The following is a 230,686-nucleotide window of genomic DNA, read 5'->3' as shown; positions in this document are numbered from 1 at the left end:
AGGATCTTGACATGAGTGCATACAAGATCGAACTGGACCAGCCCACCCAACTGGTGGTAGCCACCTATACTACCGATAGTTTGGGCCAGCAGCAGGGCAAGCCCCATTTCGTGCAGGGGGAAAGCAATATGGATGCAGACTCCATCATCTATAATTTCAAGACCCAGAAAGGTATCACCAAGAGCACTTATACCCAGCAGGGAGAAATGTTTGTGTATGGGGAAAGGATCAAGAAGGTATCGGTGAATGATTTCTATGCGCAGTATGGGCGTTTCACTACCTGTAACCTCGATACCCCTCACTTCTCCTTCAGGACCAAGAAACTCAAATTGGTCAACAAGAAGGTGGCGGTCACCGGACCGATCCATCCGGAGTTTGAAGGGGTTCCTGTTCCTATTTACCTGCCTTTTGGCTTCTTCCCCTTGTCATCGGGCAGGCATTCCGGTATCCTGCCACCGCAGTTCACGGCTAATGAACAGTTTGGTCTTGGTCTCGAAGGGTTGGGCTATTACAAGGTCCTGAACGACTATTTCGATTTGATGATCCGGGGTGATATTTATTCCTACGGCGGTTACCGTGCGGTGCTGACCCCCACCTACCGAAAGCGTTACCGTTACCAGGGGCAACTCAACCTCGCATACCAATCCACCAGGATCCTGAGCAATAGTGGCAAGGCTGATTTTGAAACCAACAAGAGTTTCAATATCCGCTGGAACCATTCCGCCGATAGCAAGGCAAGACCGGGTACTACTTTCCAGGCCAGTGTGAATGCGGGTTCTACCCAGTATAACCAGTTCGTGGGGGTGAACCCGAATATCAATTTCACTAACCAGTTGTATTCCTCCATCTACTATACCAAGAATTGGGATAACAGGTTCAACCTGACCCTTAACGCGGGTCATGACCAGAACAGCCGTACCCGGTTGATCAATATCCGCCTGCCGGAAGGTTCCTTTACCGTGAACAACTTTTATCCTTTGCAGAAGAAGGAATTTGTGGGCGAACCCAAATGGTATGAGAAACTGGGTATTGGTTTGAACTCCCAGTTCAGGAACCAGGTCTCTTTCTATGATAGTGCTTTCTCCTTCTCCCAATTGATCGATACCCTTCAATGGGGGGCGCAGCATACCGTTCCCATTACCCTTGCCTTGCCTGCGTTGGGGCCTGTCCAGATCTCCCCAGGCATGAGTTATAATGAGCGTTGGTATGCCCAGCAATTTGTACGTTCCTGGAATCCGACCAAAGAAGGCCTGGATACCTCCATTACCAAGGGCTTCTTTACGGCCAGGGATGTGGCTTTCAGTATTGCCTTGAATACAGCCATCTTTGGTAAGTTCGAGAATTTTGGCAAGAACAGCAGGATCCGGGCCATCCGCCACGTGATCAGGCCTTCGGTCAGTGCCAACTACAAACCCGACCTGAATGGGAAGGACCATTATACCACCCAGATCGACACCCTGGGAAACAAGTTCCGGTTCTCTAAATATGATGGAAGCCTGTATGGTGCTTTCAGCGAAGGAACATTCGGGGGCATGAGTTTTACCCTCGACAATAACCTTGAAATGAAGGTGAGGGATAAGAAAGATACATCAGCAGAAGCGATCAAGAAGGTCCGCCTGATCGATGGTTTCGGTATTTCCGGTAGTTATAATTTCCTCGCTGATTCGTTCAAGCTATCCACTTTCAATGTTTACCTGCGGAGTACCCTTTTTGAGAAGGTCAATTTTACCGCTTCCGCCAATATTGATCCCTATAAAACGGACAGCAGGGGATTCAGGATCGACGAGTATGCCTGGTCAGGAGGTAATTTTTCCCTTGGAAGGATCACGTCCGGAAACATCGCGGTATCTACTTCCTTCCGCAGCAAGGAGAAGAAGAAAGTTGAAAAGGCCCAGGATGACCTCGTGAAATCAGGGGCCCTGCCTATGACCATGGATGAACAGCAGGCGCAGCTGAATTATATCCGGAACAACCCGGCAGAATTTGCAGATTTCAATATTCCCTGGTCATTGAATGTATCCTTCTCCCTGAGTTTCTTTAGCAGGTTAAAGAATGATTATTCGGGGTATCAGACAGAATTGAATTCCAGCATCAACCTGAGCGGTGATTTCAACCTTACGCCCAAATGGAAGATGGGGGCCAACACTTTTTATGATTTCAGGAGTACCTCCATCCAACAGCTAACGATGTTCCTTAGCCGAGAATTGCATTGCTGGCAGTTGGGTATCAACATTACACCGGTTGGGCTTTACCGATCGTTCAATATCACCATCAATCCCAAATCAGGGTTGCTGCGCGACCTGAGGGTAAACAGGAGCCGGTATTTCTATACGCAATAAAAAGCTTATCCAGTACTTATTTCAACCAACTAACCAATAACAGTGATGAAACTATTCAGGGAGATCTTCGGTCGGATATGGGCGTTATGGGCAATTATCAGTTTTGCCATTACCATGGTGATTTTCCTGGTGCCTGTGCTGGTGTTCTGTTATACCATCCCTGAGCCAAGGCGCACGCATCGGTTCATTGCCATGGCAAGGGGTTGGATGGCTGTTTATTTAAGGATGATCGGTTGTCCGTTAAAGGTGAATGGGAAGGAACATTTCGCGCCTGGACAGAACTATATCGTGATCTGTAACCACAATGCCCTGATGGATGTGCCGGTTTCTTCACCTGCCATTCCTGCAGGCAATAAGACCATAGCAAAAATAGAAATGGCGAAGATCCCTGTATTCGGGTTGATCTATAAATTGGGCAGTGTATTGGTGGACCGGAAGAATGATGCCAGCAGGAAGGAAAGTTACAACAAGATGAAGAAGGTGCTGGACATGGGACTGCATATGTGTATCTATCCAGAAGGGACGCGGAACAGGACCGGCGAGCCATTAAAGCCCTTTCATGACGGTGCTTTCAAACTGGCCATGGATACAGGTAAGGCGATCATTCCGGGGGTGATCTTTCATACCCGTATCGTGAATCCAGCCCATAAAGCATTCTATCTTATGCCGCATCCATTGCGGATCGACTTCCTTGAGCCTATTGAAGTCCGTCCGGGGGATACAGTGGAAAGCCTGAAGACACGCGCCTTTGAAGTCATGAAAGGCCATTACCAGCGGGGGTAAAAGCAATAAATATTTAGTATTGTTTTTTTCGATCAGTTGCTCTACCAGGCTGGCAGATTTCCCTTTAAGCTCAGAGTTTCCAATCAACCGGGTCGATGCCATTTTTCACCAGGTATTCGTTGGCCCTTGAAAAATGACGGCAACCGAAAAAGCCTTTATCCGCACTGAAGGGAGAGGGGTGGGCTGCCTTCAGCACCAGGTGTTTGGTTTCGTCGATCAGTGCCTGTTTTTCCTGTGCAAACCTTCCCCAAAGCATGAAGACGACATTGGATTTATTATCGCTGATGGTGCGGATCACGGCATCGGTAAAATCAATCCAGCCGATCTTGGCATGACTGGCCGGTTCGTTGGCACGAACGGTCAATACAGCGTTCAACAATAAGACTCCATGTTCGGTCCATTTTTCCAGGTTCCCGCTGGGCGGGATGGGTACACCGAGGTCCTTATGCAATTCCTTGTAAATATTCTGCAGGGAGGGTGGGGTAGCCACGCCATCCGGAACGGAGAAACTGAGGCCCATGGCCTGTCCCGGCCCATGGTAGGGGTCCTGGCCAAGGATCACCACTTTCACTTTCTCGAAAGGCGTTTTGTCAAACGCATGGAAAATAAGGGAGCCAGGCGGATAGATCACCTTGCCGGCCATTCGCTCCGTTTTGAGGTGGGTCACGATCTGTTGGAAATAGGGTTTGGTAAACTCCTGTTTCAATACCTTTTTCCAGCTTTCTTCAATTTTTACATCCATGGTTCAGCATATTGTTCTTTTCACCGTTTCTAGCCAAGGCAAATCACACACCGCGTTAAACAGTCCCTAATATACAGAGAAGGAAAGGAATGCGGGAGCTGTGATAGTTGCTTTTGGGGAAAGGGGGGAAGAAGGGCAAGAAAAAAGGGAACCTTTGGGCTCCCTTCCTGGTGATCCGGACAGGACTCAAACCTGTGACCTACTGCTTAGAAGGCAGTTGCTCTATTCAGCTGAGCTACCGGACCTTGGGGCGCAAATATACGCCAAACCCGTTTCCGGCCAAAATCAGGAAGAAAATTTGGCCGGTAGGAAAGGGATCACTTAAATTTGTATAAGTACTTATACAATTTAAAAACGATCGCTTGTCATTCTACGCCAACCTTGGGGTGCTGGTCTTTGGCAGTCGCCTGCGGCGCCTGAGCGAAGCATTCCTTTCTGACCTCAATAAATGCTACCGTTCCAGGGGCATCCACTTCGACGCCACTTGGTTTCCTATTTTCTATATTCTTTCCCAACAGGAAACGGCATCCATCAGGGATATCGCCGACCAGCTGGAAGTTTCCCATTCGGCCGCCAGCCAATTGGTGAGTAACCTCCAGGAGAAGGGCTTATTGAAGACAACCGTTGACAAACAGGATGCAAGGAAAAAGGTGGTGACCCTTTCCGCAAAAGGGCAGAAACTATTACAGCAGGTTGAGCCGGTCTGGAAGGCGCTGCAACAGGCCATGGAATCCCTATTGGCAGAAGGGGAGAACAGCAGCAAGATGCTGGCAGCCATCGCCGATACTGAGCAGCAAATGCAGGAAAGATCATTATTTGAACGAATGGAAAAACACCTGAAATGAATAAGGTATTTCAATATGGCATTGACCACCTGAGCCTGGAGAAGGTCCTCCTGATCAGGGATGGTGCATTGAAAGCAGAACTTGGCCCGGAATCGATCGCCAGGATTAAGAAGAGTGAAGCGGCGGTAGCCACCATTGTGGAAGAGAACCGGACCGTATATGGGGTGAATACAGGCTTTGGCATCCTGGCCAATACCTCCATATCGGAGGAGGATACGCGTACCCTGCAATACAAGATTTTGCAGAGCCATAGTGTTGGGGTGGGTGATCCGGTGCCTGCCGATATTTCCCGCCTCATGCTGATCACGAAAGTTCATGCATTGGCACAGGGGTATTCAGGCGTGCAGCTGACCACTTTGGAAAGGTTATGCTGGCACATAGAGGAGAATATCCTTCCGGTGGTGCCCGAGAAAGGCAGTGTTGGCGCCAGTGGTGACCTTGCGCCCTTATCCCATCTCTGCCTGCCCTTGATCGGTCTTGGTGAAGTATGGCACAAGGGGGCGAGAAGGCCAACGGCTGAAGTACTGCAGGAGTTCGGCATGCAACCGGTGCAATTGGGTCCGAAGGAAGGGTTGGCCCTGATCAACGGCACCCAGTTCATACTGGCCCATTCCATTAAGGCGGTGGAGCGTTTGCACAATTGCCTCGAAGCCGCTGACATTATCGGGGCCATGAGCCTCGAAGCACTTACCGGTACCAAGGCCCCATTCGAGGAAAGGTTACATGCTCTCCGGCCCTATGCCGGTAATAAACTGGTGGCGCAACGACTCATGCAATTGCTGGACCAATCGGAGATCATGCAAAGCCATGTGGATTGCGGAAGGGTACAGGATCCTTATTCCTTAAGATGCATGCCACAGGTGCACGGTGCTTCCCGTAATGCCTGGCTGCACCTGAAGGAACTGACCGAGATCGAACTGAATGCCGTTACGGACAACCCGATCGTTTTTGACGCCCACCATACCATCAGTGGCGGGAACTTTCATGGCCAGCCACTCGCACTGCCATTGGACTATTGCTGTGTAGCAGCGGCGGAGATCGGCAACATATCAGACCGCAGGTGTTACCTCCTGCTGGAAGGCAAGTGGGGGCTTCCCATGTTGCTGATGAGCAAGGTGGGATTGAACAGCGGGTTCATGATCCCCCAGTATACAACGGCAGCCCTGGTAACCGAGAACAAGACCCTTTGCTTCCCTGCCAGTGCCGACAGTATCCCCACCTCATTGGGACAGGAAGACCATGTGAGCATGGGCAGCATCAGCGGAAGGAAACTGAACAGGGTGATCGATAACCTGGAATTTATCCTCGCCATTGAGCTGATGTGTGCCTGCCAGGCCATCGAATTCAGGCGGCCCCTGAAAAGCAGCGCCCTGCTGGAATTTGCGCATGACCATGTACGTGAGTATGTGGGCTTTGCGGATGAGGACAGGATATTCGCCGATGATGTGGTGAAGATCAAGGCCATCATCAGTGATTTTTCCTTCGTGAAGCAACTGAATGCCTTCGCGGCAGTGAAAGGGATCAGCCTGAACAAGGGATTTGAGACCTACGGGGCCTAAATGACAACATCGCTAATTACCAAAAGAATCTTGATATGAGTACCGCAACCTACCATCGTTATGACGTCAATAAATACAAGACCCCAACCGGTACCAACCTCAGTTGCAAGGGGTGGATACAGGAAGCTGCCTTGCGCATGTTACTGAACAACCTCGACCCTGAAGTGGCAGAACGGCCTGATGACCTGATCGTTTATGGCGGCAGGGGAAAGGCTGCCCGCAATTTTGAATCGCTCGACCTCATCATCAAGGCGCTGAAGGACCTGGAGCAGGATGAGACCCTGCTGGTACAGAGTGGAAAGCCGGTAGGCATATTGCGCACCCATCCGGATGCGCCGCGGGTCCTGATCTCGAATTCGCAGCTGGTTCCTAAATGGGCCACCTGGGAGCATTTTGAGGAATTGGAAAAGAAGGGACTGATGATGTATGGACAGATGACGGCGGGTTCCTGGATCTATATCGGGTCACAGGGGATCGTTCAGGGAACCTATGAGACCTATGCCGCAGCGGCAGACAAGCATTTTGGGGGAACCTTGAAAGGTACACTCAATGTTACTGCCGGCCTGGGTGGAATGGGTGGAGCACAGCCCCTGGCCATTACCATGAATGAAGGGGTGGCCCTGATCGCTGAAGTAGAGGAATGGAGGATCGACAAGAGATTGGAAACCCGCTACCTTGACCTGAAGCTGACAGACCTTGATGAGGCCATCGACAGGGCATTGACTGCAAAGGCGAATGGCGAAGCCCTTAGTATTGGTGTATTGTGCAATGCGGTAACCCTTTTGGAAAGACTGGTGGAAAGGAAGATCGTACCCGATACCCTCACCGACCAGACCTCTGCGCATGATCCCCTGATCGGTTATGTGCCGCATACCCTGACCGTAGAGCAGGCCAATGTGTTGCGCCAACAGGACCCGGCCAGGTATATCGAACTGAGCTACGATAGCATGTATATTCATGTTGGACTGATGCTGGAACTGCAGAAAATGGGTGCCATAACCTTCGATTATGGCAATAATATCAGGGCCCGGGCCAAGGAACGAGGATTGGAAAATGCCTTTGATTTCCCCGGCTTCGTACCTGCCTATATCAGGCCCTTGTTCTGTGAGGGCAAAGGGCCTTTCCGATGGGCTGCCCTAAGTGGTGATCCCAATGATATCGCGGTGACGGATGAAGTGATCGCGAATCTCTTCCCGGAAAACAAGAGCCTTCAACGCTGGTTGAAACTGGCGAAGGAAAGGATCGCCTTCCAGGGTTTACCAGCCAGGATCTGCTGGCTGGGCCAGGGTGAAAGGGAGAAGGCAGGCCTGGCATTCAATGAACTGGTAAGGACCGGTAAGGTAAAGGCCCCGATCGTGATCGGCCGCGACCATCTCGATACAGGATCGGTAGCCAGTCCCAACCGGGAAACCGAGGCCATGCTGGATGGTAGTGATGCAGTGGCCGACTGGCCCTTGTTGAATGCCCTGGTGAACACTGCGGGCGGTGCCTCCTGGGTCAGCCTGCATCATGGTGGAGGGGTAGGAATGGGCTATAGTATCCATGCTGGTATGGTGATCGTTGCGGATGGCACTGAAGCGGCAGCTGCGAGGCTGGCCAGGGTGCTGCGCAATGATCCGGGCATGGGGGTGATCAGGCATGCTGATGCAGGGTACGATATAGCAAAAGATACCGCGAGGAAGCATGGGTTGGACCTTAGCGAAAGGCTGGAAGGATAACAACTTTTGTTAATTGATACAGGAATTATGCGGTTTCATGACAAGTTGATGACTTGATGGGTAGGTTTGCTGCTATTTTTATTCATAAAAAAATTGCCATGCGTTCAAGCCTTATACTTTTCATCATGGTGCTGTTTTCAGTCGCCACAAAAGCACAGGAATGCGATTGCCTGGTGGAGTTTCGTTTTGTAAAGTCCCACATGGAGAAAAACCATCCCGGCTTTAATAGTGATATCAAAAGTCCTGAGGATAAAACCTACAGGAAGTTTGTGCGGTCACTTGAAAAATCCATCAACAAGGATAAGCAGTCGAAATATTGCCGTGCCTATATCCTGAAGTACATCAATTATTTGAAAGACCACCATAGCAATTATTATGCTTCTTCCAGGAATGTAGTGGAGAATAACCCGGATTCCCTGAAGGCTTTCCTGGCATCCCCGGTTTTTACCGGGACCGAGAAGGCAGAGGTAGATTCCGCAGCGGTGATGAAATACCTGAAGTCCCTGAAACAACCGGGCATTGAGGGCATCTACACCAGCTCCGATGGGACCTATACGGTTGCCCTGTTGAAGAATAAGAAATCCCACCGGGACTATTATGGACTGATCCTGGCTTCTAAAACACCATTATGGGTGAAGGGGCAGGTAAAATTGGAACTCAAGGAAAATGGGGGCAACAGCCTGGATGCCTATATATTCATGCGCAACCATAGCCTCAATTTTGAGCCATGGAAATTGCGAAATGGCCAGCTGCTGAATTCCGGATGGAAAAAGGTATATCCTGCTGCCGCTGAACTTGCCATTGACCAGAGCATCAATAATGATGGGATCATCAGCTTTAAAGTATTGGATGACTCAACCAGTATGATCAGTATCCGGTCATTCGGTGGACAGTTTAGTGCCCAATTGGATTCTGCCTATAAAAAGATCATTCCTGAGATCAGCAAGTACCCCAACCTGATCATTGATGTGCGGAACAATGGCGGGGGTAGTGACGCCAATTACAGGTCATTAATGCCCTTGCTCTACACAGATACCATCTTCTATGACTTCGTAGAGATGTTCGTGACTGCTGAAAATAAAAAAGCGTATGAGGATATCCGTGATGTGGCCAAAAAGGATACGGTAAACTGGGGAAGGGATGGATGGAGGAACTGGCAGTACCGGATCACGCAAATGGATGGCAAGCCTTTTGGTAGTTATGTAGCGATCAGTAACCCGGGAGCTTACCGGACCTTCCAACCCATTAAGGGTAACCCGGTGAAGGTGGCCATTCTCTACAATAATAAGACAGCCTCTTCTGCCGAACAGTTGATCATTGATGCCGGCTACAGCAAGAAGACCATCCTGGTAGGGGAGAATTCCGGCGGTTACATTGCCTATGGTAATGTGATGGATATACAAACTCCCTGTGGCAATTTGCTGAACTGGACCACCACCCGCAAGAACAAGGACAGGAAATATGAATTTGTAGGGATCACCCCCCATTACAAGGTTCCGGATAATGAAACCAATTGGGTGGAGTATACGAGAAAGCTGTTACAGTCTAAATAGGCCCTGGCTATTAAATTAGCCGTTGGTGTTTTGCCTGACAGCCTTCATTCTCCCTACATTTGTTGCCAACAATAGGAAACCATGATTGCATCGATCAACGAATTCCAGAAAGTATTTTTTATTGGGGTGGCAGGAACCGGGATGAGTGCGCTGGCACAATACCTCAAGGGTATCGGCAAGGAAGTGAATGGCAGTGATCGCTATTTTCAGCCGGGTGTTTTCAATGATACAAAGACGAAACTGGAGGCCGAAGGTATAGGTTGTTTCCTTCAGGACGGCTCGGGGATTACCCCGGATACCGACCTGGTAGTAGTGTCAACAGCTGTTGAGGAAACTGTTCCGGAAGTCCAGAAAAGCAGGTCCCTGAATATACCGATCATACGCCGCAGTGAGTTGTTGGCATTGATCGCAGCCAGCAAGAAAACCATTGCCGTTGGCGGTACTTCGGGTAAGTCTACCACCAGTGCCATGTTGTTTGATATCCTTCAACATGCCGGCCTTGAGCCCAGTATCATCAGCGGGGCCGGGCTGGTAAGTATCATCAGGGAAGGTAAGATCGGCAATGCCAAAGTTGGCAATGGGGACTGGCTGGTGATCGAGGCAGATGAAAGTGACGGATCCATCGTGCAATACCATCCGGAGATCGGGTTATTGCTGAATGTGGATAAAGACCATAAGGAAATTGAGGTGTTAATGGATGTGTTTGGGCAGTTTCGGGAGAACAGTTCACGTTTCGTGGTGAACAGGACTCATCCTTTGGCTGCAAAGCTTTCCACGGATATGGCTAATGATTTTTCCACAGATGAAAACAGTCCTGCTGCCTATGTGGCCAGGGATTTCAGGCAGGATGGATTGTCCATCAGCTTTACCATTAACCATGTTCCCTTCACCATGCAGGTGGTAGGGAAACACAATATGGAGAATGCCCTTGCCGCTGCAACAGTTGCTTCCTTACTGGGCATCGACCTGGCCATCAGCGCAGCGGCCCTTGAACTATACACAGGCATTTATCGTCGTCACCAGGTGATGGGAAAGAAGGAAGGGGTATGGCTGATCGATGATTATGCCCATAACCCGGCCAAATGTGCCGCCAGCATCCAGGCTTGCCAGCCTATTGCCCCCAAGGTGATCGCCTGGTTCCAGCCTCACGGTTATGGACCAACGAGGTTTTTGCGCCATGATTTTGTAGAGGAGATCGGCAGGGTGCTAAGGCCAGAGGATGAGATCTGGATGAGTGAGATCTTTTACGCCGGGGGAACGGCAACCAAGGATATATCCGCCAATGACCTGATCAATGATCTCCGCGAACAAGGCAAGCCAGCCTATTTTGTAGAGGACCGAAAGGACCTGCTGGCTGTCCTGCGTCCGCATTTTACTGACAATTGCGTTTTATTGTTGATGGGCGCCAGGGACCCGTCACTGGAACAGTTCGCTGCTACTGTTTGGCAAGACCTTTAATACTTGAACATGATCACGCTACTCTATAATATCAGTAACCTTGCCGGCATTGGCTCACCCTTGTCGCCATTAAAAGGAGGGGAGCTGGCACGTCTTGACAATATCAGGAACGCCTGGCTGGCCATTGAGGAAGGAAGGATCCTTGCTTTTGGCGAAATGAGCCAGTTGGACCGGAATGCTTTGGGAGAGGTGAAAGAAGTCCTGGATGTGGAAGGTGGAATGGTTTTACCTGCATGGTGCGACAGCCATACGCATATGGTTTTTGCCGCTACCAGGGAATTGGAATTCATCGATAAGATCCGTGGGCTCAGCTATGCTGAAATTGCTGCAAAGGGAGGGGGAATCCTCCATTCAGCGAGGCGGCTCAATGAGGCCAGTGAGGAGGATCTGTACCAACTGGCCTGGGGCCGTTTACAGCAAGCCATGAAATTGGGAACGGGTGCATTGGAGATAAAAAGCGGGTATGGGTTAACGGTAGAAGGAGAACTGAAGATGCTGAGGGTGATCAGGAGATTGAAGGAGAAAGCCCCCATACCCATCAAGGCCACCTTCCTTGGGGCACATGCCTATCCGCCACCTTTCAAGGATGACCACGAGGGATATATCCGGCTGATCGAAGCCGAAATGCTGCCCAGGATCGCTGCTGATGAATTGGCAGACTACATAGATGTTTTTTGTGAAGATGGTTTCTTTTCACCGGAGGAAACAGAACGCATTTGCCGGGCAGGAATCCGCTTTGGCCTGAAACCTAAGATCCATGCCAACCAATTGAACCTATCTGGCGGAACGCAGGTGGGAGTGAAGACCCAGGCGGTATCGGTTGACCACCTGGAAACCATGGATGAAGCGGCTATCCAGGCATTGGCTGCTTCCCCAACCATTGGCACCATGTTGCCAACTGCAGCTTTTTTCTTGCGGATGGCCTATCCGCCGGCCAGGAGGATGATCGAAGCAGGCGCGGCCATGGCCCTCGCTTCAGATTATAATCCCGGTTCGTCACCCAGTTTCAATATGAACCTGGTGGTGGCCATGGCCTGTATCCAGATGAAGATGCTGCCGGAAGAGGCCATTAATGCTGCCACCATCAATGGGGCATTTGCCATGGAATCAGCGAAGGAAGTAGGCAGTATTGCCATTGGTAAAAGGGCTAACCTGATCATCACCCAACCCATGGAACACCTGGCCTTATTGCCCTATAGTTTTGGCAGTAACCTGATCAGTAAGGTGCTTATTAACGGACAGGTAGTGTAAAATGAATGTTCATGTGGCATTTTCATTTATCTTAATAGGATAAACAATTGCTTTGCCATGCAGCATTTTAAGTTCTACAACAAGCAAGATATCCTGTACCTTACAAGGATCCGCCGTTTTGAAACCAAGTTGGGCGAAAGGATACATGTCCTGACCGACAAGGAACAGTTTGAAGAGAAACTTCACAAGAGCCCCTGTCAATACGTATTGTTCGGCATCCCTGAAGATATTGGTGTGAAGGCCAACTATGGCAAAGGCGGCGCTGATTCAGCCTGGATCCCTTTCCTTTCCGCATTCCTGAATATCCAGAGCAATGATTTCCTGAGTGGCGAAGAGATCCTGCTTTTGGGACATTTTGATTTCGGTGACTTGCAGTACCTGATCGAGAACCATGCCCATGGTGAGGAAGAAAAGATCGATGCCTATCGTCATGCGGTGGTACAGATCGATGAGGAAGTGGAAAACCTGGCAAAGCATATCTCAGCAGCAGGCAAGATCCCGATCGCCATAGGTGGGGGACACAATAATGCCTACCCCCTGATCAAAGGTTCAGCCAAGGGTCTCCTTAAGGCAGGCAGGATACCATTGGCCCAGATCAATGTGGTGAACCTGGATGCCCATACCGATTTCAGGCCTACAGAAGGCCGGCACAGTGGGAATGGTTTCCGGTATGCCGAAGAGGATGGTTACCTCCAGAAATACTGTGTGGTGGGGGTGCAGGAGAATTACCTGCAGCAGAATGTATGGCTCGACTTTGTCAATAATCCCTTCCTCGATATGATCACCTTCGAGGATATTTTCCTTCACGAAAAGCGCAATTTCATCCAGGCTGTGGCACATGCCTGCAATTTCATAGAAGATAATTTCCGAGGTATTGAGCTGGACATTGATGTGATAGCCAATACCCTTAGCAGTGCGGTAAGTCCGGTTGGGATCACAGCTACCCAGGCAAGGCAGTACATCAATTTTGCCGCTGCTGACAAGCATATCGCTTACCTGCATATTTGCGAGGGGGCAACCCAACTGAGTGATGGTCGCAAGAACGAGGAAATGGGTAAGTTGATCTCTTTCCTGGTCAGCGATTTTGTTAAATCGCGTATTGATCTCCGTTAGAACATTTTCCTGGTGAAGCGGTAACCGAGGTTTACATAGTTTTTCAGCAGCTTACTGTTATTGCTGTACATGAAGCTGAATTCCAGCGGGCCAATGGGTGAATCAACACCCAGGGTAAAGGTTGTACCGGTTACCCATGCATTGGTTTCTGAATTGAAGGTTTCCCTGAGGAAGGAATGGTACATCAGGTTGAACCCAGCAGCGGCATACAAGCTGCTGCTGAACTGGTATCGCCAGTTGATGCCCCCTTTTACCAGGCTGTTGGCCCTCAGCATGGCATCCTGCAAGCCACCAAAACTCACCTGGTTGCGCATCATGGGCTGCATACCACCGATCAGGAAATCATGGAATAAAAACTGGGAGGTATTGAAGTTCATATTGGCTTCCGACTGAAGGGTAATGAAATGCTTTCTCCTGATGGGAAAGACCTTTTCGATCATGAACTTTACCCTTGCAAATGCCCCGAAATCAATCCCCAGTGAATCAAGGTCTGCAACAGGTACCGCATTCGATTTGACCATTGCATCCGGGTTTTGGCTGTAAATGATGGAGGGCTCCAGCAACAGGTAGGTGCCTTTCCTGGGCAAGAACAACCTGTCGTGTGAATTGTATTCATAGCGCACGTAGTTTTCGAGATAGGTATTCTTTCCATCAATATCGATCTGGGAAACAGTGAGGGGCCTGAGTGAAACCCTTTCCCAGTGCATACCCAGGGCTAAGCTTTGCTTGCGTTTAAAGGCCAATTGAAGCCTGGTATCAAAATAGCTGCTATACTCACGGTAAACGCCAACCGAACGGTAGTTGGCAAAATTGGTGAATTCCTGGCGCTCCAGGTAGTATTCACTTACCCATGATAAGGGGAATTTTTTACTGCCAAAGACCTGGGTATGTTCCAATCGAACCCTTGGGTTTTCTGACAAGCCAACGGACACACTGCTCCTGCTGTTCTTTCCCAATGCATCCCTGAAGCTGAGGTTGCCAATCAGCATGATATTGCTGAATGTTGTGTAATTGATCGCCAGCTTGGCCGTTATCTCGGCGTTTTCCTCCACATTCAATTTCATATCTGCTACACCGGGCGCTACAGGAACGAGTTCATAATACAAGCGACTGAAATACCGGGTACCATAGGCCTGGCGGATAGCTTCTTCCAACTGCTGTACATTATAAGTGCCGCCCTCCTTGAGTCCCAGCATCCTGTTCAGGAATGCCTTGCTGACATAGCGCAAACTATCGCTAATGATATGGCGGATCTTAACGGTGGATGGCGGGAAGGTATAGGCTTCCTTTTCCTGTTTCCCATAAATAGCGTTCAATGAATCTGCCATCCGCTTGAAATGGGGATAGTATTGTTTTCCCATCTCCAGCCCGATTTTTATGATGGAGTCGCTCATGTTGAAACTGGCGGAAGAGTATTCATCAACCGGGTGGGGGATATAGATATCACATAGGTCCACTTCCTTCTTACTCAGTTCCGCTTCCTTATAGAAGGCGATCTGCATGAGGATCTGGATCGGCGAGTTGAGCTTATCGGCTGACAGCAATCCGGAACTAACGCTGCTACCTATGGTAATGTCTGAACCCATTTTCCTGACATCACTGACCGGGAAATTCCTGATCAGGCCACCATCCACAAGTTTCTGGCCATCGATAGTAACTGCAGTAAATACCGATGGTATGGCCATGCTGGATCGAACAGCCGATATAATATCTCCTTTGTCCAATACCACTGCTTCGCCTGTGGCAAGGTCTGTGGCAATACACTTGAATGGCCGGTAGAATTTATTGAAATCATGGATGCCGTGGGCAGGAAAGAACAATTCCTCAAACTTCAGCCAAAGTTCCTCCGACTCCAGCAGTCCGGATGGCAGGCTGAACCTTCCCCTTTGCAACGGTAATTCAACGGCGTACCTTCCATACTCCGGTTTTTCCTCCATGATAAAATCATTCAGGGAAGAACGGTTGCTTAACAATGTAAACCAGTCCATATTCCTGGCAATCTGTAAAATGCTGTCACCGGAATAACCAATAGCATACAAACTGCCAACGATGGCCCCCATGGAGGTTCCCGTTACATAATCTATTTGGAGTCCGGCAGAATCAATGGCTTTCAGGATGCCTATATGAGCAAGCCCTTTGGCACCTCCACCACTGAGCGTCAGACCAATCTTAGGGCGCTGGCTTTTTTGGGCCTGGATAAGGGTAGGGGGAAGGACCAGGATTATCAGGAGCAATAGGCGATACATCAACAAAAAAAGATTTATCGGGAAAGATAAATCTTTTTTCAAATGTGTAGCTAACTATGTCGAATGATTACAGGCCGGATTCCATTTCCATGATCTTTTCGAAAATGGTTTCATATTCAGCATTGAGTTTATTCAGTTCTTCGGTGGCTTGCTTGTAAGCTGACTCGGTTTCGGAGAACTTCTTACTGTCCGAATAGGTATCAGGTGCGGCCAGAGCCAGTTCCAGTTCTGTCTTCTTTTCCTTAACTTTTGCGATCCTGTCCTCCAGGTTATTGAACTGTTTTTGCAGTCGCTGCAATTCTTTGCGCAACTCCTTGTTGATGGGTTGGTTGGGAACAGCTTTCTCCGGTGCAGGAGCGATCACTACTTCTTGCTTTACCTGTACCGGTGCGGCAGCTTTCTTCTCTGCTTCTGCTGCCTGCTTCGCCATCCTTTCTTTCCAGTCCATCCATTCCTGGTAGGTTCCCTTGAACTCCTTGATCTGGTGGTCTACGATCTCCCAGATCTTGTTGGCTGTATTAGAGATGAAATAACGGTCGTGGCTGACCAGGATGAAGGTGCCTTCGTATTTATTGAGTGCTTCGATCAACAGTTCCACTGAATGGATATCCAGGTGGTTGGTCGGTTCATCCAGCAGCAGGAAATTGGCCTTGCTCACAATGGTCTTGGCCAATGCAACCCTTGCTTTTTCACCTCCGCTCAACACCTTGATCTTTTTGTCCGTATCATCACCGCTGAACAGGAAGCAGCCCAATAGTGTTCTAAGTTCCTGTTCCGTTTTCTGGCTGCCGCAGGACTTCATCTCTTCCAGCAGGGTATTGTTCAGGTCTAGGGCTTCCAGTTGGTGCTGTGCATAAAAGCTTTCTTCCACGTTATGCCCCCATTTCCTTTCACCGTCAAATTGCTCCGTTCCGGCAATGATCCTGAGCAGGGTGGATTTACCCTTCCCATTGGCACCGATCAGGGCGATCTTGTCACCACGGTCGATCTCTCCATTCGTATGGCTAACAATCAGGTTTTTCCCAAATGACTTGGTGATATCCTTTAATTCAACGAGCACCTTACCCGGCGTTTTGTCCACCCGGAAATTGATCTTGATATTAGGCCTTTCCAGTTCAACATCTTCAATGCGATCGATCTTTTCCAGCCGCTTTAAGGCACTTTGCGCCTGGGCTGCCTTCGATGCCTTGGCCTTGAAACGTTCAATGAATCGTTCCTGCTGGCGGATATATTCCTGCTGGTTCTCAAAGGCCCTTTGCTGCATCTCGATCCTCAGGGCCTTTTCCGTTTCATAGAAATCGTAGTTGCCATTATAGATGTGCAACTGGCGCTGGTACAACTCCACGATCTTGGTGACCATTCGGTTCAGGAAAAATTTATCGTGGCTCACGATCACCACTGCACCCTTATAATGCTGCAGGTATTTTTCCAGCCATTCAATGGATGGAAGGTCGAGGTGGTTGGTCGGTTCATCCAGCAACAATAGGTCGGGTGCTGCAAGGATCATCTTGGCCAGCAATACCCTCATGCGCCAGCCACCACTGAATTCCCGGTAGGGGCGTTGAAGGTCTTCCTGGGTAAAGCCCAGTCCATGCAGCACCTCTTCTGTCCGGTGGTGGATATTGTAACCGTCAAGGGTTTCCAGTTCATGCAGTTTATCGGTATAGGCGATAAGGGTCTTTTCGTCACCGGTCCTTTCCAGTTCCTTTCCCAGTTCCTCAATTTCCTTTTCCAGCTGCTGCACCCTTTCAAATGCACTCAGCGCCACTTCCAGGATGGAATTATTGGTATCAAAGCTCAGCAGGTCCTGGTGCAGGTAGCCAATGGTGGTGCCCTTACTCCGCTCTACCGTTCCCTTGGAGGGCAGGTAGTCGCCCACCATCACCTTAAGCAGGGTGGATTTTCCCGTTCCGTTATAGCCAATAAGGCCGATCCTTTCATTGGGTTGAATATGCCAGGTGGCGTCTTCCACAATGACGCGTGCACCAAACTCGAATGTGATATTGTTGAATCCTACTAACATGCGGCGCAAAGGTAGTTGAAATCGGGGACGCCTTAATCCTGTACTTTTGGAAAAAATTCCCGCTATGAAAAAGATCCTTTCGGCAATGGTGGCCCTGGCCTTCTTCGTTGCCTGTAATAGTTCCGATGCTCCGGCTGAAAACAAAGCCGAAGCGCCTGCCGAGAAAGCCAAATCTGCGCATTCCGAGGCCTTCAATGCCGGATTTGCTGACCTGCTGAATGCCTATTATGGCCTGAAAGACGCGCTGGTGGCCAGTGATACGGCAAGGGCCAATGCTGCCGTTGTATTCATTGAAAGGTCCATTGATACGGTAAAGCTGGATGAACTGGAGGCAGAAGTAAAGACCACTGCTGCCAGTTTCCTGGGTACCATCAAAGGAAATGCAGCCTCCCTGGCTGCCGCTAAGGACATTGAAGCGAAACGCAAGGAGTTCCAACTGATCTCTGATGCCATGTATGACCTGGTAAGGACCGTTCGCTATGATGGCCAGAAAGTTTACCAGCAGTATTGCCCCATGGCATTCGATAATACCGGTGCTGCCTGGCTGAGCAAGAGTGATGAGATCCTGAATCCCTATTTCGGCGATAAAATGCTGCATTGTGGTGAGGTGAGGGATTCCCTGGCCTTCTAAAAGTCGAATACATTTGATTATGGGCAACGGCTGAACCATGCCGTTGCCTCTTTGTTGATAGTCCTGTCATGATGATCAATGCCTCCTTACCTATGCTAAAGATGATGATCCCGCGTAGCTGGTTTAGAATGCTCTGCCTTACCTTATTGCAGCTTGGTGCCCTGACCTATATTGCTGCCGCACAGGGTAAGTTCACCCTTAGTGGCTATGTGAAGGATTCCCTCTCCGGGGAAACCCTGATAGGGGCTTCTGTGGCCATTAATGGCAGGGGGAAGGGGGTTACCACCAATGCCTATGGGTATTTCTCCATCACCCTGAGCGAAGGTTCCTATGAGGTTACCTGTTCCTATACCGGCTATGAATCAAGGAAACAAACGGTACTGCTTAACCGTGACCAGTCCCTTAACCTTTTCCTGAGCCCACGTATAACCACCAATGCCGAAGTGGTCGTCTATGCTAAAAGGCGGGATGGTAATGTGAAGAACGCCCAGATGGGAAAGATAGACCTGTCCATGAACCAGGTTAAATCCCTGCCGGTCTTGTTTGGGGAAGTGGATGTGCTGAAGACCCTCCAACTTTTACCTGGGGTGCGCAATGCGGGGGAGGGTAATGCCGGATTCTATGTCAGGGGAGGTGGGCCTGACCAGAACCTGATCATGCTGGATGATGCGGTGGTGTACAACACCGGGCACCTATTCGGCTTCTTTTCGGTCTTCAATTCAGATGCCATCAAGAATACTTCACTTATCAAAGGGGGAATGCCTGCGCAATATGGCGGCCGCTTGTCTAGCGTGATCGATATTGCCATGAAGGATGGGAACATGAACAAAATGGAAATGGAAGGAGGGATCGGACTCATCTCTTCCCGCTTCTCTATCCAGGGGCCCATCAAAAAGGAGAAAGCTTCATTTATCGTTTCTGCCAGGCGCACTTATATAGATGCCCTGGTGAAGCCATTCGTGCCTTCAACCAGTGCCTTCTATGGGTCAGGCTACTATTTCTATGACCTGAACACCAAAGTGAATTACCGGTTTTCGGATAAGGACAGGCTTTACTTGAGTGGTTATTTCGGGAGGGATGTGTTTGATTTCCGGAACAACCAGCGCTCCTTTGGGGCCAATATACCCTGGGGAAATGCCACCGCTACCGTAAGGTGGAACCATGTCTTCCATCGTAAGCTCTTTTCCAATACAACCCTTGTTTTCAACAATTACAATTTTGCCTTCAATGGCACCCAGAATAACCTCAGCTTCAATGTCAGCTCCGGCATCAGGGACCTTACGGCAAAGTTCGATATGGATTATTATCCCTCACCACAGCATAAGCTGAAGTGGGGGGCAATGGTCACGCATCATACCTTCAAGCCCAACCTGGTTTCCGGAAGGTCGGATACCATTTCCTTCGAACCCAACAATGCCCAGAGGAAATTCGCAACAGAATCGGGCATCTATGTGCAGGATGACTGGGAGGTCAGCGATAAGCTGCAAGTGAATGCCGGCCTGCGTTTTAGCACTTTCACGCAAATTGGCCCCTATACCAGTTTTGTAACAGATGCCGATGGGAATAAGCTGGATAGCACCAGCTATGGAGGCACAGAGCAGGTGAAGACCTATGGAGGATTGGAGCCCAGGCTGACAGTACGCTACTCCTTGAATGACGCGAGTTCCATCAAGGCTTCCGTAACCAGGAATTTACAGTATATCCACCTGGTGAGCAATGCCGGTTCCACCCTGCCAACCGACCTATGGGTGCCCAGTACCCTGAGGGTGCGCCCTCAATTGAGCTGGCAGTACGCTTTGGGATATTTCCGGAATTTCAAGGACAACGAGTGGGAGACCTCTGTAGAGTTGTATTACAAGACCATGGAAAACCAGATCGAATACAGGGAAGGATACACTCCCTCTTTAAAGGACCCAGAAGAAGAATTTGTATTTGGGGACGGCTGGAGTTATGGATCGGAGTTCTTCGTGAGGCGCAACAGGGGTAGGCTGACCGGCTGGATCGGTTATACCCTGAGCTGGACCTGGCGCAAGTTTCCCGGCCTTAATGCAGGGGAGAAGTATCCTGCACGTTACGACAGGAGACATGACCTTTCCGTAGTGGCCACCTATGAATTGAACCGGAAATGGAAGCTTGGCGGTGTATTTGTTTATGGTACTGGGAATGCTACTACATTACCGGAACGCTTTTATATCATCGGGGGCGTACTAACGCAGGAGTATAGCCGAATCAACCAGTACCGTTTACCAGCATACCACCGAATGGACCTTTCCGCGACCTATACACCCATTCCCAGGAAAGAGCGCCGCATGAAGAGCAGCTGGGTGTTCAGCATCTACAATGTGTACAGCCGCTTGAATCCTTATTTCATTTACTATGACCAGGAAGGAAGTCCTTATGACGGCAGCCTGAAGGTTTCGGCCAAACAGGTATCCTTGTTCCCGATCATTCCTTCTGTTACCTGGAATTTTAAATTCTGATCTTTCAATTATTAAGCGGTTCATTCTATGCCCGCTTGAGCCAGCGCCAGCTTTGAAATGGATAATTGATTTTTATACCTCAGCAGGGTCTCCCGCAGGGGACCCTGATGAATAGTAGGAAGAAAATTCATCAAGAACTTTTGAAGAATACCACTATGAAGTGAAAAGATTTGACACTCCCGTCACCTCCATTGTGTCTTATGACCAACGGTTAGTTGGAAGATGAGCTTAGCTGTTGGATGCATACCTATTTCGCCTTGTATACATCGGGGTCCCCTGCGGGAGACCCCGCTGAGGTTAAAAATTTTCTCCCATTGCGATACTTCTCGAAGAAATCTCTATATTGTTGATTGAGCATCGAGTTCCTCTTCGAGATATCCCGATGAGGTAGAAAGGGTGACAGTGATAATAACTGCTGACACAAAGATGCTTGCAGAAACAACTGAACAGAAAGAATAGTGCATGAAAATTACAGGAACTCGTTCCTATATTTTAGTGGAATATGATTATCGGACAGTAAAAATATCAGGGGAGTTGACTCTAGCCCCTGCATTTTACGCGTATGTCGATTCAATTTACCAATGGGAACCGCCTTATGAAAAGAATACAATATCTGAAGAGGAGAAGCAGGAGTTAATTAAAAAGGTGATGGAGTCTAACAACCCCGATTTCCCGATTATTTTCGAATTATAAAGTTTATGAATGGATTGAAAATGATTTTTTTTCTTCACCTCATCAGGGTCTCCCGCAGGGGACCCTGATGAATAGTAGGGAGAAAATTCATCGGGAACTTTTGAAGAATACCACTACGAAGTGAAAAGATTTAACACCCCCGTCGCCCCCGTTGTGTCTTATGACCAACGGGTAGTTGGAAGAGGAGCTTAGCTGTTGGATGCATACCTATTTCGCCTTTTATACATCGGGGTCCCCTGCGGGAGACCCCGCTGGGGTTAAAATAGATGTGGGTAGACCATAGCCCCTTCGGGAGGCCCCGATGGGGTAGAATTGTTGATATTAAAGATCAGGGGTTATCTATTTGGGATAATACCTGAACCTGACCACCGCATTCTTTTTATCTGAGGCCGATAATCGCAGTTCATGCCTTCTCCTGCCAGCCGTGACTACCATCAATGCGGTATTGGGTGGGATGGAACCCAGGTTATCGGCATACATCATTAGCTCATAATCCATGTCCGGGAAGGCTTTCAGGGTAAGCGTCAAAGGCTTGTCGGTAAGCCGTTGCTTATACAACAGTAATTTATTGTTCAGGAAGATGGTCACGGTATCATTATCAATTTCCGCATTATCATACAGGTCGATCCTGATATTGGAGGTGTCCAGTTGGATGGTGGTCACCACTTCCTTCTCCCTCGATTCGATCTTCAGGTTCTGTTGCAATTTGGCCAGCGCCTCTGGTTGGTCAATATCCACGGGGAAGGCGGAATTGGCTTCCCGGTAAAGGGTTATCTTTCCCGGGGGACAGGCCTTGTGGCTTTCGGATTCGTATCCCTTCCAGGTTCCGGTCAGTTGTTCCCGCCCGTTTTGTTTCGAATATACAAGGTCGTAAGTCTTGGTGCAGGGCACACAATCAACCGGGATATTCACTTCCATTACCCGGTCTTCGATGATCACCAGCCTTCCGGTCTGTGCATTGAAACGGCCGTTGAAATGGTGCTTGACAAAGCGATTCCGGTCATAGAAATCAAAGGATCTTCCTTCCATTGAATTGTTGGTGAAGGCAACCTGGAACTCCAGGTTATACACGGGAAAGCAGCCTCCGGCTTCCTGGGTAAGGGTGCCCCGCCAAATACCGGATAGGTCTTGCGCTAAGCCCATGGAGCCGGTCAGGATTGCTACTAAAAAGAGAATGGTCCGCATGAAATGAAATATCCTTCAAGATAAATCATGCGGACCATTACCCGATAAAAATTAGGTTGAATGGTTGGAGCTGCCCCAATTACCTGGGCTTTTCATATTTGAACACCACCACGGCATTCTTTTGTTCAGTGGAAGTGATCCTGGCTTCGTATTGCTTGTCACCGGCCTTCACTACCATCAAAGAGGTATTGGGCGGGATCTCGCCAAGGTTTTCAGCCACCATTACCAGTTCCTGGTAATCGTTTTCTTCGTCCAGGGTTAATTGCACGGTAATGGGGGAAAGGGATAACATCCTTTTTGAGACGACCAGTTTATTATTCAGGTAAACAGAAACGGTATCCTTGTCGATGGTGCCATTGTCATAAAGGCTTACCGTGATCTCCCTGCTGCTGACAGAGAAGGTCTTTACTACTTCATTCTGGCGGTTACGGATATCCGGAGGTGGCGGGACAGAGATGGCCGGTTTTTTGATCTCCGACTTTACCGCATCGTTCAACTTGGCCTGTGGGGCAGGCTTGGGCGATGGCGGCGGAGCGGGTTCACTAATGGTCGGTTGTTTAGGTTTATTAACAGAAGCTGTTGGCGGGTTGGTGTTTTTGGTGGTACCTGATTTGGCAGTAGCTGGTTTGGGGTCAGCCGGTTTAGGGACAGGATTGGTAGTTACCGGAGCTTTTGGTTTGGCTGCTGCTACAGGAGCTTTCTTCTTTTCCTTTTCCCTCGCCACCAGGAAGGGCTCTTTGTAGAAATCAGACTGGTCCACCTTTCTCAGGAATACCGTGCCCCTGCCACAATCTGTTGAGTCGGCAGTGTTCATGCTGACATAGGTCCCCTCCAGGAATTCCTCATTGCCATTCCTGCTGTATTGCAGGAAACAGGTCATGATACAGGCATCACTTCCCCTGCTCATCCTTACCTCCACGATCTTGATCTCATCGAGCAACACCTTTTGGGTTTTCGGATTTACGGTACCTTTCGCAGTGGCCTTGCCATAGAATTCCGTTGTTTTATAGGAATAGGTCACCCCTTTGAATTCCTTGCCACGCTGGTCAACCTGCACTTCAAATTTGTAGCGGTCCTCCACATTCATCATTTGCAACATCCGGTTATGGGAACGGAAATGCCCCCTCCAGATCCCCGTAAGATCCTGGGCAGCCCCCATAAGGGCAGGTAACAAAAGACAGATAACCAGACTAAACCTCATGCATTCTATTTACCGGGTCAAAATAAAGAAAACTCCTGCTCAATTTCCTCCCGCTCAACCCAATTGTGGCAATAGTTCGTTAAATTTGCCATCCCCCGGGGAAGAATCATTGTACCGGGTTAGAATAAAAGCAAGCTATTAAGATGATCAAGATCAGTTTTCCGGATGGCGCAGTAAGGGAATTTGCACCGGGCATTACTGCGATGGAGATCGCTAAATCCATCAGTGAGGGCCTGGCCAGGAGGATTTTGGCTGCCTCCGTTAATGGGGAAGTTTGGGATCTGTCCAGACCTATTTACCAGGACGCGCAACTCAAATTATTGGCATGGGATGATAAGGATGGTAAATCAACCTTCTGGCATTCCTCCGCCCACCTCATGGCAGAAGCCATTGAGTCCATGTTTCCCGGTGTAAAATTCTGGGTGGGACCTCCCGTTGACAATGGTTTCTATTATGATATAGACCTGGGCGATAAGCATATTACGGAAGAAGACCTTCGCCAGCTGGAGGTGAAAATGGCAGAACTGGCCAGGCAGAACAATCCTTTTATCAGGAAGGAGGTTCCCAAGGTGGAGGCCGTTTCCTACTTCTTTGAGAAAGGCGATGAATACAAACTCGACCTCCTGAAGAACCTGGAGGACGGTGCTATTACATTTTATACGCAAGGCGGGTTTACAGACCTCTGTCGCGGACCGCATATTCCCCATACCGGATTTATCAAGGCCATCAAACTGACAAATATTGCCGGTGCCTATTGGAAAGGGGATGAAAAGAATAAAATGCTCACCAGGGTGTATGGGGTTACCTTCCCTAGCCAGAAGGAACTGGATGAATACCTCCAGATGCTGGAAGAGGCCAGGAAGCGCGACCACCGCAAACTGGGTAAGGAATTAGGGATTTTCACTTTTGATGATGACGTAGGTCCGGGCCTTCCCTTATGGCTGCCCAATGGTGGTATCGTAATCGAAGAGCTGGAAAAACTGGCCAAGGATACCGAGGAGGAAGCCGGCTACCACCGCGTGGTAACCCCTCATATTGCCAAGGAAAGCATGTACCTCACCAGTGGGCACCTGCCTTATTACCAGGATAGCATGTATCCCCCCATGGAACTGGAAGGGGTGAAGTACTACCTGAAGGCCATGAACTGTCCGCACCACCATAAGATCTTTGCGGCCGAACCCAAGAGCTACAAGGACCTGCCATTCCGCCTTGCCGAATACGGTACCTGTTACCGTTACGAGCAGAGTGGTGAATTGTTTGGCCTGATGAGGGTTCGCTGCCTCCACATGAACGATGCGCATATCTATTGTACCCGCGAACAGTTTGCAGACGAGTTCAGGGCGGTGAACGATATGTACCTGAAGTATTTCAAGATCTTCGGTATCGATAAATATGTAATGCGTCTCAGCCTGCACGATCCTGCCAAGTTGGGCCAGAAGTATATCAATGAACCGGAGCTGTGGCTGGAAACCGAAGCCATGGTGCGCAGTGTGCTGATCGAATCAGGTATCCCATTTGTGGAAGTTCCGGATGAAGGGGCTTTCTATGGTCCCAAGATCGATGTGCAGATATGGAGCGCCATTGGCCGTGAGTTTACCCTTGCGACCAACCAGGTGGATTTTGCTCAGGGTAGGCGTTTCAAGTTGGAATTCACCAACCAGGAGAACAAGGCGGAAACCCCGCTGATCATCCACCGCGCCCCATTGGGTACCCATGAGCGTTTCATCGGTTTCCTGCTGGAGCATTATGCGGGCAAATTCCCGACCTGGCTGGCTCCCAAGCAGGTAAAAGTATTGCCCATCAGTGATAAGTTCATGGACTACGCCAACGAGGTGAAAAAGCAGTTGAAGGCTGCCGGGGTTAGGGTAGAAGTGGACGATCGCAATGAGAAGATCGGCAAGAAGATCCGTGATACTGAATTGCAACGCGTTCCCTACATGCTGGTGGTGGGTGAAAAGGAAATGAATGAGGGCAAGGTAGCCGTTCGTCGCCAGGGTAAGGGCGATGCCGGGGTAGTGGCCGTGACCGATTTTGTTGCCCAGATCACGAAAGAGATCGCAGATCGTAGCAGCGGTGAATAAAAAATTTAATATTTTCGGGTTGTAAATTTGTATAACTAAAATTTCTAAATGGCATTTCCACCCAGACCGCCCAGAGGGGCTTTCAATCCAAGGTTCAAGAAAGAACAACAACAGGAACACAGGACCAACCAGATGATCAGGGTACCCCAGGTTCGTTTGGTAGGTGATAATGTAGAAGTGGGGATCTATTCGATCCAGGAAGCCCAGCGCATGGCACAGGACCAGGGGCTTGACCTGGTAGAGATCTCTCCTAATGCAGACCCCCCGGTTTGTAAGATCATTGATTACAATAAGTTCTTATACGAGAAGAAGAAGAAGGATAAGGAGATGAAGGCCAAGGCCAAAGCCTCCGAAGTGAAAGAGATACGCTTCACGCCCAATACGGATGACCATGACTTTAACTTCAAGGCCAAGCACGCAGAGGCTTTCCTGAAGGAAGGCAACAAGGTTAAGGCCTATGTACAATTCAGGGGTCGTGCAATCCAGTTCAAGGATAGGGGAGAACTGTTGCTGTTGAAGTTCGCTGAACGTTTGGCAGAGTTTGGCGTCTTGGAAGGAATGCCCAAGATGGAAGGCAAGCGAATGCTGGCAATCTGGGCGCCGAAGAGCCAAAAGAAGAAAAAAGAAGGTGGCGAATAACCACTTTTCCACACATAACAATAAACCCGTCGGAAGACGGGTTTTTTTATGGGAAAAAATTGAATGAATGGATATTGATCAATTAAGGGAGATCTGCCTTTCCTTTCCTGGAGCAACGGAAGAGATCAAGTGGGAAAACAACCTGACCTTCCTGGTAGGGGGCAAGATGTTCTGCATCGTGGACCTTGATGATCCGGAACATCCTTCCTTCAAAGTACCCTGGGAGGATTTTGACCAGTTATGTGAATCAGGAATGTTCCGGCCCGCACCTTACCTGGCAAGGGCAGGCTGGGTGCAATTGGAAAAGCCTTCGGCTCTTGGCCGGAAGGTATTAGGGGAGATGCTGGGAAATTCCTTTGAAATGATCCGGAGTAAATTACCCAAAAGGTTGAGGGACAAAGGAATTTAAGTCCCAAAACTTAAACCCAATTTCGTATCTTATCATCCGTACGCTAAATTTCGATATGCACTATCCTGGACCCTTAGCCTTTGCCAGGCAATTATTGATTGTCTTCGGCTTATTAATAACATGTAGGATCATTGCGCAGCAGCCGGCCAACCAGCGTATCCATTTCAGGTCGGGTGCGCAATATGAATCCCTTTCCCTTTCACCTATCCGTCCTGTAAAAGTCCAGGCGCAGGGCACGTCACAGGCGAAATTCCAACTCTATTTTCTCCAGTTCGATCGTATTCCGGGCAATGCTGAACGTGCCAGCCTGTTGAAACAAGGCATCAGCCTGCTGGAATATATTCCGGAAAGGACCTATCTCGCAACAGTAGCGGGTGAATGGGATATGGCCACCCTGAGGAGTCTGGGCATCAGGGGAAATCTATGGGTAAGCCCCAAACTGAAGATGGACCCTTCCTTGTCTGGCAGGGACCTTCAGCTGGCTCCAGTCCAGGGCGATAAACGATTGGTTGTTTCATTTCTTTCCTCATTGGCCAGCCAGGACCTTTTAGGTATACTAACCTCAAGGGATATACGAATCAGGAGTTCAAGGCCAATTGCACCCGGGGTAATAGAGCTCACTGTGCCCGGAATGGACCTTGACAAACTTGGCGAATGCCCTGAAGTAACCTACGTGGAAGCTGCGCAGGAGATGAAGGCCTTCAACAGCAATAGCCTCGATATCCATGGTTCTTCCCAGTTGCACAACGGTTTGGGGGGAATTGGTCCTTTATCCGGTAAAGGGGTAATGCTGGGCATTGGTGATAATGGAAGTGTTTACCATATCGACAACCGATATAACGCAGAGGGACAAACCTATAATGGCGCTGCCCATGCTACCCATGTTGCCGGTACTTTTTTGGGTGCCGGGATTCTGAACCCCGCCAGGAAAGGCCATGCCTTTGGTGCAGATTTTATGGTTGAATTATTCAACGACATCATTTTTGCTGCACCTGATTATTACCGGAAGAACAGGATGGTGATCACCAATAATTCCTATGGTGCCGGTTCTTCCTGCCTGCCCTATTCCGGACAATATACAGGATATTGTAAACAGGCAGACCAGCAGTTAATGGACTATCCTTCCCTGATGCATGTATTTGCCGCAGGTAATAGTGGATGGCTTACCTGCAGCCCATTTCCACAAGGCTACAGGACCATCGACAATGCCTACCAGGCAGCAAAGAATGTGATCACGGTTGGCGGGACTGATAAAGCAGGCACCACAAATGCTTACTCCAGGGGACCGGTTTTGGATGGCAGGATCAAACCGGAGATCGCGGCAGTAGGGGATAATGTATTGTCCACCCTCCCAGGAAACAGCTATGGAGCCAATTGGGGTACCAGCATGGCTTCGCCACAGGTAGCAGGTACACTTGGGCTTTTGTATGAGTATTATCGTCTTGAGCACCAGGGGCAGGACCCGGAAAGCGCTTTGATGAAAGCCATTCTTTGCAATACCGCCACCGATATTGGCAACAAGGGCGTTGATTACTCCTTTGGATTTGGCTGGCTCAATGGTGTAAAAGCATTGGAAGTATTGAAACAACGCAGCTATAAGGCTGCCTCTATCGGGCAGGGGGAAGAACAGGTATTCGAGATCTTGCTGGACAGGGAGGTGCGGAATTTCAAGATCATGTTGTACTGGCATGACCTCCCCGCCTCTTTGTATAGTTTGAAGAGTTTGGTCAACGACCTGGATATTGAAGTGGTGGGACCTGACGGGGTAAAGCATTTACCCCAGGTGCTGGACACTAGTGCAGCCGGGGTTTCATTGCCTGCCATGGAAGGCGAGGACCATATCAATAATATAGAACAGGTGGTCCTGGATATTGCCATGCCGGGACGCTACCAGGTAAGGGTGAAAGGGTACCAGCTGCCTTTTGGTAACCAGCGTTACCATGTAGTCCATAACTGGGACGAACTGGGACTCCGTCTTCGCCAGCCAGCCGGAGGGGAAAGTTGGAAACCAGGGGAGAGAAGGCTGGTGGCCTGGGAAGATTTCGGGCGTAACGGGGATAATTATGAACTGGCATTCTCTCCTGATAATGGAGCCACCTGGGTAAATGTCCCATTGCTAACGGCAACCAATAACCGAATAGAATGGCTGGTGCCCAACCAGCTGGTTACGGAAGGAAGGCTCCGGATCAGGAACCTTGGCAGTGGCCAGGAATCCATTTCCCCTTCCTTTTCGATATTGCCCGAAATCAGTTTCACCCTGTCAAGCAGTTGTGAAGAAGCAGTGCAGGTTCGTTGGAAGAAAGTTGCGGGAATGGATTCGGCAGCCGTATTGGTTTTTGATGGCAGGGAGTACAGGGAGATGGCTGCCGGGGCAGATACGATCGTAAACCTGTCCGGCCTGAACCCAAGGATAACCCAATGGATCACTGTACAACCCATCCTGAAAGGAGTATATGGGGAAAGAAGCATTGCCAAAAGCATCAAGACCCTGAACAAGCCCTGCACAGACAGCACGCTCAATGGGGATATTGGGCTGGTGGGTTTAGACAGTGTGGCCCATGGTAGGGACCTAACCAGTTCATCGCCCAACAGGACAAGGTTGTTGGCCTTGCAAATCCGGAACTATGGTTCGCTTGCGAGTAATGATAGTGTTATCGTGACTGCCTGGCTCGATGGCAATCTGGTAGGCAGGGATAGCCTGCTTCCCTCTATTGATGCAGGCAAGATAGTGCAGGTGAAGACCCGGATACCATTGGCGCTTTCTGCCTTCGGCAAACACCTGCTTGTTGTAGAAATAGCTAAGAAGAACGATCCCCGCACAGCTAATAACAGACTGGAACGGAACTGGAATTATTATCCCAATGATCCGATAACGCTACCATTTACTGAGCGCTTTAATCAATTGAAGGATACAAGTTGGTCAATACCTGGATTCGTAGGTCTGGATGGGGCTGCGGCCTGGGATTATGTTTCAGGAACTACTGCTGTATCCCTGCGAACTAGTCCATCTGATGATTGGCGTGGATTGCGTTTCCTTGGTAAGACCCAGTGGTCTGGACAGCAATTGATCGCTACCTATAATCTTAGCGCTTACCAGGTCAGTGATAATATCCGGTTGAGTTTGGGTAGTCCGGACTTTGGCAACTATTCCCTCAATCTTTGGGTGAGGGGAAGCGACACATCGAAATGGGTATTCCTTCCCTTGACCGATTCATTATTGGGGTATGCGGTAAGCGAGTACATTAATATCAGCAAGCCATTGCAAGCAGCAGGGCAATCCTTTAGTTCCAGCTTTCAGTTGCGCTTTGATTTTGCCAATAATAACCGAAGGGAAAACCTGAGGGTGCTGGACAGTTTGAGTTTGTTCAAAGCGGGGGCGGACCTGGGATTGGTGGGCATGGAATATAATAAGCTGAATATTACAGATGGGGATTCCATTTTCGTAAGGTTCGCTGCAAGGAACCGGGCTGCAACAGCTGTTGGCCCTTTTACCATGGGGGTAAAGCTTCCCAATGGACAAGTATTGCAAGCAGCCCCAGCCGGTCTGGAAGCAGGGGGCACCGTTGTAACGGAATTCAGGTTTAAAGTGGAGGACTGGCCGAATGCTGTGGCTCCCTTAATAGTTTGGGTAAACCATCCTGAAGATGCCAACGCCACAGATGATAGCCTGGTGGCTACCCTGGCTTATGCACGGTTGGTGCGCAATTACCCCTACGTGGAAGGCTTTGAGAATGGTAAAGGAGGTTGGGGCTCTTCCAGGATGTATGACCTTTCAGGCAACCTGCAGGAGTCCCTGGGTAAAGTGAAGGCCGCCAATGGTACAAGTTTTTGGGGAACCAAATGGCTGACCAATATCAGTGGGGTTGAGTTCCTGCTTAGTGCGGGATTCCTGGTGAGCCCTTTGTATGACCTTTCTGGTTTAAAAGCACCTCACCTGAGTTTCAGCCTGAACAGGCAACTCTGTGATGACCGCGATTCCGTTTATGTGGAATGGTCTAGTGATACCGGAAGGACATGGAAGCGGTTAATGCCTAACGGCACTTCCACCAATTGGTATGGGGAACCGGATGGCTTTGCCTGGAAAGGATGTGGCAAGGATTTCTGGCATGGCGCAACAATACCGGTACCTTCCTCTCCCAACCCAGTCATGTTCAGGATTTTCCTCAGGGGCAGGAGTCAGGCATCATCAACTTTGCCCAAGCAGGCAGGTGGTTTATTGGTAGATGACGTCCATATTTATGACTTGCTTTCCCCGATCAAGCTCCAGTCTTCAGTTGGGCAGTCAACTGTAACTGCAGTTGCGGGCCGATGGAATGATATTGTGGAAGGCCAGGAAATGGTAATGGCTGTGAAGCCAAAGAATGGTGTTGAAAATATGAAGGCTTCTGTACAGGTAAAGCCCGAGCCCGGTACACTCATGGGTTGGGAGGTGATCGGCAGGTCATGGTCAGTGCTTCCCGGAAGGGAGGGACTGGTCAATGGCAGGCTCAGGTTGTATTTTACGGATGCAGAAGCAGAGGCCCTTCTGGCGGGAAAACGATGTGCGGGTTGTGCCGAAAAGATCAGTGCTTATGATATGGACCTGATACAGTATTATGGTCCTGTGCCAACCACCAACCACAATGTGCAGGATAACCTGGAGAATAAGTACCGGGTATTCAAGGCAGCCCAGTTTGACCTTATCCCCTATGCCAACGGCTACTACGCGGAAGTGGAGACAGGCATTCATGGGGAATTCTACCTGGGGATCCCAGGCCAGGCAAACGACCTCGACTTCAATGCCACCCAAAAGCTGAAACCCGATGCGGTGCTGTTGGATTGGTCGGTAGCAGATCCCCTGGCCATAGCGGGGTATGAGTTGGAGAAAGCTATCCTGGCCAATGACCAGGCTGCACCGGCATTCAATAAACTAACTTCCATCCAGGCAGGATCGGGCAGTACCTATCAATATAATGATGACCAGGTTAAGCGAGGCCAGGTCTACCAATACCGGTTAAAGCTATCTTACAAGAACGGCGGCCAGGCGTATTCACCCACCAGGACCATAAGTTTTATTGATAAGGTCGAAGCCCTTGTCTTTCCCAACCCATCTTCGGATGGCCGGTTCGAATTGGTCCTGAAGAATGCGGAAGGCAAAAGGGTCGACCTCAGGGTATTTGATGCCAATGGTAAGTTGATCTGGCAGGGAAGGGTAGACCAACCGGCAGGTCGGGTGCAGGTTTCCCTTGACCTGGGAGGCAGCCTCCTGGCTTCCGGGGTATACCTCCTTCGGATAGATGGCGGAGGGGAACCTACGGTTATCCGGTTGGTAAAGGCCAATAAATAAGGTTAAACAGGCTATTTTTGCCCTGTGGGCCTTAAAAATTGCGGATTGGTCTTGGATTTTCCGGGTAAAATCCTACCTTTGCGCTCCCGAAAAGGGTCCCACCCCGTGGGAGCAATTGCCCAAATGGCTCAAAAGTTCCTGCCTGTGCAGGGCGCCAGCAGGGCGTAACTTACAAGAGTTATCAGAAATGCCAAAGGTAAAAACCAATTCAAGCGCGAAGAAGCGCTTCAAGGTGACCGCTACCGGTAAGATCACCCACCAGAAATCATTCAAGCGTCACATCCTCACCAAGAAATCAACCAAGCGTAAGCGCGGCATGCGTAAAGACGGCTTTGTTGCCAAAGCCAACATGGATTTCGTACAACGTTTGTTGGGTCTTAAGTAAATCATTTCCTCACAACTTAAACTTATTTAGCATATGCCACGTTCAGTAAATGCCGTTGCTTCTAGGGCACGCAGAAAAAGGATCTTAAAACAAGCCAAAGGTTTCTACGGTAAGCGTAAAAATGTTTACACAGTAGCCAAGAATATCGTTGAAAAAGGTATGACCTACAGCTATGTTGGTCGTAAGCTGAAGAAGCGTGAATACCGCGCGCTTTGGATCGCCCGTATCAACGCAGCAGTACGCGAAGAAGGTATCACTTACTCTGAGTTCATCCATAAGCTGAACCAGAAGGGTATCACCCTCGATCGTAAGGTACTGGCTGACCTCGCCATGAACAACCCTGAGTCATTCAAGGCCCTGGTTGCCCAGGTTAAGTAAGCGTAGATTTACCAGCTATATTATGTTAGCGGCCTTCCCCCGGAAGGTCGCTTTTTTTTTGCCCCTGGGAAAGGGACCCATGGCAGTTCTCCTAAAAAAGATTTGTCCAATAAACCAGCATTTTGCATAGGTTTGTATGATTTTTCAAGTGTTTTTGTCAATTGTATTGAATCACCCAACTAACCACGTGTACAATTAGATGAACAGTACCTACTCTTACTATGACCTGGTGAACCAAACATTCAATTTTCCCCAGGAAGGTTTTGATGTAAACGACGGCTATCTTGAATTCAATGGCCTGGACCTGAAAGCGCTGATCCAGAAGTATGGCACCCCGATGAAGCTCACCTACCTGCCCAAGATCGGGATGCAGATCAACAAGGCCAAACAGATGTTCGCCAATGCGATCAAGAAGCATAAGTATGAAGGGAATTATTATTACTGCTATTGTACCAAGAGTTCGCATTTTTCCTTCGTGGTGGAAGAAGCACTGAAGCACGATATCCATCTGGAGACCTCATATGCCTATGATATCGAGATCATCAAGAAGCTTTACCAAAAGAAGAAGATCTCTAAGGATACTTTCATTATTTGTAATGGCTTCAAGCAAAAGACCTATACCAAGCGCATCGCTGGGTTGATCAATACAGGATTCAAGAATGTGATCCCTGTCCTGGATAACAAGGAAGAACTGGAAGACTACCGCAAATCCGTTAAGGTGCCTTTCAAACTGGGGATCAGGGTTGCCGCTGAAGAGGAGCCTTCCTTTCCCTTCTATACTTCGAGGCTGGGTATCCGTGCCAAGGATATCCTCGAGTTCTATGTGGACCAGATAGAAGGCTACGAGAATAAGTTCCAGCTGAAAATGCTGCATATCTTCCTGAACAAGGGCATCAAGGATGATATTTATTACTGGTCAGAACTCAACAAGGTGATCAACCTGTATTGCCAGTTGAAGAAGATCTGTCCTGAGCTGGATTCCATCAATATCGGCGGTGGCTTTCCCATCAAGCACTCCCTCGGCTTTGAATACGATTACCAGTTCATGATCACGGAGATCGTTGGTAATATCAAGAATGCCTGTAAGAAGGCCAAAGTGCCCATGCCGAATATCTACACCGAATTTGGAAGCTATACAGTAGGGGAGAGTATGGCCCATATCTATTCTGTGGTGCAGCAAAAAGTGCAGAACGAACGCGAGATATGGTACATGATCGACTCCTCCTTCATTACCACCCTTCCCGATACCTGGGGCATTGGGGAAAAATTCCTCATGTTGCCGGTTAACAAATGGGATGAGGAACACCAGCGTGTGGTACTGGGCGGGATTACCTGCGACAGCCATGACTACTACGACTCAGAGGAACATATCAATGAAGTGTTCCTACCCAAGGTAACCGGTGGCAATGAACCACTTTATGTTGGGTTCTTCCACACCGGGGCCTACCAGGACCAGATCAGCGGTTATGGTGGCATCAAGCACTGCCTGATCCCTTCACCCAAACATATCATTGTAGGTCATGACAAGAACGGTAAGCTGGTAGACTGGGTATATGCAAAGGAACAGACTGCCCAAAGCATGTTAAAGATCTTAGGATACATGTAATCAAAAGCCCCGGATGGGGCTTTTGTATTTACCATTCCATTAACGAACATTTGGCTCAATACTTGCGTTTCTGCCAATACAACGGACGGACATGAGAACTACCATATTGCTTCTTTTAGCAGTTCTGCCCCTAACGCTGATGGCACAGCGCTGGCACATTACAGGTTTTGGTGGCTTGTCAAACTACCAGGGCGACCTGCAGGAGAAAAGGATCACCACTAACCAGGCCAATGGTGCATTCGGATTGGGTGTCCAATATGACCTGAATCCAAAGCTCTCCTTGCGGGGTGGCCTCGTATATGGAAAGCTGAGTGGGGACGACAAAAAGAATACAGACTCATTTTTAGTGGCCAGGAACCTGAATTTCACCTCTCCTTTGCTGGAAGGCCATATCCTGGCAGAATACCGCTTCTTCGACCTGGATAATTACCGCTTTACTCCTTATGTGTTTGCGGGCCTGGGTATTTTCGGGTTCGAACCCTACACATTTGATACGACTGGTCAAAAATATTACCTCCAGCCATTGGGTACCGAGGGACAGGGTTTATCCATTTACCCCGACAGAAAGCCTTATAAAAGGGTGCAGGTTGCCCTTCCGTTTGGGGCAGGTCTCAAATTCAGGTTGAATGAAATGGTCACGCTGGGATATGAGATCGGCTGGCGGAAGACTTTTACAGATTATATTGATGACGTAAGTACCACTTATGTGGATCCCGCTGCCTTGCTTGCAGAAAGAGGTCCAAAGGCAGTAGAATTGTCTTACAGGGGAGGTGAGCTAAAGGATGGGAATCCGAATTACCCTGCAGATGGTACAGTAAGGGGAGGGTCTAAGGTTAAAGATTGGTACTACTTCCAGGGAATAACGGTTGGCGTGCGGCTGGGATCCGGTAGCGGTCCGTTTTCCGGGGGAGGGGGAGGAAAAAGGAGCAGGCAAACAGATTGTCCCAGGAATGTTTTCTGATAAAATTGACCGGTGTTCGCCAACACCGGTTTTTTATGTCCATTTCGCTCTACAATGCCAACAAGCATCCGCTTAAGGTGTTTTACATTTGTAACCAGAAAAGATTTGTATGGCATATAAGAACCAGCAGGAATTCATTGATGCTTTGGAAAGGGCAGGGGAACTGATCAGGATCAAAACCTATGTTGACCCTCATTTGGAGATCGCTGAAGTAACGGACAGGATAAGCAAGAGTGGAAATGGGGGCAAGGCCCTTTTATTCGAGAACACCGGTTATGCATTCCCGGTATTGATGAATGCCTATGGCAGTGAGAAGAGGATGTGCATGGCACTTGGGGTGAATAAACTGGATGATATCGCCCATGAAATTGAATCATTGTTCAAATTACTCACCAAGCCCAAGGAAAGTATCCTCGATAAATTGAACCTTTTGCCCAAACTGGGCCAGTTTGCCAGCTGGATGCCCAAGGTCAGGAGCGGAAAAGGGGAATGCCAGGAGGTCATCAATATGGATCCCGATATTACAAAAATACCGGTGATCACCTGCTGGCCCAAGGATGGCGGCCCATTCGTGACACTACCGGTGATCCATACCCGAGATCCGCATTCCCAGATCCGTAATGTGGGCATGTACCGGATGCAGGTATTTGGACCGAAGCTCACCGGTATGCACTGGCATAAGCACAAGGTTAGTGCAAGGCATTTCGCAGAATACAAGAAACTCGGAAAGAAAATGCCGGTGGCGGTGGCGCTGGGTGGTGACCCTGTATACGCTTATTCCGCTACTGCACCGCTACCTGACAATGTGGATGAGTACATGCTGGCCGGTTTCCTACGCAAGAAGAAGGTGGAGTTGGTGAAATGTATCACCCAGCCTGAGATAGAAGTGCCGGCAGATGCTGACTTCATTATTGAAGGTTATGTTGACCCGAATGATGAACCGATCTGGGAAGGACCATTTGGTGACCACACAGGTTATTACTCACTGCCCGACTGGTATCCCAAATTCCATATCACCTGCATTACCCATAAGAAGCAGGCTGTGTATCCGGCCACCATTGTTGGCATCCCGCCACAGGAAGATGCCTGGTTAGGCAAGGCCACGGAGCGCATATTCCTGGCCCCGATCAAGATGACCATGGTGCCCGAGATCATGGACATGGATATGCCTGTTGAAGGGGTTTTCCATAACCTGGTGATCAGCCAGATCAACAAGGATTATCCCGGCCAGGGCCAGAAGGTCATGAATGCCATGTGGGGAGCAGGACAGATGATGTTCAATAAGATCCTTGTCATTGCCGACCAGGATACCCGCATCCAGGACTACCTCAACCTGGCAAGGACCGTATTCAGGAACCTCGATGTGGTCAATGACGTTGCATTTGCTACGGGTCCGATGGATGTATTGGACCATAGCTGCAGCAAGTTGGGATTTGGTGGAAAAATGAGTATCGATGGAACCGCAAAAATGGAGGAAGAGATAGAAGACCGGAACTGGTTGCATGCACCGGGAAAGGAATTAGTGTTGCCAGGATTGAAGCGGACAGATTTCCTTGCCTTCCCTGAGATCGAAGCGGTGAACACCGACCTGCTTGATGACCAGATCCCTGTGCTGGTGATCGCAGTGAAGAAGTCCCGTAAAGGCCATATCGCATCCCTGCATCAGCAACTTTGCTCTTCCATGGCTGCCCTGGAAGGCGTGAAGATGATCCTTTACGTGGAGCATACGGTTGACCCGAACGACCTGCCCATAGCCTTGTGGCGTTTCTGTAATAACCTTGACCCCAAGCGCGACTACCATCTCTTCAAACAGGAGTCATCCTGCCAGCCCGGTAAGTATTTTGCCTGTCTGGGCCTGGATGGGACCATGAAGACAAAGGAGTTTGACGATTTCCAGCGCGACTGGCCGAATATCATCGTAGCAGCTGATGAGACCATCGCTGCAGTAGATCAGAAATGGGACCAAATGGGCCTGGGTAAATTCATCCCGTCCCCATCCCTAAAATTCAAAAAACAGATCTACGGCGAAGAAGCTGTAGCAAAAGGATAAAATGCGCTTATATATTACCGTTATATTGACCCTGTTGGCTTTTTCCGGCTTCAGCCAGAAGAAAAAGCAAGCGGCAAAGGCTCAACAGGTGAGTGATACCCTTGCCCATAGCCTGCTCTGGGAGATCACCGGTCCGGGACTTGGGAAGCCTTCCTATCTTTTCGGTACCATGCATATCCTTTGTGCGCAGGATGCCCGGATAAGCGACAGCCTTCAATTTGCCATTGACCAGTCCGCACTCACCTATTTTGAGGTGGACATGGACAATATGGCAGAAACCCTTGGCCTCTTCAAGTATATCCGGATGCAGGATGGTAAAAAGCTAAGTGACTTGCTCACCCCGGCAGAATACCAGAGGGTGAAGGATTATTTTGAAAAGAACAGGACCATCCTGCCCCTGGGTATGATGGAAAGGTTCAAGCCCTATTTCATTACGGCGATGCTCACCGAGTCCAAGATGCCCTGCGAGACCAAGAATGGCATGGAGGAAATGATCATGCGTGCTGTAAAGAAACAGCAGAAGCAGATTTATGGATTGGAGTCCATCGCCTTCCAGGCCAGTGTATTTGACAGCATCCCTTATGAAAAGCAGGCAAAGGATTTATTGCAGGCCATAGATAGTGCAGGAAAGGAAGACCTCACCACCAGGAAGATGCTGGAACTTTACCGGACCCAGGATATGCAGGGTATTGACCAGTTGACGCTTACAGAAGAAGGAGGCGTAGCCGAATACCTTGAACTTTTCCTTTACCGGAGGAATGCCAATTGGATCCCCATCATGGATAGTGCCATGAAGAAAGGGCCGGTATTGTTTGCAGTGGGGGCAGCGCACCTGCCTGGAAAGAAGGGGGTGATCAGGCTTTTGCAACAGTCAGGATACCGCCTCAGGCCAATGCGCCATGGGGTCTATGAAGCCAAACTATAAAAAGGAAAGCCATCCGGTAAGGATGGCTTTCTTTATGCAAGGACATTGCTTGATTAGAATTTCTCCAGGCCGCTGAAAAAGAAAGCGCCTTCGATGGCAGCATTCTCATCGCTGTCGCTTCCGTGAACGGCATTCTCCCCTACAGAAGTAGCGTAGAGCTTGCGGATGGTACCTTCCTCTGCGTTGGCAGGGTTGGTAGCACCGATCAGGTTACGGAATTCAGCAACGGCATTTTCCTTTTCCAGGATGGCTGCGATGATCGGGCCACTGCTCATGAACTCAACCAGTTCACCGAAGAAAGGCCTTTCTTTATGTACGGCATAGAATTCTCCAGCCTTCTCTGCGCTCAGTTTGGTCATTTTCAGCGCTACTACACGGTATCCTTCTTTAATGATTCGATCCAGGATGGCGCCTGCATGGCCATTCTTCATGGCATCGGGCTTGATCATGGTAAAAGTTCTGTTGCTCATATACATGCTATTTGGGCCGCAAAGGTAGCGTATTTTCTCAGGAAAAATGATGTTGTTGAAATGTGAAATTGCCCTCCCGGTTGTCATCCGGGCATTTTACCCGGAAGCCGCCATCCGGTGAAGCTTGACTTTCTGCCAGGTGCCTGCCCAGGTTCGTTGGCCATTCGGTCACGAAACCCTACATTTGCCCCGCTTTATGCAGCCGATACACTATATATATCCCGAACTGGGAACGCCGAGAAAGATTGTCATTACCACACACCAGAAACCAGACCCCGACGCTATGGGGTCGTCCCTTGGTCTGTATCATTTCCTGACCCTGTTGGGACATGAGGTTACTGTTATATCACCCACCAACTGGGCAGCCTTCCTCGATTGGATGCCGGCCTGTGAAAAGGTGATCAACTTTGAAATGAACCGGGAACGGTCAGAAATGATCATGAACAGTGCGGACTGGATATTCTGCCTTGACTTCAATACCCTTCACCGGACCAAGAACCTTGCCCCGGTGGTAGAAAGGGCCGGAGGTGTGAAGATCCTTATCGACCACCACCAGCAGCCTGCTGTTGAAAGCTTCTCCTATGGGGTAAGTGATACCGGTAAGAGCAGTACCTGTGAGATGGTTTATGATTTCATTGAAGAGAGTGGGCATGGACACCTCTTGAATAAGGATATAGCGGCATGTCTTTATGCCGGCGTGATCGGTGATACCGGTTCCTTCCGTTTTCCTGCAGCCAGCGCTGACCTGCACAGGATGGTGGCCCGCTTAAAGGAGACCGGCCTGCAGCATACCCTTGTGCATGAACATATCTATGACAGCTTCTATGAGAACAGGCTCCGTTTTATTGGCCATGTGTTGACCAACAGGATGGAAGTGTTCTATGAATACAATACGGCCCTGATCTGGGTTACCAAGCAAGACCTGCTTCGCTATGATATCAAGACCGGTGATACGGAGGGCTTGGTAAACTATCCCCTGAGCATCATGGGCATCAGGATGGCAGCCATTGTGATCGACCGCGACGAAGAAAGGAAGTGGAGCTTCAGGAGCAAGGGGAATGTGGATGTCAATACCTTTGCCCGTCGCTATTTCGAAGGGGGCGGCCATTTTAATGCAGCAGGGGGCAGGAGCAGTGCAAGCTTGGAAGAGACCCTGCGGACCTTCAGGAAAGTATTAAAGGAAACAGCATCAGAATTTCAATTAACATAACATGACAAAGCGTTCAATCCTCGCATCCATTATCGCCGCCTCCATGCTGGCAGCCTGCGGTAGTGGTGATTACAGCAAAACCTCAAGCGGCATCCTGTATATGGTTGTTGAGAAGGGCAGTGGTCCCCAGGTAAAAATCGGCCAGTTCTTCAAGCTCCATTATACCACGAAGATTAATGATTCCATTTTGGGTACTTCCATTGGTGGAATGCCAATTTTCTCACCCGTTGACAGCGTACCTGCTTCCTATAACCCCGCAGAAGTGTTTCGCTTCCTGCACAAGGGTGATAGCGTGGTGATCATCCAGGAAGTGGATTCCATCATGAAGCAAAACCCCATGCTGCCTCCTTATATGAAGAAGGGCGACAAGATCCAGATCGGTATCAGGATCCTGGATATCCTCGACAACCAGGAGCAGGCACAGGCCCAGCAGATGGAAGAAATGAAGAAGCAGGAAGGACGCGACCAGGCCCTGGTAGATGAATTTATCAAGAAGAACAATATCAATGCCCAGAAGATCGGCAGGGGTACTTATGTGGCCGTTCAAAATCCTGGTGAAGGTCTTGCAGCAGATTCAGGAAAGTTTGTGTCTGTTAAGTATCGTGGTAAGATCCTGGCCACCGGCAAGGAATTCGAGACCAATATGGAACCCGGAAAAGATCCCATTACTTTCCCGGTAGGTGCAGGTCAGGTTATTCCAGGTTGGGATGAAGGGCTGAAGTATTTCAAGAAAGGTGGAAAAGGAACGCTGTATATCCCTGGTTTCCTTGCCTATGGCATGCGCCCGGGTCCCGGCGGCCAGCCCAATGAGGCCCTGATCTTTGATATTGAAATGGTGGATGTAATGGATAAGGCGCCTGCTCCCCAGCAGAACCCAGCCATTCCGCCAGCAGAAAACCAGCCTGCAAAGCAATAAGACTGCTCAACTCTTTATACACACACAGGAGATATCTCCGCACTGGCCACCGCAAGGTGGCCAGTTTTTTTATGCTTACGGCTCAGGTGTTGAATCCTGTCCCAGCCAGTTTGTTCGTCAGCTTAATGGCTTCCATGGCAGGTAATACATCATGTACCCTTAAGATGTCCGCGCCTTGTTGCAGCGCAATGGTATTCAAAACAGTAGTCCCGTTCAAAGCTTCTTCAGGACCAATGCCCAGTGTCTTGTAAATGGTGGATTTGCGGGAAAGCCCTGCCAGGACAGGTAGACCAAGTTGTTTGAGTACGGATAGGTCCTTTAGCAATTGGAAATTATGGTCGATGGTTTTGGAAAAGCCGAAGCCGGGATCCAGCACCAGGTCATTAATGCCGGCCTTCCTGCAGGCATCCATCCGTTCAATGAAATAGTCCATTACCTCCAGCACCAGGTTATCATAACTGGCCAGCTGTTGCATGGTTTGGGGACTGCCTTTCATGTGCATGCAGACATAGGGTACACCCAGCCGACCTACTGTTTCCAGCATGCCCGGATCCAACTGTCCGCCTGAAATATCATTTACCATTACTGCGCCTGCAGCTACAGCCTGCGCAGCAACCGATGCATGAAAGGTATCAATTGAAATCAGGGCATCAGGGTATTGCTCCAGGATTGCCTTTAAGGCCGGTTCAACCCTTTCCCATTCGGTCGGTGCATCCAGCCATTGACTATCAGGTCGGGTGCTCTGGCCTCCAATGTCAAGGAAGGTGGCGCCTTCCGCCAGCATTTTCCCCGCTTGCTCAACTGCTTGTTCCGCTGCCGGCTTCCTGCTGCCGGAGTAAAAGGAGTCGGGGGTAATGTTGATAATACCCATGACCACGGGGCTGGAAATTTCTATAAGCCTGCCTTTGCAATTCAAACTGAACATGGTTGCTAATCCTTACTTTTGACCGATAAAGATGAACATTTTTCGGCTAAGCTATGTCAACAACCTTATTGCAATACGACCAGGCGATCAACCATTGTAAGGAAATATTTATCAAGAAGACCAGGGATTATGGTACCTCATGGCGAGTATACCGTCCTGTTTCGATCGTGGACCAGATCTTCATCAAGGCCAAGCGCATCCGTACCATCCAGGAGACCGGCAAGCAAATGGTAGGGGATAGCGTGCAGTCGGAGTTCATGGGTATCCTCAATTATGCAGTGATCGGCCTGGTGCAATTGCAATTGCCCAAAGATGCCCCTGAAGACCTTGACCCCAATAAAGTAGAGCAGGCCTATGATGAACAGGTGAACAGGGCAAGGGAATTGATGGCCCAAAAGAACCATGATTATGGGGAAGCCTGGAGGGATATGAGCCAGGAAAGTTTTGTTGACCTCATCCTGTCCAAGCTCCTTCGCATCCGCCAGATCCTGGCCAATGAGGGCAGGACCCTGATCAGTGAGGGCATCGATGCCAATTACCTGGATATCTTCAACTATGCGGCTTTTGCCCTGATCATGATCGGGGAAGGAAAGCACAAAGGATGAACTACCTAATCTAACCAAATGCGCCAAGCACCTTTCCGTTAAAATTCGTTACAGCATGAAACCGATCCTGACCATTACCCGGTATATCGTAGGCATCCTCTTCATTTTCTCTGGCCTTGTGAAGGCCAATGACCCCCTCGGCCTGAGTTACAAGATGCAGGAGTTTTTTGAGGTATGGGGAATGCATGCGCTCAATGATTATACCCTGGCCTTTTCCATACTGATGATCGCTTTTGAGATCATTGCCGGGGTGGCAGTGATCATTGGATGGCAGATGCGTTTGTTCAGCTGGCTATTGTTGCTGCTGATCATATTCTTCACTTTCCTGACCGGCTATGCCTTGCTATCGGGTAAGATCAAGAGTTGTGGCTGTTTTGGTGATTGCATCCCGCTTACGCCCACCCAATCCTTTATCAAGGATATTGTCCTGCTGATCCTGATCCTCTTGCTCTTCCGCTACCGGGATTCCATAAAATCGTCGAAGTCCAGGAACACGAGCATGATTTTCTTACTAGCAACGGTAATTTTCAGTTTCGGGTTCCAGTGGTATGTGCTCCGGCACCTGCCGGTGGTGGATTGCCTTCCTTACAAAAAAGGAATGAACATAGCGGCGCAAATGCAGATCCCCGCGGGTGCCATTCCCGACAGTACGGTGATCAGTTTTGTTTACCAGAAGGATGGCAAGGAAGTGGAGTTTACTGCTGACCAGTTCCCCGCTGATTTCAATGATTCTACCTACACTTTTGTCAAACGCTATGATAAACTGGTCCGGAAAGGCAATGCGGAACCGCCGGTAAAGGATTTTGTATTGTTGACCGCTTCCGGAAATGATACTACCCATGCCATTACTACCGCCAGGGGGATGATGCAATGGCTCTTCATCCGCAAAGTGGAGGAAGGCAAGCAAAAGGAGATCCTTAACTGGATCAGTGAGCTGGAAGAATTGTCCCGTTCCGGAAATATGCCACTGGTCATCATTACACCCGTTGCAGATGCGGTAAATAAACTGCTGCCTGCCGGGCTGCGCCATATCCAGGTATTGCGTTCCGATGCTGTAGCAGTGAAGACCGCGGCGAGGACCGACCTGACCCTCTACCTGATGAATGATGGTGCTGTGGTGAATAAATGGGCGCTTGCTGATGCGGCGAAATCATTGGTTGCCATCAGGGAGATCACTTCGGTTGCAGGTAACCGTTAGGTCTAAAAAAGTATAATTGTCAATTACCCAATTTGGTCAACTATATCCTTAGGAAGCTTGCTTATGGCCTGCTGGTATTACTGGGGGTGGTGGTAGTGGTCTTTTTCCTCTTCCAGGGTTTTGGTGATCCCAGCCGGCTGGTGATGGGACAGAGGGCCGATGCAGCCACCCAGGAAAATATCCGGAAGGAACTCTACCTCGACCAGCCCAAGTGGAAACAATTCCTTTTTTACCTGAATGATGTTTCTCCTGTTGGTATCCACTCAAAAGCTGAGATCGAGGCCAAGAAACTAAAGGGAGTTTTCATTGGTGGGGATACAAAGTTGGGGTTCAAATTGCCCTACCTGCGACGTTCCTACCAATCCAAGCGGGAGGTTCTTGGGGTAATTGCAGAAGCCTTACCGGGCACCCTGATGTTGGCCACCGCTGCCATCGCTTTCGCAACTGTACTAGGTATTATGTTCGGGGTAATCGCAGCCTTGAACAAGGATAGCTGGCTCGATACCACCACCATCTTCACCAGTATCCTGGGCATATCGGCGCCTTCCTTTTTCATGGGTATCCTGATTGCCTATTTCCTGGGATTCCTCTGGTCGGACCTTACCGGCTTGCACATGACCGGCAGCTGGTTCGACCTGGACACCAATACCGGCAGCCCATACCTAACGCTTTCCAACCTGGTCCTGCCAGCACTAACCTTAGGCATTCGACCCCTGGCCATTATAGCCCAACTGACCAGGAGTTCCATGCTGGATGTATTGCAACAGGATTATATCCGCACGGCCTATGCAAAAGGTTTGGATAAAAGGGTGGTGGTATGGAAGCATGCCCTGAAGAATGCCCTCAATCCAGTCATCACTGCCATAACCGGATGGTTTGCCGAACTGCTGGCCGGGGCATTTTTTGTGGAATACATCTTTGGCTGGAAAGGACTTGGTAAGCTCACCGTAGATGCCCTGGAAAAACTGGATTTCCCCGTTGTAATGGGGGCTGTACTGGTATCGGCAGCTTTCTTTGTATTGGTTGGCATACTTGCCGACCTGCTCTATGGCTGGATAGACCCAAGGGCCAGGTCATTCGGTAATTAAGGCAGATAATGGTAAGGACCGATTAATCCTTAATTTGCGCCCGCTTTGTTAGCCGTCGAAAAAATAGCACTCTTCCAGTTCAAGAACTATCTGGCACAATCCTTCCATTTTTCGGACAGGGTGGTGGGTATTTCAGGCAAGAACGGTATTGGGAAGACCAACCTGCTGGATGCGGTTTATTATCTCTGCTTCACCAAGAGCTATTTCTCCAAGTCCGACGCACAGCATGTTTTCCAGGGGGCACAGGGTTTCAGGATTGAGGGCCAGTTCAGTAAACAGGGGACAACCCACAACATCGTTGCAGTGCTTCGGGAGAACGGTAAAAAGGAATTCATCATCGATGGCCAGCCTTGTGAACGGATGGCAGACCATATCGGGGAATTCCCGGCGGTGTTTATCGCGCCGGATGATGTGCAGATCATCACTGACGGGAGTGAGGAACGGAGGCGTTTCATGGATGCCCTTTTCAGCCAGCTCGATCATGAATACCTCTTGCAATTGATGCAATACAACAAGGTATTGGTGCAACGCAACAGCCTGCTCAAGCAAATGGCGGAAACCCGCCAAAGGAATACCGACCTGCTCGATGTGTTGGATCACCAATTGATATCACCGGCCAATTACATCTACACCTGTCGCAAGAACCTGTTGGGGCAATTGCTCAGGCAGGTAAAAGCCAATTATGCAACCATAGCAGGGGAGGAATATGACCTGGTGTTGAAGTATGAAAGCCAGCTGCATGAACTTTCCATGGCAGATTGGCTGGCCCGTAACCGGGAAAGGGATATGTATGCGCAGCGCACCCATTGCGGGGTGCATCGCGATGATATCGCCATACAGTTGAATGAGAAGCCCTTTCGCCAAACAGCCTCACAAGGACAAAGAAAGAGCCTGCTGTTTGCCTTGAAACTTGCTGAATTCAGCAGCCTCAAATCGAACAAGGGATTTGAACCGATACTGTTGCTGGATGATGTATTTGAAAAGCTGGATGCACAAAGGATGCATAACCTATTGCACGAAGTAGGTGTGAACAACCATGGCCAGGTGCTGGTGACCGATACCCATGAGGAAAGATTGGCGGGCACTTTTTCCTCATTGGGATTACCCTTTCAATCCATAAAACTTTCCTGATAATCCGGCACAACTTCATAGGGAGGGTACGGATTAAGATCTGGTCAGATACAAGGATGGATTCAAAAACGGGACCATTCTGCTACTCATCCGGGCCAACCAAAAGCCCCGGACCTCATGCTACACAGACCTGAATTGGTCTGAACGATGAGTAAACGGATCTTTCATAGGGTGGGTACGAACCTATACTGGATTTAACGAGCACTATTCCGATCCACACGTGGACACCTGAAATGGCCCTGTTCTTAAGGTCGGATCCTTTTCAATCCGGATCACTTGGAGTTGTCATATTCCCGGATCATCGAGGAAAGTACACTAAAGACAACCATCGGGTCCGGTTGGTTGCAACAACAACTTTCATTAAGGAATTCTTAGCAGTTTTATGGCTGCAGTGGGTGGGGGGATGGCTTTTACAGGCCGGATGCAGGGATTTTGCCCCTATCTTTGGGGCATGGGAGAGTATTCATTGGGCGATGCCATTGAGCAGTTCCTTAGGAAGAGCAGGCTGAAGGGGGCGGTGCAAGCCCTCCAGATCACAGATGTATGGGAAGAGATCATGGGCAAGACCATTGCCAAGTACACGGAAAGCATCAAGATTTACGGGGATAAGCTCTATATCACCACTTCGGTAGCACCGCTTAAACAGGAATTGCTGTACCAGAAAGATACCATTATCAGTCGGGTGAACGAGAAGCTGGGTGGAAATGTGATAAAGGAGGTGGTCATTAATTGACCATCCTGGCTATCAGTTCCTAATTCATTCATTTTCAAATTTCCAACCCTCCCGTCCGGGCTATAATAAAATTCCTGCCAGTACCATTTGGGCATGAAATTTTTTCCCCCCTTTCCCCTTATCTTTGCCCGTCTCAAACAAAATCTACTGTGGCAACGAAATTTTCTAAGGAAACCTACCTCTACTGGTATGAGCTGATGGTGCTCATCCGCCAGTTCGAATTGAAGGCTGAAGAGAAATATAAAATGGAAGGCAAGATCCGCGGTTTCTTCCACGCCTATGTTGGCCAGGAAGCCATTGCTGCGGGTTGCATGACTGCCACCAAGGCTGAAGATGCTTTCATTACGGCCTACCGCGACCATGGTCTGGCCCTGGCGAAGGGTATCAGTGCCAAGGCATGTATGGCCGAATTGTATGGCAAGGCTACAGGCTGTGCCAAGGGTAAGGGAGGAAGCATGCACTTCTTCGGCATCAAGGAAAGGTTCTTTGGTGGCCATGGTATTGTTGGTGCTCAGATCGGAACCGGTGCCGGTATTGCCTTTGCTGAGAAGTACAAGGGAACCGATGCGGTTTGCCTGACCTTCTTCGGTGATGGAGCTGCCCGCCAGGGTATGTTGCACGAAACCTTTAACCTGGCCATGCTGTGGAAACTGCCGGTGATCTTCATCTGCGAAAACAACAACTACGCCATGGGTACTTCCGTAGAAAGGACCTCTAACGTAAGGGATATCTATAAACTGGCTGACGCTTATGAAATGCCTGCTGATTCGGTAGATGGCATGAGTGCTGAGGCCGTTCATGAGTCAATGGCCAGGGCAGTGAAAAGGGCACGCGAAGGCGACGGTCCGACCCTGATTGAAATAAAGACCTACCGCTATAAGGGGCACTCTATTTCTGATCCCCAGAAATACCGTACCAAGGAAGAAGTGGAAGAGTACAAGCAGCGTGACCCGATTGAATTGGTATTGAAGACCATCCTGGACAACAAGTTTGCTACCCAGGAAGAGATCGATGCCATCAACAAGCGTGTAGATGCAGAAGTGGAAGAATCCGTTCGCTTTGCTGAAGAAAGCCCCTGGCCGGATGACAGCGAAGTGTATAAGGATATCTATATAGACCAGGAATACCCATTTATTGTTGACTAATATTATTTGGATGACCGGCAGGGTGAAAGCAACTGCTTAGCCTGCCGGTTTTTATTTAACCCGCCCTTTTTCAGAAACAAATCATTATGGCAGAAAACAAGAACATACCTGTTGAAGCAACCGAAACAAATGAAGTGGTTGATAAGGTAACAGGATTCTGGCAACAAAACAGTAAGAATATCATTATCGCGGTTGCCGCGGTAGTATTGCTGGCTGGTGGTTATGCAGGCTATAAGTATTTCATTTCCGGTCCAAAGGAAACCAAGGCAAATGAAGCCTTGTTCCGTGCTGAAAACTATTTCAGGATGGACTCCCTGCAACTTGCCCTTAACGGGGATGCTACCAATCCCGGCTTCGTGAAGATCATGGACAAGTACAGCGGTACCCCTGCTGCCAACCTGGCCCGCTTTTATGCCGGTTCTTCCTACCTGAAGCTTGGTGATTTCAAGAACGCCGAGAAATACCTGAAGGATTTCTCCTCTTCTTCCGTACAGGTGAATGCACGTGCCAAGAGCCTGCTCGCCGATGCCCTGGCTGAACAGGGAAAAAAGGAAGAAGCAGTAAAACTTTACCTGGAGGCTGCAAAGATGTTCGAGAAGGATGAGTTCAATTCTTCAGAATATTATTTCCGAGCCGGTTACCTGCTGGAAAGCCTGGGTAAGAACCAGGAGGCTATCGAAGCCTACAAGGCCATCAAGGAAAAGTATCCGCGCAGCGAGCGTGGCTTTGATATTGACAAATACCTGGCCCGCCTGGGAGTGACTGAATAAGTAAATTCCGGCATTGCCATTGTAGGGGAGAGGCTTTGTTGTAAATTCGGCCCACTAAGGACCGTATTTACAGAATAGCACTAATCTCAATTTCAACATTCAAAAATGGCTCAGGTAAGCAATAGTAATTTATTGAAATTAGATACAGGCATTCTTCCAAAGGATGCCTGTATTGTTTTGGTTAAAACGGAGTGGAATGCTGCCGTTGTAGATGAATTGGAAGCAGGCGCCATCCGCGTCCTGGAAGCTAATGGCATCAGCCGTTTCTCCACCATTACTGTTCCGGGTGCAGTGGAAATTCCCTTTGGCATCAAAAGTTATTGGGAGGCCAAGAAGTATTGGGATGACCGTCCCCACGCCTTCATTGCGCTTGGTTGCGTGGTCAGGGGCGATACCCCACATTTCGATTATGTATGCAAAGCAGTGACAGATGGTGTGGTGCAATTGAACCTCAACCTTCCTGTGCCAGTCATCTTTGGTGTATTGACCGTGAATAATGATGAGCAGGCAAGGGAACGCATCGGTGGCAAGCACGGCCATAAAGGTGAGGAAGCCGCCATTACTGCCCTAAAAATGATCAGCCTGCAGCGAAGCTTCAAAAAGTGATTATGAAGGTACAGTTATTCATTCCCTGTTTTGTGGACCAGTTGTTTCCCCAGACCGCTTTCAACATGATCAAGGTGTTGGAGAAGCTGGGTTGCGAAGTTTCCTATAATGAAGAACAAACCTGTTGCGGGCAGCCTGCTTTCAATGCCGGTTATTGGGATGAATCGAAAGCCGTTTGCGAAAAATTCATCCATGAAGTAAAGGATGCGGAGTGCATCGTGGCTCCCAGCGCTTCCTGTGCCGGTTTTGTGCGCAACTATTACCCGAAGTTATTCGATAATTCTTCCGTGCATAATGAGGTGAAGGATATCAGGAACCGGATGTTCGAGTTCTCGGAGTTCCTGGTGAATGTATTGAAGGTGGAAGATATTGGGGCCTCCCTGCCCCTGAAGGCGACCTATCATGATTCCTGCGCGGCACTCCGCGAATGCAGGATCAAGGAGGAACCCCGCAAGTTGTTGGAAAAAGTGAAGGGACTGGAATTGCTGGAGATGCAGGATGTGGAGACCTGTTGTGGTTTTGGTGGAACCTTTTCGGTGAAATACGAACCCATATCCATTGGTATGGCGGACCAGAAAGTGAGCAATGCCATGCAAACGGGGGCCGACTGCATTATTTCCACGGACCTTTCCTGCCTGATGCATCTCGATGGCTATATCCGCCATAAGCAACTCCCCCTCAGGACCATGCATATTGCAGATGTGCTGGCCAGTGGCTGGTAAACAATTTTGGGTGTCCGGGTTGTTATACTACTGTTCACAATTGAATTTTAAAACATTTAAAATCGTTTTTGCAAATGGCTTTCTGGTTGGTGAAATCCGAACCTTTTAAATACAGTTGGGACCAATTCGTAGCAGATAAAAAGACCTTTTGGGATGGCGTCCGGAATTATGCTGCAAGGAATAACCTCAAGGCAATGAAGAAGGGGGAACAGGTATTGTTCTACCATAGTAATGAAGGGGTTGAAGTAGTAGGTATTGCCGAAGTGGTGAAGGAGCATTACCAGGATCCTACCACCAATGAGGAAGCCTGGGTGGTGGTTGACCTGAAGCCGGTAAAGAAATTGAAACAGCCCGTACCCCTTTCCGTGATCAAGAATGACCCAAGGCTGGCCAATATGGCATTGGTGAAACTGACCAGGCTGAGTGTACAGCCGGTAACGGAAGAAGAATGGAAGGTGGTGATGGAGTTGGCCGGTGAGTAATAGCCTCACTCATTAATCATTTGCATATGGGCAGGAAAAAACTGGTAGTGTTGACAGGTGCGGGCATTAGCGCGGAAAGTGGTTTAAGGACCTTCCGTGATAGTGACGGACTTTGGGAAGGATATTCGATTGAGGAAGTGGCAACACCAAGGGCCTGGAAAAAGGACCCTCAACTGGTACTCGACTTCTATAATATGCGTCGCAGCCAGGTCCGTGAAGCCCAGCCCAATGCAGCCCATTATGCCTTGGCGGAATTGGAGGATACTTACGAAGTCCAGATCATTACCCAAAATATTGATGACCTCCATGAACGCGCCGGTTCATCCCAGGTGTTGCATTTGCACGGGGAGATCTTTAAGATGAGAAGTGACAGGGATGAACAATTGGTGACCAGGGTTGAAGGGGATATCAGGCTAGGGGACAAGGCACCCGATGGCGGACAATACCGTCCGCATATTGTTTGGTTCGAAGAACCTGTGCGCATGATCGAGCCGGCCATTGGGTTGGTACAGCAGGCAGATCTCTTTCTCATAGTAGGCACATCCCTTGTTGTCTACCCGGCGGCAGGGTTGGTCCAGTACGTTCCCCGTGGGATACCCAGGTATATCGTTGACAAGAAGATCCCTTATGGCGTTGAAGGCGCCGGCTTTGTGGCCATTGAATCACCGGCAACCGATGGATTGCCAAGGTTGATGGCAATGCTGAAGGAAAAGGGGATTTAATCTTTCCCTAACATCTCGCATCGTAATATTGGACCGATTAACCAGCATGAAGCAAATCAAGATCTTAACAGCCCTGGTGCTGTACAGCCTTTGTTCCACGGCCCAACTTTCAAAACCGCTGGAGCGACTGGCAAAACATATTGAACAGGTGCAGCCACCGGGGTTCGACTCCCTCCAACGCGGTAACCTTCTTTATGACAAGAAAGGCATCCATTACCTCAATGCCATTTACCATTGGCTGAAGATAAAGGCACCTGGCCGTGGGCAGCCCGTTTATACAGCCTACATGAAGCAGGGAGCGCAACGCATGGCTTTTGCAGGTGATTATACCTCTGCCAGCTACCTTGCAGCCAATGCATACGATTCACTGCCACCAGAGGCAGTGCAGGACATTTCTTTTTACCTGGACAGCTTAAAAGGCATTGCGTTCCGGCCGGCCACGGACTTGGTTTTGCAACTCAGTGCTGCTTCGCGGGTGGTGATGATCAATGAAGCGCATGACAAACCTTTCCACCGGGTCTTTACCCAATCCCTTTTAAAGGAACTCTATGGCCAGGGCTATCGTTACCTCGCCATGGAAATGCTGAGTAATTATCCGGATAAGGTGTTGGAAAAACCGGTAATGCAGACAGGTTATTTTGCGGCTGAGCCATTGGCCGGCGAACTGATCAGGTCAGCGCTGTCCATGGGCTACCAGTTGGTACCCTATGAAGATACGGCCGCTTCAGGGCATAGTGCCAGCCAGCGCGATTCTGTGCAGGCAGCCAATATTGCGGCCGTCCTGCAGCGCGATCCTGCTGCCAGGATACTTGTACATGCCGGTTATGCGCATATCGGTGAAGAACCTATGGGAAGGGATTATATGCCCATGGCCCTCGCATTCCAGCGGATGACCAGGATCGACCCGCTGACCATTGACCAGACCGAGATGAGTGAAGGCAGTAATTTCGGTTATGGCAGACTGTTATATGATCAATTCGTCGGCAGGAACAAACTGCAGCAGCCTTCCATTGCCATGCGCGGCAATAAGCCTTTCAGTTACCTGGAAAGCACGATGTATGACCTGCAGGTGATCCATCCCCCAACGGTATACCAGCATGCAAGGCCAACCTGGTTGCAAATGAATGGACTCCGCAAGCCAGTACCGGTAAGCCCGGGCGAGAAGAAACTGTTCATGGTGCAGGCCTATTATGCCAATGAATATGACGACAAATGGCCGGGAAAGTGGATACCGGCCGACCAGACCTATGTTGAAGATGCAGATGGTTATTATTGGTTGTACCTGGTGCCCGGAAAATACAAACTGGTCTTCCGGGATATGGATTATAACCTCCTCCGTACGAAGGAACTGGAGGTGCAATAAAAAAAGCGGCAAGCCGCTTTTTCACTAATGGTCAATCCGGAAGGAAACCTTGCAAATGACGCCATAGGTCGAGATCTTACCATCCTTTACATGTGCTTTGATATCCTGCACATAAACAGAGTCAATATTCCTGATGGTTTTAGATGCTTCGGCCACCGCGTTCTGGATGGCATCTTCGATACTCTTTTCTGAAGAGGCGATCAATTCAATTACTTTGACAACTGGCATAGTGATAGGTATTAATGATGAATAAATAAATGGGGAAAAGGGCAGAATTGAACCGCTACCGGGCAGTAACCTATACCAGTAATATTCCTTTAAAGATAAGCCATTCCATCTTCTGAAATGGTTGTCATTTGCTAAGGGTCACCCTTTCCAGGCTGGTCTGGGTATGGTCCTGCAGGTAAACATCCCGGATATACTGGTCCTTAAACGGCGCAACGGCATCCAGCCAGAAATCGTACTTGCCGGGTTTGAGTTCAAAAAGTATCCGGTTGCCTTTGATCGGTACCATCAGGGTATCGCCTTCATGGATGGCCCAGATATGCCGAAGGGCCATCATTGGTTGTACAGGCAGGTTCACAATGCAGGTTTCCCTTTTTTTGGATGCTTCCAGTGTGCATACGGCCAATATAGTGCCCATCAAAACCATCGCAGGTTTATTCATCATCAAGAGTTTTAAAGTAAATGACCGGGGCTGGGGATAATTCGAGAGGATATTGCCATGCAACCTTTCCAATCATTATGCCAGAATGGGAAAGCGTGGATAATTCAGCAGGCCTTCATGAGGGTTGGGGAATGCCATTGATGCCGATCACCCTGGTTTTGATGGCCACACCTTTGGAACTGGATGGGGCTGCCAGCTTTACCGTTTGGCCGGAAGGGATCACTCCGGAGCGGATGATCTCTGTATGGTGCAGCACACGGTTGGCAAGGAAATAATCTACAGCAATGACCACTTCATTCAGATCAGATGGGCCGGTGTTGGAAAGATCCAGTTCTATGCCAGAGATGCCACCAAACAACCCGACTGCTACCTTATTAGTCCTGAGATCGATAAACCTCCGGAGCGCTGCGAACTCGAGGGCGGGGCCCTTTGTCAGCGGGGTGAAACTGGTTTGGTGATAGTTTTCACCGGGAATGCCATCACTAGTAGGAAGCGTTGCCTTGGTTTGAATTATCGGCTTAGCATCGCCTTCCTCGCCTGAAGTAGCTTTTATGACGGGATCGTCGCCCTTATGGGAAGCATTTGTGGCAAGGGGAAGGCTGCCGGTAGTTTGGGTCACGATATTTTTCGGATCGGGAACCAGGGATCCGCCTATTGTTTTCTTTTCCCGGATATCCCTGAGCCTTACTGCACCGAAATAGATTCCGGCGACCAGCAGGATCAATAAGGCCGCAGCTACTGAAAGTCTGTATTGCTGCTCCTTCCTGGTGGTACCAGAAGGGGGGAGGTTCTTGAAATTACCCTCCTCCTTCAATGGGAGGGAAGCCGTTTCAATGGGAAGGGTGGTATTGAGCGCTTTGGTGGCTGGGATGTCCCTTTCCGGGGAGACAATGGCTTCCGTAAAAGTTTTCCGGGTATCCCTTACGCCTTCATTGCCGGGTAAAATGACCGCTACATACTTGGTTTCCGGCAGTTTAACGGATGCATTGGGGGAAGGGGCGGGCTTGCGTTCAGTAACAGGGCTTGCGATTTCGGGATTTACCGTTTGGGCCTTGTTTCCTGCAGGATGGAAATACTGTTGGTAAAGGTCATCTGTGGCAACGGGGGCGTGTGACTTCAATTCATTGATCTCACAGGGGTATCGCCAGGAAGCACTTTTCCCTTCCACCCACACCAGGTCATAGGCTTTCAGCCTCATGCTTATCAATTCTTCAATTGGATAAGGCCCTGATTCCTTATTGTTCCGAAGTAAGCGGTACAACTGCGCCATTTCTCCCCCCTTTTTGCTGGAAAATGATCCGGAAAATCCAGTTCCGCACCATGAATCTAAAATTACGGAAAAACATCATGAATTGTTTGTTGTGACCCATTTAAAAATGCCGTTAAAATGGTGGAAAAGTTGGGGTAAAAAGGAGCGTTTTTCTAAGGTTTTCCGCAGTAAATCAGGTAGATTTGCCCACCTTTCAAAGGTGGATTTTTTCTAAACCTAACAGAGCATTTCGGAATTCATAAATAAAGCATGGAAGACAATCTGACGCCTCAGGAAACGAACGATTCCAACAGGATTATTTCGATCAACATTGAAGAGCAAATGAAGACCGCCTACATCGACTATTCCATGTCGGTGATAGTTGGTCGTGCGCTCCCTGATGTACGCGATGGTTTGAAGCCCGTACATCGCAGGATCCTTTTTGCCATGAATGAATTGGGTATCACCCATAACAAACCCTATAAGAAGTCTGCCCGTATTGTCGGGGAGGTGCTGGGTAAGTACCACCCGCACGGTGATACAGCGGTTTACGATACCATGGTGCGGATGGCCCAGGAATGGAGCATGCGCCATACCCTTATCGATGGCCAGGGTAACTTCGGTAGCCAGGATGGTGATGGCCCGGCGGCCATGCGTTATACGGAGGTACGCCTGCAGCGCTTTGCAGAAAGCATGCTGGAGGATATCGAGAAGGAAACAGTTGATTTTACCCTCAACTTCGACGATTCGCTGGAAGAACCCACGGTACTGCCTACCCGCATTCCCCAGTTGCTGGTGAATGGTTCAACCGGTATCGCGGTAGGTATGGCCACCAATATGCTTCCCCATAACCTCGGGGAAGTGGTGGACGGCTGTATTGCGTATATAGATAACCGTGAGATAACGATCGATGACCTGATGAAGCATGTGAAGGCCCCCGATTTCCCTACTGGTGGTATCATCTGGGGGATTGATGGCATTCGCCAGGCCATGAATACAGGCAGGGGAAGGGTAGTGCTGAGGGGTAAGGTGCATGTGGATACCAAGCCCAGTGGCCGTGAGCAGATCATCATTACGGAAGTTCCCTACCAGGTAAACCGTGATGCGCTTTGTGACAAGATCGGTTCGCTGGTGATCGATAAGACCATCGAGGGTATCGCCCATGTGAACAACGAGTCCAACCAGAAGGAAGGTACCCGTATCGTTATTGACCTGAAACGCGATGCCGTTGCCAATGTGGTGATCAACCAGTTGTACAAATTCACAGAGCTGCAAACCTCTTATGGCATCAATAATGTGGCCCTGGTAAAAGGCCGTCCGCGTACCCTTAACCTGAAGGAACTGATCCATGAATTCGTGGAGTTCCGCCATGAAGTGGTGGTGCGCAGGGCCCAGTATGAACTGAGGGAGGCGCAGCGAAAAGCGCATATCCTCCAGGGTTACCTGATCGCACTGGACCACCTGGATGAAGTGATCGCCCTGATCCGTAGTTCCGCCACGCCGGATATTGCAAGGGAGAACCTGGTGAATGCCGGCTGGGGACTGGATGAGATCCAGGCAAAGGCCATCCTGGAACTGCGCTTGCAGCGATTGACAGGCATGGAAAGAGAAAAGATCAAGGAGGAGTATGATGAACTGATGAAGCTGATCGCCAGCCTGCAGGAATTGCTTGGCAATGAAGGACTGCGTTATGACCTGATCAAAAAGGAACTGACAGAGGTGAAGGACAGGTTTGCCACTCCACGCAGGTCGGAGATCACCTACCTGGCCGATGAGATGAATATCCTTGATTTCATTGCAGAGGAAGATGTGGTGATCACCATATCCCATCTCGGCTATATCAAACGGACATCCGCAACCGAATACCGTGCCCAGCGCAGAGGTGGAAGGGGAGCGATAGGGGGCAAGACCCGTGATGAGGATTATATCGAGCACATATTTGTGGCTTCCACCCACCATACAATGATCTTCTTCACGGAGAAAGGAAGGTGTTACTGGCTGAAGGTGTATGAGATCCCGGAAGGCGAGAAGAACAGCAAGGGCAGGGCCATCCAGAACCTGATGCAGCTTCCGCCGGATGATAAGGTGAGGGCGATCATCGATGTCGCTAACCTTGACGATAAAGAATTCGTTCAATCCCATTATATCGTTCTTTGTACCAAGAAGGGCATCATCAAGAAGACCTTGCTGGAAGATTTCAGCAGGCCAAGGCAAACGGGTGTTAATGCCATCACCATTGTGGAAGGCGACCAGTTGCTGGATGCCAGGATGACCGATGGCAACAGCGAGATCATGATGGCGGTGAAGAGTGGCCGGGCCATCAGGTTCCCTGAAGAGAAAGTAAGGCCAACCGGAAGGGGTGCCATTGGAGTAGGCGGTATTGAAGTGGATGAAGACAATGATGAGGTAATTGGCATGATATGTGTCGGGAAGGATGACACTTCCAAAACCGTATTGGTGGTGAGTGAGAAAGGATTTGGGAAGCGCACCCCGATTGATGAGTACCGGATCACCAACCGTGGCGGTAAAGGGGTGAAGACCATCAATGTTACGGACAAGACCGGACCATTGGTAGGGATCCTTGATGTAACCGAGAAGGAAGACCTCATGATTTCCTGCAGGAGTGGCCTGACCATCCGGACGGGAATCTCCAATATCCGCGAAGCCGGAAGGGCTACCCAAGGGGTGAAGCTGATCAGTCTACAGGAAGGAGATGAGATAGCAGCCATCACCAAGCTGGATGAGTTCGAGCAGGAAGCCCCGGTAACAGAAGCCTCAGCCGATGCAGAACCTAATGAAATCCCAAATTCAACCGATGAACCAACCGGAAGCGGTGAAAACCCATCTACCGAAACCGGGACAGAACAATAAAAACAAAAACAAAACATAGACTGATGAAAAAGATCCTTTTTACAACATTGCTTGTTTCAGCGGTAATGGGAGCGTCTGCCCAGAACCTCGAAAAGATCAAGGACAACTTAAAGTCAAAGAAATACACAGAAGCTAAGACCCAGATAGACCAGTTCCTGGCCAATGAAAAGAATGCCAAGAATGCAGAAGGATGGTATACAAAGGCCAAGGTATACAGCGAGATCGCGCAGGACCCAACTATGGGACCAGCAACACCCGATGCCCGTAAAGTGGCATTCGATGCCCTGAAGCAATATGTTGCCCTGGACGACAAGGGACAATATGTATTGTTACAGATCGATCAATACAAGCCGATCATGGATATCTACCAGGGTTTCTTCAAGGCTGGAGCTGATGATTACAACAGCAATAAGTATGAGTCTGCTTACGGCAACTTCAAGGGTTGTATGGAAGTAGGTGAATTCATGAACCAGAAGAAATGGAGCAACCTGGCACTGGATACTACCGTCGTATTGTATACCGGTATCAGTGCCGAGAAATCCAATAAGCGCGATGACGCTGCGATCTATTATGGTAAGCTGGCCGATGCCAAGGTAAGTGGCGAAGGCATGGGCGAGATCTATAAGTGGTTGGTGGATTACCACTACAATACCAAGAAGGACGAGGCCGCTGCCCAGAAATACCTGACCTTGGGTAAGGAAATGTTCCCCAAGGATGCATTCTGGTCTGCCTACGAACTGGATATGGCCCGTGATGCCGGCGACAAGAATAACCTGTTCAAGAAGTACGAAGAAGTACTGGCCCAGGACCCCAATAATGTAGCGATCCGTTACAATTATGCGGTGGAGATGTACCAGGAAGCCTATAAGCCGGAGATCAAGGATCGTCCATCCAATGCTGCCGAGCTGACTGCCAAGGCTGAAGAGAACCTGAAGAAGGTGGTAGAACTGAAGCCTGATTATGCAGCTGCTTTCCTGGTATTGGGACAGATCCAGTACAACCAGGGCGTTGATTACAATACCCAGAACAAGGCCATCCGTCCGCCAGCTGGTGGCAAGCTGAAGCCTGAAGAACTGAAGAAGAAGGAAGAATTGCGTGGTTTGATCGCCAAGAAATTCGATGATGCTATTCCTTACTTCGAGAAGGTGGATGAGATCCTTGGCAGCCAGGGCAAACTGAAGATGGAAGACAAGAGCCACCTGAAGGATGCTTATGACCTGCTGATCACCATTTACGATAACAAGGGTAACAAGGATAAAGTGACCTTCTACGAGAATAAGTTCAACAACGTAGACAAGGCCCACTAAGATCCGGGAGCACATAAATAATAGGAAAACGGTCGCATATTGCGACCGTTTTTAATTTTCATATAATATTGATTATTAATAGATAGCGGTAATTATTGTTCAATAATAATCCGGTAACTGTTTGTCCATTGTAATTCCTGCTTTGTCATGTTTTTACTGCTCACAACCGGTTATGTCTGTGGAATGGGTTCCTTGCTTTGGGGATAATCCTGATCAGATACAAAATGCTGGTGCCATATGCAGGTGGCTTTTCCAAGCTGTAAAGCGGCTTGATCGTGGGTAGGCCGTTTGACGGCCTAAGTTTTATCATTCTATTGGATATAACGACGGGAATAAGGATAAACTTCCAGCACCTTGGGAGTTTATTTGATGCAAATTCTGATGGTCCTGGACAAGCTCAAAAGACGGTTTATTTAGAGGGAATGGTTTGTCCTGAGTGTGTACTCAGGGACAACGTGCTTCATGTGCCATTAGCTTTAAATGTATATCCACGGCTTATTTGAGAGACTCTTCCCTCTAAACCCAAGGTCTGATTTTAGTCTTATAATTTATATTATGTTAAATGAATAAAAGGGAAATAACGCCCACTATCCATCCAGTGAACGATGAACCAAACCGATCATCCGTGTTCATGATTGTCGTTGATAAGCTGTAGGTGATAACACCAACAACGGCTGCGAGATATGCCCTACTTTTCAATAACAGAAAGACCAACCTGGTCCATATGGTAATCATATCCGTTTAAGCCAGTTGGTGATAACACCAACAATGGCCATCGGTAATTTGCGTGTGCCGAAAATTTCCAGACCTTGTCTGCCGAAGCTTCAGCGAAGGCAGATCCCCATATCTCCACATTTTCACATCTTCATATTCTCACATCGGTTCACTCCTTTTGTTCCGGCTTATGGAATTCCTTAAAGATGAGTCGGAGCGATTGGTCGTAGGTCAGATAATTATAGAGCCAGTTCAGGAAGACAAATAACCTGTTCTTCACGCCCAGGATCAGCATCAGGTGCAGGGCCATCCAGACCAGCCAGGCCAGGAATCCCCCGAAATGCCATTTGGGTTTAGGGATATCCACCACCGCCTTATTGCGGCCTACAGTTGCCATCGCACCTTTATCGTAATATTCGAAAGGTTTCCATAGTACTTTATCCAGCCCATGCTTCAGTAAGTTCTGGGCCAGGTTTCCCGCCTGTTGGATGGCCACCGGTGCTACCTGTGGATGGCCATTGGGATTGGTGTCGGTAGCCATGCAGGCCAGGTCACCTATCGCATAGATACCAGGGAATCCTTTCACTTCATTGAATGGGTCGACCGGAATCCGGTTGCCCCTTTGCAAGGAAAGTCCATCCAGGCCACCCGGCACATGCCCCTTAATGCCTGCTGCCCAGATCACGGTGGCCGTCGGGATGGCTGTTCCATCCTTGCACTCCAATACAGATCCGTTATAGTCAGATACCTGTTTGCCGGTCAGCAGGGTTACCCCCAGCTCCTTCAGGTATTGGCCCGCCTGTTCGCTGCTCTTGCCACTCATGGTCCCCAACACCTTGTCCGATCCTTCAAGGAGGTAAATATTCATGCGGGAAAAATCCAGTTCCGGGTAATCCTTGGGCAGTACATACCGCTTCATTTCGGCAATGGCCCCGGAGACTTCCACCCCTGTTGGCCCCCCGCCCACTACAACGATATTCATGTATTGCTGCAATTGGTCGGGGTCCTTTTCATGGACGGCCTTTTCGAAATTCTCCATCAGGCGGTGCCTGATCTGCAAGGCCTCTACCGTCGATTTCATGGAAAAAGCATGGCGCTCAAGGTTGGCATTTCCGAAGAAATTGGTGCCAGCCCCCATGGCCAATACCAGGATATCGTAATAAAAATTGCCGGAATCGGTAACCAATTGGCGGTTCGCGGCATCTACCCGCTCAATATTGGCCAGCCTGATCCTGACATTCCTGCTTTTCTGGAAGACCTTCCTCAGGGGAAAGGAAATATTGCTGGCATCCAGTCCCGCTGTGGCTACCTGGTAGAATAATGGTTGGAACTGGTGGTAATTGAACCGGTCAACAAGGGTCAACTCAAAGCCCGGTTTGTTGTTCAGCATCCGGGCCAATCGGAGTCCACCGAAACCGGCACCGGCAATCACTATTTTCATAATGTGCATTTGATAGGATAAAATTATATGAAATTTTCAATAAATTTTGAAAATATTGATAAAAAGATTCGACTGCCTAAAACAAAAGCCTGTGGAAAGGAAACCACAGGCTTTTAAGGTATGTTTAGGGAGCATTACCCCCTCGCTCAATAAAGCAACCTCACCTTGATGGTTTCCTTTACATCACGAAGGAGCTTTTCAGCCTGCTTGGACAGTTTCTTATCGACATCCAACACTACATAGCCGATATCTTCATTGGTCTTGAGGTATTGGCCAAGGATATTGATCTTGTGGTTCGACAATTGGGTGTTGATGGCACTGAGTACCCCTGGAACGTTATTATGGACATGGAGGATACGATGTGTGCCTTCCTGGGGTGGCAGGCTCAGTTCCGGTACTGTATGCGAGCCGGTAGTGATACCCATTTCCAGGAATTGGAAGAGCTTATTGCTCACGTCAACCCCAATGTTTTGTTGGGCTTCCTCTGTAGAACCGCCGATATGCGGGGTCAGGATAACGTTGGGAAGGTCCTGTAACGGCGTCTGGAAACGATCGCCATTCTTTTCAGGTTCCCAGGGATATACATCGATCCCGGCACCGGAGATATGCCCGTCTACAATGAATTTCCTGAGGGCGTCCAGGTCAACTACCTCACCCCTTGCATAATTGAGCAGGATGCTACCTTTCTTGAAAAACTTGAGGTTGTTCTTGTTAATCATGTTCCTGGTCTGCGCTGTTTCCGGAACATGTAACGTAACAATATCAGACTGGGACACCAGGTCTTTGAGGGACTTACAGGCTTCTGCATTACCCAGTGGTAGCTTGGTAACCACATCATAATACAACACCTTCATTCCCAGCGCTTCTGCGAGTACGCTTACCTGGGTGCCGATATTGCCGTAACCGATGATGCCGAGGGTCTTGCCCCTCAGCTCGAAGCTGCCTTTGGCATCCTTCATCCAAATGCCTTCATGGGCCGCCTTGTTCTTGTCGGGGATCCGGCGGATGAGCATAATGGATGCACCTATAACCAATTCGGCTACCGAACGGGTGTTGGAATAGGGTGCGTTAAAAACGGTAATACCCGTTTTGGTAGCGGCTTTGAGGTTGATCTGGTTTACCCCGATACAGAAGGCACCGATGGCTTGCAGTTTGGTGGCGGCTGCCAACACTTTTTCCGTAACCTGCGTCTTGGATCGGATACCCAGAAGATGGACATCCTTGATCTCTTTGATGAGTTCTTCTTCTGAAAGTGCGCCGGAAAGTTTTTTAACATTGGCGTAGCCGGCCTGGGTAAAATGTTTTACTGCCCTGTCGCTGATATTCTCCAGGAACAGGATCTTGATCTTGTCTTTTGGATAGCTGGTTGTGGGTTCCATAACGATTGCTTGCTATTTGCAAATATGCCTGATTCTAGCCATATTATGAAAGATACTTGCCTCCGGCATATGATTTGCACGGTGAATTCGTTATTATTGCGAAATCCGATTCCTTGTACGCCTAAAACACTCCTTTTGAAAAACAAATTCGTACAAATCCTGGTAACCGGTATTCTGGTAGCATCCCTTCCAGCCTGCAAGCAGCGCCCTGACAATGACGCAGCCAGGGCGAAAGGAACTGGTGCCCCTACCATCGCCTCCACCCTGCACTTCGCAGATGAACATACTACCGCCACTTACGAAACAGCCATCAATAAATTTTTCAAGAACGGTCTGTTCCGCTCCGGTTTCAATGGCAGCTACCTCGTGGCCAAAGAAGGAAAGATCATTGCAGAAGGGTATAATGGCTTCCTTGATCCGGTGACTAAGACCGACTCCATCGGCGAGCATGATGCTTTCCACCTGGCTTCTGTTTCCAAGACCTTCACGGGAATGGCGGTGCTCAAACTCTGGGAAGAAGGGAAAATCGGGCTGGATGATGACCTGTCCAAATATTTTGACAAGTTCCCTTACCCCGGCACTACCGTCAAGATGTTGCTGAGTCATCGAAGTGGCTTGCCCAATTACACCAATTACCTCGAGCATTACAATTGGGATAAGAAGAAACTGGTCACCAACCTGGATGTCCTCACTTCCCTTTATACCATGCATCCCCCGCTTCAATTCCCGACGGGCAAGAGGTTCAGTTATTGTAATACCAACTATGCCCTGCTGGCCCTACTTATTGAAAAGGTCAGCGGTAAGGCCTATCATGTATACCTGGAAGAAACCTTCTTTAAGCCTTTGGGCATGACTGATACCTATGTGTTCAGTTTGGATAAAGCTGAAACGGCCATGCCTTCCTTTGAATGGAATAACCGCAGGTATGGACTGGAATTCATGGACCTGGTATATGGTGACAAGAATATTTACAGTACCGTGCGCGATATGCTGAAATGGGATGAGGGTTTGAGGAACGGAAACCTTTTCAGGCAGTCCACCCTCGACAGCGCATTCCAGGGGTACAGCTATGAAAAGGCCGGAGCCCGCAACTATGGCCTGGGCTGGCGACTCACCGAAGTGGAGAATGGCAAAAAGATCGTTTACCATAACGGCTGGTGGCATGGCAACAATACCGTTTTCATCAGGTTACTGGAAGAAAAGGCCACCATCATTGTGTTGGGTAATAAATACAACCGAGGCATCTATAGGTCAAAGCAACTCTGCGACATTTTTGGTGACTACCGCCAAAGCAATAAGACCTTCCAGGAGCTCGAAAACGAGTCTTCCAATGGATTGGCTGCCGGTGGTTCCCAGTAAGCCTTCTTCCCGGTTTTTTTGTACATTTCGGTATGGTGGTACTATCAGCCGAACAGGTAAGGGCATGGGATAATTATACCATGGAGCACAGCCCCATCAGTTCCATTGACCTGATGGAAAGGGCCGCAGCAGCTTGTGTGGATTGGCTTGAAGAGAAGGGACTCGTGGAGCAGCAGCAATTCTACATCTTCTGTGGCAAAGGAAATAATGGCGGCGATGGACTGGCCATGGCCAGGATGCTTGAAGCCAAAGGCAGGCCGGTCGATGTGTTCATCCCGGAGTTCGGGCACCTGGGTACCCAGGATTTCCAGCTGAACCTGCAACGCCTTCACCAAACCAATGTACCGATCCATTTTATACAGCCGGGTAATCCCCTGCCCGACCTCCCTTCAGGCATTATCATCATTGACGCGTTACTGGGTACAGGTCTGAACCGCCCACTGGAAGGTTTCCTGCTTGAATTGGTGGAGCATATCAATGAGAGCAAGAACGCCGTAATCAGCATTGATATGCCCTCCGGTCTTTTCAGCGATGGCACTACCCTTCCTGCCAAAGCCATAAGGTCCGCTTATACCCTCAGTTTCCAATGCTATAAACCAGCCTTGTTGCTGGCAGAGAACGCCCCTTTTTTCGGGGTCGTTTCTATACTGAATATTGGGCTGCTTCCACAATTCATCTCTGGTATTACGCCTGTCCATGAGGTCATTGACCATGAAATGGCAACCAGTATCACCAGGCCAAGACCGCTATTTGCCCACAAGGGAAATTTCGGTCATGCCTTACTGTTAGCCGGTTCCCTTGGCAAGGTGGGCGCTGCTGTAATGGCGGCCGAGGCCTGTTTGCGCAGTGGTGCAGGGTTATTGACCTGTGGTATCCCGATGGTGGGTATGAACATCCTCCAAACATCAGTGCCGGAAGCCATGGCCATCCCCATTGGTGAGGACATCATTAGTGAAAGCCCTGATGACCTCGATCGTTTCAGGGCAATAGGCTGTGGTCCCGGTATAGGGACGGACCCGGCAACTGCGGCTGCTTTGGCTATAGTGCTGAAAAATTTCAAACAGCCCATGGTATGGGATGCCGATGCCCTTAACCTGCTGGCGCAACAACCGCAATGGTGGGAGGAACTCCCTCCCCTCTCCATTCTCACTCCGCATCCCAAGGAGTTTGAACGCTTGGCAGGCAACTGTTCCAATGAATTGGATCGGCTCGAAAAGGCAAGGCGGTTAGCGATGGAAAAGAAAGTGATAGTCGTCCTGAAAGGCCACCGGACCTTTGTTGCCATGCCAGGCGGAAGAACCTATTTCAATCTCTCCGGGAATGCTTCTATGGCCAAGGGAGGAAGCGGCGATGTGCTGACCGGTATCCTGACCGGTTTGATGGCAAGGGACTATGTACCGGACCAGGCGGCGGTCCTGGGTGTTTACCTGCATGGATTGGCAGGGGAACTGGCCAGCGCTGACCATGGCATGGAATCAGTTTTAGCAAGGGATATCATCGCTTATATCGGACCTGCTTTTGTAGCTCTTGCTTAAGGAAAGTTTTTCCTGAAAGCTAATTCCCCTATTTTTTTTCGGTTGTGCGTTGGGGCTGCTGGTAACGTTGCACCAGGTAAAGCCCTGATACCACCAACAAGATACCTGCCATTGTGAACAAGGAAACAGGTTCACCAAGGATCAGCCATGCCAGCAGGAACCCAAACACCGGGCAGAGATAAAGCCAATAGGCAGCTTTAACGGCGTCTTCCCTCAGCAGGTACATCCATGCCCATACAGCACCGATCGAGACCGGTAAGGCCAGCCATAGGGTTCCGCCCCAGAAGGCCAGGTCGAATTGGTTGCGGGAAGCATCATATTTCCACCAGGCGAAGGGTAAAAGGAAAAAGCCTCCCAGCAGGGTCTGCCATCCATTGATGGTGAGCTTGTCCAACTGGTTCCAGTTTGTCCTGGTGAAAAATATGGCACCTGCCGAATAGGCTACCATGCTTAAAACGAGAGTAGTGAGTCCTAGCGGTGTGGCATAGCTGCTTTTTAACAGCGGCCATGCCGCCGTGGTAACCCCGGCAGTACAAAGTATAAGGCTGATGATGGAAATGGAAGAGAACCTGTACTTGAACACGATTGCAGCCAGGATACTGATCAGCACCGGGTTGATGGCAATGGCCAGGCTCGCCAGTCCTGCTGAAGTGGTTTGCATGGCGATCACATACAAGCCCAGGTACAAGGTAACATTCAACAGTCCATAGATCGCCAGGGCCCGCCATTCTTTTCCTACCGGAAGCCGGTTACGGGAAAACAGGTGGGAAATAATGATCATGATGGTCCCTGCAAGGAAAAACCTTGTAATGGAAAGGATGAAGGGTTGGCCGCCTGTAAGGGCTATCTTGGTTGCGGTGGAGGCCGATGCCCAGAGTAGGGCAAAGATGACCCCGGTGACGATGAATCTGCTGTTCATTTCTTTTTCTTGCCCTTGGGCTTTTCCTGTTTTTTCATTTCCTGTTCCAGGAGTAAGCGCCAGTTGTCATTGGGGGTTTCTTCCGACAACGCCAGTGTTTCCCGGTACGATTGTTTGTCTATGGCCATTTCCCTGATCTCCTTGCCAATGTATTTCTGGATGGCTTCCAGCAAGGGCTTCTCTTCCTGGCTGCAGAAGGAAACTGCCTGGCCTTTCTTCACTCCCCTGCCTGTCCTTCCCACGCGGTGAACATAGTTTTCCGCTACATCCGGAAGGTCGTAGTTCACTACATAATCAACATCGGGAATATCGATCCCCCTTGCATTTACATCGGTAGTGATGAGCATTTTCACCTGGCCGGACCTGAATTGGTCCATTACATCCAGGCGGTCCTGTTGTTCCTTGCCCCCATGCATGCAAAGGCTGTCAATACCTACCCGCTTCATGGCTGCCTGTACCCTTTCTGCCCTCACCTTGGTACGCACAAAGACCAGTATCCTGGTATCCGGAAATTCTTTCACCAGTCTTTCCAGGAAAAAACGTTTATCGTCCATTTCCACAAATGCCACTGCATGGCTGATATTCTTTGAAACCGGGTCCTGTGGTGAGATCTGTATTCTGATAGGGTTGTACACCATGGCATAGGCCAGGTCCTTGATCTTCTTATCAATGGTTGCGGAGAAGAACAGGGTCTGGTGTTTCCTGGGCAGTTTCTTCTTCACATCAACAATATCCTTATTGAATCCAAGGTCCAGCATATGGTCGGCTTCATCCAATACCAGGACCCTGACAAAACTGAGGTCGAGGTGTTGCTGGTGGATGAGGTCGAACATCCTGCCCGGTGTGGCGATGAGGATATCCACCCCCTTCCTGAGTTGTTTCACCTGGTCATCCTGTTCCACTCCACCATATAGCCCCAGTATGGATAGGTCGGTATACTTCCCGATCTCGGAAAACACCCCCGCGATCTGGATAGCCAGTTCGCGTGTGGGCACCATTACCAGGCATTGCAACAAATGTTTGGGCTTATGCCTCCTCTCCTGCTGTTGTTGCAACACGTGAAGGATAGGGATGGCGAATGCTGCGGTTTTACCGGTACCGGTTTGTGCGATGGCCAAAACATCCTCACCTTTCAGGATAGAGGGGATGGCCTTGAACTGGATATCGGTTGGGCGTTTGAATCCAAGTTCTGCGAGACTTTCCTTAATGTCGGGTGAAATGTTGTATTGTTCGAATTTCATGTGAGCCGTTTCAAAAAACCTGCTCATCCTTTGCGGCGCAGGCAGCTGCAAAGGTATTGTTTTAGCGGCTTATGAGCCTTTAATTGCCCTATGCTGTTCAACGTTAGGCAATCGGCATCATGCTTTATTGAGTTTTTGCTCGAAATAGGAACAGAGTGTGGCCAGGGTGGAGATCTTTCCATAATCCTCTTCAGGAGTGTCCAGGCCCAGTTTTTCATCCAGTTGGGTAATGAATTGCAGCGCATCGAAGGAATCGATCTCCAGCTTATCCCGGATATTATCATCCGGTGCCAATGACCCCGGTTCTGTATCGGGTGCAATTTGTTTCAGCAAGTCTATCGCCAGGGTCTTTATGTTTTCTGCAGTCATAGTTTTTCGGGTTCTTGTAAATAGTGTTCAAATGCAGTTAATAGTTTGCTTCCAACAAGGCCATCACTGGCACGATGGTCGGCGGCAAGGGTAACATTGATGACCGATCTCACATCCAGCATCCCGTTTTCCGCCCATGGTTCTTCCCGGATACTTCCCAATCCAATGATGGCTACTTGTGGTGGATAGACCATCCCGAAAACCGTATCGGCCTGTCCTTCCCCAAGGCTGGTCAGGGTAATGGTAGCATCGCTCAATTCCGAACTCCTGAGCTTTAACGATCTTGCCCTCGGGATGAGATCATTCAGGACCTGCATGATCTCCGGTACCGATCTCTTATCCGCCTGGAGAATGGCCGGGACAATTATTCCCCCTGGCCTCAGGGAGATAGTGAAACCAATATTGATCGCTGTTTTTGGCTGGAAGCTCTTATCCCAATATCCATTCAATTGGGGAACATCTGCCAATGCTTTGGCAAGTGCCTTGACCAGCAGTGCGACTGGTAGTAAACGTTCCTTTATCGGATGTTCCTTATTGTAGTTGCCCAGCCATGCCAGGGCCCTGGTCATATCCATCTTTTTCTCCAGGTAATAATGAGGGATCTCCCTGTTCGATTTGGACATGGCTGCGGCGATGGCCATCCTTATGGATTCATTGTAATCTTTTTCCCCAGCTACCGGAGCGGTGGAAGGAACTTGGGTGGCGATCAGCTTTTCCACATCCTCTTTAGTGATCACCCCTCCTTCACCTGTACCGGTAATGGATTCCAGGTTGATGGAATGGTCTGCAGCCAGTTTCCTTGCCAATGGGGATGCCTTGATGCGGACTTCTTCTTTTTTTACCTGAGGTATTGCAGTTGGTGTTGTTTTCTTTTCCGGTTCACCACTATCGATCAATGCCATAACTGTCCCAACAGGAACCTTCTCGTCCACTTTTGTCAAGAGGCTATTGATGGTCCCTTCCTGGAAGACCTCAATATCTATCAGGCCTTTCTGCGTTTCAACGATGGCAATGATGTCCCCTCGTTTTACATGGTCGCCTGGTTTGACCAGCCATTCCCGTAAAGAACCGGCTTCCATATCAGCGCCCAGACTGGGCATTTTAAACTCCACCATGCCTCATGCTATTTTTTACGAGGTTAATAATATCTGCTGGTTGCGGAACCGATGCGTCCTCCAGGTGTTTGGGATAAGGGATGGGTACTTCTACCCCTCCGAGCCGGCGGACAGGTGCATCCAGCTCATAGAAGATGTTCTCCATGATCCTTGCACTTATTTCCGAAGAAATGTTGACACTGCCCCATGCATCTTCCACCAGCACTGCCCTATGGGTCTTCCTGATCGAGTTGAATACGGTAGTATAATCGATCGGTCGCAGCACCCTCAGGTCTATCACCTCCACGTCTATGCCATCCGCCAACAGCGTATTGGCAGCCTCCAGCGATTTGTAGACGCCTGTTCCATAAGTGACCAGTGAAATATCCTTTCCTGTTTTCCTGATGGCAGCTAAATGAGTGTTTACATTTTCAGGTTCGGTAGGAAGTTCTGCTTCCATGTTCAACATGGATGTATACTCGAAAATGATGACCGGGTCAGGGTGGTCAAATATGGCCGGCAAAAAGTTCCTCGCATCTTCATGGGTGCCAATGGAGAACACCTTCAGCCCGGGGATATGGGCGTAGAGCGGTTCCCAGCTGTGGGAATGCTGTGCCGCCAATTGCCTGCCTATCCCTGAACCCATCCTGACGATCACGGGAACATTGACCTGTCCACCGGACATATGCAATAAAGTGGCAGCATTGTTCACGATCTGGTCCATGGCCAACAAGCTGAAATTAACCGTCATGATCTCCACTATCGGTCGCATCCCACCAATGGCAGCGCCTATTCCAGCACCCATGAAACCTGATTCCGACAAGGGTACGTCCATGATCCTTTCTGCCCCAAACTCCGCCAGCAATCCTTTGCTGACAGCAAATGCACCTCCGTACCTACCTACATCCTCACCCATCAGGAATGCGCGCTGGTCATGTTGCAGTACCTGCCTGATGCCCTGTTTCAAGGCTTCGCGGTAGGTCATGCGAATAAGTTTAGTTTCATTTTCCATAGCAGGGGTTATTGGCCATTACCGGTGATCAGTTGGTTTGGGTTTCACTGTGAACGAATCTTGTCAACTCTTCCACTGGCTCCCATTTTCCTTTCTCCGCAAAATCAATGGCTGCTTTTATTTCTTCTTCCACCTTCGATTCAATGCCTTGGAATGCCGCTTCCGAGAAGCCGAACTGCTCCTTCATATACCTGTAAAGAGCTGGAATGGGATCTTTTTGCTTCCATTCCTCCACCTCCGTTTTCTCCCGGTACAGTTCCGCATCAAACATGGAATGGGCCCTGAACCGGTAGGTATTGGCAACCAACAACAATGGCTTGCCTGTTTGCCTGATGGTGTCAACCGCCTGTTTGGCTGCGGCTTCCACTTTCAGCACATCCATACCATCCACCACCATGGTGGCCATACCATAACCTTCCCCTTTCTTTTCCAGGTGGGTTTCTGAATGGGAGAAACGAATCGCCGTGCCCATAGCATAAAGGTTGTTTTCACAAACCAGTAGCAAGGGTACCGACCACAATGCGGCGAGGTTCATGGCTTCATGGAACTCCCCTTCCGCGGCTGCACCTTCGCCAAAGAAGCAACAGGTGACGGATGCCTTTCCTTGCTTTTTGGCAGCCAATGCCATGCCTACGGCCATGGGCAGGTGACCGCCTACGATCGCGTTCCCGCCGTAGAATTTTTTCGAGGCATCGAACAGGTGCATGGACCCTCCCCTTCCCCTGCTGCATCCTTCCTGCTTGCCGTACATCTCGGCCATGATCCTTCCTGCATCTACTCCCCTTGCCAATGCATGGCCATGCTCACGATAAGTGCTCAGGATGCTATCCTCCCCTGTCAGGGCTTGCATCACCCCAACAGCCACAGCTTCCTCACCCACATAGAGGTGAAGGAATCCCCTGATCAGGGATTGCGTGTACAATTCCGCGGACCGCTCTTCGAATCTCCTGATCAGTTGCATCTGGTATAAGATATTCGTATAGTGGTCAACGTTATCTTGTCCTGCAGTACCTGCTTTTAGTGTAGTATCCATGGTCATTGTTGTTCCAATGTTGACAGGTCCCCTTCCGGTAACCCCAGTTCCCTCGCCTTTAACAGTCTCCTGAGGATCTTCCCACTGCGGGTCTTGGGCAGGTCCTTTATGAAACTGATCTCACGCGGGGCAACGGCTGCCCCCAGTTTCCTCCTGATGAATCCCATGATATCCATCCTTGTTGTTTCATCTTCAGCATATCCCTGTTTCAATACGATGAACGCTTTTACCAACTCGCCGATCATAGGATCAGGTTTGCCTATGATGGCTGCTTCTGCCACGGCGGGGTGCTGCATCAGCGCGCTTTCCACCTCGAATGGACCTACCATATGCCCGGAGGTCTTGATGATATCATCGGCCCTGCCTACGAACCAGTAATAACCTGCTTCGTCTTTCCTGGCGAGGTCGCCGGTTATATACCATTCGTCCCTGAAACATTTGGCATAACGTTCTTCCTCGTTCAGGTAGGTCCTGAACATGGAAGGCCATCCCTTCCTGATCACCAGGTGTCCTTGCCTGCCTCCATCGCTGATGATGCGGATGCCTCCTTCCTCTGTTAACGCTGCGATGGCGGCTTCAATGCCTGGAATGGGCTTTCCCATGGAGCCCGGTTTGACCGGTAAAGAGGGGAAATTGGCGATCATGATCCCACCTGTTTCTGTTTGCCACCAATTGTCCAGGATCGGCATGCCAAAGGCCCTCCTGCCCCATTCTACACCTTCTGCACTCAAGGGTTCCCCCACACTTCCTATCAGCCGCAAATGGGAAAGGTCATGTGTTTCCCTTGGCTGGATATTCATGCGCATCAGGCGCCTGATGGAAGTAGGTGCGGTATACCAGATATTGACCTTTTCTGCTTCCAGTATTGTCATCCATCTTGCTGCATCAAATTCTTCTTCATCAATAATATTGGTTATGCCACATACCAATGGGGCTATGATGCCATATGATGTACCAGTCACCCATCCCGGGTCTGCGGTGCACCAGAAACGGTCCCCTTGCTGGAAATCCAAGACATACTTGCCCGTTATGTAGTGGGTGAGGATGGCTTTATGAACATGGACGGCTCCTTTCGGCATTCCTGTGGTGCCGCTGGTGAAATGCAATAGTGCAGCATCTTCGGGTTGGGTAAAGGGAATGGTAAAGTCTTCTTTTGATGCTTCCATCAGTTGCGGCAAGGAAAGGACCTTTGCTTCTGTTGTGTGGTCGCTGTCTGTCAATAGAACATAGGCCAGGTCCGGCAGTTTTTCCATCAATGGTTTTATCTTCTGTTCATACTGCCTGCTGGTGGTGACCAGCAATCTAATCTTACCTCTTGATAAGCGCTGGAATATAGGCTCAGGGCCAAACACAGAGAACAGGGGGCAATATACTGCACCGGCCTTTAAGGTGCCTAATGCAGCGATATACAATTCCGGTATCCTTCCGGTAAGGGTGCAAACCCTATCCCCTTTCCTTATGCCTAGTTGGTGAAGCAGGTTGGCAAACCGGTTCGTTTGCAGTTGCAGTGCAGCATAGCTGAATTCCCGCTTACCTTGCTTCCCAATAAAGCAAAGGGCAGTAGTATCACCCCTGCCCTCTTTCACCTGTTTATCCAATGCCTCGTAGCCAATATTCAAGCCATGTTCACTGATCCCCTGGTCCAAACAGCCCATCTCTGCTTCCCAATTGAATTGTTGTTGAAGCTTTTCGTAATCCGGCATGTTTGGGCTATTGGTGGCCTTCATGGTGGTCCAACTTGTGGATGATCAATTCATGCTTTTCTTTCCGTCTATTTCTTCTGGTTACTTTTCAGCACATTGCTGCTGACCATATCATTGATGATGGCCAGTCCATATTCATGTCCCAGTGTTGAAACTGATGAAGGATCAAAGGATTGGCTTTGGGCTGAATACAGAAGGGTTGTAGTACCTGCAGAGAAGGAATAAAAATTACTTTCCCAGAAATACTTGGTGTCAGTAGCATAGTAGCCGGGAGAATAGATCCTTCCATACATGGTGGAATAGTACGGGTACCAATACCGCTGGTAAATGCCATAGGGTGAATAATAGATATTCCCCGGAACATAGTAGCGTTCCTTCGTCTTATCCAGCAGGATAATGGTCATGACTGCCTCAATGCCTTTGTCCTTGAGCATTTGCAGTGCCTCATTTTCCTTGATGCCTTCAAATGCCTTGGGTCCGAATTCACTGCTGGCGGCTACTGCATTATAGCCAAGGTTGCGCAGGTCCCCTACCAGGTGCTCTTCCATTTTCTCCCTGATGGAACGATCCGGGTCTGCGATCAGTCCCACTACCATGATCTTGTCATAGGTTCCCGGTTGCACATCAGGTGCTTTCCAGGTACTGGTGATCTTGGAGGAACTGCCACAGGATGCCAGCAGCATAATGGCTATGCAACTGGTGATGATTGTATTCATGTTTCTTGATTTAGTATCGGGTGATCAGGGCTATATGGCCATGGTCTTTTAAGCTGTCCTGTTCAACAAAATATACCTCACCGTTCTTCTCCAAAACGGTTTCAATCACCTTGTCAACAGCATCAGGGATCACTTCATGTGGAAACAAAGGTGATTTTAAATGAAGCCTTGAAGCGTTGACCGGGTCAATAAAACCGGGTTTCCGAAAATCTTTTTCCACCAACAGTTTTAATCCCCTTCCCTGCCATGCTGCTTCCCAAACATTCTCCAGTTGTTCTAATCCATGCCCTTCACCGATCTTCTCTTCAAAGTCCTTTACGAGGTCCTGCTTTTGCCTGTTGCGGTAGTTCCGGTAAATGTCCCAGGCTTTGCCTGCCAGGATATGCTGGTCCTGGTAAGTGTAATTGCCTTCAATAGTTCCAATGATATTGGACTGGTGGCGGGTTACCTTTTCGTACCAGGCCAATTCCTTGGTAACAGCAGTAACCACCAGTGCAGTCCCCTGTACCAGGTAATTATCGAGAATATGGTCTATGGACTGGAAGAATTTTTCATGCCGCTCAGCTTCTATGAATGACTTGTCTTTTTCAAATCCCTTGGTGCCAGCATAACCGGAGTAAGAACTGCTCCTGCTTGGGTGTTCGTATAGATAACTGTCCGTATATTCCCTGGGGAAATTATTATCCTTTACTTCTGCCAGCTGGTCCAGCTGGCCTTGAAAGAGGCGTGCATCGTTTTCGGTAAGCATCAAAAGGAAATAGGGTTTGGAGTAGTTCAACTGGTAGAGAAGGTCCCTGATCTCAAAGCGATCGGATACCAGCACTTTCTCCTCAATGGGAAAATGAAATTTTTCCAATAGCTGCACTTTCCCGGAGACAAATAAACCGATTCCATCCATATTATGATTGTAATCAATTCCTTCCGCGAGCGCCTCTATGGATCGTTCAATGGCTGCCGTGGCTGTCTTGTCATACCGCTGGTGCAACTGAAGTTTGGCTGCCGCAATGGCCTTTTCCATCACAGACCTGTCGCCCTGCCGCTCAGGAATGAAACGATGCGTGGGGATGATGATGGATACACAAATATTTCCCTGTCCCTGCTTGAGTTGGACCAGGTTCTCTCCGAGTAGTGACTCCTTTGTCATTGGTGATTATTTGAATGTTGACAGGCGGGGACGGAAGAAGAATCTTAATACAAATTAGTTCACCTGTCCCGGTAAGCCGATGATGGGTGTCAGTCTGAAATTTGATATTGGTCAGGGATTGTCGCAATAAAAGCCCTGCAAGGACTTGCAGGGCTTATCAAACCTCTAAACTTCTCTTACTATTTAACACCCAACAATTTTTTAGATTCTTTTTCATTTACCTGTTTATTCCTTGCATCAATGATGGGCTGGTATGGACCAAACTTATGCTGCTGCTCAGAAAAACCATCTGTAAAGGGGCCAAAGGGATGGTCAATGGGCTTTTTGGAAATATCCGGCCAGTCTTCACTAAGGTCTTTGGCAGGTCTTGGCTGGGAGTTGACATATGCGGCTACATCCCAGGCTTCCTCATTGGTCAATGCCGGCGACTGGTGTGTGCTCTGGTTGAAAGGCATATTATCCCTGATGTATCCTGCAAACCTCGATAGCCTGAACAGGCCTGCTCCATTATTGTAACTGTGCTCCCCCCAAAGTGGAGGATAGGCATAGGCATTGCCATCCGGGGTCTTTAGTCCTTCCCCATTGCCGCCATGGCAGGACACGCATTTGACTGCATATGCTTCCTTACCTTTTTGGGGACTGGCTGCCCGGTCGAGATAGGTCAATTCCCGGATGCCGGAGCCCAATGGTTTTTCCCCTTTCTTCACATCCTTCCCCAGCCACTTGATATAGGTCACCATGGCTTTCATTTCCCTGCTGTTGGTATCCAGTGCAGATCCGTTTAAACTTCTTTCAAAACAATCATTGACCCGCCTGGCAATACTTTCTACACTGCCACTCCTGTCGCGGAATTTAGGGTAGGTAGAAGCCACGGCACCATAGTTATTCCCCCATGCCCTTGTACCGGCATCGAGGTGACAGTTCTGGCAATTCATGCCATTGGTAATGGGTTTGATAATGCCGTTAGGACCAAAATAATGTGCGGTATTCGCAATCAGGTCTTCCCCATAGATGACCAATTCGCGCTCCTCCCCTTTCAATTGATTATCCAGGTAGAGGCTGGGAGCCATCCATTCCTCAGGGGTTTTTGATGCAAAAACAAGTTCCCTTGGCTTTTCAATTGATGCTACCTTAACCACTATCGTGACCAGAACGACCAGGACCAAAATGTATGCAAACCAGAATTCTTTCAGGTGTTTCATAATGTAGTACAATCGTTGTTTGAGAAGTATTTGCCTTAACAATTGTAAAATTGGTAATTAGAAACAACCTGGATAGTGACTGTGGTCACTCAGGTCAATTCGTGATCTTGATATAACTCCAGCCTTCTTCCTGCTTCATGATCACTTCACCAATACCCATTGGAACGGTACCAGCATCTGGCACCAGTGAGGCCCTGTCGATCTTTCTTTCCCTTAAGGTATTCTCACAACCCATGAAGCTGATGCCCATTTGCCTGAATTCGTGAATGGATGCCTGTTGCGTGGTCTTATCCTGCACCAGGAAATAGATGCCTGGTCCATGCGCTACCACTTCGATCTGGACATCATCTTTCCAGCCCGCCTTGAGGTTGGTGATGTTTTTGATCATGCCGCGCCAAACCGCAGTGTCATTACTGGTTAGGTGAAGTACCACTTTATGTTTGGCTTTCGATGATCCTGTTTCCACTGTTTGGGAAGATACCTTTTGCTGGGAAGGCACAGACTGATTGGGTTCAGGTTCCTTACTGGTATCTGCCACTTTTTTACCGATCATGGCCAACAGGACTGTAGCTGTTAATACGATCTTATACATACGCTTAATCTGATGTGTTAACGGAATTCATAACCAAAGCCCATCAATTGGGTGAGCAAGGTGGATGGCGCATCTGTAGCCGTACACCTGCCTTCCAGTTTGGGTGCTATGGGCGAATGGATGGCAAGGTATTCTTCAATGACGCTATGTAGTGTTGCGCCCAATCGCTTAGGTTCCTTAACCCCTTCCACCCTGCATATAGTGGTATCTGGATCTCCTTCCCGCTCGCAGGCTACAAAACTATACTCTTTGTCGAAGTCCACCGGCTTGCCACCAACCTTGATCCAATTTACCCTTTTTCCGGCATCATTGCCTATGGTAAAATTTACCTCCATTCCTTTGAACCTGACCACCCAGCCGCCAAACCTTTTCGCCGGGTCTTTCGCAAAGGCATTCTGCAATTCCTTTTCCATCCAGTCCCATAGTTGTCTTCCTGTAACAATACCTTTCTTGGCTTCACTATCAACCGGAAGCATACTCCAGAGGAAGTCCATGGTAATATCTGCTGTGCCGGTTTTGGGGTCCGGTACCAAGGGTGGACAAAAACGGAATCCGTTGCTAAGGGCTATGTCGGGTTTGAACTTCCACATGATGGCATCGGTTATGAAATTGTCCATCGGGGTTTCGATCACATAGTAGCGGACCAACGGAGTCCTGGTTTTGCCGATGACCCTGTCCAATGTTTTCTTGTAAGGTTCACGGGCCTTCTCTACCAACTGTTTCATTTCCTCATCTTCCTTATAGCGGCTTGGGTCGACATCCAGCAACTGGTAGTTGTGATCCTTTACTTGTCCATCCTCTACAACAATGTCGAGCCTTGCCACGAATGACCCAAAGGCCCCCGGCTCTGTTACTTTGGCATGAATGCCCTGGATGGGTTGCCTTACGCGCTCATGGGTATCTGCCCCGAGGATATAATCTACTCCCTTTACCTGGGACATATTCGAAAGCCCCACCTGTTGTGCCAATCCCATATGGGTCAACAGGAAGACCATTTCGCATTGTTCGTATTCCCTTAGGATCTTCACATACTTGGCCACATTCTTTTCCGGGAAAGTAAATTTGATGCCTTCGCTATAGGCAGGTGATTGTCGTTTGGGGGTAAGCGGGTCATTGTAACCAATGAAACCGATCTTGATCCCGGCAATATGCCTGACGAAATAGGGCGGGAAGATCAGGTCGCCGTTCATATCATCCCTGGTATCATGGAACATATTGGCACAAACCTTTACCCCATCGTAGGCAAACATATCCTTCATCATCATTTCCTTGCCATAGACCACCTCCCAGTTACCCGGCAGCATAATGTCGTAACCAATATTATTGATCAGGGGGACAATGGCTTTTCCTTCACTTAATGCGGCCACACCGCCACCTTGGAAACAGTCTCCACCATCGATCACCAGGGTATTGGCTGGATTCTCGTTGCGCAATGTATTGATCATGGATTTTAGGGTGGCAAATCCCCCGCGCTTTTTATAGACCGGTTTTCCATTTTCGAGGAAGAACTCATCATGGGTAAGCAACTGGGAATGGATGTCTGCCGTATGCAGCAGGGTGATCATAGCTGCCATCCCATTTTTTACGGCCTTGTTTTCATTCATTGCCTTTCCCTTGTACGCACTGTCATCATTGTTGAGGGCCGCAGCAGCGAGTGGTGAGGAAACCAGTCCACCGCCTATGCCAAGGCCCAGCCTTCCTGCATTACGCAGGAATTCCCTCCTTGAGTTTTCTGATAGTTGAACATGAAGGTCCTTTTCTGCCTGGCTGATGGCTTCTTCCTTGCAGGTGTGACAAGTACATTTAGGTAGGTGTCGTGTTGGCATAGCATTCGTTAGTTTAATCCAACAGCCAATTTGGCCATATTCGGACTTGCCGGTGGTGATAATTGTCACTTTAGCCGCATAATCCGCTTGCCTGAATGTAAGAAAAACCCAGTCCCCGGGAAAATCCTAAGGACTGGGTTTTTGATGAATGCCTATGCTTTCGCGCGGTTATTTAAGGGAAATATTCTGGTGGTACTTTATTTTGGAAGAGTCCTTTAACAGGATGCCAAAGAATGGGTCCTTCATCCCGGTCAGGAAATTGTCCTTTCCGGCATTTCCTACAAAGAGGTCCTTTGATTGATCATTGAGGATCAGGCCTGCAGTCTGGTCTTCAAATATGGCCAGGGCGATTCCTTCTGCACCATTGGAACGGTCAAGTCCCAATACCATTCGGTTCTGGCCGTCTACATTGATCAGGCCATAGCCTGATCGTTCAAATCCCTTTTCATCGTTGATGATGAGTCCGGTGGATTTGCCGATGCGCTTGCCGGTATTGGGATCAGGTACACTGCTCCCCAGGGCCAGTCGGTCGTATCCGTTCTCATCCAGGATGACCATGCCGTTGGCAGAGTGGTCATAATTCTTGTACCATTCCATGTATTGGGGTGAGAAGCCTTTGGCCCAGCTGGCTTTTACTTTGGCCGTATCTGTCCTGACACGGTTGGCCGCATAGGGAACCGGTGCCCCGATCAGGATGCGTTCCCTTCCTGCATCATCCACTACGATGATCCCCCTTGTCCGGATCACATCATCCTTGGGTGCTTTCCTGAATGCGAGGAACAATAGGGTTGGTGCTACCAATATCATCAATAAGATCAATTTTTGCTGGCGACGCAGCTGGCGTTCGAGTTGGTGTATCCTTTCTTCCATAGTTAAAGTTTAGAGTGTGATACGCATTAGCATAGAATTATGTTACAAGGCGATGAATAATTTTAGAATAAGCCTGGAATGAGTACCCCTCCTAATAATCGTATCTTTGCCGCCCCTAAAACAACCGACATGAGTCAAGAATCCCGTTTGAAAGCCAGGAGTGGCGGCCTGTGCGAATTATGCAAGGCCCCGGATGCATCCAATGTTTACACTGTAGGACCTGAATCTGTGGCTAGTGCAGATACTGATATCCTTATCTGTCATAAATGCGTTGACCAGATTGAAAAAAAAGAGCCCCTCGACAGCAAGCACTGGTCAGTGTTAACTGAATCCATGTGGAGTGAAGTACCTGCCGTGCAGGTGATGTCTTGGCGGATGCTGAACCGGCTGCGACAGGAAAGCTGGGCGGCTGATCAACTGGACATGATGTACCTGGATGATGCAACCCTTGCCTGGGCCAAGGCCAGTGGTGACCATGAGAATGATGCTTCGGTTGAGCTTCACCGTGATTGCAACGGTAATATCCTGAAGGAAGGTGATTCCGTGGTCCTGATCAAATCACTGGACGTGAAAGGCTCCACCCTTAATGCCAGGATGGGTACGGTCGTGAAGAACATAAGGCTGGTGGAAAACAATACCGAACAGATCGAAGGCAAGATAGAAGGCCAGGTGATCGTGATCCTTACTAAATATGTGAGGAAGCAAGGGTAGCCGGTAGCTAGAAATAATAAGCTATTCCAAGTTTTAAACGGAGCAGGTTGATGTTAAGGTCAACATTGGTTTCTGTAATTACTGTTTGCGGTTCATCGGGGGTTGTCCTGGTTTCCTTTGCATAGTCGAATCCCAATACCCCAACATTCAATTCAAAGGCAAAACCTTTTTCAACAATTAAAATTATACCTGGTGTAAAGGCAAGCCGGTAATCGTTTTTCTTTATGTCAGTGGTAGTAACCTTTGTACCTGTTGTCAATGTTTCATCCCCCTTACCGATCCCGAACTGTAAGCCGGTTTGGGTAAATAAGTAAAGGCGATTGGCTTTGCCAAGTCCAAAATAATGGCGGATAAATGGTGAGAGGAAATAGCTGTGGATATTTTTATTGGTAAATGTATTGGGACCAATGGCATTGATGGCTTCCTGGTCTGATGATTCCCCCTCGATGCCTAGCCCCAGTCCGATGGCTGTATTCTTCTTTATAAAATACCCGCCTCCGGTTTGGATGGAAAATTGTACAGACCTGGCATATTTCAATTCCTGGAATAGTTCTTCCACATATTCTTTTGTGCTATTGGTGTAGGAAAGAAGAAGGCCGACATAGGCTGTTTTCTTTTCCAAAACCATTCCACCGGTAGTCTGGGCTAATGAGGTATCAGGCCATAGTCCATAAAGAACCAAAATGATAGAGAAGATGTATGCTTTCATGCTTGCTGATTTTGGTGGTTAACAAAACTGTGGCATAATAAAGTTCCGTAATATGGTGGAGGTTTTGTGATTTTTAGGATGAATTCATCGACCTTACCTGTAAATACCCTGACAACCAGTCACTATTAGGGCATTCCTGTACGACATGCCCTATCAGCAGGACCCAAAACCGCATGTCCACAACACCGGCTGGATAAAGATTCCGGGAAAACATGCCTTGAAGGATAAAGGGCAGTATCAGTACCTAACTCCCGTTTTTGAAAAGAAACTGAAACAAATCCTTCAATTGGGTTGTCCGGGGATCTGCGCCGAATAAATGCTGTGTGGTAATGGCAGTTTTTTCGATGAGCCATTGCAGTTCGGCAAGCAGTACAAAGTAGCCATGTACAGTTGGGGACTTGTACCAAGCAAGACCAACACAATTTATCCCTGGGACAGTTGGGTAAAAGAATATACTGCCGAGCCGGCAATATGGTTCCATGAGGTATTCCCGCAGGATGGCATTGCCTACAGGGAAGAAGAAGTAAGACTCATAAAAAAAACTCAACCTTGGAAACTGCCCATGCTTTATTCAAGCATCTTGTTTTTGGCCGTTATACACCAAAGCAGTTCATTAATAAAAACCGATGCCCTTTTATCGGTTTCCTGTTTGTCAGTGGGGTGACCATTTTCGTCAAATGTTTCCTGGACCTTGATTACGGGAAACATGGCCGGCACTGTCCAGGCCCGGATTTTCCAAAGTGAAAATTGTAAAGAAGTAATTACCTGTGAGCCACCAAAGATACCATCAGATGCCGTTGAGATAGCTACTGGTTTTCTGTACCATTCATTGTAAAGAAGATCAATGGCATTTTTCAGGCTGGCAGGATAGCCCCCATTATATTCCGGGGTAACAATTATGATCCCATCCGCTGCCTTTACTTTACCCGCGAAACCAATCATTGCGGGCGAAGGATGTTCTTGATACCGTAAACGTTCTTCAAAAAGGGGGAATTGGTATTCATTCAGGTCCAATATTTCAACACTTGCCAGGTTATTGGTTTCAAGGTAGTTTTTAAAATACAATGCGACCCTGTGACTCATTCTGCCTGTCCTGATGCTGGATGATATGATAGCTATGTGTGGCATATGTTGGGTTTGCTGGTATTTCCTTCAATTAAGTTGAAGTTTTCCTTCGAATGCTTCCGGACATTAGGTGATCATGTCAATTCTGACCATCATTTTCTTTCCAGTGCATAATAGTTCTCAGGGTAATTTTAGCGGCTTAGGGGCTCAAAAGGCGAGGTTCGAAGTCTGTTGGAACGCTTTCATCAGGTAAGCTGTTTTACTTGTCGATGTTTAAAGGCGGCTTCAGTACTTACTGTAAGTTAGGTAATATTGATGAACTGGTGAATGTTTTGAAATTCGGGATTGGATGAGGGCCTGATGGCGGATGTCAATTGATTGTTCAATACCATTGGCGAAGCTTAACTTCTATATCCTTGTTTCCATCATTAACCATTTTCCTAAAGGCTTCCACATCGCTGAAGCCACCCGGCTGGCGGAAATGAAAGGGATAGACCACTTTGGGCTGGAATGCCAGTACAGCACTGGACGCCTGGTTGATATCCATAGTATAGGGTTTGTTCATGCAAACAAAGGCGATATCGATCCCTTTAAGTGCGCGCATCTCCGGGATGTCTTCCGTATCACCGGAGATATATACCTGCTTGCCGCCAAGGTTCAACACATAACCATTGCCCCTCCCCTTTGGATGGCGTACCCCCGGGGTATCCGGTAAATTATACATGGGTAAGGCAAGAACATCAACTCCCTTGAAGGATGATTTACCTCCATTGCCAATCACTTCGATCCGGGTAGTGGAAGGCAGGTAAGTGCTGATCCTATCCTTCACTGCTTGCGGTGCTATGATGATGGTACCGGAAAGATCCATTTTAACCAGGGTGCTGCTGTCCATATGGTCGCCATGGATATCGGTGATGAAAACAAGGTCAGGCCTGCCCATGGCTGCATACCGCTCTATACCGCCATAAGGATCAATGGCGATCTTCCTATTGTCCCATTCCATCCACAGGGAACCATGGTAAACAGGATGGATGTAGAGCGTGCCCTTGCTGGTGGGAAACTCATCCACCTGTGCATACGCGAAACAGACAACCAGGTGGGTCAATAGGGGGAGCAGGAGATTTTTCCAGGGCATAGTAATGATAATTTAATGGCTAATCTAACCAATATTTAAAACGATTGTTCAATTGTACAGTACCTGAACTTTTTACCACTCTAGGGTTTATATAAACATGTCCATTTTGCTTCAATTGATCTGCATGTCCTTACTACTGGCGGGTTCCCGGGATCCTGCCCAGCGCATCTTGTATGTTTTCGGTAAGGATGGCCAACCGGCAATGGTCAGGCAGCAGTTATCGATCCTTGAACCCCATCAGCAGGCCTGGAAAGAAAGGGACTTGCTGGTCAGGACGGTTGAGCCTGGTGATTCCCTCTACGGACGCTACGAGGTAAGGAATAATGCTTTTACGGTAATCCTTATCGGGAAGGACGGCGGGGAAAAGTACCGGTCCGATTCCCTGGTTCAACCGAAGGCGTTAATGGCTATCATTGATGCCATGCCCATGCGGAAGCAGGAAATGAAGCGGAAAAAGAAGGGCCAATAGGTTTGCATGTTCATGGAAGTTAGCCCCTTTAGCCTTAACCAGTTAAGCCTGGGGGAAGGCATTTTTTAAAAGACTGAGGTAAATATCCTCGCATTGGCTTTAAAGGGGGCTTTTAATTATTGAGCAATTAATTATTATGATATCATTGATGGGGTATCTTGCTTTGCGCGAAGGATGACGCCTTAATGTGGGGAGTCGGCAAGGGGAAATTTCCCGATTTTTTACCCATCAGTAGAAGTGAATAGTTGAAACTATGAAATGGATTACAAGGGAGCGGCCGAAGATTGACCGATTGGCATGTCCATGGTTGATCTTACGTTTTATTGATAAAGAAGCTGAATTTTTCTATGTGCCTTATGAATTAGTACAGGAAAAGGCAGACCAAATAGGTGCCATTCCATTTGATATTCCTGGTGTTGAATTTACCCATTATGGAAGTGAATGCACTTTTGACTATTTTGTCCGGAAATACAGGATAGAAGATCCTGCCATCAAGCGGATGGCTTCCATTATCCGTGGGGCTGATACGGACAAACATGAATTGGCGCCCCAGGCCGCTGGCCTTTGGGCCATATCTGCCGGACTCTCCTATAATCATACCTCTGACCATGAGTTGCTTGAAATTGGCCTGGTAATTTATGATGCCTTGTATAGTTGGGCCAGTCATTTATACCTGGAAGCCCATACCCAACAACCATTTGAAGACAGGCTGATTGATGTCTTGAACAAATGCATGAAGCAGTCTGGGGGCTCGGGCGGTAGAACACCTGCATGGGTGAAGGAACTCAGGGAACTCATCCAGGACCAGATCGACAGTTCCCTTACGTTGAAAGAGCTTTCCAGGGACCTGGATATTAATGCTTCCTATTTGTCGCGTGAGTTTTCAAGGCATTTTGATAACCTTTCATTTGGGGAATATGTCCGGAAATTGAGGATTGAAAAAGCCATTGAACTGATGAAAGACCCGGGCAATAGTTTGACGGATATTGCCTACCTGACAGGGTTTTCGGATCAAAGCCATTTTTACAGGATATTCAGGAAAATAACGAACCAGACTCCCTCAGCCTTCAGGAAAAATTTACTCAAAAAGTAATTTTTGTACATCCTGGTAATGCCTGTTCTATTTGGATAGATACGGGCCATGTAGTATTGGCTAAAAAAAGCAATGTGTAAAGCTATCAGGAAGGTTGTATTGGTTGTACTCATGTTTGGTGGGATGGTCATGCTTGCTAATGGGCAGTCGAATACAGTTACTTATCCCCGGGTTGCCGGCTATGTTGGCATTCTGCATCCAATAGTGGGTTTTAGTGAGGGAAAGTCGACTTTCAATTTCGATAATTATTACCTGGTTGGCCTGCCGACCGGTATCAATTTGTGGAAGAGCAGTAAGGTTGGATTTTCGGTTGAGTTTGTGCCCTTTGTCAGGGCTGATAGTACAGGCAGCAGAATGAGCAATTTTCTTTTCCATCCAGGTGTCCTGTTTGCTTTGGGAAAAGGCTGGACCCTGGCGGGTCGACTGGCTTTTGAAACTTCAGGAAGGTTTGGCGCCACCCCAGTGATCAATAAGGTAGTTAAAAAGAACAAACACAGTTCCTACTTTGTGGCCATGCCACTTCCTATGAGATTCGGCAATTCCCATGCTTTTTCCTTTACGATAGGGTTTCAATTCGGTGTTTCATTTTGAAGAGTGGGCCTTGTAAACCAGATAGGTTGTGGGTGACAACCATAAATAAACTCGAGTGATTTCCATTTGAAGCCTTTGTCAATTGTCATTCATGAGACTGTGAATCAACAACCTGGATGGGCATCAACCTACAAGCGATTGGAATAATTTTTCCAATGCTTCCGCCGGGTCATTGCAAAAACCCGGATGGACTTTGGAACATTGGATGATGGTGCTCCTGGCGGCGGTCAGCCAGCGGAAGCGGGAAGGCTGGTCCAGTTTGGCAATGGGGCCGCCTGAAGCTGCCCCCTGGCAGATATGTTCGAATCCCTTCAGGTATTGTTCAATATCCTCACTTTCAACTGCTGCATTGAAGGCTTCCAGCTTGCGGGGATCCAGTGCATAGCGGATACCCAGGAATTTCTTCTTTTTGGCGAAAAGGATCACCCCAACGTTGAAGAATTCTTCCCGTTCTACTTTCGGTACCACGCGGATCACCGCGTATTCAAATAATCCTTGATCTTGCATGCTGGGCTTCTTCGACAAAAATAGGGGCATGTGCTACCCGGTTGATCAAAAACTGCGCATATATTTCCCGGTGTTCGGCAACCGCTTCCCCGGCAGAAAGGGCCAACCATTCATCGGGAACCAGGCTAACAATATTTCGGATGACCGTTGGCGTTAGAATGTCAGGGAATTGTTCCTGCACGGTGGCCAGTTCTGTTGCCAATGGCAGGAGTACATGATCCTTGATGGGTGTAAAGGGTTTCTGCGATTGTTCCTTCCAGTTGTCCCAACTGTGGTGGAAATAGAGCGATGCTCCATGATCTATAAGCCATAGTTCCCTGTTCCACATCAGCATATTCGTATTCCTGCAGGTACGGTCCACATTGGTCAGTAAGGCATCGAGCCATACCACTTTGGAAGCGAGCAAGGGGTCTACCTTGGATACGGCAGGATCATAGGTGATGGAGCCGGACAGGTAATGCAGCCCAAGGTTCCTGCCTACACTGGCCTTCAGCAGGTCCTGGATCTCCTCATCGGGCTCCGTCCGGCCAAAGGCCTCATCTACCACGGCAAAGACGATCTCCGGCACTTTCAGTCCAAGGGCACGGGCCACCTCCCCTCCTATCAGTTCAGCGATCAGGGACTTAATGCCCTGGCCTGCCCCCCTGAATTTCAATACATACAAAAAGCCATCATCCGCTTCCGCAATGGCCGGCAGGGAGCCGCCTTCGCGCAGGGGCGTCACATAACGGGTAACCGCAACCGTACGTATGTCTGGTGGTACTGAAGGCATGTTCCTGCAAAGTAAAGTATTTCGGGTTGGATAAAGGAAACAACGGATAGTAAGATGGTAGTTCATCGGGGTCCCCTTCGGGAGACCCCGCTGAGGAAAAATATACTGCAGGGACCGTCGGATACAAAGACTTTCGATCTTACCCCATCAGGGTCTCCCGGAGGGGACCCTGATGAATAGTAGGATGAAGGTGCATCGGGGTCCTCTACGAGAGACCCCGCTGAGGTAAAAAATTTAAGTTAAGCGATAAACGTTGTGAATGACTTTCGTTCATGAGTTGATGGCGATAACACGAAAATCCTGGCCTCATCAATTCAACTTCAGGAAGCACCAATTGGTATAAAAGGTTTTCCGCGAATTGAATCCCTGTCCTTCCTTGGCTATGGGGAATACAATGGCAGCTGTGGAATTCTGGACCGTATTGCCCAAATAGTAAGATGACCTGCCCTTCTGGCTTTCGCTGACCAGTTTTCGATGGGCCAGTTGCTTATCCTGGTTGATGAAGGCTTCCGCCAAGGAAAGGTCACCAGCTGATTTGGTGGTAACGGTCTTCTCCCCTTCAGCACGCTGCAAATTGGATTCATTGTCATTGTAGAGAAGGATGATCTCATTACCTCGGACGGAACTGATATAGCCGGAGGAAGAAATGGAAATGGAAGGTGATTGCACCATCTGGATGGATCCTGATCCACTCCTTGCCCGCCTGGAATACACGATCTTCCTGGGAAGGGAAATATGGTCGAATGTATTCCCATTGGGATTGGGATAAAAAACCAACACTGGCCCTACGATAACAGTGGTGGTGGCCACCATATGGCTTTGGTTATTGCTATTGGGTGCTGATGAAGCAGTGGTGGTGCTGGATGCTTCCGGGCTTCCCGTAATAGCAATGGTGCCATTGTCCAACTGCAGGAGGTTGGGTTCAAAATTATACAGCACATGTTCTTTCTTTATCTTCTCTCCCCCACCCTGTTTGGCAATGGCCTGGATGAACTCCACTGGGAACTCGTAAGCATTGGGCTTTGATAACTTAAAGCTGGCCAGGTCCAATTGCGCAATCAGCAAGCCATTGCACCAGGCAACTTCCTGGTCATTGGGCGAAGTGGTAGAATAGATGATAATGGAATTCCCGTTGCGCGCCAGTTTTGCCTTGGTATAATAGGGTTTCAGGTTCCCCGCTGCATTAAAAGCCATTTCAGTTTTCTTGCCTTCCTGGTTAATGGCGATGATGCGGGTAGCGTCATCGGAACTTATGGTCAGGCAAGTTTTTTCATCGTTTGTCAGCACCATCGATTCGATCAGGAAGGATGGCAAACCCGCCTGGAAACTTGCCTGCCTTAGCTGTTCCAGGTTCTTGTTGAGGATGATGGTCTGCACCTTATTGCCAGAACCCTTCGCCACCACCAGCAGTTTGGAATCATCGGGTGAGGTAGTGAATTGGACCAGTCCGCCGGAAAGTATGGACTCCACTTTCATGATGCCAAGGTTCTCTTGCTGGATACTGCAGATCTTTTTAGGACTGGTTAAACTGAGGTCGTTCTCATCTACCACTGAAAGGTAGAGGTCAAAGGAAGTATTGTTGCTGCTTTCAAAATAGGCAAGGATCATTTGTTTGTTGAAGAGGAACAATTCGGGCATCAGGGGACCGTATTTCTGGTCACCATTTCCCAATTTGAATTCCTTCAGCCTGTTCATATCCCGGTCGAATTTCGAAAGGGTTACCTTGTACTTCAGGTCATACAGTTTAGTGAACAGCCATTTGCCACCAGGTGCACCCGAATTGGAAACGGTATAAAAATGGTTTTGCTGGAACACCGCATTACTCACCGTCTGGTCTTTGTATTCGGTCTCGCCGATCCTGAAATCATTGGACAATTCAATACTGGCAATTTGCCCAAAGGAATTCCAGCAATACACCAGGGTAACTGCCAGGCAGGTCAAAAATCTCATAGAATTAGCGTTTAAGGATCTTGAAAATAGAGTAATATATTGACTATTCTTAATGGGTGGGAAATTTTAATGTAAGAAAACAAAGGCCTCTTCATTGATAAGGACAAGGAAGTATTTATCGAATGATTGGGTATGAATTGGGCTATCATTGAATGGATCAAACCAGTACCATTTCGGCCAATAAAGTTTGGGAGTGAGGTGTTGGGATGACTGCAAATAAAAGCCCGCCTTCGCTGAAGCTAAGGCGGGCGGGGTCGGGATGACTGGATTCGAACCAGCGACCTCTTCGTCCCGAACGAAGCGCGCTACCGGGCTGCGCTACATCCCGTGGATGGAGGTGCAAATATAAAAATGCGGTTTATTTCCAACAAATATCAGAGGGGTTGTATGGTAATGCCGAGGCCGGGTCCTTCCGGTAAGGCCACTTTGCCAAAATCATAGTGCAGGCCGGTGGCCAGGTCCTCAGCCAGCAACAAGGGACCATCCACATCCAGGTAATCGGCCAGGGGCGCCAGGTGCACCAGGGCGGCTGAGCCAATAGTGCTTTCGTTCATACAGCCCAGCATCACCTTCATATTTCGTTTGCGCGCTTCCGTTATCATCCTCAGGGCCGGGGTGATGCCGGTACATTTGGTCAGCTTGATATTGATGCCATGGAAATGCCCGTCGCATTTGGTCACATCCTGTTCAAACACGCAGCTCTCGTCGGCGATCAGCGGCAGCGGCGACCGCTCCACCAGCCAGCGCATGCCTTCCCAATCGTCCTTGGCCAGTGGCTGCTCCACATATTCCACGTTCAGGCTGGCAAAGGCCTGGATCTTCTCCAGGGCTTCCTCCTTGCTCCAGGCAGCATTGGCATCAATGCGCAACGGTACCTGGGTATGTTTACGCAAGGCTTCCAGGATGGCGATATCCCGGTCCGTACCCAACTTGATCTTGTAAATGGGCCAGGGTTTTTCCTGCATCTTTTCGATCATCTTATCGGTGCTGTCGATGCCAATGGTATAGTCGGTCATGGGCATTTTGGCCGGGTCGGCATTGAAGAGCTGGTACAGCGGCTTGCGGGTTAGCTTGCCATAGATGTCCCAGGCTGCTATGTCCAATGCACAAACCAGGAAACCATTATTGGGATACATATGGTGCAGGTAATGCCAATAGCGCTCCGGGCCGTTGAAGGCATATTTCTCCACCAGCTGTTTGCGGGCATTCAGGTCGGCCTCCATCTTCTCTACCGGGATATTATAGTAGGTAATGGCTGGCGCCTCACCGTAGCCTTTGATGCCGTTGAAATCCAGCTCAACGATAAAAGTGGGTTGGTGGGTCTTGGTACCCTTGGATATGGTGAAGGGATGGATAAATGGGAGCTCCCTGATGAATGATCGTACTTGCATGGCGGCAAAGAAACGAATTTGGACGGCAATAAAAAATCCCCACGCTATAGTGGGGATTTTATGGTGAGGGTATCTTTCTGTTTTAGCATCTTCCGCCGGCATGCAGGTATTCTTTCAACTCGTGGTTGAAGGCTTTTTCGCGGGCCAGGTCTTCCAGGCTGATATGCATGCGGTAACGCCAGTAATGCTTTGGATTGGCGGGAATATTGATGCGCTCATCATGCGGGTTATCCCTGCGCAGTTTCTCTTCCATGCCCAGTATATCCTGGATCTGGAAAACGCACCACATGGCAGGAGAATAGATGTGCTGGATCAGGATGGCCTTATTGATCCAGGCCTCACAGAAGGCCGGTGCATCGCCCCATTGTCCCAACTCATTATTGAAGAAACGCTGGGTTTTCTCCCTGTCTTCTTCCCACCAGCCACGCACTGTGCTCATGTCATGGGTAGATGGGGTAACTACGGACAGGTAAGGTGCATCATTCGGGTGGAAGAATTCGCGTTTGGGATCTTTCGGCATGCGCTGGATCTCCAGGCTCAGGATGCCCAACTGCTTCATCACATCCGGTACGCAATGCGGTACCATGCCAAGGTCTTCCCCGCAGATCAGCATATTGGTGGAAGCCTTCAGTGCCGGGAGTTTCTTCATGGCTTCCTTCATCCAGAAATCATCCTGGCGACGGAAGAAATAATTCACGTAAAGATCCTTCAACTGCTGCTGGGTATTCCATTCGAGCGACTGGAAAGAACGGGTCTGCTCCATACCGAAACGGAAATGGAACTGGAGGCCCTTGCTTCCCTCCTCTTCAAAAAGGATCACATTGCTGTGCAGGTCGAACAGTCCCTGCTTCAGCCACTGGTTGTGGTCATTGGCTTCAAGGGTCGCAAAATACTGCTCCACCTTGCGCTGGGTATTGAAGGCTTCAGTGAAGGCATACTGTCCAAAGCCTGCTTCGGTCAGGAAGGTCTCCTTTACATAGCTGGAGGAAACATGGAAAATGTCCCAAAGGATCTGGTCAGTGATATAGGGTTTAGCATACCGGTGGTAATCGAACCAGATGCCATTCTGGTGGAATTCATTGATGTGAACAGGGATGGCGGGTACAAACCTTCCCATAATGCCTTCAACGGCATGCAGGGGAATGGACCAGATCCGGAAGAAGCCCAGGATATGGTCGATGCGGAAGGCATCAAAGTATTCGCTCATCTGCTCAAAGCGCTGGCGCCACCAGGTGAATCCATCTTCCTGCATACGCTGCCAATTGTAGGTGGGGAATCCCCAATTCTGGCCCTTGATGGCGAAATCATCCGGCGGTGCACCGGCCTGCTGGTCCATATTGTACAAGCCAGGAGCCATCCAGGCATCGCAACTATAACGGTAGATGCCAATTGGGATATCACCCTTCACTATGATGCCATGCTTATGGGCATAGGCTGTAGCATCCTTCAGCTGGCAATGCAGGTGGTATTGAACATAGTAATGGAAAAGGATCTGGTCGTGGTGCTTTAGCCTCGGTGATACGAATTTCTCAATGGCTGCTGCATCATATTCGCTATGCTGTTTCCATTGGGTGAAATCAGCTGTATTGTGTTTGTCGCGCAGGTAGCAAAAGGCGGCATAGGGTACCAGCCAATGCCTGTTCTTCTTAAAGAATTCCTGGTAAGCTTCGTCTTCCTGCAACTCATCTTTCTGGGCGAGGAAGAGTTCCATCAGGACCGACAGCTTGAACTTCATCACTTCATCATAGTCCACTTCTGCCAATTCATTCAGCAGTTTCTGTTTTTTCTTCAGTGGCTTGATCAGGGCCGATTGCTTCTTGCCGGCTACCTTCTCCAGGTTCACATAGATGGGATGCAGGGCAAAGGCCGAAATGGCGGCATAGGGATAGGAGTCGCTCCAGGTATGGGTGGCTGTGGTATCATTCACCGGGAGGATCTGGATCATTTTCATGCCTACCGTACGCGCCCAATCAACGAGGGCTTCCAGGTCGTTGAACTCCCCTACCCCAAAGCTTTTGCTGGTGCGGAGGCTGAATACCGGGATGGCAATGCCAGCCCCTTTCCAGCTGTTATTGGGAAGGTGGGCGAAACCATCGTGTACAATGGTCAGTTTATGTTGCATGGCATCACCATACAATACCCGGTTGTTATGGTCTTCGAAACGTACAAAGGACTTCTTATTGGTATTGTAGATGCCATACTTGTATTGCAGCGGGAAACCTTCTTTCGGCAGGTTAAGCGCCACTGTCCACCAGTTGCCTTCTGCCTGCAACAGGACGGGTTTATCGGTTGACCATTCCCCCAGGTCAACATGGTTGCCTACCAGGCAGAGCACTTCATTCTTGTGCAGCAATGGTGCTTTCACCCGGAAAATATGGGTGTATTGTTTGGGATGCTTCACCTTCTTATTGTTGTGGGAAGGCAATAAGCTTTCCAGGAAAGGTGCGGTATAGAATGCATTTTCATATTCGCCGGCATGGTTCCAGGTGTCCACTACCTGGATCTCTTCAAAGCGGCCGGAAAGGGTGTTAATGACCCTGTCATTGCCCCATTCCCTGATGATGGTACCATCGGCATTTACCAGCTGGTATTGGTAGTTGATGCTTTCCTGTTGTACCGGATCAACTTCTATGCTTCCATGCCAGAACTCATCATTCAGGTAGCTAAGGGAAAATGGCGTTTGGGTATCAGATCCCAGTGCCGGGATATTACCGGTCACCTGGAGTTGCTGGCCAAAATTGGTATGAAAGCGCAAATAGAAGTGGATCCTCATGACAATCGTTGTTTTGGGTGCGGCGAAAATAATGGAATTTTAAGATTTGTGTACAAAATACGCAAAGCAGTGGAATTTTTGAAATTTTTAGGGCAGCAGGAACAGTGTTCAAAACAAAAGCCCCCGCGTTGAAGCGAGGGCTGTATGAGAAGCTTTTCAGCGTTGCATTAAATGATATCCATTGCCTTAACGAAGCTGGTGCAAACGAAAGGAATGATCATGGTCAGGTATTCCCAATGCAGGTAAATAGCAGCCAATAAAGCGGCGGTAGATACGAAGAAACCCAACCACCAGAGTCCTGTATTCTTTTTTTGTGTTTCCATGCCTTTGAAAAATTTGTGGCAAAAATAGCAGAAAATGAAAAAGGGGACAACTTGGTCCCCTTTTTATTTTGAAAATTTACTTCACTTCTTCGAATTCGGCATCTGCCACATTTTCACCGGCATTGGAGCCTTCAGCACCGGCACCGGGCTGTGCACCTGACTGCTGGGCCTTGTAGATCTCCTCTGAAGCGGCGGTCCAGGCATTGTTCATTTCTGCCAGGGCGGCATCGATAGCGGCGATATCCTGTGCCTTGTGGGCGTCTTTCAACTTACCCAGGGCGGCTTCGATCGGCGCTTTCTTATCGGCAGGGATCTTGTCACCAAACTCCTTCAGCTGCTTTTCGGTTTGGAAGATCAGGCTGTCGGCCTGGTTGATCTTCTCTACGCGCTCACGGGCTTCTTTATCCGTAGCTTCATTGGCCTTGGCCTCTGCCTTCATTTTTTCGATCTCTTCCTTGGTGAGGCCGGAACCTGCTTCAATGCGGATCTTTTGTTCCTTACCGGTTCCCTTGTCCTTAGCGGTTACATGCAGTATACCGTTGGCATCGATATCGAAGATCACTTCGATCTGGGGAACACCGCGCGGAGCGGGTGGGATACCATCGAGGTTGAACATACCCAGGCTCTTGTTCTGGCTGGCCATGGGGCGCTCTCCCTGCAGTACATGGATCTGAACGCCAGGCTGGTTATCGCTGGCAGTAGAGAACACTTCTGACTTACGGGTAGGGATCGTAGTGTTGGAATCGATCAGGCGGGTCATTACGCCACCCATGGTTTCGATACCCAGGCTCAGCGGGGTAACGTCGAGCAACAATACATCCTTCACTTCACCGGTCAATACGGCACCCTGGATACCGGCGCCAATGGCTACCACTTCATCAGGGTTAACACCGCGGTTGGGCTTCTTGCCAAAGAACTTCTCTACGATCTCCTGAACCTTGGGGATACGGGTAGAACCACCCACCAGGATCACTTCATCTACTTGTGATGCGCTCATGCCGGCATCCTTCAGGGCCTGTTCACAAGGCTTCAGGCAGCGTTCGAACAGGTTGTCTGCCAGCTGCTCGAACTTGGCACGGGTCAGTTTCTTCACCAGGTGCTTGGGCACGCCGTCAACGGCAGTAATATAGGGAAGGTTGATCTCTGTTTCGGAAGAAGAGGACAATTCGATCTTGGCCTTTTCAGCAGCTTCCTTCAGGCGCTGCAGGGCCATAGGGTCTTTACGGAGGTCCACATTTTCATCGGCCCTGAACTCTTCTGCCAGCCAGTCCATGATCACCTTGTCGAAATCGTCACCACCCAGGTGGGTATCCCCATTGGTGCTCTTCACTTCGAATACGCCATCACCCAGTTCCAGGATGGAGATATCAAAGGTACCACCGCCAAGATCGAATACGGCGATCTTCTGGTCCTTACCTTTCTTGTCCATGCCGTATGCCAATGCGGCTGCTGTAGGTTCGTTCACGATACGGCGAACGGTCAGGCCGGCGATCTCACCAGCTTCCTTGGTAGCCTGGCGCTGGGCATCGTTGAAATAGGCCGGAACGGTGATCACCGCTTCGGTCACTTCCTGTCCCAGGTAATCTTCTGCAGTCTTCTTCATCTTCTGCAGGATCATGGCACTGATCTCCTGCGGGGTGTACAAACGACCGTCAATGTCAATGCGCACGGTATTGTTATCGCCCTTGGCAACCTTATAGCTCCAATGGCTGATCTCTTCTGTTACTTCATCAAAGCGGCGGCCCATGAAGCGCTTCACCGACATGATGGTGTTGTGGGGGTTGGTGATCGCCTGGCGTTTGGCCGGGTCACCTACTTTGCGTTCTCCATTCTTCAGGAATGCTACGACTGAAGGCGTGGTACGGCGGCCTTCATCGTTGGCGATCACAACAGGCTCATTGCCCTCCATTACGGACACGCAACTGTTCGTAGTTCCCAGGTCGATACCGATAATCTTTCCCATATGCTAAATTTTCCTTTTGTGTAAATGTTTACCCTTTTGATTGTCAATCAATATGCCAAGCGGTAAAAAGGGTGAAAAAATGGCAGAAATGGCAGTCTGGGGTACTGTGGCCTGACAAAACCAGGATTTTTCCGGCGGTTTACCTGTCAAGCTTTCCTGCAACTTCCTTCTTGAAAGTGAAGTTCTTCTGGCTGAGGTAGCTGAAGGCCACCACGATCACCGTGGTCAGCATCTTGGCAATAGTGGGGTAAATGCCGAACTGTTCTACAAAGAGTTTGATGAAGATATAGTTCAGGAAAATGCAAACGGCCACTAACAAGAGGTAACGGAACAACTGGACCCTTCCCCGCAGGGTGGAATCATGGAAGACCACATTGCTCATCAGGAAAAAGCCCATGGGGAAGCTCACGGCGAAGGCCATAATGAAGGCCATAATATGCGGGCTGATGGCGATACTGCCCCAATGCACCACCTGCTTCTCAAGAATGAAATTGTAGGAAATGAAGTAGATGAGGATATCCAGAACGGTATTGCCGCCCCCGCAGGCCAGGTAACGGAAGGTTTGCTGGGGAATGAATTTACGGAACGGCGGATAAAAGATATCGATTATGGCCGTGATGGTATTGGCTATCCATTGAATCATGCGGCTGCAAAGATAACCGGATTTCAAATTGATGCCTTTGGGAAGGCAATAGCGCCTTGTTAAATGATGCCAATAGGTTCCGGGCCCTGCCCTGCCGGAATTCTCCCTCCCCTTTCCTATTTTTGCGCTCATTATCAATCATTATGTCGATCACATTACAGATACAGGAAGCAGTAAAAGCATCGTTGAAAGAACTTTACCCGGATTTGGGTGAGCAGTCAGGGTTCCAGATCAACCAGACCAAGCCCGAGTTTGAAGGGGATTATACCGTGGTGCTGTTTGGCCTGGTGAAAGCGCTGAAGAAATCCCCCGAGGGGTTGGGAACCGAGCTGGGTGAACACCTGGTGAAGCGCTCCCCGGAACTGTTTGTTGGCTTCAATGTGATCAAGGGTTTCCTGAACCTGGTGGTGGCGGACAGCTACTGGACCGGTCTTGTGAAGGAAAACTATAATAAGGCCGATTTTGGGAAGCGTCCATCAACGGGCAGGAAAGTGATGGTGGAGTACTCTTCCCCCAATACCAACAAGCCCCTGCACCTGGGCCACCTGCGGAATAATTTCCTGGGCTGGAGTATCGCGGAGATCTTAAAGGCCAACGGCTTTGAGGTGATCAAGAGTTGTATCGTGAACGACCGCGGCATCCATATCTGTAAGAGCATGATCGCCTGGCAGCGCTTTGCCAATGGCGCCACGCCTGAATCAACCGGTATAAAGGGTGACCATTTCGTGGGTGACTATTATGTGAAGTTCAACGATGCCTATAAGGCAGAAGTGGAGGAACTGGTAGCCGGTGGCATGAGCAAGGACATGGCTGAGAAGGAAGCACCCATCATGAAGGCCACCCAGCAGATGCTGGTGGATTGGGAAGCAGGCAAGCCCGAAGTGATCGACTTGTGGAAGCGCATGAACGGTTGGGTATATGCCGGCTTTGATGCCACCTACCAGCGCATCGGCAGTGATTTCGATAAGACCTATTACGAAAGTGATACCTACCTGCTGGGAAAGGAAACGGTGCAGGAAGGCCTGGCAAAAGGTGTCTTTTATAAGAAGGATGATGGTAGTGTGTGGATCGACCTGACAGCGGATGGCTTGGATGAGAAGCTGGTGCAGCGTAAGGATGGCACTTCGGTTTATATCACCCAGGACATTGGACTTGCCCAGCAGAAGTACAATGAGTATGGGATGGAGCAGAGCATCTATGTGATCGGTGATGAGCAGAACTACCACATGAAGGTCCTGAAGCTGATCAGTGAAAAACTCGGCCTGCCCAAGGCAGACGGTATTTACCACCTCTCCTATGGCATGGTGGAACTGCCGACCGGAAAGATGAAGAGCCGTGAGGGTACAGTAGTGGATGCGGACGACCTGGTGGATGAGATGATCAATATCTCTGCCCAGCATACAAGGGAATTAGGAAAGGTGAAAGATTTCAGCGAAGCAGAACTGGTTGAACTCTACAATACCATCGGCCTGGGTGCTTTAAAGTTCTACCTGTTAAGGGTTGACCCAAGGAAGAAGATGATCTTCAACCCGGAAGAGTCCATCGATTTCCATGGCTATACCGGACCCTTTATCCAGTATACCCATGCCAGGATCAAGAGCATCCTGCGCAAGGAGCAACCGGTTGAGCATTACCAGGTGAATGCAAGTGGATTATTACCCTTGGAGAAGGCGCTTTTGGTGGCATTGGAGCAATTCCCGCAGGTGATTGAGCAGGCTGCCACTGAGCATGACCCTTCCATGGTGGCCAATTATGTGTACCACCTGGCCAAGACCTTCAATACTTTCTATACAGAACATTCGGTGGCCAAGGCAGAGACAGAAGACAAGAAGCAACTTCGTTTGCGCATTGCCGGTATGACAGCCAATGTCATTGCTACCGGTATGCAACTCCTGGGCATCAGGGTGCCAGAAAGGATGTAATGAGTATGACATAAAAACGAAACGGGCTTCCCATCGGGAGGCCCGTTTCGTTTATGAACATGTAGGTTCTGTTATTTTGTGTAGGATCCTGGTCTTAGGGTTGTGCGGGTATCAGCCTAAAAGATACCTTCCTTTTTTTCCCTTAATTTGGCCAGGGCAGGGTCCATCTGGATGGCCTTCTCACAAAGCGACTTGCCTTTATTGGTCTCCCCCTTTTTGATATAGGCCAGGCCGATCATGTAAACCGCATTGGCCTCTGTCTTATCAAGCGCCAGAATCCTGTCCCAGGTATTGATGGCCTCGTCATATTTTTTAGCCTGGTAATAGGTCTCGCCAACTGTATACAGGAGCTCAATATCTTCCGGTTTGCGTTGCAACAATTCCTGTAATCTTGCCATGCCTTTGTCAAACTCTTTATTGCCCAGGTAAGCCATACCGAGGTTGTGAAGGAAATCATTGCTTTGTTTATAGCCATTGGCTGCGGCCTTTTCCATCCATTCGATCGCTTTGGGGTGGTTATTGGCGGCAGCATAAGCCATACCTGCCTCATACATCCATTCGGCCTTTTCAGGAGATAAGGCTAGCGCTTGTTCATAACAGCCCGCTGCCCGTTTGTAATTGCTCATTTCAACGAAGGAGCGCGCTGCAAGGAAAGGGATTTCAGACCTGGAACTGTCTTCCTGCCATGCCTTGCTGAGGTATTTTACCGACTGGCCATAGTCTTCCAGTTCATAATAGGCTTTTCCGATGAGAAGTGCATTGGAATGTCCAGGTACCTGCAATTCCTGTAACCTGGCCATATCGATGGCTTCCTGCCAATTCCGGAGGAAATAGTTTAATTGGGTCAGCCTTGCCACTACATGGGTATCTTTCTTATCGAAAGCATAGGCTTTTTGGTAGGCAGTCTTGCTTTCCTGGTATTTCCTTAATTCCCAGCAAGCCTGGCCTAAAGCGAGATTGGCTTCCCTGCCTTCGGGCTGAAGGGAAACTGCACGTTTGAGGAGGTCGTACGCGGAAAGGTAACGCTGCCTGGCCATTTCATCCCTTGCCTGGAGGATATAATGCTCCGCACCACTTGCCTGGGCCAGGCCCATATGGGAAAGCCCCAGCCCCATTCCGATCAACAACACCAGCTTTTTCATGATTATGCGCAATTACTTTAACACTACCGCTCCTAACGCAGGAAGGTGTACTGTTATTTCATAGAGTTCGTTTTCTTCATCCACCAGTTTCGTGCCAGGTTCAGGATTGTAGGTGTCTCCGGTTCCCCAGAATTGCTTGTCATCACTATTGAAGATCTCCTGCCATTTATCTTTTCCATACGTGGTTACCTTCCAGTCGCGCCTTACGGTTGGGGTCATGTTCAGCAATACCAGCAGGTCGTCTTCGGGCTTATGCCCTTTCCTGCGGTAAACGATCACTGATTCATGGTGATGGTTCAGGTCCACCCATTCGAAGCCACCCGCTTCAAATTGTCTTTCGTACATGGCCGGTTCATTCCGGAGCAGGTGGCAGAGGGCAGCCACACAGGCTTTAAGTTTGCTATGGGGTTCAAACTGCAATAATTCCCAGGGCAGTTCGCTTTTGTAGTTCCATTCAGTGGTGGTACCAAACTCATCGCCCATGAAGAGCAATTTGCCACCCGGGTGGGTAAACATGTATGAATAGAGAAGTCTCAGGTTGGCAAATTTCTGCCACTCATCCCCGGGCATTTTATAGATCATAGGGCTCTTGCCATGGACCACTTCATCATGACTGAGTGGCATCATGAAGTTCTCGTCATAATAGTACATCATGCTGAAGGTCAGCTCATCCTGGTGGAACTGCCTGTAAATGGGGTCCCTCTTGAAATAGCGGAGGGTGTCGTGCATCCAGCCCATCATCCATTTCATGCCAAAGCCGAGGCCGCCTTCAAAAGTGGGTTTGGAAACGCCGGGCCAGTCTGTGGCTTCCTCCGCAATGGTCTGCACATCCGGGAAATCACGGAAGATGGTCTCGTTAAGGTCCTTGATGAAGGCGATGGCTTCCAGGTTACCGTCACCGCCGAATTCATTGGGTTCCCACTGTCCTTCATTGCGGGAATAGTTGAGTTTAAGCATGGAGGAAACGGCATCCACCCTCAGTCCATCGGCATGGAACTTATCCAGCCAGAACCTGGCACTGCTGATCAGGAAGGACTTCACTTCCCCCCTCTTGTAATTGAAGATATAGGAGTTCCAATCGGGGTGGTATCCCTTACGCATATCGGCATACTCATAAGTGTGCGTACCATCGTACATGAACAGGCCATGGGAATCATAAGGGAAATGAGAGGGCACCCAGTCGAGGATCACCCCAATGCCTGCTTCATGGAAGGCATCCACCATGGCCATGAAATCCTGAGGTGAGCCAAACCGGGAAGTTGGCGCAAAATAGCCGATGCCCTGGTAGCCCCAGCTGCCGTCGAAGGGATGTTCCATTACCGGCATCAGTTCCACATGGGTAAAGCCCATTTCCTTTACATAGGGCACTAGCCGTTCAGCGATCTGGTCATAGGTATTATAAGTTTCCTCATCATTTTTATCGGGTCGCATCCAACTGGCCAGGTGCACCTCATATACGCTCCAGGGGGCATTCAGGGAATTGTGCTTTTTGCGGGTCTCCATCCATTTCTCGTCCTTCCATTCATAATACATGTCCCAAGTTATGGATGCTGTGTTGGGGCGCTTCTCCCAGAAATTGGCAAAGGGATCACCCTTGTCCAGTTCAATACCCATAAAGCCCTTGATATGGTATTTGTACACTTCGCCGAGGGTGAAACCGGGAATAAACCCTTCCCATACCCCACTCTTGTCCCAACGCGGGTGCAGCTCGTATTCAAAATCCTTCCAATGGTTGAAATTACCCTTTACTGAAACGGAAGTAGCGTTCGGTGCCCAAACGGCAAAATACATTCCCCATTTGTCCAGGACCTTCACCGGATGGGATCCAAATTTCTCATACAGCCTGTAATGGGTACCATTCTGGAAATTTCGGATATCCTCATCCGTTAGTAAGCTGTAGTTCCATACTTTCTGGGTGGTATCAATGAAATGCTGCTTTTCGTATGGCTGGACTGTTGACATCTTGGATTGAATTGTGGTTAGGTCAGGAATAATGATTCAGGTTCTTCTTAAAGTTAAGGAATTCAACAGGCATTGCTTCAAATTATCAAGTGCGGCGCCTGTTACCCCAAATTGGTACGTGTAAACATGGAATTTAGGGTATTCCGCATTTCTTTAACGTTCCCTTAGGCAATTTTCAAAAAAATATTTCCAATTTGACCGGATACTTAACCATTGAACCAAACCTGACCAACCAGAATGAAAAGACTACTGCTATGGGCTTGCTTTATCCTATTGGGTAAACTGGCTGTTGCGCAGCAAGCCCAACTCAAAGGCAGCATTGCAGACACTGCCGAGAACAAACCCCTTTCCAATGCGGTCATATCCCTGCTCACAAAGGATTCAGTATTGGTATCATTTGTAAGGAGCGATGCGCAGGGAAGATTCACCCTTCCTGTAAGGTCAAAAGGCCAATACCTGTTGATGGTCACCTATCCCAGGTTCGCGGATTATGTTGATGAATTGAATTTGGCAGGTGAAAGCATGGACCTGGGTAAGATCAACTTGATCCGCAAATCTGCCTTGCTGGAAGAAGTGGTGGTTTCACAGAAGCTCGGGGCTATCCGCATCAAGGGCGATACCCTTGAATTCAGGGCCGATAGTTTTGCCGTTGCGCAGGGCGCCAATGTGGAGGAACTGCTGAAGAGACTGCCCGGCCTGCAAGTGAACAGTAAAGGGGAGATAACGGCACAGGGCCAGAAAGTGCAGAAAGTATTGGTGGATGGTGAAGAGTTCTTTAGTGATGATCCTGCCGTGGTGACGCAGAACCTCAGGGCCGATGCCATTGATAAGGTGCAGGTCTTTGATAAGAAAAGTGAACAGGCTGCCTTTACCGGTATAGATGATGGGGAGAAGACGAAGACCATCAACCTGCAATTGAAGGAAGATAAGAAGAAGGGCTATTTCGGTAAAGTAAAGGCCGGTGGTGGCATTCCCGGATACTTCGAGAATGAGGGAATGATCAATTCGTTTAAGGGTAAACGTAAGTTGGCCGCTTATGGTACCATGGCCAATACCGGTAAGGCCGGGCTTTCCTGGGAGGATAACAACAAGTTTGGCGGCGGCGATAATTTTGAATTCAATGAAGAAGATGGTTTCTTCTATTCCTACCAGGAAAATGACGAGTTCAATACCTGGGGAGGTTCTTACCGTGGCGAGGGATTGCCCAAGGCCTGGACAGGTGGTGTCCATTTCTCCAACAAGATGGATGGCGACCGTAAGCATATCAATGGTAACTACCAATTTTACAAGCAGAATGTGGAAACGGAAGGCCGAACCGAAAGCCAGTATATCCTGCCGGATACCCTGTACTTCACAGACCAGCTTCGCAAAACCTTTACCCAGAATATCCGCAATAACCTCAATGGCTTCTACGACCTGAAGCTGGACTCCCTCTCCAGCCTGAAGGTGACGGTTAATGGTAGTTATGCTACAGCGTCCAACCAGTCATCCTTTATTGGCCGTTCGCTCAATGAGGACAAGCAGTTGGTGAACCAGAATATCCGGGAACTGGAATCTGATGGTACCAGGAAACAACTTAAGGCCAGTGCCATCTGGCGCAAGAAGTTCAAAAAGCAAGGAAGGACAATTTCCATCAATTACGACCAGACCTATTCGGATAATTCAACCGACGGCTACCTGAAAGCCATTAACCAGTTTTATAACAGCCTCGGGGAGAATTTCCGTCGCGATTCGGTTGACCAGTTCAAGGAGAACCAGCAAAGCAGTAATGTTTTCAATAGTAAGGTCTCTTATACCGAGCCGCTTTCGAAGAAATTATTTGTTGAGTTCAACTATGGCTATCGCTTCACCCGCAGTGATGCCTATCGTTCCTCTTTCAATAAATCCCTTGACGGAAAATATGTAGTACTGGACAGCCTGTTCAGCAGCAATTATGAGTTTGACTACAATACCCATTCAGGGGGCGTCAATTTCAGGTGGAATGGTAAGCTGGTCACTGCTTCTATCGGGGCCAATATTTCCAATACCGGCTTCACCCAGAAGGACCTGGACGCCGATACTTCTTATAGGTATTCCTTTATCAACTTCTTCCCCAAAGCTAATATCCGGTTCAAATTAGGGGCACAGCGTGGATTGTCCATGAGCTATAATGGCAATACCCGCCAGCCTACCCTGCAACAGATCCAGCCGATCCTGGAGAATACCGACCCGCTCAATATCCAGGTGGGTAATCCCAACCTGAAGCAGGAGTTCAGGCATACTTTCAACCTGTTCTTTAATGATTATAAGATCCTTACTTCGAGGAACATGTACGTCAATGTCGGTGCGAACCTTACCGAAGATGCCATTAGTGCCAGTGATCGGGTGGATTCAGTAGGCCGGAGGGTTTACCAGTTCGTGAATGTGGACGGTAACTTTACCTATTTTGCCTATGGGGGGTATTGGACCAGGATCGGCAAATCGAAGTTCAATGCCAACCTCAACCTTGGCATGAATGGCGGTAAGGTAAATAACATCATCAATGGGGTAAAGAATACCAATACGTTTGCCAGTTTCACCCCATCCGTTGGCCTTAGCTACGATAAGGAGAATAAGGTGAATTTCTGGTTGGATATCAAGCCTTCCTATACCTTCAGCAAGTCGAGCATCCGTCCCGATGTGAAGACGAGGTACTGGACAGTGGATAACGAACTGAGCTCTACGGTCTACCTGCCCAAGAGTTTTGAGCTTTCCACAAAGCTTACTTATTCCTGGCGCCAGAAAACAGATGTCTTCACTTCCGACCTCAATGTTTGGTTATGGAATGCCTATGTGGCCAAGAAGTTCTGGAAGAACAAGACCGGTGAGCTTCGGTTAAGCGTTAACGATATCCTGAACCAGAACATCGGTTTCCAACGTAATGCTTCCAGCAATTTCATTACAGAGAACAGTTACAATACCCTCCGCCGGTACTGGCTGGTAAGCTTTACCTGGAATTTTTCACGTAATCCTGCAACCAAGTAAGTTTATGTTTAGAATCATCATAACAAGTATACTGGTCGCTGCTGCCTCTGCTGTTGTGGCGCAAACGAAATTCATATACGAGGGCAAGATCGAGTTTGAAAGAAAGATCAATGTGCACCGCCAATGGGAACCTGATGATAACGATGCGGAGTTTTTCAAGGAGTTTATGTCCAAGCAACCCAAGACCAATACTGCCTATTTCGACCTGCTGTTCAGGGAGGGACAAACCATTTATAAACCGGGTAAGGACGGTGATGGCAAAGGGGAAATGATCGGTTGGCTGCTCGGTCCCGCCAAGGAAAACTCGGTGTTGACCCAGTTGGCGCAGCAACGGATCACCAGCCGGAAAAAGGTCTTCGAGGATAATTTCCTGATTGAGGACAGTATCCGCCAGTATGAGTGGCATATCACCAATGAACTACGCACCATTGCCGGCTTCGAGTGCCGCAAGGCCGTTACGCGGATCTGTGATTCGGTTTATGTGGTGGCATTCTATACGGAAGAGATCCCTGTCAGTGGCGGACCTGAGTCCTTCAGCGGCTTACCGGGCATGATCCTCGGATTGGCAGTGCCCCGGCTCTTTACTACATGGTTCGCCACCAAGGTAGAGTTGGTTGAGCCTAAGGCAACTGATTTTGTACTCAATGGCAAGGGAAAAAAGATTACCCCAAAAGAGTTGGAAGCGACCCTGCAAAAGTCAATGGCCGACTGGAAAAAGAATGGCCCCCGCAATATCTGGTGGACGATGTTATGATGGTGGTTCTTCTCCCCAACGTAGCCACTGTTGGTGTTATCACCAACAGCTTACTAACCAGGTTATTCTTTTACGTTAATTTTTTAACGCAAAGGACGCGAATGGGATTTAACTTTTGAGGGGTTTTTGAGAACGCAAAGAATTGGCTGCGCCAATGTGAAACCCTCCCCTTCATTGCCTGCCGATGCTAAAGCTAAGGCAGGCGATGCGTTCTTTGCGTCCCGTGCCTTTTTTAAGTTAAGTTATAGCTGCCATTACATATTATTTCTGGCTGCTAATACGATTCCAACTACCCGTTGGTCATAAGACACAACGGGGGCGGCGTGGTATACCGGTTAATCCAATTTCAACTAGGGTCGAGGCGATATAAAAATGGCCCACACAAAATTGGTGGGCCATGTAATGATGTTATTTACTATTTTCTTTAGTTCTTCAATTCCAGCACCAGCAGGCTCATGGGCCGCAGCTGCATTTTTGTGCCAAGGTCGTATTCGGTATCGGTCACGATATCCTTTCCTTTCCTGAAACCTTTCACCCTTTCCACGAATCGCTGCGGGTCAATGGTCTTGTCCGCCGTGTTCTGGTTCAGCACACACATAATGGTTTGGTTATTGTCATAACGGAAATACACATATACCCCATCTTCCGGAACATATTGCATGAACTTACCTGTCTTCAGCGCGGTTGAGTTCTTGCGGTAGCGGGCCAGTTTGCGGATATGGTTGAAGATGTCGTTCTCTTTTGCCGTTCTTCCTGACGCAGTGAATTTATTCACCGAATCATTTGCCCAGCCGCCCTTGAAATCGAGGCGCACCCAACCATCGGGATTGGTAAAGCCGGTCATGAGCAATTCATTGCCATAATAGAGTTGGGGTACTCCCCTGAAGGTCAGCAACCAGGAAAGGGCAACTTTATACTTTGCCGTATCCTCCCCTATCACCGAATAGAACCTTGCCAGGTCATGGTTATCGAGGAAGATCACCTGGCGGGTGGGATCCTTGTACATGAAATCCTGGGCTGTAGTGGTGTAGAGTTTATTCACGCCGTCGGTCCAGCCAAAAGGCCTGGTCAGGGTTTCCTGGATACCATAAAAAAGGGTTTGGAAATCCGTAGTGGCCGGCAGGTTGCTTTTGAAGGGCAGGTTGAGGGAGTTCTCACAGAAATAACTCTGGTTGGGCACTCCATGCACCCAGGTCTCCCCAAAGATGGAGAGCTTGGGATATTCCTCCAGCAGGGCCTTATTGCAACGGTTCATGAAATCAAGGTCGTTGTAGATATAGGTATCGATCCTGTAACCATCCACCCCAAATTCTTCCACGCTCCAGATGGCATGCTGGATCAGGAAATTGGCAACAAAAGGATTACCATGGTTGAGGTCGGGCATTTGTGGCGTGAACCAACCATCCAGCATCCGCTTGCGATCGGAAGGGGCCGCATAGGGATCGAAGATGGCCTGATCCTTATAGGTGGTATTGGTATAAGTTGGCCATTCATGCAGCCAGTCCTTCATGGGCTTATCCTGCACAAAAAAGTGGTATAGGCCGGTATGGTTGTACACAATATCCTGGATCAGCTTCATGCCCCTTTTGTGTAGGGCATTGGCCAAAGCCTTGTAATCATCATTGGTCCCCAGCCTGGGCTCAACCTTGTAGTGGTTGGTAATAGCGTATCCATGCTCCGTGCGGTCTGGCATATTGTTTTCCCAAACAGGCAAGGGCCAGAGCGCGGTAACCCCCATATCATCCAGGTAATCGAGGTGGTTGATGATGCCTTTGATGTCCCCGCCATGGCGATGGAAGATGGAGTCCCTGTTCAGCGACTGGTCGCGCAGGCCGGCGATCCTGTCGTTGGATGGATCACCATTGCTGAAACGGTCCGGGATCAGCAGGTACACCAGGTCAGATGAGGTAACGCCCTGTGCAAAAGCGGTTCCCTTCCCTGCCCTTCTTGCGTTCAAGGGATAGAAGATCTTTTGTTTCTTTCCTTCCGGGGAACATTGAATGGAAAGCTGTCCGGGTTTGGCTGATGGACTGATCAGCAGGTCAAGGAAAACATAATTGGGGTTCTCGGCCTTCTGGACCTTCTCCAACTTTACACCCGGGTAAGGCGCTATGGTTATTTGCCCTTTACCAATATCCTTTCCATGGACCATCAGTTGCACCCTTGGGTTCTTCATGCCCACCCACCAATTGGTTGGGTACACCGCTACTTCCTGTGCAATAGTGGCCAGGGAGAATAAGCATAAAACAAACGATAAGATAAGATTACGATTCATTATGGATTGCTTTCAGTTTATGCCAGCATGGATTTCTTGTCGTCCCTTTCCTCTTTCACCACCAGGATACAAGCGATCGCTGCAATGCAGAGCAGGATGCCACCGATCAGAACGGCAACCAGGCGGTCGTTGTTCAGGAAGGTGGACATGATCTTGCCAAAGAACAGGGAAGCGATGATCTCCGGTAATACGATGAAGAAGTTGAAGATACCCATGTAGATGCCGATCTTATCTTCAGGCAGGTGACTGGCCAGCATGGAATAAGGCATGGACAGGATGGATGCCCAGGCAATGCCCACCATGCTCATGGCAACATAGAGCAGGCTGGGGTTCTGGATGAAGTTCACCCAGATCAGGCCAATGCCGCCGATCAGCAGGCAAATAGTGTGGGTCCATTTCTTGCCTAGTTTGGATACCCAGAAAGGCAGAGAAAAGGAAAAAAGGAAGGTCACCAGGTTAAGGATGGCCGAAGTGGTATTGGCATGTTCTAATCCTTGCGTATATACATCACTATTAGTTTTAGGGTCGCCGCCAAAAATATCGCTGGCCACCCCTGTGCTGTAATAGAACCACATCAGGAAAAGCCCGGGCCAGGTAAGGAAGTTCACCAATGCCAGCCTTTTCATCTGGTTGGGCATATGTTGGATGGAATGGATGATCTCTTTCACGCCGCCGCCAAATCCTTTATTGCTTTCTTTTACTTTTTGTTTCCATCCTACCAGGTCGGCGGGTGGATACTCCTTACTGAACACCACCGTATACAACACGGCCAGGAAGAAAACGAAGCCGCCGATATAGAAGGACCATTGGATATTCTCCGGGATGGAACCGCCTACTTTTTCGCGGGAGAAGCCAAACCATTTTACCAGCAGTGAGGGCAGGTATCCTGCCACAAAAGAGGCGAGGCCGATGAACATACTCTGCATGGCAAAACCGAATGGACGCTGTTTTTCATTCAGGTTATCCGCAACAAAGGCGCGGAAGGGTTCCATGCTGATATTGATGCTACTGTCCAGGATCCAGAGTAAACCTGCGGCCATCCAGATGGCGGAGGAATTGGGCATGAACAATAAGGCTATGGAACTCAGGATGGCCCCCACCAGGAAGAAGGGACGACGCCTGCCGAGTTTGGGATGCCAGGTGCGATCGCTCAGGTAACCAATGATCGGTTGCACGATCAGGCCGGTCATGGGAGCCGCCAACCATAGGCCGGGAATCTCTTCGGGACTGGCACCGAGGAATTCATAAATAGCGCTCATATTACCCATCTGGAGGGACCAGCCGAATTGAATTCCGAAAAAGCCGAAGCACATGTTCCAGATCTGCCAGAAACTCAGGTTGGGTTTCTGGACCGCATTTTCTACAGAAGTTTGGATTGGGGAAGTTGAAGCCATCGCAATCGTTGTTTAATGTGTATAAAGTACACAGATTCGAAAATAAGGAAATTTAATTCAGTTCGGCCAGGCACGGGGAATTGTTTTTCTGCCTTCATCCTTACCCCAAACTTAGTTAATGAGCTCCGGTAACTAGTGGAGGAGTTAAGGGAAATGCACCTGGAAGACCGATAAAAAAAGGCTGTTGCCGGAAAGGAAACAGCCTTTGGGAAAAATATTAAGGTAGTTTATAATACGAATCCGCTGGGTATCACGGCACCTTTCTTGATCACCACAATACCATCCTTAATGGTATAAAGGGCATGGTCGGTATTCTCGAGGTGAGGGCCGCCATTGATGCGTACATCATCGCCGATCCTTACGTTCTTGTCAACGATCGCATTCTTGATATAGCAGCGGTCGCCAATGCCCAGGATGGGTAATCCTTTGGCCCTGGCCGAGTTCATATCCTCGATGGTCTCAAAATAATCACAGCCCATCAGGTAGCTGCTCACCACCGTTGTGCCATGGCCGATTCGGGAACGGATACCCACCACGCTGTTCTCCACCCGGGAGGCATTGATGATGGAACCTTCCGCGATCAGGGTCTTTTCAAGGGTGGTGCCGCTGATCTTGGCTGGCGGAAGCATGCGCGCACGGGTATAAATGGCCCTGCTGTTATCGAAAAGGTTGAATTCAGGGATATCCTGTGTGAGGCTCAGGTTAGCTTCGAAGAAAGAATAGATATTACCGATATCTGTCCAGTATCCTTCGTACTGGTAGGAGCATACCTTGTAATTGTCGATGGATTCCGGGATGATCTCCTTACCGAAATCGGTGGCATCCTTTTTCTCATCCTCCAGCAGGTCGAACAGGAGTTTGCGGTTGAAGATATAGATACCCATAGAGGCAAGGTATTTCCTGCCCTGCTGGTGCATCGCCTCACCGGTATCGCTGATCCATTCCCCCAATACTTCTTTCTTTGGTTTTTCCACGAAAGAGGTGATGAAGCCATCAGTCACCTTCATGATGCCAAATTCCGGTGCTTCCCTGTCGCCTACGGGAATGGTGGCGATGGAAATATCCGCACCATTCTTTTTATGGTTATCGAGCATCTCGGAAAAATCCATCTGGTAGAGCTGGTCGCCGGAAAGGATTAGCACATAGTCGCTGTCGAATGGTGCAATATGGCGAAGGCTTTGCCTAACGGCATCGGCGGTGCCCTGGAACCAGGTAGGGTTGTCAGGGGTTTGTTCAGCTGCAAGGATATCCACGAATGCTGAACTGAAGGCACTGAAATGATAGGTATTCTTGATGTGCCTGTTGAGGGATGCCGAGTTGAACTGGGTGAGCACAAACATCCTGTTGATGCTTGAATTCATACAGTTGGAAATGGGAATATCCACCAGGCGATATTTGCCTGCAATGGGAACCGCAGGCTTGCTCCTGCTGGCTGTAAGCGGGTACAAACGGCTACCGGCGCCTCCACCAAGGATTACAGCAACTACTTCTTTACTGATTGACATAGAAATGATTTAAGCATTAGTATTTGGTCCTTTAAGATAACAAAGAATTGTACACGTCAATATATTGTTGTGCACTTCTGTCCCAACTAAAATCCAGGCTCATCAGTTTCCTTCTCACGGAATCAAACTTTAGCTGGTCATCATACAACTCCACGGCCCTGTACACGGCATGGGTGATATCCCCAACGGAGGCCTGGTTGAAACAAATACCATAACCTCCCGGCTCACCGATGTCCAATACCGTATCACGAAGTCCTCCAGTCCTCCTGACCAGGGGAACGGTGCCATAGCGCATGGAATACATCTGGTTGAGTCCGCAAGGCTCCACCCTGCTGGGCATCAGCAGGAAGTCGGCCCCGGCGTACATCTTGTGGCTCAACTGTTCGTTATAGCCGATCCGGGAATTGTAGTAGCCCATCCAGTAGCTGCGCATATCGGCCAGTTCTGCCTCTACATGGGGTTCGCCGCTTCCCAGTACCAGGAAGTTCATTCTTTGGTCCATAAAATACAGGGAATCCCCGATGGCCCTGGGCAGCAGGTCGGCCGCCTTCTCGCCTACCAGTCGTCCAATGAAAACGAAGAGCGGCTTATCGGGGTTGAGGCCAAATTCCTCACAGAGCGCTTCCTTATTGGTGCGCTTGCCGGCGGCCATGGTCTCAATGGAAAAATGGTCTTTCAGGTAGCTGTCCTTTTCCGGGTCCCAAACTACGGTATCGATCCCGTTCAGGATGCCGACACACTTGCCTTTTTCGTATTCGAAGAGGCTCTCGAGGCCATTGCTTTCCTGCCTTAACTCGTGCAGGTAACTCCAGCTCACAGTGGTCACCTTCCATGCTGCCCGGATACCGGCTGCCAACGGGTTAATGGCATTGTTCCAGTCCAGCATACCCCATTTCCAGCCATCCCAATGCGGGATATAATCCGATTTTTCCCAGTCCATCCATCCCTGGTATTGGGCGTTGTGGATGGTTAGCACGGTGGGAATGCCCGCCAGCTGTTGGTAGGGATAACTGTACTTGAGCATGAAGGGAATGAGCGCCGTATGGTGGTCATGTACATGGATGATGTCCGGCTTATGTTTCCATGAACTCACCCAATCGACTACCGCTATCTGGAAGCAGGTGAACCTTTCGGTGTCGTCATCATAGCCATAGACCTTTTCCCGATCCAGCAACCCGTTGATATCTACCAGGTAAAGGTCAAATCCCAGCTTGTTGTTGGATTCCTTGATAATGGTATAATCGAACCAGGTATTACCCAGGTAGGCCGACCCTTTATGAACCACTTCCCATTTGTTCTCATAGAGGAATTTGGTCCGGTACATGGGCATAACCACCTTGGCGATATGGCCGGCATCGTTAAGGTATTTGGGCAATGCGCCCACTACATCCCCAAGGCCCCCTGCTTTGGCCACAGGATAGCATTCGGCAGATACGTGAAGAATTTCCATATGAATGTTTTCCGGTCGCGATGCCAGTGCATCAATTAAATAGAAAGCAAAAAATTGTCTTTCAATTTAGTAAGAAATTGATTTAAGTCCTTTGACTTTCGAAAAAATTTCAATTAAATAAAATTCCTTCCTATTTTCACTCATTCGGTGAGGCCTGATAAATGCAAGCATTCAGGACCTTGCTATTTGTTTTCATTAAAGGGGTTCCGCCCGCAACAAAACATTGACTGCATATGTCGCAAACGAAACAACCAACCAACACAGGTGCATTGGCCACACTGGTGATCGTGTTTTTCTTCTGGGGATTCATTGCTGCTTCTAACAGTATCCTGATCCCTTTTTGTAAAACGCATTTTCACCTGAACCAGTTTCAAAGCCAGTTGATCGGGTCCGCATTTTATGGCGCCTATTTTATCGGCTCACTTATTTTATTCATCCTCTCCAATACCAAGGGGACCGATCTTCTGAATAAGATCGGTTATAAGAAAGGTATCATTTATGGTCTCTGGATCTCTGTTGTAGGTGCCCTATTGATCATTCCTTCAGCGAATGCCAATTCATTTCCTGCGATCCTGATCTCTTTGTTCATCGTTGCACTGGGATTCTCCCTGCAGCAAACAGCGGCCCAGCCTTTTGCCATTGTGTTGGGTGATCCTTCTACGGGATCCCATCGCCTTAACCTGGGTGGTGGGGTGAACTCCCTGGGTACTACCCTGGGACCTATCATTGTTAGCTTCTTCCTCTTTGGTTCTGCGAGTGCAAATCCGGAGGAAGCCACCATTACCAATATCAACTCCCTTTACCTGATTGTGGCTGCCGTATTCGCAGCGGTTGCGCTTTTCTTTACCTTCAGCAAACTGCCTGATGGAAAGAACGATGAGAAGTTTGAAAAAGCCAATAAGGCGGCCCGCTCCCTCTTGCTGATGACGGCTATCATTGCAGGTGTGATCGTTGTGGGGCAGCTTACCAATGTTGACAAGCTTCCTTTACTGGTGGCAACCATATTGACCGTTGTTGGTATCCTGTTCTATTCCAACAATGCCGCTAAAAAAGAAAGTGAAGGTTGGGGCGCCATGCGTTACCAGCAATTGATCCTGGGTATGTTGGGTATCTTTGTATATGTAGGGGTGGAAGTGACGATCGACAACAATTTTGGAGCCCTGCTGAAAGTACCGGGATATTTCAATGAGGCCGGTTTGAATGAAAGTGAGATCTCCCATTTTGTTTCCCTGTATTGGGGTAGTCTGATGATCGGCCGCTGGACCGGAGCGATCGGGGTGTTCAACCTCTCCAAGACAGGTAAGACCATTGCTACCGTCATAGTGCCTTTTGTAGCCTTCGCGGTGGTATTGTTGGCCAACTATGTGAAGGGTAACAATATCAGTGATCTTTATGCCTATGCAGGCGTGGTGGCCATCATGGTACTGGCCTTTTTCTATGGACAGGAAAAGCCGGTGAAGACATTGTTGACTGTTTCAGTTCTGGCAACCATTGCCATGTTGGTGGGTGTATTTACCAATGGCCTCGTTTCCGTTTATGCCCTGATGGCTGGTGGTCTGTGCTGTTCCGTAATGTGGCCCTGTATCTTCTCCCTCGGTGTTGCTGGTTTGGGCAAATACACCAGCCAGGGTTCAGCTTTCCTGATCATGATGATCCTGGGTGGTGCCGTTATTCCGCCTTTGCAGGGAACCTTTGGTGACAACCCAAGTATTGGAATGCACAATTCCTACCTGATCGCTGCTGCCTGCTTCGCATTCCTGGCTTTACTCGCCATCAGGATGCGCGGTGTGCTGAAAGCACAGGGACTTGATTTCGATAATCAAATCGGTGGAGGACATTAATCATTACAGACATGACGACTATACCTTTAGAATACGCAATTGGAGTAGATATTGGCGGTACCAATACCAAGTGTGGCATTGTTAACCGCCGTGGTGAGGTGTTGCAGTATGAGCAGTTGTCAACACCTGAATACGAGACTGCTGAGGAATTTGTAAATGCCCTTTGTGTCCGGTTGAACCTGATGGTGGAAAAAGTAGGTGGACACGACCTGATCAAGGGTATTGGCATAGGTGCCCCTAACGGTAATTATTACACGGGGACCATAGAATACGCCCCTAACCTGCGTTGGGAAGGTGTTGTGCCCCTGGCAGAAATGGTTTCGAAGAAAATGAATATGCCCACTGCGCTTACCAATGATGCCAATGCGGCTGCTGTTGGTGAGATGCAATATGGTGCTGCCAAGGGCATGCGTGATTTCATTACGATCACCCTGGGTACCGGTGTAGGCAGTGGCATTGTAGCCAATGGCCAGCTCATCTATGGCCATGATGGTTTTGCCGGTGAATTGGGCCACACCATTATCCGTCCCGGCGGCAGGCCACACTGGTCTACCGACCTCAACGGTTCATTGGAAGCTTATGCTTCTGCAACGGGTGTAGTGTTGAGCGCCAAGGAAATGCTGGCTGATCATCCTGATAAACCCAGCATGATGCGCAAATACCCTGAAGATGAATTGACCAGTAAGCATGTCTTCGATTGTGCCATGCAAGGTGATGAGATCGCCCTGGAGGTTTACCGCTTTACCGGCCAGATACTGGGTGAGGCCCTGGCTAATTTCGTGATGTTCTCCTCCCCTGAAGCCATCATCCTTTTCGGGGGATTGATCAAGGCAGGAAAACTGATCTTCGAACCTACGATCGAGCACATGGAAAGAAACCTGTTACCGATTTTCAGGAATAAGGTAAAAGTGATCAAGAGCGACCTGCATGAGGCCGATGCTGCCATCCTCGGGGCCAGTGCCCTGGTTTGGGAAATGAAGCAAAGCCATGCCAGTCTTTAATGGATAAAATCAAAGCAGCCTGGCCTGCTTAATGCATAGCAAAAAAGGGAGTAATCATGATTACTCCCTTTTTTGTTATGCATTATCTATTAAGATTAACCTGCTGATGCTGCTAACGCTTTTTCCTGCAGCCATTTTTCCTTACCATAACCGGGGATCACATGCTTTTCACTATGGTAGGAGGAACGTACCAGCGGACCGCTTTCTACATAATCAATACCGAGGTCATAACCGATCTCGCGGTACTCGGCAAATTCATCCGGATGGACGAAACGGTCAACCGGCAGGTGCTTTTTGGTGGGTTGGAGGTACTGGCCAATGGTCACAACATCCACGCCATTATCCCGGAGGTCGCGAAGGGTTTGGATAACTTCTTCCTTGGTCTCGCCCAAACCCAGCATGATGCCGCTCTTCACGCGCATGCCGCCTTCCTTGAGGGTCCTCAGCACTTCCATGCTCCTCCAGTACTTGGCCTGGATACGAACTTTGCGGGTCAGCCTTTCCACTGTTTCAATATTGTGGGATACCACCTCAGGAGCGGCATCAATGATGCGCTGCACCTGGTCCTTGTTGCCCTTGAAATCGGGGATCAGGGTCTCGAGGGTTGTATCCGGGTTGAGGTTCTTGACTGCCTTGATGGTATTGTACCAAATGGTGGAGCCCCCATCCTTTAATTCATCACGGTCAACAGAGGTGATCACCGCGTGCTTCACCTTCATCAGGTAAATGGCTTCCGCTACCCTTTGCGGCTCATCCCAATCCACCGGATCAGGCCTTCCGGTAGCCACGGCACAGAAACCGCAACTCCGGGTACAGGTATTGCCCAGGATCATGAAGGTGGCGGTGCCCGCTCCCCAGCATTCGCCCATATTGGGACAATTGCCGCTTTCGCAGATGGTGTGGAGCTTATGGTTGTCCACCAGCTGGCGGACATGTTTATAGTTCTCCCCTGTGGGCAGCTTTACACGCAGCCAGGAGGGTTTTTTGATCTTAGATTCGCTTTCGTTCAAAGCGGGTACAACGGGTAGTTCCTGCATACTTTTCATTTCAATGACCTCCGGCCGGGACAGGAATGGTCAGTTTCAATAATGCCCGGGCATTTGCCCAAGGATCAGGTTGGTTGGTAGAAGGGAGGCCCGGGAATGGGCAAAAATACATCACTTCCGCTTACCAAAGAGCAGGGAAACGTAGGCATTGAAAAAGAGGTTCTTGGGATCATTATTGATCATTTGCAATACCTCCTTGCTGTAGTATTCGATATTCACTCCAGCCTCAATAGCGGCAACCGATTCATTAAAACGGCCGTAATCGAAGCGCAGCGCGGTTTTCAGGTGGGCGCCCGGGTTGAATTTCACTTCGCTCCAACCCACAGTGAATCCGGATGCTGACAGGTAGATATACTGGTTGGGATCTTCAATTTCCGTGAACTGCTTGCGGCTTTGCTGGCCGGTCACCCTGTCTTCCACATCCACGAAATAGGGTTTTTCCAGCCCAATGGAGAGGCCTCCTGCCCAGAGGGCTGATACCGCCACACCGTTCTTATTACTTTTTCCACCTATAAGATATTGCTGGCCGAAGCCACCTTTCAACTGGTAGAAATTATTCACCTTGCCGTATACGAATTGGTTTACGTTGCCAAAGAGGTCAACACTGCCTGCATCCTTGTCTTCCTTCGGGTGTTTCTTTTCATTGAACTCAATCTGGATGATCCTGGTCTTGCGAGGCGTCAGGAACTTTCCCTTCTCCCAGGAAATACCATAACCATCGGTATTGAGTTTGATGCCAAATATGCTGTGTTTGGAAAAGATCATTTCCCCTTCTTCTTCCAATTTCATCAGGGCATTGATCTTCTCCTGTTTTTCTGCTTTCTTATCTTTCTTTGAACTCCTTGTAGTCTGCGCAAACATCTGCTGGGTAAGGATAAGACCTAAAGACAGGAAGAGTATTTTTTTCACAATAACGGTTTTAGCTTTCACTTGCCTAAATTTAGGCAAAAATAATAGCATGACAGCATCTGTAGTTTATGAAGGGCAGCTTCGTTGTTCTGCCACCCATAACCAGAGCGGCACCGTGATCGAAACGGATGCACCTACTGATAACCGTGGAAAAGGAGAAAGGTTCTCTCCTACTGACCTTCTTTGTGTAGCAATGGGAACCTGCGCCATTACTACAATGGGCATTAAGGCACAGGATATGGAAATTGACCTTTCCGGGGCAAGTATCGATATCCAGAAACACATGTTGGCGGACCCCAGAAGGGTGGGAAAAATTGATGTGATCATCCGTTTTCCGAAAACGTTAAACCTAAGTGAAAAAGACAGGACCATCCTGGAAAGGGTGGGTAACAACTGTCCGGTCGCTAAAAGCCTTTCACCTGAGGTGAACCTTAACCTGGTTTACGAATGGTAACCCCTTTGGCAATTACCTGTTCAGCAGGTAATTGCCTATCCTGCATTCCAGGCATCTCCTGTTATGACAATATAATTTCCTGAGCTCTAATAATGACTGGCTTTCGGCTGCCGAGGCCGGTACGATCCCCCACCTTTTCCATTCCCTGCACACCTGGTTTTCTTCAGCAGGCAAGCGAGCCAGCCAATTCAGTGCCTGTTGCCGGATGGCAGGGAGCTGCTGGTGCTTTCCATAGGCATAGACCAGGGGAGCTATACCGTTAATGATCAAATGATGTATCATGTCCCTGCCAATATGTTTGGGTTGGTAAGGTGTGGGTTCTTCCAGCCTGTAATGATAATGCCAGAAATCATTGGCGGTAATGTCGAGCATTGCTTCCAGTTCCTTTAGTTGTGTGCTTGCGATTAACCTGCTATGGATATTTTGCCGGGTTTGCAGGAAGGCTGCCAGTTGGGCAAGCCTGATGGTAGGGAATCCTGCCGGCCGCATACGCAGGAATTGAGCCTGGCCATGAACCGGCTTCAACTGGTGCTTGGCCTGCAGGAACTGGTATTCCCTTTGGAGTAATTGCACATAGGGATCGGCATGGGAGGCTTCCAGCAGGTTGGCCTGGCCTAATAATAAGGCCTCCAGCCGGATCAACTGGTTACGGTATTTGCTGATCAATAAAAAGGGAATAGACCTTGCTACCTGCTCAAAAAACGCAGCATTGACCGGGCCGCCAAAATGCCTGGCCAGCCACCACCAGGTAAGTTCCTCCCAGTTGTTACGGGTTTGCGGCAATATGCCCAGCAGTTCGGAGGATTTTCGGTTAAGCCTTTCCGTTACCAGGTCCTGCAGCCATTCCTGCCATACCTGTCCGGGTACTTCCTCCAGTTGCTTACTACAGGACACCTCATCCGGTTCTTTCATCAGCATGGCATACCTGTCCAGCAACATGACGGATACATGGGGTTGCAACACCAATGTGGGAATGGCGAGGCTCAGTACCGGGTCGTCATTCTCCCATACCACATGCAGTATCACGTTCCTGTACCTTGGATCATGGGTATGGTGATGCTGGTGCCATTGTGATGTCCTGATATGAAGTTCTATATTACCTGCCCAAAGGGTACCGTTGATGACCAACCTGGCATCACGGAAATCGGGGCCCTGGTGGTCGTTCAAACTGCCCGGGTCCAAAATGGTGACGGGCTCCCCCTGTTCCGTAATTAGGTTCCTGCTCTCGAAATACTTTCCCTGCCAGATGAATTGCAATAATTTTTCCTGCATGTCCTTTTTACCAAATTACATGCAGGCTGCACCGGAGTCAACCCGTAAATACACCCTGATTTAAGGCCAGTCCTGCAAGGCCATCACCACCTTGCTGACCGGAAGGCCCATCACATTGTAGAAGTCGCCCCTGATGGACTGTATACCTACTACGCCTATCCACTCCTGGATGGCATAGGCGCCTGCCTTGTCATAGGGCTGGTAGTGGTCAACATAATAAACCAGTTGGTCATGGGTGAGCGAATGGAAGCTTACCTCCGTAATATCGGCAAATGCCTTCTCTATCCCATTTTTTCGCATAACCACTCCCGTTATTACCCGGTGGGTCCTGCCGGAAAGCCTGCTGAGGATATTGATAGCGTCTTCCCTGTCTGTGGGTTTGCCGATCACCTGGTTGTCCAGTACCACAATGGTGTCTGCCGCCAGTACAAGTCTTTCCTGGCTGAACATTTCCTGTACCAACATCGCTTTTTGGCGGGCGATATGTACCGGTACTTCTTCTATGGCCATATACGGCGGAAAGCTTTCATCGGTTGGCTGGACAATAATATCGAAGGGGACCTCTGCCCACTCCAGCAATTGCTTTCGCCTTGGCGACTGGGAAGCCAGTACTATTCTTTCCATCAGAGATAGATTTTAAAAAAGACCATGGATAATATTCCTGCCAGCATCACCCACTTGATGGTGGTGCTCAGCCGGTGGAAGGAAGTGGGGGTATGGGCATTCTTCAGCTGGATAAAAGCCGCACCCATTGGAAGGACCACAGCCAGTATGCTATAGAGGGCTCCCAGCCACCAGCCTTTCAGGATGCCATAAAATTGTACGATGACCAGGGCGGTGGTCAATACGATCATCCAAACAAACACAAACATCTTGGTAACAGGCAGTCCCCATACAATGGGCATGGTCCGGCATCCATAGCGGGCATCCCCTTCCCTGTCCTCCAGGTCCTTCACCACTTCCCTGATCAGGGAGATGATGAAAGCAAAGCCGCTGTAGATCATGGTGAACTTGAACAGGGAATTGATGATGGAGGTATAGCCGGGAAGAGTCAGCCGGAACACACTGAATTCAGCAAAATAGATGACCAGGATGACCCAGGCTGTAAGCAGGGAAATGACCACATTGCCGATCAGCAACTGTTTTTTCAGCGTAGTGGAATAGAACCATAACAGTAATACACATGCGAAATTGGCCAGCCCGATCACCGGGTTGCCCAATCGCCAGGAGATATAGAAGGCCAATACCACCCCGGTTAGGGACAATACCAGGTGCCAGACAATGGCCCAGCGGCGGCGGATATACCTTTGCACTACAATGGCATCAGGCTTATTCACCTGGTCAATATTCAGGTCAAAATAATCGTTGATGATATAGCCCGCAGCGGCTATGCATACAGATGATAATACCAGCCAGCCAAATAGTTCAGGGCTGAGTTTGGGGTTAATGGTATCCAGTCCTTCTGCAACCGGCCCAAGGAAACTCGGTACCAGGATGCAATAATAGAACAGCACCTGCGTCAGGATAATGAAGAAAATATTGGGCCACCGGATCAACCGGAAAAAAGCTGCAATGACTTTCAAGGGAATGGTCTTGTTTAGGCAACAAATATAGGGTCTGCTTACTTGCTGGAAACGGTAAGGTCAATGCTCCAGTCGCCACGGAGTTTCATCACTTTTTCAATGACCTCCCGCACACAGCCCTCACCGCCTTTGTAGGGGCTGATGTAATGGGCGATGTGTTTGATCTCGGGTGCGGCGTCAGCCGGGGCACAGGCCAGGCCTGCCATCTTCATGACACCATAGTCAGGTATGTCATCGCCCATGTACAGCATCTCCATCCAATGCAGGGAATGCTTTTCCCGATAGGCTTCCAGCACCGCGATCTTGTCTTCCACCTTCAGGAACACATCGGTAATGCCCAGTTTGTTCAATCTCAGGCGTACCGCTTCGGAGGTTCCGCCAGAGATCACCAGGATCCTGTAGCCTTTCTTGATGGCCAGTTGCAGGGCATAACCATCCTTGATGTTCATCCTGCGGACCATCTGGCCATCATCGTAGATCCAGATGGTGCCGTCGGTCAGCACACCGTCAACATCCAGCACAAAAGTGGTGATCTGCTTGAAGCTATTGATTAAAGACATGCACAAATATTAAAAGAAAAAGTGACAGGCAGAAACCTGTCACTTCCCATTTTATTTTTGGTTATCGCGCCATTCATATACCCAGGAACTCTGGATCATTTCCAGGTGTCCTTCATTACATTCCTCCCGCTTCCCAACAAATCCGGGGAGCTCCAGCACCCACTCCAGCAGGTCGGTGAACCTGATCCGGTAGATCTTGCCTTCGTTGAAGTCGTCGCCGAACTTTTCATAGAGTTTCAAGGCGATATCTTCATAATCATTCCAATGAATGGGTGGTTCAAATTGTGCCATCTTATGTAGGGGTTTATTAAGTTGATAGTTTTTTGCTTACCAGTTTTTCCAACCAACCGATTCAATCGAGCTGGCTACTGTTCCTTATTCACCAAGGAACTGGGTTTGGTCAGGGATCGTTACGGTAATATTTCCCTGCTTTCCCGGAAGCAGTACGCACTGGCAGCCAAGACGGGAATTCAGGCGGGGGTTAACCGCACGATCAATAAAATCTTCCTCCTTATCGCTGATCTCTTCTACCAGGTCCTCTCCCTGTTCAACATAAAGGTGACAGGTACTGCAGGCGCATACGCCGCCGCAGTTATGGTGCAATTCTATATCGTTGGTCAGGGCTACTTCCAGCAGGCTTTGGTCAGGCGCTACCTGCTCAAGTGTAACCGGCTCCAGTCCTTTCTGTTCAAATTTAAAGGTGATCGAATACATCTCTTTTCCGTTTTGGGTGGCAAAATTATTGGTTAGTCCTTACATGAGGAAACTTCTTCCTTAACCATTTATAACCAGAAATGTTTAGTCCATCACTTCTCCCGCAGCTATATCCCTTTACATATTAGAGAAATGCTTACATTGGCACTGTTAAACCTCCCCAACATGAAATGGCTCAAAAAGGTCCTCCTGGTTGTACTCGTGATCATTGGATTATTCCTACTGATCGGCGCCTTCCTTCCGGGAAAAGCTTCAATCACCCGTTCTGTCGAGATCGCAGCTCCAGCCGCTTCGGTATATGCTGTACTGAACAACTTGAAAACCTACGATCATTGGATGCCCTGGAACCAGATCGATACCAACTGGAAGGTAGAGTATGCCGGGGTAACGGAAGGCAAAGGGGCCTGGTACAAATGGGAAAGTGATAACCCGGATGTGGGAAAGGGTAAGTTGACTATTACTGAGTCTGTTCCTTACCAGAAAGTGATGACCAGCCTTGAATTTGAGGGATTCGATGAACCTTCCCCGGCTGGTTGGGAAATCACAGCATCGGGCAATACCACAAAAGTTACCTGGACCATGGATGCTGCAATGGGCCATAATCCCCTCAACCGCTGGGTGGGGTTATTCTTCGATAAATTGTTAGGCCCACAGTTTGAATCCGGCCTAAGCATGTTGAAACAGAAGATCGAATCAGGAGAACTGAAGCCCAGGGAACCCAGGATGACGGTGGAACTGAAGGATATACCGGCCATGCAGGTCCTTACCCTTATGGATACTGCCATGACCATGAGCGATATAGGCCCCAAATTGCAGAAGGCCTATGGGGAGCTGGGTGAGACCATGAAGTCCAATCAACTCAATATGGCCGGTGCCCCTATGTCATGGTACTATTCCGAAAAAGAACCTTTTATCCTGGAGCCCGCCATCCCTGTCTCCGGCCAACCGGCTTCGCTCGGAGGACGGACCAGGTTTCGTAAGGTTCCGGCCGGCAAGGCTGTAGTAGTACATTTTTATGGGCCTTATGAGCAGTCGGGACTTGCCTATGCGAAGATCGCGGAATGGCTGAAGGCCAATAAGCTCACTCCTGCAGGTGCCCCATATGATGTGTATGTGGATGACCCCACTACCAAAAAAGATATGTATGAGGTGCTCACTGATATTGTTCAGCCGGTTAAGCAATGATCCCTTAACGGTAACCCCTATTCGAAAAGATCACACTGGCTTGCTGGTATCAACTGCTTCCCGGATAAGCCCGGAGAGTTGCCTGTAAAGTTCTTGCCATTGTGGGTGGCCTTCCATCAGGGCAAGGTGTTTCTCCATGGTTGGGGCGTCACCGCGCATAGCGGGGCCGGTTTGGAACCTAAAAGGATCCCCGGAATCGATCCGGGCAATTGTTTCCTGGATCAATGGTTGCAAAAGCGAGAACTCCAGATAGTTTTCCCGGCATAATTGATAGGCCACGGAAAAGAGGTAGTTGGAAAAATTGTTGACCCATACTGCCGATAGGTGCATGCGGAGGCGCTGCTCCCCATCTGCCATTTGGTATGGACTATCCATGGAGCGAGCCAGTTGTTGCAGTAAGGCCAAACCTTCACCTGTATTGGCTTCCAGTAAGACCGGTATCGACCGGGTCTTTGGTTGGTGGTCCCTAAGGCTTTGCAACGGATAGAATACCCCATAGCTGGAACTGATAGGTGCCAGGACATTACCTTCCACCGCACCTGCGGTATGGACCACCAATTCATCCTGCAATTGCATCAGCCCCGCCAGGTCCGGCAAAGCCCTGTCCGCAATGGCCACCAGGTAGAGGTCCATCTTTCCCTTCAGTTCTTTCCAATTGGCGCTTCCTTCCGCACCCAGCTGTTGGGCAAGTTGCCTTGCCCTGGCCTCATCCCTGCCTATCACCTGTATGATCTCATGGCCTGCCGACTTCATCCTTTCCCCCAGTATGGTTGCAACATTGCCATATCCAACTAGAACAATTTTCATTGTGTAGATTTACAGTATGAAATTAGCACAAAAGCTTGCCCTTAACTACCTGAGGGCCAAACTGAATTTTACGGCTGTATTTTCCAAACGCAAGGCTGCCGAAATGGCCTTTGAGATCTTCAGTACGCCTTTCAGGAAGTCAAAGAAGAAAGTGCCGCCCATATTTGATAAGGCAGACCGGAATTTTGTGCAGGTACAGGGAAACCGGGTGGTGGTGTACCGCTGGAACCTGGGAGGGATCAGGCGGGTGATAGTATGCCATGGTTTCGAATCCTCGGCAAGGAATTTCGACCGTTATATCGTACCGCTCATTAAAAAGGGATATGAAGTTATTGCCGTTGACGCCCCGGCCCATGGCGCTTCTGAAGGAAGGCAGATCAACCTGCCTATGTACGTGCAGACCTTATCGGAAGTATATAACCATTTTGGCCCTATCCAAAGTTTCATGGGACATTCTTTCGGGGGACTGGCCATTGCCCATTTCCTGGAGAATATCCACCATGATGACAGCTACAGGATAGCCTTGATAGCTCCCGCTACGGAATCGGTAACGGCCATGGAAACCCTGTTCGACCTGCTGCAACTGGATGAAGGAGTGAAGGAAGAATTTGAAAAGCTGATCGAAGAAAAGGCAGGTGTACCCCTTTCACATTTCTCCATCCCAAGGGCCCTGAATAATATCCATGCAAAAGTGCTATGGGTGCATGATGAGGATGATGATGTTACGCCTATCAGGGATGTCAAACCGCTGATCAAGGCCAAGCCTGAGCATATTGAATTCATGTTGACCAGGGAATTGGGGCACCGAAAGATATACCGCGATAATAAAGTAGTAAGGAAGGTGGTGGAATTCCTGTAATGTCTTAATACGGTTGCATGACGAAACAGGATCGGTCATTGACCGTCCTGTATTATCCGCGATCTTTTAATGGTTTAATGTCCTTCCTTTCCTTCCAGCATCGGGACGAAGGAGAAATTATCGAAGATTTCTTCAGTATAACTGCCATCAGCCTGTTTGGTAAGGCGCAACATCCGCTGTACATTTCCCTCCCCTACTGGGATGACCATTTTACCGCCTGTCTTCATTTGCTGGATGAGCTTTTCCGGGATGAATGGGGCAGCTGCAGTGATGATCACCTTGTCGAAAGGACCAAATGTGGGCAACCCTTCAAAGCCATCGCCATAAAAGAACTTGATGTTGTGGAATTTCTTCAGGAAGGCAAATTGTTTGTTCTGGTCGAACAGTGCTTTCTGCCTTTCAATGGTATATACCTGCGCACCCATTTCAGCCAGGACGCAGGCCTGGTAAGCACTCCCGGTGCCGATCTCCAATACCTTCTCAAATGGTTTTACTTCCAGCAATTGTGTCTGGTAGGCAACCGTATAGGGTTGTGATATGGTTTGGCCTACCTGGATGGGAAATGCGCGGTCCTCATAGGCCACTTCATCAAATGCAGAATCCAGGAAATAGTGTCTGGGTAAATTATTGATGGCTTCCAGTACCGTTTCGTCTGTAATGCCTTTCTGCCTGAGATGCTCAACCAGTTTCTTCCTTAAACCTTTATGCCTGTATGTGTCTTCAAACCTTCTCATAAACGCCCGCAAGATAATAAAAAACGTATCCGGCCCAGCTGATGGACCGGATACGTAGATGCTTTTTAGTTGACTATACTATTAATGACTGGCGGCTGGCCACCAGGTCATCCACTACAATTACAGGTTCATGTCTGCAATGATCCCCTTGATCCTGTTGTCAAGTTCCTCACTTACCTGTTTGAAGGAGGCGGCATTTGGCAGTTTGGTGTTCACACTGAAATAGAACTTGATCTTGGGTTCAGTACCACTTGGACGAGCTGAGATCTTGCTGCCATCGGCCAGGATGAACTGCAATACATTGCTCTTGGGAAGTTGGATCTCCCATTGCTCTCCCGTCTGGAGGTTGCGTCCCTTCCTCAATTCATAATCCAGCAATTGAACCACAGGTGAACCATTGATGGATTGTGCAGGATTATTACGGTAGCCTTCCATCATGGCGGCTATCTGCTGTTGTCCGTCCATTCCCTTCTTGGTTATGGAGATCAGGTGCTCCTTGTAGAAACCGTATTGAACATACAGGTCAATCAATTTCTGGAACAGGCTCCTGCCCTTGTCTTTTTCGTATGCAGCCATTTCACAAAGCAGGGCAACCGCACTCACGGCATCCTTGTCGCGGATCTGCGAACCGATCATCAGGCCATAGCTTTCCTCCCCACCTACTACATAGTTTTCCTTGCCTTCTTTCTCTTTGATCAGTTCAGCGATCCATTTGAAACCGGTCAGTACATTGTAGCAACTGATATTGCTCTGGCGGGCGATCTCATCGATCATTTCGGTTGTCACGATGGTCTTCACCACCATATCATTGGGCTGTGCCAGTCCCTTCACCTTCCTGGCCTCGATCATATAGTTGAAGGCAAGAACGGCAGTCTGGTTACCATTCATCAGCACCCAGTTGCCATCATTGTCCTTCACGCCAATACCTACACGGTCTGCATCGGGGTCGGTGCCCAGCAGGATATCGGCATCTATTTCCCTGGCTTTCTTCAGGCCAATGCTCATGGCCTCGGATTCTTCAGGGTTAGGATAGTGAACAGTAGGGAAATTACCGTCAGGGATGCTTTGCTCATCAACAATGGTTACATTGCTAAAGCCGAAAGCCTTGAGCACATCAGGTACCAGTTTGATACCAGTACCATGGATGGGGGTATACACGATCTTCAGGTCTTTCTGCCTTTCGATCACTTCAGGGTAAACACTGAGGCTCTTTACCATCTTGATATAGGCCTCATCAATTTCCTTACCGATCAGGGTAATATTGGCTTCACCACCATTCCATTTTACTTCGTCAACAGATGCGATCTTCTCCACTTCAGCGATCACATTTTTATCGTGCGGGGGTACCAATTGTCCGCCGTCATTCCAATAGGCTTTATAGCCGTTGTATTCCTTCGGGTTGTGGGATGCAGTGCACACCACGCCGGCCTTACAACCCAGGTGGCGGATCGAGAAACTCAGCTCCGGTGTCGGGCGCAGGGCTTCAAAAAGGAATACTTTCAGGCCGTTGGCTGCGAATACATTGGCCGTTGTTTCTGCGAAGAAACGGCTGTTGTTGCGGCTATCATGGGCAATGGCTACCTTGATCTCTTCACCTGGATAGGTTTGTTTCAGGTAATTGGCAAAGCCCTGGGTGGCCATACCCACTGTGTATTTATTCATCCTGTTGGAACCAACCCCCATGATACCACGCAGTCCACCTGTACCGAATTCAAGATTGCGGTAAAAGGAGTCTGCCAGCTCATTGGGATTTTCCGCCTGGAGTTGTTGAATGGTCTTTTTGGTTTCGGCATCGAAGTTGCCATCGAGCCATGTTTGAACTTTCGCTAGAATCGCTGCATCCATAATAACTGTTTTAAAATCGGCGTTGAAGTTATCAATTTTCACTATTCGAACCTGATTGACAGGCCAAAACGTATTTTTGTCCATCTGAAACCACATTCCTAGTGCACGATTCTAAATATAAAGTTTCTTTTCTTTCAGGCATTTTATTGCTCCTAACTTTTCTTGGTCATGGACAGGATAGGTCAGCCAGCAGTCCATCGGGAAAGCCTGCTCTTGTGTTGGAAAGGGATACGGTGATGGAGCCGCCGCCTGCACTGGTTAGCGGTATAACCAGTCACAGTACCACCCCATCAAAATCACGGCAGTGGCTGGTGGCTGGTGCGCATGCTGCCATCTGGACAGGTACCTATATTGCCCTGAACAAGGCCTGGTATGCGGATTATGAGAAACAGTCCTTCCATTTCTTCAATGATGGCAAGGAATGGAACCAGATGGATAAGGCGGGCCATGTATGGACTGCCTACCAATTGGGGCGTTTGTCATATGGTGCCTGGAAATGGTCGGGATTGAAACCCAGGACAGCGGTTTGGCTGGGCGGCGCCAGTGCCGTGGCTTTCCAAAGCATCATCGAGATCCAGGATGGATTCTCCGCTGAATGGGGCTTCAGTGTTTGGGATATGGTGGCCAATGTTGCAGGGGCTGGTGCGTTTGTCGCGCAGGAACTGGGTTGGAAAGAACAAAGGCTCCAGGTAAAAATGGGCTATTGGCCATACAGCTATCCCGCCGACCTGGTCGCCAGGAGGAATGACCTTTTCGGTAGTGGCACCATGGAGCGGATCCTGAAGGATTACAATAGCCAGACCTACTGGCTCAGCGCCAACCTGCGGAGCTTCTTTCCCCAAGCCCAATACCTTCCAAAATGGTTGAACCTATCCCTGGGCTATAGCAGTGACCTGATGCTGGGTGGCACCGAAAATAAATGGGAGGATGAGGAGGGAAATACGGTCGACCGGACTGATATTCCAAGGGTGCGCAGGTATTACCTTTCAGTTGACCTCGACCTAACCAGGATCAATACCCGAAGCAGTTTCCTCAGGACCATTTTCTATGCCCTGAATGCGGTGAAGATTCCCGCACCGGCCTTAGAGTACAGTCCAAAAGAAGGATTCAGGTTGCATGGCCTGCACCAGTAACCTATTCCAGGTAGGCACCGGTAACGCTATCCCCTTCCACCGTTACATAGATATGCTCCTGTAAGGTAGTGGCCAGTGAAAGCCCCACATAATCTGCCTTTACCGGGAAGGCCTTATGGGTGCGTTCGATCAGGCTAAGGGTTTGTATGGCCTTGGGATGCTCTTCCAGGAAGGGTTTCAAAGCGTAGAGCAGGGTCTTGCCGCTATTGGTAACATCATCCACCACAACGATCATCCTGTTATTGAAATCCATCTTCGGACTAACATGGATAGGACCGGGATTTCTTTTGTCCAGCCCGATTTCGATCACTTCGGATTCAATGCCGGCAATGGCCTTTATCCTGGCGGCTAGGATTTTCGCTATTACTACCCCGTTGTCCCTGATACCTGCAAGGATGATGGGTGATTTTTCATCCACCAATTGTTCTGCCATTTCGTAGGCCATCCTTTCCAGTTTGGTATTGGCCTGTACTGCGTCTAAAATATAGTTGCGATTCGTTGACATTGCTGAAATTCTGGCCGAAAAATTACAACAAAACATTGACCCAAACCTAAATCCATTAATTTAGTCGCACAATACCGTTTCTATGCAATACCTGCAACAGATTGCTTTTGTCCTATTGGCAGCTGCTGCCATTTGGTTCTTCAGTAAAAAAGTAAAGGAGATCAGGCGTAATATCTTGCTGGGTAAGGATGAAGATTATTCAGACAATCCTTCCGCAAGATGGAATAACCTGCTGCTGTTGGCTTTTGGCCAGAAGAAGATGTTCAAGAATCCCCTTGTGGCCCTGATGCACTTTATCATTTATGCCGGTTTTGTCATTATTAATATTGAAGTACTGGAGATCGTATTGGATGGCCTGTTGGGCACCCATCGTTTGTTTGCCGGTGTGCTTGGCGGATTCTATACTTTCCTCATCAATAGTTTTGAATGGCTGGCACTCGGTGTCATCATCGTTTGCGTGGCTTTCCTTGCCCGCCGTAATATGATCAAGTTAAAGCGGTTCATCAGCCATGACCTCGATGGCTGGCCAAGAACTGATGCGAATTATATCCTGTTCACGGAGATCGTTCTGATGACATTGTTCCTGACCATGAATGCTGCCGATACCATTTTACAGGAGCGTGGCGCAGGCCATTATGCTGAGCATATCACGGGTAGTTTTGCCGTATCCTCCTGGATCAAACCCCTGTTGGCTGGTTGGTCTGATAGCGCATTGGTGACCCTGGAAAGGGTTTGCTGGTGGTTGCATATTGCGGGTATTTTTGCCTTCCTGAACTACCTCCCCTATTCCAAGCATCTGCATATCCTGCTGGCCTTTCCCAATGCCTATTATGCCAGGCTGGAATCACAGGGCAAGATGAAGAACATGCCCGCAATCCAGAAGGAAGTACTTTATGCTATGCAGCCGGAACTGGCGCCCACCGAGGCTACCGAAGCCCCAAGCTTTGGTGCTAAGGATGTATTCGACCTGAGCTGGAGAAACCTGTTGGATGCCTATAGCTGCACGGAATGTGGTCGTTGTTCCTCGGCCTGCCCTGCCAATTCAACAGGTAAGCTGCTCAGCCCGAGGAAGATCATGATGAGTACGCGCGACAGACTGGAGGAAGTGGGAAAGAATATCAATATCAATGGTAGTTTCCAGGCAGACGGCAAGACGCTATTGCATGACTATATTACAGTGGAAGAGCTTCGCGCCTGCACTACTTGTAATGCCTGTGTGGAAGCCTGCCCGGTTAGTATTTCCCCCCTGGAGATCATCACTGAGCTCAGGCGTTCGTTGATCATGGAAGAGAGCAATGCTCCACAGGAGTGGAATGCCATGTTCAGCAATGTGGAGAATAATTTCGCGCCATGGAAGTTTAGCCCGGATGAGCGCGATGCCTGGGTAAGGTCCTGATCGTTGAAAGTTCTTTATAATAAAACAGCCCGGATGGGCTGTTTTTGTTTATGGGCAGGGTTTTCATTAAGCACCTGCATAATAGGAAATAATACCAGTATTACTGTTCATCTGCACTCGGCCCATAGATGCCCGGCAGTGGTACATTCAATAGGCGCAGGTAAACTGATAATTGGCCACGGTGGTGGATGATATGGTTAAAGACCATGCTTCTCAATACGACCATCTTGGGCATTGTAAAGAATACCTGGGGGCCGTTGCGGAGGGTCCATGGTTTCATCAACTCCTCATCCGTTACCTGCTGCAGGCTGCCAATGGCTTCTTCCCTGTGTTTTTCAAACAGTTCCATCAACTGCCTGGTGCTGTTCACTTCAGGCCATTCGAATTCCTGCTTGGAGAAATCCAGCTCATCCTGTTCTATGGTTACCTTGGCCCAGCCTGCCATTTGGGCTATATGCATGGCCAGGTGGTGGAGTGAATAGGATTTTTCGTGGGGCTTCCAGCTGAAATGCTCATCTGGCACCCTTTCCAGCATCCTGCGGGTATTGTCGCTCTCATGCTGGAATTCTGCTACAAGGGATTGGTTCATTGGCATAGCATAAAATTTAATTCAAGCTACAGAATATTGGGGTTTCCGGGAAAAGCTTTGATGAAGTTTGGATGAATATGGATATTTGGATAAAACCTTGGACTAATGGAACTGCTCAATTACCTGGCCCTTGGCGATTCCTATACTATCGGGGAACAAGTGCCCATTTACGATAGCTTTCCCTACCAAACGGTACAGATCCTCCGTAAGGCCGGACAGCCGGTTGCTGCCCCTGAAATCGTGGCCAGGACAGGATGGACCAGCTTTGAGTTGAGGGATGGCATAGCCGCCACTTCCTTGCTGCCCCGTTATGACCTGGTAAGTCTTTTGGTAGGTGTCAACAACCAGTACCGGGGGCTTTCCGTAGATGATTACGCCATCCAGTTCGAGGACCTGCTGCAACAGGCCATCGCCTTTGCCGGTGAAAAAAAGGAAAGGGTCGTGGTATTGTCCATCCCCGATTGGGGAGTGACCCCATTTGCGGATGATCGTGACCGTTATGCCATCGCCAGGGAGATCGACCAGTTCAATGCTGTCAATAAGGCTATCACTGTAGCAAATGGTGTAGCATACATAGATATTACCCCGGGTACTCGGGAAGCTGCCCATGATAATCGTTTATTGGCAGGTGATGGCCTGCATCCATCCGGAAGGGAGTATGCGCGATGGGCGGAGCGGTTGTCCCTGCATTTTCTTGGCGCCCTGGAGAAGTGAAACTTTATGAACTTATCATAATGGTGATTAACCATATTTCTGATAATACTATTTTATTCCATACGGGCTAGGAAGCTAATTGGTTGGTTATGAACATCCTTGTAGATGAAATTTTGTTCGGAAATATTCTTTCTGTCGCCCATGTTCTATTTTCTTACATTTAGGTAGTACTACCTAATGCTACTTTATGGACAACAAAATAAGGCTCGCAATCGTGGATAACCACCAGGTTGTGATCGATGGCCTGAAATCACTATTGGAGGGCCATCCCACATTTGTTGTAGTGCATGAATCCACGAAGCCTAAAGAAATGCTTGACCTGCTGGTTACGGATAATGTAGATATCCTCCTGACCGATATCATGATGCCGGGAATGGATGGTTTTGAACTGGCCAGGAAGGTGAAAAAGCTTTTTCCCCAAACCAATATTCTAGCTCTTTCCATGTCCCATCAGGGGGCTTTGATCAATGACAAATTCAATGAAGCCCATGTGGCAGGGTATGTACTGAAAAATGTTGGAAGGGCGGAGTTTCTCGAAGCATTAAAGGAAATTGCAAGTGGCGGAAAATATTTCAGTCCTGAAGTGCAGGCGGAAATCGCGAATGCCGCAGATCGCAAGAAAGAATTGCTTGATGCTGGAATCACCAATAGGGAAATGGAGATCATCCGGCTGATCGAAAAAGAAAAAAGCAATAAGGAAATCGCCGACCAGCTTTTTATCAGTGAGCGAACGGTGGAAACGCACAGGAAGAATATTTTCCGTAAAACAGGGGTGAGCACTGTATTGGGATTAGTGAAATATGCTTACGAACATGGACTGATCATCGCGGGCAGGGCTTAAACCGGGAACATAAACAACCTGGAAAATAAAAAGCCCGCCAAAGTTTAATCTAAGGCGGGCGATGTCGGGAAGACTGGATTCGAACCAGCGACCCCTTGCACCCCATACAAGTGCGCTACCGGGCTGCGCCACTTCCCGAACCGGTACAAACAAAGAACATCATTCCTCATTTGCGGGTTGCAAAACTAAGGGAAAATTTGATTTCACAAAAATCAAATAACTAATCTTAATTTTGCACAACGTTAAGCGAATGAAACTACTACTCCAACAGGTTGTTATCAACGATCCCCGCTCCGCACATAACGCTTCCCAAAAGGATATCCTGGTTATTGATGGTCATATTGCAGAAATTGGTGATGCTTTGGTTGCCGATGACGCAAAGGTTGTCGATGGTTCAGGATGGATGGCTGCCCCGGGTTGGGTGGATCCTTTTGCACATTTCAATGATCCCGGTTTCGAACATAAGGAAACCATAGCATCGGGTGCCCTTGCCGCTGCTGCCGGTGGGTACACCACGGTGATGGTGGTACCCAATACCAAACCTGTCATTGACAGCAAAACTGAAGTGGAGTATGTAATGGCCAAGGCCGCCAACCTCCCGGCCCAGGTATTGCCTATCGGCTCCATATCCAAAGGTGCCGAGGGTAAGGACCTTGCTGAAATGTATGATATGCGTGCCTCAGGGGCCATTGCTTTCAGTGATGGTATCCGGCCGGTTCAATCAGCGGGTATCCTGGTGAAAGCCCTGCAGTACGTAAAGGCCTTTGATGGTGTGGTCATCCAGATTCCTGATGATACCAGCATTGCGCCCCATGGGTTGATCAATGAAGGGATTGTCTCTACACGCCTTGGCCTGCCCGGTAAACCCATGATGGCCGAGGAATTGATCGTGGCTCGTGATATCAAACTGGCCCGCTATACCGATTCGCATATCCACTTCACAGGCATCAGTTCTCCCAAATCCGTTGAATACATCAGGCGTGCGAAGGAAGGTGGATTGAAAGTGTCCTGTTCTGTTACACCGTATCATCTTTTCTTCTGTGATGAAGACCTGATGAGTTATGATACCAACCTGAAGGTTAATCCGCCACTGCGCACAAGGCAGGATATGCTTGCCCTTCGTGAAGCGGTAATGCAGGGATGGATCGATTGTATTGCCACCCATCACCAGCCGCATGATTATGATGCCAAAGTGCTTGAATTCGAGTATGCCCGTTTTGGCATGATCGGCCTGGAGTCCAGTTTCCGTGCGGTCAATACGGTATTGCCCGGACTTTCAGCTGACCAGCTGGCTGCCTTGTTCTCCATCAATGCCCGACGCATCTTTGGATTGCCAGAGGCAAGGATCGAAGCCGGACAAGCTGCTGTCATCACCTTGTACAACAAGGAAGGAGAAACTGTTTTCACTACAAACGATATCAAGTCCAAGTGCAGTAACTCCCCCTTCGTTGGCCATAGCCTGAAAGGAAAGGTGATCGGAACCCTATTCCATCAAAAGGTTAATATTCCTGTTTCCTGATCATTATGCCAAAGAAACTTTCTGTCTGGGTAGGATTATCTGCCGGCCTGCTCTATACCCTTTGCCTGTTCATCACCTGGAAAGTTGGGATCGAAAGCATGGCTGCATTCCTTACCTGGTATGCCTATCTTCCGGTGATCTTTGTTTTGGTGCTGGGTGTTGCCTGGTGGTACCGTTATTCCTCCGGCGCCTTCCTGGAACTGAAGACCGTTATACAATACGCATTATTGGCCTACTTCATCTATGAAATGGTGTATGCGGTATCCAACTATGTGTTGTACGGCCTGCTGGATAAAGACCTTAACGCCAACCTGGTGGAGACCCTGTTCCGGCAGAGTGAAACGGAAATGCGTGCGAAAGGTGGTGAGAACATTGAAGCCAGGATCGAAGAGGCCCGTAAGTTGGCGGAGTCTGCTAAAAAGCCCCTCACCCTTGTGCAGGTGCTGATTGGTTCCGGCCAAAACCTGATCCTGCATTTCATAAAATCAGTTATAATCGCTACTATTATCAAACAAACCAATCCTGCCGCCCCTCAAAAGGCTGATTAATTATGGATATTTCTGTTGTAATACCGCTTCTGAATGAAGAAGAATCATTGCCTGAACTCTGTTCCTGGATCGGGAAGGTGATGAACGAACATGGATATTCCTATGAAGTGGTGATGATAGACGATGGTAGTACCGATGAGTCCTGGTCCGTGATCAGGGCACTGGGGGAACAAAACCCCAGGATCAAGGGGATACGCTTCCAACGCAATTACGGTAAATCTGCAGCACTCAATGAGGGTTTCAAGGCAGCCAGCGGTAAGGTAGTGATCACGATGGATGCCGATCTCCAGGATTCCCCCGATGAGATACCGGCTTTGTACAAGATGATCATGGATGAAGGGTATGACCTGGTGAGCGGTTGGAAGAAAAAGCGCTACGACAATACCCTCACCAAGAATATTCCTTCCAAGTTATTCAATGCAGCCACCAGGAAAGTGTCGGGTATCCAACTCCACGATTTCAATTGCGGTCTTAAAGCCTACCGGAAGAAAGTGGTGAAAAGCATTGAAGTATACGGTGAAATGCATCGTTATATCCCGGTGATCGCCAAATGGTCGGGTTTCCGCAAGATTGGCGAGAAAGTGGTGGAACACCGTGCGAGGAAATATGGGGTTACCAAGTTTGGCCTTAATCGTTTTGTGAATGGCTTCCTTGACCTTGCTTCCATCACTGTAGTGGGTAAATACGGTAAGCGCCCCATGCATTTCTTCGGCTTATGGGGAACGATTTTCTTCTTGCTTGGATTTGGCTTCAGTGCTTACCTGGTCATTACCAAGATACTTGACCCGGACAGTTACCTGACCAACCGTCCCCCCTTCTATATCGCGCTGGTGGCCATGGTGATCGGTGTGCAGCTATTCCTGGCAGGATTCCTTGGGGAATTGATCGCAAGGAATTCCTCACAGCGCAACTTTTATTTGATCGAAGACAAGCTGGGTATTGACTAGACGCTAACAATCTGTAATATTGCGGGGTCAGGTCAACAACCTGACCTTGTTTTTTCTGGCCATGAATATCGTCATATTAGGACCTGCACATCCCTTCAGGGGCGGTGGCATCACCACTTTCAATGAAAGGCTGGCCCGTGAACTGCAATCGCAGGGGCACCAGGTGACCATCGTTAATTTCACTGTCCAGTATCCTAGCTTTCTATTTCCCGGTAAATCGCAGTTCTCTGAAGAGCCTGCCCCAGCTGACCTTACCATCAGGCGCTGGTTGCATTCCATGAATCCATTGAGCTGGTTGTCTACGGGAAGGAAGATCCGCGACCTGCGGCCCGACCTGGTGATCGTGCGGTTTTGGCTGCCTTTCATGGGGCCCGCTTTCGGAACGGTATTGCGGCAGGTGAAGAAGAACAAGTCCACCAAGGTCATTGCCATCACCGATAACATTATCCCTCATGAGAAGCGTCCGGGTGATCTTCCCTTTACCAGGTACTTTGTTGGCGCCTGCGATGCATTTGTTTGTATGAGTGAAAAGGTGCTGCGCGACCTCAAAAAATTTGTGCAGGATGAAAGGCCGGTTATTTCGGTTGTGCATCCCCTTTATGATAACTTTGGTGCCGGCACCAGTAAGGAAAAAGCCCTGAAAGCCTTGTCCATTGAGGATTCGGGTCCCCTCCTCTTGTTTTTTGGGTTTATCAGGAAGTACAAAGGGTTGGACCTGCTCCTTCAGGCCATGGCAAAGGCCAGGACGAAGGGATTGCGTTTGCTGGTGGCAGGTGAGTTTTACGAAGACCCACAGGGGTATGATCAGCTGATCGACTCCCTTGGTATCAGGGAGCAATTGATCCTTCACACTGATTTCATTCCCAATGATGCCGTGAAGCATTATTTCAGTGCGGCCGATGTAGTAGTGCAGCCTTACCGCAATGCCACACAAAGTGGGGTAACACCACTTGCTTATCACTTTGAGTTACCAATGATCGTAACCAGGGTTGGCGCCCTGCCTGATTATGTTCCTGATGGTGTTTCTGGCCTAGTAACCGAACCAGATGCCGATGCCATTGCAATGGCCATCGATCGCTATTTTGAATTAGGCAAAGCCCATTTCCTACCGGGATTGATCGAGGAAAAAAGGCAATACTCCTGGGATCGGTTTGCCAATAGCATTATCAGTCTTGGAAAGCAGGTATAAGCTGATACAAGCACTGCTATTACCATTGTAACACATCATTATTCAGCCGGATCGGCTAATTTTGCAGGAATGTCAAATGTTATGAAAGCTACCATCCAACAGATCATAGCCGAATCCATCAGTGTAAAGCAACAACTTCTTGGTGATGAAGCCATACATCAAAGACTGGAAGAAGTGATCGAACTGATCACCACTGCATTCAGGAATGGCAACAGGCTTTATTTCTGTGGCAATGGTGGTAGCGCTGCCGATGCTCAGCACCTGGCTGCAGAGTTCAGTGGCCGGTTTTACCTGGATCGCGATGCCCTTCCTGCTGAAGCCCTGCACTGCAATACTTCCTACCTCACTGCTGTGGCCAATGATTACAGTTACGATGTGATCTATTCCAGGCTGGTGAAAGGCATCATGAACAAGGGGGATGTATTGATCGGACTGTCCACTTCTGGTAATTCCGGAAATATCCTCAAGGCTTTTGAAGTGGCCAGGGATAAAGGAGTGGTCACCATTGCCTTCACCGGTTCAACCGGGGGGAAAATGAAGGAGCTGAGCGATTACCTCTTCAATGTCCCTTCCAACATTACCCCAAGGATACAGGAAAGCCATATCATGCTTGGCCATATCATCTGCCAATTGGTGGAAGAGCGTTATTTCAAGCAATAAGCGGATATCACGGATACTGTCAATACCCTGTTTACCCTGTATATACTTTCAAGCAAGATCAATGCTGGACCTCAACGCAATAGACCAAAACTGGACCCTTTTCCTTGATCGCGATGGTGTGATCAATTACGAGAAGGAAAATGATTATATCTATCACTGGGATGAGTTCGTGTTCTATGAAGGGGTAAAGGAAGCACTGGGCAAATTCAGTAAGCTTTTCAAATACATCATCATTGTCACCAATCAAAGGGGAATCGAAAAAGGCCTGATGACGGAAGCCGACCTCCACGACATTCATATGCGCATGAAGGAGGAACTTGCCGGGGTTGACGCCCATATTGATGGGATTTACTTCTGCTCTTCCCTTGACAATGGGCATCCCAACCGTAAACCGCAGCCAGGAATGGCCTATCTAGCCGCGCAGGATTTCCCGGGTATCGATTTCTCCAGGTCTATCATGGTGGGCAACAATATCAGTGATATGGAATTTGGCCGCAATGCCGGCATGCATACCGTTTTCCTGCAAACAACCAGGCCCAACCAGGAAATCCCCCATCCTGCTATTGACCTGGCCTTTAAGAGCCTGTTAAATTTCGCAGAAGCATTGCCGCAGGCATAAAATTTAATAGATTACCATACGTTGAAGCCAGTATAGGCCAATGTATTAACTTCATGTTTATTCCGTTTATGAAAAGACTCTTGATTTGGTTGGTCCTGGGTTTGTCAGCAGGTAATTTATCTGCACAGTCTTCCTTACTAGCCCCGCAGGCTTTGAAGGAACTCAGGCAGCGGGAAGATTCCCTGAGGATCTATGCCGACAGCATGATCAATGCCGTTGCTGCAGGCAAGCGCTTCATGGCTGATAGTAATTTTGTCAGGACCCTGGTGAGGGGCCTTCAGGTTAAGCATTCCTTTCAATATCCTTTCGATTCGCTACAAACCGTTTCAAGGTTATATGCACCCGATAGCAGTTTCCGGGTATTTACCTGGCAGCTGAAAAAGGACGAATACTTTTATTACCAGAAGGGTGCCATACAGGTCAGGACGCCCGATGGTTCCCTGAAACTTTATCCCTTGTTCGACGCCTCCATGTTCACCAATAAACCACTGGATTCTGTCCGTACAAGGAGGAACTGGATAGGGGCCATCTATTACAAGGTGATCCAGAAGGAGTACAATGGAAAGCAATATTATACCCTGCTGGGTTTTGATGGGTATACGATAAGCAGTAACCGTAAATGGATGGAGGTGTTGAGTTTTGATGACAGGACAGGTGAACCTATGTTCGGCGGGCCTTTCATTAGTTATCGTCCGGACACCCTTAAATCCAACCTGGTGCTGAACAGGTTCAATATCGAGTACAAGAAGGAAGCCTCCACTACCTTCAATTACAATAGTGAGATGGACATGATCATTTTTGATCACCTGATCTCTGAATCGGAGGAACCCCAAAGAAGGGAAACCTATGTTCCGGATGGGGACTTCGAAGGTTTCCAATGGAAGAATGGTAAATGGGTACATGTTCCCAAGGTTTTTGATTATGTTCCCGACCAGTTCAAGAACATAGATCCACTGCTGGGTAATGCGCCTGCTGAAGATGCGATCAGGGACAAGGATGGCAATATTGACGAAAAGAAGCTGGAAGAACGTTCCCGTAAGAATGACGAAAAGGCCAAGGAGAAACCAAAGCCGAAAAAGCCCGGAGGGGAGCAATAACCAACCATCATTTGCCTGAAGAGAATCCCATACCAACAACTACTGCATTGCCCTTGCGGTACCTGGTGTTGCAATACGCCAATACCGCCTTCAATATTATATTCCCGCTCATTCTATTTCCCTATACCACAAGGGTATTGGGGCCGGCCGGCTATGGTGTGATCGGTTTTTACGAATCCATGTTGCTGGTGGTTAGTGTGTGGGCTGCCTTCGGTGTAAACTTTTTCGGGTTGAGGTTGCTTAGTAAGTCTGCCATCGGTGATACCGCACAGGCCAACAGGGTATTGCATTTGCTGCTGATCAATCTACTGATGGCCATGGCCGGGGTGGTGGTTTACCTCCTTTATGTCCTGAATAAGGCGATACCCATTGGAAGCAGGCAGATCACCTTTCTGTATGCCTACATCATGCTGATCTATATGGTGCACCTGGATTGGTATTTTCAATCCCAGGAAAGGTTCCGCTTCCTCATGCTCAGGACCTTCTTCCTTAGGGTGTTCATTTTGGTAGGATCACTCCTATTTGTAAAAAAAGCAGATGACCTCATCATTTATATCCTGATCAGTACATTCAACTATTCCCTCATTGCACTGAGCAGTATCTGGAATATCAGGGATTTATTTCCCCATTGGAAATGGGACCCTGCCCTGTTCAGGGACCTCATCAGATCTATGTTCCCCTTTGCCGCAATCGGAGTATTGAGTGCCTTGTATTTTAGTTGGGATACCATCTTACTGGCAAGGATCGGTAAGGTGGCTGACCTGGGACATTATACCGTTGCGGCTAAGATCGTTCGGTTAAGCATGAACGTTTTTGTCGGGGCTTCCATCGTATTCTTCGTTCGGCTCTTCCGCACCGAAGTGGATCGTAACCTGCAGGAGCAAAGCGTAAAAATGACCATTCATTTCAGCCTGCCCATTGCAGCCCTGATCTTTTGTTTCGCCCAGCCCATAATCTTCTTCGTGTCCGGGAAGGCCTATCTCCCATCAGTGGTCCTGTTACGGATCTTTGCCCTTTTATGGGTGGTGGTACCCCTGCACGATTTCTTTACAATCCAGGTTTTACTGGTGCACCATAGGGAGAAGTTATTGGCATTGCTCTATTTGTCTGCCTCGATAATTTCCCTTTTATTGAACCTTCTCCTTATCCCCCTCTATTTCACAACCGGTGCAGCTGTTTCCGTTGTGATCGTGGAGTTTATGGTATTGGTCGCTGGCATCTATTTTTCGAGACGGTATTTTCATTTTGGTACAGCCTTGTTAAGGGAGTTTGTATTTGCTGCATCATCTTTCCCAGTTGCCCTGTTGGCAGCGCAGGTTGCCTTTATCATTACCGATATGCCCTTCCTGCAATTGGTAAGTGGGGTATTGGTATTTGGAGCAGGCTATGCCCTTCTGCAGTTGGTCATCTTCCGCAATGGTTTCTGGACCGGGCTCCTGGTATTGGTAAGGGATAAGCTAAGCGGTAAAAGGTCGATGGAATTGGATCAGTAAAGCAGCTGACCGTTAAAGGAAAGGCCGGATTGGATCTAATTGTTCCAACCCGGCCATTATATATTTCTTCCTTATGAAGGATTAATCGTCAAGTTTCAATACGGCGAGGAATGCTTCCTGGGGCACTTCTACAGAACCGATCTGGCGCATCCGCTTCTTACCTTCCTTCTGCTTTTCCAGGAGTTTACGCTTACGGCTAACATCACCTCCGTAACATTTTGCCGTTACATCCTTACGCATGGCACTGATGTTCTCACGCGCAACGATCTTGGCACCGATTGCAGCCTGGATGGCGATAAGGAATTGCTGGCGGGGAAGCAGGTCCTTCAGCTTCTCGCAAAGCTTCCTGCCGAATTCATTGGCCCTGCTTCGGTGGATCAGGGCGCTCAGCGCATCCACTTTTTCAGCATTCAACAGGATATCCATTTTTACGATATCGGCCTCACGGTAACCTATGGGATGGTAGTCGAAGGAGGCATACCCACGGGTCTGGCTCTTCAGTTTATCGTAAAAGTCGAATACGATCTCGGTCAATGGTAATTCAAAGATCAACTCTACCCTGGTTTGGGTGAGGTAGCTCTGGTTGATCAGGATACCCCGCTTGCCCAGGCAAAGGGTCATGATATTACCGATATACTCCGGCTTGGTGATGATCTGTGCCTTGATATAGGGTTCTTCAATACGATCGATCCGGCTGGGATCGGGCATTTCTGAAGGGTTGTTCACGATCACTTTCTCGCCCTTGCTGGTATAGGCAATGAAACTTACGTTTGGTACAGTGGTGATCACGGTTTGGTTGAATTCCCTTTCCAGGCGTTCCTGGATGATCTCCATGTGCAGCATGCCAAGGAACCCGCATCGGAAACCGAAGCCAAGGGCCTGTGAGGTTTCCAGTTCATAGGTCAGGGAGGCATCATTCAACTGCAGTTTGTCCATGCACTCGCGCAGTTCCTCGAAATCATCGGTCACTACCGGGAAGATACCTGCAAATACCATCGGCTTTACTTCTTCAAAGCCCTGGATGGCCAAAGGATTATCATTATTGGCAAGTGTAATGGTATCACCTACCTTGATTTCCTTGGCATTCTTGATGCCGGTGATGATATAACCTACATCACCGCAGCTCACTTCCTTACGCTCGGTCATTTTAAGTTTAAGGATTCCTACCTCGTCAGCCTCGTACTCCTGGCCGGTGGAAACGAACTTAACCTTATCACCCTTCCTTAGGGTACCATTCATGATCCGGAAATACACAATGATACCACGGAAACTGTTGAACACACTGTCGAAGATCAAGGCCTGCAGTGGTGCCTGGGGATCTCCTTCCGGTGAAGGGATCCGGCTAACAATAGCCTCCAGGATCTTGTCAACACCCAGACCAGTACGGCCGCTGGCCAGCAGGATATCCTCTGGCTTGCAACCGATCAGTTCAATGATCTGGTCTTTCACCTCCTCGATCATGGCCCCTTCCATGTCGATCTTATTGATCACCGGGATGATCTCCAGGTCGTTGTCAATGGCAAGGTAGAGGTTGGATATGGTCTGTGCCTGTATACCCTGTGCGGCATCAACCAGCAAGAGCGCGCCTTCGCAGGCGGCCAGGGCACGGCTTACCTCATAACTGAAGTCAACGTGTCCCGGGGTGTCGATCAGGTTCAGGATATATTCCTGGCCATCAGTATGTTTATAATTGATCTGGATGGCATGGCTCTTAATGGTGATACCCTTCTCCCTTTCAAGGTCCATATCATCCAGTACCTGGTCCATCATGTCACGTTCACTAATAGTATTGGTAGATTGCAAAAGCCTGTCTGCCAAAGTACTCTTCCCGTGGTCAATGTGCGCGATTATGCAAAAATTCCTGATATTCTTCATCTGCGTCGTTACGATTTGCGCTGCAAAAGTAGCGAAAAGCCACCAGCTTTTGGCGCTGTTGTCAAACTTGTAGGGATAATGTTTAACTGGCTAGTAAACAGTGGTTTATTTGTCGTTTTAGAGGCTGCAACACTGGTCTTAAAGGGCGGGGACCCGAAGTTGGGGGGCGATGCAGGTTATTTCAACTGGAAAACGCAGCCGAAATTTGCTACTTTCGCAGCAAATTTTTTTCTGGATATGGATTTACAACAACAGTTTGAAGCGGCAGTTGCAGACAGTAAAGCCCTGAGTGAGCGCCCAAGTAATGAGACATTGCTGCAATTGTATTCTTTGTACAAGCAGGCCACAGAAGGTGATGTGAATGGCGAAGCACCCAACATGTTCGACTTTGTAGCCAAGGCCAAGTATGAAGCCTGGAGTGCCCTGAAAGGTACCAGCCAGGATGCTGCCAAGGAACAATACATCAGTTTGGTAAATAAACTCAAAAACTAATTGACCTATCCGGGTTCTTTCAATTCTTCCAGTGCCTTCAGTAACCCTGTGCCGCTAAGGATGGATGGAACCAAGCCCAGCAGGTTTTCCTGCATCAAGGAATAGTTCTCTGCTGATAGAGTATTGATCAGGCCTGGGATCTCGTTCAGTGAACGGATGACCAGGCCAATTTTTTTAGCTTCAACGAAATCCCCCGTGGCTGTTCCAGCCGGTGCCAGGATGGGCAAGCCGGCCAGGATATAAAGGGATAATTTATGGGGGAAGTTGATCTCCAGGTAACGGCCATATCCCCCTTCCAGTCTTTCACAACTTGTTCCATCCCAAACCAGGCCAAAGCTTCCGCGGAGCTTATTTATTAAGGTGCGCGGGGGAACTGTTCCATGGTAATGAATAGGTGTACCAGGGACTTGATCCGGTTGCTTTTCTCCCCCATAGATATGGAACTCCACTCCCTGGATCCTCTGCAACTGGTGTACGAATGGTGCCTTTTCGAGATTTCCTGCAAAGCATATGGACGGCGACAATTGGGGCCTTTTTGAAACCTGGGGATCCGCCAGGTAGGCAAATGGTCCCTGGCAACTCAGCCTGCCATCGGGCAAATGCGGCTGCAACCATTGTTGCATTCGTTCATTATGCACAACGAAATGATCGAATCCCCGTAGCTGGTTGAGTTCTTGCTTAAGCTTTTCCTCGTCCTGGTCCCTTAGCCCATCGAGGTCGGCAACCAGTACCACCACCTTTACCCCTTTCTTTTTTAGTTCCAGGGCCAGGCGCCGATGCAGGTAGGCATAGGTTGGAAACTGGATAAAGAACCAGGCACCTGCTGGAATGGTCCTAAGCCATGCCTGCAGGCTTCTCCATCGCTTAAAGTAATTGAATGGGCCCAGAACGGGTTGGTCTGGTATTTCAACACCCTGCCATCCTTCCCTTTCCAGGATAGCCTCAATGTCCTGCATGCCTATTCCCCCATGGGTAAAGCTTTCCTGGTGAAATGCCCTGAGGAAAAAATGATTGGGTTGGTGAGGTTGGTCGAGCAGGGGAAGCATTGCCCACAGCTTTGAGATCGTGTATTGGTCACTGTTATACCTGGCGGCTTCCCTGAACGGGACCATTAATCCGGGCTCCCTGACCAGTTCCGCCAACCGGTTGACCAGGTCGGGGATATTGGAATACCGGATGCCACTATCCTGCATGGATGCATGTACTGTCAATCGGGACGGATAGATAATTGGTTTGGCAAAGCGTATGGCATCAAAGATATTACCGGTACTCTTGGTTTGGCCATATACTTCTGGGGTATGGTCGTATGCCAATGAATTCGTACAGACAGGAAGAAAGAAGAAATCAGCGTTCTCCAGCTCTACCCTGAATTGGGAAAAAGGAACAAAGCTATCACCCATTGTTTTTAGCTTACAGAGTTTTCCCTGCCAGGCATTTGCCCTCTCCATGATCCTTTTTCCGTAGTCACCTACTGGCTGGCCAACCAAAACTAGTTCTAAGGGTAATTGGCTTGCTTCGGCCTGGTCGATAAGGGCAAAGACTTCTTCATAATCCCTTCTCTCTTTATCTATGGAACCTGCCACTACCAAACGGAGTGGTCCCGGGCTAGGTGGGATATGGTTGTCCGGTTCATAAACGGCACCGGGCAGGTAATGCAGCCGGTAGTGGGTCTTCAGTTGATCGACCAAAGGTCCTGAGAGCGCCGGTTCTAGCAAGGCCAATTCCCGGATGGCTTTCATCAATTGATGCTGTCCCCATTTCCGGACCATATGCCTCAGGTTCATCCTGAAGGGCATGTGGAACAAAGCATTCAATGCATGTACCACCAGTACGAACCTGCATTGCCTGTTCTGCCTGACCAGTTTGGCATGCAGGATATGGTTATTGCTGATCGTGGTATATATGACCAGTGCAGTTGTTTGCTGTTGAAGGAACCTGCCAAAGCCTTCTATAAATTCCGCGTAACCCTGGCCCTCCCGTCTTACCTGCCAGCGGAATTTGTGATGGTCATTTCCCAGCATTTCCTTCAACACTTCATAGCAATGAAAAGTAGTGAAGATGGTGATTGCATTGCCTGGCTTATCCCATAAACGGATAAAGCCATAGGTCACTTCAAAATGCTCGGTATCGTAAATGGCTATCTGCAAGTGGCTGCTTCTGATGAAGGTTTATAGTTGATCCCTACCATGGAGAATCCCCATTTATCTGAAGAAGTGATGGCAATATGCGAAAAATTATGCTTCAGGAACCATTCCTTCGCCTCCTCCGGTTCATGTTCATGGCGGAATTCAGGACTCAGCATGTCCATCTGTTCAATCATGATCTCCCTCCAGTGGCGCTGCTTTCCCCTCAAGGCCCCGACTACTTTATGGATCGGAAGAAGGGAGAAGAAATAGGTCCAGAACTGGATGCCTGCCGGAATATGGATCGTTAGATTCCTGGCGGTAAGCATCAGCTTATGGATCCAGTTATCATAGGGCTGGTAGATCCAGATACAAAGCCTTCCACCACTGCTGGTAAGCTGGGCAATACTTTTAAAGGCAGCATAGGTGTCTGGGGTATGGTGGATCACGCCACTGGAATACACAATATCGAAGAAGCCGTTCTTGAAGGGCGGATGGTGCAGGTCGCCCTGGATAAAATGGCAGTTATCCATTTTATTGGTTTTCGCTGCATTCAACACACTTTGGCCAAGGTCCATTCCTATTACCAGTTCGCCGCTTTTTGCCAATATCTTGGATGAACGTCCATGGCCACAACCAATATCCACGATCTTCTTTCCCTTGAGTGCTTCGGGTACTATCCCCAATTCCCTGAAGAGTTGGGATTCAAATTCCTGCTGATCAGCATTCCATACTTTCAATGAATTATCCTTCTCCAGTAGTTTCCACTCCCGTGTAAAACTTTGCCTGGACCGCCTGTTGCGTTTGGCTGCCTGTTGAATCTTTTCACCAAATCTCTCCAGCAGGACTATTTTCAGTTGCCGGAAACCGGTCATTGCTTTTTCAAGGTAGCCCTCATGGTCAAGAAAACTTTCCAGTAACATCCTGGGCACCCCTTCTATGACCGGGTAAACCATGGTACAGGCAGGACATAACAGGTATGCATAGTCGATATTATCCTGTTGGATGCGTGGTAGGGTGTCCCCTGGAGATGCTACCTGGCCGACCTGGAGGTTTTCTTGGCATAGCGGGCAACAGATATAGTTTAACAGGTTAAGGTGCATGTGGTAATTATACGGGCCAAATTTAGGCGCTATCCGTTTGACGGTGACATGTTTCTGGCATCATTGATCAGGCTTTCTTCATCCCAGCCTTTATCCCTGTTCAGTTCAGGAGCCCTCAGGTCATTCTGGATGATCTTGTCCAGTTCCTCAATGAATTCGCGGGCCGTATTGATGTACTGCTTTTCATCCCTGATGGAAGAAAGGTATTTCAGGTTTCGTTCATCATATTGAAGGAAGGTAGAAGCGGCCCTTGATGCCGAATAAGCCCGGAAACCAAGTATCTTCATAGTGTCTACGCCCATGCGCAGCGCCGAATCCACTGTTTCCCTGTAAATATGCATCATGCCGGCATTCATCTGGTCGTAGGCATCGTAACGGTTTTGGCTGCGTACCATGATCTGCAGGTTGGGAAAATGTTTCTTAATGGTTTCGATCATTTCCAGACGCTTAACCGGATCATCAATCGTCAGCAAAATGATCCTGGCCTCGCTGGCCCCTGCAGCATGCAGCAGGTCATACCTGGATGCGTCACCATAATATACCCTGAAGCCCATCTTGCGGAGGTAGTCCACCCTGTCTGAATCAATGTCCAGGATGGTGGTTCCTATGCCATGGGCACGAAGGAAACGACCTACGGTATTGCCATAATGGCCAAATCCCGCAATGATCACAGGGTTTTTTTCTTCAATAGTATCAGCCTCTTTTTCAACGGGCTTTTCCTTTACATCAAAGCGGGGCAATAAAAACTTCTCATTGAGCAGGAAGAGCAATGGGGTAAGTGCCATGCTCAGGGCAACTACAGCCAGCAACAGGTCGGCTGTATGCTGGTTGAGGATATTGGCCTGCCTGGTGAAACTCAGTAACACAAAAGCAAATTCACCCACCTGGCAAAGTCCCAGAGAATAGATTAGGTTCTGGTCAGTGCTCAGATTGAAGACCCTGCCTGTCATGGCCAGTACCACAGCCTTCACAGCCATCAAGCCGAGCAGGATTCCCACTACCAGTAGGGGGGAATCGGCCATGAGGCTGAAATTGATGGCAGCCCCAACAGATATGAAGAAGATCCCGAGCAGGATGCCCTTGAAAGGTTCGATATCACTTTCCAGTTCGTGCCTGTATTCGCTATTGGCCAGTACCACCCCTGCCAGGAATGTACCCAGGGCCGGGCTCAGTCCCACTGATGTCATCAACAGGGTTATGGCAATGACCAGCAGTAAAGTGGTTGCCGTGAACACTTCCCTGGACCTGGTGGCGGCAACCATCCTGAGCAAAGGCCTTACCAGGAACCTTCCTGCCAGGACAATTATGCCTACTGCGAAAATCACAGCCAGGGTCTGTACCCAACCCGGTTGTGAACTGATCCATGCATCACTACCATGGTTAGCCGAATTGTCTGATTGGGAAGGTGCCAGCATGGGCAGGACGGCCAGCATGGGGATGACCGCAATATCCTGGAAAAGCAGGACGGCAAAGGAGCTTTGCCCTGCATCGGTTTTCATGAGTCCTTTTTCCTGCAGGGTCTGGATTACAAGGGCGGTGGAACTTGGGGCCGCAATCAGGCCAATGGCAATGGCCTGGTTCCGGTCGATGCCCGCCACAAAACAGATACCGGTAATGATGGCTGCGGTGATCAAGACCTGTAGTCCACCCATGCCCACTATTGGTTTTCTAAGCTTCCACAATAATGATGGTTCCAGTTCCAGCCCTATTACAAACAGCATCATCACCACACCAAATTCGGCCACATGCATTACATCCTCGCTCCTGTCGCCTACCAGGTTCAGGGCCGAGGGGCCGATCAAAATACCTGCTATAAGGTAGCCCAAAACTGAACCCAAACCCATTTTACGTGCCAGGGGAACCAACAGCACTGCTGCCCCCAGGTAGATCATTGCCTGAAATAAAAAACTATGCTGGTCCATGGATCAGGATTGAATGGTTGAAGGAATGGGTACCAGGTCATTGAGGTAATGGCAGGTGGCCAGTTCTGACGGACTGACCCGGTCATTGGCCATGGCCAGTAGCAGCTGTTCATACTGCAAGGCATATAGGCTGATATCCGCTTCCTGAAGGCGATGGGTACCATGGATCGCAAATGGTGGCCAATATTCCATATGACAGAGCCTGGCCGTTTGCTCAAAGGGATAAAGGAATTCCGGTATGGTATGCCTGTTCCTGCCTTCCGGGCGGTATACTTCAAAGGAACCGCCTGCACTGATGGCATTGAGCAATACCTTTCCTTTCAGCGCATTGCCCTGGCTGCCATAGGCCCATCCATGCTCCAATACCAGGTCCTGCCATTGCTTGATGATCGCAGGGGAGCTATACCAGTAAAATGGATGTTGCAAAACGATGATATCATATTTGAGTAGCAGCTGCTGTTCCCTGGTAATATCTATGTTGAAGTCCGGATACCGCTCGTAAAGGTCATTCACATAAATGTCAGGGTGTTGAGGGATATGCCGCAACAATTGTTTGTGGACCCTTGATTTTTCCAGTGCCGGGTGGGCAAACTGGATAAGAATTCTTGCCATGCCTGAAATTAAGGAATGGAGGCAAGGCCAGCAAATTCCTGGACTAAACCCTACTCCCAGAAGTGGTTGGGGAAGCTATTGCAAACCGGGGTGCCGGTGGGTTCATGGAATTGCAACTTATTCAGCTGTTCCTCGTTCAGGTGGCTTTGTAAAGACTGGAAAACGGTTCTTTCTTCGAACCTGATATGTTGTTCCAGTAAATTGGCAAGACTTTCGATCAGTCCAACGCTTACGCCCTCCTGCCTCAGGTGCGCAAACCCAAGCCTAAGCAGTTCATGGTCCCTCAGGATAGCATCTGCCAGGGGTTGCTGGTCATTGTAGGACTTCATGAATGGAATGAGGGTATGCTCTTCTTCCTGCATGTGCGGGGCAATATCCATTTCCCAGGTTTGGAGCAGGAAATCCTTCATAACGGCAACGGGTGCCTGTTTGCTGACCCCTTTCTTGATCAGCAAACAGGCCATCAGGGCACCTTTATGTTGTCTTGACAATGGTTGTAATGATTGGGCCCGTTGCATAAGTATTGATTTATTTGAGTGATGCAATTATAGTGGAGAACTCTTCTGCCAACAGGGACGCACCCCCCACCAATCCCCCGTCTACATCAGGCTGGCCGAAGATCTCGGCTGCGTTGGCAGCTTTAACGCTACCGCCATAAAGGATGCTTACTTCATTAGCAACAGCATCGCCATATTGATCAGCCAAAACCTTCCTGAGGTGGGCATGCATTTCCTGCGCCTGGGCAGAGCTGGCTGTTTTACCTGTACCGATCGCCCAGATGGGTTCATAGGCTATTATTATTCCCTTTACCTGTTCAGCGCCCAGGTGGAAGAGAGATTCCTTCAGTTGAACTTCCACATAACTGTTCTGTGTACCGGCTTCCCTGATGGCCAGGGGCTCACCGCAACAGAATATTGGGGTAATGCCATTCTCCAGTAGCAGGTTCAATTTATCTGCCAGGTCCTGGTTGGATTCCGAGAAATATTCACGGCGTTCGCTATGCCCAATTACACAATAGCGGATGCCAATGGAGTGCAGCATTTCTGCAGCAACCTCACCGGTATATGCGCCGGATTTTTTATGGTAACAATTCTGTGCAGCTACGGAGAAGTTCTTTTCATTGGCAACCACGCTGTTTGCCATGATGAGATAGGGAAAGGGAACGGCAAAGATCACTTGCTGGTGATCTTTTAATTGATGTTTGGCTTTCAGGATATCGTCCAATAATTTTTCGCCCTGTTGGTAAGTAAGGTTCATTTTCCAGTTGGCGGCGGCGATTTGCTTTCTCATTCTTGCTCAATGGGTTTAATAGTTGTCAAATATAAATTTCAGTATTTGCTCTTCCTTTTGTGTCATGTCCATTTGCTTAAGGGATTTCCAGTTCCTGATATCCCTTTGGGCCCTTTCAAAATCATATTTACGGATGCCCTCGGCCCCCCATGAAAAATTCGGGATGTATTTGGGCAGGAGCCCATCACCAAATACACTGCTGCATACCCCTACCACTGAACCTGTATTGAAAGAGGTGTTGATGGCACATCGGCTGTAATCCCCCATCAATAAACCACATTTGATGCCAACTTCGGCTTTGTTACCCTCTGATGAGGGGTTGTACACAGTTACTTTCCCTGCATTGTTCTTGATATTGGAGGCGGAGGTACCGGCTCCAAGATTGCACCACTCCCCTATCACCGCATCCCCAAGATAACCGTCATGTGCCTTGTTGGAATAGCCCATCATAACACTGTTCTTGATCTCCCCGCCTGCTATGCAATGGGGGCCAATGGTGGTTGCCCCATATATCCTGGTTCCCATCTTTACCACCGCACCTTCACACAGGGCAAATGGACCCCGGATAAGGGAGCCTTCCATTACCAATGTATTGCTGCCCAAATAAACCGGACCGTTACTTGCATTGATGATCGAACATTCTACGTTTGCCCCTTCTTCAAGGAAAATGTCCCCTTCCCCAATGACCTGGTTGGAAGCCGGGATGGGTGCTGATGTCCTGCCTGCACGAAGGAGTTCAAAGTCCTGCCTGATGGCCTGGTCATTTAACTGGAAGATATCCCAGGGATACCTGATGGTGAGGATCGCGCCGCTATATTGACGGGTCGATTTTACCCTGATCTGATGTAATCCATGCACTTCATTTTCCGTAAAGTGCAAGGCTATTGGGCCATAGTTGTCATGGGTCAGGAATTCGCCAGGGGCCAGTGTCTTTACCACGGCCACCAGTTCTGGATTGGGAAGGATATTGCTGTGGATGAGCAGGTAATGACCGGCCTCAATACCGGGTTCAATGCGAATGGTACGGCTATCATCTTTATAGTCCCCTTCCCATTTCTCAAAGGATGGAAGTTGCAGGAGCCGCTCCCATTTTTCGCGGATGGTCAGGATGCCAATCCTGGTATTGTGTACCCTCCTTGTAAGGGAAAAAGGAAATAGTTTTTCAGGCTGGCAATATTCTTCGGAAAAGATGATGCATTGCATGCTATAAAGCTAAAGAATATTTTGGCTGTGTGCTTCTTAAACCTTTCCATACAGGGGTTTCAATCTCATGGTCAGGGACAAAAAAAAGACCCCCGGTTACCCGGGGATCCATATAGCCATGAAAAACAAAAAAAAGTATGACCAAAGGCTTTCGCCTGATTACTTCTTGGCGTACTTCTTCCTGAACTTGTCGATACGACCTGCTGTATCCAGCATCACATTCTTACCTGTAAAGAAGGGGTGAGAAGTGTTGGAAATTTCCAGCTTGATCAGGGGATACTCGTTGCCGTCTTCCCATACAATGGTTTCCTTGGTTGCAGCGGTAGACTTGCTCAGGAACGAATGAGCATTACTCATGTCCTTGAACACAACGAAACGATAACTTTGCGGATGGATACCTTGCTTCATAATCTGCTATTTTTAAGGCCGTACGGATTTTGCCGTACTGTTTAAATTATAAAAAGAACGTGCAAAATTAGCGGATCCTGCCTGCTTTACCTAAAGAAATCCTGCATTTCTTGCAAAAATTATTGCGGTTACTCCTTTGAATCTCCTGAATCAGTTGTAATTTATTGAAAATCAGCTCTTCATATTCACGAATTGAAGTGGAAGGCCCAGGTTCCAGGTCTTGGATGCCTGGATAACGGCCTGAAGGTCATCGATCTTTTTACCGGTTACCCTTACAATATCATCCATAATGGCGGCCTGAACTTTCAGTCCCGAATCCTTGATCAGCTTCACGATCTTCTTGGCATCTTCCTGCTTGAGTCCGTTGCGAACGGGAACTTCCTTTTTCCAGACCTTACCACTCTGGTACCCTTCCTTTGCCAGGAAGTCATAGATCTGGGCATCCAGTCCCTGCTTGATGCTGCGGCTGATCACCACGTCAATGACCTGGTTCAGCTTCATATCGCTTTCCACTTCTATGGTTACTATGAAGTCCTTCTTGTTTAAATCGATCACTACATGGGAGTCCTTGAAATCGAAGCGGTTGGTGATTTCCTTTTTAACGGTATTGATGGCGTTGTCGAGTGTTTGCAGGTCAACCTTGCTAACAATGTCGAATGATGGCATAAGAATGATTTACCTGGCAAAGCTAAAAAAAATCGTCCTGTAGAAACAGGACGATCTAACCTTAAACTAACACTCATAGAGAAAACTATTGTTGATTGCCGCCCCCTACGCGGTTCTGCTCATCCTGAGCACTGCCGGTCCTCCGACGGGGTGCGGGTCCATTATTCTGTGTTTTACCAAACCTGTAGGTAAAGCTCAGGCCGAGCCTCCTGTTGTCCCATTTTGACCTGATCTGGGTATCAATGGCGCCAAATTTGGTGTAGCCCCTGAATTGCTGGATATAAAAGGGATCTGAAATATTGAGTTTGATGGTGCCCTTGCTTTTCATCACCTGCTTGGAGAATCCAAAGTTCACCACATACATGGGCTCAGAAATGATCAGGCCGCCATCCTGCATCTTACTCCTGTAGAAGCCACTCATTTCGGCTCCCCATCCCTTGGGCAACTTGAACTGGTTGTTCATGTTGACCATGAAGGCGGTCATGTTCGCATCAAGGGTGGTACCATCCACTTCCCCTTCAAACTTGTTGTTGAAGATGTTCCCGAACAGGGAAACACTCCACCATTTGGTAAGGGGCTTGTTATAGCTGATGGATAAACCGATATTCCTGCGCTTCGAAAGGTTCTCCTTGGTCTGGTAGGTAACCTTCAGGCTGTCGATCTGCTTGAGGATATCATTGATGACATCCGTTGTCACCGTATAATTGATAGAGGTGTTGAGCGAACCTTTGAAATTGTGCGATAACTCAATATTTTGACTCAATTGGGGCAACAGGTAAGGATTGCCCTGGCGATAGGTATACTGGTCCAGGAAATACTGGAAGGGGTTCATGTCCTGGTAACTGGGGCGTTCGATCCTCCTGCCATAGGACAGGTTGAAGGTATTCTTATCGTTCAGTTTATAGCTGGCAAAAGCGGTTGGGAACAGTTGCACGTAATCGCGGGTGAAGGATTCATTATTGGCCAGCTGCCGTCCTTTGGCATGGGTATGCTCCAGGCGGAGACCGGTTTGCAATGACCACTTCTTCCATTGGGTAGAATAGTTCACATAGGCCGCATTGATGTTCTCATCATAGAGGAAATGGTTGCTCCTGCCTGAGTCAATTACCCAATCCTTTGCACCTGCATCCCAATTGGTGAATTTTGCATCGTTATCGGTCTTGACGAGGCTGGACTTCAAACCTGCCTCCAGTCTGCCTTGCTTGCCTAATCTTTGGGAATAATCCACCTTTGCACTGATGATCCTGATCTCAGAAGGCAGATGGCCTTTTAAAAGGAAGGAATCTTCAAGTGTATTGCCGGGATGGTAATACGTATAATTAAATGATGATTGTTTGCTGTTGGATTCATAACCCAGGTAATCGATGTCCGCTGTTATCTCCCTGCCTGTTGTATCCAGTAGTTTCCTGAAATTGATGTTGGCGCCATAATTTTTCCAAATGTCATCATTGATGGAGAATGCTACATTGCTGGAATCCAATTGGCCCTGACCATCGTAGATATTTGCTGTACCGCTGGAATTCCAATTACGGGGGTTGTAAGTGCCGTTTACCTGGAATCCGATGGTGGTATTCTTATCAATGGAATAATCCATTCCCACTTTACTGGAAAGATTCTTGTTCTTGAAGTGACCATAGGTGGACTGATCAAATACTGCGGCCAGTTCCTCGGTTCCTTTCACCCCAAATTTCCTGTTGATCTTGATGTCGTTAAAGCCTTCCCAATAGGAATAGTTTACTGCTGCGAAAAGGTTGACCTTGTTCTTGCGGTAATTGATGTTGATGCTATTGGGGGACTTGGGGTATTTTGCCTGGATATAACTGAGGTTCAGGGTTCCATTGAATCCAGTCTGTTTGTTCTTCTTGGTCCTGATATTAATGATGCCGCTATTGCCGGCTGCATCGTATTTGGCAGAAGGCTGGGTCATGATCTCCACCGATTCAAGCTGGTTGGAAGGGGTATTGCGCAACAGGTTGGCAAGGTCCTGGCCACTAAGATAGGTTTGCTTTCCGTCTACCATAATGATCACCCCCTGCTTACCCTTCAGGCTGATATTACCATCCCTGTCAACACTTACACCGGGTGATTTCTCAAGCACTTCAAGGGCAGAGGCACCAGCATTGGAGATGTAGGCATCAACATTCACTACTGTTTTATCAGCCTTCACTTCCACCATTGGTTTTTTGGCAGTAACCGTAACTCCTTTCATTTCCTTATCATCCGCTTCCATGGCTATGGCGAGGGAAGGCAAACTACTCTTTCCACCAGTAACGGTTACTTTATTATTGCTGGCCTTGAAACCAACAGCGCTTACCGTAACGGAATAGTCTCCATCGGCAAGGTTCTCCAATTCAAATTTTCCTGTCTTATCTGAGGTGGTGATCTTAACAAGTTTCTTGTCTGCAGCGCGATGAATACTGATGGTTGCTGCTTCGAGTGGCTGGTTGGCCTTATCGGTGACCTGGCCATCTAACCTACCTGATTGCTGTGCCAATAAGGGCAAGGCAAAAAAGGATAGTAAAATAAACAGGATAAAATTTTTCATGGCCTAGGTTAAGGTTTGGTTTTACAAATGTCTTTTTAATGCGGAATTCAACCTGTGGTATTCATGCAAGTGGTCAACAATTAAGGTTGACAGGTGCTATGTACGGACGGATACACGAACGGTCGGAATCAAGTACGAAGGGATACGTATTGAACTTATCAAGCGGTTTGGTTTCTTTTAACAACCCGCTCCTTTTTGAGGGGAGCAGGTTGTTGGGGAATTCAAATAGGGGAAATAGATAAGGTTAATGGTTGGTACTTGAATTAATTATTGCCTCCCTTTTTAACGCGGCTTTCTTCATCGCCGGCACCACCGCTTCTTCTTTGTGGTACGCCTTTGATGGGCTTACCAAAACGATAGACGAAGGAAACATTCACTACCCTTGAATCACGGTTATTACGGAACCAGGCTTCGGTTGATTTGAAGTTGATATTTCCTTTAGGGATCTGGGTATAGAACATATCACGGATATTCATTTTAAGGGTGCCCTTGCCCTTCAGGACCTGCTTGGAAACACCCGCAGAAGCAGCGCCCATTGGGTCGATCACGATCTGGCCTTCAATTCCCTTTGTCCTGTACCAGCCACTCAGTTCTGCACTCCAGCCCTTGTTGAACTTAAACTGGTTGTTGATGTTCACCAGGAGGTTTCCACCGGTAGCATTGAGGTCTTCACCATTAAGGTTTCCAAAGAACTCACTGTAGTTGTAGTTGGTATATACAATGGCGGTCCACCATTTCTTCACCGGAATTTGTGCGCTCACTGCAATCCCTGCATTCTTCCTGGTACCAATGTTTCCCTGCCTAACGATGGTAGCGTATCCATCCTGGTCAAAGGTTTCCATGAACAGGTCCTTGGTATGGCTATAGTTTAAGGTGGTGGTCAGGAAACCTTTATAGGTATGTGTAAACTCGATATTGTTCGTGAACTGAGGCAGAAGGTAGGGATTACCGGCTGCATAGGTGAACTTATCCAGGAAGAAAAGGAATGGGTTCAGGTCCTGGTAGGCAGGGCGGTCGATCCTCCTTCCGTAGGAGAAGGCAAACTGGTTCTTGTCATTGGCATTATAGCTGACAAACAAGGTAGGGAACAGGCTGCCGTAATCACGGGTGAAGGATGAATCCTGGCGCTCAGGGTTGCCGAACTGGCTTCCTTCAAGGCTGGTATATTCATAGCGTAAACCGGCCTGGATTCCCCATTTCTTGATCTGCTTATTATAGTTGATGTAGGCTGCAGCGATGTTTTCCTTGTACTGGAAATGGTTGGTCTTTCCGTAATCAGGCACCCAGGTATTCCCAATAAGGTTGTCGTAATTGGCAACGTTATCGGTGTTTACATTGCTGGCCTTCACACCGGTCTCGATCTTGGAACCATTCTTCAGTGGCTGTACATAGTCGATCTTGGCGCTGTAGATCTTAATATTGATGGGAAGGATACCACGCAATTGCTCATTATTCTTGGGTGACCAGCTGGGATCGTAGATAGTGTTATTGAAATACTGGTTGCTGTTAGAGCCATATTTTACGAAGTCAACATCTGCTGTTAACTCCCTTCCGGTTGAGTCAAACTGGTGACGTAAGTTCAGGTTGACACTCTTGTTCTTCCATTTGTCCGTATTGTTGCTGGTGGCGTAGATGATGGAATCGATATTGGCGGCATTATCCATCATATAGCTGGTGTTGGTACCGGTTTGCTTTTCTGGTGATACATTACCATTCAGTACAATACCCAGTGTGGTCCTCTTGGTCAGGAAGTAATCCGCACCGATCTTGAGGGAATAGTTGTCATTCTCGTTCTTCATGAAGGAATTCTGCTCGAAAATAGCTGTCAGTTCTTTAGAATTGGGATCCTTGAATTTGCGTTTGATATCCAGGTTCTGGAAACCATTCCACCTGCTTACACTACCATTGGCAAAGAAGTTGAATTTGCCGGTACGGTAGTTCAGGTTAAAACTGTTATTGGTCTTCCAATAGGCCCCCTGGCCATAGTTAAGGGTCAGGCTGCCATTGAAGCCTTTTTGCTTGTTCTTCTTGGTCTTGATATTGATGATACCGGAATTGCCGGCTGCGTCATACTTGGCAGATGGATTGGTAATGATCTCGATCTGGTCAATATTGCTGGCGGGCATTGACTTCAGGTAGTTGTTCAGCTGGTCGGCAGTTAAATAGGTAGGCCTTCCGTCCATCATCACGGTTACACCCTGCTTGCCCTTAAGGCTGATATTGCCATCCTTATCCAGGGTGACACCGGGTGATTTCTCCAATACTTCCAAAGCGGTTGCACCCACATTGGTAACGGCGGCATCAACGTTCACCACGGTCTTGTCGATCTTCTGCTCGATGAATGGCTTGCGGGCGGTAACGGTAACGCCTCCCAGTTCCTTGGACTGGGCTTCCATTTTCAGTTCCGGTGCCTGGGCAGCTGAACCGTTCACCTCGATCGGTTGGGAATAGGTCTTCTGGTGTCCTACTGCTGTGACCATAACAAGGTATTGACCGGTGGCCAGGTCTTCGAAGCTGTACCTGCCCGACTTGTCGGTCGACAGGATCTTGGCTACTGAGGAATCCTTGGCCTTAAGCAGGCTGACCGTTACGGCTTCAGCTGGTTTCTGGTTACCGTCCACAACAGAACCGGTCAATTTCCCTGTTTTGGTTTGTGCCTGGCTGACGAAGGATAAGGTGGATAAGGCTAAGGTCAGCAAGGTGATCGACTTTTTCATAATAAGGTTCTTTTATTAGTTTGGTACTCTACAAGGTTAATTACAGTTCAAAAGTAGGTACTATGTAATGCAAAATACATTGTTTTGTGTCGAATGGTCGTTAAATCTGATTTCCGGCAAAAGCAATGACCTTATTGTGACGCAGATCTGAGAAAGAGGTTACAGGTAATTTTTCAATTCTGATGGAAGGTGTTAAAAAAGGAAGAGCGGCTTCCGGGTGGGGAAACCGCTCTTCAGGGAAAAATATGGATGGTAAACTAGGCTACCTGGCCTTTGGATGCGGGTGCTTTTAATTTGGGCATCCAGAACCAAAGGATAACCCCTGCGATGACCAATCCTGTAGAGATCAGCTCCGCTTGGGTGGGATGGAATCCCAAAATGTCGTATTTCGTATTCACCCTGATCTTCTCAATAAAGAACCTTTCCAGTCCATTCACGATCAGGTAAACGGCAAAGAGGCGTCCGGGGACCGTGATCTTTTTCCTGATGGACCAAAGGAGGGTGAAAAGGAGGAGTCCGGCGATGGTTTCATAAAGCGGGGTCGGGTAATGGGCCTGGGCCAGTTCATTACAATATTGTCCAACACAGCCGGGGATGGGTACTCCTTCGTTTAATACATTATGGGGGTATTTATAGGCCCATGCCCAATCCGGCAGCCAGGAAAATGGATTGGGTTTGCTGTTGGCAATGCCCCAGTCGCCGTCCCCGGCCACCTGGCAACCTATCCTTCCAACGGCATAGGCCAGCATCAGGCCCGGTGCGGTGGCATCACATAAATGCCTAAGTGAGATCTTGTGTTTGCGGGCATACCAGCCAATGGCCACTGCTGCACAGATCAAACCGCCATAGAAGGTCAGTCCGCTGAAGCTAAGCAAGGCGCCAATTGGATCAGCCTTGAATTCATTCCAGTTCTCCAGGTTATGGAAGATCTTGGCCCCCAGGAACCCAAAGATCGCAGCGAAGACAACGAAGTCCCCTACCCTGTCCTGCGGCCAGATCCTGATGGTCCGTTGTTCAGGTTTGGGCAGCTGCTGCTTTTTCTTTTCCCACCATTTTAAGCCAGCAAAAAGGGCTCCTACCAAAAGGCCGGTGGGTAGGCTTCCGTCGCTACTGAAAATGAAAGCTTGCGGATCTTCAGGACCCACCACGAAAGCCCCAATGATCTTATAACCCAGCAGGAAGCCCAGGATAAAGTTGGTCAGCAAATCGCTGATGCTGGCCGGCTGGCCAATCGTGATCTGGGTTTCCTCGTATTGTAAGAGCCCGGCCTTGCTCTTTCGCCTGAGTTCAAGCGTAAGGGTCCAGGCTGCGCCCAGGAAGGCAAGGGCTACAAAGAAGCCAAAGGAATTAATGAACCGCAGACCGGGGATGTCGATCCCGAAAAGGTCCTTGAAGGCATAATAAAGATTGGGATACATTTACCTGTATTGAATGTCTTGACTTGTAATTGGTTCCGCAATTATAGGAAGAAATAGCCGAGCATGGACTTCCGCTAAAAATAAAAGCCTCCCCAAACAGGGAGGCCTAATTGAACAAAGCTGAATCGGGTTCAGCAAAACTTAACAATATTGTTCAAAAGCTGCGATCAGGTTATGGGCGATCATCTGTGCCGGACGTCCTTCGATCTGGTGGCGCTCAATGAAATGAACCAATTGACCATCCTTGAAAAGGGCAATGGAAGGGGATGATGGCGGATAGGGCATCAGGTATTCCCTTACCTTTTTTACAGAATCAATATCAAAACCTGCAAAAGCAGTGGTCAGGAAATCTGGCTTCTTTTCACTGTTGTTGACTGCCATCAACACCCCGGGACGGGCCGTGCCGGCAGAACAGCCGCAAACGGAATTGATCACCACCAGTGTGGTACCCTTCTTGCTCATCTGGGTATCAACCTCTTCAGGACTCAGGAGTTCAACGAAACCTTGCTCAGTGAGCTCCTCTTTCATGGGCATTACTATCTCAGCTGGATACATGTTGTTAGAATTTTAAAATAGTGGACAAAATTACTGAAAAAACAGGCGGCGGAGTCAATTGTTTAAAACTGCCGATATGGCATTTTTAATTTTTGGAGTGCGACTAAATGGCATATATATTAACTTTTCGGTAACCAAAAACTGGAAGGAATGGCAGCAATTTTTAAATGGTATCTCCTTTGTTTGTACTATACCATCAATTGAAAAAAATAAAAAGAAATAATTATGGCAACAGTTAGAATGCAACATCCGGCAAGGCAATTTGGTGGTCTTATTGATAGCTTCTTCAACGAGCTGAATGGATTTACCCCGCAGGCACAAGTGTCCAATTCACAGGCTCCGGTGAATATCGTAGAAACCACTGATGCCTATCATATGGAACTGGTGGCCCCGGGCCGTACCAGGGAATCCTTCAAGATCAGTGTGGAAAATGGATTGCTGACCATTTCCTATGAAGCGCCCAAAGAAGAAGGCCAGCCCGAGTTCAAGCAGATCAGGAAGGAGTTCAAATTGACCTCTTTTACCAGGAAGTTTACCCTGGACGAGACCATAGAAGCAGATGGCATCCAGGCAAAATATGAAAATGGATTGTTGAAGGTATTCCTTCCCAAAAAGGCAGAAGTGAAGTCCCTTCCCAAAGAGATCGTTATACAATAAAGATTGTTTCTCATAAGCAGTTGGTTTTGGTTTACCCCCGGTGTGTTTACACCGGGGTTTTTTGTTAGGTCTGTAATATCTTGCCGCTAACTGCTACAAACAGGATGGTTTAATTATTATGGACGCTGAAAAGGAATTCCTGGAACTAATAAGGTTGAATGAAGCGATCGTGTACAAGGTTTGTAACCTGTACCAGAAAGATCCGTCATTGCGTGAAGACCTCTTCCAGGAAATCATCCTGAATGCCTGGAAAGGCTATCCATCATTTCGCAGGGAGTCGAGGTTCAGTACCTGGCTCTACCGGGTGGCCCTCAATACCGCCATCAGTTTCTACCGGAAATCCCAAAAAATTGTGGCCACAAGTTCATACCTGGACCGGGACCTGGATTTTCCAGAAAATGGGAATGAGGAGGAGGAGGCGCTCAAGTCAATGTATGCTGCCATTGGAAGCTTATCCAAGGTGGATAAGGCCGTGGTAATGCTCTACCTGGAAGATTATAGTTATGCTGAAATGGGTGAGATCCTCGGTATATCAGTCAATAATGTAGCCGTAAAAATGAATAGGATCAAGGCAAGGCTTCGGGGCCTTGTCGCTCAACAAAATTAAATGGAAGACTATGGAGTTGGATGACCTGAAAAACAAACTCAAGGACAAATTAGCTGCCAGCTGTGAAAGGAAGGAAGACCTCCTGGCCATTATTCACGGAAGGTCGGGTCAAACCATTGGCAGGCTGAAACGCAGCCTGGCATTTGAGATATCCATTTCTATCCTGTTTGCTATTCTAACGCTGTTGTTAATGGTGACCACCGATAACCCCAATGTTCGGGAATTATCTGGATTTTTATTCATCTATTGCCTGGGTTTTGTAGTCTACATGTGGCGCGTTTGGGTTCAGGTGCGCAGATCAGGAAGTATTTATTCCTCTTCTATGTTGGACGCCACCAGGAAGATCCATGATACCTTATCTCAATATGTTAAAGTTTGTTTCCTTTTTTCCATGCTGGCTGTGCCAGTGGTTTGGGTCATTATGATCAGGTTTGGGATGAAGGAAGCTAAGGTAGAAAAAGGTGATCCCTTCATCTTCTTCCGTCAGGTAAAGTTCCAGATTTTACTGGCCTGGCTGATTGTTTGGAGCCTGTTTGTATATTTCCTTTCACGCTGGTACCTGCGCAAACTGTATGGCAATCACCTGGATGATTTGCGTGACCAGATCAGGGAACTGGAAAATGGTTGATGTTAATTTCTCGCTAATATTCTAACATTTTGTTTATGAACCGTCTGTAAAAAATGAATTATTATTGTTGCCACTTTTCACCCTACCAAACAACTATCAGAGAATGGCAGCATTTCGTTTTCGGGTTTATTGGTTGACTTTTATTGCACTTTTGTCTGGCTTTGTTGCGAATGCACAGGTTGATAGTACCACCCAACACCCGGTATTGGATACCGTTCCAGTACAGGTTAAGGAAGACACTACCCTTCGGATCCTGAACCTAAATCCTTATATAACCCTGCATGTGGATTCTACCCTATCCTATGACCTGGATATCAATAGGGATTCTTCACAGTATTTCTGGTTCCTGAAAAATGCACCGGTTGGTTTGCGGATCAATAAGGATATAGGTGTCCTTAGCTTCAAGGCAGATAAGAGTTATTTCCTTTCCGGCAGGTTGAAATATGACCAGGAGTATAAGGTTTACCTGGGTGTACAAAATCTCCAGAACCCCAAGGAGCGTGTTGATACCTTCTTTACCCTCGTTTTTTACAATACAGAGATCATTCCTTCCAGGATCAAGCCTACGATCCTGAACAATATGATGATCGACGAAGGTGATACCCTATCGTTCAGGGTGCAGTGTGAAACCGGCAGTTTCCCAATTGACGCCATCACCACCCTAACCAGTGTGCCCATCAAAAGCTACCAGGGGGTCAATAAATGCAATGATGAATTCAAATGGGTGATCCCCTACGATTATGTGCGGGAAGGAAAGGATTCGGCAAATGTCCGCCCACTGATCATCACCTTTGTGGGAACTGATAAGTTCCTGAATCGTGACACTGCAGCTGTGAGGGTATATGTTCGGGATGCCATTAATTATCCCTACCGCCTCCAGGAATACAATAAAATGGTAAAGGATGTAGAGCGCTATATCCTGCAACTGAAGTTTACTTTTAAGGAATTGGATAAAAAAGTAAGGTCAACCAAGAATACCCGGACCGGTTTCGACCTTACTTCGGGCACCATGGCCATGGGCGGTACCATCCTATCTACCATGCCTGATGAAAGCCAGAAGAATGCCGGTAAGATACTGCCCAGTGTGGGGGTGACCCTGGTACCGGTTAAGGAAGCCGTGGCCCCGGTTAAGACCTATGAGCAGAATTCTGCCGCACAGGTCCGTACCAGTATCAAGCGCCTGGAGTACCTGCTTTCTGATAATATCCTGAACAGTGAAAAGGATCCCGACATCCTCGCCAAGATCAAGAAGTTACGCGATGAGTTGAAACAGACCCAGACACAGCTGATCGATGTCCCCATGTTGGATACAGGGGTGCTGAGCGAGGATGAGTTGAATGATTATTTCAACAACCCCAAGGTGAACAAGAAGTACAAACTCTCAAAGAAGTAATTATTGCCCGACGCAATTTTCCTTCCTCCTGGTATCAATGATGTATTGGATCTTCCATTCCCCATTCATTTTTACCAGCTGAAAGGAGTTGACGCCACAATGGCTGAATTTGGTGCCAATATAAAATTGATAGGGTGTCCAGACCGTGGCCAGGTCAGTATCGATCAGGACCTTGTCGAAAACGATCCTTTCATCGTAAATATCCGTATGGGGTTTAGCCAGTGAGCTGACAAAGGCGCTTACCTGTTCATTCCTTACCATGATGCTTCCGTCCTTTTTCTTCGCAATGGTTTGAAGTACGGCCTCAGGCGCGAAAACTGACCTTAACAGGCTGGTATCACTGTTACGCATAGCCGTAAACAGGTTGGAAACGGTTTGCTTTACTGCTTCTTCCTCGTTCGTTTGTGCATAGGTGTTAATGCTGGCCAGTGTTAATAAAAACAAAAACAAATTTTTCATAACCGTACTTTGCGGGTTTTTGGCAAATAGTTTGATTAACTAAACTAAACCCTCAAATGCTCCCTATGCAAAAAACTTTACAAGCGGTAGTCCTGGGCAGTTTCCTGCTGGGCGCCTGCAGTAGCTCCCGAACCGTTAGCAGGCCAGCGCCTCGTCCCAGCCAGCCAACCGTGATCATTGTGGATGATCGCCCGAACAAGCTGCCTCCCGGCCAGGCAAAGAAGGTCTATGGTGGTTCCGCCAAAGACCATGCACCAGGTCATCGGAAGAAGCAAGTGGTCTATTACCCCTTGATCATAATCCGGACACCTGATATTGTTATCCGTCCCTTTGGTGATGGAAGGTATTACTACAAGAATGCTGCTGGATATTATTACTGGCAAGGGTCCGACGGAAGGCTCTACCTTGACGAGCAATATGTAAGGTATGCCAGGTACAATGACAATGAATACAATGAATGGAAAGGCAGGGGTGGAAAGAAAGAAAAGGATGATGATGATGACCGTAAGGAGAATGGAAACGCGAAAGGAAAAGGGAATGGTAATGGAAATGGCAAAGGCCAGAGTAATGGCAAAGGAAAAGGCAAAGGAAAGGATTAATTGAAATAGATAGCCCCCGGTTCGGGGGCTATTTTTTATCTGCTAATCCTGTGGTTATCACCAGCAGCCTATTTGTCCCTTATTCCTCATCGGCCTCATGGTGTCGCCTGATATCCCTGATCAGGTCTGTGAGGGGTGCTTCCCCTCCCCGCTCCCATTTTCCTTCTTCCCAATCCCTGATCTTACGGTCGGTATAATCCTGGTGCATCTTCCTGGTCTGTTGTAACAATGCCTCATCCATTTCAGCCTGTTGTTTGCGGTACAGGCTGCTGAACTTCCGGGTGCGCTGCTGTTCTTCTTCCAGGGTGTTTTCAAGCCTCGACATCGGTACCAGTTCTTCCTGCGCCAATGCAATATCGTAAGGGCCGACAGGCAACATCATTTTTGCGATGATCGGCGCGGTTTCGAGAAGGATAATGAGCAGGCTAATAAACAGGTTGCTCCAGAAAACACTGGGCTCTTTTTCGTTCAGGTCCTGCAAGGCCTTATTCCTTTCCAGGAAACCGATATTGTTCCGTATCGCCAGGGCGTAGGCTACCCTTTTGGCTTCCAGGCTATCATTAACAGAGGTGATGATCCGGTTATGGTAAGCAAGTGCAGAGTCCAGCGCAGCTGACTCATTGGCGAATGATGCCCGGGTCTGGCCAAAGGCATCCATCTTGAGGCGTGTGATCCGTTCAATTCCCCTTTGGCCTGAGCCGCCGGTTCCATCTGCTTCCCGAAGGTAGGCCTGCTGCATCAGGAGCAGGGTGTCTTCCATGGCCTGCTTTCTTGCCAATATCCTGTCCTTTTCCATTCTCGACTGCTGGAGTTGTCTTTCAGTTTCCATTTGTAATTGCCGGTCATTCTCTTGCACCTTGGTATGGATATTGGCTTCCACCTGGGTGTTGATCTCTTTTTCAAAAAGTTTTAATTCCAGGGGGCGGGCAATAGTGATCCCAATCATGACGGCCAGCAGGATCCGTGGGATGGCCATCCGCCATTGCCTGGCTGGTGAAATGCCGTATTTACGGATGGTCGATACGAGGAAACGGTCAAAATTAAAGATGATGAGTCCCCATACCATTGCAAAAAGGACAGCCCATAGGGCATTCCCAAAGATGGTGTAAAATGCATAACCGGAGGAAAGGGCAGCCAGCACAAAGGTGGCCAGCAGTACCCCGCCAAGGCCGGCATATTTGTTTTGTTCCGTTGGGTATTGTTTTAATAAGGGTGTATGTGCCCCTGCGCACCACCAAAGGAAATTGTTCCCATCGCCGCTGCTCCCGGAAAAGGCATCGTAGCCGGCAATATCCCGGTCGCGGCCATTTTTGTCAATAGCCATCACAATAAATTAAGTTGGTAATTAATTAGGTAGAAGTGGGAACAATGCAAATAACGGCAATTGGCAGCCAGGGATTGCAGGGGAATTCTTAAGAAAAATAAAATTTTTTGCCGCCCTGTAATGCCCCCAGCCGGCTGTTTAAGGGGTCAATATCCTTAATTACCGTTACTTCACCCGGGCATCTGAATTGGTATTTTCGGTCTTATACAGTAAAATTGCACGGACCAGATTCAAAATTTTAACTGATCAACGCATAAATGGCCAAGAATTTATTGATAGTGGAGTCCCCGGCTAAAGCCAAGACCATTGAAAAGATCCTGGGTAAGGATTTTGAGGTGAAGAGCTGCTACGGGCATATCAGGGACCTGGAAAAGGACGAGATGGGAATTGACATCAAGAACAAGTACCAGCCAAGATATATTATCCCGGAAGAGAAGGAAAGAGTGGTAAAGGAACTCAGGCAACTGGCAAAGAAGAGCGATGAGGTCTGGCTGGCAACGGATGAGGACCGCGAAGGGGAAGCCATCAGCTGGCACCTTTGCGAAGTACTTGGCCTTGATCCCTATACTACCAAAAGGATCGTATTCCATGAGATCACCAAACCTGCCATCCAGAAAGCGGTACAGTCGCCCCGTACGGTTAACATGGACCTCGTTAACGCCCAGCAGGCAAGAAGGGTCCTCGACCGAATTGTAGGCTTTGAATTAAGTCCCGTGCTCTGGCGTAAAATGAGCATGCGCAACTCCCTCAGTGCCGGTAGGGTACAGAGCGTTGCGGTTCGCCTGATCGTGGAGAGGGAAAGGGAGATCAATGCGTTCAGGGCGGTTAGCCAATTCAAGATCGATGCGATCTTTTCCGCTAAGGATATCAATGGCCGTTCGGTAACCTTCAAGGCTGAAGGCCAGCGCTACAATGACCAGGAAGGGGCAGAAAAATTCCTCTCCTCCTGTATCGGGGCGAATTATGCCGTTGCCGACATCCAGGTGAAACCAGGAAGAAAGGGCCCCGCAGCACCATTTACCACTTCTACCCTGCAACAGGAAGCGAGCCGGAAATTGGGTTATTCCGTAAGCAAGACCATGTTGCTTGCCCAGAAACTGTATGAAAGCGGTAAGATCACCTACATGCGTACGGATAGCGTTAACCTTAGCGAAACAGCCATGGAAGGGATCCGGAGCCAGGTGAATGGCATGTATGGCAACAGGTATTACCAGCCACGCAAATTCCGGAACAAGAATGAATCTGCCCAGGAAGCCCACGAAGCCATCCGTCCCACTTATATGGACAATATGGTGGACGATGACCCCGAAACAAGAAGGCTCTATGAACTGATCTGGAAGCGCACCATGGCTTCACAGATGGCTGATGCAGAACTGGAAAAGACAATCGCTAAGATCAGTATCTCTACCAATAAGGAAGAACTCACCGCAAGCGGCGAGGTCCTGAAATTCGACGGTTTCCTCAAGGTTTATATGGAAGACCGGGATGAGGAGGATATGAATGAAGAGGAAGGAAATGAGAGCATGTTACCACCGCTGGCGGTTGGACAAGCGCTTCCCCTGAAGGAAATGTCTGCTACCGAACGATTCAACCGCCCTGCTCCCCGCTATACAGAAGCATCGCTGGTAAAGAAGTTGGAAGAACTGGGAATTGGCCGTCCTTCCACCTATGCCCCTACCATTACTACCATCCTGAAGCGTGGTTATGTGGAGAAACGGGATAAGGAAGGAGTTCGCCGTGATTACAGGATACTGAAACTCGAGCAGGACCATATTGCCAAATCTATGGCGCAGGAAACCACAGGTGCAGAAAAATCAAAACTTTTCCCGACCGACCTCGGCCTGGTAGTGACAGACTTCCTCAACCAGTATTTCAATGATGTGATGGACTATGGCTTCACTGCCAAGATCGAATCAGAGTTTGATGAAGTAGCTAATGGAAAGCGTCAATGGCATAAGATGATCGATGAGTTTTACAATCCCTTCAAGAAGGATGTTGAAAAGACCATCGAAACAGCCGAACGTATCAAGGGCGAGCGTGAATTGGGTATGGACCCTGCATCCGGTAAGAAAGTAGTTGCCAGGATGGGAAGATATGGTCCCATGGTGCAGATCGGTGATGTGAATGATGAGGAGAAGCCCAGGTTTGCCAAATTGAAATCCGGTCAAAGTATTGAAACCATCAACTTTGACGAAGCCATGGAACTGTTCAAACTTCCGTTGACCATTGGGGAATACGATGGACAGGAAGTTTCGGTTAATGTTGGCCGTTTTGGACCCTATGTGAAATGGGGAGAGGAATTCATATCTATACCAAAAGGAGAAGACCCGTTATTGGTAGACCTCGACAGGGCCATTGAATTGATAGGTGTGAAGAGGCAGGCGGATGCCCCGATCGCTTCCTATGAAGGGATGCCGGTTACAAAAGGCAAAGGAAGGTTTGGTCCCTTCATCAAATGGAATGACCTGTTCATTAATGTGCCAAGGGCATATAATTTCGATAACCTCAGCCAGGCGGATTGCGATGAACTGATCCGGAAGAAGCTTGAAAAGGAGGCCAACCGCTTTATCCAGCAATGGCCGGCGGAAAAGATCTCTATTGAGAATGGAAGATGGGGTCCATTCATCCGCTTCAACAAAAAGATGTTGAAGGTTACCAAAAAGGCTGATGGTTCAAAATATACGGAAGCAGACCTTCAGGGCATTGATCTCGAAGCGATCAAGAAGATGATCGAAGAGCAGGTGCCGGGTGCATTTGAGAAAAAGACAAAGACTGCCGCGAAGAAAGATGCCCCAGCCAAAAAAGCAGCCGCAAAGAAGGCAGCCCCCAAGAAGGCTGCGGCAAAAAAATCAACCAAAAAATAACCATTCGGCCCTGGCCGATGGTGTTATAGAGGACCGTTCTTTATTTGCCAGCAGGTAGTAACCTGCTCGTAAAAAGGAACGGTCTTCCGTTATTAACCAATGTGGAAAAGTAAGTTTGAAGGATGGAAAAAGGGAAACGAAATTTATTAGCGAAATACTAACAATAAAAGACGGGCCCTGGTCGTCTTAGTGTTGAAGCTGATCCTTTAAACCCTTTGTGCGAATGGAAGAAACCCGTGAAATATCAGCCCTTTTCCATCTCATCGACGATCCTGATGATGAGGTATTCACTACGGTGAGTGACCGGATCATCTCTATCGGGTCCAATATCATCCCCAACCTGGAACATTTATGGGAGAACACACCTGATGAATCAGTACAGGAGCGGATTGAGTTGCTGATTCACCGGTTGCATTTCAGGGACCTTAGTGATGAGTTCATGGTTTGGCGCAACCAACCTGAACCCGATCTCCTGGCAGGAGCCATGCTGGTGGCGAAGTTCCAGTATCCAGACCTGAACGTGGACCAGGTCATCAGGGATATCGAGAAGATGCGTCGTAATATCTGGCTGGAACTCAATAGTTACCTCACAGCATTGGAGCAAACGAATGTACTGACGACAATCCTTTATAACTATTACCATCTCAAGGGGACTGAACTGAATTACGAACAGCCCAATGATTTCCTTATCAACAAAGTGTTGGATGCGAAGAAAGGAAACTCATTAAGCAATGGTATCCTTTACCTGATCCTTTGCGACCTGCTGGATATTCCTATCCGGGCCATCAATATTCCCAAGCAATTCGTACTGGCGTATTTTGATATGGAGCCCGGGCAATGGAACCAATTGCCCAGCAATCCCATTCACCGGATACAGTTCTATATCGACCCGGCAAGTGGCCAGGTATTTACTTATAAGGACGTGGAAACCTACTTCAGGAGGATCGCTGTTCCCCCTACTTCAGCTTACTTCCGTCCGCTCAGCAATGTTCGCGTGGTCCAGATGTTGCTGGAAGAGTTTGCCAAATGTTTTGAGAATGACAAACATCTTTATAAGCACAGGGAACTCATGGAACTTGCGGAAAGAATCGGGGAATAGACCCACTCCTTTCCGATACCGTGCACTTCGGTTTACCACTCCTTCTTTATCCTATTCAAGCATTTTTGTCCGGCTTTTATTGGTCCTTGGTTGCCTCCAACAATCACTATAGAAAAAGGTGTATCCCAAAATCACTGGAATACACCTTTGCTATGTTATTATTGAAAGAGGTTGAAGGATGGAGCCAGATGCAGGCGCCTGCCCCTTCCCTATTTACAAACTCAATTCCCAGCCTGGCCTGCGATCCAGCTTCACGAACTGGTTGGCTTCCTCGAAATTGGTGATGCGCATGTTCCTGGCATCCCAGAGCAGGGTTTTACGCCCCATATACTTATCACCCCATCCCTTCATCTTGGGATTCACCAGCATCCAACTCCTGATGGCCAGGTTACCGATCAGGATACTTTCGGTAAAGGGACCGGCAAATTCAAATGGTGAACTGGTAGTAGCTTTACCGTAACCGGCGATGCAGGCATTCACCCATTGGGCATAATGACCTTCAGGTACCCTTGCAATACTGGGTTGGGGAAGGGTGGTTTCCTTCATCAGTTTGGTGGGCAGTAACCTTGGATTGTCGCCATAGCAATCAACCAGCATCTTACCCTTGGTGCCAATGAAGAGGGCTCCTCCATCCCAGTTGCCAAATGCTTCTTCCGGCAATAATTCATCGGGTCGCTGGGGTAATAAGCCACCATCGTACCAGGAGACCTTGATATTCCCTTTCCCATCCTTCCTTGGATAGTTGAGGTGGATGATGGAAGCTGGTGGGCAACTGTCTACAAAATTACCTTCCACGAAAAAGTTCTTCCAGGAATTCACCACTGAACACTCAACTGAGTTGGGATAATCGATAGGTAAAAGACGGAATACCGGGTCCATGATATGGCAGGCCATATCACCCAGCGCCCCTGTTCCAAATGCCCACCATCCGCGCCAGTTGAAAGGTACATAGGCCGGGTTATAATCAATATATTTTGCCGGGCCAAGCCAGAGGTCCCAATTCAGCTCCTTGGGTACTTCATGGTTGCCTGTGGGTGTGGGAATACCTTGTGGCCATACCGGCCTGTTGGTCCAGGCATGTACCGTATGTACTTCACCAATAAGGCCGGCGTCGAACAACTCCTTTGCCTTTCTTACCCCATCCCCGCTTCCGCCCTGGTTACCCATTTGGGTCACTACCTTATAGCGTTTAGCCGCATCCGTTAGTAACCTTGCCTCATAGATATCATGGGTCAGGGGCTTTTGCGTATACACATGCTTGCCCAACTGCATGGCAGCAAGGGTGGCATTGGCATGGGTATGGTCGGGTGTGGAAATGGAGACCGCGTCAATATTATTCTTTTCCTTTTCCAGCATCTCGCGGAAATCCTTGTAATAATTGGCCTTGGGGAAATTTTTTCGGGAAGTGGCAGAAGCCCTGTCATCTACATCGCAAAGCGCTACAATATTCACTTTTCCTGTTTTGAAAAACTCTGCGATATCACTCTGTCCTTTACCTCCCGCCCCTATACCCGCTACATTGAGTTTGTCGGATGGGGCAACAAATCCCTTACCGAGGACATGCCTCGGAACAATAAAGAAGCTGGCAGCTGCTACTGAGGAATTCCTGATGAACTTTCTCCTGGAATTGGATGCTGAAGGCATTTAAAGCAATTGATAGTTAATGATGGATGAATTTACACAATCATTCAAATCCATTGGTCATAATTCCATTGAAAATTATGGTTGAATTAGCTAGTTTGGCGCTAAAAAATGGAGATCAGTTGGAGTGATTTCGAAAAGATCGATATCCGTGTAGGCACAATAGTTAAAGCAGAGCCCTTCCCCAAGGCCAGGAAGCCGGCCTATCAATTGAGTATCGATTTCGGTGAATTGGGTATAAAGCGATCCTCAGCACAGATCACTGCATTGTATTCAATAGAAGACCTTGTGGGAAAACAGGTAATTGCTGTGGTGAATTTTCCTCCCAAGCAAATAGCCAATTTCATCAGTGAGTGCCTTGTCCTTGGTATATACAATGAGCAGAACGACGTTGTATTGCTACAACCGGAAAGGCCAGTTGGAAATGGTCATAAGATCGGGTGAACATTCATTGCAGGTCTTCACTGGTAAAGGAAAGGGGCAATAGCATGCTGGCCTTTTCAATGATGTATACCTTCCCTTCCATTCCTCCCAGGATCAATCGTATGGGGTGCTTAACCCTTTGCTCGTATTCCTGCAGGGATTGGCGGCAAATCCCACAAGGTGAGATCGGATGGTCTGATTCTACGACCGAGCTTCGGTAGCTGATGGCCATGGTTTCAATGGGTATTTTCGGGTAAAGCGAAGCTGCTGCTGCCAGCAGTACCCGCTCTGCGCATAACCCTACCGGGAAGGAAGCATTTTCCTGGTTGGAGCCTGCAACGATCTCGCCATTCACCAGTTTGGCCACTGCCCCAACATGGAAATTGGAATAGGGCGCATAGGCATTTTCAGTAACCTCCCTTGCTTCCGCCAGCAACCAGGCATCTTCCTCTGAAAGGTCTTTTATGGAATCGTAAACGGTATACTTGAATTGATAGGTCTCTTTTTTCATGGTTCGGTTATTGATGGCAGTGAAGAGAAAAAATCCCCCGTTTTCAGCGGGGGATCGTTATTGAAATGTAGTTTATTTAATTGTCTTGAACAACCTGTTCCACCGGATGCCGTTATTCAGGCTCATCCAGATGATGGAAGCCTCCCCTACTATATGGTCTTCCGGAACAAATCCCCAGAAACGACTATCCTGTGAACCATGACGGTTATCCCCCATCATCCAGTAATAATTCATCTTGAAAGTATACTGGTTGGTGGCTTTGTCATTGATGAAGAACTGGCCATTCTTCTGTTCCAGTTTATTCCCCTCGTATACGCGGATGGCGCGTTCATAAAGTGAATAATTGGCAGGCGTAAGGGTTAAGGTTGCTCCCTTTGCCGGAATCCAGATGGGACCAAAGTAATCAATGGTCCATTTGTGCAGCGTGTCGTAAGGGAAACATACATTTCCCCACATCCTGGAATCAACCTGCGAAGGGCTGATCAATTGCGGTGTAATGTTCCTGGCCAGTCCGGAAGCCTTCAGTTTTTCAACTGCCTCTGCTGTAAGCAGCATCACATACTTATTGCCATTCATCGCAGCAAACTCTTCAGGGTTCTCAATATCGATATTGTAATCCTCCTTCATTACTTCCGCATTGAGGGGTTGCCCATTGGTCTCAATTTCATAAGTGATCTGGGAATGGGGCGGAATGAACCCTGGCTGGCCGTTGATATATACATTACCATCTCGTACTTCCAGGGTATCCCCGGCAATGGCCACACAGCGCTTGATGTAATTCTCCCTTTTATCAACCGGCCTGATGACCAGCGGGTAGGTATCCGGGTCACCCAGGATGATCTTTCGGCCTGCATCCAGACTTCCATTGCCTAATCTCCTAGCTACATCGTAATAAGGGTCCTGCGACTGGAATTCGGGTTTATTGATCACGGTATCACCGGTTGGGAAATTGAAAACGACCACGTCATTTCTCTTGACAGGACTTTCAAACCAGCGGCTGTAGGGGATCTGTATCAGTTCACTGTAAGACCTTGCATTGGTTCCAGGTATGGTATGATGCATAAAAGGTATGGACAAGGGGGTACCTGGCACCCTTGGACCATAACTGATCTTGCTTACAAATAGAAAGTCATTGATGAGCAGGGTCTTTTCCATTGAGCCGGTTGGAATGGTATAGGCCTCGAAAACAAAGGTCCTGATGATGGTAGCGGCAACAATTGCGAATATGGCTGCATCCACCCATTCCCTGATGGCAGATTTCTTATAAAGTTTTACACCTTCCGGACCTATGTATCGGGAGTTTTTGTCAAAACCTACATAAGGGAAATAGGCAAAAGGAAGAAGGCAGGTAAGCGCATGCTCCCAGAAGGCAAATTTGCCAAAACATTTTACCCATTCGATAAAAATGCCCATGGTAACAAACCAGCCGACAACGGGGATGAATTGCCAGAAGAACCAGTGTTTGGGGCGTTTGGCCACCTCCAACATCACCCAGGTATTATAGAAGGGAACGAAGGCTTTCCATTCCGCAACCCCGGCCTTTTTGAACATTTTTGCAAGGCCAATGGCGGGTAGGATCACCAGTAAAAGGGAAATCAATGCTACGATCAGGATTTGATTCGTTGTCATTCAATGCTTTTTAGATTCGGACAAAAATACCATTCTGCTTCAAAAATGGAGTTTCTTCATGGTATTTGTAGCCGATTTGTTCAAAATATGACAGCCAAACCTTCAAAGATTTTGTTAAGGATGCTTCTGGCTTTGTACATTCGTAATCACGCATATGCATCATTTCACAATCAGCGATATTGAACAGCTAACCGGTATCAAGGCCCATACCATCAGGGTATGGGAGCAGCGCTATAGTATTTGTACCGGTAAGCGGAAGGAAAGCGGGCATCGTTTTTACGATGATGAAGACCTGAAAAAGATCCTGCGCCTGGCCTACCTGTACCATAATGGGGTGAAAATTTCAGCGCTTGCTGAAATGAAAGAGGATGAATTGAGTTCTGTCGCCCTCTCCCTTTCCCCCCAGGGGCAGTTCGATGTGTTCATCAACCAATTGCTGGAAGTTACCCAAACCTTTGACCAGTACAACTTCGAGAAGTTGTTGCATATGATCATCCTCCACCTGGGCTTTGAAAAGACCATACTGGAGGTTGTTTATCCCTACCTGGAACGGATAGGGCTATTGTGGTTAACCGATAATGCCATACCGGCGCAGGAACATTTTGCCAGCAACCTGATCCAGAAAAAACTGATCGTGGCGATCGATGGCCTGGATGCACCACCGCCAGGGGCAAAACGCATTATCCTGTTGTTCACTCCTCCTGGTGAAGCGCATGAATTACCCTTGTTATTCATGCATTACCTGATGAAGAAGAATGGTAACAGGGTGATCTATCTTGGCAAGGAGGTTCCTGTGGAAGTTATTGAAGCCTTCACCAGGAGATTTGAGGTTACCCATTTGTACTTCCACCTGATCACCCATTTGCAAGAGACCGATCCCGCTGGGTACATCAGGTCACTGGTTACCGCTTTTCCAGCCATTAAGATAACCGGCTCCGGACCTGCCTTAGCAAAAATGGATGACCAACCGGCAGGATTCAGCCTGTTGTCATCCATGAGTGCTATGTTGAAGTTCGCTAAAGCTTCCTGATCATTTTCGGGGAACCACATTGTTCACCACATCTTCACGTGTAATGGATTTTCCGGAGAGGATGACCAGTCGTTCCACCACATTGCGCAATTCCCTGATGTTTCCTGTCCAGTTATAGTTCTTTAATGCGTCCAGGGCATCCCTCTCGATCTCTTTTTTGGCTATGCCATATTCTGCACAAATGTTTTCCAGGAACCTGTCAACAAGGGCCGGGATATCCTCACGGCGTTCATTAAGCGAAGGCACATGGATCAGGATCACACTTAGCCTGTGGTAAAGGTCAAGCCTGAAGTTCTTATCCTCTACTTCCTTAAGCAGGTCTTTATTAGTGGCGGCTATAACTCTTACATCAACAGCTATTTCCTTGTCGCCACCAACCCTTGTGATCTTGCCTTCCTGCAGCGCCCGAAGCACTTTAGCCTGGGCACTCAGGCTCATATCGCCAATTTCGTCGAGGAAGAGTGTCCCTCCGTTGGCTTGTTCAAATTTTCCGATGCGTTGTTTGATGGCTGAGGTAAAGGAACCTTTTTCATGACCGAACAATTCACTTTCGATCAATTCTCCCGGAATAGCGGCACAATTCACTTCGATCAATGGACCACCCGACCTGTTGCTCTTTTCATGCAGCCAGCGCGCCACTAATTCCTTACCAACCCCGTTTTCCCCTGTAATGAGCACCCTTGCTTCAGTTGGGGCCACTTTGTCAACGGTTTCCTTGATACGCATGATGGCGGGTGAATCGCCGATCATTTCCTGCACCCTTCCTACTTTTCGTTTCAGGACTTTAGTTTCCGTTACCAGGGTTGTTTTATCCATAGCATTCCTGAGGGTGATCAGCAGCCTGTTAAGGTCTGGTGGCTTGGAGATATAATCGAATGCCCCTTTCTTCACAGCTTCCACAGCAGTTTCAATGGTGCCGTGACCGGAGATCATGATGATGGGAACATCCGGATTGGCCTCCCGGGCCTTCTCCAGGAATTCAATGCCATCCAGTTTCGGCATCTTGATATCACACAAAACCACGTCGTAGGTTTTTTCCCTGAACTTTTTCAGGCCTTCTTCCCCATCGGAGGCTTCATCTATCTTATATCCTTCGTAGGAAAGGATCTCTCCCAGTGTTTTCCTGATGGCCCTTTCATCGTCTATGATCAGAATGTTTGACATTTTTCTATTGCTGGTTTAATGGTGAAGACTGCAGAATTGTACTGCCCAACTATTGTGGTTAAGGTACCCAAATGTACCAATTAATGCAAATCAACCCCTTATGGCAATTTGCTTGCCATTTTTTTACGGAATACTTGATGCCAATCGAAAAATTGCACAAAATGCCAATCGTATTAATACGAAAAAAATCGGGTAGTTCTGAGATTGACAAAAAAAGACAGTCTTACTAGCTTTGACTTATCCTAATGAAGAAACCCAAATAAGATCCACCTATGAACAACATTGAAAAACCCTTTAAGACGCCTGCCGAGATCAGTGTATGGCAGTTGACAACCCGGCTGGTTATCCTTGCCGGTATCCTGATGGCTTACAGCTATTGCTTCATGTTAACAGTAGAAAGCGTGCTGAAACTTGCCAGCAGTTAAGTTTTTGTAATGGAAATTTGAAATGGTTAATGACAACAGGGCCGCCCGAAAGAGCGGCCCTGTTGCTATTAAAAAAGCCGACCAATTGGACGGCTTCCCTGAACTATTGGTAAGATCACTTCTTCATGTACATTACATCCTTCACCAGCTTTACGGTCCTGGCTACATCGGGTAATGCAGCGGTAACAAGGTTAGGGGCATAGTGAAGCGGTGCATCCGCAGCGGTAATCCGACGGATCGGGGCATCGAGGTAATCGAATCCTTCCTTCTGGATGCGGTATGAAATTTCTGAAGAAACAGAAGCGAATGGCCATTGTTCTTCAACGATCACCAGCCTGTTGGTCTTCTTCACACTTTCCAGGATGGTCATCCAGTCGAGTGGACGAATGGTACGAAGGTCGATCACTTCTGCGCTAACACCTTCCTTCTCCAGTTCTGCAGCAGCACCCAGGGCTACTTTCATCATCTTATTGAAAGAAACGATGGTCACGTCACGGCCGGCCTTCTTTACATCAGCCTTACCCAGAGGAATATAATATTCTTCTTCAGGTACCTCAGATTTATCGCCGTACATCTGCTCACTTTCCATGAACACAACCGGGTCTTCCTCGAAGCGGATGGCTTGTTTCAGCAATCCCTTGGCATCATAGCCATTGCTGGGGGAAACCACCTTGATACCGGGAATATTGGCATAATAGCTTTCAAAAGCAGTAGAGTGCTGGGCACCTAATTGTCCGGCAGAGCCATTGGGGCCGCGGAATACGATGGGACAAGAGATCTGTCCGCCACTCATGGCCAGCATTTTGGAGGCTGTATTCAGGATCTGGTCCATGGCCAATACGGCAAAGTTCCAGGTCATGAATTCAACTACAGGGCGCAGGCCGTTCTGGGCAGCACCAACTGCCACGGCAGCGAAACCGAGTTCAGAAATAGGCGTATCGATTACCCTTTTGGGGCCGAATTCATCAAGCATACCCTGGCTAACCTTATAGGCACCATTGTATTCGGCCACTTCTTCACCCATAAGGAAAACACGCTCATCGCGACGCATTTCCTCGTTCATGGCCTCCCTGAGGGCTTCTCTAAATGCGATTGATCTTGCCATTCATTTGCTTTTTTGGAGTGGCAAAAATATTGGTTCACTGGCAATTGCGCAAAAAATGTAGTGTCTTGCCGGGATATTTAGAAATTCTGCAGTCCATCCCATGAAAAAAGCCCCGAAACCGGGGCTTTTTAACATTATCTGGGGATAAATCCTGACCGGTCTTCAACCAGGGCCTGGACCTTATGTACTTTCATTTTTTCGTATGCGGCCAGCCGCTCCTTGAATTCTGCATCCCTGTCGGCAGGTACTGCCCTGAAGGAGCCGGTTCCAATATATTTCACCGCGCTGCCGAGGCAATCTTCGGTAATATCGCCCCATTTCTTATCCAACCCATCCGGAACCCTGCTATCGGGAGTAAAGCCATTGAAGTAACTACCCTGGTTCAACTGGTTCACGATGCGGATGGAAACCGGGAAAATATACCAGTCGCCAATGGGAATGGGGAAATACCCAACCGGCTTACCATTGGAGTTTCTTGGCCCGATCACTTTCACATCAGTTACCGGCTTCATCACATTGATCACGGCTTCTGATGCAGATGCCGTATTCTGGGAAATGATAAAGAATATCCTGGTGGGATTCACCGCACCCTTCTTGGCAAAATTCACCGTTTCATTATACTGGGAATACTTGTCATTGAAGGTTTCCCTGTACATCACCTTGCCATCGGCTGAGGCTGGGGCGAGGTAATTGGCCAACAGTTCCTGAAGGGCTACATAACCTCCTCCATTGTAGCGAAGGTCCACCACCATTTCAGTAACCCCTGCCGTGGCAAACTTGGCAAAGGATTGTTCAAAACCAGCGGCTATCTCTGTCTGGTCGCCAAGGAAGGAGTTCAGTACGAAATAACCTGTCTTCTTTCCATTGATGGTATATACTGTATCCAGAATGATCGGCTTTTCCTTATATGTCGTATTCGTCAGGGTGATCTCAGTTGTGGTGCCGTCAGGCTTCGTGAAATTAACGGTCGCCGGGCTACTGCCATAGATGGCATTTACGATAAAGTTGATACTGGCATCAGTGGTGTTGATGTTGGAATTGCCATTGATCCTGGTGATCCTCCAGCTGCGCTCAACGCCTGCCTTGCCTGCAGGTCCATCTTTTTCTACATAAGAAACCCTCAGGTCATCGGATGTCCTGAAGAAGATACCTAAGCCCTTATCACCGGCAATACCGCCACTGATATTGTCCCATTCTGCTTGCTTAACTGCGAAACTCCACCTGTCAACCGGCCCGGTAAAACCAGGTTCATTGCTATAAGTGCGGATCGCTTCCATGATGGCATTGGGATCGGCATAGGAACGGGGGTTGAAACTACCTGGGATCTGGTTGTACCACAGGTAAATGTCACGGGTATAAAGGAGGGTGGTATCCTTTATTTTATCAGCTTCAGTTACGGTGGTTCCTCCCCCACCGGTATTGCCACCTCCAGGGTTATCTGACTCCTTCTTACAGGCGGTAAATACCAGTGCGATCAAGGCCAGGTGCACAAAGAAACGTTTCATAAAGGGTCTATTTTGTCTGAAATTACTTTTTTGTTTTTAACGAAAAAACTATGTGGAAGGTTTGGGAAGCTAAAACACCCAAAAACATTAATAATGGACAATCTTTAACAATTCACCTGCCTTGCCATGATCCAGTCGGTTTGGGGGTCATTGCCAAGAATAAATACTTGTTGCCCAACCCTTTCAAAACCATGATGGCGGTAAAATCCTATAGCCCTTGTATTCTTCTCCCATACTCCCAACCAGATCCAGTCATGCTGATGAGCTTGGGCGAAATCAAATGCCTTTTTCAATAAACCAGCTCCCACCCCCTTGCCGATACAATGCTTCACGGTATAGATGCGGGAAAGCTCAATTGGGTTGGTTGCCCCCGGTAAAAAATCAGCCCTGCCTGGAAGGGAGTTGAGTTTCAGGTAGCCAACCGGATCAGTGCCCAGCCATGCGATAAAAAATGCCAAACCTTCTTTTCCAACCTCGGCTTCCAGCGAAGCTTTGGTGAATTGTTCATTCATGAACAGGTCCATATCCTCGGCTGTATTGTCAGCGGCAAAGGTGTCGTAAAAAGTGCTACGGCTTAGGTCAGCAATAAGTTCAGCCTGGTCGGGGCCTGCCGGGTTAATCGTCAACTGATCGCTCATGAGTCCCAATTTAAGGTTACAAGGTAGGAAAAGCATGAAATGAAAAATGCTCCTTTTTACCAGCGTAAAAAGGAGCATTCCCTATGACGAACAGGTCACAGGCTTTCGATCACCATGGCGCTTGCACCACCACCACCGTTACAGATGCCTGCAGCACCATAACGGGCATTGTTGGCCTTCAGCACATTGATCAGGGTAACAATGATCCTGGCGCCACTGCATCCCAGCGGGTGTCCCAGGGAAACAGCTCCCCCATGGACATTCACTTTGGATGGGTCCAGTTTCATCCTGCGGCTATTTTCAATTCCTACTACGGCGAAAGCTTCATTGAGTTCCCAGTAGGCAATATCTTCCATGCTCAGGCCTGCCTTCCGGACAGCATTGGGAACCGCCAGGGAGGGAGTGGTGGTGAACCATTCCGGTGCCTGCTCTGCATCGGCATAGGAAAGAATCCTGGCGATCGGTTTCAGTCCGAGCTCAGCTACTTTTTCCTTACTCGCCAAAACCAATGCGGCTGCTCCATCATTCATGGTAGAGGCATTGGCAGCGGTTACGGTCCCGTCTTTCTGGAAGGCCGGACGGAGTTCAGGGATCTTTTCAAATTTTACGTTCCAGGGCTCTTCATCCCTTGCAAAAAGGATAGGGTCCCCTTTCTTTTGCGGGATGGCAACAGGGATCACCTCATTGGCAAACTTCCCCTGCTCCCAGGCAGCCTGGCTGCGCTTATAGCTTTCAATGGCGAAATGGTCCTGCTCTTCCCTGCTGATGCCACACTCGCGGGCACAGAGTTCCGCAGCATTGCCCATCGCCTTACCATCATATACATCAGTAAGGCCATCCTTTGCCAGGCCATCGATCAGGGTGGTATTGCCGTACTTATTGCCCCAGCGCATGTTCTCCACATAGAAGGGCACATTGCTCATGCTTTCCATACCACCGGCAATAACTATATCGGCATCACCCAGCATAATGCTCTGGGCTGCCTGGGCAATGGCTTTCATGCCACTGGCGCAAACCTTGTTGACCGTGGTACAGTTCACATCATTGGGAAGGCCGGCAAATTTGGCAGCCTGGCGGGCTGGAGCCTGGCCAAGGTTGGCCTGGATAACACAGCCCATCAATACATCATTTACCTGTTCAGGTGCGATCCCTGCTTTTTCAAGGGCGCCCCTGATGGCAAATGATCCTAATTGTGTTGCGGAAAAATCCTTGAGGCTTCCCCCAAAGCTTCCCATAGGCGTGCGGACAGCGGAAATGACATATACTTCTTTCATATAGCGCAATAAAGTTGTGAGGTCAAAAATAAGGAAACCCGGCCAAAACTAACGGTTGATAGTTTTATTGCCCTGGCCATTTTTCTCATCTCCCAGCAACATGGTAATGGCCTCACCTCCCTCTACCCTTTCCGCAATCAGTTTGGCAATGGCCGCAAAGGGAACGAAAAGGATCATGCCTGCCGCCCCCCAAAGTATCCCACCGGCTATGATGGCAACAATGGTCATGAAGGTATTCAGGTTGAGCCGCTTGCTGACAGCCCAGGGGAAAATGATATTGGCCTCGAGGTATTGTACAAAGGCAAAAATGGCGATAACCGCAAGGGGATAGACAACAGAATTATAAGTCACCCAGGAAATGGTGATGGGAAAAAGGGAAGCGACCATTATACCTACATAAGGGATAAAGGTGAGAATGGCTGCCACACAACCGAAAAAGATAGCATGGGGAATCCCTAAAAGCAGGAGGCCCACACTATTCAGGATACCCACGATCAGGTAAACCAGCAACATACCCTTGATAAAGCCATAATAGGATTCAATGGCGAGTGTTGCCAGTTCAGGGACTTTGTTCCTGAGTGCATCCGGAAGCATCAGCTGCAAGGCATTCACCAGCCTTCTCCTGTAATAAAGGATCAGGAAACTATAGATGGGAATGAGGAGGAGCAGAACGAGAGTGACTGCAGAATTGCTGATGGTGGTTTGAATGAGTTCGAATAAATGCGTGCTGGAATTACTACTGAACTTCTCCAGCCAGTCTTCCTGTACTTCCTTGCTGATATGCCATTTGGTAGTCAGGTAAACGGAAAGGTCCTGGAAGGATTGCAACAGTTTTGCCTTTAAAAGTGGCCAGTCCTTAGTGAAACTTGCCAACTGCTGGACAAGCAGGAAGACAATAGCGGAGAGTAAAAAGGTTATGAGGACCAGGTTGATGATGATAGCGGTTGCCTTACCTATACCTTTTGCTTCCAGCCATTTGCAGATCGGGTAGATGATAAAACTGATCAGCAGGGCAAAGCTCAAAGGAATGAACAATGGCTTACCAACGTACAGGATCACGCCGAGTAAAACAATTAACAGCAACAGCTGTAGGAAACGGGATAGGGAAGTATTTTTCATGTGGCTCACTAAAGATACAATGGTAAACATTATCCGCCTGCTTTAACAGGTAAATGATCAGGGAATGGCAATGGACCACAATTTTGGCCAGTTAGTTTGGGCAGGATAACAGAAATTTGGAAGAACCAGTCGTTAATGAACTATACCGAACCATGGGAAATGCATGATAAGGGGAAGGTAATGGACTTGCTCCATTCCCCCGGCTATGGTTTGAGTACAATTGAAGTAGCAGAACGAAGGAAAGTATATGGATGGAATATCCTGCCTGAACCAAGGGGAAAATCATTACTGGGTATTTTTTTCAGCCAATTCCTTAACCCCCTCATTTATGTACTGATCGCCGCAGGACTGGTCTCCTTTTGGGCAGGTGATAAAAGTGACGCCTTGTTTATCCTGGTGATTATTGTGATCAATGCCTTACTGGGAACCTGGCAGGAGTTTAAAGCTGAGAGTAGCGCAAAAAGCCTGCGTAAAATGGTGAAGGCACATGCCAGGGTATTCAGGGATGGAAGCCTTACCGAGGTGGGGGCGCCTGAACTGGTGCCGGGCGACCTTGTTTGCCTGGAATCAGGGATGCGAGTACCTGCCGATATCCGGTTGTTTGAAGTGAAGGAGTTGTTGATCGAAGAAGCCTTGCTTACCGGGGAGTCCATGCCGGTAGAAAAGCATTGCGTACAAATGCATCAGGTGGGACTTCCGCTGGGTGACCAGGTTAACATGGCCTTTGCCGCTACTACTGTGTTGAAAGGCCGGGCTACGGGTATGGTGGTGAGGACCGGAACCCATACCGAGATCGGTAAGATAGCGGCATCCCTCACCCAAACAGAACAGGAAAAACCACCACTGCTAGCCCGGATGGATATTTTTTCCCGGAAGATCAGTATTGCCGTGGTGGTCATTTGCGTACTGCTGGGCATCATTGGCTGGTTAAGGGGAATGGCTGCTTACGATATTTTCTTCTTTATGGTTGCTGTTGGCGTATCCGCCATACCTGAGGGATTGCCTGTTGCCTTGACAGTTGCCTTGTCCATTGGCACCAGCCGAATGGCCAGGAGGAATGTTATCGTGAGAAGGCTGCCTGCCGTAGAGGGGTTGGGAAGTTGTACACTGATCGCATCTGATAAGACCGGAACCCTTACCATGGACCAGCAATCCGTGAAATTGATATACCTGCCGGATGGGCGGCGTTTGGGGATCAGTGGACAAGGATATAACGGTGATGGCTATGTGATCAATGAACAGGGAGACTTGCTGGACCATGAAGATGACCTTTTGTTCGAACTGGTGAAGGCCGCAGTATTATCCAATGAAGGGGTTTTGAAGAAGACAAGGGATGGATGGGAACATAGTGGAGATGCCGTTGATGTGGCATTGCGCTCACTGGCCTATAAATTGGGGAAAGATCCCGAATATTTTACCCGGGAGGTGGATATCATTCGGATGGTTCCCTATGAATCTGAGAACAAGTACTCTGGTGTATATTATCAATATCGCGACCAGTATTACTTTGCCATGAAGGGTGCAGTGGAAACAGTTAGCAAATACCTTTCTGGTACAGGCCAGCAAATTGCCTTTGAGGAGTCTGAGGGAATGGCAGCTGCCGGTTACAGGGTACTGGCGTTGGCGAGTGGGCAGGTTGATTCCTTTGAAACGGAAAACCTGCCTGAGCTTGATCTCCTGGGGTTGACCGGGCTGATCGATCCCCTGCGGGAAGAAGCCGTCCCTGCCATCCGGGAATGCCGGGAGGCAGGAATAGAAGTGGCCATGGTTACTGGCGACCACCCGGCAACGGCTTTAGCCATTGCCAAGCGGTTAGGTATAGCCGAGAACGATGACCAGGTGATTACGGGTAAGGAACTGGCAGTTCTGGAGAATGCCTCACCAGCTGAATTTTCTGCAGTATTGGCGAGTAAGACCGTATTTGCCAGGGTTACCCCTTTACAGAAGAAGGTGATCATCGATGGCAAGAAGCAACTGGGACATTTTGTTGCAGTAACCGGTGATGGGGCCAATGATGCGCCAGCATTAAAATCGGCACATATCGGGATCGCTATGGGAGCAGGTACTGACCTGGCCAAGGATGCCGCTTCGATCATCGTTACCGATAACAACTTTGCATCCATAGCGGCTGGCGTTGAGGAAGGCAGGTTTACCTACGATAACCTGCGCAAGATCATTTACCTGCTGATCTCTACTGGCCTGGCAGAAATACTGCTGGTGGCATTGCCCATAATCCTGGGTATGCCACTGCCCTTCCTGGCCGTACAATTATTATGGCTCAACCTGGTGACCAACGGGATCCAGGATATTGCGTTGGCTTTCGAGAAGGGCGATATGGCAGTAATGAAGAAACCACCCAGAAGGCCAACCGAAAGTATTTTCGATAAGCAGATGAATGTCCAGATATCAGTGGCCGCCCTAATCATGACCCTGGTAACATTTGGTTGTTGGTGGTTATTGATCAACCATTTTGGCTATGGGGAAAAGCATGCCAGGTCGGTATTGATGATGTTAATGGTATTACTGCAAAACTTTCATGTGTTGAATTGCCGTTCGGAAACCATTTCGTTCCTCAAAACCCCGGTAAAGAATAATTGGACCATCCTGATCGGGATATCACTGGCACAATTGGTGCATATTGGTGCTGCATATCTTCCGGGTATCAGCAAGGTGCTTCAACTGGAACCGATAGCCCTTAGGGAATGGCTGGTGCTTTTGCCTGCGGCACTCACTATACTTCTGGGTATGGAAGTGTACAAGTATATCCGTAACATGAGTGAAAAAAAAATCCCGTCTGAAAAAGACGGGACCAATTTTTTCCGGGACGAGTGAACATTCATTTTCAAAGATATGGACTCACTATTCAACGGTTATTTTAGTCATCTGTGAACTTAAGCCTTGCCAATTATTCTTTTCCCGGATAAGGATTCAAATCATTCAAAGGAAAATGGACCTGTAAACTGGACGCTAACTTTCCACGGATATTGAATGATGGTTGCGTTGACGGTGTAAAACGACAAAATAATGCCCTGAATTGCAAGACAGGTTCGATAAAGTGGAAGAAATACTCGATAAATGGGAAATTATTCAGTAAACCGCAGTGGGATAAGTACTATTACTTCCCATTCGTCGAAAAAACACCAAAAAACTTGCAGGAAACTACAACCCTGCTAATCTTTGCATCATGGTTCCAATTCCTATGAGTCCAATTTTTGAACTCATAATCTCAAACCATGAAAACTAATTATTATCCTTTACCCAAATTGGGCTTCGCCCATTTAAGGTCATTTTTTTCTGCTGTTTTAATTCTCCTTTGCGCTTCAACAGTATCCAGCCAGTCAATTGAATTTTCAAGGTATTCCAGGATTCGGGGTAATGTAGGGAAAAAAGGTGCTGAGTATCTTTTTTCCGGTGCCTACAAAGATGCCAAGGGTAAGCCCCTTGCAGATTGTATTGTTCGGATAGAGAATGTTTCGATCGGTACGACAGTAAAGTACATTAACCAGAACATTTCCGGCCAGGGTTTAATTCTTCCGGCTATAGAATTTGGCTCAAACAACCATCTTGATTCAGTTGAATTAAGCTTTCGCTTTGTACCTTATGGCCAGGGGTTTGAAAGGTCAGAAGGCTATTCTTTCCCATTCCTTGCAGTAGCTGTTACCAACGACGAGGTTCGTAATGCCATGCCCTTTTTCGAATATGATATGGGTAAGAAAAGCAGGCCCATTTATGGCTGGAAAGGTATGAAAGGCCATGTGGAGAGGATTGGTACCGTTTACAGGACAAATGCGAAAAAGCCGGGTCTAGTTAAGAATGTTGCCCATACTTCAACTGAGGAGGCAGTAGCAGTATATAGCGAAACGATCAACCAGTTCAGGGTGAAAATTGGTGTCAACAAAAGGTTTTCGAATGAGATCATTTATACACGCTTTAAGATTGACCTCAATCCTATCAACAATGAGATCAATAATATCCTAAAGCCGATGGTCTATGATTTTACTGCCAAACCATCTGAAAGTAAGGCGCAATTAAGTTGGATGATCGGTGATAATTCTTCCATTGCCTCAATTGATGTGGAAAAAAGTGAGGATGGGATTGAATTTGTCAAGATTGCCAGAATTAAGAAGAACAGGTTGCCATTGGATGGAGAAAGGTTTCAGTTCAATGATAACCATGCCTCCAATCATGCCCTTATTAATGGCTACTACAGGCTAAGGGTTACAGGAGCAGATGGCAAGGAGCAATACACCAAGACAATATCTGTTGTGAATCCTTCAGCTAAAAAACGCGTTCAATCCTTGGTGGTATATGAACCTGAACAATCAAAACTGATCTTTGCAACGCCTGCCAACTGGCGCCAGGAGAAGGTTGAGATCAATGTCTTCAATGATAAAGGTGAAATTGTTAGGCAGATTACAGAACTATATCCTGGTGCGGGTATTGATATTGATTTGACCGACCTGGCCCAGGGTATGTATTACATCCATGCTGAATCCAATGGAGAGTATGCGTTGTCCAGCTATCTCTATTCGGGTACACTTTAGGATTTTTTTTACCTATACTTATTTCCAATTCCTGTGCGGAACCTATTGTTGACCGTACAAACTGTAACTATGATCATGCGTTTTTCTTCATGTCCAGGGAAGAAATACCTGATTGGTATTAACCTGTTCTTTATCGGATTATTCCTGCTTAATGTAAAGTTATTGAGGGCACAAAAAAGTAATTTGGCAAACTTCTATCCTCAATATTCCTCCAGTCATCTTTCGGGCAATCCAATTCCAAAAGCCACTGCAATTGGAGAACCTAAGCACGACCAAGCCATTAATCTGGTCAGGGGTGGCAATTCGGAAAGTGCACCCAGCCTTAGCCTTGACCCATATACCCAGAAACTGATGATCTATCTTCCCCTCAATTGGCAGAAGAAAGAAGTTAATTGCAGGGTGCTGGACTCAAATGGGGAAGTTGTCTGGTATTTCAGTGAAAAGGAGGCAGGGTCCAAAATCTCTTTAGATGCTAAAACCCTTCCTTCAGGTGCCTATTGCCTGCAGTCAAGATGTGGTAAAAACATCGCTGTAGAATATTTTTTCCACCAGGTGCCGTAGAAGGGCTTATTGATTTTAAGCTTAGCAGATCAGTTTCCTGATCAATGGCCTGTTTGCTTTACTTATTGGAATAACATTGTTTTCAATAACGATGCTATTGGACTGTAAACTTGATACTTTTTTTATATTGATGATATAGGATCGGTGAACCTTGACAAATACCTGTGGATTTACTGTACCTGTAAGGGCTTTCAGGGTATTGTGGGAAATGAATTTTTTTCCTGGCGTGATGAATTTTACATAGTCACCCATGCTTTCTATGAACAGGATCTCGTCATTGTGCAGCCTGATCATTTTCCCATCGCACTTTACGTAAACATGTGAAAGCGCATTATCAGCTGGTTCGGGTTCCTTATCTTTTATTTTCTCAATAGCTTTCAGGAACCTGGAATAGGTGAATGGCTTTCTCAGGAAATCTGTTACATCATATTCAAAGCCACTGTAGGCATATTCGATATGGGAAGTGGTCAGTATAACATGGGGCCTGTTGGGCAATTGGTCCAGCAAGGCAAAGCCGTTTTCACCAGGCATTTCAATATCAAGGAAAATTACATCCACCTTGTTTTGGGCAAGGAAGGGAATGGCCGGTTCAATACTGGAAAATATGGCCTTGTTGTCAACCAGGCCGGATTTATCACAATATTTGGCCAGGATCTTTGCTGCAACATCCAGGTCTTCCAGGATAATGGAATGTAGTTTCATAGGTTCATTGGATTTCATTAGGGATTAGATCGATACCTCTTCAGGGCTTCAAGCCCCTCTTACCTTTTCTGGGATTATTACCTGTCATTCAATCACCAATAGTCAGGCAATCCCGTTTCCCGCTCAACCATATTTTCAACGAATTCCTGAAAGGATTATTGCAATCGGGCTAAAGGAAAACCATTAAACGGTGGTATCCGGTAAGGGGGTAATGAAAAAAGCTGCCCTAAGGCAGCTTCGATCAGTTGAAATGAGAGGCAAAATGATATCCCACTTCACATAAGATGAATTCGTTTGGAACGATGTTGAACAGGGTTTGTTCCATATGCTTCTGGTAACGCTTGCTGGTTTCGGGCAGGTGCTCAACCAGCTTCCAGTTCCTGATCTTCAGGACAGCCATTTTGCTGGTGTCCTTAAGGTGGTCTTCGATCAATTGGAATTTCTCGGCAATATATGCCTGGTCATTAAAGTACAGCTGTTGGTTCATAGGTACTTGATTTTTCAATTCAATCATTGGACGGATTGATTCAAAAACGGTCAAAACTATCAAAAAATTGCACATCCCTTAAGCCTAATTTAACTTGCTCATTTCCAGTGATTAAGAAAAATTTGCTATCATTGTTGCAAATCTGACCCATGAAAAGAACCTTGCTTTCATGCCTGTTATTGGCATGCCTGTCCCAGTCCCGTGCCCAATTATTGACCCGTAAGCCTGACCCCTCCTTTAACCAGGCTGTTCAAACCATTTTTTTTGACCTGAAGGATAATTTCAGGGGTATCCAGGGGGAGTTGCTGGTAGATGAGGCGGAATATGAAAAATTCGCCTCTACGGTACAACTTCCTGGTGCAATGGAATGCCTGATCACCCGTTTCCATTCTGTCATTGATACGACTGCCAGTTGGCAGGCCACCATGTTGGTTACGGAAGAATTTGAAGAAGCTGCTTCCTTGTATAAGCAGCTATGCAATCAAATGAAACAAGTAAAATTAAAGATGGTGGATGGCAGTATTGTGTATTTCAAGACCGATATAGAGCCGGTCTCCGGCACCAGGCGATTCTCTACCTCCGTCTTCACCATTCCCTATTACGATCCCCGGATGGCTGATGCCAAGGTAGAAGTGGAATTGGTCAGTTACCTGACAGAATTCAGGGTGCAGGTAAATATCCACACCAAGAAAAAGGATGACCAGATCGGGGGAATATAAAAGGGGCTAAAAAGGAACCCGGTCCGTAAAAAATGGTCAGTAGAAGCCTCCATTATTTTCCGGGCCGGGATCCATTAAATATTCATAGCTACACTTCTTCCAGAACAGCCTGTTTGCTGTATTCCTCTGTCAGTTTTTTCTGCACATCGAAGGGTACAGCCGCGTATTCTGCGAACTGCATCTTGAACTTTGCCCTGCCCTGAGTGATGGAACGCAGGGAAGAAGAATATTCATGCATTTCTGCAAGTGGTATCCTTGCCGTGATCCGGCTGAAATGGCCTTCTGTTTCCAGTCCCTCCACCACTGCCCTCCTGGTCTGAAGGTCACCCATCACTGCTCCGGTCAGTTCTTCAGGACATAATACCTGTAGTTGGTAGATGGGCTCCAGCAATAATGGGTCTGCTGTTTTGAAGGCCTGACGGAAAGCCTGTAAGCCTGCCAATTTAAAAGAGATGTCATTTGAATCGACAGGGTGCATCTTACCATCAAACACACTAACCCGCACATCCCGGACAAAACTTCCGGTCAAAGGGCCTTCCTGCATTTTCTCCATCACCCCTTTGAGGATGGAAGGCATGAAGCGGTTATCAATGGTCCCTCCTACTATACAGTTGTAATAAACCAGTTTTCCTCCCCATGGCAGGTCAATGCTTTCCTTGCCCCTTACAGTAAGGTCGCCAGGTTCAGGCATGCCTTCGTACCAGGGCTCAATGCGCATATGAACTTCTGCGAACTGGCCTGCACCGCCCGACTGCTTCTTGTGGCGGTATTGGGAATCGGATCCCTTGCGGATGGTCTCACGGTAAGCGATCCTTGGCCTGGAGAACTTCACCTCTACCTTATGGAGGTGCTCTATCTTCCATTTGATGACAGCCAGGTGCATATCTCCCTGGCAATGAATGATGGTTTGTTTCAGTTCAGGCGAAACCTCCACCAGTACCGTAGGGTCTTCTTCCTTTAATTGGTGCAGGGCCTGTGCCAGCTTCTCCTCTTCCCCTTTCTGGATCGGCTCAATGGCCATGCTCATATTGGGTGCCGGGAATTCAATGGGATAAAGTTCCATATCCTTTCCCTTCTCATGAAGGGTATTGTTGACATGGGTATTCTTGAGTTTAAGGGTTGCGCCGATATCACCGGCACTCAATTCATTGACATTGGTTCGCTTGTTGCCTTCCACCACATAAAGTTGTGAAATCTTCTCGTTGATATTGGTGTTCTCATTTACCAGTTCCATTCCCGATTTCACCGTGCCTGAATAAACCTTGAAAAAGGACAGGTCGCCTACATGGGGCTCTGATACTGTTTTAAAAACAAAGAGGCAGGTTGGTCCATTGGTATCGCAGGTAAGCTTGCCGCCCCTGATCGTTTGTTGTCCGGGTAACTCATTGGAGCTGGGACAAACATTATCAATGAAGCCCATGAGCCTGCCACTTCCCATATTTCGCTCGGCAGACAGGCAGAATAGCGGAAACAGGTCGTGGTTGATCATGGCCTTCCTAAGGCCATCCTTCATCTCATCCTCATCCAGTTCCCCTTTGTCAAAATAATGTTCCATCAGGGTCTCATCATTGCTGGCTACTGCTTCCACCAATTCCTTATGCAACATTTCAGCCTTCTCCCTTTCTGAGTCAGGGATGGGCAGTTTCTCCGGTTTACCGCCTGTATCCTTGAATTTGTATAGGGTCATCCTTAATACATCAACGATCTCATGGAAACCGGCACCTTGTTGCAGTGGATATTGCACCACCACTATTTTGGAGCCAAAATGATCCCTGGCCTGTTGTACAGTCCTGTCAAAATCAGCTGCTTCATGGTCGAGCTGGTTGACCGCAAAGATCATGGGAGTCCTGAATGCCTCGGTGTACTGCCAGAGGATGTCAGTGCCTACTTCCACGCCCATGGCGGCATTCAACAGCATGATACCGGTGTCGGCTACCCGAAGGGCCGATATTACTTCACCGGCGAAATCATCATAACCCGGTGTATCCATGATATTGATCTTATAGCCTCGCCATTTGGTATGGAGCAGGGTGGAGAAAATGGAATTGCCCCTTTCCTGTTCTAATTCGTGGTAATCGCTGACCGTGTTGCGGGCTGCAACGGTACCCCTCCGGTTGATAATGCCTGCTTCATATAACATGCATTCCGCTAAGGTTGTCTTACCACAGCCGGCATGGCCAAGTAAGACGATATTTTTGACGTGGTTGGTATCAAATTCTGCTGGCATGGCGAGTGGTTTTATTTGATGAGATCAGCCTCCAAAGGGAACAGGATAGCTTGACCGATCATTGTTGATGGTCATACCCAATAGTGGACAACTGCAATTACTGCAGGCGGCTAACGAACTGGCGAAACTCTTCCTTTACGGATTTCAGGGTGTGCTGTAACTGCTGGAATTTATCATTGAATTCTTCATGGGCAGCCCAGGTTGCATCAGTTACCTGCCCATTCTTGGATAATTCCCATTCAGCGATCTGTTCATGCTCCTTAATAGCATGTTTCAGGTCATGAATGTTGATCAGCTGGATGTAAAACTGGTTGGATAAGTGTTCAAGGTCCTGGAGATGGAGTTTGTCGGTAAGGTTGAGGGACAATTTTTGAAGCCTTTCCTTAAGTTCGGAAAATTCTGTCCTGAAATCACGGAGAGCGTCCTTCCAGGCTGAGCACTCTCCGGTAAGCTGTGCGAGATCTGTAGTAACCATGGGAAAAAATTTTAGGTGAATGAAAAATAAACCTCTGATTTCCCGGGGTTGGATTGTTTACTCCTAATTTAAGATAGTTTTTCGGTATCTGGGCAACCTAATTTGGGGATAGGCAATGTGTTGATCCCTGCTATTCTGCGTTCTTCCAAAAGGGGTTGGAATACAAGCCAGAACAACTAAATTTGGAGCATGCGTCGATTCATTGAAATATTGGGCAGCAGCCTTAAAATGGCTTTGGGGGAATTCCGGTCCAACAAGCTCAGGACCTTTCTATCCCTTTTTGGTATCACCATCGGAATATTCTGTATCATAGGTGTGCTGGCCACTGTAAGCAGCCTGGAACAAAATGTGCAGAAGGATATCAAGTCCCTTGGCAGTAATACCATCTTTATTGATAAATGGGATTACAGTGGCCAGATACCCTATTGGAAACTGGTTAACCGTCCCATACCAAAGGTGGAAGAGATGGACTTATTGAGGAAGACCGTACCTGAAGCCTCCAATATTGCTTTCGCCTTGCAGCGGATGGACAAGGTGGAGTTTGAGGATGAAAAACTTGACAATGTAAGGATGTATGGGGTGACGGAGGATTTTTCGAATATCCAAACGATCGAAGTGATAGACGGCCGTTACCTGCAACAAACTGACTTTGATTATGGTTCCAATAGTGCGGTGATCGGTTATAAGGTTGCGGAGGAATTGTTTGGAAGGCCAGAGCGTGCAGTTGGCCGGCAGGTTAAGATCTACGACCGTTGGGTAAATGTGGCTGGACTGATCAAGAAACAGGGTAGCAGTATCATTGGTGGTTGGGAGTTTGACAACTGTGTGATCATGAGTTACCAGTTCATGCGCAGCCTGGTAAGGGAAGAAACATCACAGCCGGTGATCATGCTGCAGGGAAGGGAAAATATTCCCATGGCGGCACTAAGGGATGAAACCACCGGTGCCATGCGCTCCATTCGCAAATTGAAACCTACGCAGAATGATAATTTCTCCCTGAATGATGTGGACGCCTTTGGTGAATTTGCTGCACAGCTATTCTCCGGTATCAATATGGGAGGTTTCTTCATTGCTTTGCTTTCCCTGGTGGTGGGCATGTTTGGGGTAGCCAATATCATGTTCGTTACGGTGAGGGAAAGGACCTCGCAGATCGGGTTAAAAAAGGCTATCGGTGCCCGAAGAAGGGTAATCATGATGGAATTCCTGATGGAGTCGGCCTTCCTGTGCATCATGGGAGGGTTGATTGGATTGATACTGGTTTTCATCCTGACCCAGATCATTTCCGGCATGTTGGGATTCCCTATTTATATCTCTGTCAAGATCCTCGCCTTTGCTATAGGTATCTGTATCTTCATTGGGGTGCTGGCGGGTATTATCCCAGCCTCTATCGCGGCCAAGATGGATCCTGTGGTGGCGATCAGGAGCAAGTAAGCTTATGGGAATGGTCGCTGGCAGCAGGATAATGCAGAAGGAATTTTGAGCTAGCTTTGCGAAAAATGTAGTCTTGGCAATAACGATCCTGGCAATAGAGTCTTCCTGCGATGAAACCTCAGCGGCAATCTGCCGTGACGGCAAGATCCTTTCCAATATTATTGCAACACAGTCGGTGCATGAGCAGTACGGAGGCGTGGTTCCTGAACTGGCTTCGAGGGCACATATGCAAAATATTGTACCGGTAGTGGAAAGGTCACTGAGGGAAGCTGGTGTTGGTTTGGATGAACTGGACGCTGTTGCCTTTACCAGTGCTCCCGGACTGATCGGCGCACTGCTGGTAGGAGCCCAGTTTGCTAAATCACTCGCCCTTGCCCTGAATAAACCATTGGTTACCGTGCACCATATGCAGGCCCATGTAATGGCTAACCTGATCGAAGCGCCGGGACCCACTTTCCCCTTTTTATGTTTAACTGTGAGCGGGGGCCATACCCAGATCGTATTGTGTGAGTCGCCCACCCAAATGAAAGTGATCGGCGAGACCATTGATGATGCAGCCGGTGAGGCATTCGACAAATCCGCCAAATTGCTTGGCCTGCCTTACCCTGGTGGTCCATTAATTGACCGATACGCTAAGGAGGGTAATCCAAAGGCCTACAGGTTTCCGGAACCTCAGATCCCTGGACTGGATTTTAGTTTCAGTGGTTTGAAAACGGCCATTCTTTATTTTATCCAGGAACATACCAGGGAGCAACCTGGTTTTATAGATAATCATCTCCCCGATATCTGTGCCTCCATTCAATACCGGATCGTTTCCATACTGCTCAATAAACTTAAGAAAGCCGCATTGGAAACGGGTATCAAGGAAATTTGTATAGCGGGTGGCGTATCTGCCAATTCCGGGCTCAGGGCAGGACTAACGGAAATGGGCAAGCGCTATGGATGGAATACCTATATCCCACCCTTCCAGTATTGCACGGACAATGCCGGTATGATCGCGATTACAGGGTATTACAAATTCCTGGAAGGGGAATTCGCAGCATTGGATGCAGCTCCCAGTGCCAGGGCCGATTGGAACCAATGAATATAAGACCGACCTTATGGCGAACAATTATTTCCGTTTTAAGTCTTTTGTGATCCACCAGGGGCATACTGCCATGAAGGTATGTACCGATGCCTGCTTATTTGGCGCCTGGGTGGCCAAACTGGTTTCCGGTGATAGACCGGACGGGGGTAGTAAAATAAGGGTGCTTGATATTGGTGCGGGTACCGGTTTACTTGGATTGATGGTCCGTCAACAACTATCAGCAACCATCGACCTGGTGGAGTTGGAAGAAAATGCGGCTAAACAGGCTGCGGATAATTGCAGGGAAAGTCCATGGTCCGCTGACCTGAAAGTATTCCACCAGGATATCAATAAGTATGAACCGGATCAACCATATGACCTTATCCTTTCCAACCCCCCCTTTTTTGGGAATGACCTGCAAGCGAAACACCATGCAAGAAATATTGCCCGGCATGAAAGCACGCTTGGCCTGAAAGAGTTATTTGCGGCTGTTGAACGATTGCTGGGTGAAGATGGAAGGTTCGCGCTCCTGCTTCCCTATCACCGTGCTGAGGAGGCTTTGAGGGAAGCTGCAATTCGGGGATTGGTTCCTGCTAAGCGGGTGAATGTGAGCCAAACTCCCCGCCATGATCCTTTTAGGGTAATGTTCCTGTTTGCCCGCAAGGGAGAACAGGAAGTCCCCCATGCCATAACCATTCAGGATAATGGTCATTACACAGCGTCCTTCGTTGAATTATTACGCGATTATTACCTCTACCTCTGATCATTTCCTGAACATAAAGTAGACCGCTCCAAGGATAAAGCCAAAGCTGATCAGGTGGTTGGGTCGAAGCGGTTCCTTCAGGTAGAAGATGGCAAAAAGGGTGAAGACAACCAGTGTCACCACTTCCTGTGTCAGTTTTAATTGGAAACCACTGAAGCTATTACCATAGCCCCACCTGTTGGCAGGCACCATCAGGCAATACTCGAAAAATGCAATTCCCCAACTAACCAGTATGGCTTTCCATAAGGGTAACCCCTGCTGCTTTAAATGTCCATACCAGGCAATGGTCATGAAGATGTTGGAAAGGACGAGTAAAAGGATCGTTTTCATCAGGGCAATTTCCTAAATCTAAACCAGGAAACGAACAGGAATTGAGATAAATAACTGGCCTTTGACAAAAGGTTCTGGCTGAAATAAGTGGACCGGTCGCCCAGCCGACCGGTCCCTTTCTTGTTGCTTAACAAGAATTGCAACCTCGTGTTATAAAGTTAGGATCAAGCGGCAAGAATGGCAATCGTAAATGTACTTTCAGGGTATAGGAAAAATAAGTACAGGCAAGTGGGTAATAAAGAAAAACAGCATAACCAAATGGCTATGCTGTTTATAATTGTGGACGGTTACACTTGTTAATTGAGATTACGGAAATCGACCGGTACCAACTTACTCACACCAGGCTCCTGCATGGTTACACCGTAGATGGCATCAACGGCATTCATCGTCATCTTATTGTGCGTTACGATGATAAACTGGCTTTCTTCACTGAACCTGCGGATCATATTGGTAAACTTGCCCACATTGGCATCATCCAATGGAGCATCCACCTCATCCAGGATACAGAACGGAGCAGGCTTGATGAGGTAAATGGCGAAGAGCAGGGCTGTCGCTGTCAATGTCTTCTCCCCACCACTCAGCTGGGTAATGGAGGAAGGTCGCTTACCTTTCGGCTTGGCTATGATATCAATTCCGGTCTCCGCGAGGTTTTCCGGGTTTTCCAAAATCAGGTCGCACTGGTCTTCTTCAGTAAAGAGCGCCTTGAATACCTTAATGAAGTTATCCTTTACCTGGTTAAATGTATCCAGGAACTTCTGGTTGGCCGTGCTTTCCACTTCGGCAATGGTTTGCAGGAGGCTGTCCTTGGCTGTTACCAGGTCATTCTTCTGTTCGAGGATGAACTCGTAGCGCTTCTTCATTTCGGTGAAGGCTTCAATGGCCGTGGGGTTGACCTCACCCAGATTCTCCAGGCGTTTCTTCATCCTGTCGGCTTTTTCCTGGAGCTCTTCAACCGGTGTATCGGTGGTCCGGGGCTGGTCAATGATATCATCCAGGTTGATCCTGAATTCTACCTGTAACCTTTCCTTCATACCGGCCAATTGCAGCTTCAATTCATTGAGTCGGTCCTTTACCCCGCTCAGGAATTGTTCCAGTTGTTCCTTTTCCTTAACCTTATGGCGCAGCTCACTTTCCTTTTCATTCAGTTTATTCCGTAGGTTGTAATAGGCCTGGTCTGCTTCGTTCAGCACTTTCTCTTCTTCTTCCTTTCTACGCAGGAGGTCAATCAATCCGTTCTCAGCCTGCTCGAGCAACCCTGCACTTTCGCTAATGCTTTCGATGGTTTGCTTCAACTGGCTATTATTGGATTCGATTTGGGTAACCAGGTCGTTGAGCTGGTTACTCTTGAAAACCAGTTCCTGCTTAAGGGAATTGATCCTGCTCTGCTGGCGGGTCAGCGAAAGGTTGAACTCGTTATAGACGGCGTTGGCGCTACTGTATTCCTGTTCGGCATTCTTGTAATCACCCTCTACGGCCATTAATTTTTCCTGTGTCTCCTGCAATTGCTGCAGCAGAGTGGCCAGTTCATTGCGGGTGCCGGCAATATTGTTCTGGGTTTGTTCCAACTGTTCCTGCATTTCTTCCAGCCTGTTCTTGCTGGTGCCCTGGATGGCATGCAGGTTCTCAATCTTATTCTGCAGTGCAAAGACCTGGTTGGTCAGGCTATTGATCTCCTGCTGGGTTTGTTTGATGGCCTGTTCCTTCAACTGCTCGTTAAAGGCGATCACCTCGTTGTGCTTATGCTGGATATCGGCCTTCAGGTCATGAACGATCTTGTCCTGGTGAAGGATCTCTTCGTGTAATTTTTCAAGGTTCTTGGCGCGACCGATCTTCTTTCCTTCAAATAAACCAACGCTTCCGCCTGAAAGGGAATACTGGCCTTTTACATATTTACCAGATTTTTCCAGGATAACAGAGCCGTTGCTGTTCTCAAGGGCTGACTCATTCTCCGCAATAAAAACATTGCCCAATAAATGTTGGGCGAGGGAGCGGTATTGGTCATCCACTTCAATGACCGTCATGGCGCTGATGGTCCCAGCAGGCTGGTGGCCTGACTTCTCAATAGCGGCAAATTTATCCAGCAGGAAGAAGTTGGCCTTCCCCTTCTTGTGTTCATCCAGCAGGTGAACAGCCTGTAGGCCTTCCCTTAGGTTATTCACCACATAATAGTTCAGGTAGGGTTCCAGTACGTTCTCTACTGCTGCCCTGAATTCTTCCTTCACATAGATAATATCCGAGAGAATGGGGGCAGTATGGTTCCAATTGGGATTGTTATGAAGGAACTTCACACTTTCCGGGTAGCCTTCCATGGAGTCAATCAGGCTCTTCAGCAGGTCATGCTCGTTCCTTTTGGCATCCAGTTTCCTGCTCTCATCGGCCAATTGCTGACGCAGGACTTCCAATTCACCCTGGGTGAAAAGGATCTGTTCCTTGGTTCGCTCATGATGTTCCTGGAGTTGTTGCAGGTCTGTTTGCTTGGATCCCAGTTCTTCTTCCTTGATCGTACGCTCTTCCTCCAGTTGCTTCAGTTGGCTCCTTCGTACTTCCTGCTCTTCTTCTATCTGGTGGATGGTTCGTTGCAGGTTTTGGATAGAGGTATCGGCAACCGCCACTTTCTTCTCGGCTTCAAACTGGCTCCGCTGGATCTGCAGGCTTTCACTCCTCAGGGCATCAAGCGCCTGGCGCTGTTCATCAAAAATGGCCCGCTTCTCTTCAACGGTGGCTTTATATTCATCGAGTTGGGACTCGAAAGTCTCGAGTTTACCTTCTTCCTCCCCTACCTGTTGCTGTGTGAAGGCAATGCTTTCTTCCAGCCCTTTTAACTGGCCTTCACTTTTTTGCAGGAATTCCTGCAGGCTGGCTTCCTTTTCCTGGAGGAAATTGAGCCTTTGTGAAGCCAGGTTCTTATCATTTTCCTTGGTACGAAGGGTTTGCAAAAGCTCGTTGAACTGGTATTGCATGCTCTGCAGTGCCCGTTCCTTCTGAATGAAACCAACTTTCTCCGCTTCAATGGCAGCCTCTTCCTGTGCTATGATGGCTTCCAGTTGTACTTTCCTGTTGGTCTCGTTCTCCGTTTGCTCGTTCAATTCGCGATAGGTCAGGTTGAACCCTTCCAGTGCAGCCTTGGCCAATTCTACTGAAAGCTCCTTGTAATCCTTCTTGATCTCATAATATTTCTCAGCCTTTTTGGCCTGGTTTTCCAGGGCCTTCAACTGGTTATTGATCTCAAACAGGAGGTCTTCGATACGGGCAAGGTCCTGTTCCGTTGCGTCAAGTTTTTGTTTGGCTTCCTTCTTCCGGGTCTTGTAAATGGAAATACCAGCCGCCTGCTCCAGCATCCTGCGACGACTATTGTCCTTGTCCTTGATCAGGTCATCCACCATGCCCAATTCAATGATACTGTAGCTGTCGGTGCTGACACCAGTATCCATAAAGAGGTTCTGGATATCCTTCAAACGGCAGGTGACATCGTTCAACCGGTATTCACTTTCACCGCTTTTGTAAAATTTACGGGTAATGGTAACCGTATTGAACTCTGTTGGAAGGAGGTTCTTGGTATTCTCAAAAGTCAGGCTCACCTCGGCCAGGCCAGAAGCCGAACGGGTTCTGGATCCGTTGAAGACCAGGCTTTCCAGGTTCTCGGAACGGAGTTGGCTGATCTTCTGCTCACCGATCACCCAACGGATGCTGTCGATGATATTGCTTTTTCCACAACCGTTTGGGCCCACAATACCGGTAATGTTCTGGTCGAAATGAACCACCGTCTTGTCGGCAAAACTTTTGAAACCTTTTATTTCTAAACTCTTTAAACGCACTATGATCCGGTTTTAGAAGGGAAGCAAATATATAGGATTGACCCTTACAAGTTAAATATAGCTTGAATAAGAAAAAGCTTAGTTCCTCACGACTTATTCACAGATGGAGCCTGAATTGAGGGTGGATACGCATTAATGTGTATTAAATATTTAATTATCAAGTGTTTAAAATTAAAAACCTGTATTAAAACATTTGTTTATTATCTCATTTTATTGATTTTATGGGCAGTATTTTAATATTATGTCTACTTTTTTGGGGATTTGGGTCTTATATGGCCTAACTGCTTGCTTTGTCTTTTTATAGAGAAATAAATAAGTAAAAAATTATTTTTTAATCATTTATGAAATTATACTGTTTATTAAAATACTATAAATCTTTTAATTCCCCTGAATAAGCCATGGTTTTGTCCCGGAGGATTGCCTGGCTTTACCTAATTTTATGGCTAAACCCTTTATTTCCATGAGAATTGAGTTAAGGTCAGATACATTTACCCGTCCTACCCCGGCCATGTTGAATGCCATGATGAATGCTGAAGTGGGCGATGATGTTTTTGGGGAGGATCCTACCGTTAACCTGTTGGAAAAGAAAGCAGCTGAAATGTTCGGAAAGGAAGCCGCGATCTATTGCCCAACGGGTACCATGAGCAACCAGATCGCCATTAAGGTACATACCCAACCGGGTGATGAGGTGATCTGTGAACAGCAGGCACATGTATATATTTATGAAGGGGGCGGGATCGCCTTTCTTTCCGGTTCCCAGGTGAAGGCAATTCCCGGTCAGGGTGGAAGGATAACCGCTGAACAGGTGGTGGGGGCGATCAACCCTGATGATGTACATAAGGCCAGGACTTCCCTGGTTTGCCTGGAGAATACCAGCAACAGGGGCGGTGGCTCTTGCTATAATTGGCAGGATATCCTGCACATCCGGCAGGTATGTACCATGAATGGGCTGGCCCTGCACCTGGATGGGGCAAGGTTGTTCAATGCCCTGGTGGCTACCGGACAAACGGCCCGCCAATACGGGGAGGTCTTCGATAGTATCTCGGTTTGCCTGAATAAGGGACTGGGTTGTCCTATTGGCAGTATCCTGATTGGCTCTGCTGAATTCATCAGGAAAGCCAGGAGGGTGAGAAAGGTGTTTGGAGGCGGGATGCGCCAGGCCGGCTTCATGGCCGCTGCCGGGGTATATGCCCTCGACCATCATATTGAAAGGCTCCAGCAGGACCATGACCATGCCAAGCAGATCGCCAAGGTGCTGGCCCATAAGGATTTTGTGGGAACAATACTGCCGGTGGAAACCAATATCCTGATTTTCGAAGTGAAAGGAAGGTTTAGTTCCCAAACACTTGCTGATACATTAAGGCACTATGATATCCATTGTATGGCCATCTCCCCTACCCAGATCCGGATGGTTACCCATCTCGATGTGACTCCTTCAATGGTGCACAAGGTTTGTGAAATACTGGAAGGCCTCTAAGGCATAGTAGGGTTTTACCATTGTTCATGGCCGTTAGGTTGCATGGCAGCTAATGAGTGTTCGCTAATCATTAGGGCCTAATCCTTTATTTTTACGCCGCAAGCAAACAGAAAAGAATGTTACCTACTATTTCACCCACCCAAACAGCCGCATGGAAGCAGCTGGAAGAGCATTACAAGAATGATATGCGTGCGGCGCAGCTCCGTGACCTTTTTTCAGGGGATGCCGATCGCTTTTCAAAATATTCCATCCAAAAGGATGACCTGTTGGTAGACCTGTCCAAGAACATCATTACCGATACCACCCGCGAACTATTGGTGACACTCGCCAGGGAATGTGGATTACCGGAAGCCATTCATGCCATGTTCGGTGGCGAAGCCATCAACCAAACCGAGAACAGGGCTGTATTGCATACTGCCCTCCGGAACTTCTCCGGTAAGCCGGTACTGACTGGTGGCAAGGACGTTATGCCCGAAGTGAAGGCCGTTTTGGAGAAGATGAAGGTTTTTGCCCACCAGGTCCACAGTGGCGCATGGAAGGGCTATACGGGTAAGCCTATCCGTTATATCGTGAATATCGGGATTGGTGGCAGTGACCTGGGGCCCTTGATGGTCACTGAAGCCCTGAGGCCTTATTGGGTAAAAGGAATCGAGACCTTCTTTGTTTCGAATGTGGACGGGACCCATATCGCTGAAACCCTTAAGAAAGTGAATGCCGAGGAAACCCTTTTCCTGGTGGCTTCCAAAACCTTCACTACCCAGGAAACCATGACCAATGCCCACACGGCGCGGTCCTGGTTCCTTGAAACAGCTGTGGATGAGGCATTTGTTGCCAAGCATTTCGTGGCATTATCCACCAATGAAAAGGAGGTGGTGAAGTTTGGTATTGACAAGCAGAACATGTTTGAATTCTGGGATTGGGTGGGAGGCCGTTACTCCTTATGGAGTGCTATCGGGCTTTCGATCGTCCTGACCATTGGTTACGATAATTTTGAGGAACTCCTGAAAGGTGCCCATGATATGGACAACCATTTCAGGGACACCGCTTTTGAACGGAATATCCCTGTTCAACTGGCTCTGATCGGCCTTTGGTATACCAACTTTTTTGGTGCCCAGAGTGAGGCCATCCTGCCATACGACCAGTACCTGCATCGTTTTGCGGCCTATTTCCAGCAGGGAAATATGGAGAGTAATGGAAAGTCTGTTGACAGGAATGGTCGACCGGTTGAATATGCCACGGGTCCTATTATTTGGGGGGAGCCCGGTACAAATGGTCAGCATGCCTTTTACCAGCTGATCCACCAGGGTACACCGCTGATCCCCTGTGATTTTATAGCCCCGGCCATCAGCCATAACCCCATAGGGGACCATCATCCCAAATTGTTGTCCAATTTCTTTGCCCAGACCGAGGCCCTGATGAATGGAAAAACAGCTGAAGAGGCCGAAGCTGAACTGGTAAAGTCCGGTGCCAGCCAGGAGTCCATTGCAGCTATCCTGCCATTCAAGGTCTTCCAGGGCAACAAACCCACCAATTCCATATTGGTGAAGAAGATCACTCCGTTTGTGCTGGGCCAGCTGGTGGCCATGTACGAACATAAGATATTCGTCCAGGGGGTGATCTGGAATATTTTCAGCTTTGACCAATGGGGGGTGGAACTGGGTAAACAACTGGCCAACAAGATCCTTCCGGAATTGCAGAACGACCAGGAAGTGGTAAGCCACGATAGTTCCACCAATGGATTGATCAATGCGTACAAACGCATGAGGCATGCATAATGCCCTTGGCTGGTTCAAAGCCAGCCGGGTATCTATTTTGAAAACAACTAATGTCAATAAGCAAAGGCTTGCCCGATAGGAATCATTCAGGTTTCTTATCTTAGCCGCCAAAACCAAAAGCAGCATGGCACAACATGAAGAGGATTTTGATGCCAACCTGGCGGGAGAGGATGGACATACCGAGGAGACGAAGAATAGCTGGTTCAAGCGCATCAAAAAAGGCATTCTGACTAGTACTGCAGAGAAAAAGGAAACACCAGAGGGCTTATGGACCAAATGCCCGGAGTGTAATTATATCTGCACCGTTAATGAATTAAGGGAGCAGTTGTTTGTTTGCCCCAAATGTAATTATCATCACCGCGTTGGCAGCGCCGAATATTTTGACATCCTGTTTGATGAGGGTCAATTTGAGGTGATGTTTGAGAATATCCGTTCCAAGGACTTCCTGCAGTTCACGGACCTTAAGTCCTATGAGAAACGCCTCAAGGAGATCTGGAGCAAGACAGATATCACGGACTCCATAAGGGTAGCCAGCGGAACAGTGAATGGACAGGACCTGGTGGTGGCCTGCATGGATTTTGAGTTTATCGGCGGCTCACTGGGAAGTGTAATGGGTGAAAGGATAGCAAGGGCAGTTGATTATTGCCTGGAGCATAAAAAGCCGCTGATGATCATCTGTAAATCGGGTGGTGCCAGGATGATGGAAAGTGCTTTCTCCCTGATGCAGTTGGCCAAGGTTTCCGGTAAGTTATCACAGATGACCGATGCCCAGGTGCCTTATATTTCTTTCCTGACCGACCCCTCCTTCGGTGGTATATCGGCATCCTTTGGTATGCTTGGGGACCTCAATATTGCCGAGCCGGGAGCATTGATCGGTTTTGCCGGACCAAGGGTGATCAAGGAAACCATCAAAAAGGACCTTCCGGAAGGTTTCCAACGAAGCGAGTTCCTGTTGGAGCACGGCTTCCTGGATTTCATCGTGGACAGGAAACAGTTGAAGGATAAGCTGGCGACCGTTCTCTTATTATTTAAGAATTGATTGGTAAAGATTTAAACATAGAAAGGAGGTAAATTTGCCTCCTTATTTTTTGCACCGTGGAACTTAGGAACAGAGCAGCATTTCATGAATATTATTTCGAGACCACCTATGTGGCGGGTATTGTATTGGTGGGAACCGAAGTGAAGGCCATCAGGGCCGGGAAGGTGAGTTTCAATGATGCCTATTGCATTTTCCACAAGGGGGAGTTGTTTGTCAAGAACCTTCATATTTCAGAATATGCTTATGGGACCACCCATAAACATGAACCAATGCAGGAACGCAAACTGCTGCTGCACAAGAAAGAATTGCGGAAACTGGAAGCCAAATCGAGGGAGAAGGGCTATACTATAGTACCCTTAAGGATATTTTTTAATGAGAAGAATATGGCGAAAGTTGAGATTGGGCTGGGTAAGGGGAAGAAACTCCACGATAAAAGGGAAACCATTAAAAAGCGGGATACTGAGCGGGAGATCAAGCGTTATATTAAGTAAGATTCCCACAATCTTTGGTATATAGCCAGCGTTATAAGATGAAATTGTATTTTGGGTTAATTTTCAGGTATGCGAAAAATTCTATTATCCTTAATAATCCTGTGCCCTTTCCTGGGTAAAGTCCATGCCCAAAAGATTGATGGCAGCTGGTATGGTAAGGCAGATGCTGTCATCGAAGGCACCCATAACAATTACCTGACCGAGTTGGTCCTCAAGCAAAAGGGTAACCAGGTGGAAGGGATCTTTGGTTATTACTTCCGGAATGGCTACCAGAGCTACGTGGTCAAGGGTACTTATGATAAGAATTCCAGGACCATTTCTATCAGGGAAATGCCTGTAGTTTATTTCCGCGAAAATACTATTGATGGTGTAGAGTGCATGATGCACTTTATAGGAACCCTCAGGGTATCCAAAGTAGGCAGCAGCATCCGTGGATCCTTTATGGCCGACCCGAAGTACCAGAATGTATGCCCTGAATTAAGGGTGCTATACAGTCTTGACACTACCATTAACCTGGAAGATGAACCGGAAGCCGCCATTACCCGGAAGTTCTGGCAGCCGGCCATCGAAGACAAGGTTGTGGTCGCACCTGAGATCAAGGTAGATAAGATAAATCCCACGACTAACCCACTTATTGAAGCCTTTAAGAAAAGGGCATCAGTAGTAACCAATGACGTAGCAGTAGCCGCGGATTCGGTAAGGGTAAGTTTTTATGATAATGGTGATGTTGATGGTGATACCATATCCGTATTCCTGAATGGCGCCCCGATTGTGGAGAAGCAAATGATCACGGCAAGGGCGATCAATGTGTATATCAAGCTTGACCCTACCAAGGAATACAATGAGATATCCATGTTCGCGGAGAACCTGGGCCGGATACCACCCAACACAGCCCTAATGGTGGTGTATGATGGTACTACCTGGCAGGAAGTTTACCTGACCAGTAACCTGAGCCAGAATGGAACGGTGCGAATAAAACGGAAGAAATAAAAGTAAAAAGGTCATCGCTTGGATGACCTTTTTTTATTTGTTATTTGATTGAATATTCTATCAGGTTCGTGGCTGTCTTAAGGATGGATATTCCTTCTATCTGGACATCTGATACCAATCGTATCACCCCGATACCTTTGGCTATATAGTAATCATAAATTGCCCAGGTTGAAAACCTTCCCATGATATAATACTGGAGGATTAACCTGGTATGGATTACTGAAGAATAAGTTTTCCCTTTTACGGTGTAATTGATATCCCGTTCTATTATCTCCCCGAGGAAGCGTGCAGGAACTCCATTGATACTACCTAATGAGTGCTCCCATTTGAAGCCAACTGGTTCCTTGTCATTCAGGTAATAAGAATTGACCTCCACCATGGTGCCGCTGCTGCTCATTGCTTTTGAACGAATGAAATACTTGTTTCCATCTTTCCTTACATAGGCTTTTGATTCTACACCGTCAAATAACCTGTTGAGCTCATTCCAGACTAATCCGTCGATGTTCCTGGTTGTGCCTGTGGACCTTAAAATCTCCTCCTTGCCAGTATATGAGGAACTGTCCTGGTACTTCCAATAGGAATCCTTTGACGTGGGTTGATAATCAGCATTCGTTGGGGATGGATTCTGGCCGTTCCCGCCGTTGTTGGTTTCACTTACTTCCTTCTGGCAGGAACTGAAAAGGATAAGGGCAATCGATAAGGTCGAAAAAAGTTTCTTCATTAGATAAATAGTTTTTTCGAATATAGTTCCCCGTTATAATCCCTGCAAGCAGGTGCAAAAAAAAGTTGCCTGTACACAGGCAACTTTCCCAGGTATAAATTGAATGTAATGTTCAGAATAATTCCGGTTGTGTGTCGTCCTTTTTGGTCTTCACCTCCCATTCCATTTCTGTGCTCTTGGTGTAGTCCGCTAACTTATTACCAACCGCTTTCCAGCCCATTACTTCCACAAAGTCAGCCACTTTGATCTTCTGGGATTTGGCCTGGGCTCCCCTGCCGGTATGGATCATCAATACCGGGGTACTATCTGTAGTAACGGCTTCCAGCCTGTTGCCATCGCCTTCCTTAATGAACAGGAATTTGTTGTGCAAGGTTGAAGTCTCCACCCTGAACCGCTTGATATTGTACTGGAGTTTGTCATTGTCGAGGTAGACCGCCGTGATGACCCTCTCCGGATCAAATTTCTCGATCAGCAGCACTTTCTCGGGATCGAAACGCTGGGTCATTTCGAGGTCGGTCAATTCGTAAGTGCCATCATTATAGATCACCAGCAGGCGTTCAGATCCATCGAAACTACCCAGGCTGATACCTTTTTCTTCTGTATTCAACCGGCCGAACTTGTCATCAAACCAGAGTTTTATGGCACTCAGGGTAGATCTTCCGGCTTCCTTGAACTTGACCGTCTTGATCGGGTACTTGGTCACCTGGTTACCCATTGCACTTCTGCCCTTGATCTCCATTTCCTCGAAATAAAAATCAAACTGCTTGATACGGGCGGGGCAATTCGGGCTGAGGATTATGCTCAGTACTTCCGCTTCCCCGTTGGGATTGGCGGTAAAGTAATGCACCCTGCTCTTGTCATGGCCCTTGGTAAGGTCATATTCCTTATCCCTTGTGATACCGGTAACATTAAAGCGCTTGGCATAGCTGGTACCGGTTGCCCCATCAACGTAGATCATGTTATAGGTGGTGCGCTCGTCATTCTTCTGGAATACGGCTACATGGATTATATCCTTGCCGATATAGACTTTCTCCCCTACCCTTACCACCTTCATGATCCCCCTGCGGGTAAACACAATGATATCATCCAGGTCGCTGCATTCAAACAACAACTCATCCTTCTTCAGGCTGGTTCCAATAAAGCCATCTGCACGGTTTACATAAAGCTTGGTATTGGCGATCGCCACCTGTTTGGCCTGGATGGCCTCAAACTGGCGGATCTCGGTTTTCCTTTCCCTGCCTTTTCCATATTTCTTCAACAGATTTTCGTAGTAGGCCACTGCAAATTCCACCAGGTGCTCCAGGTCGTATTTTACCTGCTTGATCTCTGCCTCCAGTCCCCTGATCTGTTCATTCAGTTCATCAATATCCAGGCGGTATATCCTTCGCACAGGCTTCTCCGTTAGCTTAACGATATCCTCCCGGGTGATCTCGCGTTTCAGCTGCTTCTTGAATGGCACAAAGGCCTTATCTATCGCTTCCAGGACCTTATCCCATGTTTCGTGTTTCTTTTCCAGTTCCTTATAGATCTTCTCTTCAAAGAAGATCTTTTCCAGTGAGGTGTAATGCCATTTCTCCTGCAGTTCACCCAATTTGATCTCCAGTTCCTTCCTGAGGAGTTCCTTTGTGTTGTCGGCGGAAATGCACAGCAATTCATGAACACTCATGAATCTTGGCTTCTGGTCAACGATCACACAGGCATTGGGGGAAATACTCACCTCGCAATCCGTAAACGCATACAGCGCGTCAATGGTGATATCCGGGGAAATTCCGGGTGCAAGGTCGATCTGGATCTCCACTTCTGCTGCTGTGTTATCCGTAACCTTCTTGATCTTGATCTTTCCCTGGTCATTGGCTTTGATGATGGAATCAATTAGACTGCTGGTGGTAACCCCGTAAGGTACATTCCTGATCACAAGGGTGCGCTTATCCGATTCCTCGATGTTCACCCTGACCCTGACCTTGCCTCCGCGCTTGCCTTCATTGTAATTGCCCACATCGATCATGCCGCCGGTCTGGAAATCGGGATAGATCTCAAATTTCTTGCCTTTCAGGTATTTGATGGATGCATCGATCAGCTCACAAAAATTATGTGGCAGTATCTTGGTGGACAGGCCCACGGCAATACCTTCTGCTCCCTGTGCCAGGAGCAGCGGGAACTTCATAGGGAGGGTAACCGGTTCATTCTTCCTGCCATCATAACTCAACTGCCATTCCGTGGTCTTATTATTGAAAGCTACATCAAGGGCGAACTTGCTGAGCCTGGCCTCAATATAACGGGGCGCAGCTGCATCATCGCCTGTCCTGACATCCCCCCAGTTTCCCTGGGTATCGATGAGAAGGTCTTTTTGGCCCATATTGACCAGGGCTTCCCCAATACTGGCATCACCATGCGGATGGTATTGCATGCTCTGGCCGATGATATTGGCGACCTTATTGAAACGCCCATCATCCATTTCCTTCATGGAGTGCAGTATCCTTCGCTGCACCGGTTTCAGGCCATCCTCAATGGCAGGAACCGCACGTTCCAGGATCACATAGGAGGCATAATCCAGGAACCAGTTCCTGTATTGCCCCTGCACCCCTGCATCATTCTGGTGCACCCATTCGTTTGACTTAGCTTTCGACATTCTTCCTTTCTAATTTATAATTCATATAACTCTAACGGCAATCCATCCGGGTCACTGAAAAATGTGAACCGTCTGTCTGTATAAGGATCCACCCTGATCGGTTCAGTGACAACTCCCTTATCGGCCAATTCCGCAACAGCTTTATCAAGGTCGCTAACCGCAAAGGCCAGGTGCCTTAAACCCTGGGCTTCTGGCCGTGAAGGCCTTGGCGGTGCACCTGGAAAAGAGAACAGTTCAATGATATAATGACCATTCAGCGCAAGGTCAAGCTTGTAAGAGTCCCTTTCCTCGCGGTAGACTTCCCGGATGATTTCCAGTCCCAGTACCTGCGTATAGAACGCTTTGCTTCGCTGGTAATCACCTGCTATAATGGCTATATGGTGAACGGTTCCCAGGTTCATTCTTTGAATTTTATGCGGGTTGGCCAACTTTTTGTTTAACCTCGAAATCCTTCATGGCCTTCATTTCACCCTGTACATCGTAGCCTTCTCCAGAAACGATCTTTTTCAGGCGCCAAAGAAGGTAGGCATCACCGGTAGTTTGCCTGGCTTTGGACAGGAACTGGTTGATGACCTTGCTGGCCTTTTGCCAATCTCCGGTAATGAACTTCTTCAACTCTTCGTCATAATATTCTTCCCCATATTGGCTCAGTTTCTTTCCTCCTTCCAGTATCCTCACCTGTTTGCCTTCATTGGCTAGTCGGATCCATTCATCGGGATCCACCTCAAATTCACTCAGGGTAATGGGCCTTGCCAGTTTCTTGGCCTTGAGGAATTCCTTTGGCGGAATGGTGCTCAGCCAGGTTGGGTAGAACAACTGCCCCTTCTCATTGATGAAGGGCAGGTTGTTCAGGTAAAGGATGAAAACCCTGCCCTGGAATTCTTTCATAAAATGCAGGAGCCAGTAATAACCGGACACATCATGTTTGTTCTGGGCAGCCCAGATCCAGATGATCTCATCCGGGTTCCGGCGCATGGTGCCAACCAACTCTGCCACTGTCTTGTAATCATCTACTTCACCCGAGTCGGCCTTGCCATCATAATCCCCACCGGCCAATACCGCTGACCACCATTGTTTGCGGGCTTCCCTTCCTTCACCCAGGTATAGGTTCTGGATGGGCCCTACAGCATAATCGTCACGGATGAGTACAACATCCCCTTTCAGGTTTTCATCCAGTTCAATGGCCTGGTTGATCACCGTTACATCTGGTTCATTAAATACAACGTGAATCATCTTCAATCAATTTTCATTGCACCAGTTCAACCAGAACCGGGTTGGTTAATGCATTGACCGCAAAGCCGTCAGTATCCTCTTTACTCTGCAGCCAGCATGGTATTTAAAAACTCAATCAAGTCATTACTACAGGACGGCTCACCTGTTCATCCCTACTTGCTTTCCACTTCCTCAATCAGGTCAAGTTCCACTTTCAGGTTGTCAATGATGAAGTCCTGCCTTTGCGGGGTGTTCTTGCCCATATAATATTCAAGGAATTGCTGGATATGGGTTTCCGGCATTACGATGACGGGTTGCTTACGCATGTCCTCACCAATGAACCTTGAGAATTCGTCGGGTGAGATCTCACCCAGTCCCTTGAATCGGGTGATCTCCGGTTTACCTCCCAATTTCCTGATCGCTGCCTGCTTTTCGGATTCATCATAACAATAGATGGTTTCCTGTTTGTTCCGCACCCTGAACAAGGGGGTTTCCAGGATGAAAACGTGGCCATTCTTCACCAGGTCAGGAAAGAATTGCAGGAAGAAGGTCATGAGCAGTAACCTGATGTGCATACCATCCACATCGGCATCTGTCGCGATCACGATATTGTTGTAACGCAGTCCTTCAATGCCTTCCTCAATGTTAAGGGCGTGCTGCAACAGGTTGAATTCCTCGTTTTCATATACCACCTTCTTGGTAAGGCCAAAACAGTTCAAAGGCTTACCCCTTAAACTGAATACAGCCTGGGTCTCCACATTGCGGGCCTTGGTGATGGAACCACTGGCAGAGTCACCCTCGGTGATGAATATAGTAGATTCATTGATCTTCTGGACTATGGCCTCCTTGTCCTTACCTGATGGCTCCTCATTGTAATGAAAGCGGCAGTCGCGCAGTTTGCGGTTATGCAGGTTGGCCTTCTTTGCCCTTTCGTTGGCCAGTTTCTTGATACCGGCGAGTTCCTTTCTTTCCCGCTCACTCTGTTCGATCCGCTTCTTCAGCGCTTCAGCAGTTGCCGGGTTCTTATGCAGGTAGTTGTCCAGGTGCTTGGCTAAAAACTCTAACACGAAATTTTTCATGCTCTGGCCACCTTCTACAATGTATTGTGAACCCAGTTTCGTTTTGGTCTGCGATTCAAATACCGGCTCAACGACCCTAACGGCAACAGCCGCGGCAATACTTTGCCGGATGTCCGAAGCATCATAGTCCTTCTTGTAGAAATCCCTCACCACCTTAACAAAAGCTTCCCGGAAGGCCTGTTGATGGGTACCGCCCTGTGTGGTGTACTGGCCGTTAACGAAACTGAACAGTTCTTCACCATAATCATTGTTATGCGAAACGGCCACCTCAATGTCCTCCCCTTTGAGGTGGATAATGGGGTAGCGCAGTTCATCCTCATTCGTCTTGCGCTGCAGCAGGTCAAGCAGACCATTCTTACTTACATATTTCTTACCATTGAATACTATCACTAAACCCGCATTCAGGTAGCAATAGTTCCAAAGCATGTTTTCAATATACTCTTCCTGGTAATGGAAATTGCGGAAAACCGTATCGTCCGGGATGAAGTGTACAAGGGTGCCGTTCTGCTGGCTGCTAGCAGTTTCCTTATATTCCTTAACCAGCACACCACGTTCAAACTCAGCCGTCTTCTCCTTGCCTTCCCTGAAAGCAGTTACCTTGAAATAATGACTTAGGGCATTAACTGCCTTGGTACCCACACCGTTCAGGCCGACACTTTTCTGGAAGGCTTTGCTATCATATTTGGCGCCTGTATTGATCTTACTCACCACATCCACCACTTTGCCCAGGGGAATACCACGGCCATAGTCCCTGATGGTAACGGTCCTGTCCTTGACCGTGATCTCCACCTGCTTGCCATAACCCATGGTATGTTCGTCAATACAGTTATCGATCACTTCTTTCAGCAATACATAAATACCATCATCAGCACTACTGCCATCCCCCAGTTTTCCGATGTACATACCCGGGCGGAGACGGATATGTTCCCGCCAGTCAAGGCTCCGTATGGAATCTTCGGTATACTCAAATTGCGCTTTGTTTGCTTCAGCCATAATCCTGGTTTTAATCCTTCCTAGATACCTTTATCAATAGCCCTTAACAGAATAGAGCCATCTAAGCGGGCAAATATAAAGAAAGGAGTGGCTTGCCGGAGCCAACCTTTTGTGCACGGGTGTGGATAATCAAAATTGGCCCGGGGGGATTGGTTATCAGGGTATTTTTTATGTATAGATTATTGAAATACAATGGTCAAATGGCCATTGCAGGGAGCTTCCGTTAGGAGGGTGATTTATTTCTCTTTTTAAGCAGGATTATGCTTATTTTTGTCCTCCCGCAGCCATTCAAAAGGTACCCAATCCACTACTAACCCCGCTGCGATAGACCTAAGGTCTGCTACTAATCCATTATTGTACTTACTACAACCCGTTATTTAGGTTAAAGATTGAAAATTTGACGTGTATGTATAGTTATTCCTTATTGGAAACGAGTTGTTATTACCTAATCCAGGAGAAGGCGGAGGGTCCCATTTCTTTGATCCGGGTAAACCTGGACACGGATTATTGTATGTTCGTCACGCGGTTTGGGGAAACGGAACAGACCGAGTGGAAGAAGAAGTCTGACCCTATCCATGAGATCCTGGAACTGCTGGGAGAGGAAAAAGTCAAGGAATGGCAGTCTTCTTACTATAGTAATGAAGATGCCTATTATGAGGATGGCGAAGAGTGAGTCATGAAAATTTAACGGGTAAAGCTTCCTGCTTTGCCCGGAATGTAGGACCTTCATCAAAATATTTTTTATGGCCACATATGCCGATCTGCAACCGGGAATGTTCTACCTGCTGCAGGATAAGCCCCAGGGTGAAATTTCATTTGTGAGTGTACTTGCTTACAGTGAACAGTGTGTATTGCTGAGGAGTTTCGGAAAGGTTGAAGTTGATTTCTGGCGCAAGAAGTCGGACGCCATCCATGAACTGGTGGAGGAGTTGGACTTTGAAAGTGCGGCTTCCATCCTTTCCCTCTATGACGAAGGGGACGAGGATGATATGGAAGAGATTGATGAAGATTGGGAAGAGAGTTGGGAGGAAGAAGAGGATGAAGGTGAGGAAAAATAACCTATAAGTCATCATATGCCGGCTTAGTCCGGCATTTTTCATTTTAAAACTTCCATTTTGTCAACATTACCTATCCAAACAGATCTTGCATTCATCGAACTCCAATCCCACCTTAAAGTGGCGGAGAACGATAAGTTCAAGGATTTCCTGAAAGGCCAGCCCCATTACCTGGTCGATGAATTGGCCGTGGAATTGAATGCCGCCATTGAGCCACTGATCGATTGCACTACCTGTGGCAATTGCTGCAGGAGCCTCATGATCACGGTCAGTTCAACTGAAGCAGATAGGCTCGCCCTTGTATTGAATAAAAGTCTTACACAAACCAAGGCCGAATACCTGGAAGAGAGTATGGGTGGCCAGTTGGTCATCAATACCATCCCCTGCCATTTCCTGGAGTGCAATAAATGCACGATCTACGAAGACCGTTTTGCGGATTGCCGGGCTTTTCCCAACCTTCATCTGCCTGAGTTGTCCAAAAGGATCTTCGCCACCCTCATGCATTATGGCAGATGTCCCATCGTGTACAATGTTATTGAGGCAATGAAAGAACGCACTAATTTTATGGCCGTATAATGATTAGCCCAATGAAAAATTACGTAATAGCCTTCCTGCTTTCACTGGCCTTTAACGCTTGTGATTCCCACGCGCAAACAACCAAACCCCTCAGCCCACAGGCATTTGAGGAAAAGATCAAGAAGGAGAAAGTGCAGGTACTGGATGTTAGGACCGCCGATGAGTTCCGTAAGGGGCATATCAAGGGAGCCTTACAGGCAGACTGGTGGAACAGCAAGGAATTTGAGGACCGCACCCAGCACCTCGACCATTCGGTACCGGTTATGGTGTATTGTGCCTCCGGCGGAAGAAGTGCATCAGCAGCGGAAGCGCTAAGAAAGAAGGGATATTCCGTTTATGACCTGGAAGGCGGTATGACCAATTGGAAAAAGCAGGCGCTGCCGGTAGAAGGTGCTGCCGAGACTGCCCAGTATACCATGGATGATTTCAATAAACTGGTGACCCAGGCAGATGTGGTGCTGGTGGATTTTGGCGCAGAATGGTGTCCTCCCTGCCGGAAAATGGAGCCTGTGCTGAAGCAACTCCAGTCTGATCTTGCCGGAAAATTTACCCTCGTGAAGATCGATGGTGGGGTACACACTACCCTCATGAACCAACTAAATGTAGGCTCACTACCCCATTTCCTTGTATATAAAAAAGGGCAACAAACCTTTAGTAAACAAGGCATTATGTCATTAGATGAATTAAAAAAAGCCCTTCAATAAGAAGGACTTTTTCATTAGTTCCTGTCCTTTTTCTTCTTTTTGGGCAAGGCTACCTTTTGGCCATACAATTCCCGCACCACTACACTGGCACACATACAGCCAAAGATTGCCGGCATATAGGAAATGGTACCGATGATAGATTTTTTGGGATAGGCCTTTTCGGTTTCAATGATCTTGTCCTGGTCTACCTCCTCGGGGGAAAACACCACGGTAATCCCCTTCCTCACTCCCAATTTGTGCAGGTACTTGCGCACGTAACGGGCGAGGTTGCATTGGTAGGTATGGGAGATATCCGTTATTTCCACCTTTGAAGGATCTACCTTACCCCCTGCCCCGAGTGAACTCACCACGGGGATGCCTAATTCCACGCATGATTTCAGGAAGAATACCTTGGGGGATAAGGTATCAATGCAATCAACGGCATAGTCGAAAGGTTGTGAGGTAAGGATCTCAACGGTCCTTTCGTCCTTAATGTATTCTGGGTATACTGTCAATTCCAGGTTGGGGTTAATATCCTTTAACCGTTCTGCCATTACTTCTGCCTTCAGCTTTTTTTCCTTGGAATGAAGGGCCGGAATTTGCCGGTTACAATTGCTCAGGTCCACTACATCTGCATCCACAATGGTCATTTTACCTACCCCTGCCCTGGCGATCATTTCGGCACATATACCACCCACCCCGCCCAGGCCAACCACCAATACGTTCTTGCCCATCAGCCTCTCAACGGCATCATCACCCAGTAAGAGTTGGGTACGCGACATCCAATAAGGTATCATATGCTACAATTTCGGCTGCAAGATTAGAGATTTTTAGGATTGGGGCGACCGGAATTTTTGGATTACCCAAACAGCCAACTTATCTGTAAATTGCCGGTTCAACCGTTTCCATTGATCACGCAGCAGACCATACAACAGATTCTCAGCAGGATAGATATCATCGATGTGGTTGGAAGTTTTGTAAAGCTGAAGAAAAGGGGAACCAATTACCTAGGTCTCTGCCCTTTCCATAACGAGAAGACCCCAAGTTTTACTGTTTCCCCTAATAAGGAAATATATAAATGTTTTGGCTGCGGCAAAAGTGGCAACACCATCAGTTTCCTGATGGAGCATGAGAAATACTCTTATGTAGAGGCCCTCAAATGGCTGGCGAACAGGTACAATGTGGAGGTAGAAGAAACGGAAGTGAGTGCGGAGGTTCGTGCCCAGCAACAACTGGCCGATAGCCTTTATATCCTGAATGGTTTTGCACAGAAGTATTTCTCAACGGTCTTATTTGAATCCACCGAAGGCCAGGACATTGGGTTGAGCTACCTGAAAGAGCGGGGCTTCAATGAAGAAATCATCAGGAAATTCCAGATCGGTTATTGCAAGGAAGAACGGAATGCATTCGTCACAGTAGCCTTGAATAACCAGTTCAACAAAGATTACCTGGTCAAATCAGGTCTTGCCGCCTTGCGCAATGAGGAACTGGTGGACAATTACAGGGGCAGGATCATTTTTCCCGTACATAATACCACCGGTAAGGTCATTGGTTTCGGGGCCAGGATCATCAAGAAGAACGACAGGGCCCCAAAGTATATCAATACGCCGGAGAATGAGATCTATGTCAAGAGCAAGATCCTCTACGGCATGTACTTCGCCCGGCAGGTAATTGATAAATACAATGAGTGCTTGTTGGTGGAAGGCTATACCGATGTGGTCTCCCTTCACCAGGCAGGGATCGAGAACGTGGTCGCCAGCGGGGGTACCTCCCTTACGACCGACCAGTTAAGGCTGGTGAAGAAATACACCAATAACCTTACGATCGTTTATGATGGCGATAAGGCGGGTGTGAAAGCCGCATTGAGGGGATTGGATATGGCCCTTGAAGAAGGCTTGAATGTGAAATTGGTCCTGATCCCTGACAATGAGGACCCTGATAGTTATGTAAACAAGGTTGGCGCCCAGGCCTTTCGGGATTTTGTTGCAGAGAACAAGAAAGACTTTATCATCTTCCAGCTGGAGGTGGCCATGCAGGATGCCGGCAATGACAGCCAGAAGAAAGCGGCTGTTGTTAACCAGATCGCTGAAACCATCTCAAAGGTCAATAAAGCCGAAGATTTTACCCGGCAGCAGGATTATATCCGGCAAAGTGCCCAGCTCCTGAAGATTGAAGAGGAAGGACTGAATGCCCTGGTGAATAAGTTCATCCGCGAAAAAGTAACCAAGCTGGAGAACAAAATGGCTGCAGCGGAGCCCGGCCCTCCCGAAATACCACCCTATGAGGAGTCGCATCCTGTTGATACAGATGAAGGCTTCCAGCTTTTACTGAAAGATGAACTCCAGGAAAGGGCGGTAGTTAGGTCGCTGATCGAGTTTGGGCTCAAGCCATGGGATGACCATAAGAAAGTGGCAGAACATATTTTTGAGGAACTGGTGGATGATGACCTCTTCGATAACCAGCAATTGCTGGAGGTGATCAAGACCTATAAACTTTGGTATGATGCCGGCCTTGAACCTACTGCCAAAAATTTCTTCTACCATGAAGACCAGCAAATGAGTGCCATTGTAGTTTCATTGTTGGAGTTCGGTTATGAAGTGAGCGAAAAATGGAAGCAAAAATTCCGCCTGCCGGTTCCAGGCAGGGATGATACCTATAGGGAAGAGGTTATATCGACCTTGGGTTACCTCAAGCTCCGTAAGATCAAGCGGCTGATCGAACAGAACCAGAAAGACCTTGGGCTTCCCCATTCCATCGAAGACCAAATGGTTTTATTGCAAACGCATCAGGCATTGAAGCAAATGGAAAAAGACCTCTTAAAGGACCTTGGTACCGTGATCGTACGATGACCCTTACCTGTTATTCAGCATCATATCGCTATAGGAAGCAGCAATAAGGTCTTGTTCACTGATGCCGAAAGATTGCATGTAAAAGGAACATTGACTGCGCAGGTCATCCACTACAAGGGAAATCTCTTTGTTGCTGGCTTCTATTTCAACAAAATGCCCGAGTCCCGGCACTTCATCGAGGTGGAACTTTACATTACCGATGTAATAGATCTCCCTTGATTTCTCTACTTCAATAAGTATACCCAGGGCGGAGTCGAGAATATTCTTAAGGGACACTGAATCACCAACAGGACTAAGTTGGAAATCCGATTGCTTTAAGCCCGTTGTCTCCCTGCGCTGATAGTAGATGAGGTTGTTTTCGATATTGCCTTCCCTCAGCTTCAATCGGCCGTAGGGAACTTTAAAATAGGTGTCTTTTTGGCGATCAGTTCCCCTGAATTCTGCATTATTGGTCTGGAGCCAATTCCTGATCTGGCCAAGGTTATTCGTCTTTGCCTTGATTTCAATATTTGTGAAAGTCATAAGAAAAAAGGTTTGCAATTATAGCAAACCTTTCAGCAAAAAAGATCAATTGTTTATTTTTCAGAGGGGTTCTTCTTCCCTGCTTCCAGCATTTCAACGGTAGCCACAAGCCTGGATTTGCGTGTTTCCTCCTTGCGTGCACTATTGATCCAGCGAACATATTCTTTCTTGTTCGTGAAGGACAATTTTTCAAAGGAAGCCAGTGCCGTCTTATTCTTCTTGAAAAGTATCTTCAGGTCGTCCGGTGGGGTTACGATACGGTCTTCATGATCCACTCCTTCTATTGCGGCTGGCTTGCCGCCGTTGGCACTTGCCCTTGTCATTATCGTTATATTTTCGGCCTTCTTGAAGCGGAGGGCTGTCCACACATGGTCCAATGCAACCTGGCTAACACTCTCAAAACCTTCATTGGTGATGAGGTCCCAACTACAATCGCGGTTAAGGTCCGTAACGATCTTTGAGGTTGATTTGGGATAGGCTACCCAGAATTTTGCACCTTCGTTCAAGGCCGGCAGGACATCCTTCAGGATCCCATTCAGTTGGTTCTCGTTGATCGCAAAAACAAGGGCGAAATCAATCCTCCTGCTTTTAAGCAAAGGGGTAACATTCTTAGCGAAAGCCAGTTTGCTGAATTGTTTTTCTATTGATGACGGAAGACCCTGAATGAGCAGATTTTTTTCGTCTTTCAGTTGGAGTTTTTCGAATAAATTCTGCGACATGCCTTAAACTTTTTTCAAAAAGGGAAATATAAAGCGGGATGCAAATTTAATGATTTCCTTCCTGAAATGGCAGAAAACGGTAATAAAAATCCCGCTGAATGGCCAGCGGGACTAGATTATTACAATAATTGATTATCTGTTTTCCTTATTTCACCGGGCGGTAATACTTAAGGGCCTCCGGCATTAATTCCCTGAGTCTTTCAATCCTGGTGGTTTCAGCAGGGTGGGTACTGGCAAATTCCGGGGGCTTATTGCCACCGGAAGCCTTGGCCATCCTTTCCCATAAAGGGATGGCTTCTTGCGGGTTATAGCCTGCCATGGCAGAAAAGAATAAGCCATATTTATCGGCTTCCAGTTCATTTTTCCTGGAGAAAGGAAGGATCGCGCCATACTGTGATCCAAGACCATAGGCGTTCATAAAGAGGCTTTGTGTTTGTGCAGGTTGGTTGACCATGGCAACAGAAAGGGCTACCCCTCCCAATTGCTGGACCATGCCCTGGCTCATCCTTTCATTGCCATGCTTGGCCAAGGCGTGGGCTATTTCGTGCCCCATCACTACCGCAAGTGCTGCCTCATTCTGGGTAATAGGTAACAGGCCTGTATAGACGACGATCTTACCGCCGGGCATACACCAGGCATTGGCTTCCTTGGAGTCAATAAGGTTGTATTCCCATTGATATCCTTCCAATTCCTTGGATAGGCCTTGTTGGGTATAATAGTTGGTAACGGCAGTAGCAATACGCTGCCCGATCCTTTTTACCATTTCAGCGTCTTTGCTCACATTGGTGGCGACAATCTTATTCTGGCTCAGAAACTGCTTGTATTGCTGGCTAGCCATACCCTGGATCTCAGTTTCAGAAAACAAGGTGAGCTGGTTCCTTCCCGTAATTGGGTTCTTGCTGCATGATGCCAGCGCTAACGACAAGAGACCAATGGTCAATATCCTACGCATGCTCGAAAGGTTAAATGGTTGACAAAACTATCCAATTCTTGTACCAATAATAAGACAACCGGCACAAGCAAAGGTTAAATGAAAGAATAAATTACTTGGAATCGTCGTTGCGGCGACGCTGCCTGCGGCGGTCGCGGTATTTCAGGATGGGTACTTTGCTTTCGCTGCCACGAAGGATCCTGCTGATGTTCTTCTGGTGGGTTAGGATAACCATCAGGGCAACCACTACAGCAAATACCCTGTAGGCATGGTTGTCTACATTGAAGATGATCAGGATGAATACGGGAAAGGCGATACTGGCCAGAATGGAACTGAGTGAAACAAAACGAGTAAGGTAGAGCACCAAAAGAAACACGCCGGAACAGCAAAGAGCCGTCCAGGGGGAAATGCCGATCACGAGTCCAAACAATGTGGCCACTCCCTTGCCCCCTTTAAAATCTGCCCATATGGGAAAGATATGTCCCAGCACTGCAGCCATTCCCAATCCTAACTGTAGGTTGGTAAGTGCAAGTTCATTCTCCATATAATTGGGGAGTAAGAGTGCGAGTTTAACCGCGATCAATCCTTTTAACACATCAATGATCATTACGAAGGTTCCCCATTTGGAACCGAGTACACGAAAGGTATTAGTGGCCCCGGAATTACCTGAACCATATTCACGGATGTCGATGCCAAAAAAAGATCTGCTCACCCACAAAGCAGTAGGGATAGAGCCGATAAGATAGGCCAATAATATCAGCAGAGCCTCTTTCATGTACGATGGGTTAAGTTGGAATTCAAAAATAATGAAAACAGTGTTTAAAAAATCCTATCGTATTACACTTTAACACCAAGCTTCCAGCAAATCCAGCTATTTCGTTCAAATGAATGTAATAACGATAAACCATGCAGGGCTATTGCCTTTTGAAGGTCTGGTGTGTCAGATTGGAGCAATCCGCTGATGATGAGCACTCCATTCGGGCGCAAATGTTTACAAATGATATCCAGTTGTGATATGATGACATTCTTATTGATATTGGCCAGAATGATATCATATTGTTCCTCCCCTGTTATGGTATCAGCCTTTTCCAGGTCAACCTGCCCATTCACACTGTTACGCTCAAAATTTTCCAATGCATTCTCTATACTCCAACTGTCGTTGTCAATGGCCTTGACAGTGGACGCTCCCAATTTGGCCGCAAGAATGGCCAATACGCCGGTGCCGGTCCCAAAGTCCAATACTTTCTTTTCGTTAAAATCCTCCTCTTGCATGGCTTCCAGCATCATGTAGGTAGTGGCATGGTGTCCTGTACCAAAACTCATTTTAGGGGTAACAATGATGTCATGGCGCACTCCCTTTATCGGTTCATGGAAATCGGCCCTTACGGCACAAAAATCACCCACTGCCACTGGTTGGAACTGGGATTCCCATTCCGCATTCCAGTTGCGTTGCATGATCCTTTCGAGTTCATAGGCCTGTGCAAAGGGTTGAACCAGTTGATCAAGTACCTGCTGGTCAAATGCGGATTCTGCAATAAAGGCCTTCAGGATACCCGGCTCTTCCACAAATCCTTCATATCCTGCATCTGCCAATAATGCCACCAGGATCTCCCGGGTTTCAGTGTTGCTAACGGTGATGGACACCTGCTGATAATACTCCATGCTATAAGATAAAAACCCCGACCATAGATCGGGGTTTGTAAGTATTTAAAGATTCTGGTAATTATTCTCCCTGCCTGGGACCCTGACCTTCCGGCTTAGGCAACAGAACCTTACGGCTCAGTTTGAATTTACCGGACTTCGGATCTGTTCCTGTGAGTTTAACTTTCACCACATCTCCTTCTTTCAGTACGCCATCGAGCGTTTCCAAACGCTTCCAGCTTACTTCAGAGATATGGAGCAAGCCCTGCTTGCCGGGGAGGAATTCCACGAAAGCACCATAAGGCTGGATAGACTTTACGGTAGCTTCGTAAGTATCGCCAACAGTTGGTACAGCAGTGATCCCCTTTACCCAGGCAACCGCACGGTCAACGCTTTCCTTCTTGGTACCGAAGATGCTCACTTCACCCATATTGTTCTTCTCTTCAATATTGATGGTGGTAGTGGTTTCACGCTGGATCTCCTGGATCACCTTACCACCTGGTCCGATCACTGCACCGATGAATTCCTTATCGATGAACAGTTTCACCATACGTGGTGCATGAGGTTTCACATCGCTGCGGGCTTCATTGATGGCAGCATACATGGCCTCAAGGATATGCAGTCGTCCGCGACGGGCCTGCTCGAGGGCCTGGCGCATGATATCCATGCTAAGGCCATCTACCTTGATATCCATCTGTACACCACAGATACCTTCACGGGTACCGGTTACTTTGAAGTCCATATCACCCAGGTGGTCTTCATCACCCAGGATATCTGTCAATACGGCAAACTTGCCATCCTTGGTAATCAGTCCCATTGCAACACCGGAAACGTGTTTGGGAACGGGGATACCCGCATCCATCAAGGCCAGGGAGCCGGCACAAACGGTTGCCATAGAGGAAGAACCGTTTGATTCCAGGATATCACTTACCACGCGAACGGTGTAAGGGAAATCATCGCCAGGCATCATTTGCTTGAGTGAACGCATGGCCAGGTTGCCATGACCCACTTCACGACGGCCGGGGCCGCGCATTGGCTTCACTTCACCGGTTGAGAATGGCGGGAAGTTATAATGCAGGATAAACTTTGAATATTGTGAACTTGCCGCACTTTCCACCAGCAGCTCATCCAATGGGGTACCCAGGGTAACCGTAGTCAGGGACTGGGTTTCACCACGGGTGAACAAAGCAGCTCCATGTGGGGAAGGCAATACATCCACTTCCATAGCCAGGGGACGAACTTCGTCCAGTCCACGGCCATCCAGTCGAACCTTGTCATTCAGGATCATGTCACGAACTACATAGTACTGAAGGTCCGCATAGTAGTTCTTGGCCAGCTTCTTGACACTGGCATCAAGCTCTGCACCCTCTTCCACTTTGTATTCAGCCTTCAGGTATTCCATCAGTTCAGTGCCGATCTGCTCAAACTGCTCGCTGCGCTGGTGCTTGGCCAGTGCACTCTTGGATACCTGGTAAACCTTATCCTTTGCAAAGGCTGTTACCTTGGCACGCAGTTCCTCATCCTGTGCAGGCTTAGGATAATCGCGTTTGGTAGTAACACCAACCAATTGACGCAGTTCGGCTTGCGCCTTTACCTGCATGCGGATGGCATCATGGGCGAATTCAATGGCCTTGATCAGGTCTTCTTCTGAGCACTCCTTCGATTCACCTTCCACCATCATGATGTTCTTCTCAGTTGCACCGATGATGAAATCCATATCGGCATTGGCCAGTTCAGAACGGAAAGGGTTAATGATCATTTCGCCATTCACGCGGGCAACGCGTACTTCAGAAATGATCTCCTGGATGGGAATATCTGAAACAGCCAGGGCTGCAGAAGCAGCAAGACAGGCCAGTGAGTCAGGCATCACTTCAGGATCGCTGGAGACCAGCGTAACCAATACCTGTACATCACAGAAATAATCTTCAGGGAACAAAGGGCGAAGCGCACGGTCGATCAGGCGGCTGATCAACACTTCGTAGTCGCTCAGTTTTCCTTCACGCTTGAAGAAAGAACCGGGGATACGGCCGGCGGAAGCAAATTTTTCCTGGTAGTCAACGGTCAGGGGGAAGAAGCTTTGTCCTTCCTTGGGTTCCTTAGTGGCGCAAACTGTAGCCAGCAGGATACAGTTGCCCTGACGAACAGTAACCGAACCATCGGCCTGGCGGGCAAGCTTACCGGTTTCAATGGTAACCATGCGTCCTCCACCTATGTCGAATGTTACATTGATAGGTTGTGATAACATAGATTCTAATTTACAGTAACAGGATCAAAAGGCGGGAATTGTTGTAGTCCTGTCCTGTGGTTAACAATGCTGTTTTGAACAAAAAGTAACTGCATGCAAAAAAACTATTCCCAACCGGAATGATCAGTTGGGAATAGTTAATAATATCATGAAGCCACTTATTTTCTGATACCGAGTTTTTCGATCAGTTGGCGATAACCTTGCAGGTTATGCTTGCTCATGTAGGTCAACAGGCGCTTACGCTTACCTACCATTTGCATCAGGCCGCGATGGGTAGAAAAATCCTTCTTGTTGGCCTGAAGGTGCTTGGAGATTGAGCTGATACGCTCAGTCAATAAAGCGATCTGCCCTTCAATTGAACCTGTGTTTGCAGCATTGCCACCAAATTCTGCGAAAATTGTGGCTTTTTTTTCTTTAGTTAAGTAAGGCATCTTTTCTTTTTTTGAAAAACATCCAATAATTGTATCTTCTTATTTTGGCTGCAAAATTAAGGGAAATATTTTTCAAACAGCTTGCCGAATGCCATTTTTTTTGGATTTTGCCGGATTATTACCATTAAATGCCCTATCGTTTCGCCATAGTAGGATGTGGACATATTGCCAAAAAGCATGCCGCAGAGATTGCCAGCCGTGGTGAGCTGGTGGCGGTCTGTGATATTGTCCCTGAAGCTGCTGCCATCCTGGCCAGTGGAACCCAAGCCTCCATTTATGATGACATTACCACCCTTTTGGCTTCTGAAAAGGTGGATATTCTGGTTGTCAGCAGCCCAAATGGACTGCATCCCGCCCATACCATAGCTGGGTTAAAGGCTGGTTGCCATGTACTTTGCGAGAAGCCCATGGCCATCCATTCCGCCGATGCAAGGGCCATGGTTGAGGTTGCCAAGGATACTGGCCGCCAATTGTTTGTAGTTAAACAGAACCGCTTCAATGCCCCTGTTTTGTTTGTTAAAAAATTATTGGATACCAACCAGTTGGGAAAGATCCATGCCTTCCAGGTGAACTGTTTTTGGAACCGTCCGGCCAGGTATTTCAGCGAGTCCCAATGGAGGGGCAGCCTCGAATTGGATGGGGGGCCACTGTTTACCCAGTTCAGCCATTTTATAGACCTGGTCTGCTGGTGGATGGGTGATGTGGCGGAAATAATAGCGGCCAGGGGGGGAAATTTCCTGCACTATGGCCTGATTGATTTTGAGGATACGGGAACAGTTGTGTTAGAAATGGAAAATGGTGCGCAGGGTACTATCCAATATTCCCTCAATACCTTCCAAAAGAATATGGAAGGTTCCATAACCTTATTCGGGGAAAAAGGTACCGTTAAAATTGGGGGAGCCTACCTCAATGAATTGACCTGGTTTGAAGTGGAAGGGCTGAACCAGCCGGAATTGGAATCCTCTCCCCTCCCCAACCAGTATGGTTTCTACCAGGGTTCTATGCAAAACCATTCCAAGGTATACGACTCGGTGATCCGCTCTATTGAGGGAAATGGTGCCGCCTATATGGATCCTGCTGAAGGGGTGCTATCCGTACAACTGATCGAAGAGATCTATTTTAAAATGCGCCGGTAAGGAAGCTGATATGAATAAAAGGGTAATTTTTTCGGTAACCAATGACCTCAACCACGACCAGCGGATGGAAAGGATATGTACCAGCCTGGCCAATGCAGGTTACCGCGTTACCCTGGTGGGCGTGCTGCATCGATCCTCCAATCCATTGCGGGATAAACCTTTCCGCCAGCAGAGACTGCGGGTCTTTTTCCCTTCTGGCAAACTATTCTACCTCGAATATAACCTTCGCCTGTTTTTCTGGCTCTTGTTCCAACCTGCTGACCTTTTCTGCGCAATTGACCTGGATACCATAATGCCGAATTTCTGGGTGTCCTTCCTGCGGCGTAAACAAAGGGTCTATGATGCCCATGAACTTTTTTGTGAGATGAAAGAAGTGGTCAGCAGGCCAATTATCCATAAAATATGGTCTGCTATTGAGTCCTGGTATTTACCGCGATTTAAATATGGATATACTGTAAATCAAGTAATTGCAGAGATATTCAATAAAAAATACGGCGTTAATTACAGGGTTATCCGGAATTCACCGGTACTTATAGAAGAGGCTTTCTCCATAGAAAAGGACAATTATCTTTTATACCAGGGTGCAGTTAATGAAGGAAGGGCTTTTGAAGTGTTGATCCCTGCCATGCAATGGATCGATACGCCCTTGTGGATCTGCGGCGACGGAAATTTTATGGAGCAGACCAGGGAATTGGTCAGGAAGTATGGCGTTGAGGACAAGGTAGTATTCAAAGGCAGGATCCTGCCAGAGCAACTCCGCAAGATCACGATGCGCGCAAAGCTGGGTTTCACCCTTTTCGAGAAAAAAGGTCTGAATAACTACTATTCCCTTGCCAACCGCTTCTTTGATTATTTCCATGCCGCCACTCCCCAGGTCTGTGTCAACTATCCTGTTTATGCCCGGTTAAACAAAGAAGCCCCTGTTGCTGTTCTTTTGGATGAGTTAAGCCCTGAGTACCTTGCCAGAACCGTAAAGGGGTTACTGAATGATGCTTCCCTATACAGGCAGTTGCAGGAAAATTGCCTCCGACTGAGGCAGGAACTTAACTGGCAAAAGGAGCAAGCTATCCTGCTTGACTTCTACCATCAAATGGATTAAACTTGAAAAGAACGCTCCATATAGTAGCCCATGATGTGCCCTATCCTTTGGATTACGGTGGGGTCATTGATATTTTTTGCACCATTAAGGCCCTTCATGCGGAAGGATTTGACATTATCCTGCATTGCTTTGAGTATGGTCGGGGACAGCAACCCATACTGAACCAGTTTTGTAAGGAAGTTTATTATTACCAAAGAAGGGAAGGACATAAGGGATTTTCCTTCCAAATGCCTTACATAGTAGCGTCAAGGTCTGATTGCAGCCTGCTGGAAAGGCTGGCGGCTGATGACCATCCTATTTTGTTGGAAGGGATCCACACCAGTTATTTGTTGCATGATGAACGCTTCCGCAACAGGAAGGTGGTTGTACGTTTGTTCAATGTAGAAAGCAGGTATTACCACCATCTTTATAAAGCTGAAAGGTCCTTTTTTAAGAAAGCCTATTACCTGAATGAAAGCAGGTTATTACACCAATATGAAAAGCAACTGGCTTCAAGGGCCACTATCCTGAGCTTATCCGAGCAGGATACCCATTACTACAAAGAAGCATATGCAGCGAAGGATGTGCATACCCTGCCGGCGTTTCTTCCCAATGACAAGGTGAGATCGCAGGAAGGCATCGGTACTTTCTGCCTCTATCATGGCAACCTGGCTGTAGCCGAGAATGAAAAGGCTGCCTTATGGTTATTGGAAGAGGTCTTCAGGAATATGGCCATTCCTTTTGTAATAGCAGGAAAGGATCCCTCCTCCAGATTGGAAAGGGTTGCCCACGTGCAAAGCCATACCTGCCTGGTGGCCAATCCGGATGAAAAGGAAATGAACGACCTCATCGCAAAGGCCCAGATCAATATCCTTCCATCTTTCAATGAAACGGGAGTGAAACTGAAACTACTCAATGCTCTTTTCAACGGAAGACATGTTGTGGTCAACCAGGCATCTGTTGCATCTACCGGTTTTGAACCTACCTGCCATATAGCCGATACCACTGCTGCGATGCAGCGGATCATTGCCCAACTCTACCGGTTGCCTTTCGGGGAAGAAGAAATAAGGCTCCGGAAAAAGATCCTGGAGCCTCTATTCGATACATCCGTTAATATCAGGAAGCTTATTGAATATTTACACTAGCATTATCTTCTACCCTGCCCCTTTCCGTCCTTAGGGTCCTTGCAGGATATTTGTTGATCACAATATAATCGTGTGTGGCCATTACCACGGCAGCGCCATAGTCGCGGCTGATATGGAACAGCAATTGCATGATCTCATCTGATGTTTCCGGGTCGAGGTTACCGGTCGGTTCATCGGCAAGGATCAGCTTGGGGGAGTTCAGTAATGCCCTTGCTATGTCCACACGCTGTTGTTCACCTCCACTCATTTCAAAAGGCATTTTGAAGCCTTTGGATTTAAGGCCCACTTTATCCAGTACATCTGCGATCTTTTCATCCATCAACTTTTCATCTTTCCAGCCAGTGGCTTTCAATACGAATTTCAGGTTCTCGTTCACATTACGATCGGTCAGCAACTGGAAATCCTGGAAAACGACCCCGAGGTTCCTTCTTAAGAAAGGAACTTTTTTCCAATCCATCTCCTTAAGGTTGAATCCTACAACGGTTCCTTCTCCTTCCTTAAGGGGGATATCTCCGTACAGTGTCTTCAACAGGCTGGATTTACCGGTTCCGGTCTTACCCACCAGGTAAACGAATTCACCCCTGTTAATGGTAATATTCACTTCCTGGAGGATCAGGTTATTTCCCTGGTATATATTGGCATGCCTAAGCTCTATGATCTTTTCGGCCATGGATTGCTGTTTTGGGTTATGGAACAAAAATAACAGAATATGCCCTGAACTTTATTCAAGGCCTTCATAAAAATGCGCCTTTCTCCCCTGTTTCCAAAAAAAACGGTTGTACCACTGGGATACAACCGTTCTACTGCATTGGAAGGTATGTTTAACTGATGAAGCCAACTCCCACTGTATTATTGGTTCCCTCATCAATGAGGATGAAACTACCATTGCGCTTATTCTTAGCATAGGGTTCTGCGAAGATTGGCTTGGCCGTTTTCACAGATATGAAACCGATCTCATTCAGGCCGATCTCGGAAACATCTTCAATGGTTTGGTAATCGATCACGTTTATACTGCTGAAAAGGTTGGTAACCTTGGATTTCACCCTGTTGGAACCATGTTGCAGCAGGTAATTCTTGCCGACTTTCAATGGTGACTGGTCGAGCCAGCAGATCTTGGCTGTTACTTCCTTCAACGGCTCTACTACTTCTTCCTTTTTAACGATCATATCGCCCCTGCTGATATCTATCTCACTGTCCAGGGTCACCACTACACTATCGCCTGATTCGGCCTGTTCCAATTCCTCTTCAAAACGGTAGATCTTATCTATGGTGGACTCTTGCATGGATGGCAACGCAATGATCCTGTCACCTTTCTTCAAGACCCCACTGGAGAGTTTACCGGCAAAGCCCCTGAAATCGTGCCATTCCTCTGATTTTGGCCTGACCACATACTGTACCGGGAAACGAGCCGACCACTGGTTTTCTTTGCTATGCCATTCGATCCCTTCGAGGTATTCCAGTAATGATGGGCCATCATACCACTCCATTTGGGTGCCCCTGTGGGCAATATTCTCACCAAACAGGGAGGAAGCAGGAATGAACTGCAATACCTGGTCCTTGAAGTTGGCTTTGGCAAACAATTGCTGGAACTCTTCCCTGATGGCATTGAACTGGTCCTGCGAATAGTTCACCAGGTCCATTTTATTTACACACACCACCACATAAGGGATACGAAGGAGTTGGGTGATGTAGAAGTGACGGTGGGTCTGTTCCACTATTCCGTTCCTCGCATCAATAAGGATGATGGCCACCTGCGCATTACTGGCACCGGTGATCATATTGCGGGTGTATTCAAAATGGCCCGGGGTGTCAGCAATGATATATTTCCGGTTAGGGGTAGAGAAGTAGATATGCGCTACATCAATGGTGATCCCCTGTTCCCTTTCTGCAATGAGTCCATCGGTAAGGAGGGACAGGTCAGTATAATCCACTCCCCTTCTCTTACTTGCTTTCTCAATAGCTTCCAGTTTATCCTGGGTGATGCTATTGGTCTCATAGAGAAGGCGCCCGATAAGGGTGCTCTTTCCATCATCCACACTTCCTGCTGTAGCAATTCTTAAAATATCCATGGTCTTTTTATTAACTATTAACTGGAAAAAATTTGTTTACATGAATGAACGAATGATCAACCTGATACTCCAGATCATAACGATGATACCCACCCCAATCATCATGGTCTTGGCCGGTAATTTACCTGCCAGCCTTGCGGCCAGCGGAGCTGCAATGGTACCGCCGATCAACAGGCCTACCACAACCGGCCAATGGCCAACACCGGCCGTTACGAAGAAGGTGGTTGCACTGGCCAGGGTGATAAAGAATTCAGTCAGGCTTACCGTGCCGATCGTGTAACGGGGATGCCTGCCTTTTGAGATGAGGGTACTGGTTACGATCGGGCCCCAGCCCCCGCCGCCAAAGGAGTCAAGGAAACCACCAAACCAGGCCAGCCAGCCTACGCGTTTGATCTTTCCATTGGCCATCTGCAGCTGGAAGGCCCTGGAGAATATTTTGAAACCAAGGAACATCGCATACAATGCGATAACAGGCATCAACCATTTGCCTGCATGCTCACCCAGCAGGACTAGCAATGCCGCTCCCAATATGGCGCCCAGGACACCGGGTATCACCAGGTGCCTGAATAATTTCTTGTTTACATTACCGAACTTGTAATGGCTGTAACCGCTCACGCCGGCTGAGAAGATCTCAGAGGTATGGATGGCTGCACTCACCGAGACCGGGTTGACGCCGGCTGTGATCAGGGCAGTAGCGGAAGTAACACCATAGCCCATACCTAATAAGCCATCTACCAACTGTGCCAGGAATCCGGCCAGAACGAATACCATGAATTCGGCGGTGATATAATCCTTTGTATTGGCCCATATTTCCCCTACCGGTGGCAAAGGAGTGGAAGAAAGAATGATGTGGCCAATGACCATTATGGCGAATACCCACACCAGCCGGCTGGCGATCTTTTTCCAGTGGTATTCCGCACTCACCTTACGGGGATGGGTATCCGCAACCAATACACCCGTGATCTCATTCAGCTTTTTGACCTTTTCCGCGAAATTCCCATTCATTCTCTGGCGCAGGGTGTGCATATTTTCCAGCACCTGGTCCATTTCCTGAGGAATGGCCTCATTGAGCAATTCTTTCAGCCTCTTGGCTACGGTTGGTGACTTACCATTGGTGGAGATCGCGATCTTCAGGTCGCCCTTGTTCACAATGCTGCCAAGGTAAAAATCACAAAGTTCAGGGGTGTCGGCAATATTCGCCAGTATGCCTGCATCAGTGGCCGCCAGTTTCACCTGTTGGTTCAGATCCTTATCATTAGTGGCAGCTATTACCAGGTCATAGCCTTCCAGGTCCGAAGGCTCAAATGCTTTTTCAACCAGGGTAAGACCGGGATGGTTAACAGCCATCTCCCTGATGGAATCCCTGATCTCAATGGCCACCAATTTAATGGTTGCATCGGGTGAAGACTTGAGCAGGGAATTGAGCTTCTCTTCCCCAACTTCTCCTCCCCCTACTACCAGCAGGTTCAAGGCATCCAACTTCAGGAAAACCGGATAAAGATTATTTCTGTTTACTGTTTGAAGCATCTGTTGATAGTTGATTCAATCAAATATTAATATAAATGACCGCTGTAAGGTTATTGTTATGTTGGAAAACATTGTTACCATTCACTTCCCTTTGTAACTGTTGGATAAGGTTCATATAGCCAGCTTCCAATCTGAACTGCTTGCTGAATTTTTGCCCAATAAGGAATCCCAACCTATTCTGGTCAAAAACATTCTCCCTGATATTTCCTCCAAAGCCAAGGAATACTTCATTATAGGCGGTGAGATAAGGATAGCGCCCCTTCTTAGTGTCTTTCTGAAGCGGGTAAATCAGCCTTATCTGGTACCTGGCCCGGTTAACATAATTGAATTCATCCTGTCGTTCCAACTCTGCGCTGCTATATCTTCCTACCCATCGTTGTTCCAGTCCTATCCTGTGACTTACCTCAAGCTTTCCATGATGCTCATAAAAAAATACCATCTGGTAGGTTCTGTGCTCGGTAAACTTTTTTCCAAACGAATTAATAGGGTACTCACCATATGGATTATTCTCTACAAAAGCATATCCTACCCTGAACATGATTTTTTCATTGGGCTTAAAATTAACTCCCAACCTCAACAGGTTTTGTACCGTTGCCTTGACCAGATCCTCCCTGCGGTTATTCAGGTCTACATGCAAGCCCCATTGTTTGCCTGGAAAGTAATCCAGGTTAAGTGCATACCAGCCCAACTGATGCTTTTCTGTTATTCGCTGGGCCTTTACCCCAGCTGAGAAAAACAGGCTGATCAGTACAAATAAAAATATCGGGCCATTGATCAGTACAAATAAGAATATCGGGCCATTGATCAGTACTGTTTTGGTAGCACGAAATAAGAAGGCCAGCCTTCTTTCTGTATTTTTATCCAAATTGGTGGCAAATTCCATAGGGCTTATCACGAAAACATCCATGGTTAAAAATACCCTTCCTTCTTCCTTTGTTCCATAGCCGCCTCGCTTCTTTTATCATCGATCCTTGCACCCCTTTCCGAGATCTTGGCCGCAAGTATCTCGCGAATGATGTCATCGATATTATTGGCGCTGGAGGCAACTGCTGCCGTACAGGTCATATCCCCAACAGTCCTGAACCTTACCGTTTCTTCAAATGGCAGTTCATCTGCCGATGTATTCAGGAAATCGCTATGCGGCCAGATCATACCATCCCTTTCAATGACCGGACGACGATGGGAGAAATAAATGGAAGGGATATCCAATCCTTCTTCCTTGATATAGGTCCACACATCCAGTTCGGTCCAGTTGGAGATGGGAAATACCCTTACATTCTCACCCAGGTTGATCTTGCCATTCAACAAGTCGAAGAGTTCGGGGCGTTGCTTCTTGGGATCCCACTGACCGAAATCATCCCTTACGGAGAAGATCCTTTCCTTTGCCCTTGCCTTTTCTTCATCCCTTCTGGCTCCCCCGATACAGGCGTCGAATTTGAACTCTTCGATCGCGTCCAGCAGGGTTACGGTCTGTAGAACGTTGCGGCTGGCGTATTTACCTGTCTCTTCCTTTACTTTTCCTGCATCAATGCTGTCCTGCACGTAGCGAACGATCAGCTCGGCACCTGTTTCCTTCACCAGCCAGTCGCGGAACTCGATCGTTTCAGGGAAATTATGCCCGGTGTCCACATGCAATAAAGGGAAAGGGATCTTGCCTGGCCAGAATGCTTTCTGGGCCAACCTTACCAGGGTAATGGAATCCTTACCACCGCTGAACAATAAGGCTGGACGCTCAAATTGTGCAGCTACTTCTCTCATGATGTAAATGCTTTCATCTTCCAGCATCCTGGGGAAAGCAGGTATGTTAACTAACGATGACATATAAACGCTTCTCTTCTCTTTCGGGGTTATCAATTTATTTGGCTGATTCTGCATGAAGCCCGCATTCCTTTTGGGAGGCTTCCCACCACCATCTTCCGGCCCTGATGTCCTCGCCGGGTTCAATGGCTCTGGTGCAAGGGGCACATCCAATGCTGGGAAATCCCCTGTCATGCAGTACATTGTAAGGCACATTGTTTTCGTGGATGAAATCCAATACATCCTGCAGGGACCAGTCGAGCAGTGGGTTGGCTTTAACAAGGTTCCGGCTGGCATCCCATTCCACGAAGGACAAACCTTGCCTGTTCTCGCTTTGTTCGGCCCTTAAACCAGTGATCCACAGACTGGCTCCTTTCAGTGCCCTGTTAAGGGGTTCCACTTTCCTGATGAAGCAGCACTCCTTCCTGTTTTCGACTGATTCATAAAAACTGTTGGCGCCCTTTTGGGTCAGCAACTCCTCTACCCTGGCAGCATCAGGAAAATATGCCCTGATGGAAACTTTATAGCGGGCAATGGTCTTGTCCAGCAGGTCATAGGTTTCCTGGAACAGCCTTCCGGTATCCAGCGTAAATATGCTGACAGGAAGGGATTGCCTGGCGACCAGGTGGGTGATCACCTGGTCTTCCTGTCCCAATGATGTGGAGAACACCGCACCTACAGGAAAGGCAGCTGCCAATGCAACCAATCGTTCTGCTGCAGTCATTGCCCCCAGCCTTTCATTCAACTCACGTACATCCATATTCATTAGGTTTCAATTAATACAATCCATCTATTGACAGGTAACGCTCACCGGTATCGTAATTAAAGGTGAGTACGGTACTTCCTTCCGGGATCTCTGCCAGTTTTTTAGCTACAGCAGCCAATGAAGCGCCACTGGATATCCCCATGAAAATGCCTTCTTCCTTCGCAGCCCTTTGTGCAAAACTGAAGGCATCATCTTTGGACACCTGGATGATACCATCCAACACTTCGCGGTTCAGGATAGAAGGAACGAATCCTGCTCCAATTCCCTGCAAGGGGTGCGGGGATGGGGAACCGCCGCTCAGTACGGGTGACAATTCAGGCTCAACAGCAAAAACTTTCAGGTTGGGGAATCTGGCTTTAAGGACCTCAGCGCAACCGGTGATATGACCGCCGGTACCCACACCGGTTATCAGGTAGTCGATACCGTTGGGGAAATCATTGATGATCTCCTGGGCCGTTGTTTTGCGGTGAACTTCCGTATTGGCCGCGTTGTCGAA

201 protein-coding genes and 3 tRNA genes (2 of these 204 running past the window's edge) are annotated in these 230,686 nt (G+C 48.3%); 95 read left to right on the top strand and 109 right to left on the bottom strand.

Annotated features, from left to right (window positions below; translation table 11 throughout):
• A protein-coding gene (locus KJS94_RS05550; protein WP_239804303.1) for a putative LPS assembly protein LptD crosses the window boundary here: on the top strand, positions 1 to 2,339 show its 3' portion. Its footprint begins 292 nt before the window's first position; 2,339 of the gene's 2,631 nt are visible here — the last part of the coding sequence; the start codon falls outside the window, past its left edge; its stop codon occupies positions 2,337 to 2,339.
• Positions 2,340 to 2,384: 45 nt separating this feature from the next.
• Entirely contained in the window at positions 2,385 to 3,122 is a 738-nt protein-coding gene (locus KJS94_RS05545) for a lysophospholipid acyltransferase family protein (RefSeq protein ID WP_214446633.1), read from the top strand.
• A gap of 70 nt (positions 3,123 to 3,192) precedes the next feature.
• Here KJS94_RS05545 and ung read toward each other — a convergent pair whose 3' ends face one another.
• Both ung and KJS94_RS05535 read right to left on the bottom strand, forming a co-directional pair.
• The gene (gene ung / locus KJS94_RS05540) at positions 3,193 to 3,864 is read right to left on the bottom strand and encodes a uracil-DNA glycosylase (RefSeq protein WP_214446321.1); all 672 of its coding nucleotides are present in this window, start codon (positions 3,862 to 3,864) and stop codon (positions 3,193 to 3,195) included.
• Between the two features lie 168 nt (positions 3,865 to 4,032).
• Positions 4,033 to 4,109: transfer RNA gene (locus tag KJS94_RS05535), tRNA-Arg, on the bottom strand.
• A 117-nt stretch (positions 4,110 to 4,226) separates the two neighbouring features.
• Between KJS94_RS05535 and KJS94_RS05530 the strand changes: the two genes are divergently transcribed.
• From KJS94_RS05530 to KJS94_RS05500, 7 genes are all read left to right on the top strand, one after another.
• Positions 4,227 to 4,709 carry a MarR family winged helix-turn-helix transcriptional regulator gene (locus KJS94_RS05530; protein WP_214446320.1) on the top strand — a complete coding sequence of 161 codons (483 nt, stop codon included), beginning with the start codon at positions 4,227 to 4,229 and terminating at the stop codon, positions 4,707 to 4,709.
• On the top strand, positions 4,706 to 6,268 hold the full coding sequence (hutH, locus tag KJS94_RS05525; RefSeq protein WP_214446319.1) for a histidine ammonia-lyase: 1,563 nt from the start codon (positions 4,706 to 4,708) through the stop codon (positions 6,266 to 6,268). Before KJS94_RS05530 ends, hutH begins: the two co-directional genes overlap by 4 nt.
• A gap of 35 nt (positions 6,269 to 6,303) precedes the next feature.
• A complete protein-coding gene (gene hutU, locus KJS94_RS05520; protein WP_214446318.1) occupies positions 6,304 to 7,986 on the top strand; it encodes a urocanate hydratase in 1,683 nt (560 codons plus the stop codon).
• 98 nt (positions 7,987 to 8,084) lie between these two features.
• Positions 8,085 to 9,539, top strand: coding sequence for a S41 family peptidase (locus KJS94_RS05515; protein ID WP_214446317.1), 1,455 nt, complete (start codon positions 8,085 to 8,087; stop codon positions 9,537 to 9,539).
• Between the two features lie 81 nt (positions 9,540 to 9,620).
• Entirely contained in the window at positions 9,621 to 10,997 is a 1,377-nt protein-coding gene (locus tag KJS94_RS05510) for a UDP-N-acetylmuramate--L-alanine ligase (RefSeq protein ID WP_214446316.1), read from the top strand.
• A 9-nt stretch (positions 10,998 to 11,006) separates the two neighbouring features.
• Positions 11,007 to 12,248, top strand: coding sequence for an imidazolonepropionase (hutI, locus tag KJS94_RS05505; RefSeq protein ID WP_214446315.1), 1,242 nt, complete (start codon positions 11,007 to 11,009; stop codon positions 12,246 to 12,248).
• A 57-nt stretch (positions 12,249 to 12,305) separates the two neighbouring features.
• A complete protein-coding gene (locus KJS94_RS05500) occupies positions 12,306 to 13,361 on the top strand; it encodes a formimidoylglutamase (RefSeq protein WP_214446314.1) in 1,056 nt (351 codons plus the stop codon).
• Here the strand turns inward: KJS94_RS05500 and KJS94_RS05495 are convergent.
• Together KJS94_RS05495 and KJS94_RS05490 are read right to left on the bottom strand one after the other, a co-directional pair.
• Positions 13,358 to 15,607, bottom strand: coding sequence for a patatin-like phospholipase family protein (locus tag KJS94_RS05495; protein WP_214446313.1), 2,250 nt, complete (start codon positions 15,605 to 15,607; stop codon positions 13,358 to 13,360). The two genes, KJS94_RS05500 and KJS94_RS05495, sit on opposite strands and share 4 nt — an antisense overlap.
• Before the next feature lie 67 nt (positions 15,608 to 15,674).
• Positions 15,675 to 17,630: an ABC-F family ATP-binding cassette domain-containing protein gene (locus tag KJS94_RS05490; RefSeq protein WP_214446312.1), complete on the bottom strand. Its 1,956-nt coding sequence runs from the start codon at positions 17,628 to 17,630 to the stop codon at positions 15,675 to 15,677.
• A gap of 64 nt (positions 17,631 to 17,694) precedes the next feature.
• Between KJS94_RS05490 and KJS94_RS05485 the strand changes: the two genes are divergently transcribed.
• From KJS94_RS05485 to KJS94_RS05475, 3 genes are all read left to right on the top strand, one after another.
• A complete protein-coding gene (locus KJS94_RS05485; protein WP_214446311.1) occupies positions 17,695 to 18,261 on the top strand; it encodes a DUF3347 domain-containing protein in 567 nt (188 codons plus the stop codon).
• 92 nt (positions 18,262 to 18,353) lie between these two features.
• On the top strand, positions 18,354 to 20,741 hold the full coding sequence (locus KJS94_RS05480; RefSeq protein ID WP_239804302.1) for a TonB-dependent receptor: 2,388 nt from the start codon (positions 18,354 to 18,356) through the stop codon (positions 20,739 to 20,741).
• A gap of 462 nt (positions 20,742 to 21,203) precedes the next feature.
• Positions 21,204 to 21,434 carry an Imm74 family immunity protein gene (locus KJS94_RS05475; protein WP_214446310.1) on the top strand — a complete coding sequence of 77 codons (231 nt, stop codon included), beginning with the start codon at positions 21,204 to 21,206 and terminating at the stop codon, positions 21,432 to 21,434.
• A gap of 339 nt (positions 21,435 to 21,773) precedes the next feature.
• Here KJS94_RS05475 and KJS94_RS05470 read toward each other — a convergent pair whose 3' ends face one another.
• Both KJS94_RS05470 and KJS94_RS05465 read right to left on the bottom strand, forming a co-directional pair.
• Positions 21,774 to 22,619, bottom strand: coding sequence for a hypothetical protein (locus tag KJS94_RS05470; protein WP_214446309.1), 846 nt, complete (start codon positions 22,617 to 22,619; stop codon positions 21,774 to 21,776).
• Positions 22,620 to 22,698: 79 nt separating this feature from the next.
• Positions 22,699 to 23,820 (bottom strand): hypothetical protein, encoded by a 1,122-nt coding sequence (locus tag KJS94_RS05465; RefSeq protein WP_214446308.1) that lies wholly within the window; start codon positions 23,818 to 23,820, stop codon positions 22,699 to 22,701.
• A 143-nt stretch (positions 23,821 to 23,963) separates the two neighbouring features.
• Between KJS94_RS05465 and thrS the strand changes: the two genes are divergently transcribed.
• The 10 genes from thrS (at position 23,964) to KJS94_RS05415 (ending at position 38,580) form a co-directional block, all read left to right on the top strand.
• Complete coding sequence (gene thrS, locus KJS94_RS05460; RefSeq protein WP_214446307.1) at positions 23,964 to 25,901, top strand: threonine--tRNA ligase; 1,938 nt, start codon at positions 23,964 to 23,966, stop codon at positions 25,899 to 25,901.
• Positions 25,902 to 25,949: 48 nt separating this feature from the next.
• On the top strand, positions 25,950 to 26,540 hold the full coding sequence (gene infC, locus KJS94_RS05455; protein ID WP_214446306.1) for a translation initiation factor IF-3: 591 nt from the start codon (positions 25,950 to 25,952) through the stop codon (positions 26,538 to 26,540).
• Positions 26,541 to 26,607: 67 nt separating this feature from the next.
• Positions 26,608 to 26,949: an MmcQ/YjbR family DNA-binding protein gene (locus KJS94_RS05450; protein ID WP_214446305.1), complete on the top strand. Its 342-nt coding sequence runs from the start codon at positions 26,608 to 26,610 to the stop codon at positions 26,947 to 26,949.
• Positions 26,950 to 27,004: 55 nt separating this feature from the next.
• Positions 27,005 to 32,275, top strand: coding sequence for a S8 family serine peptidase (locus tag KJS94_RS05445; RefSeq protein ID WP_214446304.1), 5,271 nt, complete (start codon positions 27,005 to 27,007; stop codon positions 32,273 to 32,275).
• Between the two features lie 187 nt (positions 32,276 to 32,462).
• Positions 32,463 to 32,660, top strand: coding sequence for a 50S ribosomal protein L35 (gene rpmI / locus KJS94_RS05440; RefSeq protein ID WP_214446303.1), 198 nt, complete (start codon positions 32,463 to 32,465; stop codon positions 32,658 to 32,660).
• A gap of 33 nt (positions 32,661 to 32,693) precedes the next feature.
• Positions 32,694 to 33,038, top strand: a complete 345-nt coding sequence (gene rplT / locus KJS94_RS05435; RefSeq protein WP_214446302.1) for a 50S ribosomal protein L20 — start codon at positions 32,694 to 32,696, stop codon at positions 33,036 to 33,038.
• Positions 33,039 to 33,237: 199 nt separating this feature from the next.
• Complete coding sequence (locus KJS94_RS05430; RefSeq protein ID WP_214446301.1) at positions 33,238 to 34,644, top strand: type III PLP-dependent enzyme domain-containing protein; 1,407 nt, start codon at positions 33,238 to 33,240, stop codon at positions 34,642 to 34,644.
• 91 nt (positions 34,645 to 34,735) lie between these two features.
• On the top strand, positions 34,736 to 35,605 hold the full coding sequence (gene porG / locus KJS94_RS05425; protein WP_214446300.1) for a type IX secretion system protein PorG: 870 nt from the start codon (positions 34,736 to 34,738) through the stop codon (positions 35,603 to 35,605).
• Positions 35,606 to 35,714: 109 nt separating this feature from the next.
• Complete coding sequence (locus tag KJS94_RS05420) at positions 35,715 to 37,655, top strand: menaquinone biosynthesis decarboxylase (RefSeq protein ID WP_214446299.1); 1,941 nt, start codon at positions 35,715 to 35,717, stop codon at positions 37,653 to 37,655.
• Between the two features lies 1 nt (position 37,656).
• Entirely contained in the window at positions 37,657 to 38,580 is a 924-nt protein-coding gene (locus tag KJS94_RS05415) for a TraB/GumN family protein (protein ID WP_214446298.1), read from the top strand.
• Between the two features lie 53 nt (positions 38,581 to 38,633).
• Here the strand turns inward: KJS94_RS05415 and KJS94_RS05410 are convergent, their stop codons facing one another.
• Positions 38,634 to 39,050: a nucleoside-diphosphate kinase gene (locus tag KJS94_RS05410; RefSeq protein WP_214446297.1), complete on the bottom strand. Its 417-nt coding sequence runs from the start codon at positions 39,048 to 39,050 to the stop codon at positions 38,634 to 38,636.
• 196 nt (positions 39,051 to 39,246) lie between these two features.
• Here KJS94_RS05410 and KJS94_RS05405 point away from each other — a divergent pair, with 196 nt between their 5' ends.
• The gene (locus KJS94_RS05405) at positions 39,247 to 40,260 is read left to right on the top strand and encodes a DHH family phosphoesterase (RefSeq protein WP_214446296.1); all 1,014 of its coding nucleotides are present in this window, start codon (positions 39,247 to 39,249) and stop codon (positions 40,258 to 40,260) included.
• A 1-nt stretch (position 40,261) separates the two neighbouring features.
• Positions 40,262 to 41,176, top strand: a complete 915-nt coding sequence (locus tag KJS94_RS05400) for an FKBP-type peptidyl-prolyl cis-trans isomerase (protein ID WP_214446295.1) — start codon at positions 40,262 to 40,264, stop codon at positions 41,174 to 41,176.
• Between the two features lie 82 nt (positions 41,177 to 41,258).
• On the opposite strand, the gene folP is transcribed toward KJS94_RS05400, so the two are convergent.
• Positions 41,259 to 42,047: a dihydropteroate synthase gene (gene folP / locus KJS94_RS05395; protein ID WP_239804301.1), complete on the bottom strand. Its 789-nt coding sequence runs from the start codon at positions 42,045 to 42,047 to the stop codon at positions 41,259 to 41,261.
• A 107-nt stretch (positions 42,048 to 42,154) separates the two neighbouring features.
• On the opposite strand from folP, the gene KJS94_RS05390 reads away from it, so the two are divergent.
• From KJS94_RS05390 to KJS94_RS05335, 12 genes are all read left to right on the top strand, one after another.
• Positions 42,155 to 42,706 (top strand): DUF1599 domain-containing protein, encoded by a 552-nt coding sequence (locus KJS94_RS05390; protein ID WP_214446293.1) that lies wholly within the window; start codon positions 42,155 to 42,157, stop codon positions 42,704 to 42,706.
• 55 nt (positions 42,707 to 42,761) lie between these two features.
• Entirely contained in the window at positions 42,762 to 43,904 is a 1,143-nt protein-coding gene (locus tag KJS94_RS05385; RefSeq protein ID WP_214446292.1) for a BT_3928 family protein, read from the top strand.
• Between the two features lie 32 nt (positions 43,905 to 43,936).
• On the top strand, positions 43,937 to 44,992 hold the full coding sequence (locus tag KJS94_RS05380; RefSeq protein ID WP_214446291.1) for an ABC transporter permease: 1,056 nt from the start codon (positions 43,937 to 43,939) through the stop codon (positions 44,990 to 44,992).
• A gap of 45 nt (positions 44,993 to 45,037) precedes the next feature.
• The gene (gene recF / locus KJS94_RS05375; protein WP_214446290.1) at positions 45,038 to 46,123 is read left to right on the top strand and encodes a DNA replication/repair protein RecF; all 1,086 of its coding nucleotides are present in this window, start codon (positions 45,038 to 45,040) and stop codon (positions 46,121 to 46,123) included.
• A gap of 451 nt (positions 46,124 to 46,574) precedes the next feature.
• Positions 46,575 to 46,856 (top strand): DciA family protein, encoded by a 282-nt coding sequence (locus KJS94_RS05370; RefSeq protein WP_214446289.1) that lies wholly within the window; start codon positions 46,575 to 46,577, stop codon positions 46,854 to 46,856.
• Positions 46,857 to 47,005: 149 nt separating this feature from the next.
• Complete coding sequence (gene pdhA, locus KJS94_RS05365; RefSeq protein WP_214446288.1) at positions 47,006 to 48,001, top strand: pyruvate dehydrogenase (acetyl-transferring) E1 component subunit alpha; 996 nt, start codon at positions 47,006 to 47,008, stop codon at positions 47,999 to 48,001.
• Positions 48,002 to 48,087: 86 nt separating this feature from the next.
• Positions 48,088 to 48,771 (top strand): YfgM family protein, encoded by a 684-nt coding sequence (locus tag KJS94_RS05360; protein ID WP_214446287.1) that lies wholly within the window; start codon positions 48,088 to 48,090, stop codon positions 48,769 to 48,771.
• Between the two features lie 105 nt (positions 48,772 to 48,876).
• Entirely contained in the window at positions 48,877 to 49,377 is a 501-nt protein-coding gene (gene ribH / locus KJS94_RS05355) for a 6,7-dimethyl-8-ribityllumazine synthase (protein ID WP_214446286.1), read from the top strand.
• A 2-nt stretch (positions 49,378 to 49,379) separates the two neighbouring features.
• Positions 49,380 to 50,099: a (Fe-S)-binding protein gene (locus KJS94_RS05350; RefSeq protein WP_214446285.1), complete on the top strand. Its 720-nt coding sequence runs from the start codon at positions 49,380 to 49,382 to the stop codon at positions 50,097 to 50,099.
• A gap of 74 nt (positions 50,100 to 50,173) precedes the next feature.
• Positions 50,174 to 50,581: an EVE domain-containing protein gene (locus KJS94_RS05345; RefSeq protein ID WP_214446284.1), complete on the top strand. Its 408-nt coding sequence runs from the start codon at positions 50,174 to 50,176 to the stop codon at positions 50,579 to 50,581.
• Between the two features lie 26 nt (positions 50,582 to 50,607).
• On the top strand, positions 50,608 to 51,303 hold the full coding sequence (locus KJS94_RS05340) for an SIR2 family NAD-dependent protein deacylase (protein ID WP_214446283.1): 696 nt from the start codon (positions 50,608 to 50,610) through the stop codon (positions 51,301 to 51,303).
• Positions 51,304 to 51,349: 46 nt separating this feature from the next.
• The gene (locus KJS94_RS05335; protein ID WP_214446282.1) at positions 51,350 to 52,666 is read left to right on the top strand and encodes a hypothetical protein; all 1,317 of its coding nucleotides are present in this window, start codon (positions 51,350 to 51,352) and stop codon (positions 52,664 to 52,666) included.
• 24 nt (positions 52,667 to 52,690) lie between these two features.
• Here KJS94_RS05335 and KJS94_RS05330 read toward each other — a convergent pair whose 3' ends face one another.
• The 3 genes from KJS94_RS05330 to KJS94_RS05320 form a co-directional block, all read right to left on the bottom strand.
• A complete protein-coding gene (locus KJS94_RS05330; RefSeq protein ID WP_214446281.1) occupies positions 52,691 to 52,894 on the bottom strand; it encodes a dodecin in 204 nt (67 codons plus the stop codon).
• 124 nt (positions 52,895 to 53,018) lie between these two features.
• Complete coding sequence (locus KJS94_RS05325) at positions 53,019 to 53,309, bottom strand: hypothetical protein (protein WP_214446280.1); 291 nt, start codon at positions 53,307 to 53,309, stop codon at positions 53,019 to 53,021.
• 139 nt (positions 53,310 to 53,448) lie between these two features.
• Positions 53,449 to 54,603, bottom strand: coding sequence for a hypothetical protein (locus KJS94_RS05320; protein ID WP_214446279.1), 1,155 nt, complete (start codon positions 54,601 to 54,603; stop codon positions 53,449 to 53,451).
• 249 nt (positions 54,604 to 54,852) lie between these two features.
• Between KJS94_RS05320 and gyrA the strand changes: the two genes are divergently transcribed.
• Entirely contained in the window at positions 54,853 to 57,453 is a 2,601-nt protein-coding gene (gene gyrA / locus KJS94_RS05315; protein ID WP_214446278.1) for a DNA gyrase subunit A, read from the top strand.
• 23 nt (positions 57,454 to 57,476) lie between these two features.
• A complete protein-coding gene (locus KJS94_RS05310; RefSeq protein WP_214446277.1) occupies positions 57,477 to 58,760 on the top strand; it encodes a tetratricopeptide repeat protein in 1,284 nt (427 codons plus the stop codon).
• A gap of 883 nt (positions 58,761 to 59,643) precedes the next feature.
• Here the strand turns inward: KJS94_RS05310 and KJS94_RS05305 are convergent.
• Together KJS94_RS05305 and serA are read right to left on the bottom strand one after the other, a co-directional pair.
• The gene (locus KJS94_RS05305) at positions 59,644 to 60,915 is read right to left on the bottom strand and encodes an NAD(P)/FAD-dependent oxidoreductase (RefSeq protein ID WP_214446276.1); all 1,272 of its coding nucleotides are present in this window, start codon (positions 60,913 to 60,915) and stop codon (positions 59,644 to 59,646) included.
• Positions 60,916 to 61,061: 146 nt separating this feature from the next.
• Complete coding sequence (gene serA, locus KJS94_RS05300; RefSeq protein WP_214446275.1) at positions 61,062 to 62,294, bottom strand: phosphoglycerate dehydrogenase; 1,233 nt, start codon at positions 62,292 to 62,294, stop codon at positions 61,062 to 61,064.
• A gap of 135 nt (positions 62,295 to 62,429) precedes the next feature.
• Here serA and KJS94_RS05295 point away from each other — a divergent pair, with 135 nt between their 5' ends.
• Positions 62,430 to 63,653, top strand: a complete 1,224-nt coding sequence (locus tag KJS94_RS05295; protein ID WP_214446274.1) for a serine hydrolase domain-containing protein — start codon at positions 62,430 to 62,432, stop codon at positions 63,651 to 63,653.
• Between the two features lie 32 nt (positions 63,654 to 63,685).
• On the top strand, positions 63,686 to 65,188 hold the full coding sequence (locus tag KJS94_RS05290) for an NAD(P)H-hydrate dehydratase (protein WP_214446273.1): 1,503 nt from the start codon (positions 63,686 to 63,688) through the stop codon (positions 65,186 to 65,188).
• Between the two features lie 28 nt (positions 65,189 to 65,216).
• Here the strand turns inward: KJS94_RS05290 and KJS94_RS05285 are convergent, their stop codons facing one another.
• The 13 genes from KJS94_RS05285 to KJS94_RS05225 all read right to left on the bottom strand — a co-directional run bounded on the left by KJS94_RS05285 (position 65,217) and on the right by KJS94_RS05225 (position 78,909).
• Positions 65,217 to 66,107 (bottom strand): DMT family transporter, encoded by an 891-nt coding sequence (locus KJS94_RS05285; protein WP_214446272.1) that lies wholly within the window; start codon positions 66,105 to 66,107, stop codon positions 65,217 to 65,219.
• Entirely contained in the window at positions 66,104 to 67,348 is a 1,245-nt protein-coding gene (locus KJS94_RS05280; RefSeq protein ID WP_214446271.1) for a DEAD/DEAH box helicase, read from the bottom strand. Before KJS94_RS05280 ends, KJS94_RS05285 begins: the two co-directional genes overlap by 4 nt.
• 117 nt (positions 67,349 to 67,465) lie before the next feature.
• Positions 67,466 to 67,717 (bottom strand): acyl carrier protein, encoded by a 252-nt coding sequence (locus KJS94_RS05275; RefSeq protein WP_214446270.1) that lies wholly within the window; start codon positions 67,715 to 67,717, stop codon positions 67,466 to 67,468.
• Positions 67,714 to 68,832: a dihydrolipoamide acetyltransferase family protein gene (locus tag KJS94_RS05270; protein ID WP_214446269.1), complete on the bottom strand. Its 1,119-nt coding sequence runs from the start codon at positions 68,830 to 68,832 to the stop codon at positions 67,714 to 67,716. Before KJS94_RS05270 ends, KJS94_RS05275 begins: the two co-directional genes overlap by 4 nt.
• Positions 68,819 to 69,796, bottom strand: a complete 978-nt coding sequence (locus tag KJS94_RS05265; protein WP_239804300.1) for an alpha-ketoacid dehydrogenase subunit beta — start codon at positions 69,794 to 69,796, stop codon at positions 68,819 to 68,821. Before KJS94_RS05265 ends, KJS94_RS05270 begins: the two co-directional genes overlap by 14 nt.
• A gap of 55 nt (positions 69,797 to 69,851) precedes the next feature.
• The gene (pdhA, locus tag KJS94_RS05260; protein WP_214446267.1) at positions 69,852 to 70,856 is read right to left on the bottom strand and encodes a pyruvate dehydrogenase (acetyl-transferring) E1 component subunit alpha; all 1,005 of its coding nucleotides are present in this window, start codon (positions 70,854 to 70,856) and stop codon (positions 69,852 to 69,854) included.
• Positions 70,857 to 70,858: 2 nt separating this feature from the next.
• Complete coding sequence (acsA, locus tag KJS94_RS05255; RefSeq protein WP_214446266.1) at positions 70,859 to 72,583, bottom strand: acetate--CoA ligase; 1,725 nt, start codon at positions 72,581 to 72,583, stop codon at positions 70,859 to 70,861.
• A 44-nt stretch (positions 72,584 to 72,627) separates the two neighbouring features.
• Positions 72,628 to 73,275: a hypothetical protein gene (locus tag KJS94_RS05250; protein WP_214446265.1), complete on the bottom strand. Its 648-nt coding sequence runs from the start codon at positions 73,273 to 73,275 to the stop codon at positions 72,628 to 72,630.
• 10 nt (positions 73,276 to 73,285) lie between these two features.
• Complete coding sequence (locus tag KJS94_RS05245) at positions 73,286 to 74,419, bottom strand: baeRF3 domain-containing protein (RefSeq protein WP_214446264.1); 1,134 nt, start codon at positions 74,417 to 74,419, stop codon at positions 73,286 to 73,288.
• Between the two features lie 179 nt (positions 74,420 to 74,598).
• Positions 74,599 to 75,621 carry a c-type cytochrome gene (locus tag KJS94_RS05240; protein ID WP_214446263.1) on the bottom strand — a complete coding sequence of 341 codons (1,023 nt, stop codon included), beginning with the start codon at positions 75,619 to 75,621 and terminating at the stop codon, positions 74,599 to 74,601.
• A 94-nt stretch (positions 75,622 to 75,715) separates the two neighbouring features.
• The gene (locus KJS94_RS05235; protein WP_214446262.1) at positions 75,716 to 76,213 is read right to left on the bottom strand and encodes a DsrE family protein; all 498 of its coding nucleotides are present in this window, start codon (positions 76,211 to 76,213) and stop codon (positions 75,716 to 75,718) included.
• 17 nt (positions 76,214 to 76,230) lie between these two features.
• Positions 76,231 to 78,039 (bottom strand): bifunctional metallophosphatase/5'-nucleotidase, encoded by a 1,809-nt coding sequence (locus KJS94_RS05230; protein WP_214446261.1) that lies wholly within the window; start codon positions 78,037 to 78,039, stop codon positions 76,231 to 76,233.
• A 168-nt stretch (positions 78,040 to 78,207) separates the two neighbouring features.
• On the bottom strand, positions 78,208 to 78,909 hold the full coding sequence (locus KJS94_RS05225; RefSeq protein WP_214446260.1) for a hypothetical protein: 702 nt from the start codon (positions 78,907 to 78,909) through the stop codon (positions 78,208 to 78,210).
• A gap of 129 nt (positions 78,910 to 79,038) precedes the next feature.
• On the opposite strand from KJS94_RS05225, the gene KJS94_RS05220 reads away from it, so the two are divergent.
• Positions 79,039 to 79,620 (top strand): PhnA domain-containing protein, encoded by a 582-nt coding sequence (locus tag KJS94_RS05220; RefSeq protein WP_214446259.1) that lies wholly within the window; start codon positions 79,039 to 79,041, stop codon positions 79,618 to 79,620.
• A 7-nt stretch (positions 79,621 to 79,627) separates the two neighbouring features.
• On the opposite strand, the gene KJS94_RS05215 is transcribed toward KJS94_RS05220, so the two are convergent.
• From KJS94_RS05215 to KJS94_RS05205, 3 genes are all read right to left on the bottom strand, one after another.
• Positions 79,628 to 80,329 carry a hypothetical protein gene (locus KJS94_RS05215; protein WP_214446258.1) on the bottom strand — a complete coding sequence of 234 codons (702 nt, stop codon included), beginning with the start codon at positions 80,327 to 80,329 and terminating at the stop codon, positions 79,628 to 79,630.
• Between the two features lie 567 nt (positions 80,330 to 80,896).
• Positions 80,897 to 81,457, bottom strand: coding sequence for an NADPH-dependent FMN reductase (locus KJS94_RS05210; RefSeq protein ID WP_214446257.1), 561 nt, complete (start codon positions 81,455 to 81,457; stop codon positions 80,897 to 80,899).
• A gap of 319 nt (positions 81,458 to 81,776) precedes the next feature.
• Positions 81,777 to 82,529: an MBL fold metallo-hydrolase gene (locus tag KJS94_RS05205; protein ID WP_214446256.1), complete on the bottom strand. Its 753-nt coding sequence runs from the start codon at positions 82,527 to 82,529 to the stop codon at positions 81,777 to 81,779.
• A gap of 124 nt (positions 82,530 to 82,653) precedes the next feature.
• On the opposite strand from KJS94_RS05205, the gene KJS94_RS05200 reads away from it, so the two are divergent.
• The 3 genes from KJS94_RS05200 (at position 82,654) to KJS94_RS05190 (ending at position 84,682) form a co-directional block, all read left to right on the top strand.
• Complete coding sequence (locus KJS94_RS05200) at positions 82,654 to 82,998, top strand: DUF4174 domain-containing protein (RefSeq protein WP_214446255.1); 345 nt, start codon at positions 82,654 to 82,656, stop codon at positions 82,996 to 82,998.
• Between the two features lie 253 nt (positions 82,999 to 83,251).
• Positions 83,252 to 84,091, top strand: coding sequence for a chromate resistance protein ChrB domain-containing protein (locus KJS94_RS05195; RefSeq protein WP_214446254.1), 840 nt, complete (start codon positions 83,252 to 83,254; stop codon positions 84,089 to 84,091).
• A gap of 72 nt (positions 84,092 to 84,163) precedes the next feature.
• Complete coding sequence (locus tag KJS94_RS05190; RefSeq protein WP_214446253.1) at positions 84,164 to 84,682, top strand: hypothetical protein; 519 nt, start codon at positions 84,164 to 84,166, stop codon at positions 84,680 to 84,682.
• 123 nt (positions 84,683 to 84,805) lie between these two features.
• Here KJS94_RS05190 and KJS94_RS05185 read toward each other — a convergent pair whose 3' ends face one another.
• The 9 genes from KJS94_RS05185 to KJS94_RS05145 form a co-directional block, all read right to left on the bottom strand.
• Positions 84,806 to 85,189 carry a DUF3037 domain-containing protein gene (locus KJS94_RS05185; protein WP_214446252.1) on the bottom strand — a complete coding sequence of 128 codons (384 nt, stop codon included), beginning with the start codon at positions 85,187 to 85,189 and terminating at the stop codon, positions 84,806 to 84,808.
• Entirely contained in the window at positions 85,167 to 85,961 is a 795-nt protein-coding gene (locus KJS94_RS05180) for a HipA family kinase (protein ID WP_214446251.1), read from the bottom strand. The genes KJS94_RS05185 and KJS94_RS05180 overlap by 23 nt, the downstream gene beginning before the upstream one ends.
• 309 nt (positions 85,962 to 86,270) lie before the next feature.
• Positions 86,271 to 87,911 (bottom strand): hypothetical protein, encoded by a 1,641-nt coding sequence (locus tag KJS94_RS05175; RefSeq protein WP_214446250.1) that lies wholly within the window; start codon positions 87,909 to 87,911, stop codon positions 86,271 to 86,273.
• Between the two features lie 254 nt (positions 87,912 to 88,165).
• A tRNA-Pro gene (locus KJS94_RS05170) sits at positions 88,166 to 88,239 on the bottom strand.
• A gap of 46 nt (positions 88,240 to 88,285) precedes the next feature.
• Positions 88,286 to 89,302, bottom strand: a complete 1,017-nt coding sequence (locus KJS94_RS05165) for a mandelate racemase/muconate lactonizing enzyme family protein (RefSeq protein ID WP_214446249.1) — start codon at positions 89,300 to 89,302, stop codon at positions 88,286 to 88,288.
• A gap of 82 nt (positions 89,303 to 89,384) precedes the next feature.
• Positions 89,385 to 92,075, bottom strand: coding sequence for a 4-alpha-glucanotransferase (locus KJS94_RS05160; RefSeq protein ID WP_214446248.1), 2,691 nt, complete (start codon positions 92,073 to 92,075; stop codon positions 89,385 to 89,387).
• Positions 92,076 to 92,242: 167 nt separating this feature from the next.
• The gene (locus KJS94_RS05155) at positions 92,243 to 92,398 is read right to left on the bottom strand and encodes a hypothetical protein (protein ID WP_214446247.1); all 156 of its coding nucleotides are present in this window, start codon (positions 92,396 to 92,398) and stop codon (positions 92,243 to 92,245) included.
• Positions 92,399 to 92,474: 76 nt separating this feature from the next.
• Positions 92,475 to 94,361 (bottom strand): molecular chaperone DnaK, encoded by a 1,887-nt coding sequence (gene dnaK / locus KJS94_RS05150; protein ID WP_214446246.1) that lies wholly within the window; start codon positions 94,359 to 94,361, stop codon positions 92,475 to 92,477.
• A gap of 139 nt (positions 94,362 to 94,500) precedes the next feature.
• Positions 94,501 to 95,004, bottom strand: a complete 504-nt coding sequence (locus KJS94_RS05145) for a GtrA family protein (protein WP_214446245.1) — start codon at positions 95,002 to 95,004, stop codon at positions 94,501 to 94,503.
• A 143-nt stretch (positions 95,005 to 95,147) separates the two neighbouring features.
• Here KJS94_RS05145 and argS point away from each other — a divergent pair, with 143 nt between their 5' ends.
• The gene (gene argS, locus KJS94_RS05140) at positions 95,148 to 96,926 is read left to right on the top strand and encodes an arginine--tRNA ligase (RefSeq protein WP_214446244.1); all 1,779 of its coding nucleotides are present in this window, start codon (positions 95,148 to 95,150) and stop codon (positions 96,924 to 96,926) included.
• Positions 96,927 to 97,042: 116 nt separating this feature from the next.
• On the opposite strand, the gene KJS94_RS05135 is transcribed toward argS, so the two are convergent.
• A complete protein-coding gene (locus tag KJS94_RS05135; protein ID WP_214446243.1) occupies positions 97,043 to 98,068 on the bottom strand; it encodes a tetratricopeptide repeat protein in 1,026 nt (341 codons plus the stop codon).
• A gap of 12 nt (positions 98,069 to 98,080) precedes the next feature.
• Entirely contained in the window at positions 98,081 to 100,030 is a 1,950-nt protein-coding gene (glgB, locus tag KJS94_RS05130) for a 1,4-alpha-glucan branching protein GlgB (RefSeq protein ID WP_214446242.1), read from the bottom strand.
• Between the two features lie 237 nt (positions 100,031 to 100,267).
• Between glgB and KJS94_RS05125 the strand changes: the two genes are divergently transcribed.
• Together KJS94_RS05125 and KJS94_RS05120 are read left to right on the top strand one after the other, a co-directional pair.
• Positions 100,268 to 103,033 (top strand): outer membrane beta-barrel family protein, encoded by a 2,766-nt coding sequence (locus KJS94_RS05125; protein WP_214446241.1) that lies wholly within the window; start codon positions 100,268 to 100,270, stop codon positions 103,031 to 103,033.
• A 4-nt stretch (positions 103,034 to 103,037) separates the two neighbouring features.
• Positions 103,038 to 103,787, top strand: coding sequence for a GLPGLI family protein (locus tag KJS94_RS05120; protein WP_214446240.1), 750 nt, complete (start codon positions 103,038 to 103,040; stop codon positions 103,785 to 103,787).
• A gap of 424 nt (positions 103,788 to 104,211) precedes the next feature.
• Here the strand turns inward: KJS94_RS05120 and KJS94_RS05115 are convergent, their stop codons facing one another.
• The 4 genes from KJS94_RS05115 to KJS94_RS05100 all read right to left on the bottom strand — a co-directional run bounded on the left by KJS94_RS05115 (position 104,212) and on the right by KJS94_RS05100 (position 110,411).
• Positions 104,212 to 106,062: a glycoside hydrolase family 13 protein gene (locus KJS94_RS05115; protein WP_214446239.1), complete on the bottom strand. Its 1,851-nt coding sequence runs from the start codon at positions 106,060 to 106,062 to the stop codon at positions 104,212 to 104,214.
• A 17-nt stretch (positions 106,063 to 106,079) separates the two neighbouring features.
• Positions 106,080 to 107,456, bottom strand: a complete 1,377-nt coding sequence (locus KJS94_RS05110; protein WP_214446238.1) for an MFS transporter — start codon at positions 107,454 to 107,456, stop codon at positions 106,080 to 106,082.
• 227 nt (positions 107,457 to 107,683) lie between these two features.
• Positions 107,684 to 108,961 (bottom strand): glucose-1-phosphate adenylyltransferase, encoded by a 1,278-nt coding sequence (locus tag KJS94_RS05105; protein WP_214446237.1) that lies wholly within the window; start codon positions 108,959 to 108,961, stop codon positions 107,684 to 107,686.
• Between the two features lie 31 nt (positions 108,962 to 108,992).
• Positions 108,993 to 110,411: a glycogen synthase gene (locus tag KJS94_RS05100; protein ID WP_214446236.1), complete on the bottom strand. Its 1,419-nt coding sequence runs from the start codon at positions 110,409 to 110,411 to the stop codon at positions 108,993 to 108,995.
• A gap of 233 nt (positions 110,412 to 110,644) precedes the next feature.
• Between KJS94_RS05100 and KJS94_RS05095 the strand changes: the two genes are divergently transcribed.
• Together KJS94_RS05095 and KJS94_RS05090 are read left to right on the top strand one after the other, a co-directional pair.
• Positions 110,645 to 112,252, top strand: coding sequence for an MFS transporter (locus KJS94_RS05095; RefSeq protein WP_214446235.1), 1,608 nt, complete (start codon positions 110,645 to 110,647; stop codon positions 112,250 to 112,252).
• 11 nt (positions 112,253 to 112,263) lie between these two features.
• On the top strand, positions 112,264 to 113,253 hold the full coding sequence (locus KJS94_RS05090) for an ROK family protein (RefSeq protein ID WP_214446234.1): 990 nt from the start codon (positions 112,264 to 112,266) through the stop codon (positions 113,251 to 113,253).
• 95 nt (positions 113,254 to 113,348) lie between these two features.
• Here the strand turns inward: KJS94_RS05090 and lipA are convergent, their stop codons facing one another.
• Positions 113,349 to 114,290, bottom strand: coding sequence for a lipoyl synthase (lipA, locus tag KJS94_RS05085; protein ID WP_214446233.1), 942 nt, complete (start codon positions 114,288 to 114,290; stop codon positions 113,349 to 113,351).
• A 120-nt stretch (positions 114,291 to 114,410) separates the two neighbouring features.
• Positions 114,411 to 115,208 (bottom strand): hypothetical protein, encoded by a 798-nt coding sequence (locus KJS94_RS05080; protein WP_214446232.1) that lies wholly within the window; start codon positions 115,206 to 115,208, stop codon positions 114,411 to 114,413.
• A gap of 49 nt (positions 115,209 to 115,257) precedes the next feature.
• On the opposite strand from KJS94_RS05080, the gene KJS94_RS05075 reads away from it, so the two are divergent.
• Positions 115,258 to 115,662, top strand: coding sequence for an OsmC family protein (locus tag KJS94_RS05075; RefSeq protein WP_214446231.1), 405 nt, complete (start codon positions 115,258 to 115,260; stop codon positions 115,660 to 115,662).
• A gap of 12 nt (positions 115,663 to 115,674) precedes the next feature.
• On the opposite strand, the gene KJS94_RS05070 is transcribed toward KJS94_RS05075, so the two are convergent.
• The 6 genes from KJS94_RS05070 to KJS94_RS05045 all read right to left on the bottom strand — a co-directional run bounded on the left by KJS94_RS05070 (position 115,675) and on the right by KJS94_RS05045 (position 119,791).
• A complete protein-coding gene (locus tag KJS94_RS05070; RefSeq protein ID WP_214446230.1) occupies positions 115,675 to 116,934 on the bottom strand; it encodes a DUF2851 family protein in 1,260 nt (419 codons plus the stop codon).
• Between the two features lie 60 nt (positions 116,935 to 116,994).
• A complete protein-coding gene (locus KJS94_RS05065; protein WP_214446229.1) occupies positions 116,995 to 117,558 on the bottom strand; it encodes a Maf family protein in 564 nt (187 codons plus the stop codon).
• On the bottom strand, positions 117,558 to 118,517 hold the full coding sequence (locus KJS94_RS05060; protein WP_214446228.1) for a geranylgeranylglycerol-phosphate geranylgeranyltransferase: 960 nt from the start codon (positions 118,515 to 118,517) through the stop codon (positions 117,558 to 117,560). The genes KJS94_RS05065 and KJS94_RS05060 overlap by 1 nt, the downstream gene beginning before the upstream one ends.
• Positions 118,518 to 118,555: 38 nt before the next feature.
• Positions 118,556 to 119,077 carry a KdsC family phosphatase gene (locus tag KJS94_RS05055; protein ID WP_214446227.1) on the bottom strand — a complete coding sequence of 174 codons (522 nt, stop codon included), beginning with the start codon at positions 119,075 to 119,077 and terminating at the stop codon, positions 118,556 to 118,558.
• Between the two features lie 51 nt (positions 119,078 to 119,128).
• Positions 119,129 to 119,368, bottom strand: coding sequence for a Fe-S cluster assembly protein IscX (iscX, locus tag KJS94_RS05050; protein WP_214446226.1), 240 nt, complete (start codon positions 119,366 to 119,368; stop codon positions 119,129 to 119,131).
• A gap of 84 nt (positions 119,369 to 119,452) precedes the next feature.
• Positions 119,453 to 119,791 (bottom strand): 2Fe-2S iron-sulfur cluster-binding protein, encoded by a 339-nt coding sequence (locus KJS94_RS05045; protein WP_214446225.1) that lies wholly within the window; start codon positions 119,789 to 119,791, stop codon positions 119,453 to 119,455.
• 165 nt (positions 119,792 to 119,956) lie between these two features.
• On the opposite strand from KJS94_RS05045, the gene KJS94_RS05040 reads away from it, so the two are divergent.
• The gene (locus tag KJS94_RS05040; protein WP_214446224.1) at positions 119,957 to 120,976 is read left to right on the top strand and encodes an SRPBCC family protein; all 1,020 of its coding nucleotides are present in this window, start codon (positions 119,957 to 119,959) and stop codon (positions 120,974 to 120,976) included.
• 30 nt (positions 120,977 to 121,006) lie between these two features.
• Here the strand turns inward: KJS94_RS05040 and KJS94_RS05035 are convergent, their stop codons facing one another.
• Positions 121,007 to 121,783 carry a Rossmann-like and DUF2520 domain-containing protein gene (locus tag KJS94_RS05035; RefSeq protein ID WP_214446223.1) on the bottom strand — a complete coding sequence of 259 codons (777 nt, stop codon included), beginning with the start codon at positions 121,781 to 121,783 and terminating at the stop codon, positions 121,007 to 121,009.
• Between the two features lie 16 nt (positions 121,784 to 121,799).
• On the opposite strand from KJS94_RS05035, the gene KJS94_RS05030 reads away from it, so the two are divergent.
• Positions 121,800 to 122,642, top strand: coding sequence for an alpha/beta hydrolase (locus KJS94_RS05030; protein ID WP_214446222.1), 843 nt, complete (start codon positions 121,800 to 121,802; stop codon positions 122,640 to 122,642).
• A gap of 74 nt (positions 122,643 to 122,716) precedes the next feature.
• On the opposite strand, the gene KJS94_RS05025 is transcribed toward KJS94_RS05030, so the two are convergent.
• Positions 122,717 to 123,376: a protein-L-isoaspartate(D-aspartate) O-methyltransferase gene (locus KJS94_RS05025; RefSeq protein ID WP_214446221.1), complete on the bottom strand. Its 660-nt coding sequence runs from the start codon at positions 123,374 to 123,376 to the stop codon at positions 122,717 to 122,719.
• 120 nt (positions 123,377 to 123,496) lie between these two features.
• On the bottom strand, positions 123,497 to 125,221 hold the full coding sequence (locus tag KJS94_RS05020; protein ID WP_214446220.1) for a phospho-sugar mutase: 1,725 nt from the start codon (positions 125,219 to 125,221) through the stop codon (positions 123,497 to 123,499).
• Between the two features lie 215 nt (positions 125,222 to 125,436).
• Here KJS94_RS05020 and KJS94_RS05015 point away from each other — a divergent pair, with 215 nt between their 5' ends.
• The gene (locus KJS94_RS05015; RefSeq protein ID WP_239804298.1) at positions 125,437 to 126,354 is read left to right on the top strand and encodes a DUF2279 domain-containing protein; all 918 of its coding nucleotides are present in this window, start codon (positions 125,437 to 125,439) and stop codon (positions 126,352 to 126,354) included.
• Between the two features lies 1 nt (position 126,355).
• Here KJS94_RS05015 and KJS94_RS05010 read toward each other — a convergent pair whose 3' ends face one another.
• Positions 126,356 to 126,859, bottom strand: a complete 504-nt coding sequence (locus KJS94_RS05010; RefSeq protein ID WP_214446218.1) for a phosphoribosyltransferase family protein — start codon at positions 126,857 to 126,859, stop codon at positions 126,356 to 126,358.
• Between the two features lie 82 nt (positions 126,860 to 126,941).
• On the opposite strand from KJS94_RS05010, the gene KJS94_RS05005 reads away from it, so the two are divergent.
• Positions 126,942 to 128,255, top strand: coding sequence for a 4Fe-4S dicluster domain-containing protein (locus KJS94_RS05005; RefSeq protein WP_214446217.1), 1,314 nt, complete (start codon positions 126,942 to 126,944; stop codon positions 128,253 to 128,255).
• A 100-nt stretch (positions 128,256 to 128,355) separates the two neighbouring features.
• Here the strand turns inward: KJS94_RS05005 and KJS94_RS05000 are convergent, their stop codons facing one another.
• Positions 128,356 to 128,850 (bottom strand): DinB family protein, encoded by a 495-nt coding sequence (locus KJS94_RS05000; RefSeq protein WP_239804297.1) that lies wholly within the window; start codon positions 128,848 to 128,850, stop codon positions 128,356 to 128,358.
• A gap of 99 nt (positions 128,851 to 128,949) precedes the next feature.
• On the opposite strand from KJS94_RS05000, the gene KJS94_RS04995 reads away from it, so the two are divergent.
• Together KJS94_RS04995 and KJS94_RS04990 are read left to right on the top strand one after the other, a co-directional pair.
• The gene (locus KJS94_RS04995) at positions 128,950 to 129,558 is read left to right on the top strand and encodes an SGNH/GDSL hydrolase family protein (protein WP_214446216.1); all 609 of its coding nucleotides are present in this window, start codon (positions 128,950 to 128,952) and stop codon (positions 129,556 to 129,558) included.
• Positions 129,559 to 129,745: 187 nt separating this feature from the next.
• The gene (locus KJS94_RS04990) at positions 129,746 to 130,399 is read left to right on the top strand and encodes a response regulator (RefSeq protein ID WP_214446215.1); all 654 of its coding nucleotides are present in this window, start codon (positions 129,746 to 129,748) and stop codon (positions 130,397 to 130,399) included.
• Between the two features lie 64 nt (positions 130,400 to 130,463).
• Here KJS94_RS04990 and KJS94_RS04985 read toward each other — a convergent pair.
• Positions 130,464 to 130,537: transfer RNA gene (locus KJS94_RS04985), tRNA-Pro, on the bottom strand.
• 112 nt (positions 130,538 to 130,649) lie between these two features.
• On the opposite strand from KJS94_RS04985, the gene KJS94_RS04980 reads away from it, so the two are divergent.
• The 8 genes from KJS94_RS04980 to KJS94_RS04945 all read left to right on the top strand — a co-directional run bounded on the left by KJS94_RS04980 (position 130,650) and on the right by KJS94_RS04945 (position 138,471).
• Complete coding sequence (locus KJS94_RS04980; RefSeq protein WP_214446214.1) at positions 130,650 to 131,918, top strand: dihydroorotase; 1,269 nt, start codon at positions 130,650 to 130,652, stop codon at positions 131,916 to 131,918.
• A 5-nt stretch (positions 131,919 to 131,923) separates the two neighbouring features.
• Positions 131,924 to 132,466 (top strand): DUF4199 domain-containing protein, encoded by a 543-nt coding sequence (locus tag KJS94_RS04975; protein ID WP_214446213.1) that lies wholly within the window; start codon positions 131,924 to 131,926, stop codon positions 132,464 to 132,466.
• Between the two features lie 2 nt (positions 132,467 to 132,468).
• Entirely contained in the window at positions 132,469 to 133,413 is a 945-nt protein-coding gene (locus tag KJS94_RS04970) for a glycosyltransferase family 2 protein (RefSeq protein ID WP_214446212.1), read from the top strand.
• 61 nt (positions 133,414 to 133,474) lie between these two features.
• A complete protein-coding gene (locus KJS94_RS04965) occupies positions 133,475 to 134,602 on the top strand; it encodes a glycosyltransferase (RefSeq protein ID WP_214446211.1) in 1,128 nt (375 codons plus the stop codon).
• Between the two features lie 69 nt (positions 134,603 to 134,671).
• Positions 134,672 to 135,262: a D-sedoheptulose-7-phosphate isomerase gene (locus KJS94_RS04960; protein ID WP_214446210.1), complete on the top strand. Its 591-nt coding sequence runs from the start codon at positions 134,672 to 134,674 to the stop codon at positions 135,260 to 135,262.
• 61 nt (positions 135,263 to 135,323) lie between these two features.
• Entirely contained in the window at positions 135,324 to 135,881 is a 558-nt protein-coding gene (locus KJS94_RS04955) for a D-glycero-alpha-D-manno-heptose-1,7-bisphosphate 7-phosphatase (protein ID WP_214446209.1), read from the top strand.
• 68 nt (positions 135,882 to 135,949) lie between these two features.
• Positions 135,950 to 136,978 carry a hypothetical protein gene (locus tag KJS94_RS04950; protein WP_214446208.1) on the top strand — a complete coding sequence of 343 codons (1,029 nt, stop codon included), beginning with the start codon at positions 135,950 to 135,952 and terminating at the stop codon, positions 136,976 to 136,978.
• An 11-nt stretch (positions 136,979 to 136,989) separates the two neighbouring features.
• Positions 136,990 to 138,471: an oligosaccharide flippase family protein gene (locus tag KJS94_RS04945; protein WP_214446207.1), complete on the top strand. Its 1,482-nt coding sequence runs from the start codon at positions 136,990 to 136,992 to the stop codon at positions 138,469 to 138,471.
• Between the two features lie 81 nt (positions 138,472 to 138,552).
• On the opposite strand, the gene lepA is transcribed toward KJS94_RS04945, so the two are convergent.
• Positions 138,553 to 140,346 (bottom strand): translation elongation factor 4, encoded by a 1,794-nt coding sequence (gene lepA, locus KJS94_RS04940; RefSeq protein ID WP_214446206.1) that lies wholly within the window; start codon positions 140,344 to 140,346, stop codon positions 138,553 to 138,555.
• Between lepA and KJS94_RS04935 the strand changes: the two genes are divergently transcribed.
• Positions 140,269 to 140,838: an acyl-CoA-binding protein gene (locus KJS94_RS04935; RefSeq protein WP_239804296.1), complete on the top strand. Its 570-nt coding sequence runs from the start codon at positions 140,269 to 140,271 to the stop codon at positions 140,836 to 140,838. The two genes, lepA and KJS94_RS04935, sit on opposite strands and share 78 nt — an antisense overlap.
• Positions 140,839 to 140,843: 5 nt before the next feature.
• Here the strand turns inward: KJS94_RS04935 and KJS94_RS04930 are convergent, their stop codons facing one another.
• From KJS94_RS04930 to KJS94_RS04870, 13 genes are all read right to left on the bottom strand, one after another.
• Positions 140,844 to 142,985: a glycosyltransferase gene (locus KJS94_RS04930; RefSeq protein ID WP_214446204.1), complete on the bottom strand. Its 2,142-nt coding sequence runs from the start codon at positions 142,983 to 142,985 to the stop codon at positions 140,844 to 140,846.
• Entirely contained in the window at positions 142,976 to 144,064 is a 1,089-nt protein-coding gene (locus KJS94_RS04925) for a methyltransferase domain-containing protein (RefSeq protein WP_214446203.1), read from the bottom strand. The genes KJS94_RS04930 and KJS94_RS04925 overlap by 10 nt, the downstream gene beginning before the upstream one ends.
• A 29-nt stretch (positions 144,065 to 144,093) precedes the next feature.
• A complete protein-coding gene (locus KJS94_RS04920; protein ID WP_214446202.1) occupies positions 144,094 to 145,986 on the bottom strand; it encodes a monovalent cation:proton antiporter-2 (CPA2) family protein in 1,893 nt (630 codons plus the stop codon).
• 3 nt (positions 145,987 to 145,989) lie between these two features.
• Positions 145,990 to 146,598, bottom strand: coding sequence for an NAD(P)H-dependent oxidoreductase (locus KJS94_RS04915; protein WP_214446201.1), 609 nt, complete (start codon positions 146,596 to 146,598; stop codon positions 145,990 to 145,992).
• A gap of 50 nt (positions 146,599 to 146,648) precedes the next feature.
• Entirely contained in the window at positions 146,649 to 147,116 is a 468-nt protein-coding gene (locus tag KJS94_RS04910) for a hemerythrin domain-containing protein (RefSeq protein ID WP_214446200.1), read from the bottom strand.
• 10 nt (positions 147,117 to 147,126) lie between these two features.
• Positions 147,127 to 147,888: a triose-phosphate isomerase gene (gene tpiA, locus KJS94_RS04905; RefSeq protein ID WP_214446199.1), complete on the bottom strand. Its 762-nt coding sequence runs from the start codon at positions 147,886 to 147,888 to the stop codon at positions 147,127 to 147,129.
• 15 nt (positions 147,889 to 147,903) lie between these two features.
• Positions 147,904 to 149,091 (bottom strand): putative sugar nucleotidyl transferase, encoded by a 1,188-nt coding sequence (locus KJS94_RS04900; protein ID WP_214446198.1) that lies wholly within the window; start codon positions 149,089 to 149,091, stop codon positions 147,904 to 147,906.
• 159 nt (positions 149,092 to 149,250) lie between these two features.
• Positions 149,251 to 149,499, bottom strand: coding sequence for a type B 50S ribosomal protein L31 (locus tag KJS94_RS04895; protein ID WP_214446197.1), 249 nt, complete (start codon positions 149,497 to 149,499; stop codon positions 149,251 to 149,253).
• A gap of 171 nt (positions 149,500 to 149,670) precedes the next feature.
• Positions 149,671 to 150,165, bottom strand: coding sequence for a YajQ family cyclic di-GMP-binding protein (locus KJS94_RS04890; protein WP_214446196.1), 495 nt, complete (start codon positions 150,163 to 150,165; stop codon positions 149,671 to 149,673).
• 85 nt (positions 150,166 to 150,250) lie between these two features.
• On the bottom strand, positions 150,251 to 152,710 hold the full coding sequence (locus tag KJS94_RS04885) for an outer membrane beta-barrel protein (protein ID WP_214446195.1): 2,460 nt from the start codon (positions 152,708 to 152,710) through the stop codon (positions 150,251 to 150,253).
• Between the two features lie 263 nt (positions 152,711 to 152,973).
• The gene (locus tag KJS94_RS04880; RefSeq protein WP_214446194.1) at positions 152,974 to 155,427 is read right to left on the bottom strand and encodes a TonB-dependent receptor domain-containing protein; all 2,454 of its coding nucleotides are present in this window, start codon (positions 155,425 to 155,427) and stop codon (positions 152,974 to 152,976) included.
• 257 nt (positions 155,428 to 155,684) lie between these two features.
• Positions 155,685 to 156,845, bottom strand: a complete 1,161-nt coding sequence (locus KJS94_RS04875) for a prolipoprotein diacylglyceryl transferase (protein WP_214446193.1) — start codon at positions 156,843 to 156,845, stop codon at positions 155,685 to 155,687.
• A gap of 141 nt (positions 156,846 to 156,986) precedes the next feature.
• On the bottom strand, positions 156,987 to 157,400 hold the full coding sequence (locus tag KJS94_RS04870) for a BrxA/BrxB family bacilliredoxin (protein ID WP_214446192.1): 414 nt from the start codon (positions 157,398 to 157,400) through the stop codon (positions 156,987 to 156,989).
• A 225-nt stretch (positions 157,401 to 157,625) separates the two neighbouring features.
• Here KJS94_RS04870 and KJS94_RS04865 point away from each other — a divergent pair, with 225 nt between their 5' ends.
• From KJS94_RS04865 to KJS94_RS04850, 4 genes are all read left to right on the top strand, one after another.
• Positions 157,626 to 158,057, top strand: a complete 432-nt coding sequence (locus tag KJS94_RS04865; RefSeq protein WP_214446190.1) for an Hsp20/alpha crystallin family protein — start codon at positions 157,626 to 157,628, stop codon at positions 158,055 to 158,057.
• A gap of 118 nt (positions 158,058 to 158,175) precedes the next feature.
• The gene (locus KJS94_RS04860) at positions 158,176 to 158,664 is read left to right on the top strand and encodes an RNA polymerase sigma factor (protein WP_214446189.1); all 489 of its coding nucleotides are present in this window, start codon (positions 158,176 to 158,178) and stop codon (positions 158,662 to 158,664) included.
• A gap of 10 nt (positions 158,665 to 158,674) precedes the next feature.
• On the top strand, positions 158,675 to 159,292 hold the full coding sequence (locus KJS94_RS04855; RefSeq protein ID WP_214446188.1) for a hypothetical protein: 618 nt from the start codon (positions 158,675 to 158,677) through the stop codon (positions 159,290 to 159,292).
• Positions 159,293 to 159,395: 103 nt separating this feature from the next.
• On the top strand, positions 159,396 to 160,685 hold the full coding sequence (locus KJS94_RS04850) for a hypothetical protein (RefSeq protein ID WP_214446187.1): 1,290 nt from the start codon (positions 159,396 to 159,398) through the stop codon (positions 160,683 to 160,685).
• On the opposite strand, the gene KJS94_RS04845 is transcribed toward KJS94_RS04850, so the two are convergent.
• Entirely contained in the window at positions 160,686 to 161,144 is a 459-nt protein-coding gene (locus tag KJS94_RS04845) for a nuclear transport factor 2 family protein (protein ID WP_214446186.1), read from the bottom strand.
• Between the two features lie 65 nt (positions 161,145 to 161,209).
• Here KJS94_RS04845 and KJS94_RS04840 point away from each other — a divergent pair, with 65 nt between their 5' ends.
• Entirely contained in the window at positions 161,210 to 161,743 is a 534-nt protein-coding gene (locus tag KJS94_RS04840; protein ID WP_214446649.1) for a hypothetical protein, read from the top strand.
• Between the two features lie 79 nt (positions 161,744 to 161,822).
• Here KJS94_RS04840 and KJS94_RS04835 read toward each other — a convergent pair whose 3' ends face one another.
• Positions 161,823 to 163,067: a DUF4407 domain-containing protein gene (locus KJS94_RS04835; protein WP_214446185.1), complete on the bottom strand. Its 1,245-nt coding sequence runs from the start codon at positions 163,065 to 163,067 to the stop codon at positions 161,823 to 161,825.
• Between the two features lie 257 nt (positions 163,068 to 163,324).
• Between KJS94_RS04835 and topA the strand changes: the two genes are divergently transcribed.
• The gene (topA, locus tag KJS94_RS04830) at positions 163,325 to 165,931 is read left to right on the top strand and encodes a type I DNA topoisomerase (protein WP_214446184.1); all 2,607 of its coding nucleotides are present in this window, start codon (positions 163,325 to 163,327) and stop codon (positions 165,929 to 165,931) included.
• Positions 165,932 to 166,154: 223 nt separating this feature from the next.
• Positions 166,155 to 167,030, top strand: coding sequence for a transglutaminase family protein (locus tag KJS94_RS04825; RefSeq protein WP_214446183.1), 876 nt, complete (start codon positions 166,155 to 166,157; stop codon positions 167,028 to 167,030).
• 213 nt (positions 167,031 to 167,243) lie between these two features.
• Here the strand turns inward: KJS94_RS04825 and KJS94_RS04820 are convergent, their stop codons facing one another.
• On the bottom strand, positions 167,244 to 168,674 hold the full coding sequence (locus tag KJS94_RS04820; protein WP_214446182.1) for a Gfo/Idh/MocA family protein: 1,431 nt from the start codon (positions 168,672 to 168,674) through the stop codon (positions 167,244 to 167,246).
• 108 nt (positions 168,675 to 168,782) lie between these two features.
• On the opposite strand from KJS94_RS04820, the gene KJS94_RS04815 reads away from it, so the two are divergent.
• Entirely contained in the window at positions 168,783 to 169,115 is a 333-nt protein-coding gene (locus KJS94_RS04815; RefSeq protein ID WP_214446181.1) for a tRNA-binding protein, read from the top strand.
• 4 nt (positions 169,116 to 169,119) lie between these two features.
• Here the strand turns inward: KJS94_RS04815 and KJS94_RS04810 are convergent, their stop codons facing one another.
• Both KJS94_RS04810 and lepB read right to left on the bottom strand, forming a co-directional pair.
• The gene (locus KJS94_RS04810; RefSeq protein WP_214446180.1) at positions 169,120 to 169,605 is read right to left on the bottom strand and encodes a cytidine deaminase; all 486 of its coding nucleotides are present in this window, start codon (positions 169,603 to 169,605) and stop codon (positions 169,120 to 169,122) included.
• 72 nt (positions 169,606 to 169,677) lie between these two features.
• Positions 169,678 to 171,234: a signal peptidase I gene (lepB, locus tag KJS94_RS04805; RefSeq protein ID WP_214446179.1), complete on the bottom strand. Its 1,557-nt coding sequence runs from the start codon at positions 171,232 to 171,234 to the stop codon at positions 169,678 to 169,680.
• A 154-nt stretch (positions 171,235 to 171,388) separates the two neighbouring features.
• On the opposite strand from lepB, the gene KJS94_RS04800 reads away from it, so the two are divergent.
• Positions 171,389 to 172,264, top strand: a complete 876-nt coding sequence (locus tag KJS94_RS04800) for a MerR family transcriptional regulator (protein WP_214446178.1) — start codon at positions 171,389 to 171,391, stop codon at positions 172,262 to 172,264.
• Here KJS94_RS04800 and KJS94_RS04795 read toward each other — a convergent pair whose 3' ends face one another.
• Positions 172,265 to 173,428, bottom strand: a complete 1,164-nt coding sequence (locus KJS94_RS04795) for a sigma-54-dependent transcriptional regulator (protein ID WP_214446177.1) — start codon at positions 173,426 to 173,428, stop codon at positions 172,265 to 172,267.
• 272 nt (positions 173,429 to 173,700) lie between these two features.
• Between KJS94_RS04795 and KJS94_RS04790 the strand changes: the two genes are divergently transcribed.
• The gene (locus tag KJS94_RS04790; protein WP_214446176.1) at positions 173,701 to 173,853 is read left to right on the top strand and encodes a hypothetical protein; all 153 of its coding nucleotides are present in this window, start codon (positions 173,701 to 173,703) and stop codon (positions 173,851 to 173,853) included.
• A gap of 115 nt (positions 173,854 to 173,968) precedes the next feature.
• Here KJS94_RS04790 and KJS94_RS04785 read toward each other — a convergent pair whose 3' ends face one another.
• The 5 genes from KJS94_RS04785 to KJS94_RS04765 form a co-directional block, all read right to left on the bottom strand.
• On the bottom strand, positions 173,969 to 174,958 hold the full coding sequence (locus KJS94_RS04785) for a pyruvate dehydrogenase complex E1 component subunit beta (protein WP_214446175.1): 990 nt from the start codon (positions 174,956 to 174,958) through the stop codon (positions 173,969 to 173,971).
• A 134-nt stretch (positions 174,959 to 175,092) separates the two neighbouring features.
• The gene (locus tag KJS94_RS04780) at positions 175,093 to 176,463 is read right to left on the bottom strand and encodes a S41 family peptidase (RefSeq protein WP_214446174.1); all 1,371 of its coding nucleotides are present in this window, start codon (positions 176,461 to 176,463) and stop codon (positions 175,093 to 175,095) included.
• Between the two features lie 104 nt (positions 176,464 to 176,567).
• Positions 176,568 to 177,101 (bottom strand): GNAT family N-acetyltransferase, encoded by a 534-nt coding sequence (locus tag KJS94_RS04775; RefSeq protein WP_214446173.1) that lies wholly within the window; start codon positions 177,099 to 177,101, stop codon positions 176,568 to 176,570.
• A gap of 95 nt (positions 177,102 to 177,196) precedes the next feature.
• Positions 177,197 to 178,375, bottom strand: coding sequence for an acetyl-CoA C-acyltransferase (locus KJS94_RS04770; RefSeq protein ID WP_214446172.1), 1,179 nt, complete (start codon positions 178,373 to 178,375; stop codon positions 177,197 to 177,199).
• A 48-nt stretch (positions 178,376 to 178,423) separates the two neighbouring features.
• Complete coding sequence (locus tag KJS94_RS04765; RefSeq protein WP_214446171.1) at positions 178,424 to 179,494, bottom strand: AI-2E family transporter; 1,071 nt, start codon at positions 179,492 to 179,494, stop codon at positions 178,424 to 178,426.
• A 135-nt stretch (positions 179,495 to 179,629) separates the two neighbouring features.
• Here KJS94_RS04765 and KJS94_RS04760 point away from each other — a divergent pair, with 135 nt between their 5' ends.
• From KJS94_RS04760 to KJS94_RS04750, 3 genes are all read left to right on the top strand, one after another.
• A complete protein-coding gene (locus tag KJS94_RS04760) occupies positions 179,630 to 182,326 on the top strand; it encodes a cation-translocating P-type ATPase (RefSeq protein ID WP_214446170.1) in 2,697 nt (898 codons plus the stop codon).
• A 401-nt stretch (positions 182,327 to 182,727) separates the two neighbouring features.
• Complete coding sequence (locus KJS94_RS04755; RefSeq protein WP_214446169.1) at positions 182,728 to 184,038, top strand: T9SS type A sorting domain-containing protein; 1,311 nt, start codon at positions 182,728 to 182,730, stop codon at positions 184,036 to 184,038.
• Positions 184,039 to 184,107: 69 nt separating this feature from the next.
• A complete protein-coding gene (locus KJS94_RS04750; protein WP_214446168.1) occupies positions 184,108 to 184,599 on the top strand; it encodes a T9SS type A sorting domain-containing protein in 492 nt (163 codons plus the stop codon).
• A gap of 21 nt (positions 184,600 to 184,620) precedes the next feature.
• Here KJS94_RS04750 and KJS94_RS04745 read toward each other — a convergent pair whose 3' ends face one another.
• Together KJS94_RS04745 and KJS94_RS04740 are read right to left on the bottom strand one after the other, a co-directional pair.
• On the bottom strand, positions 184,621 to 185,301 hold the full coding sequence (locus KJS94_RS04745) for a LytR/AlgR family response regulator transcription factor (RefSeq protein WP_214446167.1): 681 nt from the start codon (positions 185,299 to 185,301) through the stop codon (positions 184,621 to 184,623).
• A 241-nt stretch (positions 185,302 to 185,542) separates the two neighbouring features.
• Positions 185,543 to 185,788, bottom strand: a complete 246-nt coding sequence (locus KJS94_RS04740; RefSeq protein WP_214446166.1) for a hypothetical protein — start codon at positions 185,786 to 185,788, stop codon at positions 185,543 to 185,545.
• Positions 185,789 to 185,937: 149 nt separating this feature from the next.
• Between KJS94_RS04740 and KJS94_RS04735 the strand changes: the two genes are divergently transcribed.
• Positions 185,938 to 186,507, top strand: coding sequence for a hypothetical protein (locus tag KJS94_RS04735; RefSeq protein WP_214446165.1), 570 nt, complete (start codon positions 185,938 to 185,940; stop codon positions 186,505 to 186,507).
• 88 nt (positions 186,508 to 186,595) lie between these two features.
• Here KJS94_RS04735 and fusA2 read toward each other — a convergent pair whose 3' ends face one another.
• Together fusA2 and KJS94_RS04725 are read right to left on the bottom strand one after the other, a co-directional pair.
• Positions 186,596 to 188,734, bottom strand: a complete 2,139-nt coding sequence (fusA2, locus tag KJS94_RS04730; RefSeq protein WP_214446164.1) for an elongation factor G2 — start codon at positions 188,732 to 188,734, stop codon at positions 186,596 to 186,598.
• Positions 188,735 to 188,831: 97 nt separating this feature from the next.
• Positions 188,832 to 189,209, bottom strand: coding sequence for a hypothetical protein (locus KJS94_RS04725; protein WP_214446163.1), 378 nt, complete (start codon positions 189,207 to 189,209; stop codon positions 188,832 to 188,834).
• Between the two features lie 189 nt (positions 189,210 to 189,398).
• Here KJS94_RS04725 and KJS94_RS04720 point away from each other — a divergent pair, with 189 nt between their 5' ends.
• The 3 genes from KJS94_RS04720 to KJS94_RS04710 all read left to right on the top strand — a co-directional run bounded on the left by KJS94_RS04720 (position 189,399) and on the right by KJS94_RS04710 (position 192,469).
• The gene (locus KJS94_RS04720; RefSeq protein WP_214446162.1) at positions 189,399 to 190,640 is read left to right on the top strand and encodes an ABC transporter permease; all 1,242 of its coding nucleotides are present in this window, start codon (positions 189,399 to 189,401) and stop codon (positions 190,638 to 190,640) included.
• A gap of 73 nt (positions 190,641 to 190,713) precedes the next feature.
• Positions 190,714 to 191,724 carry a tRNA (adenosine(37)-N6)-threonylcarbamoyltransferase complex transferase subunit TsaD gene (tsaD, locus tag KJS94_RS04715; RefSeq protein WP_214446161.1) on the top strand — a complete coding sequence of 337 codons (1,011 nt, stop codon included), beginning with the start codon at positions 190,714 to 190,716 and terminating at the stop codon, positions 191,722 to 191,724.
• Positions 191,725 to 191,740: 16 nt separating this feature from the next.
• Positions 191,741 to 192,469 carry a tRNA1(Val) (adenine(37)-N6)-methyltransferase gene (locus KJS94_RS04710; protein WP_214446160.1) on the top strand — a complete coding sequence of 243 codons (729 nt, stop codon included), beginning with the start codon at positions 191,741 to 191,743 and terminating at the stop codon, positions 192,467 to 192,469.
• On the opposite strand, the gene KJS94_RS04705 is transcribed toward KJS94_RS04710, so the two are convergent.
• A complete protein-coding gene (locus tag KJS94_RS04705; protein ID WP_214446159.1) occupies positions 192,470 to 192,799 on the bottom strand; it encodes a DMT family protein in 330 nt (109 codons plus the stop codon). It abuts the gene before it with no gap.
• 296 nt (positions 192,800 to 193,095) lie between these two features.
• A complete protein-coding gene (gene smc, locus KJS94_RS04700; RefSeq protein WP_214446158.1) occupies positions 193,096 to 196,614 on the bottom strand; it encodes a chromosome segregation protein SMC in 3,519 nt (1,172 codons plus the stop codon).
• Positions 196,615 to 197,074: 460 nt separating this feature from the next.
• Between smc and ltaE the strand changes: the two genes are divergently transcribed.
• The 5 genes from ltaE to KJS94_RS04675 all read left to right on the top strand — a co-directional run bounded on the left by ltaE (position 197,075) and on the right by KJS94_RS04675 (position 202,386).
• On the top strand, positions 197,075 to 198,091 hold the full coding sequence (ltaE, locus tag KJS94_RS04695) for a low-specificity L-threonine aldolase (RefSeq protein WP_214446157.1): 1,017 nt from the start codon (positions 197,075 to 197,077) through the stop codon (positions 198,089 to 198,091).
• A 116-nt stretch (positions 198,092 to 198,207) separates the two neighbouring features.
• Positions 198,208 to 199,866 (top strand): glucose-6-phosphate isomerase, encoded by a 1,659-nt coding sequence (pgi, locus tag KJS94_RS04690; protein WP_214446156.1) that lies wholly within the window; start codon positions 198,208 to 198,210, stop codon positions 199,864 to 199,866.
• A 124-nt stretch (positions 199,867 to 199,990) separates the two neighbouring features.
• The gene (gene accD, locus KJS94_RS04685; protein WP_214446155.1) at positions 199,991 to 200,905 is read left to right on the top strand and encodes an acetyl-CoA carboxylase, carboxyltransferase subunit beta; all 915 of its coding nucleotides are present in this window, start codon (positions 199,991 to 199,993) and stop codon (positions 200,903 to 200,905) included.
• Between the two features lie 56 nt (positions 200,906 to 200,961).
• Positions 200,962 to 201,396 carry an SsrA-binding protein SmpB gene (gene smpB, locus KJS94_RS04680; protein WP_239804295.1) on the top strand — a complete coding sequence of 145 codons (435 nt, stop codon included), beginning with the start codon at positions 200,962 to 200,964 and terminating at the stop codon, positions 201,394 to 201,396.
• A 69-nt stretch (positions 201,397 to 201,465) separates the two neighbouring features.
• Positions 201,466 to 202,386: a hypothetical protein gene (locus tag KJS94_RS04675; RefSeq protein ID WP_214446154.1), complete on the top strand. Its 921-nt coding sequence runs from the start codon at positions 201,466 to 201,468 to the stop codon at positions 202,384 to 202,386.
• A gap of 40 nt (positions 202,387 to 202,426) precedes the next feature.
• Here the strand turns inward: KJS94_RS04675 and KJS94_RS04670 are convergent, their stop codons facing one another.
• The 5 genes from KJS94_RS04670 to KJS94_RS04650 form a co-directional block, all read right to left on the bottom strand.
• Entirely contained in the window at positions 202,427 to 203,107 is a 681-nt protein-coding gene (locus KJS94_RS04670) for a hypothetical protein (RefSeq protein WP_214446153.1), read from the bottom strand.
• A 112-nt stretch (positions 203,108 to 203,219) separates the two neighbouring features.
• Positions 203,220 to 205,736: a DNA gyrase/topoisomerase IV subunit A gene (locus tag KJS94_RS04665; RefSeq protein ID WP_214446152.1), complete on the bottom strand. Its 2,517-nt coding sequence runs from the start codon at positions 205,734 to 205,736 to the stop codon at positions 203,220 to 203,222.
• Between the two features lie 14 nt (positions 205,737 to 205,750).
• Entirely contained in the window at positions 205,751 to 206,137 is a 387-nt protein-coding gene (locus tag KJS94_RS04660) for a VOC family protein (protein ID WP_214446151.1), read from the bottom strand.
• A 10-nt stretch (positions 206,138 to 206,147) separates the two neighbouring features.
• Entirely contained in the window at positions 206,148 to 206,969 is an 822-nt protein-coding gene (locus tag KJS94_RS04655) for a DUF1835 domain-containing protein (protein ID WP_214446150.1), read from the bottom strand.
• A 152-nt stretch (positions 206,970 to 207,121) separates the two neighbouring features.
• Positions 207,122 to 209,020, bottom strand: a complete 1,899-nt coding sequence (locus KJS94_RS04650) for a DNA topoisomerase IV subunit B (protein WP_214446149.1) — start codon at positions 209,018 to 209,020, stop codon at positions 207,122 to 207,124.
• A 406-nt stretch (positions 209,021 to 209,426) separates the two neighbouring features.
• Here KJS94_RS04650 and KJS94_RS04645 point away from each other — a divergent pair, with 406 nt between their 5' ends.
• The 4 genes from KJS94_RS04645 (at position 209,427) to KJS94_RS04630 (ending at position 211,355) form a co-directional block, all read left to right on the top strand.
• Positions 209,427 to 209,693: a hypothetical protein gene (locus KJS94_RS04645; protein WP_214446148.1), complete on the top strand. Its 267-nt coding sequence runs from the start codon at positions 209,427 to 209,429 to the stop codon at positions 209,691 to 209,693.
• 70 nt (positions 209,694 to 209,763) lie between these two features.
• A complete protein-coding gene (locus KJS94_RS04640; RefSeq protein WP_214446147.1) occupies positions 209,764 to 210,078 on the top strand; it encodes a hypothetical protein in 315 nt (104 codons plus the stop codon).
• A 57-nt stretch (positions 210,079 to 210,135) separates the two neighbouring features.
• Positions 210,136 to 210,651 (top strand): YkgJ family cysteine cluster protein, encoded by a 516-nt coding sequence (locus tag KJS94_RS04635; protein WP_214446146.1) that lies wholly within the window; start codon positions 210,136 to 210,138, stop codon positions 210,649 to 210,651.
• 11 nt (positions 210,652 to 210,662) lie between these two features.
• The gene (locus tag KJS94_RS04630) at positions 210,663 to 211,355 is read left to right on the top strand and encodes a rhodanese-like domain-containing protein (protein WP_214446145.1); all 693 of its coding nucleotides are present in this window, start codon (positions 210,663 to 210,665) and stop codon (positions 211,353 to 211,355) included.
• 14 nt (positions 211,356 to 211,369) lie between these two features.
• Here the strand turns inward: KJS94_RS04630 and KJS94_RS04625 are convergent, their stop codons facing one another.
• The gene (locus tag KJS94_RS04625) at positions 211,370 to 212,131 is read right to left on the bottom strand and encodes a tRNA threonylcarbamoyladenosine dehydratase (RefSeq protein ID WP_214446144.1); all 762 of its coding nucleotides are present in this window, start codon (positions 212,129 to 212,131) and stop codon (positions 211,370 to 211,372) included.
• A 111-nt stretch (positions 212,132 to 212,242) separates the two neighbouring features.
• Between KJS94_RS04625 and dnaG the strand changes: the two genes are divergently transcribed.
• Positions 212,243 to 214,183: a DNA primase gene (gene dnaG, locus KJS94_RS04620; RefSeq protein ID WP_214446143.1), complete on the top strand. Its 1,941-nt coding sequence runs from the start codon at positions 212,243 to 212,245 to the stop codon at positions 214,181 to 214,183.
• A gap of 3 nt (positions 214,184 to 214,186) precedes the next feature.
• Here dnaG and KJS94_RS04615 read toward each other — a convergent pair whose 3' ends face one another.
• From KJS94_RS04615 to rpsO, 7 genes are all read right to left on the bottom strand, one after another.
• Positions 214,187 to 214,705 carry a class IV adenylate cyclase gene (locus KJS94_RS04615; RefSeq protein ID WP_214446142.1) on the bottom strand — a complete coding sequence of 173 codons (519 nt, stop codon included), beginning with the start codon at positions 214,703 to 214,705 and terminating at the stop codon, positions 214,187 to 214,189.
• Positions 214,706 to 214,758: 53 nt separating this feature from the next.
• Positions 214,759 to 215,424 carry a YdeI/OmpD-associated family protein gene (locus tag KJS94_RS04610; protein ID WP_214446141.1) on the bottom strand — a complete coding sequence of 222 codons (666 nt, stop codon included), beginning with the start codon at positions 215,422 to 215,424 and terminating at the stop codon, positions 214,759 to 214,761.
• A 145-nt stretch (positions 215,425 to 215,569) separates the two neighbouring features.
• Complete coding sequence (locus KJS94_RS04605) at positions 215,570 to 216,376, bottom strand: M48 family metallopeptidase (protein ID WP_214446140.1); 807 nt, start codon at positions 216,374 to 216,376, stop codon at positions 215,570 to 215,572.
• 91 nt (positions 216,377 to 216,467) lie between these two features.
• The gene (gene plsY / locus KJS94_RS04600; protein WP_214446139.1) at positions 216,468 to 217,130 is read right to left on the bottom strand and encodes a glycerol-3-phosphate 1-O-acyltransferase PlsY; all 663 of its coding nucleotides are present in this window, start codon (positions 217,128 to 217,130) and stop codon (positions 216,468 to 216,470) included.
• Positions 217,131 to 217,192: 62 nt separating this feature from the next.
• On the bottom strand, positions 217,193 to 218,017 hold the full coding sequence (prmA, locus tag KJS94_RS04595) for a 50S ribosomal protein L11 methyltransferase (RefSeq protein WP_214446138.1): 825 nt from the start codon (positions 218,015 to 218,017) through the stop codon (positions 217,193 to 217,195).
• A gap of 61 nt (positions 218,018 to 218,078) precedes the next feature.
• Positions 218,079 to 220,241, bottom strand: coding sequence for a polyribonucleotide nucleotidyltransferase (gene pnp, locus KJS94_RS04590; protein ID WP_214446137.1), 2,163 nt, complete (start codon positions 220,239 to 220,241; stop codon positions 218,079 to 218,081).
• Between the two features lie 158 nt (positions 220,242 to 220,399).
• A complete protein-coding gene (gene rpsO / locus KJS94_RS04585) occupies positions 220,400 to 220,672 on the bottom strand; it encodes a 30S ribosomal protein S15 (protein WP_214446136.1) in 273 nt (90 codons plus the stop codon).
• 128 nt (positions 220,673 to 220,800) lie between these two features.
• Between rpsO and KJS94_RS04580 the strand changes: the two genes are divergently transcribed.
• The 3 genes from KJS94_RS04580 to KJS94_RS04570 are packed head-to-tail and all read left to right on the top strand — an operon-like array spanning position 220,801 to position 224,031.
• Positions 220,801 to 221,808 (top strand): Gfo/Idh/MocA family protein, encoded by a 1,008-nt coding sequence (locus tag KJS94_RS04580; protein ID WP_214446135.1) that lies wholly within the window; start codon positions 220,801 to 220,803, stop codon positions 221,806 to 221,808.
• A gap of 10 nt (positions 221,809 to 221,818) precedes the next feature.
• Positions 221,819 to 222,907 (top strand): glycosyltransferase, encoded by a 1,089-nt coding sequence (locus KJS94_RS04575; RefSeq protein ID WP_239804294.1) that lies wholly within the window; start codon positions 221,819 to 221,821, stop codon positions 222,905 to 222,907.
• Positions 222,908 to 222,909: 2 nt separating this feature from the next.
• Entirely contained in the window at positions 222,910 to 224,031 is a 1,122-nt protein-coding gene (locus tag KJS94_RS04570; protein ID WP_214446134.1) for a glycosyltransferase, read from the top strand.
• On the opposite strand, the gene KJS94_RS04565 is transcribed toward KJS94_RS04570, so the two are convergent.
• From KJS94_RS04565 to cysK, 7 genes are all read right to left on the bottom strand, one after another.
• Entirely contained in the window at positions 224,012 to 224,701 is a 690-nt protein-coding gene (locus KJS94_RS04565; protein WP_214446133.1) for a cell division ATP-binding protein FtsE, read from the bottom strand. The genes KJS94_RS04570 and KJS94_RS04565 overlap by 20 nt on opposite strands.
• Before the next feature lie 151 nt (positions 224,702 to 224,852).
• Entirely contained in the window at positions 224,853 to 226,100 is a 1,248-nt protein-coding gene (locus KJS94_RS04560) for a sulfate adenylyltransferase subunit 1 (protein WP_214446132.1), read from the bottom strand.
• 36 nt (positions 226,101 to 226,136) lie between these two features.
• Positions 226,137 to 227,627 (bottom strand): TSUP family transporter, encoded by a 1,491-nt coding sequence (locus tag KJS94_RS04555; RefSeq protein WP_214446131.1) that lies wholly within the window; start codon positions 227,625 to 227,627, stop codon positions 226,137 to 226,139.
• Positions 227,628 to 227,646: 19 nt separating this feature from the next.
• Positions 227,647 to 228,492 carry a DUF2490 domain-containing protein gene (locus tag KJS94_RS04550; protein ID WP_214446130.1) on the bottom strand — a complete coding sequence of 282 codons (846 nt, stop codon included), beginning with the start codon at positions 228,490 to 228,492 and terminating at the stop codon, positions 227,647 to 227,649.
• Between the two features lie 44 nt (positions 228,493 to 228,536).
• Positions 228,537 to 229,385, bottom strand: coding sequence for a sulfate adenylyltransferase subunit CysD (gene cysD / locus KJS94_RS04545; RefSeq protein ID WP_239804293.1), 849 nt, complete (start codon positions 229,383 to 229,385; stop codon positions 228,537 to 228,539).
• A 97-nt stretch (positions 229,386 to 229,482) separates the two neighbouring features.
• Complete coding sequence (locus KJS94_RS04540; RefSeq protein WP_239804292.1) at positions 229,483 to 230,190, bottom strand: phosphoadenylyl-sulfate reductase; 708 nt, start codon at positions 230,188 to 230,190, stop codon at positions 229,483 to 229,485.
• Positions 230,191 to 230,200: 10 nt separating this feature from the next.
• Positions 230,201 to 230,686, bottom strand: the 3' portion of a protein-coding gene (gene cysK, locus KJS94_RS04535) for a cysteine synthase A (protein WP_214446128.1). Its footprint extends 426 nt past the window's final position; the window shows 486 of its 912 coding nt (coding positions 427–912); its start codon lies beyond the right edge, outside the window; its stop codon occupies positions 230,201 to 230,203.

It is taken from the genome of Flavihumibacter rivuli (assembly GCF_018595685.2).
Taxonomy (GTDB): domain Bacteria; phylum Bacteroidota; class Bacteroidia; order Chitinophagales; family Chitinophagaceae; genus Flavihumibacter; species Flavihumibacter rivuli.
Note: the sequence above shows the minus strand (reverse complement) of the source record. Positions and strands in the feature narration are given on the sequence as shown.

Bases quoted from the DNA above. Each gene is read 5' to 3' on its own strand.
- KJS94_RS05545 (WP_214446633.1), top strand. From the start codon at position 2,385: ATGAAACTATTCAGGGAGATCTTCGGTCGGATATGGGCGTTATGGGCA.
- ung (WP_214446321.1), bottom strand. From the start codon at position 3,864: ATGGATGTAAAAATTGAAGAAAGCTGGAAAAAGGTATTGAAACAGGAG.
- hutH (WP_214446319.1), top strand. From the start codon at position 4,706: ATGAATAAGGTATTTCAATATGGCATTGACCACCTGAGCCTGGAGAAG.
- hutU (WP_214446318.1), top strand. From the start codon at position 6,304: ATGAGTACCGCAACCTACCATCGTTATGACGTCAATAAATACAAGACC.
- KJS94_RS05515 (WP_214446317.1), top strand. From the start codon at position 8,085: ATGCGTTCAAGCCTTATACTTTTCATCATGGTGCTGTTTTCAGTCGCC.
- KJS94_RS05510 (WP_214446316.1), top strand. From the start codon at position 9,621: ATGATTGCATCGATCAACGAATTCCAGAAAGTATTTTTTATTGGGGTG.
- hutI (WP_214446315.1), top strand. From the start codon at position 11,007: ATGATCACGCTACTCTATAATATCAGTAACCTTGCCGGCATTGGCTCA.
- KJS94_RS05500 (WP_214446314.1), top strand. From the start codon at position 12,306: ATGCAGCATTTTAAGTTCTACAACAAGCAAGATATCCTGTACCTTACA.
- KJS94_RS05495 (WP_214446313.1), bottom strand. From the start codon at position 15,607: ATGTATCGCCTATTGCTCCTGATAATCCTGGTCCTTCCCCCTACCCTT.
- KJS94_RS05490 (WP_214446312.1), bottom strand. From the start codon at position 17,630: ATGTTAGTAGGATTCAACAATATCACATTCGAGTTTGGTGCACGCGTC.
- KJS94_RS05485 (WP_214446311.1), top strand. From the start codon at position 17,695: ATGAAAAAGATCCTTTCGGCAATGGTGGCCCTGGCCTTCTTCGTTGCC.
- KJS94_RS05480 (WP_239804302.1), top strand. From the start codon at position 18,354: ATGCTAAAGATGATGATCCCGCGTAGCTGGTTTAGAATGCTCTGCCTT.
- KJS94_RS05475 (WP_214446310.1), top strand. From the start codon at position 21,204: ATGAAAATTACAGGAACTCGTTCCTATATTTTAGTGGAATATGATTAT.
- KJS94_RS05470 (WP_214446309.1), bottom strand. From the start codon at position 22,619: ATGCGGACCATTCTCTTTTTAGTAGCAATCCTGACCGGCTCCATGGGC.
- KJS94_RS05465 (WP_214446308.1), bottom strand. From the start codon at position 23,820: ATGAGGTTTAGTCTGGTTATCTGTCTTTTGTTACCTGCCCTTATGGGG.
- thrS (WP_214446307.1), top strand. From the start codon at position 23,964: ATGATCAAGATCAGTTTTCCGGATGGCGCAGTAAGGGAATTTGCACCG.
- infC (WP_214446306.1), top strand. From the start codon at position 25,950: ATGGCATTTCCACCCAGACCGCCCAGAGGGGCTTTCAATCCAAGGTTC.
- KJS94_RS05450 (WP_214446305.1), top strand. From the start codon at position 26,608: ATGGATATTGATCAATTAAGGGAGATCTGCCTTTCCTTTCCTGGAGCA.
- KJS94_RS05445 (WP_214446304.1), top strand. From the start codon at position 27,005: ATGCACTATCCTGGACCCTTAGCCTTTGCCAGGCAATTATTGATTGTC.
- rpmI (WP_214446303.1), top strand. From the start codon at position 32,463: ATGCCAAAGGTAAAAACCAATTCAAGCGCGAAGAAGCGCTTCAAGGTG.
- rplT (WP_214446302.1), top strand. From the start codon at position 32,694: ATGCCACGTTCAGTAAATGCCGTTGCTTCTAGGGCACGCAGAAAAAGG.
- KJS94_RS05430 (WP_214446301.1), top strand. From the start codon at position 33,238: ATGAACAGTACCTACTCTTACTATGACCTGGTGAACCAAACATTCAAT.
- porG (WP_214446300.1), top strand. From the start codon at position 34,736: ATGAGAACTACCATATTGCTTCTTTTAGCAGTTCTGCCCCTAACGCTG.
- KJS94_RS05420 (WP_214446299.1), top strand. From the start codon at position 35,715: ATGGCATATAAGAACCAGCAGGAATTCATTGATGCTTTGGAAAGGGCA.
- KJS94_RS05415 (WP_214446298.1), top strand. From the start codon at position 37,657: ATGCGCTTATATATTACCGTTATATTGACCCTGTTGGCTTTTTCCGGC.
- KJS94_RS05410 (WP_214446297.1), bottom strand. From the start codon at position 39,050: ATGAGCAACAGAACTTTTACCATGATCAAGCCCGATGCCATGAAGAAT.
- KJS94_RS05405 (WP_214446296.1), top strand. From the start codon at position 39,247: ATGCAGCCGATACACTATATATATCCCGAACTGGGAACGCCGAGAAAG.
- KJS94_RS05400 (WP_214446295.1), top strand. From the start codon at position 40,262: ATGACAAAGCGTTCAATCCTCGCATCCATTATCGCCGCCTCCATGCTG.
- folP (WP_239804301.1), bottom strand. From the start codon at position 42,047: ATGGGTATTATCAACATTACCCCCGACTCCTTTTACTCCGGCAGCAGG.
- KJS94_RS05390 (WP_214446293.1), top strand. From the start codon at position 42,155: ATGTCAACAACCTTATTGCAATACGACCAGGCGATCAACCATTGTAAG.
- KJS94_RS05385 (WP_214446292.1), top strand. From the start codon at position 42,762: ATGAAACCGATCCTGACCATTACCCGGTATATCGTAGGCATCCTCTTC.
- KJS94_RS05370 (WP_214446289.1), top strand. From the start codon at position 46,575: ATGGGAGAGTATTCATTGGGCGATGCCATTGAGCAGTTCCTTAGGAAG.
- KJS94_RS05360 (WP_214446287.1), top strand. From the start codon at position 48,088: ATGGCAGAAAACAAGAACATACCTGTTGAAGCAACCGAAACAAATGAA.
- ribH (WP_214446286.1), top strand. From the start codon at position 48,877: ATGGCTCAGGTAAGCAATAGTAATTTATTGAAATTAGATACAGGCATT.
- KJS94_RS05350 (WP_214446285.1), top strand. From the start codon at position 49,380: ATGAAGGTACAGTTATTCATTCCCTGTTTTGTGGACCAGTTGTTTCCC.
- KJS94_RS05345 (WP_214446284.1), top strand. From the start codon at position 50,174: ATGGCTTTCTGGTTGGTGAAATCCGAACCTTTTAAATACAGTTGGGAC.
- KJS94_RS05340 (WP_214446283.1), top strand. From the start codon at position 50,608: ATGGGCAGGAAAAAACTGGTAGTGTTGACAGGTGCGGGCATTAGCGCG.
- KJS94_RS05335 (WP_214446282.1), top strand. From the start codon at position 51,350: ATGAAGCAAATCAAGATCTTAACAGCCCTGGTGCTGTACAGCCTTTGT.
- KJS94_RS05330 (WP_214446281.1), bottom strand. From the start codon at position 52,894: ATGCCAGTTGTCAAAGTAATTGAATTGATCGCCTCTTCAGAAAAGAGT.
- KJS94_RS05325 (WP_214446280.1), bottom strand. From the start codon at position 53,309: ATGGGCACTATATTGGCCGTATGCACACTGGAAGCATCCAAAAAAAGG.
- KJS94_RS05320 (WP_214446279.1), bottom strand. From the start codon at position 54,603: ATGGCGCAGTTGTACCGCTTACTTCGGAACAATAAGGAATCAGGGCCT.
- gyrA (WP_214446278.1), top strand. From the start codon at position 54,853: ATGGAAGACAATCTGACGCCTCAGGAAACGAACGATTCCAACAGGATT.
- KJS94_RS05310 (WP_214446277.1), top strand. From the start codon at position 57,477: ATGAAAAAGATCCTTTTTACAACATTGCTTGTTTCAGCGGTAATGGGA.
- KJS94_RS05305 (WP_214446276.1), bottom strand. From the start codon at position 60,915: ATGAAAATAGTGATTGCCGGTGCCGGTTTCGGTGGACTCCGATTGGCC.
- serA (WP_214446275.1), bottom strand. From the start codon at position 62,294: ATGGAACCCACAACCAGCTATCCAAAAGACAAGATCAAGATCCTGTTC.
- KJS94_RS05290 (WP_214446273.1), top strand. From the start codon at position 63,686: ATGGTGGTACTATCAGCCGAACAGGTAAGGGCATGGGATAATTATACC.
- KJS94_RS05285 (WP_214446272.1), bottom strand. From the start codon at position 66,107: ATGAACAGCAGATTCATCGTCACCGGGGTCATCTTTGCCCTACTCTGG.
- KJS94_RS05280 (WP_214446271.1), bottom strand. From the start codon at position 67,348: ATGAAATTCGAACAATACAACATTTCACCCGACATTAAGGAAAGTCTC.
- KJS94_RS05275 (WP_214446270.1), bottom strand. From the start codon at position 67,717: ATGACTGCAGAAAACATAAAGACCCTGGCGATAGACTTGCTGAAACAA.
- KJS94_RS05270 (WP_214446269.1), bottom strand. From the start codon at position 68,832: ATGGTGGAGTTTAAAATGCCCAGTCTGGGCGCTGATATGGAAGCCGGT.
- KJS94_RS05265 (WP_239804300.1), bottom strand. From the start codon at position 69,796: ATGACCTACCGCGAAGCCTTGAAACAGGGCATCAGGCAGGTACTGCAA.
- pdhA (WP_214446267.1), bottom strand. From the start codon at position 70,856: ATGGATACTACACTAAAAGCAGGTACTGCAGGACAAGATAACGTTGAC.
- acsA (WP_214446266.1), bottom strand. From the start codon at position 72,583: ATGAAGGCCACCAATAGCCCAAACATGCCGGATTACGAAAAGCTTCAA.
- KJS94_RS05250 (WP_214446265.1), bottom strand. From the start codon at position 73,275: ATGAATACAATCATCACCAGTTGCATAGCCATTATGCTGCTGGCATCC.
- KJS94_RS05245 (WP_214446264.1), bottom strand. From the start codon at position 74,419: ATGACAAAGGAGTCACTACTCGGAGAGAACCTGGTCCAACTCAAGCAG.
- KJS94_RS05240 (WP_214446263.1), bottom strand. From the start codon at position 75,621: ATGAAACACCTGAAAGAATTCTGGTTTGCATACATTTTGGTCCTGGTC.
- KJS94_RS05235 (WP_214446262.1), bottom strand. From the start codon at position 76,213: ATGTATAAGATCGTATTAACAGCTACAGTCCTGTTGGCCATGATCGGT.
- KJS94_RS05230 (WP_214446261.1), bottom strand. From the start codon at position 78,039: ATGCCAACACGACACCTACCTAAATGTACTTGTCACACCTGCAAGGAA.
- KJS94_RS05225 (WP_214446260.1), bottom strand. From the start codon at position 78,909: ATGGAAGAAAGGATACACCAACTCGAACGCCAGCTGCGTCGCCAGCAA.
- KJS94_RS05220 (WP_214446259.1), top strand. From the start codon at position 79,039: ATGAGTCAAGAATCCCGTTTGAAAGCCAGGAGTGGCGGCCTGTGCGAA.
- KJS94_RS05215 (WP_214446258.1), bottom strand. From the start codon at position 80,329: ATGAAAGCATACATCTTCTCTATCATTTTGGTTCTTTATGGACTATGG.
- KJS94_RS05210 (WP_214446257.1), bottom strand. From the start codon at position 81,457: ATGCCACACATAGCTATCATATCATCCAGCATCAGGACAGGCAGAATG.
- KJS94_RS05205 (WP_214446256.1), bottom strand. From the start codon at position 82,529: ATGCCCTGGAAAAATCTCCTGCTCCCCCTATTGACCCACCTGGTTGTC.
- KJS94_RS05200 (WP_214446255.1), top strand. From the start codon at position 82,654: ATGTCCTTACTACTGGCGGGTTCCCGGGATCCTGCCCAGCGCATCTTG.
- KJS94_RS05195 (WP_214446254.1), top strand. From the start codon at position 83,252: ATGAAATGGATTACAAGGGAGCGGCCGAAGATTGACCGATTGGCATGT.
- KJS94_RS05190 (WP_214446253.1), top strand. From the start codon at position 84,164: ATGTGTAAAGCTATCAGGAAGGTTGTATTGGTTGTACTCATGTTTGGT.
- KJS94_RS05185 (WP_214446252.1), bottom strand. From the start codon at position 85,189: ATGCAAGATCAAGGATTATTTGAATACGCGGTGATCCGCGTGGTACCG.
- KJS94_RS05180 (WP_214446251.1), bottom strand. From the start codon at position 85,961: ATGCCTTCAGTACCACCAGACATACGTACGGTTGCGGTTACCCGTTAT.
- KJS94_RS05175 (WP_214446250.1), bottom strand. From the start codon at position 87,911: ATGAGATTTTTGACCTGCCTGGCAGTTACCCTGGTGTATTGCTGGAAT.
- KJS94_RS05165 (WP_214446249.1), bottom strand. From the start codon at position 89,302: ATGCAAGTACGATCATTCATCAGGGAGCTCCCATTTATCCATCCCTTC.
- KJS94_RS05160 (WP_214446248.1), bottom strand. From the start codon at position 92,075: ATGAGGATCCACTTCTATTTGCGCTTTCATACCAATTTTGGCCAGCAA.
- KJS94_RS05155 (WP_214446247.1), bottom strand. From the start codon at position 92,398: ATGGAAACACAAAAAAAGAATACAGGACTCTGGTGGTTGGGTTTCTTC.
- dnaK (WP_214446246.1), bottom strand. From the start codon at position 94,361: ATGGGAAAGATTATCGGTATCGACCTGGGAACTACGAACAGTTGCGTG.
- KJS94_RS05145 (WP_214446245.1), bottom strand. From the start codon at position 95,004: ATGATTCAATGGATAGCCAATACCATCACGGCCATAATCGATATCTTT.
- argS (WP_214446244.1), top strand. From the start codon at position 95,148: ATGTCGATCACATTACAGATACAGGAAGCAGTAAAAGCATCGTTGAAA.
- KJS94_RS05135 (WP_214446243.1), bottom strand. From the start codon at position 98,068: ATGAAAAAGCTGGTGTTGTTGATCGGAATGGGGCTGGGGCTTTCCCAT.
- glgB (WP_214446242.1), bottom strand. From the start codon at position 100,030: ATGTCAACAGTCCAGCCATACGAAAAGCAGCATTTCATTGATACCACC.
- KJS94_RS05125 (WP_214446241.1), top strand. From the start codon at position 100,268: ATGAAAAGACTACTGCTATGGGCTTGCTTTATCCTATTGGGTAAACTG.
- KJS94_RS05120 (WP_214446240.1), top strand. From the start codon at position 103,038: ATGTTTAGAATCATCATAACAAGTATACTGGTCGCTGCTGCCTCTGCT.
- KJS94_RS05115 (WP_214446239.1), bottom strand. From the start codon at position 106,062: ATGAATCGTAATCTTATCTTATCGTTTGTTTTATGCTTATTCTCCCTG.
- KJS94_RS05110 (WP_214446238.1), bottom strand. From the start codon at position 107,456: ATGGCTTCAACTTCCCCAATCCAAACTTCTGTAGAAAATGCGGTCCAG.
- KJS94_RS05105 (WP_214446237.1), bottom strand. From the start codon at position 108,961: ATGTCAATCAGTAAAGAAGTAGTTGCTGTAATCCTTGGTGGAGGCGCC.
- KJS94_RS05100 (WP_214446236.1), bottom strand. From the start codon at position 110,411: ATGGAAATTCTTCACGTATCTGCCGAATGCTATCCTGTGGCCAAAGCA.
- KJS94_RS05095 (WP_214446235.1), top strand. From the start codon at position 110,645: ATGTCGCAAACGAAACAACCAACCAACACAGGTGCATTGGCCACACTG.
- KJS94_RS05090 (WP_214446234.1), top strand. From the start codon at position 112,264: ATGACGACTATACCTTTAGAATACGCAATTGGAGTAGATATTGGCGGT.
- lipA (WP_214446233.1), bottom strand. From the start codon at position 114,290: ATGCAGGAACTACCCGTTGTACCCGCTTTGAACGAAAGCGAATCTAAG.
- KJS94_RS05075 (WP_214446231.1), top strand. From the start codon at position 115,258: ATGACAGCATCTGTAGTTTATGAAGGGCAGCTTCGTTGTTCTGCCACC.
- KJS94_RS05070 (WP_214446230.1), bottom strand. From the start codon at position 116,934: ATGCAGGAAAAATTATTGCAATTCATCTGGCAGGGAAAGTATTTCGAG.
- KJS94_RS05065 (WP_214446229.1), bottom strand. From the start codon at position 117,558: ATGGAAAGAATAGTACTGGCTTCCCAGTCGCCAAGGCGAAAGCAATTG.
- KJS94_RS05055 (WP_214446227.1), bottom strand. From the start codon at position 119,077: ATGTCTTTAATCAATAGCTTCAAGCAGATCACCACTTTTGTGCTGGAT.
- iscX (WP_214446226.1), bottom strand. From the start codon at position 119,368: ATGGCACAATTTGAACCACCCATTCATTGGAATGATTATGAAGATATC.
- KJS94_RS05045 (WP_214446225.1), bottom strand. From the start codon at position 119,791: ATGTATTCGATCACCTTTAAATTTGAACAGAAAGGACTGGAGCCGGTT.
- KJS94_RS05040 (WP_214446224.1), top strand. From the start codon at position 119,957: ATGAAATGGCTCAAAAAGGTCCTCCTGGTTGTACTCGTGATCATTGGA.
- KJS94_RS05035 (WP_214446223.1), bottom strand. From the start codon at position 121,783: ATGAAAATTGTTCTAGTTGGATATGGCAATGTTGCAACCATACTGGGG.
- KJS94_RS05030 (WP_214446222.1), top strand. From the start codon at position 121,800: ATGAAATTAGCACAAAAGCTTGCCCTTAACTACCTGAGGGCCAAACTG.
- KJS94_RS05025 (WP_214446221.1), bottom strand. From the start codon at position 123,376: ATGAGAAGGTTTGAAGACACATACAGGCATAAAGGTTTAAGGAAGAAA.
- KJS94_RS05020 (WP_214446220.1), bottom strand. From the start codon at position 125,221: ATGGATGCAGCGATTCTAGCGAAAGTTCAAACATGGCTCGATGGCAAC.
- KJS94_RS05010 (WP_214446218.1), bottom strand. From the start codon at position 126,859: ATGTCAACGAATCGCAACTATATTTTAGACGCAGTACAGGCCAATACC.
- KJS94_RS05005 (WP_214446217.1), top strand. From the start codon at position 126,942: ATGCAATACCTGCAACAGATTGCTTTTGTCCTATTGGCAGCTGCTGCC.
- KJS94_RS05000 (WP_239804297.1), bottom strand. From the start codon at position 128,850: ATGCCAATGAACCAATCCCTTGTAGCAGAATTCCAGCATGAGAGCGAC.
- KJS94_RS04995 (WP_214446216.1), top strand. From the start codon at position 128,950: ATGGAACTGCTCAATTACCTGGCCCTTGGCGATTCCTATACTATCGGG.
- KJS94_RS04990 (WP_214446215.1), top strand. From the start codon at position 129,746: ATGGACAACAAAATAAGGCTCGCAATCGTGGATAACCACCAGGTTGTG.
- KJS94_RS04980 (WP_214446214.1), top strand. From the start codon at position 130,650: ATGAAACTACTACTCCAACAGGTTGTTATCAACGATCCCCGCTCCGCA.
- KJS94_RS04975 (WP_214446213.1), top strand. From the start codon at position 131,924: ATGCCAAAGAAACTTTCTGTCTGGGTAGGATTATCTGCCGGCCTGCTC.
- KJS94_RS04970 (WP_214446212.1), top strand. From the start codon at position 132,469: ATGGATATTTCTGTTGTAATACCGCTTCTGAATGAAGAAGAATCATTG.
- KJS94_RS04965 (WP_214446211.1), top strand. From the start codon at position 133,475: ATGAATATCGTCATATTAGGACCTGCACATCCCTTCAGGGGCGGTGGC.
- KJS94_RS04960 (WP_214446210.1), top strand. From the start codon at position 134,672: ATGTCAAATGTTATGAAAGCTACCATCCAACAGATCATAGCCGAATCC.
- KJS94_RS04955 (WP_214446209.1), top strand. From the start codon at position 135,324: ATGCTGGACCTCAACGCAATAGACCAAAACTGGACCCTTTTCCTTGAT.
- KJS94_RS04950 (WP_214446208.1), top strand. From the start codon at position 135,950: ATGAAAAGACTCTTGATTTGGTTGGTCCTGGGTTTGTCAGCAGGTAAT.
- lepA (WP_214446206.1), bottom strand. From the start codon at position 140,346: ATGAAGAATATCAGGAATTTTTGCATAATCGCGCACATTGACCACGGG.
- KJS94_RS04925 (WP_214446203.1), bottom strand. From the start codon at position 144,064: ATGCACCTTAACCTGTTAAACTATATCTGTTGCCCGCTATGCCAAGAA.
- KJS94_RS04920 (WP_214446202.1), bottom strand. From the start codon at position 145,986: ATGGACCAGCATAGTTTTTTATTTCAGGCAATGATCTACCTGGGGGCA.
- KJS94_RS04915 (WP_214446201.1), bottom strand. From the start codon at position 146,598: ATGGCAAGAATTCTTATCCAGTTTGCCCACCCGGCACTGGAAAAATCA.
- KJS94_RS04910 (WP_214446200.1), bottom strand. From the start codon at position 147,116: ATGCAACGGGCCCAATCATTACAACCATTGTCAAGACAACATAAAGGT.
- tpiA (WP_214446199.1), bottom strand. From the start codon at position 147,888: ATGAGAAAGCAAATCGCCGCCGCCAACTGGAAAATGAACCTTACTTAC.
- KJS94_RS04900 (WP_214446198.1), bottom strand. From the start codon at position 149,091: ATGCAATGCATCATCTTTTCCGAAGAATATTGCCAGCCTGAAAAACTA.
- KJS94_RS04895 (WP_214446197.1), bottom strand. From the start codon at position 149,499: ATGAAGCAAGGTATCCATCCGCAAAGTTATCGTTTCGTTGTGTTCAAG.
- KJS94_RS04890 (WP_214446196.1), bottom strand. From the start codon at position 150,165: ATGCCATCATTCGACATTGTTAGCAAGGTTGACCTGCAAACACTCGAC.
- KJS94_RS04885 (WP_214446195.1), bottom strand. From the start codon at position 152,710: ATGAAAAATTTTATCCTGTTTATTTTACTATCCTTTTTTGCCTTGCCC.
- KJS94_RS04880 (WP_214446194.1), bottom strand. From the start codon at position 155,427: ATGAAAAAGTCGATCACCTTGCTGACCTTAGCCTTATCCACCTTATCC.
- KJS94_RS04875 (WP_214446193.1), bottom strand. From the start codon at position 156,845: ATGTATCCCAATCTTTATTATGCCTTCAAGGACCTTTTCGGGATCGAC.
- KJS94_RS04870 (WP_214446192.1), bottom strand. From the start codon at position 157,400: ATGTATCCAGCTGAGATAGTAATGCCCATGAAAGAGGAGCTCACTGAG.
- KJS94_RS04865 (WP_214446190.1), top strand. From the start codon at position 157,626: ATGGCAACAGTTAGAATGCAACATCCGGCAAGGCAATTTGGTGGTCTT.
- KJS94_RS04860 (WP_214446189.1), top strand. From the start codon at position 158,176: ATGGACGCTGAAAAGGAATTCCTGGAACTAATAAGGTTGAATGAAGCG.
- KJS94_RS04855 (WP_214446188.1), top strand. From the start codon at position 158,675: ATGGAGTTGGATGACCTGAAAAACAAACTCAAGGACAAATTAGCTGCC.
- KJS94_RS04850 (WP_214446187.1), top strand. From the start codon at position 159,396: ATGGCAGCATTTCGTTTTCGGGTTTATTGGTTGACTTTTATTGCACTT.
- KJS94_RS04845 (WP_214446186.1), bottom strand. From the start codon at position 161,144: ATGAAAAATTTGTTTTTGTTTTTATTAACACTGGCCAGCATTAACACC.
- KJS94_RS04840 (WP_214446649.1), top strand. From the start codon at position 161,210: ATGCAAAAAACTTTACAAGCGGTAGTCCTGGGCAGTTTCCTGCTGGGC.
- KJS94_RS04835 (WP_214446185.1), bottom strand. From the start codon at position 163,067: ATGGCTATTGACAAAAATGGCCGCGACCGGGATATTGCCGGCTACGAT.
- topA (WP_214446184.1), top strand. From the start codon at position 163,325: ATGGCCAAGAATTTATTGATAGTGGAGTCCCCGGCTAAAGCCAAGACC.
- KJS94_RS04825 (WP_214446183.1), top strand. From the start codon at position 166,155: ATGGAAGAAACCCGTGAAATATCAGCCCTTTTCCATCTCATCGACGAT.
- KJS94_RS04820 (WP_214446182.1), bottom strand. From the start codon at position 168,674: ATGCCTTCAGCATCCAATTCCAGGAGAAAGTTCATCAGGAATTCCTCA.
- KJS94_RS04815 (WP_214446181.1), top strand. From the start codon at position 168,783: ATGGAGATCAGTTGGAGTGATTTCGAAAAGATCGATATCCGTGTAGGC.
- KJS94_RS04810 (WP_214446180.1), bottom strand. From the start codon at position 169,605: ATGAAAAAAGAGACCTATCAATTCAAGTATACCGTTTACGATTCCATA.
- lepB (WP_214446179.1), bottom strand. From the start codon at position 171,234: ATGACAACGAATCAAATCCTGATCGTAGCATTGATTTCCCTTTTACTG.
- KJS94_RS04800 (WP_214446178.1), top strand. From the start codon at position 171,389: ATGCATCATTTCACAATCAGCGATATTGAACAGCTAACCGGTATCAAG.
- KJS94_RS04795 (WP_214446177.1), bottom strand. From the start codon at position 173,428: ATGTCAAACATTCTGATCATAGACGATGAAAGGGCCATCAGGAAAACA.
- KJS94_RS04790 (WP_214446176.1), top strand. From the start codon at position 173,701: ATGAACAACATTGAAAAACCCTTTAAGACGCCTGCCGAGATCAGTGTA.
- KJS94_RS04785 (WP_214446175.1), bottom strand. From the start codon at position 174,958: ATGGCAAGATCAATCGCATTTAGAGAAGCCCTCAGGGAGGCCATGAAC.
- KJS94_RS04780 (WP_214446174.1), bottom strand. From the start codon at position 176,463: ATGAAACGTTTCTTTGTGCACCTGGCCTTGATCGCACTGGTATTTACC.
- KJS94_RS04775 (WP_214446173.1), bottom strand. From the start codon at position 177,101: ATGAGCGATCAGTTGACGATTAACCCGGCAGGCCCCGACCAGGCTGAA.
- KJS94_RS04770 (WP_214446172.1), bottom strand. From the start codon at position 178,375: ATGAAAGAAGTATATGTCATTTCCGCTGTCCGCACGCCTATGGGAAGC.
- KJS94_RS04765 (WP_214446171.1), bottom strand. From the start codon at position 179,494: ATGAAAAATACTTCCCTATCCCGTTTCCTACAGCTGTTGCTGTTAATT.
- KJS94_RS04760 (WP_214446170.1), top strand. From the start codon at position 179,630: ATGAACTATACCGAACCATGGGAAATGCATGATAAGGGGAAGGTAATG.
- KJS94_RS04755 (WP_214446169.1), top strand. From the start codon at position 182,728: ATGAAAACTAATTATTATCCTTTACCCAAATTGGGCTTCGCCCATTTA.
- KJS94_RS04750 (WP_214446168.1), top strand. From the start codon at position 184,108: ATGATCATGCGTTTTTCTTCATGTCCAGGGAAGAAATACCTGATTGGT.
- KJS94_RS04745 (WP_214446167.1), bottom strand. From the start codon at position 185,301: ATGAAACTACATTCCATTATCCTGGAAGACCTGGATGTTGCAGCAAAG.
- KJS94_RS04740 (WP_214446166.1), bottom strand. From the start codon at position 185,788: ATGAACCAACAGCTGTACTTTAATGACCAGGCATATATTGCCGAGAAA.
- KJS94_RS04735 (WP_214446165.1), top strand. From the start codon at position 185,938: ATGAAAAGAACCTTGCTTTCATGCCTGTTATTGGCATGCCTGTCCCAG.
- fusA2 (WP_214446164.1), bottom strand. From the start codon at position 188,734: ATGCCAGCAGAATTTGATACCAACCACGTCAAAAATATCGTCTTACTT.
- KJS94_RS04725 (WP_214446163.1), bottom strand. From the start codon at position 189,209: ATGGTTACTACAGATCTCGCACAGCTTACCGGAGAGTGCTCAGCCTGG.
- KJS94_RS04720 (WP_214446162.1), top strand. From the start codon at position 189,399: ATGCGTCGATTCATTGAAATATTGGGCAGCAGCCTTAAAATGGCTTTG.
- KJS94_RS04710 (WP_214446160.1), top strand. From the start codon at position 191,741: ATGGCGAACAATTATTTCCGTTTTAAGTCTTTTGTGATCCACCAGGGG.
- KJS94_RS04705 (WP_214446159.1), bottom strand. From the start codon at position 192,799: ATGAAAACGATCCTTTTACTCGTCCTTTCCAACATCTTCATGACCATT.
- ltaE (WP_214446157.1), top strand. From the start codon at position 197,075: ATGAGAATTGAGTTAAGGTCAGATACATTTACCCGTCCTACCCCGGCC.
- pgi (WP_214446156.1), top strand. From the start codon at position 198,208: ATGTTACCTACTATTTCACCCACCCAAACAGCCGCATGGAAGCAGCTG.
- accD (WP_214446155.1), top strand. From the start codon at position 199,991: ATGGCACAACATGAAGAGGATTTTGATGCCAACCTGGCGGGAGAGGAT.
- KJS94_RS04675 (WP_214446154.1), top strand. From the start codon at position 201,466: ATGCGAAAAATTCTATTATCCTTAATAATCCTGTGCCCTTTCCTGGGT.
- KJS94_RS04670 (WP_214446153.1), bottom strand. From the start codon at position 203,107: ATGAAGAAACTTTTTTCGACCTTATCGATTGCCCTTATCCTTTTCAGT.
- KJS94_RS04665 (WP_214446152.1), bottom strand. From the start codon at position 205,736: ATGTCGAAAGCTAAGTCAAACGAATGGGTGCACCAGAATGATGCAGGG.
- KJS94_RS04660 (WP_214446151.1), bottom strand. From the start codon at position 206,137: ATGAACCTGGGAACCGTTCACCATATAGCCATTATAGCAGGTGATTAC.
- KJS94_RS04655 (WP_214446150.1), bottom strand. From the start codon at position 206,969: ATGATTCACGTTGTATTTAATGAACCAGATGTAACGGTGATCAACCAG.
- KJS94_RS04650 (WP_214446149.1), bottom strand. From the start codon at position 209,020: ATGGCTGAAGCAAACAAAGCGCAATTTGAGTATACCGAAGATTCCATA.
- KJS94_RS04645 (WP_214446148.1), top strand. From the start codon at position 209,427: ATGTATAGTTATTCCTTATTGGAAACGAGTTGTTATTACCTAATCCAG.
- KJS94_RS04640 (WP_214446147.1), top strand. From the start codon at position 209,764: ATGGCCACATATGCCGATCTGCAACCGGGAATGTTCTACCTGCTGCAG.
- KJS94_RS04630 (WP_214446145.1), top strand. From the start codon at position 210,663: ATGAAAAATTACGTAATAGCCTTCCTGCTTTCACTGGCCTTTAACGCT.
- KJS94_RS04625 (WP_214446144.1), bottom strand. From the start codon at position 212,131: ATGATACCTTATTGGATGTCGCGTACCCAACTCTTACTGGGTGATGAT.
- KJS94_RS04615 (WP_214446142.1), bottom strand. From the start codon at position 214,705: ATGACTTTCACAAATATTGAAATCAAGGCAAAGACGAATAACCTTGGC.
- KJS94_RS04610 (WP_214446141.1), bottom strand. From the start codon at position 215,424: ATGTCGCAGAATTTATTCGAAAAACTCCAACTGAAAGACGAAAAAAAT.
- KJS94_RS04605 (WP_214446140.1), bottom strand. From the start codon at position 216,376: ATGCGTAGGATATTGACCATTGGTCTCTTGTCGTTAGCGCTGGCATCA.
- plsY (WP_214446139.1), bottom strand. From the start codon at position 217,130: ATGAAAGAGGCTCTGCTGATATTATTGGCCTATCTTATCGGCTCTATC.
- prmA (WP_214446138.1), bottom strand. From the start codon at position 218,017: ATGGAGTATTATCAGCAGGTGTCCATCACCGTTAGCAACACTGAAACC.
- pnp (WP_214446137.1), bottom strand. From the start codon at position 220,241: ATGTTATCACAACCTATCAATGTAACATTCGACATAGGTGGAGGACGC.
- rpsO (WP_214446136.1), bottom strand. From the start codon at position 220,672: ATGCCTTACTTAACTAAAGAAAAAAAAGCCACAATTTTCGCAGAATTT.
- KJS94_RS04580 (WP_214446135.1), top strand. From the start codon at position 220,801: ATGCCCTATCGTTTCGCCATAGTAGGATGTGGACATATTGCCAAAAAG.
- KJS94_RS04575 (WP_239804294.1), top strand. From the start codon at position 221,819: ATGAATAAAAGGGTAATTTTTTCGGTAACCAATGACCTCAACCACGAC.
- KJS94_RS04565 (WP_214446133.1), bottom strand. From the start codon at position 224,701: ATGGCCGAAAAGATCATAGAGCTTAGGCATGCCAATATATACCAGGGA.
- KJS94_RS04560 (WP_214446132.1), bottom strand. From the start codon at position 226,100: ATGGATATTTTAAGAATTGCTACAGCAGGAAGTGTGGATGATGGAAAG.
- KJS94_RS04555 (WP_214446131.1), bottom strand. From the start codon at position 227,627: ATGCTTCAAACAGTAAACAGAAATAATCTTTATCCGGTTTTCCTGAAG.
- cysD (WP_239804293.1), bottom strand. From the start codon at position 229,385: ATGAGAGAAGTAGCTGCACAATTTGAGCGTCCAGCCTTATTGTTCAGC.
- KJS94_RS04540 (WP_239804292.1), bottom strand. From the start codon at position 230,190: ATGAATATGGATGTACGTGAGTTGAATGAAAGGCTGGGGGCAATGACT.